The organism is Ruegeria sp. BHSC276 (genome assembly GCF_059612945.1).
Genome location: NZ_JBXWRP010000006.1, coordinates 55,816 through 284,833 on the forward strand (window position 1 = coordinate 55,816; position 229,018 = coordinate 284,833).

The following is a 229,018-nucleotide window of genomic DNA, read 5'->3' on the forward strand; positions in this document are numbered from 1 at the left end:
CGACAGGTATCAGCGCGTCAGGGAAGTCATAGTCGGGGTTGTGCAGTTGCGGATGGTCAACCCCGGCCCCCAGCCAGAACATGCCGGTTTTCGACCCCTTGGCGAATTGCCCGAAATCCTCCGAGAACCGTTGCGGCGCGGTGTTCAGGCGCGGTTGCACCCCGGCCTGTGCGCAGGCTTGAGCCAGGATCTGCACGGCCTCCGGGTGGTTGACGCAGGCCTCGAACACGTCGTCATAGGTGATCTCAACACCCAGCCCCTCGTCGGCGGCGGCCTCGCAGACCAGCGCCTCGGCCTGATCGACCAGTTGCGCCATGCGCGCGTCCGAAACGGTGCGCAGCGTCACCCATATCTCGGCCTCGCCGGGCGCCACGCCGAATGTCGGGGCCCCTAGTTGGGCGTGGGTGACGGTGGTCAGCGTGTAATCCTCGGTCAGCTCTCCGCCCGGTCCCAAGGCAGCCAAGGCCGGCATCAACTCGGCCATGGCCGAGGCCGGCGACAGCCCGTCATGCGGGGCCGCGGCGTGCGAGGTCTTGCCCGTCAGCCGCACCCGCATCCCGCGTGAAGCGCAATTGGCCGGGCCAGAGCACAGTTCGACCGCGCCCAGGTCCAGCCCCGGCAGGTTATGCAGGGAAAACAGGAAATCGGGCTGTATTTCAGCGTATTGCGGGTCGTTCCGAAAATCGCGTGCGCCCTGACCGGTCTCTTCGGCGGGCTGGAAGATCAGCACGACCCGACCGCGCGACACCGGCGTTTGCGCCAAGTCCAGCGCTACGCCCAACGCCATGGCCATGTGGCCGTCATGGCCGCACAGATGACCCTTGCCCGGAATCTGCGAGCAATAGGGTTTTCCCGGCACCTCCAAAATCGGCAGCGCGTCCAGTTCGCAGCGGATGCCCACGGTGGGCCCCGGCTGGCCCGAGTCGAACACGGCCGCGACCCCGTGCCCACCGATTCCGGTCAGAACCCGGCCGCCCACACCACGCAATTGCTCGGCGATGAAGGCGGCCGTTTCAGACTCTTCACCCGAGACCTCGGGCCGTTGGTGCAACGCATGGCGCAGCGCAGTCAGTTGCGCCAGCGCTTGCGGCGTCACGCCTGCCCCAGCTTTTTCTGTCGCGCTGCTCGCAGGCGCGCGAAATCATCGCCCGCATGGTACGACGAGCGGGTCAGCGGCGTGGCCGAAACCATCAGGAACCCTTTGCCATAAGCGGCTTTTTCATAGGCCGCGAACTCTTCGGGCGTGACAAAGCGGTCCACGCGGTGGTGTTTCGGCGTGGGCTGCAGATACTGGCCGATGGTCAGGAAATCGATGTCGGCGGCGCGCATGTCGTCCATGACCTGGCGCACCTGCTGTTCGTTCTCGCCCAGACCAACCATGATCCCCGACTTGGTGAAGATCGACGGGTCCAATTCCTTGACCCGTTGCAGCAGCCGCAGTGAGTGGAAATAGCGCGCGCCTGGGCGTACCTCGGGGTACAGGCCCGGCACGGTTTCAAGATTGTGGTTGAACACGTCCGGCTTGGCCGCGACCACGGTTTCCAGAACCGACGGATCGCATTTCAGGAAATCCGGGGTCAGGATTTCGATCGTTGTTTTGGGAGAGCGGTGACGTACCGCGCGGATGGTCTGAGCGAAATGCTCGGCCCCACCATCGGCCAGATCGTCGCGGTCAACCGAGGTGATGACGACATGGTTCAGGCCCAGCTTTTCCACCGCATGTGCCACCCGGCCCGGTTCGAACGCGTCCAACGCATCGGGGCGACCGGTGGCGATGTTGCAGAAGGTGCAGCCACGGGTGCAGATCTCGCCCATGATCATCATGGTCGCATGGCCCTGGCTCCAGCATTCGCCCACGTTCGGGCATCCGGCCTCTTCGCAGACGGTGACCAGGTTGTTGTCGCGCATAATCCGGCGCGTGTCGGCATAGCCCTTGCCGCCGGGCGCTTTCACCCGAATCCAGCTGGGCTTTTTCGGCTGCGCATTGTCGGGCTTATGCGCCTTTTCCGGGTGACGTTGTTCAGGGATTTTCAGATCGCGCACGGGGCCGGTTTCCTGACTTTGGGTCAATTTGGTTGGTGCATAACATAAACCGGTCGGATGTATTACGCCAGCCATGCATAGCTGCCATGCGTCAACGTTTTGCAGATGCAGAATGAAAGCGCGACTTTCTAGGGGATTGACGCTGATTTCGACATGTTTTCAGCATACAAGAGGATTTTCGCAAACGCAGCACATCCCGTGTTGAAGCCGGTTTGGAATCGTTTTAACCCACGGGCCGAATTAATGTGAATCACAGGAGATGCCCATGAAAACCGGTGCCAAGCTACCCGACGTGACGTTCCACACCCGCGTGCGCGACGACTCGATCGAAGGGCCCAACCCGTTCCGCTGGGAAGACAAGACCACGGCCGATTACTTCGCAGGCAAGCGGGTCATCCTGTTCTCGCTGCCCGGTGCGTTCACCCCCACCTGCTCGACCTACCAACTGCCGGGGTTCGAGAACAACTACGAGGCGTTCAAGGCCAAGGGCGTCGACGAGATCTACTGCATGTCAGTCAATGACAGCTTTGTCATGAACAAATGGGCACAGGATCAGGGGCTGAAGAACGTCAAGGTCATCCCCGACGGGTCGGGCGAGTTCACTCGCAAGATGGGTATGCTGGTCGACAAGGCCAATCTGGGCTTTGGCATGCGGTCGTGGCGCTATGCCGCCATCATCAACGATGGCGTGGTCGAGGCGTGGTTCGAAGAGCCCGGCCTGATGGACAACTGCCCCGAGGACCCCTATGGCGTTTCGTCGCCCGAAAACCTGATGAAGCACCTGGAAAAAGCCCAGCAGCCCGAAATGGCCTGAGGCGTCAACCACCCTCCATGCAAAGGGCTCGCCAAGTGCGGGCCCTTTTTAGTTCCGGGTTTCTGACACGATGCTTTCGCCTACCTGCCGGATCACCTGGGCCAGTTGACCGAACCACACCGCCCCATCCGACGAGTCGCGCCGCACAAGGCCGATCTGCCGAGCGGGCTCCGGGGCGCCGAACCGCAGCAGTTTCAGCCCCGGAACGGCTTTGGTCTCGGAACGCGCCGCTAATTCAGGGATCAGGGTCAGGCCAAACCCCTCGGCCACCAACCGCGACAGCGTGGCCAATGACGATGCGCCCATGTTGATATGGGCGCTGGTCCGGTCCTGACCGCACACCTCAAGCGCCTGATCCGTAAGGCAGTGCCCGTCTTCCAGCAGCATCAGCTGGGCTGCATTCAGGTCGATCGGGCGCAGAGCGTCGGGGCTGACGGTCAGGCTGTTCAGGCGTGTCTCGCTGCCAGCCAGCAGAAAGCGATCCTCGAACAGAGGCACCTCGTCCATGCCGCGCGAACCCACCGGCAGGGCCAGCACGGCGGCGTCGATCTCTCCCGCTTTCAGCATCGACAGCAGCCGCTCGGTGCGCGCCTCTCGCACCTGCACGCGCAGGGACACATCCGCTGACCGCAGACCAGCAAGGACACCCGGCAACAGATACGGTGCGACGGTCGGGATCAAACCGACCGACAGACTGCGATGCCCGGTGGAGTTGTCACGCGCAAACCGATCCAACCGTTCGGCCGCGCCCAAAATGCGCCGTGCGTGCTCAAGCGCATCGCGCCCCAACGGCGTCAGCAGAACATCACGGGCGCGCCTTTCAAATAGCGGCCCGCCCATGATGTCTTCCAACGCCCGGATCTGCACCGATAGTGCCGGTTGAGAAACGTGACACACCTGAGCAGCCCGGCCAAAGTTGCGCTGCTCGGCCACAGCGCGGAAGTATTGCAGCTGTCTGAGGGTGAAATTCATAATCCCTGACTATCACCTACGACGGCTACCGCAAGCAAAACCAATGAAGTTCGCGGCAGATCACCCGATCCGCCGGTCGCTCTCCGCCTGCATTTCGTAATGCCGCTTAAGCCGCTGGAGCGCGATCCGCAGCACGATCTTGCCCGAGCGCGCCGACCAGCCCATGCGTTTCTCGGCCAGTTCCAACCCTTCCAGATAGCAGCAGCAGCGCAAGGCCACATCGCTTAGCCCCGGCCCCAGATCCGACAACGCGCGGGCCACGCGGTCGCGTGCCTCGGAGGACCCCCGCGCAACCGGCGCATCGCCCTCGAACCCGACGCGCCCGCCGCCGGTCAGGAACCTGTCCCAATTCTGCGTGACCTGTGGCCCCAACTGAGCCAACTCAAAATCTTCCCGCAGCCGTTCGCCGGCGCGCACCAGACTTTCATCCAAAAACGGCTTTCCATCCCGGTCCCGCCGACGCGCCAAAGCGACCAGAGGGCTTTCGGCGGCAGTGTAGCGGATCCGACGAGCGCGCGGGGCGTGGCTCGGCCGTGCCGAGTTGCGATGCTGAAACGCTGCCGGAGCCTCGGCCATGCCGAATTCCGCCCTTGCCCTGGCTCGGTTTTCCGCATCCGCGATCAACTGACCCAGCGCCGTTCGCCCTGTCGGGGTGATCCGATAGCGGCTGATCCGTCCGGGATTGTCGCACGAGATCCAGTCTTTCAAAGCCAAGGCCTGCGCGATCTTGCAATCGACAACGGCGGTCCGGGTCGCGCCGGCCGCCCCGCTATCGCGCACCACGACGGCCTTGTCCATGTCCTCGGCAACGGCCAGAACAGCGCCGGTTTCACACAGGCGGCGCAGCACGCGAAGGGCCTCGCGGTCGAACTCCTCGTCTTCGGCCGTCAATTCGCACGGCGTGGGTTCTTCGTCTGCCTCTTGCCGCCGGCTCTGGTCGGCGAAATGGGTTTGCGCAAGCGATTGCAATGCTGCATCGACCAGCGGATCGTCGCGCCGCATTTCGATGCGTCGGATCTGCCTGAGAATGGTTGACGCGTGGCATCCGGCCGATCGTGCAAGATCCCGGATCGACCGCCCCGCTTCGGTATGGGCCAGATAGCGCTGCGCGCCCTCGGGGACCCAGGTTGGAACGGTGGAAGCCATGATGTTGTCCATTGTTGTACGCCCTCGTCGACAAACCAAACTGCCAGTATCCGCCGTTGGTTAAAGTGTTAACCAAATCTAACTAGGGTTGGTTTCGTTACTCGTTCGTTAACCACCAACGGCGCGAACCAGAATTGATTCAAAATCATAAACAGTGGTGAAACCATCGTTCGGAGAGAGCCCCAGCAAGGCAACACCCGCCTAGGTTGTGCAACAGTGAGGCATCCAACACAGAACAAAGGATTGCCTGATGCAGGACCTGACCTCGATGATCACATCCCTTCGCCGTCCCCGCCTGTTGGCTCGGGCGGCCAAACTGGGGGCACGGGATTACGACCGAAACAGGCATTTGCAGCGTGTGCTGGGTTTTGACGCTCTGCCCGGTTCGGGGGCGGCGCTGATACGGCTGTTGGAGTTGGAGAGCGAGATGGAAGACCGACGGCGCATCAACGATCCGGCCTATTCTCTGGTCCGTCACCTGGACATTTTGATCGCACTGGCGGGCGAGGCGCAGCTATATCAGGTCAGCCGCGCCCCGGCCTGTCACTAATCAGGAGAAGGCGTCGGGCATCGACGCTTTCTTTTCTTCGACATAGGCGGTCAGCGCGGCCAGTTTCTCGGGGTCGAGATGCGGTTGCTGGTAATGGGCCAGCAGATGTTCGACCCGGACCGAGGCCAGAGTGCGCGTGTCGCGCGCGCCCTCTTCTTCCCAGGTTTCAAAGGGCTTGTAGTCCAGAAGCTCAGTCTTCCAGAACGCGTCCTTGAAGTTGGCCTGGGTATGGGCACAGCCCAAGTAGTGACCGCCCGGCCCCACCTCGCGGATTGCGTCCATGGCCTGCGCGTTCTCATCATATGCAACGCCCTTCGCCATTGCGTGCAGAACGCCAAGCTGGTCGGCATCCATCACGAATTTCTCGAAATCCGCCACCAGGCCGCCCTCCAGCCAGCCGCAGGCATGCAACATGAAGTTGACGCCCGACAGCAAGCCCGTATTCAGCGAGTTCGCGGTTTCGTATGCGGCCTGCGCGTCCGGCAGTTTCGAGCCGCAGAACGACCCGGCCGAGCGGTAAGGCAGGTTCAAACGACGCGCCAGTTGGCCCGCACCATAAGTGATGAGCGACGCTTCGGGAGTACCGAAGGTTGGCGCGCCCGAGTTCATGTCGATCGACGACACGAAAGCGCCAAAGATGGCAGGCGCGCCGGGACGGATGATCTGGCTGTAGGCCACACCGGCCAGCACCTCGGCCAGCACCTGGGTCAGCGTCCCCGCGACCGAGACCGGCGCCATCGCGCCGCCCACGATGAAGGGCGAGATGATGCAGGCCTGGTTGTTGCGCGCATAGACTTCCAGCGACCCCATCATCACGTCGTCGAACGTCATCGGCGAGTTGATGTTGGTGAGCGAGGTCATCACGGTGTTTTCCTGCACGAACTCCTTGCCGAACAGAATCTCGCACATCTCGACCGAATCCTGCGCCCGGCTGGGATCGGTCACCGAACCCATGAAGGGTTTGTCGGACAGCGTCATATGCGCCATCAGCATGTCGAGATGCCGCTTGTTCACCGGAATGTCGGTGGGTTCGCAGACGGTGCCACCCGAGTGGTGCAGCCACTTGGACATGTAGGCCAGTTTCACGAACTTGTTGAAGTCGTCCATCGTGGCATAGCGGCGCCCGCCTTTGGCATCGCGCACGAAGGGCGGTCCATAGACCGGAGCCAACACCAGGTTGCGCCCGCCGATCACCACCGATTTCTCGGGGTTGCGGGCGTGCTGCGTGAACTGGCTGGGCGCGGTCTTGATCAACTCGCGCGCAAGGCCCCGCGGGATGCGTACCCGTTCCCCGTCCACATCGGCCCCGGCGTCGCGCCAGCGTTCCAGTGCCGCCGGGTTGTCGACGAAATTGACGCCGACTTCTTCCAGCACGGTCTCCGCGTTGGTTTCGATGATCTCCAGCGCCTCGTCGTTCAGAACCTCAAAGTTCGGAATGTTGCGCTCGATGTATTTCGCCGTTTCGATCCGAACCGCCGTGCGTTCGGCCCGGCGGGCGGCGCCGCCGCCACCGCGCGCTCTGCGTCGGGTGTTTGCCTCTGCCATCAGATGACCCCGTGTGACTGTTTAGGTTGGTATGTGTGTTACTGGAATCTAGCGCGCCATCAGATGTGATTTCCGGCGCATTGGGGGAAAAAGCGACATGGTGCGTCAGGTCAACCCCTCAAATCTGGCGCATTCGGGGATCACAGGGGTTTCTCAAAGTAGACCTTGTTGCCCTGCGCGGCGACCTCGTTCCAGCCCAGATGCCGGTACATCGCGCAGGTATTCTTCATCATGCGGTGGGTCGTCAGCTTCAACCGGTCGCACCCTGACCTGATGGCCTGGGCTTCCGCCTGGGCCAGCAGCTTGCGGGCCACCCCCTGCCCCTGTACAACCGGCGAAACCGCTAGGTTGAACACCATCATCGCCTGCCCCACGGGCCCGAAGATGATAACACCCGAAATCTCGCCATGCACCTCGGCTGCGATGACGTTATGCTGCGCAATGTCATCCTCGAGGCTGGCCGCGACGTCTGGCAGATCGGGAATCCGCGCCGCCTGGTCCGCATAGGCGGCCCGGATACATGCGCGAATGGAGTCCGTGTCCCCCACAACAGCAGGTCTAAGCGTGATTTCGGTCATTCGGTGCGCTCCGCGTCACTCTTTCCCGCCAAATGACGTCAAGGCGCTTGCACATGCAAGGCTTCCGACCTAAAGGCCGGGTATGACCGAGACATCCCATGACCGCCTTCTGATCATCGACTTCGGCAGCCAGGTGACGCAGCTGATCGCGCGCCGCCTGCGCGAGTTGAACGTCTATTGCGAAATCCACCCCTACCAGAACGTCACGATGGATTTCGTGCGGGACATGGCCCCGCGCGCCATCATCTTTTCGGGCGGACCGGACAGCGTAACCCGCGAAGGTTCGCCGCGTGTTCCGCAAGAGATCTTCGACTATGGCGTTCCGATCCTTGGCATCTGCTATGGCCAGCAGGTCATGATGCACCAGCTGGGCGGCAAGGTCGAAAGCGGCCACGGCACCGCCGAGTTCGGGCGGGCCTTCGTGACGCCGCGCGGCAAGCTCGACCTGCTCGAGGGCTGGTTCACCGATGGCAAAGAACAGGTCTGGATGAGCCACGGCGACCATGTCAGCCAAATCGCACCGGGGTTCGAGGTGTTCGGCACCTCGCCCAACGCGCCCTTTGCGATCACCGCCGATACCAACCGCCATTTCTATGCCGTTCAGTTCCACCCCGAGGTGCACCACACCCCCAAGGGCGCAAAACTGTACGAGAATTTCGTGAAACTGGCCGGTTTCAAGGGCGACTGGACCATGGGCGCCTATCGCGACGAGATGATCCGCAAGATCCGCGAACAGGTCGGCGACAAGAAGGTGATCTGCGGTCTGTCGGGCGGTGTCGACAGCTCGGTCGCGGCGATTCTGATCCACGAAGCGATCGGCGACCAGCTGACCTGCGTTTTCGTCGATCACGGCCTGCTGCGCAAGAACGAGGCGCAGGAAGTCGTCTCGATGTTCCGCGACAACTACAACATCCAACTGATCCACGCGGATGAAAGCGAGCTGTTCCTGGGCGAGCTCGAGGGCGTCTCGGACCCCGAGACGAAGCGCAAGATCATCGGCAAGCTGTTCATCGACGTGTTCCAGAAACACGCCGACACGATCGAGGGCGCCGAGTTTCTGGCCCAGGGCACGCTCTACCCCGATGTCATTGAATCGGTGTCGTTTTCCGGTGGCCCGTCAGTCACGATCAAATCGCATCACAACGTCGGCGGCCTGCCCGAAAAGATGGGCCTGAAGCTGGTCGAGCCGCTGCGCGAGCTGTTCAAGGACGAGGTGCGCGCGCTGGGCCGTGAACTGGGCCTGCCGCCCAGCTTCATCGGCCGCCACCCCTTCCCCGGACCGGGCCTGGCCATCCGTTGCCCGGGCCAGATCACCCGCGAAAAGCTGCAAATCCTGCGCGAGGCCGACGCGATCTATATCGACCAGATCCGCAAACATGGCCTGTATGACGAGATCTGGCAGGCCTTCGTCGCGATCCTTCCGGTGCGCACGGTCGGCGTGATGGGCGACGGGCGCACCTATGACTATGCCTGCGCCTTGCGGGCGGTGACATCTGTCGATGGAATGACGGCCGATTACTACCCGTTCAGCCACGAATTCCTGAGCGAAACCGCCACCCGGATCATCAACGAGGTCAAGGGCATCAACCGCTGCACCTATGACATCACATCCAAGCCTCCTGGCACGATCGAATGGGAATGACACGAAGAGCCGGGCCCTGACCCGGCTTTTTTGTTGTTGTTCCAACCGCCTGTGTCTGGTTCGCTTCTCCGGCGATAGCGCAGGGATTCGGAATGAATGAGAACGCAAGGACGATGGTCAAAACGGCACTGTGGATGACCGGCGCCATCGCGTCGTTTTCCTCTATGGCCGTTGCGGGGCGCGAGCTGAGCGCTGTCCACGATACGTTCGAGATCATGATGTACCGCAGCGTCGTCGGTGTGATCGTGGTCGCCACCATTCTGACGCTGACCCAAAAATGGCATCAAGTTTCGACCCGGCGGTTCGGGCTGCATCTTGTTCGTAACACGGTGCATTTCGCGGGCCAGAACCTGTGGTTCTACGCGGTCAGTGTCATTCCTCTAGCGCAGGTTTTCGCGCTGGAATTCACGCAGCCGATCTGGGTCATTCTGCTGTCGCCCCTGCTGCTGGGCGAGCGCCTGACCCCGACCCGCGCGCTGTCGGCTGTGATCGGGTTTGTCGGAGTACTGATCGTGACCCGCCCCGGCGCCACCTCGATTTCGCCGGGAGTGATGGCCGCGACAGCCTCGGCGGTTTTCTTTGCGTTGACAACGATTTCGACCAAAAAGCTGACACAGTTCGCCAGCATTGGCTGCATCGTCTTCTGGTTGACCAGCATGCAGGCGGTCATGGGGCTTGCTGCATCGGGTATCGACGGGCAGATCGCGGCGCCGACCCTGCAAACAGCGCCCTTCCTGCTGCTGGTCGGGCTGGCGGGGCTGTTGGCGCATTTCTGCATCACCAACGCGCTGGCCATCGCGCCCGCCAGCGTCGTGATCCCGTTCGACTTTGCACGTCTGCCGACGATCGCGGTTGTGGGGATGCTGTTGTATCGCGAACCGCTCAACCATTGGACACTGCTGGGAGCTGCCGTGATTTTCGGCGGTATTTTCCTAAACGTCCGAGCCGAAGGCCGTAGCAATTCTGCAACACGACATCAGGGTACACAAAACAACTAACGTTCGGTCATAGGTTGACGTTTTTTTAAACTCCGCGTGAATAGGGTTCATCGAATTCATCGCCACAAACACTCACCACAAAAGTGACGTGGCACCGGATAGTGAAAAGGGAGGAACACATGAAAAAAGCGCTGCTACAAGCGTGCGCGCTTTGCGTCGGAGCGACAGCCGTACATGCAGGCGGTATCGACCGGAGTGGTCAAGGCATCAACGTCATCTTCGAAGAAGGATCGGTGGTCCAGTTCCGCTTGGGTTACACGTCGCCCAGCGTGACCGGAACGATGCTCGGGGTGGACTCAGGAGAGGTGGCCAACAACTTCTTCACGCCCCATCTTGCATATAAGCGTGCGGTCAACGAAAGGTTGGACTTCGCGTTGATCTACGACGAACCGTTTGCCGCGGATGTCTCGTATGGCGCTAGTTATCCGTTGTCGCAGAACCCGATCCCGGGTGGCCGGACCGACGTTCTACGGGCGAAGGCGGATACCGATGCGATCACCGCTCTGTTGCGGTACAAGTTCGACGGCGGATTCAGTGCAATCGGTGGCCTGCGGATTCAACGCCTCAGTGCCAATGTCGCGGTTCCGGCCGCAGCCGGATACGAAGTTGACGCAGATGCCGATACCGCATTGGGTTACGTGGTCGGCGTGGCGTGGGAGAAACCCGAAATCGCCGCGCGTGTCGCACTGACCTACAACTCGAAGATCTCGCATGATCTGTCGCAAACGGAGTCGTTGAACCCGATCCCGGTTCCGCCGATCCCGCCCGGCACGGTCGCAAGCCTAAACAGCACCAGCGAAGTGGTTTCGCCACAGTCGGTCAACCTGGACTTCCAGACCGGTGTTGCACCAAAGACCCTGCTGTTTGGTTCTGTCCGCTGGGCGGACTGGCCGCAGACGGTGTATGACCCGCCGAACTACCCGCCGGCGAACCCACTGGTCGACTATGACGACCCGACCTGGACCTATTCGCTTGGCTTGGGCTACCAGTTCAACGAGCAGTTCTCGGGCGCCGTGACGCTTGGGTATGAATCGTCCACTGACGAGCCTGTATCCAACCTCGGCCCGACCGACGGGTTCTGGAGCATCGGCTTGGGCGGCACCTACTCGATAGAGAAGGCCAAGATATCGGCCGGGGTCCGCTATACGGATCTGGGTGATGCGATCGCCGACGGCGCTGGCCCCGGTGCGCGCGCCACATTCGAAGGCAACAGCGCCTGGAGTGTCGGCTTCCAGATCACCTATGCGCTGAACTGAAGACCGCCAAATGGTTGAAAACATGAACCCCGCCCAAGTGGCGGGGTTTTTCGCATGATCCGGGTCGTTTGCCCGGCTCTGGTGTGGAAAATGCCGGTATGAAACGACAAAAAACACTCTCACCCAGCTCCGGGGCCGAACTCTTGCTGCTGGGCCTGATCTGGGGCGGGTCCTTCCTTGCGATCCGAATCGCTCTGGATTCGGTTCCGGTAATCACCGCCGTGTTTCACCGGGTTTTCTGGGCGGCGCTGGCTCTTTGGGCCGTAGTCCTGATCCAGCGGCTGCCCGTGCCGACCAGCTGGCGGGTCTGGCGCGCATTCCTGGTCATGGGGCTGCTGAATAATGCCCTACCCTTCACCCTGATGGCCTGGGGCCAGCTTCATGTGGATACCGGCCTGACCTCAATTCTGAACGCCGCCACGGCCATCTTCGGAGTTCTGGCCGCTGCGATGTTCTTTCCCGACGAGAGGCTTTCGGCGACCCGCCTGATCGGGGTGATCCTCGGATTCGCCGGCGTCTCCATCACGATTGGCATCGGCAGTCTGCTTCGCTTTGACCTGCAGAGCATGGGGCAACTGGCGATTCTGGCCGGCGCGGTATCCTATGCGATGGCGGCGGTCTGGGCGCGGCTTCACCTGTCCGGGTTGCCGCCGCAAGTCTCGGCTGCTGGTATGTTGACCGCCTCTACGGTTTTCATGCTGCCAGTCATGATGGTCGTTGACGGCCCGCCCGTCCTGTTCCCGCCCGCCGAGACGTGGCTGGCCATCGGCTATTTCGCCGTAGTGGCAACGGCCGGCGCCTATTTGCTGTATTACCGCATCCTCGCGGCGGCGGGCAGCGGCAATCTGTTGCTGGTGACGCTCATCATCCCTCCGGTGGCGATCACGCTTGGCGCCCTGGTCCGAAACGAGGCCCTTCCGCCCAACGCCTATCTGGGGTTCGGCGTTCTTGCCTTAGGCTTGACGATCCTCAGTCGATCCGGGCGGCGCGATTGACGCCGCGCGCCCTGCGTTCTAGCTAGGGCAAAACAAGGGACGGCGGAACATGATCTACGGCTCGGCACGGGAATGGCGCGAGGCTGCACGAAAGAAGGTGCTGTTTTTCGGGATGTCGGGGCTGGGCAAGACCTATGTCTCGAATATCCTGCGCGAATCCGGCGATTGGTTTCATTACTCGATCGATTACCGGATCGGTACACGCTATATGGGAGAATACATCACCGACAACGCCAAGGCCGAGGCGATGAAGGTGCCGTTTCTGCGCGATCTGCTGCTGACCGATTCCATCTATATCGGCTCGAATATCTCGTTCGAGAATCTGACCCCCGTGTCCGCCTATCTGGGCAAGCCCGGAAACCCGGACCTGGGCGGCCTGCCCATGCCCGAATACCGGCGCCGGCAGGAACAGTTCCGGCTGGCCGAGATCCACGCCCTGCTGGACACCGAATATTTCATCGACCGCGCGCAGCGGTTGTACGGTTATCCGCATTTCATCTGCGATACGGGCGGGTCGATCTGTGAATGGGTCGATCCCGATGACCCGGCGGATCGCGTGCTATCGGAACTGTCGCACCATACGCTGATGATCTGGATCAAGGGCGACGACGCGCACACCGCCGAATTGATCCGTCGCTTTGACAAGGCCCCCAAGCCCATGTCCTACCAGGCCGAATTCCTAACGCGCGTCTGGCGGGACTACCTGGATCGGCACGGCTGCGCCGAGGCTGACGTGAACCCCGATGACTTCATCCGCTGGACCTATGCCCAGGCGCTTGCGCATCGCCAACCGCGGTATCGGGCGATGGCGGAAAACTGGGGCGTGACCGTCACTGCCGACCAGATCGGACAGGTACGCGATGCCGGTGATTTCGACGAGTTGATCGAACGCACCCTTGAGGCCCGCCGGGCCGCGTCCTAACTAGAGCCTCTCACCGGACCAACCAGAAGTTTGAGCCATGCCCATCAAGATCCCCTCTGACCTGCCCGCCTTTGACGTCCTGACCAAGGAAGGCGTCATGGTCATGGCCGAGGATCAGGCCATGCGGCAGGACATCCGGCCGCTGAAGATCGGGCTGCTGAACCTGATGCCGAAGAAGATCCAGACGGAAAACCAGTTCGCGCGGCTGATCGGGGCAACCCCGCTTCAGATCGAACTGTCGCTGATCCGGATGACCGAACATCAGACCAAGAACACCGCCGCCGAGCACATGGAAGAGTTCTATCGCCCTTTCCAGGAGGTCAAGGACCAGAAATTCGACGGGCTGATCATCACCGGCGCCCCGATCGAACATCTGGATTTCACCGACGTGACCTATTGGGATGAACTGACTGAGGTGTTCGACTGGACCCAGACCAACGTGCATTCCACATTTGGCGTCTGCTGGGGCGGGATGGCGATGATCTACCACTTCCACGGGGTCCGAAAGCATATGCTTCCGGCCAAGGCTTTCGGCTGTTTCCGGCATCGCAACCTTGCGCCTGCCTCGCCGTTTCTGCGCGGCTTCTCGGATGACTGCGTGATCCCCGTCAGCCGCTGGACCGAGGTGCGACAGGGCGAGATCGACGCCGCCCCCGGCCTGACCACCCTGTTGGGCAGTGACGAGGTCGGCCCCTGCCTGGTCGAGGACCCCGCACACAGGGCTCTGTATATCTTCAACCATTTCGAATACGACAGCGACACACTGAAACAGGAATATGACCGCGACGTCGCCAACGGTACGCCGATCAACGTTCCGATCAACTATTACCCCGACGACGATCCCAGCCGGACTCCGCAGAACCGCTGGCGCAGCCACGCGCATCTTCTGTACGGGAACTGGATCAACGAGATCTACCAGACCACCCCGTTCGACATGAACGAAATTGGCCGTTAAGGCGCTGATACTGTTCACCGCGGCCGCTGCAACGCTGGCGGCGGTGACCCTCTGGCTTGCGGCCCAGCGGGAATCCCGAGCCCTGGCCGACTTCCCGCCCGAGGGGCAAATCTTGGACATCGACGGTATCGCCGTCCATGCGGTGGTCATGGGTCAGGGGCCTGACGTCGTGCTGATACATGGCTCCAGCGGCAACACCCGCGACATGACCTTTGCGCTGGCACCGATACTGGCCAGGTCTTTTCGTGTCATCGTGTTCGACCGACCCGGCCTTGGATATTCGCAAAGCTTCAATCCTGCCGGCGAAACCATCGTCGAACAGGCGGACATCCTGCAAAGGGCCGCGGCCCGGTTGGGGGCTGACAAACCCATCGTCGCGGGGCAAAGCTATGGCGGTTCGGTCGCCCTTGCCTGGGCGGTGACGCGACCGGAAGATATTTTGGCTCTGGTCCTGATCGCCCCGGCAGCGGTGCCATGGGAAACCCCGCTGGATTCGTTCAATGGCGTCTCATCGACGGCCTGGGGCAGCGCAGTGCTCTTGCCTTTGATTACCGCTTTCGTGCCGGACTGGTATGTCGAAAAAGCGCTGGGTACCGTGTTTTCCCCGCAAAAGACGCCTGCAGGCTATGCCCAGCATTTCGGTCCCGGTCTGACATTGCGCCGCGCATCCATGCACGCCAATGCCAAACAGCGCGCCAACTTGCTGGATGAAGTCACGAGACTCGAACCGCGCTATCCTGAAATTTCGGCCCCGACCGAGATCGTCCACGGCACTGCCGATACCACCGTGGGGCTGGACTGGCACTCGCGGCGCCTGCGCGATCGGATACCGGGCGCCGAGTTGATCGAACTGCAGGGCATCGGCCACATGCCACAGGTCGTCGCCGCGTCCGAGGTGGCCGCAGCCATCGAGCGGGCAGCGCACCGTGCCGGTTTGCGTTAGCCCGGGCAGCAAGCCATAGTGACCTGTGAACAGTGTTACGAGGCGCTTCATGACCGAAACCCAAAAAGGGGCAATCAACGACTATTACCGCAAGTCCGCACCCAAAGATGTCCGCGAGGCGATCCAGAATGCTGGCCGCGGCGACATCCTGTCTCCAACCTACCCCTACCGACAGAAGATGAAGCGCAAAGACTATGACCGGCAGATGGACGCGCTGCAGATTGAACTGGTCAAGCTGCAGGCCTGGGTCAAGAAAACCGGTCAACGTGTCGCCATCATCTTCGAAGGGCGCGACGCCGCGGGCAAGGGAGGAACCATCAAACGGTTCCGCGAAAATCTCAATCCGCGCGGCGCAAGGGTCGTGGCGCTCAGCAAACCGTCGGATGCCGAACGCAGCCAGTGGTATTTCCAGCGCTACATTTCGCACCTGCCCTCGGCCGGAGAGCTCGTTTTTTTTGACCGCAGCTGGTACAACCGCGGCGTGGTCGAAAACGTCTTTGGCTTTTGCACCCCGGACGAGCGAGAGCGCTTCTTTAGACAGCTTCCGGGGTTGGAGGAAGGTCTGGTCAACGACGGCATCCGCCTGTTCAAGTTCTGGCTGAACGTTGGTCGGGCCGAACAACTCAGGCGCTTTCTGGACCGCGAAAACGACCCGCTGAAATACTGGAAGCTCAGCCCCATCGACATCGCCGGCCTTGGCAAGTGGGAGGACTACACCCAATCCATCCACGAAACTCTGACCCGATCGCATTTCAACCACTGCCCCTGGACCATCATCCGCGCGGACGACAAAAAGCGCGCCCGGCTGGCCGCGATCCGAACGGTTCTGGCGGGGTTGGACCATGACGAAAAAGATCTCGACACCGTCGGCGCCCCCGATCCCCTGATCTGCGGAGGCCCGGACATCTGGGATGCATGACGACCCGCGCGGCCATGCCGCAGCGGTGGATTCCTGCCGATCGACACCATATACCCGTTAGGCAAAAGACAAAAGAAACACAGGCATTCGAGGCCGGTATGACCAAGCGCGGCTATCACCACGGGAACCTCAAGCAGGCGCTGATCGAGGCGGCCCTGTCCCTGATCGAGGAAAAGGGCCCGACCGGCTTTACCCTGTCCGAGGCCGCCAAGACCGCCGGGGTGACGCCGGCCGCTGTCTATCGCCACTACCACGGGCGCGAAGACCTGATCGCCGAGGCTGCGCGCCAGGGCTTCGAGATGTTCGCCGACCTGATGCAACACGCCTATGACAAGGGGCAGCCGTCGGCGCTTGCCGCGTTCGAGGCGACCGGCCGGGCCTATCTGGCCTTTGCCCGCAAGCATCCCGGTCACTACATCGCGATGTTCGAAAGCGGCATATCCCTGAACCGCACGCCCGAGCTGGCGATGGCCGCAAACCGTGCGAAATCCGTACTTGAACAGTCAGCCGCCGACCTGTCACAACACATCCCACCCGAGAAACGCCCACCCGCCTCGATGTTCAGCGCGCATATCTGGGCCATGAGCCACGGCGTGGTCGAACTCTATGCCCGCAACACGGGCGCGTCCTCGCCCTTCCCGCCCGAGGACCTTCTGGAAACCGGGATTGGCATCTATCTGCGCGGTCTGGGGCTGGTGCCCCCGGACGATTGATCACGGCATCCGGCCGGACCGGGATACGTTCAGCCGCGAACTGACATTGATCAGATCCATCCGCCCCATGCCCTTGATTTCGACCGCCCCGAGATCGGCGATCTGGAATTCGTCGATCAGGGCGTATTTCATCTCTTCCGGCGCGACGATGTTCATGGGGTTGGCAAAAACCTGAAGCCGAGATGCGATGTTCACAGCCGGCCCGAAGACATCATAGACGTATTTCTGCACCCCCACGACCGACCCCACCGCCGGACCGATGCCCAGGCCTATGCGCGCCTGCCATTTATGCGGATGGCTTTCATTGCGCCGGTCGAGATATCGCAGAAACCGCACCGCGCAATGCGCCACCGCCGTCGCGTGATCGGGCGTTGCATCCGGCATTCCCGACACCGCCAGGTAGGCATCGCCGATCGTCTTGATCCGCTCGCAGCCGAATTGCTCGACGATCCGGTCGAAGGCGGTAAAGATGTCGTTCAGTTCGCTCAACGTGACCGTGGGGTCGGTCCGGGCCGCAAAATCGGTGAACCCGACAAAGTCCAGCATCACAACCGACACCTGATCGAACAGCTGCGGTGTCACCACCCCGAAGGTCTTGAACTCCTCGTAGACGGATCGCGGCATCAGGTTCAGCAGCAACCGCTCGACCCGCTCCTTTTCGCGCTCTAATTCGCGCGTGTTGCGCTCGACCATGGTCGAGTAGCTGTCGATCATACTTTCAAGTTCGCGGATCCGAGTGATGTTCTGGCATTCGACCACTAGAATCTGCTCGTCTATCCCGTTGGCCAGCGACACCGAGACGGCGAAAATCAGCGTACGGCGTTTAGGCTTGATTTTCAGCTCGGCCGAATAGCGCAGCCCTGATTGCTTGACGTCATCCAGTTCGCGCCCGTCCAGATCGGGCAGCAGGTCCAGCAGGGTCTGATCGGCGGCTGGTGTTCCGAACCATTCGGCAAAAGGCCCGTTGTGGAAGATGAAGGTCAGATCCGAAGCCCGCAATACCGCAACGCCGACTCCGATGGCCCGCAGCAATTGTTCGTTTATGGCCTGGATGCTCATGCCGCGTTTCGGGCGACGATGATCCCCCGTTTGCCCTCGATGGCGGCAATGGCGGCCTCCACGTCTTCATCCGACATGCCGTGCATCGACAGGGCCTGCGCGAACAAGGCGGCCATCGCGTCGAAATCCGAATGACTGATACCTAGGTGGCGGTGAACCGCCTCGATCCGGTCATCGCTGAACGAGGCCGGGCCGCCAACCAACGAAGACACGAACTTGGTCTGGTGGTCGATCAGGCGCGGCATGTCGATGTCTTCGAAATAGTCGCCGATCTCGTCGGACTCCAATGCCATTTCATAAAACGACATCACGATCCGGCTTATCGTTTTGAATCCGCCGTATTTTTCATAAATCGTCTGAACCACGGCGCGACCTCATACCAACTCAAACATTCTCGCAGTGTAATCTCATCCCGAGAGTATTGCGAATTGTTTTGAGCAAATCAGCGTTTTAGCGCACACAAAACCAGCGAATCTACAGCGGCGCGACCCGAACCGGCCTTAAGAGTTCAGACCTCAAGATCGTCGGCGCAGGGAACCAGACCGACATAGCCGCCCCGTTTCAAAAGCCGGGACTGCCCCCCTGCCCGCCAGTACAGCTTGCGCCCCGCAGCCTTCAGCTCGCGCGCAACCCGGAACCAGGTCGGCCCTTTGTCCAGCCCGCTGTTGATGCGCACGTCCTGCTCTCGTTCGCTGGTCTTGATGACGGTCTGAGTGTCCAACTGCGACTGAACCGCCTGGACACACACGGCTGGAAAACATTGATACATGGCCCAATCCGGGCGCGGAATGGTCAGAAAGTCATCCAGATGGTCCGAGTATTCCTCGGACCATTCCAGCAGTTTGCGGCATCCTTGCTGCGACACGACATATGCCGCCGCACTGGCAACCATCTCCAATATCTCGCGCACCGCCACGCCACCAATGTCCCTGCTGGGGCCGAATCGGCGCACGCGCGGCCAATAGTCGAGCTTGACGTAGTCGAATTTGTCGGCGTTCTGGACCAGAGATTGAAGGACATCGGCCGTCACATCGGACAGTTGGACATCATCCTCAAATGCGACCACGGCCGGCAGCCCTCTGTCGGCTCCGATTTGCCATATCCTTCGGTGGCTTTCGAAGCACCCGATCTCACTCAGCTTGAGCCCCCACCGGCTGCCGCTGCCGGGCACATAGCGCGCGGAATTCAGCGCCCCCGGCTGGCTGGCATCGGTCGCGCTGAGACGGTGTGCCCCGGCCAATCCGGCTCGCGCGAACTCGGCCTCCATGAAGGCACGGCGTTCCGGTACGCGATCAAGGTTGATGTAATAGATGCTGTCGGCCACCGAGTGGTCAGGCGTATGCACTGGGGTTCCCTTCCTGCTGGACGTACGACCTAGCCCTTACCGTCAATACCTGCCGCTCGTCCAGCGTTCAGGGGTTTGCTTGCAGAAGGCAATATCGCTCCGTTTTCTGCCCAGCACCTTGGCAAAAGCTTGGAATTCAGGAATTTGCATACTTACAATGGAAGTAGTTTAGCTACACCTCAAAAGGGGCTAACCATTGTCCGCAACTCACGAAAATCGTCCGGGATGGGGTATACGCCAAACGGATGGTCGTTTGGTTCATGTCAGCGACGTGCGGAACGGCTCAGATTGCGGATGTCTATGCCCTACCTGCAAGTCACCCCTGATCGCGCTTCAGGGCAAGCATCGGGTATGGCACTTCGCCCATGCATCAAAAGTGAACTGCGAGAGCGCTGGCGAAACCGCACTACATTTAGCCGCAAAACAAGCCCTAAAAGACCTGAAGGGGAAAGTTCTCATTCCGGAAGAAATCATTCGCAAGGCAGGCTGGCCCGCCCCAAACGAGTTGGCAAACGGGCCCATCGCGAAACTGAACGAACTAATGACGCATTCCTTTCCTGAACGTATTGCATCGGAGTCCAATGTCCGCATCGAGCCACAAGACTGGGTACACCAGGGGTTTCGGCCTGATGCGGTTCTGGAGTTGAACGGCGTCCAGTTGTTCATTGAAATTCGTGTCACGCATGAGGTCGATCAACCGAAACGGGAACGAATGCGAAGAATGGGAATTGGCGCCATAGAGATTGACCTCTCGGACGCAGATCGCCACGTCTCACCAAATGAACTAACACGGCTAATAAAGTTACAGGCACCACGCAAGTGGCTGGTCACTGGGCGGACGGAGACTCGGGAGAGATGGGAAAAAGAATTCACGAAGAGATTGAGAGCTGGAGCCTCACGGCTCAACGACATGGTTCCGCGTAAATTGACTCCTAAATTCTACGTCAATGCCTGTCCGCGGAGAAACGAACCAGACTTTGAATCTGTTTATGTCTACAAGTGTTTAGATTGCAAATATTGTGGAGGGCAAATTCCCGACTTCGTGGATACACCACTTTGGAACATGCTTGATTACCGGCTACGGCATTCGGCAGAAGCCTCAGTTCTATGTTCTCACAGAGGCAACTCCAGCAATATTCCAACAGAGATGCAAAAGGAATACGTTCGCCAACTCGCACACAACGATTTGGAGCGGGAAGGAGGCCTGACCAAATGTCTTCCCAATGGTTGGGAAAAAGACAAGAAGTTTTGCTCAGATTTCATTTCCGCGCATCCTGACTGCAAAAAGTGTGGTAGGAAGATGGCTCTACGGACGAACAAAAAAGAACAACTCTTCTGGGGGTGCAGTTTATATCCGCAATGCAGGGGAATATTCCCATTCGATTCGAATACACCATTGGCGTCGATCTTAAAGTCGCACGAGCAAAAACGACGCGCTGCACTCCGGGAACATGAGAAAATCTGTGCTGAGAAGCCGATTCTGCGAAGACCTCCAGCTGACGATACTTCGCTATCGCATAGAGCGATGCCTTCTTCTCCCCGGCCCGTGAAACGGTAGCAAAATAGATTTCTCAAATTTACAACAGCGGCCTGCGACGCAATCTGACATTCAAGCGTCACGCAAAAACCTCTAGGTTCGGCTCAGAACAGGCATTCCGTGCCAACGCCCCCTTGGGTATCAACGCTATTGACCGAGTTTGCCAAATGTTGCTTTGTCCGCAGACTATTAGTTGGGCGGGTCTTGTCGCAGCATCGAGACCCCACTTCGGGGGTCGGCTCAGGGCCGGAAAATCTAGAGTCGTACTGTCCGGCAAGGGAATGTATTGGCAGCCAAGCTTTGTCTTTACACAACTTGGCATGGCCTGCTTTCGGGGGTGGGGGAATTGGGGGACGAATAGAAATTAGCCCGCCAATATCACAATAATATCAGATGGATGAAGAGAAATAGTGGCGGAGAGACAGGGATTCGAACCCTGGAGACGGTTTCCCGCCTACACACTTTCCAGGCGTGCGCCTTCGACCACTCGGCCACCTCTCCGTGCCGAGGATATTTGGACCAATGAATCAGGATTTGCAAGGCCCGATTGAACGCAAATCACATGCATCTCAGCCGGACCAAAAATTTCCGACGTTGTTGATGAACAACACAACCCATTCTTTGGGCCCGGACACCGAGCCTTCAGGTTTTGACGTCTCCCTCGGACTTGTGGGCACCGTCTGACAATCCATCCGGCGAAGCCTTTCCTTGACTCGGCTCGCACTCGACTTCGGGCGCATTGACACCAGCCCCAGGCGCTCCGACCAATGTCTCGGGATTGCGCAACCAGACATCCCGTTGGGCAAAGGGAATTTCGATCCCCTCCTCGGCGAATCTGCGATTGATTTCGTGGTTCATTTCGGACTTTACCGCCACCACCCAATTCACATCGCGGATGATCGCGCGGATCTCGAAATCAAGCGAGTCTGCCCCGAACCCGACAAAGTAGATGTTGGGCGTCGGGTGCGACAGGACCATCGGATGCTGGTTTGCCACCTCGCGCAGGATCTTCTCGACCTTGGCGGTATCCGTGCCATAGGCCACTCCGACCGGAACGATGACCCGCCCGATGGTGTTGCCGCGGGTATAGTTCGTGACCACCCCGCTGATCAGGTCCGAGTTGGGGATGATGACATCGGTCCGATCAAAGGTCTCGATCCGGGTCGAGCGGACTGAAATATCGCGGACGTATCCGGTCATGCCGTTCACGTCGATCCAGTCGCCCTGCGAGATCGGGCGCTCGATCAAAAGAATGATCCCGGAAACGAAGTTCGACACGATGGTCTGCAGGCCGAAACCGATACCGACCGACAACGCCCCGGCCACGATCGCCAACGAAGACATGTCAAAGCCTGCGACCACAATGGCGACCAACGCCGCCACGAAAATACCGACATAGCCCGTTCCGGCCACGACAGCGGCCTGCCCTCCAGCGTCGAGCCCGGTCTTGGGCAGAAGCGATCCGCGCAACGTGCCTTGCAAGAGGCGGGTCAGCATGTAGCCGATCACGAAGACGGCCACGAAAGTCAGGAAATTGGACGGCGAGATTGTCACGCCACCAATGTCGAAGCCCAGCATGATCCGCGACCAGACCTCGATCAGGTCGGTCTCCCGCGCGCCCCAGTACAGCGCCAGGACTGGCAGCGCCAGAACAGCAAGAACGAACCCGACTAGAACCGAGAACAGCGAGTCGCTCGCCCCGTCCTGCTGGCCGGTCAGCCAGCCATATAGCGATGTCACGAAACGCTGGAAGATCACCAGGGCCGCAATCAGAATAAGCGTCTTGACCGCCGGGAATACAACCGCAACGGCCGCGTTGGTATAACCCAGCGCAGCAAGCAATGGTCCGGTGGCCCCCAACAAAAACATGAGACGCCGAAGAAGCTCGACGATCTGCGCAAATCCCCGGCCCCGCTCCGAAGTCTGTTCATCGGAATCTCGACCATCACCGCCACCACGGATATGCCGAGCTCGCAATAATAGCAGACCGGTAATCAGAATGATGGGAAAGTTAACCACCGCGCGGGTCGCGTCGGAGATGTTTTCGATCCGACCGAACAACTGCGCCAGTTCGTGCAAAATCAGCATCACGGCTAACAGGTCGATGTAAAGCCGCAGTTCAGCAACCTTGCCTTCCGGCAGGGCCAAGGCACCATCGGCCTCGCTCATCGAAAGTATCTGACGTCCGATCCAGTCGTAGAACAGAATGATCGCGGCCCAATAGGGAACTTCCTGGATCAGCAAAGCGCCGCGAAACCCTGGAACGCCGGTCATCGACACGGCCTGGATGAGAAAAACGACCCCCATCCACGGGAAGATGATCCGAAACAGCGAAACGATGAAGGTCCACACGCCACGCCCCGCACCGCCAAAGCGCCGCAGATAATCGCCGGCCCTCTCTGACCAGCGACGCCCAAACAGCAGTAGTACCAGCGCCAAAATGACCAGCGTCAGAATGGCCGGAGCATCATTGCGCATTCTTTCACGAACGACTGCTGACCGAAGGTTCGCCTTGGTTTCGTTGACCAGGCTGTGCCCGGCCTCGCTGACCGCCTCCCAGGCAGGTACCCAGTACGCGGGATTGAGCGGCGACGGCCCACGCGTCAAAAGCTGCGTACGCTGCCGCTCTCGAATGATCGCGTCAATTTCGCTGATCAATCCATTGGCGCGACTGAAGGCTTCCTCGCTGATGATCCGCGGGATCTTCAGCTTGTTGATCTGACTTTCCAAGTGGGACCGCAGCTGTGCTATCTGCTCTGGTTCCTCCGAGCCATCCTCGGGCGCCGGCCCAAGCGCATTGAGCTGTGCTTCGAGTGTTTTCAAACGATCGGTGTTTGCCGTCCGTGCCTTATTGAAGTCCTCCCTGTAAGCATTTATTTCTGCTCTCAAATTTTCGAATGCGGCATTCGAAGCACGGCGCGCCTCAATGACGTTTTCAGCGCGCTCGGCTGTGCTAAGCCATTTCTTGTAATACTCGCTCTGCGTGTCACTCAGCTGGGCAGATGCACCGCCGACCAGACTCAGCACAAGCACAAAGGCAAGTGCCAGCAGATGTTGCAGGTGCCTGACCATCAGACGTCTTCGAACACGCCGGGGATGCTGCGGGGCGCCTCGGTCATCCACTCGGGGACGGGCAGCTCTTTTTCCCGCAGGAATTCGGGGTTGAACAGTTTGGACTGATAGCGCGTGCCATAGTCGCACAAGACCGTGACGATCGTGTGCCCAGGCCCCATTTCGCAGGCCAGCCGGACCGCGCCGGCGATGTTGATCGCGGTCGAGCCGCCCATCACCAACCCCTCTTCGCGAAGCAGGTTGAACACATAGGGCAGCGCCTCGGTATCGCTGATCTGGTAGGCATGGTCCGGATTGAACCCTTCCAGATTCTTGGTGATGCGCACCTGCCCGATCCCTTCCGCGATCGAACTGCCCTCCATCGCGATTTCGCCGGTCGTGTAATAGGAATATAGCCCCGCGCCCAGCGGATCGGCCAACCCGATGGTCACACCCTTGGGCTGCAGCGCCTCGGCCACGCCGGCCAGCGTTCCGCCCGAGCCCACGGCACAGATGAACCCGTCGACCTTGCCTTCGGTCTGCTCCCAGATCTCGGGGCCGGTGGTTTCCACATGGGCCTGACGGTTGGCTACGTTGTCGAACTGGTTGGCCCAAATCGCGCCATTGGGTTCGGTCTTGGCCAGTTTCTCTGCCAGGCGGCGCGAATAGTGGACAAAGTTGTTAGGGTTCCGGTACGGAGCAGCCGGCACCTGGACCAGTTGCGCGCCGGCAAGGCGCAACATGTCCTTTTTTTCTTCCGACTGTGTTTCGGGGATCACGATCACCGTCTTGAACCCCATCGACGCCCCGACCAACGCCAGCCCGATCCCGGTGTTTCCGGCCGTGCCTTCGACGATGGTTCCCCCTGGTTTCAGCTCGCCACGGGCGATGGCATCGCGAATGATGTAGAGCGCGGCCCGGTCCTTGACCGACTGACCGGGATTCATGAACTCGGCCTTGCCCAGAATTTCACATCCGGTTTCCTCGCTGACCCGGCGGAGGCGGATCAACGGGGTTTTTCCAACTGCGTCGGCAAGATCTCGTGCTATGCGCATGGCGCCCTCATGTCATTTGGCATCATTGCAGGCATACAGGTGCCCGGCTCCGACGACAAGCGGCGATGCTCAGTCGCGCAACCGATCCCGATGGCGCGCCAGCCAATGCGCCACCACCAACAACGGCATGTCCTTGAAGCCGTGGCGGTCGACCTGGCCGATGAACGCGTCATATGGCAGGATCCGGCTGCGGATGTCCTCGCCCTCGGCCGTCACACCGCCATTGGCCGCCGGATCGGTCAGATCGCACAGGCCCACATACAGATGGACGAATTCGGTCGACGACCCGGTCGAGGAATAGGCCCCGCCGGCGTATTCCAGCCGATACGGCGACACCCCCGCCTCCTCCACCGTCTCCCGCAGCGCCGTCTGTTCAGGCGTCTCACCGGGGTCGATCATGCCGGCCACCGGTTCCCAGACCCATGGCTCGGGGTCGTCGATCAGATAGACGGGCGGGCGGAACTGTTCGACCAGCAGAACGCAGTTGCGGACCGGATCATATGGCAGGACGACCACGGCACCGCCCTGCATCAAGGCGCTGCGGTTCAGAACCGGCCCCATCGTGCCGTCATGGCGGCGATGCTGAAGGTCGATCTCGTCGACACCGAAATAGTTGACGTAGGCCCGGTGGTGCCGGTGAACGATCACGTCCTTGCGAATGTCGCGCGGATCTCCGGTACGGCGTTTTCGGGCCGCAAGCCGGGCCCAGGCCCGGGTTCGGATGGCCGGAAAGCTTTCGGCGATGTCGACGGCATCGATCCGGCCGTACCAGCTCATGACCTCGTCAGCGGCCAGCAGGGTCATGGGTCCCCATCGGGCAACCCACTGGTCCAGCGACCATGGCGCACCCGGTGTCCACCGTCCGGCGTCAGGAAAGAACACCTGGACCGGCACCAGCGTGCCATCGTCGCACTGCACCTCGCAATCTCGCAGATCGAACTCAAACCCGCCCTCGTAGAAGGCCAGCCGGTCCAAGTCCAACGCCTGCAGACCTTGCACAAGCAGCCCCTCGGCCGCTTGTCCAGCTTCGGGCACGATCATCGGAAAGGGCTGCCCTTCTGCGCAACGCACGGCGTGGTCGCTCAGGCGGGCCGGCCGAACCGCCAGCGCATCCCCGCACCGGCCCAGCACACGTTCGAGCAGCGGCAAGTGGCGCAGCGTGCCGTAGAAAAACAGATCTGTCATGTTGTCAGGACCTTCAACCAGAGCTCAGTTCCACCGACGCGACGCTTCTTCGGTGAACAGCCCCGACAGGATGGCCCCGAAGGCCAGGGTTGCAATGATTTCCGGATAGATCAGCTCTTGCCCGAACTCGACACCCAGCTGGAAAATCGCAAGCAACGCTTCGAACGGTCCGTCATACCGGTGGCGCATCGCCAGACGAAACATCTCGTAGGTGCCTTGCACGAAAAGCCCCCAGAAAACCAGCGAAACCACCCCGGTCAGCCCGTTGTTGATCGCGGCCGTCCACCCGTGACCGGCGCGCTTGCCCATGATCACCCAGCCGCACAGAAACCCGAGTATGACGTTGACATAGGTGAAATAGCCATAATCCTTGCCCTCCTCTCCGTTGTCCATGATCATTCCGGATACCAGAAAGGCCACGACCACAAGGCAGATCGCGGCAACCAGGCGTGAGGCGGTGGGCATTTGTCTTTTCCGTGCTTTAGTTCGGTTTTGCTATGGTGATCTGTGTCACATCGCAATTGCCGGTGTCAAAGGCCGCGCCGCAGGCCGTCAAATAATAATTCCACATGCGGCGGAAACGCTCATCAAAGCCCATGGCCGCGATCTGGTCCCATTTTTCGTTGAACGTGTCGTACCAACGGCGCAGCGTCAGGTCATAGCTCGGCCCGAATTCCTTCGATCGCACAACCTGCAGGCCCGCCTGAGCGATCTGCGCGCGCAGAACCGTCGGCGACGGCAGCATGCCGCCCGGAAAGATATATTTCTGGATGAAATCCACACCGTTCTTGTAAACCTCCCAGCGCCGGTCGGCGACAGTGATGATCTGCAAGGTCGCCTGAGCTCCCGGCTTCAGCCGCTCGCGCACGGTTTCAAAATAGACGGGCCAATATTTCTGCCCGACGGCCTCGAACATCTCGATCGAGGCAATGCCGTCGTATTGCCCACGTTCGTCGCGATAGTCCTGCAGCTTGAGCTCGACCCGGTCTGACAACCCCGCTTTTTCAATCCGTTGACGTGCGTACTTCAACTGCTCCTGACTGATCGTTAACCCCGTCACGCGCAGGCCGCGCTCCTTTGCGGCGTATTCAGCGAACCCGCCCCAGCCGCATCCGATCTCAAGCACATGGTCCCCTGGCTTTACACCCATCTCATCGACCATGCTGGCATATTTCGCGATCTGCGCCTTTTCCAGACTTTCCTGCCCGGTCTCGAACAGGGCGCTGGAATAGGTCATCGTTTCGTCCAGCCAGGCGGCGTAGAAATCATTGCCCAGATCATAATGGTACGAAATATTCTTGCGGGCCTGTTTCCGGTGATTGCGCTGCAGCCAGAACCGCAGCTTCTCATAGGCCTGCACCAGAAACTTACCGGTGAAATCGTCGTAGACCGTCTCGGTGCCCAAATGCACCAGATCCATGAAGGAGCGCAGATCGGGCGTGCTCCACCCGCCTTCCAAGTAGGCGTCGGAAAAGCCAAGCTCGCCTTCTCGGATCAGGCGCGCGAACACGTCGGGGTCATGAATGTCCACTCGCGCAACCGGTCCGGGTTTGGCGCCTTCGCTGCGAAACACGCGCCCGTCGGGCAAGCTGATATCCAGCCGGCCGGACTCCATCTTTCCGAGCATCTTGAAGACTTGGGCAAAATATCTGGGCAGGTTTTTCTGCCCCTCGGTGGTGGTCAAGATCATCCGCGCTCCCCTTTGCGGTATTCGGGTCAGGCTAGGTCGCGAAAGCGTTTCTGGCAAGTTTTCAGTTCCTTACTGGTTTTTTTGGCCTTCATACGCGGCCAACGCCCGTTCGCGGCCGACCTTCAGATCGACGACCGGCCGCGGATAGGCGTCGTTGGGACTCAGGTTCCACGACCGGGGAATGGCTTCGAAATATGACAGGGCGGTCTCCGGCGGGGCGCTCTGACCCTCGGCCACCCAACGCCGCACATAGGCGCCTTTTGGGTCGAACTTCTCGGCCTGGGACTGCGGGTTGAAAATACGGAAGAAGGGCGCGGCGTCCGGCCCTGAACCCGCCACCCATTGCCAGCCCATCGCGTTCGAGGCGGCATCCCAGTCGACCAGGCAGTCGGCAAACCAGTCCATCCCGATTTTCCAATGCGTCATCAGGTGCTTGGTCAGATAACTTGCCACAATCATCCGCGCCCGGTTGTGCATCCGCCCGGTCACATACATCTCGCGCAGCCCGGCATCGACGATCGGTATGCCCGTGCGCGCAGTCATCCAGGCCCGAACCTCGGGCGTCTCGATGTCCTCGTTCCAGGGAAAGCCGTCCCATTCCGGTCTCCAGTTCCGCGTCAGCAGATGCGGCGTGTGGTACATCAGGTGATAGGCGAACTCTCGCCAGACCAGTTGCCGCAGAAAGGCGTCAGCGCCGGTCGAGCCGATCAGGGCCGCGCCCTTCACCCTGTGCCAGACCGTTCGGGGGCCGATTTCGCCCAGCGCAAGGTATTCGGACAGGTACGATGTTCCGTCATCCGCCAAAGCGTCGCGCTGCGCCGGATAAGCGTCCAGCCGCTCCATGAAGGCGTCAAGCCGCGCCTCGGCGGCTGTCTCTCCGGCCTGTACATGCTGCCCGACGATCCCGGCGCCCCGCCGCATGGCGTGCCCGAGGCCCCAATCGTCCAGCTGTTCGGACGCGGGCCAGTCTGACGGCGCAGCCAGCCGCTCGGGGGCCGGATCCGGCGAGGGGACGTCCCGCTGCGCCACCCCGCGCCACATCGGTGTGAATACCCGAAAGGGCTTCCCGGTCTTGGTGGCCACTGTCCACGGCTCGAACAGAAGGTGCCCCGGAAAGGATTTTGCGGTCAGGCCCAATTCCGTCAGCGCCGATTTGATACCCGTGTCCCGCGCGATCGCGTCCGGGTCATAGGCCCGAGACCAATAGACCTCGCGCGCGCCCGTCTCGCCAATGAGAGCCTTCAGCGCGTCCAGTGGGGCCCCGCTGCGCAGGACAAGCTTGCTGCCCTTGTGTTCAAGGTTTCGCGCCAGGGCCGCCAGCCCCTGACCCAGCCGCCATTTGGGCGCCGCCCCTAGGCCCGCCACCAGTGAATCGCGAATGAACACCGGTATGATCGGCCGCCCAGACCGTACCGCGGCGCTTAGCGCCGGATGGTCCGACAGGCGCAGATCCTGCCGGAACCAGATGAGAATAGGTGACTGTTTGCTGTCCATGCTCGCCCTGTTTTTCCTTGTCTACGCAGCAACGAGCGTAGCGGATCACAAAACGCGATCAAACGCTTGAAGCAATTGGTCAATCTCGTCGCGCGAGGTGTAGTGGGTGAAGCTGACGCGCAGAACGCCCTGCCCCAGATCGACCCCCAGCGCGGTCAGAGGCCGCACCGCGTAGAAATCTCCGCCGCCCGCCATGATGCCGTGTTGCGCCAGTTCGGCGGCGACCTCCTCGGCGTTGCGGTTCAGCGCCAGCGCCACGGTCGGCGCGCGCTGTTCCGCCTTGTCCGGGCCGATCAGGCGCACCGCGTTTCGGTCCTTGACCGCATCCAGCACCGGTTGCAATAGCGCAATTTCATGCGCACGCATCAGGTCATGCACGAACTGGCCGCGTTCGCCCGCGCCCGAAGCCGGGCCACCATGATGGTCGCACAGCAGATCGACATAATCCGCCATGCCTGCGCTGGCGGCCACCTGCGCATGATCCGGCCCAGCCGGGGTGAACCGCTTGTACAAAACGTCACCATTGAAGTAGTGGGCCTGGGTGGGCAGCAGCTCGCCCAGCGCACGCCGGATCACCATGCAACCCTGGTGCGGTCCATAGGTCTTGTAGGCCGAGAACAGATAGATATCCGGCCCCAACTCGCCCACGTTGGGGAACCCGTGCGGGGCATAGGAAACGCCGTCGACACACACGAAGGCCCCGGCGGCGTGGGCGATGGCGGTGATCTCGGTCACCGGGTTGATCTCGGCCACCACGTTCGAGCAATGCGGAAAACAGACCAGCCGCACCTTGTCGTCCAGCAGGTTTTCCAGATCGGCCGGGTTCAGCGCGCCGGTCTCGGGGTCGATCTGCCATTCACGGATCTCGATCCCGTCCTCGGCCAGACGCCGCCAGGGGCCGGAATTGGCCTCGTGATCCTGATTGGTGACCACGATTGCCTCGCCCGGCTTCATCCATTGCCGAAACGCCTGCGCCAGCACATAGGTGTTTTGCGTGGTCGAAGGACCAAAGCTGAGCTCGTCCGTGTCAACGCCCAACAGGGCCGCCATGCGCATACGCGCCTCGTCCATCTCCTCGCCCGCCAGACGGCTGGCCTCATACGGGGCATAGGGCTGCACCTTGCGCTGGGTGTAGAACCGCGTCAGCCGGTCCAGCACCGGCTTGCAGGTATAGGACCCGCCCGCATTCTCGAAAAAAGCCTGTCCCTGCAGGCTCGGCTCGGCAAAGGCCGGAAACTGCGCCCGCACGAAATCGATATCCAGAGTGCCCATCACACTGTCCTTCCCTTGTCATGCACGATGGTTCCAGAGGTCTGCCCGCGCATGACACCGGACATCTCCGACAACATGGCAGGTCTTCCAGCCAGCCACGGGCGGCCGCGGCAGTTCGAATGCGCACACCGAACGGCGACAGTTAGCCTTGGCCAGTCACACGGGTCAAGGTTTGTATCCCCGTGGCGGCCAGACCCGACCGACACTAACAAAGGGCCCCGGATCGCCCGAGGCCCTTTAGCTCAGATCATGAACCGCGTCACTTGCGGCGGCGTTCGTTCACCAGTCCGATGAAGATCGACACGCACATCAGAACCAGCACGATCGCAAAGGGGAACCCGGTTGCGATGGCCGCGGCCTGCAGGGCGCCCAATCCGCCGCCCAGCAGCAGAACGATTGCGATGGCGCCTTCCAGAACGCACCAGAACACGCGCTGCGCGGTCGGAGCGTCGGTCTTGCCGCCGGCGGTGATCGTGTCGATCACCAGCGAGCCGGAATCCGAACTGGTCACGAAGAACACGACCACCAGAACGATACCGACGAAAGACAGAAGGCCGGCCATCGGGAAGGCTTCGAACATCTTGAACATCTTCAGCTCCAGCGCCGCATCCGTCAGGGCCTGACCGCTGCCCGACATCACCTGATCCAGTGCCGCGCCGCCGAACACGCTCATCCACAGCGCACCGACAAGGGTCGGGATCAGGATCACGCAGGTCACGAATTCGCGGATGGTGCGCCCGCGCGAGATGCGCGCGATGAACATGCCCACGAAGGGCGACCACGAGATCCACCAGGCCCAATAGAAGGCCGTCCAGCCTTGCATGAAATTGGTGTCCTCACGCCCGATCCAGTTCGACAGCGCCGGCAGCGCTTCGACATAGGCGATCATGCTTTCGAAGAATCCCGTCAGGATGACCATCGTGGGACCCACGACCAAAACCAGCAACAGCAGAAGGGCGGCCAGGATCATGTTGGCCTCGGACAGGCGCTTGACCCCCTTGTCCAGACCCGCGACGACGGAAACCAGCGCAAAGGCGGTGATCAAGACGATCAGAAACACCTTCATCCCGTCGCTCACCGGAACGCCGAACAGATAGTTCAGCCCCGCCAGCGCCTGCGTCGCCCCCAACCCCAGCGAGGTCGCTAGCCCGAAAATCGTGGCAAACACCGCCAGAACGTCAATGACATGGCCCAGCGGACCCCAGGTCGCCTCGCCGAACAGCGGGTAGAAGACCGACCGCATCGTCAAGGGCAGCCCGCGGTTGAAGCTAAAGAAGGCCAGCGCCAGCGCGACGATCGCATATACAGCCCAGGGGTGCATCCCCCAGTGAAAGATCGTGGCGGTCATAGCCAGTTCACGCGATGCCTCAGGGTCGTTCAACGCGGCGCCCAGCGGCGCCCAGTCGGTGCGCGCGCCGTCCTCTCCCACGGCCATACCGCCCAGCGACGACCCGTAATGCGAGATCGGCTCGGCCACGCCCCAGAACACCAGCCCGATGCCCATGCCTGCGGCGAACAGCATCGAAAACCAGCCGGCATAGCTGTAATCGGGCCGTGCGTCCTGGCCACCCAGTCGGATCGACCCATAGGGCGTAACGATCAGCAGCAGCGAAAACACCACGAAGATGTTGGCCGCAACCATGAACACCCAGTCGAACCGGTTGGTCAGCGCGGGGCGCAACCAGCCGAAGAAATCGGCAGCCTGCTCGCGGAAAACCAACGAAAAGAAGACGAAGGCGATGATGGTCAGGCCAGACACGGCAAAAACCGGATTGTGAATATCCAGCCCCATGACCTGGATATTGTCCTGGCCGACCTCGTAGTCGGCATCTGAATTGTCGGACATTCTCTCTCCTCTCACTGTAATGCGCTTTTGATCAGGGAAAGATCGCTTTTTCGGTCAGCCGCCAGAGACTTTCCGGCGGGCAAAAGCGACACGCATACCGGTCACACCGAGCATTTTCAGCGGACCGGAAGGCGTTGGGTTACCTAACGTCCGAACCGAGTCGGGCGCCAGGCAAACTAATGTGGGCTGTTCGGTCGGACCTTTGGCTAGCCTTGAACCTTGGTATAGGTCCCCTCGCCTGCCAGAATTCCGCGGAACCCGCCGGGCTCGTCCAACCCGAATACGATCAGCGGCAGATTGTTGTCGCGCGCCAGAGCGATGGCCGAAGCATCCATGACCTTCAACCGCTTGGCCAGCACGTCGTCATAGGTGACCGAGTCATAGCGCACCGCGTCGGGATGCGCCTTGGGGTCCTTGTCATAGACGCCGTCGACGCCGTTCTTGCCCATGAAGATCGCCTCGCAGGCCATTTCGTTGGCGCGCAGCGTCGCTGCGGTATCGGTGGTGAAATACGGGTTGCCGGTGCCGGCGGCAAAGATGCAGACCCGTTTCTTTTCCAGGTGCCGCACCGCGCGGCGTCGGATGTAGGGTTCGCACACCTCGTCCATCCGAATGGCCGAGATCACCCGCGTGAACACACCCAGCCCCTCGAGCGCGGACTGCATCGCCAGCGCGTTCATCACAGTGGCCAGCATGCCCATGTAATCGGCCGTCGTCCGTTCCATCCCCTGGGCCGAGCCCGACAGGCCGCGAAAGATGTTGCCGCCGCCGATAACCATGCAGATCTCGACGCCCAGGTCATGAACCGACTTCACCTCTTGCGCGATCCGCTGCACGGTGGGCGGATGCAGGCCAAAGCCCTGGTCGCCCATCAACGCCTCGCCCGAGATCTTCAGCATCACGCGATTGTAGGTTGTCTTTGGGGTTTCTTCGGTTGTGGTGGCGGGAGAAAGGGTCATGTTGCGCTCCGGGGTGGCACGGGTTTGTTTTCCGGCGCAAAATGAAGCAAAACCCCCGCGGGTTCAATGCGGATGGTCGGACAATGGCGCAATCGGACAGGACAGGAAACGCAACGACCGCGATCGCGGACCGGCTCCCCCCCGTTCCCGAGGGCAAACCGGTTCTGATCGCGGGCCCCACGGCGTCGGGAAAATCGGCGCTGGCGCTGGCCGTGGCCGAAAGATTCGGAGGGGTCATCGTCAATGCCGATGCCAGCCAGGTCTATGACTGCTGGCGGGTCATCTCGGCCCGCCCGTCGGCCGAAGAGGAAGCCCGGGCGCCGCACGCCCTTTATGGGCATGTGCCCTACGATGAAACCTATTCGGCCGGGCAATGGCTGCGCGAGGTTACCCCGTTGTTGTCGGGCGACCTGCGTCCGATCATCGTCGGCGGAACGGGGCTGTACTTCAAGACGCTGACCGAAGGCATGGCCGAAATTCCGCCGACCCCTGCCGCGATCCGCACGCAGGCTGACGCGATACCCCTGCCCGACTTGCTGGCCGAGGTGGACCCGCGCACGCGCGCACGCCTCGACACCCACAATCGCGCGCGCGTGCAAAGGGCTTGGGAAGTCGAACGCGCCACCGGTCGCAGCCTGGCCGATTGGCAGGCCGAAACGCCGCCGCCGGTGCTTCGGCTGGATCAGGCCGTACCGATCGTGGTCGATGTCGACAAGGCCTGGCTGCTGGATCGGATCAACCGGCGGTTCGACCAGATGCTGGCCACCGGCGCCCTAGACGAGGTGGCGGCGATGCGGGACCGGTACGACCCGTCGCTTCCATCGTGCAAAGCAATCGGCGTTCCCGAACTGATGGCCTACGTGACGGGCGACCTCACACTGGACCAGGCCCGCGAGAAAGCGACGATTGCGACACGGCAATACGCTAAACGTCAGCGGACCTGGTGCCGGTCGCGCATGAAGGACTGGCATAAAGTCGACCTGAGCGACTGAGACAACCCGGCGCCGGCCCCTATCACCAGTCTATTTTCATTTCTTTTCATTGCCTTAAGCCGAATTATCACCCTTTGGCCCGCACTAAACAGAATCACCCGGGTGATTTTGGGTGTCACTCTTGGACTTGCCCGGCAGAGTGTGGCGGGGCAACCGGTGTCTTTGCTCTGAAATGTCGTTTTTGAACATCTGATGACGATTTCGAACATTGACCTTGATCGGATTCTGGTGCCGAATGTTCGCATGGGGATGATCTGCGCTCAGAAAAATTCACGGAAACGCCGCAAACGGCTCAGTTCGAATGCGACGGTTTCCAGTAACGAAAAAACAAATCTCACAGGGAGACTTTCATGGAAATCAAGACATTGACCGGCGCACCGGTACACTGGGCGGCGGACATGCACGCCCGGGAATACCAGGAAGGCAAGCTGAGCCGCCGCGAGTTTCTGACGCGCACGACCAGCCTCGGCGTCACTGCTGCTGCAGCCTACGGCATGATCGGGCTGTCCGCCCCGGCCAAGGCGGCCGGCGAGGACGCCAAGCAAATGGGCGGCACGCTGCGCGTTCAGATGGAGGTGCGCGCCCTCAAGGATCCGCGCACCTATGACTGGTCGCAGATCGCGAATGTTACCCGCGGCACGCTGGAATACCTGGTCGAGTACAACTCGGACGGCACTTTCCGCGGCATGTTGCTGGAGGGCTGGGAAGTCAACGACGACGCCACCGAGTACACGCTGAAGGTCCGCAAGGGCGTCAAGTGGAACAACGGTGACGATTTCACTGCCGACGACGTCGCCCGCAACATCGCGCGCTGGTGTGACAAGAGCTCGGAAACCAACTCGATGGCCGGCCGTTTCGCCACGCTGATCGACGCAGATACCGGTCAGGCGATCGAAGGTGCGATCGAGGTGGTGGATTCGCACACCGTCAAGCTGAACCTGCCGAATTCGGACATCTCGCTGATCCCGGGCATGGCGGACTACCCGGCCGCAATCATCCACAGCTCGTTCAGCGAGACGGACCTGACCAACAACGTGGGCACCGGCCCCTACCTGATCGAGAGCCTCGAAGTCGGCGTAAAGGCCGTGCTGGTGCGCAACGAAAACCACACTTGGTGGGGCGAGGACGTGTTCGGCCGCCCAGCGCTGGACCGTATCGAGTATATCGACTACGGCACCGATCCGTCGGCCTGGCTGGCGGCGCTGGAATCCGACGAAGTCGACATGCTGTACGAATCGGTCGGTGAATTCATCGATGTGATGGACGGCCTCGGCTATGTCAAATCCGAGGTTGTCACGATGAACACCATCGTGATCCGCCCGAACCAGCTTGCGGAAGTGGACGGCAAGAAGGTCTATGCCGACAAACGTGTGCGTCAGGCGTTGCAGATGGCCGTGGACAACTCGGTCTGCCTCGAGCTTGGCTACGGTGGTCGCGGCTCGCCCGCGGAAAACCACCACGTTGGTCCGATCCACCCGGATTACTACGAACTGCCGCCGCAAAAAGTTGACCCGGAAGGCGCGCGCAAGCTGATGGAAGAGGCCGGCATGGCCGATTTCGAGCACGAGTTGATCTCGATCGACGACGACTGGCGCCGCAACACCACCGATGCGGTCGCAGCCCAGCTGCGCGACGCCGGCATCAAGGTCAAGCGGACTGTTCTGCCCGGCAACACCTTCTGGAACGACTGGGCGAAATACCCGTTCAGCTCGACCAACTGGAACCACCGTCCGCTTGGCGTGCAGATCTGGGCGCTGGCCTATCGCAGCGGAGAGGCCTGGAACGAATTCGGCTGGGCGAACCCCGAGTTCGACGCCCTGCTGACCGAGGCCCTGGCCATTGCCGATGCCGACAAGCGCCGCGAAATCGTGGCCAAGGGCGAAGCGATGATCCAGGAGGAAGGCGTTACCATCCAACCCTACTGGCGGTCGCTGTATCGCCACATGAAGGAAGGTCTGGTGGGCACCGACATGCATGTGTCGTTCGAACACCATCACTACAAATGGGGTTGGGCGGCCTGAGCCCGACCTGAACCCTGCTGGGGCGCCCGAATGCGGGCGCCCCTTTCCAGCCGCAGACACACCGACACGGGGTCGGAACGTCCGAGGCCAGGCAATGGTCCACTGATCTGCGGAAAACCCGAACAACAGGGGCCAACATGGGACTCTTCATCCTCCGACGATTGGGCGTGATGCTGCTGACGGCGCTGTGCCTGACCTTCGTGGTCTTCTTCCTCACGAACCTCTATCCGAACCTGGAAAAACTGGCCAAGACCCAGGGTAACCAGCGCATGTCGGACGAACAGGTCATCTCGTGGCTGGAAAATCGTGGCTATATGCAACCCACGCTGGTCAAGTACGGCCAGTGGCTTGGGGTGATCCCGGGATTCACGAACACTTTGGATGACGGGCAATTCGTGGGCACCTGCGCCCGCCCCGGATCGACCCCGGACACGACCCCCCGCTATTGCGGCGTTCTTCAGGGCGACTGGGGGTATTCGACCGTGTTCAAGGAAGAGGTGGGGACGATTGTCGCCAAACGCCTGGGCAACACCGGGTACCTGATGTTCTGGGTGCTGCTGCTGATGGTGCCAACCGCGCTGCTGGTGGGCGTTCTGGCCGGCATGCGCGAAGGGTCAGCGCTGGACCGGTCGCTGTCCACCTTCTCGATCATCACCACGGCCACGCCGGAATATGTTTCGGGCGTGATCTTCATCGCCATCTTCACCTCGTCCACCGTGGGTCTGAAATGGTTCAAGGGCACGGCCACGCAGGCCATGGACAACCCGACATTCGAGAATTTCTTTCTGCCGGTGCTGACCATCGCCCTGTACGGAATGGGGTATATCGCGCGGATGACCCGCGCCTCGATGACCGAGGTGATGACGGCGCAGTACATCCGCACCGCGCGGCTCAAGGGTGTATCCTTTTCCAACATCGTCCTGAAACACGCGCTGCGCAACGCGCTGATCGCGCCCTTCACGGTCATCATGCTGCAGTTCCCGTGGTTGCTGAACGGCGTCGTGATCGTCGAGACCCTGTTCAACTACAAGGGTTTTGGCTGGGCGCTGGTGCAGGCCGCGGGCAACAACGACATCCAGCTGCTGCTGGCGATCTCGGTCGTGTCGGTCTTCGTGGTTCTGGTGACGCAGCTGATCTCGGATATCGGCTATGTCTACCTCAACCCACGCATCCGCATTTCATAAAGGAGGATAGACCATGGAACCTCTGAGCTGGACTGGCTCTATCGCCTTTCTGAACCCGATCCTGACAATCGCTCTGGTTGCACTGGCCGTCTCGGTTCTGGCCTGGATCCTGGCCAGTATCGTGCTGCCTGAACCCCAGGTGACCGTGAACGCGGATGGCACCGTCAGTTCTGGTGGCGGGCTGCGCAGCCTGGTCGAAACCGCGCTGTGGTATTCCTTCCTGGCCAGCATCGCGACGGTCGTCGCTTATCTGCTGCTGGGCGTATTCCTGGGAACCGGAGCCGGCATCGTCGGCGCCGTCGCGCAGCAGTTCCTGCCGGTCTGGGTGTCGCTGATCATCCTGTTCGCGATGTCGGTCGCCTTCAAGCGGCGGCTGGGCCTGTATGGCAAGCTGTTCGACAGCCCGATCGGCATGATTGGCTTTGCCCTGGTCATGTTCTGGGTGTTCACCGGCATTTTCGGCGCGCTCGACCTGATCGTGACCCATGACCCGCTGGTGCAGTTGTCGGGGATGAAGAACAAGGTGCCCGGCACCCCCCTGCCCAACCCCGAGGACGGGCAGTTCGCCTGGTACCTTCTGGGCGGCGACAACCTGGCCCGCGATGTGTTCAGCCGCATGGTCAAGGGCGCGTGGATCGTCGTGCAGATCGCGCCGCTGGCCACGATGTTCGCCTTCATGGTCGGCATCACGCTGGGCCTGCCGGCGGGGTACTATGGCGGACGCCTGGATACGTTCCTGTCGTTCCTCGCCAACCTGATCCTGGCCTTTCCGGTAATCCTGCTGTTCTATCTGCTGGTAACCCCGGAAATCGTGGCGACCGGCGTGCCGAACTATATGGCCGCTGTGCTGTTCATCTTTCCGATCCTGTTCATCGCGGTGCTCCTGAACTCGCGCTACTATACCCGCCCGAACTTTCGAACGCCTCTGCTGATCGGGGTGCTGGGGATCGCGATCTGGCTGTACCTGTCACTGATTTCGACCGGAGGCCACGTCATCAACACTGACGCCTACAGCATCTGGGGGTTGCCGACCTATCTGGATCTGTTCGACATTCCGGGCGGGATATTGGTCGTGTTCGTATCGGTTGTCTTCGTCAACTCGCCCACGGTGTTCCGCATCGTGCGCGGCCTGGCCATGGACATCAAAACGCGCGACTATGTGGCGGCCGCCCAGACGCGCGGCGAAGGTCCCTGGTACATCATGCTGTGGGAAATCCTGCCCAATGCGCGCGGGCCGCTGATCGTCGATTTCTGCCTGCGCATCGGCTATACGACCATCCTGTTGGGAACCCTGGGGTTCTTTGGGCTGGGCCTGCCGCCGGAAAGCCCGGATTGGGGGTCAACCATCAACGAAGGGCGCAAGCTGCTGTCGATCTATCTGCACCCGGCCCTGCCGCCGGCGTTGGCGCTGTTGTCGCTGGTTCTGGGCTTGAACCTGCTGGCGGACGGCCTGCGCGAGGAAAGCCTGAAGGACTGACGTGAACGCAGCCGGGGGGCCAGCCCCCCCGGACCCCCCGGGATATTTTGAGCCAGATGAAGGGGAAACCGGACTTTGGCGAGGAGCGAAAAAATGAGCAAACTTGCAGATCATGACGGGCCAATCCTGGAAATCGAAAAACTGTCGATTTCATTCTTTACCCGCCTACGGGAAATTCCGGCCGTGATGGATTTTTCGGTTTCCGTGATGCCCGGCGAGGCGGTGGGGCTGGTCGGGGAATCCGGCTGCGGCAAGTCGACCGTTGCGCTGGGCGTGATGCAGGATCTTGGCAAGAACGGCCGCATCGTTGGAGGCACCATCAAGTTCAAGGGCCGCGATCTGAGCGAGATGAGCGCCGAGGAACTACGCGACATCCGCGGCAACGAGATCGCGATGATCTATCAGGAGCCGATGGCTTCGCTGAACCCGGCGATGAAGATCGGCAAGCAGCTGATGGAAGTGCCGATGATCCACGAAGGGGTCAGCAAGGAAGAGGCCTATGCCCGCGCTCTGGAAGTGGTGACCGACGTGCGCCTGCCCGACCCCGAACGGATGCTGAACAGCTTTCCGCATCAACTTTCTGGCGGCCAGCAGCAGCGCATCGTGATCGCGATGGCGCTGATGTCGAAACCGGCACTGCTGATCCTCGACGAACCGACAACCGCGCTGGACGTGACCGTTGAGGCCGCCGTGGTGGAACTGGTCAAGGACCTGGGCAAGAAATACGGCACCTCGATGCTGTTCATTTCGCACAATCTGGGCCTGGTGCTGGAGACCTGCGACCGTTTGTGCGTGATGTATTCCGGCGAGGCGGTCGAACGGGGCTCGATCCATGACGTGTTCGACGAGATGCAGCACCCCTATACGCAGGCCTTGTTCCGCTCGATCCCCCTACCCGGCGCGGACAAGAACGCGCGCCCGCTGGTCGCGATTCCGGGCAATTTCCCCTTGCCGCATGAACGTCCGCGGGGCTGTAATTTCGGACCGCGCTGCGACTATTTCGAAGAGGGGCGTTGTGACGCGCAAGACATCCCGATGTTCCCGGTGCCGGGGAATGACCGTCACCACACGCGCTGCCTCAAGTTCCAGGAGATCGACTGGAACGCCCCGGTTACCGTGGCGGAGCAGAAGGAAAAAGCGCCCATCGGTCAGACCGTTCTGAAGATCGACAACCTCAAGAAATATTATGAAGTCGCCGCAAATGCGCTGTTCGGTGGCGGCGAGAAGAAAGTGGTGAAGGCCAACGAGACCCTGAGTTTCGAGGCCCGCGAGTCTGAAACTCTGGCCATTGTGGGCGAGTCGGGCTGCGGCAAATCCACCTTTGCCAAGGTGCTGATGGGGCTGGAAACGGCGACAGACGGGCAGATCCTGCTGGACAACCGCAACATCGAAGATCTGCCGATCGAAGAGCGGGATACGAAAACCATCGGGGAAGTCCAGATGGTGTTCCAGAACCCCTTTGACACGCTGAACCCGTCGATGACGGTCGGGCGACAGATCATCCGCGCGCTGGAAATCTTCGGCGTCGGCAATTCCGAGGCCGAGCGCAAGCAACGGATGCTGGAGTTGCTGGATCTGGTGAAGCTGCCCCGGGCCTTTGCCGACCGGATGCCACGACAACTGTCGGGTGGCCAGAAGCAGAGGGTTGGCATCGCGCGTGCCTTTGCCGGAGATGCGCGCATCGTCGTCGCAGACGAGCCGGTTTCGGCGCTGGATGTTTCGGTGCAGGCTGCGGTGACCGACCTGCTGATGGAAATCCAGCGCGAGCACAAGACGACCCTGTTGTTCATCAGCCACGACCTGTCGATCGTCCGCTACCTCAGCGACCGCGTGATGGTGATGTATCTAGGCCATGTGGTCGAACTGGGCACCACTGATCAGGTGTTCTCGCCCCCCTATCACCCCTATACCGAGGCATTGCTGAGCGCGGTTCCGATCGCCGATACCTCGGTCGAGAAAGAGCACATCGTGCTCGAGGGGGATATTCCATCGGCGATGAACCCGCCGCCGGGATGTCCGTTTCAGACACGCTGCCGGTGGAAATCCGAAGTCCCCGGGGGCCTGTGCGAACAGCAGGTTCCGCCGGTAAAAACTTTGTCCGAGGGGCACCAGATCAAGTGCCATCTGGCCGAGGACATTCTTGCCAGAATGCAACCGGTCATCAAGATCGCTGCTGAATGACGTACGCGGTCTTCGACGGGTTGGGGCCGTCAACTGGACGGTCCAGAACAATTGCCACGACTGATGGGGTTTTCAGCCGCCCCAGATGGCCTTCACATAGTTCCGGGTCTCTGCATAAGGTGGTATACCGCCGTGCTTTTCCACCGCCTTCGGCCCCGCATTGTAGGCGGCCAGTGCAAGGCGCCATGACCTGAATTTCTTGTACTGCCAGTACAGGTAGCGCGCGCCGCCTTCAAGGTTCTGCTTGGGGTCGTGCGGGTCCACGCCCAGCAGGCGCGCGGTCTGCGGCATCAGCTGCGCCAGCCCCAAAGCGCCCTTGTGGGACCGGGCATGCGGGTTCCATCCGCTTTCCTGCTGGACCAGCCGCAGGAACAGCTCTTCGGGGACATTGTGCATGCGGGCGGCCTGGCGCGCCAGGACAAGATACTGCCCCTTGTACTGGCCGTCATACCGTTTGCCGAACTTTCCCTGCGCCGATTTGGGTTTGAGACGCTCGCTGTCGCGGTATTGGCTGGCGGCGCGACTGTCCAGCACCTTGGCCTGCTTGAGAAAGATATCCCTGCGGTTCTTGGTCGAAAGAACATCGGCGCCCGACGGAACAGAAGTCAGCGCAAGGAAGGCAACCAAAAAACCAGTCAACACATACCGCATTCAAGCAAATCCCGCCCGTTCTGACATCAGAATGAGTATAGGTATTTCAAGCCGAAATGAAAGCTTGGTTAATCGCGGGTGGAAATTCAAACCTAAGGCTCCGCCATCATCCGTGTTCCAACCCGCGCGCGGGGGGTATAGGGTTCGGGTGAACACCGCGCGAGATTCGCGCCCCAACCCGCAAGACAGGATACGAGGAAAAACATGGCAGGTTCAGTCAACAAGGTCATTCTGATCGGCAATCTCGGGCGTGACCCCGAGGTTCGGTCGTTTCAGAACGGAGGCAAGGTCTGCAACCTGCGCATCGCCACGTCGGAAACCTGGAAAGACCGCAATACGGGCGAGCGCCGCGAACGGACCGAGTGGCACTCGGTCGCGATTTTCAACGAGGGCCTGGTCCGGGTGGCCGAGCAATACCTTCGCAAGGGGTCAAAGGTTTACGTCGAAGGCCAGTTGCAGACCCGCAAATGGCAGGATCAGTCCGGTCAGGACCGGTATTCGACCGAGGTCGTTCTGCAAGGGTTCAATTCGACCCTCGTCATGCTGGATGCCCGCGGAGAAGGCGGCGGCGGCGGTTACGGTGGCGGCCAGTCCGGCGGTTACGGAGACCCCTATGGCGCACCGATGGGCGGCAGTTCACCAGCCCCGGCCTCGGGCGGGATCGACGACGACGAGATCCCGTTCTGATCTGACGGAGCCAGAAAATGACATGGTCCTTCGCCGTCGGTCGTCTGCTTGGCTCGGAGCTGAGGGTCCATGTCACGTTCTTCATTCTGTTGGCCTGGGTCGGCTTCGCGGCCTATGCCGAGGGCGGCCTGCCCGCCGCATTTGACAACATCCTGTTCGTTCTGGCGCTGTTTGCCTGCGTGGTCGCCCATGAATTCGGCCACGCGCTGATGGCCCGCCGCTATGGCATCCGCACGCCGGACATCACGCTTCTGCCGATCGGCGGGCTGGCCCGGCTGGAGCGGATGCCGGAAAAGCCCATGCAGGAAGTTGCCGTTGCGCTAGCCGGGCCGGCGGTGAACATCGTGATCTGGCTGGTGCTGGTGGGTCTGGGTGCGGGCATTCAGATGGATGTAATGGCCCATATCGACTCGGCGCGCGTCGATCTGTTCAGCCGGCTGGCGTATGTGAACCTTTTCTTGGCGGTATTCAATCTGATCCCGGCCTTTCCGATGGATGGTGGCCGGGTGTTCCGGGCGCTGCTGTGCCTAAAGATGGACCGGGTCAAGGCCACGCGGGCTGCTGCCTCGGCCGGTCAGATCGTGGCGGTGGGTTTCGGCTTTCTGGGGCTTAGCACCGGAAACCCGATCCTGGTCCTGATCGCGGTGTTCGTCTTCATCGCCGCCAATGCCGAGAGCCAGGATGTCGAGATGCGCTCGATCGCGCGCCGAGTTCTGGCCCGCGACGCGATGATCACCGAGTTCCACGCACTGACGCCGCAGGACACGCTGGGTACGGCCGCGCAGGCCGTGATCCAGACCACCCAGCACGAGTTTCCGGTGCTGGGCCCCGACGGGCAACTGCTGGGCTTCGTGACGCGCAACCGGTTGTTCGCAGCCCTCGCCGGCGAACACCCCCGGTCCGAACCGGCCACATCGGTCATGGAGACCGAGATTCCCATCGTATCGCCAGCCGGCGGGCTCGAGGCAGTGCTAGACGGGTTGCACGGCGGCGCTCCGGCGGTGGCCGTGTGCACCAGAGCGGGGCAGATGGTCGGGTACATCACCCGCGAAAACATCGGCGAACTGATGGTGATCCGGGGACGCTGAGACCGTCAGCAGGTCGCCAGCGCATCCTCGAGCACGGACAAAACCGCATCGCGCGGCACGTCCGAAGTCACGAAGGCCTGCCCGATTCCGCGCGCCAGAATGAACCGCAACTGACCGTCCACCACCTTCTTGTCCTGGGCCATCAGATCGACCAGCGCCCCCGCCCCCGGCAAATCGCCGGGAATGTCGGCGAGGTCAGCCTTCATCCCCATCGCGCGCAGATGCGCCCGAACGCGGCTGGGGTCTTCCTGCGAACACATGCCCAGGCGCGCCGACAGTTCGAAGGCCAAGGCACAGCCGATGGCCACGCCCTCGCCATGCAGCAACCGGTCGGAATAGCCGGTCGCGGCCTCGAGCGCGTGGCAGAAGGTATGGCCCAGATTCAGCAACGCCCGGTCGCCCTGTTCGGTCTCGTCGCGCGCGACGATGTCGGCTTTCATCTGCACCGAGCGCGTCACCGCCTGAACCCGGGCCGCCATGTCGCCCTCGGCCAACGCGGGGCCGTTGCGTTCCAGCCATTCAAAGAATTCGGCATCGCCCAGCAGCCCGTATTTCACGACCTCGCCATAGCCCGCCAGAAAATCCCGCGCCGTCAAGGTGCCCAGAACCGAGGTATCGGCCAGCACCAGCGACGGCTGGTGGAAGGCGCCGATCAGGTTCTTGCCTTGCGGGGCGTTGATGCCGGTTTTGCCGCCCACCGAACTGTCGACCTGCGCCAGCAGAGAGGTCGGGATCTGCACGAACCGCACCCCCCGGCGAAGCACGGCAGCGGCAAACCCGGCCAGATCGCCGATCACCCCGCCGCCAAAGGCTACGACGACATCACGGCGCTCGACCTTTTCGGCCAGCAGCCATTCGACCGCGCGTTCGAAATGGGGCCAACTCTTGGTTGCCTCACCCGGCGGCAGCGCCAGGGCAGTCATCTCGACACCGGCCGCGGCCAGCCCGGCACGCAGCGCGTCCAGATGAAGCGTGGCAACCGTTTCATCCGTCAGTACCGCCACACGCGGGCGGGGCAACAGCGGCCTGATCCGCATCCCGGCCTGCGCCAGCAGGTCCGGCCCGATTTCCACGTCATAGGACCGTTCGGCCAGATCAACGAATACGGTTTGATGCATCTACTTCAGTTCCAGAACGTCAGGGCGCGTCGCCAGTTTCTCCAAGACCCGGTCCACCATGTCCTCGATCGCAGTTTCGCCATCCGAGTCCACGACCAGATCGGCCTGTTGGTAAAGCGGAACGCGTGCTTGGTACAAGGCGCTCAGCGTCGCATGCGGATCGGGGGTGCGCAGCAGCGGCCGTGTGTCCTTGTGGCGGACGCGGTTCCACAGCACCTCCAGATCGGCCCTCAGCCAGACCGACACGCCGCGCTCTGATATCATCCTGCGGTTCGCCTCGGACAGGAAGGCGCCGCCGCCAGTCGACAGAATGCCTTTCTGCTCGTCCAGCAACCGGCCGATGACCTGGCTTTCCTTGGCCCGAAAGAATGCCTCGCCATCGCGCTCGAAGATCTCGGGAATGGTCATGTTGGCTGCCGATTCGATCTCGGCATCGCTGTCCAGGAACGGCACGCCCAGCCGCGCGGCCAGCGCCCGGCCCACCGCCGTCTTGCCAGCGCCCATCATGCCGACCATAACCACCGTTTTGTGCAGGTCATAGGCCGGCCGGACCGATGCCGGCGATGCGTTATGCTTAATTTCGCTCATTTCCCCGTGAATGACGTGATCTTGGAAAAAATGCCAGTTATAACTTGGCCAAAATCAAAATTTGAGGCAGCGTTTCGCCATGGGCCGTCTGATCAAACTCCTCCTGTACCTCATCTGCCTGAGTTTCATCGGGCTGGTAGCTTATGCCTATCTGGGGCCGTTTTTCGGCGCGGATTTCTCGGCCCCGCAAAGCGAAATCAGCGAACCGGTCATCCTGAATGTGGACTAGGGCCGCGGCGGTGACGATTGCCCTGGCCGGGCAGGTCGCCGCACAGACGACCGAGCCGCTGTCGGCGATCGACTGGCTGAAGGAACCGGGCGACCTGCTACCGGGAACGGTGATGCTCGAACCTCCGGTGGCCGATGCGGTGGCGGACCCGCAGATCCATGTAACTCCGCTCGAGGCGCTGTCGCAGCCACTGGGGTTGGTGGATGCCTCGGTGACGGGACTGCCGGTGGATCTGTGGCGCCCAAGCGACCCGGCCCGCCTGGCCCGACTGATCGGGCAAGTTCCGGTGAAATCCAGCCCGGCCATGCAAAAGCTGATGTTCACCTTGCTGCTGACCGAAGCCCGCGCGCCGTCGGGCGGCGCGGATCCCGACATCCTGCTGCTGGCGCGACTGGATCGCCTGTTCCAGTTGGGGGCGGCCGACCCTGCGCAGGCGCTGGTGCAACAGGCCGGGCCGGCGGCTTCACCGGACCGGTTTCGCCGCTGGTTCGACACGACCTTGCTGACCGGCGACGAGGACCGCAGCTGTACCGCGCTCATCGCGCAACCCGGCCTGTCCCGCGACTACCGCGCCCACATTTTCTGCAAGGCACGCCGCGGTGACTGGGCCTCGGCCGCGCTCATGCTCGAGGCCGCCCACGCGCTCGAGATCCTGCCGACAGAAACGCTGGACCTGCTCGACCGGTTTCTAAGCCCCGAGATGTTCGAAGGCGCCCCCTATCTTCCGCAACCCCAGGACCCCGACCCGCTGACCTTTCGCCTGTTCGAGGCCATCGGCGAACGGCTGCCCACCGCGTCGCTGCCGCGCGCCTTTGCCAATGCCGATCTGCGCGACGTCGCCGGCTGGAAGGCCCAGATCGAGGCGGCCGAGCGCCTGACCCGCATCGGAGCGTTGACCCCCAACCACCTGCTGGGTCTCTATACCGAGCGCGCCCCGGCGGCCTCGGGCGCCGTCTGGGACCGCGTCGCCGCGGTACAGCGGTTCGAGGCCGCGCTGGACGGCGGCAAGCCGCAGGCCGTCGCGGATGCGCTGATCGCGGTCTGGGCGCAGATGGAAACCGTCGGGCTGCAGGTTCCCTTTGCCGAGCTGTTCGCGGACCGCCTGGCGCTCCGCCCCCTGCCCGGCGCCGAGGCCGAGAACCTGCGCTGGCGCATTCTGCTGCTGTCCGAGCTGTATGAAGACGCAGCCCAATCCGTGCCCGATGGGCCAACTGCCAATGCTTTTCTGGCCGCGCTGGCCCGGGGGATGCCCGATCAGGCCCGGTCGCCGTCGCCGCTGTCCGATGCGATCACCGAAGGCTTTGCCTGGGCCGCCCCGGTCCCGCCCGACCTGCAGACTATGCTGGATCAGAACCGGTTGGGCGAAGCGATTCTGGAAGCGATGCAGCTTTTTGCCCAGGGCGCGCGCGGCAACCTGGTGGACTTGACCGCCGCCATCGCAACCTTCCGCAGGGTCGGGCTCGAGGATACCGCGCGGCGGGCGGCGCTGCAGCTGCTGATCCTGCAGGGGGTCTGACCGTGCCGGGGCCTGAAACGCCAGAGCTGTGGATCTCGGCCTTTCTCGAAGCGCAGGCCGCCGAGCTGGGCGCGGCAACCAACACGCTGCTGGCCTATGGGCGCGACTTGAAGGACTTCGCGGGATGGCTGAGCCGTCACGGCGCCGGATTTGCCCAGGCCGACCAGACCCGGATCGAGGCCTATCTGATCGACTGCGATGCCGAGGGCCTGTCGCGCGCGACCCGGGCTCGCCGCCTGTCCGCCATCAAACAGCTGTACCGCTTCGCTTTCGAGGAAGGCTGGCGCGACACTAACCCCGCCATCCAGATCAAGGGACCGGGCCGGCAAAAGCGCCTGCCCAAAACGCTGGACGTGGCCGAGGTCGACCGCCTGCTGCAGGCCGCGCGCCAGACCGGCCGCACCCAAGCCGACCGGCTGCGCAACACATGCCTGATGGAGCTGTTGTACGCCACCGGCATGCGGGTAACCGAATTGGTTTCGCTGCCCGTATCCGCAGCGCGTGGCGACCCGCGGATGCTTCTGGTTCTGGGCAAGGGCGGCAAGGAACGGATGGTGCCCCTGTCGCCACCGGCCCGCGATGCGTTGGCCGCATGGCTGGCTGCGCGCGATGCGGCCGAGGAGGCGACCGTGGCCAAAGGCGGACAGAGGTCACGCTTTCTGTTTCCGTCGCGCGGCAAGTCCGGGCACCTGACCCGACACAGGTTCTTCCTGCTGGTCAAGGAATTGGCGGTTCAAGGCGGTGTGTCCCCCGACAAGGTCACCCCGCACACGCTGCGGCACGCCTTTGCCACGCATCTTCTGGCCAACGGGGCCGACCTGCGTTCGATCCAGACCCTGCTGGGCCATGCCGACGTGGCCACGACCGAGATCTACACGCATGTTCTGGACGAGCGGCTGTCGGAATTGGTGTTGCAACATCACCCCCTTGCCAGGAACGACACCGAGGACTAGGGGCTTCCCCTTGATCGCATGCCCCCGCGACCCCATAACCAAGGCGCGACAACAATCATAGTGGAACGATGGACCCTGACCCTTCCCTTTTCGACAGCGCCTTCTGGATCACCACCGTCTCGATCCTGTTCCTGCTTGTGCTGTCCGGCTTCTTCTCTGGCTCGGAAACGGCGCTGACCGCGTCGTCTCGGGGCAAGCTGCGCGCGCAGGCCGACAAGGGATCGCGCGGTGCGCAAAAGGCGCTGGAAATCACCGACGACAACGAACGGCTGATCGGGTCGGTCCTGCTGGGCAACAACCTGGTGAATATCCTTGCGGCCTCGTTGGCGACGGCTCTGTTCACGCGGCTGTTCGGCGAAAGCGGCGTGGCGCTGGCTACGCTGGTCATGACCCTGCTGGTTCTGATCTTTGCCGAAGTTCTTCCCAAGACCTATGCGATCACCAATGCCGAAAAGGCCGCCGCTGCGGTCGCCCCGGTGATCGGTGTTGTCGTTACGGTGTTTTCGCCGGTGGTGGCCGCCGTACGCCTGCTGGTGCGCGGGGTATTGCGTTTGTTCGGTGTACGGATCGACCCGGACAGCCACATCCTTGCCGTGCGTGAAGAGATCGCCGGCGCCCTGCAACTGGGCCATTCCGAAGGCGTCGTCGAAAAAGAGGACCGCGATCGCATCCTGGGGGCGCTTGACCTCGGCGACCGCACGGTCGAGGAAATCATGCTGCACCGCTCGAATATCGAGATGATCGACGCCGATGCCGACCCCGAAGCGATCCTGAAACAGTGTCTCGAAAGCCGTCACACGCGCCTGCCGGTGTTCCGCGGCCAGCCCGAAAACATCGTGGGTGTCGTGCATGCCAAAGACCTGTTCCGCGCCATGTACGCGCAGGCCGGCGGCGGCGAGGGCGGTGCCGAGCGACTGAAGTCATTCGACATCCTCAAAGTGGCCAACGCCCCGTATTTCGTGCCGGAAACCACCACTCTGGACGACCAAATGCGGGAATTTCTGCGCATGCACAGCCATTTTGCGCTGGTGGTCGATGAATACGGATCGCTTCAGGGGCTGATCACGCTCGAGGACATCCTCGAAGAAATCGTGGGCGAGATCGCGGACGAGTTCGACGTGGACGAAGATGTGACGATTACGCGCACCGAAGACGGTCAGTACCTGGTCGAAGGCTCGATGACCATCCGCGACCTGAACCGTGCGATGGACTGGAACCTGCCCGATGACGAGGCCAACACAATTGCCGGGCTGGTGATCCATGAGGCGCAGATGATCCCGACCGTTGGTCAGGTGTTCTCGTTCCACGGCTTCCGGTTCGAGGTCGTCGAACGCGAGGGCAACCGGATCACCTGGTTGAAGGTGCGGCCGCTCTGACGGACGGCCGGCGGAAACGACAAACTCGGTCGTTTTCGTGACAGATACCGTCGCGGCGCCCCTGCACCTTCGGGCCAGACGCAAGGAGGTGCGGATGAAATCGACGTGTCAGGTTGCCGTGATCGGCGGTGGAGTTGTCGGGTGTTCGGTGCTGTATCACCTGACCAAGCTGGGCTGGTCGGATGTGATGCTGCTGGAACGGTCGGAACTGACCAGCGGATCGACCTGGCACGCGGCGGGCGGGTTCCACACGCTGAACGGCGACACCAACATGGCCGCGCTGCAAGGCTATACCATCCGGCTGTACAAGGAGTTGGAAGAGATCACCGGCATGTCCTGCGGGCTGCACCATGTGGGCGGCATCACGCTAGCCGACAACCAGGACCGGTTCGACATGCTGCTGGCCGAGCGCGCCAAGCATCGCTTCATGGGGCTGGAGACCGAGATCGTCGGACCGGACGAGATCAAGAAGATCGCCCCCATCACCAACACCGACGGCATCATCGGCGCGCTGTATGATCCGCTGGACGGCCACCTTGATCCCTCGGGCACGACCCATGCCTATGCCAAGGCCGCACGAATGGGCGGTGCCACCATCGAGACCCACTGCATGGTGCGCGAAACCAACCAGCGCCCCGACGGCACATGGGACGTGGTCACCGACAAGGGCACCATCCACGCCGAGCATATCGTCAACGCCGGCGGCCTGTGGGCGCGCGAGGTGGGCGCGATGGCGGGCATCTACTTCCCGCTGCACCCGATGGAGCATCAATACCTCGTCACCGACAACATCCCTCAGATCGAGGCGATCATCGACGCGGGAGGCGAGCATCCGCACGTCATGGACCCGGCCGGCGAGAGCTATCTGCGGCAAGAGGGGCGCGGCCTGTGCATCGGCTTCTACGAACAACCCTGCAAGCCCTGGGCCGTGGACGGCACCCCTTGGGATTTCGGCCACGAACTGCTGCCCGACGATTTCGACAAGATCACCGACAGTATCGAATTTGCCTATCGCCGTTTCCCGGTTCTGGCCGAGGCCGGGGTGAAATCTGTGATCCACGGCCCGTTCACTTTTGCCCCCGACGGTAACCCGCTGGTCGGGCCGGTGCCGGGCGTGCGCAACTACTGGTCGGCCTGCGGTGTGATGGCCGGGTTCAGCCAGGGCGGCGGCGTCGGTCTGACGCTGGCGCAGTGGATGATCGAGGGCGAGCCCGAGCGCGACGTCTTTGCCATGGACGTGGCCCGGTTCGGCGACTGGATCACCCCGGGCTACACCCGCCCCAAGGTGATTGAGAATTATCAGAAGCGTTTCTCGGTCGCCTACCCGAACGAGGAACTGCCCGCCGCTCGGCCCAACCGCACCACGCCGATGTATGACATCTTCAGCGATCTGGGCGCGGTCTGGGGCCAGCAATACGGTCTGGAAGTGCCAAACTACTTCGCGCAAGAGGGCGAGCCCACCTATGAAACCCCCTCCTTCCGCCGCTCGGACGCCTTCGCGGCAACCGGCCGCGAAGTGCGCGCCGTGCGCGAGGGCGTCGGCATCAACGAGGTGCACAATTTCGGTAAATACCTAGTCACCGGCCCCCGTGCCCGCAACTGGCTGGATCTGATCATGGCGGGTCGCATCCCCAAGCCGGGCCGCCTGTCGCTGACCCCAATGCTGTCGCCCAAGGGCAAGCTGATCGGCGACTTCACGGTTTCCTGTCTGGGTGAGGAGGAATTTCAGCTCACCGCCTCATACGGCGCGCAGAACTTCCACATGCGCTGGTTCCAGATACATCAGGAAGACGGCGTAACCGTCGAAAATATCAGCGACAAACGCAACGGCTTCCAGATCGCCGGCCCCAAGGCCCGCGAGGTTCTGGCCGCCTGCACCCGCGCCGATATCAGCGACATGCGCTTCATGGACGTGCGGCGGATGGTCGTCGGCATGACCGATTGTATCGTGCAGCGTGTCAGCTATACCGGCGACCTGGGGTTCGAGATCTACTGCGATCCGATGGCGCAGCGCCAGCTGTGGTGGACGCTGTGGCAGGCCGGGCAACCGCACGGCATCACCCCCTTCGGCATGCGCGCGATGATGAGCCTGCGGCTCGACAAGTTCTTCGGCTCGTGGATGCGCGAGTTCTCGCCCGACTACACGGCGGCCGAAACCGGGCTGGACCGTTTCATCGCCTTCAACAAACCCGCCGATTTCATCGGTCGCGCCGCTGCCGAGGCGGAACGTGCGACCGGCTCCGCGCGCAGGTTGGTGGCCTTCGAGGTCGACGCCGACGACGCCGACGTGAACGCCTATGAACCGATCTGGCTGGACGGCAAGGTCGTGGGCTTCTGCACCTCGGGCGGTTACTCGCACCACACAGGCAAGTCGATCGCGATGGGCTTCCTGCCCACCGACCGCATCTCTGACGGCCTGCAGGTGAAAATCGAGATCCTAGGCCAGATGCGCAAGGCCCGCGTGATCTCGACCCCGCCCTTCGACGCGGATGGCGCGCGCATGCGCGGGTGACAATGCCCGCGCCACACGCCATGGTGGCGGCATGAATACCATTCCCATCATCCTCCTTGCCGCTGGCCGATCCAGCCGCATGGGGGGGGCCGATAAGCTGATGCAGGAAATAGACAGCCAGCCCCTGCTGCGCCGGACGGCGGAAATCGCGCGGGCCGTGGCCCCGGTCATCGTGGCTCTGCCCCCGGCCCCGCACCCACGCCACGACGCGCTGGCCGGACTGGATGTGCGCGTGGTTCCGGTCACCGACGCAGAGGAAGGCATGAACGCAAGCTTGCGCGCGGCCCTGAATCACGTACCCGATACAGCCGACGCCGCGATGATCTTGCTGGCCGACCTGCCGGACTTGACGGTCGACGATCTGGCAAAGGTGCTGCGCTCGGTTAGCGAAAACCCGGACTGCATGATCTGGCGCGGATCGGCAAGCGACGGCACCCCCGGACACCCGGTGGTCTTCGCATCATCTTTGTTTCCGCAGCTGCGTTCATTGACCGGAGATTCCGGCGCGCAGAGTGTCGTCAGGGCCCATCGCGACAAAGTCCATATCGAACCCCTGCCGGGGACCCATGCCACCCGCGATCTGGACACGCCCCTGGACTGGGCCGCCTGGCGGAACAGTCGGCAGGCCACAAAATAACACGGCCCGATCTTTTCAGATCGGGCCGGTTGCCCAAAATGCAGGACTACCACTTTCACCTTTTCCGGAAACGCGCCCGACGCATCAGAAGATGAACGGACGTGGCTCTGCAGAACTGAAACAAGACCCCCTCGTTAACATGCCACTGGCATTCCCGGTAATCGAGATCTGCCTGAAGACACCCCCTTGATGTCTGTCAGGCCCCCTTTTTGGACAGTTTCATCGTCACCGATCATTCGCTTCAAAACAATCAAAAATTCGTCGCAACGCCCAACAAGGTTCAATTTGACGTAGCGCCCGCACAGTATGAATCTCGGCCATGTTCTACCCATGGCAGAGTTGCGGAATTTGATCGGCCGAATTACCAGCGCGTGCAATCGTTCTGTCACGGGAGCGGGATTAAAAATAGTGTACTGAATGACATCAGATACTGAGCGACGTTTTCAAAGGCATACAACCTAAGCGAGACTATCCAACTCATAACTCCGGCCTCGTCGCCGTTGTAGCCTCTGAGTGATCAATGCAACACTTTTTTACAATTAGCGCCCTTTTCGGCAACAATCCGACGATTCGCGCAGAATCGAATCCCGGAAAACCGCCTGCGCTCGTCGGGCATAGACCGCAAGAAAATGGCAGAATTAAGAAAATTTAACCATCAGGTCAGAAAACCCACAGGGCCGTCCTCCATCTTTCCGTCAAAGAAATGATCCTCTGCGACGAATCCAAGGAGCACAGTCGAGACATGAATACCCGCAAGCCCCTCTTGAACGCTTTCCGTACACCCCGCCTGTTTGGCGCGGCCGCTCTGAGCGCCGCCCTGCTGGCCGGGACCGCGATCCCGTCCCTGGCCGACGAGCGGGTGGCCGATCTGGTCGAATCCGTATCGCCCGCCGTCGTGACCATCATCGCGACGCAGGACGCCGCCCCGATGCCGGCCGGCAGCCCCAATTTCGATTTCGAAGGGCATCCTTTTGGCGAATTCTTCAAGCGTTTCGGTGCCCCCGAAGGCATGGACATTCCGCGGCAGGGCCCCAGTCAGGGGCTGGGCTCCGGCTTTGTCATGGATGCTGATGGCTATATCATTACCAACAACCACGTCGTTGAGGGCGCCAGCAAGGTCACGGTGCGCTTGCATGACGACCGCAGCTATGAAGCCGAGATCATCGGGACCGACCCGCTGACCGACCTCGCGCTGCTGAAAATCGAAGCCGATACCCCTCTGACCGCAGTGCCGCTGGGCGACAGCGACGAAATCCGCGTGGGTGAAGATGTGGTGGCCATCGGCAACCCCTTCGGGCTTAGTTCGACTGTCACCACGGGCATCGTCTCGGCCAAGGGGCGCAACATCTCGGATGGCCCCTATGCTGAATTCATCCAGACCGACGCAGCAATCAACAAGGGCAACTCGGGCGGCCCGCTGTTCAACATGGAAGGCGAAGTCATCGGCGTGAACTCGGCCATCTATTCGCCCACGGGCGGCTCGGTCGGGCTGGGCTTTGCCGTGACGTCAAACATCGTTGAACACATCGCTCAGGACCTGCGCGACGACGGGCAGATCAGCCGCGGCTGGCTGGGGGTCTCGATCCAGAATATCAGCCCTGAACTGGCCGCCGCCATGGGGATAGAGGGCACCACTGGTGCGTTGGTCTCGGACGTGGTTCCCGGCAGCCCGGCCGACGGCGTGCTTCAGCAGGGTGACGTGATCGTCGCATTCGACGGCGAACAGGTCGACAACAGCAGCGAATTGCCGGTCCTGGTTGGCGCCACAGCCATCGGCACCGACAGCAAGCTGACCGTACTGCGCAACGGCAAGACCGAGACGCTGAACGTCACCATCGGCCAGCACCAGACCGAAACCGCCGCTGCGGCGCCCGACAAGGTGGCCGGCAAGACGCTGGGCGTGACCGTCGCACCGCTGACCGACACCACGCGCGCCGAGATGGGCGTGCCGGAAACCGTGCACGGCGTGGTTGTCACGGCACTGCAGCCCGACAGCCCCGCCGCAGAGGCCGGTCTGCGCCGCGGTGACGTCATCGTCCGGCTGGGCCGCGCCGAGATCGACACGCCCCAGGATCTGAAGAAGGCTCTGAGCGATCAGAAGGACGGCCCGGCGCTGGTGCTGATCAATCGAGGTGGCAACCAGATCTTCGTTGCCGTCGAGGTGGCCTGACGCTTGTCCCCGCGCGCGCCGCATGATGGGGATATCGGCGCGCGCATCCCCCCGCCCGCACGTCATGTCCGCGTGCGACGGGGCTGCCGGGTGCGATTTCCGCGCCCGGCAGTATTCTTTGACGGCCCCACATGCTTATATCCCGAGCAAAAGGATATCCGACCATGAGCAGACGTTTGTTGATCGTTGAAGACGACGGGGACACGCGGGAATTCATCGCCAAGGGGTTTGCCGAGGAAGGCTATGCCATCGAAACCGCCACCAACGGGCGCGACGGGCTGTATCACGCTACCGATGGCGGGTTCGACGCAATCGTCCTGGACCGGATGCTGCCCGAACTGGACGGGCTGGCGCTGGTGAAATCGCTGCGCGCAGCCGGGATCAAGACCCCCGTTCTGATGCTGACCGCCATGAGCGCGGTGGACGAGCGGGTCAAGGGCCTGCGCGCCGGCGCCGACGACTATCTGGTCAAGCCGTTCTCGTTCCAGGAACTCCATGCCCGGATCGAGGCGCTGCTGCGCCGCCCGCAGGAATCCGAAGAGACCCCGACCCTCAGGTGCCGCGACCTCGAGATGAACCTTCTGACCCGCAAGGTGACCCGCAACGGGCGCGAGATCACCCTGACCCCGCGCGAATTCCAGATTCTCGAGTTCTTCTTGCGGCGCAAGAACCGGGTGGTGTCGCGCACGATGCTCTTGGAAGGCGTCTGGGACTATCATTTCGACCCCAACACCAACGTTGTCGACGTGCATATCTCGAAACTGCGCAAACAGTTGGACGATCCCGGCGAGACACCCCTGATCGAAACCGTGCGCGGCGCGGGATACATGATGTCCGATGGCACGGCTTAGATTTTCGTTTCACAATTCCCGCACCCGGCTGGTGCTCCTCAGCATGGTGCTCAGCGCGCTGCTGACCGCGACGGTGCTGGCGCTGGTCTATGTGACGGCGACCCGGACAATCGACGGCGAGACACGCTCGGTCGTGTCGGCCGAACTGACCGGGCTGGCCGACGAATACGAACGGCGCGGTCTGATCGGGCTGATGACGGCCATCGAGCGCCGCCTGCCCTCGGCGTCAGAGCGCGATGCGCTGTATCTGCTGACCGACCGGTTCGGCAATGTCCTTGCGGGCAATCTTGCCCGTTGGCCCGAGGGCGTGACGCCGGGCAGCGGCTGGACCGAACTGGAATTGCGAAAAACCGAGACGAATGAGATGGTTCCGGTCTCGGCCGCATCCATCCGCCTGCGCGGCGGCGAGCGTTTGTTGGTGGGCCGCGATGCGCTGGCCCGGCAACAGTTCGACAGGGTTCTGTTCCAATCGGTCGCGCTGGCGCTGGGGGCCGCCCTGGCGCTGAGTATCCTGACGGGCTGGCTACTGACCCGGCTGGTTTTTTCCCGGCTGCGGGACATCGCCGATACGGCCGATTCCATCATGTCGGGCGACCTGACGCAGAGAATGCCTCAGCGCGGCACCGGCGACGAGTTCGATCAGGTTTCGGCCATGCTCAACGCCATGCTGGACCGGATCGAGGACCTGGTGAACAATTTGCGGACCACGTCCAACTCCATCGCCCATGATCTGCGGTCGCCGCTGTCGCGGCTCCGGCAGCGGGTCGAGGCGCTGGGCGACAGCCAGCGAAACGACAGCGAACGCGAGGCCGACACCGCCCGCGCCACGGCCGAGATCGACCATATTCTTCGGGTCCTGGGGCAACTGACCGAGATTTCGCGGGCCGAGGCCGGGCTGGGCCGCGAGCAGTTCGAACAGGTCGATCTTGGTCAACTGGCTGCGGACGTGGTCGAGCTCTATGAACCCGTCGCCGCGGATCAGGGCGTTGAAATCAGCCTGACCGGCACCGCGCCCCCCATCCTCGGCCACCGGCCGCTTCTGTCTCAGGCGCTGTCCAACCTGCTGGAAAACGCCCTGCGCTACGCGCCCGAGGGCACCAGCATCACGGTGGAGTTGGGAGACCTCGACAGGCACGCTAGGCTGAGCGTCCGCGACATGGGTCCCGGCGTGCCTGAACCCGATCTGGGCCGGCTGGACCAGCCCTTCGTCACGCTGGACCCGGCCCGCAGCAGCCGCAACTCGGGCCTGGGGCTGGCGCTGGTGGCGGCCATCGCGCGGATGCATGGCGGCACTTTCAGCGCCCGCAACGCCGATCCGGGGCTGGAAGTCACGCTGAACCTGTCGAAATCCTGATCCGCCGCGCCTCCAAGGACCCCGCCTACAACTCCGCGGGCAGCGAGGCGTATCCGCGGAACCGGATCCGCCCGCCCCGCACCCGCCCGTCCAACAGGCGGTAGCCAGGGAACCGCGCCAGCAGTCGTCCGATGGCGATGCGCCCTTCCATCCGCGCCAGCGTCAGCCCGACGCAAACATGCGGCCCACCTGCAAAGGCCAGGTGCCGGTTTGGCTTGCGCGTGATGTCGAACCGCGTCGGGTCGTCGAACACCTTTGGGTCGCGGTTCGCCGCGCCGATGCACAGGTGCAGGTTGGTGCCCGCCGGAAGCGCCAGCCCGTCCAATTCGATATCCTCGGTGGTCTCGCGGTTTCCGAACTGGTTGGGCGAGCGAAAGCGCAGGATTTCCTCGACCGCTGGCGTGATCAGCTCGGGGTCGTCCAGCAGGCGCTGTTTCTGCTCCGAGTGGTCGTTCAGAAGCGCCAGACCGTTGCCGATCAGGTTCGTCGTGGTCTCGTGCCCCGCATTCAGGATGAAGATGCAGTTCTGCAAAAGCTCGGTTTCGCTGAGTTTTTCGTCCGCCCCCTCGCCCCGGATCAGCCGGGTCAGCACGTCAGTCTCGGGATCGCCCGGCGCCGCCCGCCGCCGCGCGACGAGGTCGGTCAGATAGGCTTTGAACTCCTCGACCGCCGCATGGCCCCGCGCCAGCTGTTCCTCGGTCAGCGCCGGCTCCAGCGCGCCCAGAATGGACAGCGACCAGTCGCGCAGCGGACCGCGCTCTTCCATCGGAACGTCCAGCAGGTTGCCGATGATTTGGATCGGAATGGTCGAAGCGAAATCCTCGATCAGATCGACCTTGGGTTTTCCGGCCATTGCGTCCAGCAGATGATCCACCGTCTCGATCAGACCCGGCTCCATCCGGGCAATCGCCCGCGGGGTCAGCGCCGATGTCATGATCTTGCGCACCCGCGTATGCAAAGGCGGATCGGAAAACACCAGCGAGGTCGTGTGATGCTCGAACAGAGGGGATCCCACGCCAAATTTCGGGCCAAACGCAGCCTTCTTGTCCGACGAATACAGCTTGGTGTCGCGATAAATCCGGTCCAGATCCCGATGACGGCTCAACAAAACCGACCCGTCCGGCTGCGGCAGAACCGGCGCATGGGCCAGCAGCGCGTCGTAGAACGGAAACGGATTTTCGACGAAGCCCTCTGGCGGATCGGTCAGATCAAGTGTCCGCGCCGCCTGTGCCACATCCAATGCGTTCATTCCGTCCTCCCCTGCCGTATGTTCCCCCGCCTTGGGTATCCCAGGCCGAGACCTCGGACAAGCGTGACATCGCCACCGACCGCCGCTAGACAGACGCCATGCCCAGCCCCGTGTCCTCGATCCGCAATCTCGGTCCCGCCTTTGAACAGGCCTGCGCCCGCGCCGGTATCCACTCGGCCGAGGAACTGCGCGAACTGGGCGCCGATGCTGTTTATGCAAGGCTGATCGAGGCCGGAACCCGCCCGCATTTCATCGGCTACTACGTTCTGGTCATGGGATTGCAGGGCCGCCCATGGAACGATTGCAAGGGCGACGAGAAAAAGGCGCTGCGCGCAAGGTTCGACCGCATCAAGGCCGGCGCGAAAACGGCGCCCGTCTCGAAACTAGTCGCCGAGTTGGACGCCGTCGGCGTGCGCGTCTCGGCCTCTGACCTTACGCCCGAGGGCTGACGCGGCACGAAAAAGGGCCGCATCCGGCAGCGGGCGCGACCCTCTTCGATGTCAAATGACTGACGGCTTAGCCGACCAGCTCGATGCCCGAGAAGAAATAGGCGATCTCGACGGCAGCAGTTTCCGGTGCGTCCGAACCGTGGACCGAGTTTTCACCCACCGATTCCGCGAACTCAGCGCGGATGGTGCCGGGGGCCGCGTCTGCCGGGTTGGTGGCGCCCATGACTTCGCGGTTCTTGGCGATGGCGTTCTCGCCTTCCAGAACCTGCACCACAACCGGAGCCGACGACATGAATTCGCACAGCTCGTCATAGAACGGACGGTCCTTGTGGACTTCGTAGAACTTGCCGGCCTGTTCCTTGGTCATGTGGATGCGCTTCTGCGCGATGATGCGCAGGCCGGCTTCTTCCAGCTTGGCGTTGATCTTGCCGGTCAGGTTGCGGCGGGTTGCGTCGGGCTTGATGATCGAGAAAGTGCGTTCCAGTGCCATGCGGGCGTCTCCTTAATCTGACGGCGCGAACTGATCCGCGCCGGAATATACCGCGCGCCGCCTAACATGGACCGCAGCGGTTGGAAAGCCTCTTGTTGAGCACGCAATTGACACTTCCCGAGCCCTGCGCCACACCGCACTCATGCTACGGATCGAAAACATCACCTATGCGGTCGAGGGCCGCCCCCTGTTCGAGGGCGCCAGCGCCACCATTCCAGAAGGCCACAAGGTCGGTCTGGTCGGCCGCAACGGCACAGGCAAGACCACGCTGTTCCGCCTGATCCGGGGCGAGCTGGCGCTGGAATCGGGCAGCATCACCCTGCCCCGCCGCGCGCGGATCAGCGGTGTTTCGCAAGAGGTTCCGTCGTCAAACGTATCGCTGATCGACACGGTCCTGGCAGCCGATACCGAACGGACCACCCTGATGGCCGAGGCCGAAACCGCAAGCGATCCGACCCGCATCGCCGAGATCCAGACCCGGCTGGCCGATATCGACGCCTGGTCGGCCGAGGCCCGCGCCTCGTCGATCCTCAAGGGCCTCGGCTTTGACGATGACGAGCAACAGATGCCCTGCTCGGCCTTTTCCGGCGGCTGGCGGATGCGTGTCGCGCTGGCCGCCGTGCTGTTTTCCCGGCCCGACCTGCTGCTGCTGGACGAACCAACCAACTATCTGGACCTTGAAGGCGCGCTGTGGCTGGAAAGCTATCTGGCGAAATATCCGCATACGGTGATCGTCATCAGCCACGACCGGGGCCTGCTGAACCGGGCGGTCGGCTCGATCCTGCATCTGGAAGACCGCCAGTTGACCTATTACGCGGTCCCCTATGACAAGTTCGCTGCCCGCCGTGCCGAACGTCTGGCCCAGGCCGAAGCCCAAAACGCCAAAGCCAAGGCCCGCATCGCCCATTTGCAGAGCTTCGTTGACCGGTTCCGCTACAAGGCGTCCAAGGCCGTTCAGGCACAATCGCGGCTGAAGATGATTGAACGCATCCAGTTGATCTCGACCCCGCAAGAGGCCGCCTTGCGCGCCTTTTCATTCCCCGAACCCGAGGAACTGTCGCCGCCGATTATCCAGATCGAGGGCGGCGTGACCGGCTATGGCGATACCGAGGTGCTGCGCCGCCTGAACCTGCGCATCGATCAAGACGACCGGATCGCTCTGTTGGGAAAGAACGGGCAAGGCAAATCGACCTTGTCCAAGCTGCTATCGGACCGGCTGCCGCTGATGGCGGGCAAGATGACCCGCAGCAGCAAGTTGCGCATCGGGTATTTCGCCCAGCATCAGGTGGACGAGCTGCATGTGGACGAAACCCCGCTGGATCACCTGCGGCGCCTGCGCCCGACCGAAACCCCGGCCCAACTGCGCGCGCGCCTGGCGGGGTTCGGCCTTGGCGCAGATCAGGCCGAAACCGAGGTGGGCCGGCTTTCAGGCGGCCAGAAAGCGCGCCTGTCGCTACTGATCGCGACGATCGAAGCGCCGCACATGCTGATCCTCGACGAACCCACCAACCACCTCGACATCGAAAGCCGCGAGGCCCTGGTCGAAGCGCTGACCGCCTATTCCGGTGCTGTGGTTCTGGTCAGTCACGACATGCACTTGCTGGGGCTGGTGGCCGATCGGCTGTGGCTGGTCTCGGACGGCACGGTCAAACCCTTCGACGGCGACCTGGAAGCCTATCGCCAGATGCTGCTGGCGCGCGACAAGCCGCCGACGCGGGAAAAACCGGCCGCCAAACCCAAACGTGCCTCTCGCGATACCATCCTGGCGTTGCGGGCCGACCTGCGGAAATGCGAGGAACGGCTGGAGAGGCTGACCGAGATGCACGAAAAGCTCTCGGCCAAACTGTCCGACCCAGCCTTGTACGAAGATGACCGGATCGGTGATCTGGAAACCTGGAACCGCAAGTTTGCCGAGGTGGTCGAGGCCATACAGCGCGCCGAAGCGCTGTGGGTTGCCGCCGCCGAACGGCTCGAAAGCGCCGAGGCTGCCGCATGATCGAAATGGCGTTCTTCATTACCGCATTCACAACCTTGTTCGTTGTGATCGACCCCTTTGGCACCGCACCGATCTTCGTCGCGCTGACGCAAGGAATGGACCCAGCCACCCGTCGCCGCGTCGCCTACCGCACGTGTCTGACCGCTTCGGGCATCCTTATCGCCTTCGCCGCTTTCGGCGAGGCGGTTCTCGGCTTTGTCGGCATCTCGATGGAGGCTTTCAAGGTCGCTGGCGGCGCATTGCTGTTTCTGACCGCGCTCGACATGCTGTTCGAGCGGCGCAACAAACGGCGCGAGGACCGTGCGGAAGAGGAAGAGCACCCTGACCCCTCAGTCTTTCCGCTGGCCATTCCGCTGGTGGCCGGGCCCGGATCGATCGCAACGATCATCCTGCTGGCCGGTGAGCACCCCGGCATTCAGGGCATCGCTGCGGCTGTCGGCGTGATGCTTGCCGTGATGGCAGTTGTCTTGCTGTTCTTCCTGTCCAGCGGCCTGATCGCGCGCATTCTCGGCAAGACTGGGCTGACCGTGCTGACGCGGTTGCTGGGCATGTTGCTTGCGGCGCTGTCGGTACAGTTCATCCTGGATGGTCTCAAGGCCTTTGGTTTTGCCGCCTGACCCCCCATATTCCGAGGGTATGAAGCGGTTTTGGGTGTGCTGATGGATGGTTATGATCTTGGACGGCTGACCTATCTGGCTCTGCTCGGCGGGGCGCTGCTGCTGTGGTTGTTCACCCAGAACCGCCAGTCGCTGGGCAAGACCCTGCAGATGGTCATGGCATGGGTCTTCATCTTCATCGGCGTCATCGCCGTGGTGGGCCTTTGGGATGACATCCGTTCGACCGTGGGCACCACGCCGCAACTGGCCGTGGCCGGAAACGTGATCGAGGTGCCGCGATCGTTTGACGGGCACTACTATCTGCCGATGCTGGTGAACGGCAAACCGGTCACCTTCTTGGTGGATACCGGCGCCAGCCAGATCGTGCTGAGCCCCCGTGACGCGAAACGCTTGGGGATCGATCCGGACAGTATGAATTTCGTGGGCCGCGCGGCCACGGCCAATGGCCTGGTGCGCACCGCCCCTGTGCGGCTGGATAGCCTCGAATTGGGCCCCATCGCGGATCGCAACGTGTCGGCCTGGGTCAACGAGGGCGACATGGACCAATCCCTGCTGGGCATGGACTATCTGCAGCATTTTTCCAACATCCAGTTTGCCGACGGTCGGATGATCCTATCGCGCTGAATAGCGGCCTTCGGGCTTGAGAACAAATCAGGAACATGCTAGCATTCGGCCATGTCCACGCATCTTCTTGGCCGCAAACCGGCGCGCGCGGCGCCGGGGCTGACCCTGCATGATGAGATTTCGCTGCAACTGGCCCGCGTGCACGAGGCCTGCGGCCCCGCGCGGCGCAGCTTTGCCATGTGGTTGGCCGGTCAGGCGCAGGGGCCGGTTCTGTGGATCTCGCCCGCGTGGGAGGCCGATCAGCTGAACCCCGACGGCATGATGACCTTTGCCGATCCCGCCCGGTTCCTATTCGTCCGCCCCACCCGGGCCGAGGACCTGCTGTGGTGCATCGAAGAGGCACTGCGCAGCGGGGCGGTGCCGTTGGTGATCGGCGATCTGCCGGGGGCACCGGGTCTGACGCCGGTGCGACGGATGCATCTGGCCGCCGAACAGGGGGGCACGATGGGTCAGGCCCCGCTGGGCCTGCTGCTGACCCCGGGCGAGGGCGGCGCGCAGGGGATCGAGACACGCTGGCACATGGCCCCGGCGCACACGGGCCAGACCCGCCGCTGGACCCTGACCCGCCGCCGCGCCCGCGCCCTGCCCCCGGTCAGTTGGCACGCCACCCAGACCGCGCCGCGCGCCGGGCTGCACCTGCAACGGATCGGCGCCGAGGAAACCTGCGCCTGACCGACCGGACCCGGAACAGGCAAGTTGTGACTGGTCAAACCGCAACCCGCGTCCTAGCGTGCCGGAATGACCCACCCGATCCACGACAGCCGCTATTCCTGGCTTCGCCTTCTGGTCACGCTGGCCATCGCGGCGGTGGCCAATGTGGGCATGTGGGCGGTGATCGTGGTGATGCCCGCAATCGAGACCCAGTTTGGCGCCAGCCGGGCCGAGGCCTCGATGCCCTACACGCTGACCATGATCGGATTTGCGCTTGGCAACATGTGGCTGGGTCAGGTGGTGGACCGAATGGGCGTGACCAAAGCGCTGATCGGTGCCGCAGGCCTCAGCGCGCTCAGCTATCTGCTGGCGACATGGGCGCCGACGATCACGCTGCTGTCGGCGGCGCATCTGCTGCTGGGTCTGGGCACCGCCGTCGGGTTCGGCCCGCTGATCGCCGATATTTCGCACTGGTTCCTACGCCGCCGCGGGATCGCCGTGGCGCTGGTGGCCAGCGGAAACTATCTGTCCGGCGCGATCTGGCCCACGCTCCTGTCTGGTATCCTCGCCCGCGACGGGTGGCAGCAGGTCTATCTGACACTGGCGGTCATCACCCTGATCGTGGTCATCCCGCTGTCGCTGCTGCTGCGCCGGCAGGTCCCGGCCGCGGCGCATGGCACCGCCGCAGCCGCCGCGCAGATCAACGCGCGCAGCGTCGGCCTGTCGCCGCGGACCCTGCAATATGCGCTGGGCCTCGCCGGGATCGGCTGCTGCATCGCCATGTCGATGCCGCAGGTCCATATCGTCTCCTATTGCGTGGGGCTGGGCTATGGCCCGGCAGTCGGGGCCGAGATGCTGTCGCTCATGCTGATGGGCGGCGTGGTCAGCCGGATCATTTCGGGGCTGGTGGCCGACAGGTTGGGCGGTGTTCACACGTTGCTGATCGGGTCGATCCTGCAATGCATCGCCCTGTTCCTGTTCCTGCCCTATGACGGGATGGTGTCGCTCTATGTCATCAGCCTGCTGTTCGGGCTGGCGCAGGGCGGCATCGTGCCCAGCTATGCGCTGGTCGTCCGGGAATACATGCCCCCGCAAGAAGCCGGGGCACGGGTCGGATTCGTGATGATGATGACCATCCTGGGCATGGCGCTGGGCGGATGGATGTCGGGCTGGATCTATGACGTCACCGGGCAGTACACACTGGCCTTCGTGAACGGGATCCTTTGGAATGGGCTGAACATCGCCATCATACTGACGTTGCTGCACAGGTCCCGCCCGCGCCAACAAGGGGCCATCGCATGACATGGCTGCGCCGCCGAGACCTGATGGCCGCACTTGTAGCCCTGGTGGCCGCGCCTCCGACCCTCGCCGTACCCGTTCCCCACGTGCTCGCCCGCACGAAAACCCTGATCGCCTTCACCTTCGATCTGTCGGGCACGCCCCAGACCGGAACCATGCCGATCCGATCAGCGGATGTATGGGTGGACACGCGCCGCCTGCGGAACAGCCGCGCCACGGTCGTTCTGGACGTGGCGCGGGCCCAAACCCGCCTGCCCTTCGCGCGCGAACCGATGCTGGGCCCACAGGTACTGGACGCCGCAAGGTTTCCCGCGATCGGGTTCCGCTCGACCCGCATCCACCTGGGCCGGGGCGGACGTATCTCCGACGGCGCCACTGTCACCGGAGACCTGACCCTGCGCGGCCTCACCCGCCAAATCGCCCTTCAGGCCGCGCTGTTCCGACCGCCCGGCTCGGCGCGGGACGAGCTTGACCGCCTGTACATCCACCTGACGGGGGCGCTGAACCGCCACGTATTCGGGGCTTCGGGATATGCCGATCTGGTCGGACCGACAGTCGGGTTGGATATTCGCGCGGAAATCGAACGAAAAACCTGAGGCGGGCGGAAAACGACATCGGCGCGTCGAATAGGCGCGCACATCGCGGAAAGATACGCTCAAACAGGGACACCATGCGCACGATCATTACCTTTGCCGCCCTTTTCCTGTCGGTCATTCTATTGCAGCTTTCCACCGGCGGTGTCGGCCCGTTGGATGCCATTTCCGGCCTGACGCTGGAGTTCTCAACCGAGCAGATCGGCCTGCTCGGGTCGGCGCATTTCCTTGGGTTCTTCATCGGTTGCTGGTGGGCGCCGCGCCTGATGGGCAGCGTCGGCCATTCGCGCGCCTTCGCGGCCTGCACGGCGCTGGGTGCCATGGGTCTGATAGGGCATACGCTGACCGAAGACCCCTATGCCTGGGCTGCGATGCGGGTGGCCTCGGGCCTGTGCGTGGCTGGCTGCTATACCGTTATCGAGGCGTGGCTGAACGACAAGGTGACCAATGAAACCCGCGGCCGCGCCATGGGTACCTACCGGATCGCCGACGCCAGCGCCTCTTTGGCCGCGCAGCTGATCATCGCGGTGCTGCCGCCGGCCTCTTATGTCTCCTACAACGTGCTGGCTATCCTGTGCTGCGCGGCCCTGCTGCCGCTGACCCTCTCGCGAGCCACGCAACCGGCGACGCCCAAGGCCCCGCGCCTCCGTCCCAGGCTGGCTTGGGCCTGTTCGCCGTTGGCGGTGGTGGGTGTCGTCGTGTCGGCCATCAGCGCGGCATCTTTCCGAATGGTCGGGCCGGTCTACGGCCAGGGCGTGGGGCTGGCGGTGGACCAGATCGCCTTTTTCCTGGCCTCGTTCGTTCTGGGCGGCGTGTTGGCGCAATATCCGGTCGGATGGTTGGCCGACAAATACGACCGCCGCTGGGTTCTTTTGTGGATTTCGGTATCCGCCATTCTGGCTTGTGGAGTCACCGCCGCCGCCGGTGGAAGCGGAACGATGGGCGTGATGCTGGCCGCCGGGCTGTTCGGGTTCACGACCTTTCCCGTCTTTTCGGTGTCAGCCGCCCACGCAAACGACTTCGCTACGTCCGAACAGCGGGTCGAATTGGCGGCAGCCATGATGTTCTGGTACGCGATGGGCGCAATTGCGGCCCCCTATCTGTCTTCGGCCCTGATCCGCGCATTTGGCCCACCCGCCCTGTTCGGCCTGATCGCGGCAGGGCATCTTTGCCTGATCCTGTTCGGCCTGAGCCGGATGCGAGCGCGCCCGACACCCGAGGACCGGACTCATTACGTCTATGCCCCGCGCACATCCTTCACCATCGGCAAGCTGCTCAAGAGGTCGCGCGAAGGTCGATAGCAATCTGGGGCTGGGATTTCCCGATCCGGTTTGATAGAGCGCCCGCAGACAGTTAGGCGGAAACCAAACATGGCTCGGATTCTCATTACCTCGGCAATTCCCTACATCAACGGGATCAAGCACCTTGGAAACCTGATCGGCTCGCAGCTGCCGGCGGATCTGTTTGCGCGCTACCAGCGCGGCCGCGGCAACGAGGTCATGTTCCTGTGCGCCACCGACGAACACGGCACCCCGGCCGAGTTGGCCGCCGCCAAGGCCGGCAAACCGGTGGCCGAATACTGCGCCGAGATGCACGAGGTGCAGGCCGACATCGCCAAGCGCTTTGGCCTCAGCTTCGATCACTTTGGCCGATCGTCCAGCCCGCAGAACCATAAACTGACCCAGCATTTTGCCGGCAAGCTGGCCGAGGCCGGGCTGATCCGCGAAGTGACCGAAAAACAGGTCTATTCCAACGCCGACGGCCGGTTCCTGCCCGACCGCTATATCGAGGGCACGTGCCCCAACTGCGGTTACGAAAAGGCCCGCGGCGACCAGTGCGAGAACTGCACCAAGCAGCTGGACCCGACCGATCTAATCGACCCGCGCAGCGCGATTTCCGGCTCGACCGACCTTGAGGTGCGCGAGACCAAGCACCTGTATCTGCGCCAGTCGGCAATGAAGGATCAGCTGGACGCCTGGATCGACAGCAAGGCCGACTGGCCGGTGCTGACCACCTCGATCGCCAAGAAATGGCTGCATGACGGCGACGGCCTGCAGGACCGCGGCATCACCCGCGATCTGGACTGGGGCATTCCGGTCAAGAAGGGCGACGAGGACTGGCCCGGCATGGAGGGCAAGGTCTTCTACGTCTGGTTCGACGCGCCGATTGAATACATCGCCTGCGCCAAGGAATGGGCCGATGCCCACGGTAAGCCGGATGCGGAATGGGAACGCTGGTGGCGCACTGACAAAGGCGCCGACGACGTGCGTTATGTGCAGTTCATGGGCAAGGACAACGTGCCGTTCCACACCCTGTCCTTCCCGGCCACCATCCTAGGCTCGGGCGAACCGTGGAAGTTGGTCGATCACCTGAAATCGTTTAACTATCTGAATTATGATGGCGGACAATTCTCGACCAGCCAGGGCCGCGGCGTGTTCATGGACCAGGCGCTGGACATCCTGCCGGCCGACTACTGGCGCTGGTGGCTGCTAAGCCACGCGCCCGAAAGCAGCGACAGCGAATTCACCTGGGAGAACTTCCAGCAGTCAGTGAACAAGGACCTGGCCGACGTCCTGGGTAATTTCGTCAGCCGCATCACCAAGTTCTGCCGCTCAAAATTCGGCGAAGAAGTTCCGGCCGGCGGTGCATACGGCGAACGCGAACAGGCCTTGATCGAGGAATTGACCAAGCGCATCCGCGCCTACGAAGCGCATATGGAGGCGATGGAGGTCCGCAAATCTGCGCAGGAACTGCGCGCGATTTGGGTCGCCGGCAACGAATACCTGCAGGCCGCTGCGCCTTGGTCCACCTTCAAGGAAGACCCGGAACAGGCCGCCGCGCAGGTTCGCCTTGGCCTGAACCTGATCCGTCTTTACGCGGTGCTGAGCGCCCCGTTTATTCCCGAGACCTCGGCCAAGATGCTGAGCGCGATGAACACGCTCGACACCAGTTGGCCCGACGACGTGGAGGCCGCGCTGAGCGCCCTGCCCGCCGGGCACACGTTCACGGTGCCGGACGTTCTCTTCGCCAAGATCACCGACGAACAGCGCGAAGACTGGCAAACACGTTTTGCCGGAACGCGCGCCTGACCCGCGCAGCGACGGGGTGCAACAGGGGGCCATCTGGCCCCCGTTTTTTTTCGCACGCGCCAAGCCTGCACAATCAAAGGCTTGAGAAATAATCCCTTTGCCTCCATCCTGACGATGAATTTCGTCTGGGCCCTCTGAACCGGACAGCAGATCCGGGCCCCGCGCCCGCATTGAACGAGGCAATTGTCATGAACCCTGTTTCCCCGCCGAGCCGCTCTCCTCTGCCCCGCGCCGTTGGTCGTGCGGGACGGTTGGTTGCCGCCATCATTGCGATTGGCCTGATGCAGCCGGCATCGGCGCAGGAAGACTCCAGCGCGCCGCCCCCCAAGGTCTCGATCGCGGCGGCCTATACGCAGGAAATCACCGAGGAAGCGACCTTCATCGGCCGCGCCGAGGCGATCAACAAAGTCGACATCATCGCTCGCGTCAGCGGTTTCCTGGAAAGCCGCGAGGTCGAAGACGGCGCCGAAGTCAAGGATGGCGACCTACTGTTCACCATCGAACCCGACCTCTATCAGGCCACGCTCGAGGCGCGAAAGGCTGACCTGGACCGTGCCGAGGCCAATCTGGAACTGGCCAAGGTGGATCTGGCCCGCAAGGAAGAGCTGTTCCGGCGCGAAGCCACGCCGGAATCGGAAGTGGACATTTCACGCGCCAACGAATTGGTCGCCGAGGCCGAAGTCAAAGCTGCACAGGCCGCGATCCGGCAGGCCGAACTGGACCTGAGCTATACAAAGATCCACGCACCGTTTGACGGCCGGCTAAGCCGGATCAATGTCAGCGTCGGCGATGTCGTCGGTCCGAACACCGAACCTCTGGTAAACCTGGTCAGCGAGGCTCCGATCTATGTGACTTTCTCGTTGAACGAGAAACAGTTCACCTCGGTGCTTCAAGCGGTCAACGAAACCGCATCGACCCTGGCCGAAAGCGAGAAGAGCCCGGTGGTCAAGCTGACCCTGCCAAACGGAACCGAGCTGCCCGAGACCGGCAAGATCGTGTTCGTCGACAACCGGATAGACCCTTTGACCGGCGCCATCACCTTGCGGGCCGAGTTTGAAAATACCGACCGCCTCATCGTCGACGGCGCTTTCGTCAACGTCCAGATCGAGGCGCTGGAACCCACGCTCGAGGTTCTGATTCCGCAGGCCGCCTTGCAGCGCGACCAGCGCGGCGAGTTCGTTCTGGTCGTAAACGACAAGCAGATGGTCGAACAACGGTACATCACCACGGGCGATAACGTGGGTTCTGTGGTGATCGTGAAGGAGGGCCTGCGCGAAGGCGAAAGCGTCATCGTCGAGGGGCTGCAGCGCGTGCGGCCCGGGGTGGCCGTGGACGCGGTCGTCGCTGCAGAACAGCCGGGAGAATAACCGATGTTTTCCGCCCTGTTCATCAGCCGGCCCAAGCTGGCCTTCGTCATTTCACTGGTCCTGACGATCATGGGCATGATCGGTTACATGGTTTTGCCGGTGGCGCAGTTTCCCGATATCACGCCCCCGGTGGTCAGCGTTTCGACCAATTATACGGGCGCAAATGCCGAAACCGTGGAAAACACAGTGGCCGCCCCGATCGAGGCGCAGGTCAACGGCGTGGACGACATGATCTACATGACCTCCACCTCGTCGGACAACGGATCCTATTCGCTGAACATCACCTTCGAGGTCGGCACCGACCCGGATATCGCCTCGGTCAACGTTCAGAACCGGGTGGCGCAGGCCATGTCGTCGCTGCCCGCCGAGGTTACCGCCTCCGGGGTCGTAACCCAGAAAGCGTCGACCAACATGCTGCTGCTGGTGACGCTGACCTCGCCCAGTGGCACCTATGACAGCGTGTTTCTGTCGAACTACGCGTCGATCAACCTCAAGGATGCGTTGGCGCGGGTGCAGGGCGTGGGCAAGGCCGAGGTTCTGACCAATCTGGAATACGCGATGCGGATCTGGATGGACCCTGACAAGATGGCTGCCCTGTCGATCACGCCGGGTGACGTGATTTCTGCCATTCGCGAACAGAATATCGAGGTGTCGGCTGGCTCGATCGGTGCTCCGCCCGTGCCCGAGGGCCAGACCTTTCAATACACGATCAAGACCAAAGGACGCCTGACGTCGGCCAATGAATTCGGCGATATCGTTATCCGCACCGGCGACGCCGGGTCCATCGTGCGGGTCCGTGACATCGCGCGGGTCGAACTGGGCGCCCAGTACTATGCGGCATCGGGGTATTTCCAGGCCGTGCCTGCCACCGTGATCGGCATCTATCAGGCACCCGGCGCCAACGCGCTGGCCGTCTCCGAGCGGGTCGAGGCTGAACTGGAGCGCCTGTCGCGTGCCTTCCCGACGGATGTGGAATACGCGATTCCGTTCAATACCACCGATTTCGTCGAACAATCCTTGAACGATGTGGTTTCGACCCTGATCCTGACCTTCATCCTGGTGATCTCGGTCGTTTTCGTGTTTTTGGGCAGTTGGCGGGCCACGATCATTCCGGCGGTGGCCATTCCGGTTTCGCTGATCGGAACCTTCGCGTTCCTGCTGCTGTTCGGCATGTCGCTGAACACGATCTCTCTGTTCGCGCTGGTGCTGGCCATCGGCATCGTGGTCGATGACGCCATCGTGGTGGTCGAGAACGTGGAACGCATCATCGCCGAAGAAGGCCTGCCGCCCGCCGAAGCGACGCGCAAGGCGATGGGCCAGATCACCGGCCCTGTCATCGCGACCACGCTTGTCCTGTTGGCGGTGTTCGTGCCCGTGACCTTCATGCCCGGGATCTCGGGGCGGCTGTATTCCCAGTTCGCGGTCACCATTTCCACCGCGGTCGTGATCTCGTCGATCAACGCGCTGACACTGTCTCCGGCCTTGTGCGGAATGGTCTTGCAGGCGCGGTCCGGCCCGCCCAAGGGGCTGCTGGCCGCGTTCGAGGGGTTTATCGGCTCGATGCGCGCGGGCTATGTGGCCATCGTGCGCAAGCTGCTGATCGTCCCGGCAGTGTCCTTGGCAATCGTGGCCGGGTTCGGCTTTGGCGGGGTCACGATCATGTCGAACACCTCCAGCGGCTTCCTCCCGCTCGAAGACAACGGTTACCTGTTCGTCGACATCCAACTGCCCGACGCGGCCACCCTGGAACGGACCGAGGCCGTGACCAAGCGCGTCGACGACCAGATCCGCCAGATCCCCGGCGTGGCCAATACCGTGCTGATCAACGGTTTTTCGATGCTCAACGGCACCATCACCAATGGCGCAGCGATTTTCGCGAACCTCGACAACTGGGACGACCGCCAGGATGAAGACCTGAGCGCCGACGCCATCCTGCAGAAGGTGCTGGCCATCGCCAATGGTGAATCCGCCGCCTCGATCGTGGCCTTTAACCCGCCACCGATCCAGGGTTTGGGCATGTCGGCCGGCGTGGAAATGGAGGTGCAGCAAACCGGAGGCGGCTCGCCTCAGGATCTCGCGTCGGCGGTCGGGTCCTTTGTCTATGCCGCCAACCAGAGGCCGGAAATCGGCCAAGCCTACACGACCTTCCGGGCCAACGTGCCTCAGTTGTTCGTGGATTTGGACCGCGAGAAGGCCAAGACGCTGCAGGTCTCGGTCGCCGAGATCTTCCAGACCATGCAGGCGCAGTTGGGGTCGTATTATGTCAACGACTTCAATCTGTTCGGCCGCGTCTATCGCGTGATGATCCAGGCCGAGGGGTCGTATCGCGACAATGTCGAGGACATCTCCAACCTGTATGTGCGTTCGAACGAGGGCAAGATGGTTCCGTTGGGCACGCTGATCGACGTGGAAAACGTGCTGGGGCCAGTATTGCTGAAGCGGCACAACCTGTTCCGCTCGGCCACTGTGACGGCGGTGCCGGCCGAAGGGCTGTCGACCGGTGACGCCATCGCCGTGATGACCGAGGAATCAGCCACCGCCCTGCCCCCCGGTTATGCGTTCGAATGGACCGGTACGGCCCAGCAGCAGCTGGCCTCAGGCGGGCTGGTCGTGGTGATCCTGGGGCTGGCGATCCTGTTCGGCTATCTGTTCCTGGTGGGGCAATACGAAAGCTGGACCATGCCGGTTTCGATCCTGCTGTCGGTGATCGTCGCCCTGTTCGGCGCGGTCGCGGCGGTGGCGATCGTGGGCAGCGACATCAACCTCTACACGCAGATCGGGATGATCATGCTGGTGGGGCTTGCATCGAAAAACGGCATTCTGATCGTGGAATTCGCGATGGAGCAGCGCGCCAAGGGCTTGTCTATCAAAGAGGCCGCCGCCGAGGCCGCGCATCAGCGGTTCCGGGCCGTGATGATGACGGCGCTGTCCTTCCTACTGGGCGTCGTGCCGCTGCTGGCGGCCAGCGGGGCCGGTGCGGCCAGCCAGAAGGCCATCGGCGTGGCCGTGTTCGGCGGCATGTTGGCGGCCACGCTGGTCGGCGTGATCGTGGTTCCGGTTCTCTATGCCGTCATGCAGGGGCTGCGGGAATGGATCAAGGGCAGCAAGGGTTCGGGGCCATCCGAGGAAACGGCCTGAGTTCCCGGCGGACTAGGAACAAAAACCGCCCCGCTGATGCGGGGCGATTTTTCGGCGACCACAATTTCATCAGCCCGCCAGCGCGGGTTCCGCATGACGACGCACCTGCATCCACGCGTCCAGCCGCGCGACCTGATCGGCGCTCAGTCGCAGGCCCAGCTTGTTGCGACGCCAGATCACGTCCTGCGCGGTGCGGGCGTATTCCTTGTCCATCAGCCAGACCACTTCGCGTTCGGTCAGCGTCGCCCCAAAATCTTCGCCCAGATCCGCGGCGGATATTGCATCGCCCAGGATCAGCCGGGCCTCAGTACCATAGGCGCGCACCAACCGACGCGCCCAGCCTTGGGTCAGAAAGGCGAAATCGGCCATCAATCCGTCGATCAGTCCTTGCACCCCTTCAACAGGGAAATCACCGCCCGGCAGGGCAACGCCCGCGGTCCAGGGGCCGGGCAGGTCCGGGAAATGCTCGGCAACCTTGTCCATCGCGCTTTCGGCCAGCCGGCGATAGGTGGTGATCTTTCCCCCGAAAATGTTCAGAACCGGCGCACCACCCTCGGCATCCACCTTCAGCGTATAGTCCCGCGTCGCCGCCGTGGCGCTTTGCGCACCGTCGTCATACAGGGGCCGCACACCCGAATAGGTCCAGACGATCTGCTCCCGCGTTACGGGCTGTTTGAAGTATTTTGACGCGAAGGCGCAAAGATAGTCCTGCTCGGCCTCGCTGCAGACGGGCGGTTCGGACGGATCGGGGTGGTCTTGGTCGGTGGTCCCGATCAGGGTAAAATCCTGCTCGTAGGGGATGGCGAAGATAATGCGGCCGTCCTCGCCCTGGAAGAAATAGCATTTGTCATGGTCATACAGGCGCGGCACCACGATATGGCTGCCCCGCACCAGCCGGACCCCTTCGCGCGAATTCGAGCGGATCTTGGTGCGGATGATGTCGCCCACCCAAGGCCCGCCCGCGTTGATCAGCATCCGGGCGCGCATCTCGCGGGTCTCGCCGCTGTCGCAATCCTGCACGGTGATCCGCCAGACGCCCTCGGCCCGCTCGGCCGACAAGACCTTGGTGCGCACCATGATCCGCGCCCCGCGCGCCTCGGCGTCGCGGGCATTCAGAACCACCAGACGGGAATCCTCGACCCAGCAGTCCGAGTATTCATAGGCGGTTTCGAACCGGTCCTGCAGCGGCGCCCCCTCGGGCGCGGTGCGCAGGTTCAAAGAGGTCGTGCCAGGCAGGATCTTGCGCCCGCCCAAGTGGTCATACATGAACAGACCCAGACGGATCAGCCAAGCAGGTCGGCGCCCCTTCATCCATGGCATGACGGTCCCCAAAAGGCGCGACGTCGGAGTTTCCGAGTCGAACCGCATGTCGGGGTGATAGGGCAGCACGAACCGCATCGGCCAACTGATATGCGGCATGACGCGCAGCAGGGTTTCACGCTCGATCAACGCCTCGCGCACCAGGCGGAACTCGAAATATTCCAGATATCGCAACCCCCCGTGGAACAGCTTGGTCGAGGCCGAAGACGTGGCCGAGGCCAGGTCGTTCATTTCGGCCAGCGCCACCGACAGGCCGCGGCCTGCTGCGTCGCGGGCAATACCGCATCCGTTGATGCCGCCGCCAATGATGAAAAGATCGGTGATCGGGGTGTCGTCCTGTGCCATCTGAGCGTGATTCCATATTGCCCGGGAGATGCGCGCATTAACGTCATCGTAGTTCGTTTGGTCAAGGTTTATGTTCGCTTTTCTTCCTTACACCCCCCCCGTCAAGGAACTTGGAATACAGGATTTTCCCCAGAGTTTTGACACTATCGAATGGGGCGCGCACCGATACAGGCTTGCGAAATCACACAAAAACGACCAAAAACGAACACAGCCTCGGATCGGAGCCCCCCATGTCGCTGTCCTTTCGCCAAACCGACATCCTTGAACTGGCCAAACGGAACGGGCGCGTTTCGGTTGATCACCTGGCCGAGCGCTTCGGCGTCACGGTTCAGACCATCCGCCGCGATCTGACCGAACTGGCCGAGGCCGGCAAGCTGGACCGCGTGCATGGCGGTGCGGTGCTGAGGTCGGGCGTGACCAATATCGGCTATGAGGACCGGCGCGACCTGAACGAAGAGGCCAAGGCCCGCATTGCCCGGCGCTGCGCGGCCGACATCCCCGATGGCGCCTCGGTGTTTCTAAATATCGGAACGTCGACCGAGGCCGTCGCGCGCCAGTTGCTGGGCCACAGGAACCTGATGGTGGTCACCAACAACATGAACGTCGCCAACATCCTGGTCGAGAACCCCGACTGCCAGATCGTCGTGGCCGGCGGCATTCTGCGCCGCGCCGATGGCGGTTTGATTGGGAATCTCACCGTGAACACGATCCGCCAGTTCAAGTTCGATCACGCGATCATCGGCTGTTCTGCCCTAGATACCGAAGGCGATCTGCTGGATTTTGATTTTCAAGAGGTCAGTGTCAGCCAAACGATCATCGCCCAGGCCCGGCGGGTGTGGCTGGTGGCGGATGGGTCAAAGTTCCAACGCTCGGCGCCTGCCCGCATCGCCTCGCTGGCCGAAATCGACGCCTTCTACACCGACACCACCCCCCCGGCGCCGCTGCCAGACCGCTGCAAGGAATGGCAGACCCGCCTGGTGATCTGCCGCTGACGGCCGCGCAAGGCTATTGTCGTCAAAGCTTGCCAGATCGCCGACCGCCTGCCACTATCGCGTGAACTGCATCATCGCACGGGAAGGGAGGACCGGGCCATGATCGCACTTTTGTTTGCGCTTTTGGCGGCCGTGATGGCCTTGAATTACTTTGGAAGACCCCGGATCGGCACCGCCGTGTTCTTCTTCACGCTGGCGTTGAGCGTCTATTGGCTGAAATACCACGCCACCAGCCAACTGACCATTCAGCTGTAGGAGGCGCCGATGACACCGGACCTGTCCCGTACGTTGAATGCCATCGGCATGCTGGCCGTCAGCCTGGTGCTGGTGCTGGCCTATGTCTATCAGTTGGCGCTTTACGAACTGCCCTGTCCGCTGTGCCTGCTGCAACGGGTGGGTTTCGTGGCGGTGGGCGTCGGGCTGGGGCTGAACCTGCTGTATGGGCCGCGACCGCAGCACTATGCGATAATGCTGATCGCGGCACTCTATGGCGGCAGCGTCTCGGTCCGGCAGATCCTGCTGCATATCGTGCCGGGAACCGGGCACTATGGGTCTCCGGTTCTGGGCCTGCACTACTACACCTGGGCCGCGATCTGCTTTTTCCTGATCCTGCTGGGCACTGCGATCATGCTGATGTTCGACCGGCAATATGTCGAAGACCGCCGCTCCCTGCCACGCTTTGGCGGCAACAGGCTGGCGAAGGTCGCGTTCTTTATCATGCTGGGTCTTGCGGTGCTGAACGCTGGTTCGACGCTGCTGGAATGCGGTCCGGGCATCTGCGCCGACCCGCCGACCAGCTACAAATTGATTGACGACTTGGACCCGGGAAACTGACGACGGGGCCACCGGCCCCGAAGAAGGCGCGAAGATGGGACTGCTGGGACAGCCGCTGGGCTTCTACGACTATCTGACATTCGTCGCGCTGATCCTATTGCTGGCGGCGGTGATGGCGCTGTTTCTGTTCATCATGGGCCTGCCCGGCCGGATCGCGATCAAGCGGAACCACCCCCATGCCGAAGCCGTCAATCTGATGGGATGGATGGGTTTCCTGGCCGTGATCCCCTGGGTCCATGCCTTCATCTGGGCCTACCACGACGGGATGACGGTCGACATCCGCCGCCTGCCCGAGGGCAAGCGAGACGCGATCCGCAAGGAGATCGAACGCCTTGGCGGACAGGTCAAGGACGAGTACCAAGCGCCCGTGGCGCCGAAGGAAGGCTGAAGCCAAAGGACCCAAAACACCATGTTCGTCGCCCTCGGCATCACGCTTTTCTAATTAATTTTGTCTGGTTATTTTCTTCAAGGCACAATGGCTCAAGTTCAACATCGTATGGGGAACCGTGTCGTTTTGGGTCGGCGCCCATCTGCTGCTGATCTTCCTTGTCGCGCTGCGGTTTATTCGGCCCTTCTCGATCAACAGGCACGTTGTGCGGTCCACCATCCAGATCGTCCCGAAACTGACCCAGCCGACCATCCTGACCGAAGTTCTGATCGAACCCAACACGCCCATCACCAAGGGCGATCCGCTGTACCGCTTCGATGACGCGGTATTCAAGCTGGTGGTCGAGAACGCTCAGGCCCAACTGGTGGCGGCCGAGCAGAACGCCAAGATCCTGGAACAGGACGTAATCGCCGCAACCGAGGCGGTGGAGCGTTCCAATACCCAGCTGGCCTATGCGATGACGCAGAAGGCGCGCTATCAAAACCTGGTGCCTGCCGGGGGCGCGCGTCAGGACGAACTGGACCGCTGGAACGAGCAGGTGACCGAAGATCAGGCTGCGGTCAAACAGGCCGAGACCAATCTCAGAAAGGCGCAACTTGCGCAGGAATCACAGATCGACGGAGTGAACACCGGTATCCTTCAGGCCAAGGCGCAGTTGGCCGAAGCACAGTATTTCCTGGACAATACGACGAACTACGCCCCCGAAAACGGCATGATCTTCTCGCAACAGGTCCGTCCCGGCCTTGTGGTCGGCGATATCCGCCTGGGGGCCATCGCCAGCTTCGTGACCGAGGATTCGCCCTATATACTCGCCACCTTTCGTCAGCAGAACCTGAAATTCGTCGAACCCGGTCAGCCCGTCGAAGTCGCGCTGGACCTCTATCCGGGTGAAAATCTGACCGGCAAGGTCGAGGCCATCTGGTGGGCCACCCGGCAAGGGCAATACCTGCCCTCCGGGTGTCTGCCGGGGCTCGAGCTGCCCAAAATTCCCGGGCGTGTCGCGGTGCAGATCTCGGTCGACGTCCCCGAAGGCCATACCGTTCCCGCTGGCGGGCACGCGGCCGTGGCCCTCTACACGGGGCAAAGCAAAAGTTTCGAGTTTCTTCGGCGCATCAACATTCGCCTCTATTCCTTCGCCAATTTCATCCGACCGCTGGATATCTGAGCATGACACACATGAACCCGGACCATCCGCGCAGGCCACGAAACCGCCGCCGCATGTTAGTTGGCACCGCGCTTAGCGCCGCGTTGCTGTTTGCATGCACCCCGGTCGCGCCGGATTTCGTGCGCCCCAACTCGCCGGTCGTGAAACAGTGGATGGAGGCCAACAGCCCCAGCGCCAGCCAGGCCAGCGGTCTGACATCGCGCAGCGCGCCCGTGGTCAAATGGTGGCAGAGCTTCAATGATCCGACCCTGAACAAGCTGGTGGCCGAGGCCTATGCCCAGAACCTGACCCTTCAGGTCACAGGCGCGCGCGTGCTGCAGGCCCGCGCGCAGCTGGGAATCGCCTTCGGGGAGCTCTATCCGCAGTCTCAGGCCGTGGGCGGCGCGTTGGAGCGGCGCGGGATCAGCGACAACCTCGGTCCCATTGCCGATATCAACCGGATCATTTCGCTGGATACCGAGTTCTCGACGTCGCAGGTGGGATTTGACGCCCAGTGGGAACTGGATGTCCGGGGGGGCGCAGCGGCGCGGGGTGCAGGTGGCGCGGTCGAACTTGGCGCTGCAGGTCGCCAATTATGACGACGCACTGGTGACGCTGACGGGCGATGTGACCGCGCTGTACATCAACATCCGCGCGCTGCAGGAGTCTCTGGCCGTCACGCGCGAGAACATCAAGCTGCAACAGGAAGCCAACGATCTGAACCAGTTGCGGTTCAACAATGGTGTGACGACGGAATTGGATGTGCAGGAGTCCACTGCCCTGCTGAACAACACCAAGGCGCTGGTGCCGACGCTGGAAAACGATTTGCAGCAGGCCAAGAACGCGCTGGCGGTTCTGCTGGGCACGACACCATCGCGCATGACCGGTCTGCTGGGAACGTTCGGACGAATACCGTCGGCAAGATCGAACGTGGCTGTCGGTGTTCCGGCCGAACTGCTGCGCCGCCGCCCCGACGTACGCGCCGCTGAACTGGCCGCGACCACGCAATCGGCGTAGGTGGGCATTGCTATGGCGGACCTGTATCCGCAATTCATCCTGTCGGGGTCGATCGGCCTGCGGGCATCGGGCGGGCGCGACCTGTTCAGTTCGAACAGCATCACGGGTCTGGCCAGCGCCGGCGTGGTCTGGAACGTGTTGAACTATGGGCGGATCAAGAAAACGTGCGCGCACAGGACGCCGCTTATGAGGCGCTGATCGCCAACTATCAGAACACCGTCCTGACCGCCTATTCCGAGGTCGAAAGCGCCATGGTCGCCTAGGCCGAGGCACGCAAGAAGGTGACGTATTACCAACGCAGTATCGACGCGGTGCGCAAGGCCGCCGACATCGCCGTCAGCCAATATCGTGACGGCATCGCCGATTATTCCCGCGTGCTGAACACGCAGACCGCGCTTCTGCGCTCGCAAGCCAATCTGATCGAGTCGCGCCAGCAGGTTTCGTCGAACTTGCTCGCGGTCTACAAAGGTCTGGGCGGGGGCTGGCAGATCCGTCAGAACCAGGAATTCCTGCCCGAAACCGTACTGGCCGAGATGGCCTATCGCACCGATTGGGGTGACCTGCTGCAGCAAGACCCGAAACGGGCAAGTCTGAACTAGGCGCTATTTCGTCAGGCCCGTCAGGCCGCCCGAGATCAGGATATTCACCTCGTACAGGATGCGCGGCGCGGCCAGACCGCCCGGGCTGGCCAGATAGTTGGGGCTCCATTCGGGGTCGAATTTTTGCTTGAAGGCGCGCAGCCCCTCGAAGTGGTAGAACTGCTCACCGTGCTCGTAGACGAAGCCGCCGATCCGGTTCCACAACGACGCGAGTTGCCGGTTCTCGATCCCGGAAAACGGCGCGGCCCCCAACGAGAACCAATGGAACCCTTGGCTGGCGCCCCAGTTCATCATCTCGGCGAACAGAGCGTCCATGACAAAGCTGGGGCAGTCGGGCTCGTACCGCATCAGATCCAGCGACAATTCCGACTTGTTGCCGCCCTGAAACAGGTTGGCAAAAGCCACGATCTTGCCTGTCTCGCCGTTCTTCAGAACCGCATGATCGAAATAGGACAAATACTGCTCGTCGAACCCGCCCAGGGCAAAACCCTTCTCTGCGCCCGCCTTGCCTTCCAGCCAGTGATCCGAGATCTGGCGCAGCTCCGGCAGCACTGGTGCTAGCTGTTCTTTGGGAATGATCTCGAAGACATATCCTTCACGCTCGGCCCGGTTCCGGGCCTGACGGAACCGCTTGCGGGATTTTCCGTCCAGCGTGAAGTCCTTCAGCGGAACGCGGGCGACTTCACCGATCTTGAGGATCGACAGCCCGAGGTCCAGAAACGTAGGCAGATACTTGGTGGACACGCTGTAAAATGCGCAGAGCTTGCCTTCGGCATCGGCCATTTCGCGCAACTGCCAGATCAGCTGCTGGCCGGCGGCCTCATCGCCGACAGGCTCGCCCTTGCTGATCAACGCGTTGCCGGAATCGGCATAGGCCAGAAAGGCGCTTTCATCCGGCGCGATCAGGAACTGCTTGTCGCCGGTCAGGCTGATCTGCGCCTCGGTGTCTTCGCTGGCCAGCGCCAGACGTTCGACCGCCGCAGGAATCTCGGTGCGTTGACGTGCGGGGATCGTGCGTCCGAACAACGAGTTCACGGCCACCACCCCGACGATCACCGCCACCACCATGCTCGAGCGCAGGAACCGCGAGGCATCGCCATTCCATGCAAACTCCCACCACAACGCATTTTCGTATTCGACATGGGAATAGGCGAACAACCCGATCCAGAAGATCACCGCCAGCAACGCGATCAGACTGACCAGCCATGGAATGTTCAGTCGAAAGATGGATGCGCCGCTGACCCGGTAGAAAGCCCCCCGAAACAGGGCCAACAAACCGATGGCTGCAAGCATTCCGATGGCCACGTGCGTATCCAGACCCTTGGCCAGAGACGCGAAGAAACCGCCCAGCATCAGGATCATGGCCACGATCCATGCTCGGTACAGTTTGCGGTACAGTCCCCGTGCCACAAGCAGCAGCAGAACGCCAATGGCGCTACCGGCCAGATGCGATGCCTCGACAAAGGACAGGGGTAGAAAATCGCGCAGTATCCCCAGCTTCGTCGAGCTGGCCGGCAAGCTGCCCGAAATCAGAAGCACTGCGCCGGCCATGGCGGCGATGCCCGCAGCCGCCATCGGAACGATGGGACGGATGGCGCGATAGAACCAGGTCGCCGCGCCCCCCAGCCGGCGGCGATGCGCAACGGCGGTTGCTGTGGCAATCGACAAGCTGGCAATCGCAAAGGGCAAAAAGGTGTAGATCACCCGGTACAGCAGCAAGGCGGCGATCACGTCTGACCGGCCCGAGGCCCCCAGCCCCGCGATCAACGTGGCCTCGAACACGCCAAGCCCACCGGGGGCATGGCTGAGAATCCCGACGGCGATGGCGCAGATGAAGATCGTGAAGAACAGAGGATAGCCGACCCCCAGATCATCCGGCATCAGGACGTACAGAACCATCGAGGCGCCCAGCAGGTCTCCGACCGCCGCAAGTGTCAGAAGCCCGGCCAGTCTGCCGCCCGGCAGGTTGAAGCCGAGTCCCGCGACCGACAGGCGCCGGGCGCCGCGTGACAGCCACAGGAACAGCGCGGTAAAGCCCGCCAGCAACCCCAGGCCAATCGCGGTTTCGACCGGCGCGCTGATGGGCAGCGCCTGTGCAATCCCGTCCGGGTGAAAGGTCAGCAGCCCCCCCAGGATCAGTACCAGCCCCATCCAGAACGCCACCCACGAGGTCGCGATCACCCCTGCAACCCGCCCCAGGTCGAGGCCCAGCGAAGCATAGATCCGATAGCGGATCGCCGTGCCGGTGATATAGGAAAAGCCGAGGCAGTTCGACACGGCATAGCCACAGGCCCCAGCCAGGCCGGCAACGCGCAGCGGAACCTTGCCCTTAGCAACGCTCTGAACCGCAAAGACGTCATACAGCGACAAGGACACGAAGCTGAACGCCGTCCAGAACACGGCCAGTGCAACCACCCGCCATGGCGTCTGCGCCATGTCCGCCTTGACATCCGACCAGCGGACATGTCCGGCCAGATCATGCAGAACGGTCAGCGCGATCAGGGTCACCAGTACGGGTACCGCCACCCGCACCACGGGTTTTTCCAGTATGGCGGTCACTCGTGCAACCCACGGTTCGGGATTGGGCGGCTTGCCTGTTTCGGTCGTACTCATCCTGCGCCTCCCCACCGTTCCGGTCGCCGCCCCCTCAGTGGCAGCAGCCGCCCGCGAAGCTTGGCACAGGTTTGGCCCGGCTCAAAGCGCCCGATTAATACCGCCCCTTGCGGGTGGACAGCAGAAGGTTGGTCTCGGACCGGGTGACGCCTTCGATGCGGCGGATCTGGAACAAAACCTCGTCCAGTTCGGCCAGCGTCTCGGTGCCGATCTCAGCGATCAGATCCCAGCTGCCATTGGTGGAATGCACCGCCCGCACCTGCCGCATCGCCGCGATCCGGGCCATGATCCGCTCGGTCCCGCGCCCTTCGATTTCCAGCATCATCAGCCCGCGCACCGGGCTCTGCGCCACGTCCCGACGGGTCAGTACGGTGAAACCCACGATCTCGCCCGATTGCTTGAGCCGCTGCAGCCGGCTGCGCACGGTCGTCCGGGTGACGCCCAGCAGCTCGGCCAACTCGGACAAAGACGCCCGCGCGTCTCGGTGAAGGGCGCTCAGCAGCCGACTGTCCAGATCGTCCATCTTTTCTTACCAGATTGAAAATACCTGTTCCTTTTTGAGCAATTTGCTCTCTTCCCGCAACCCATGCTGCGCCGATAAATGGGCACATGGATAGAAAACACCTCATTCTGGTCGGTGCGCCGATGGATGCCGGCAAGCGGCGACAGGGCTGCCGCATGGGCCCCGACGCCTATCGCGTTGCCGGGCTGGCCAAGGCCCTTGCAGATCTTGGGCACAGCGTCACCGACATGGGCAATGTTCAGCCAGACCCGGGTGATCTGCCCGAACATGACCACCTGTTCGCCCTGCCCGAATGCGTCGGCTGGACCCGCGCATTGGCCCGCGCTGCCAGGGACGCAGCAGCGACGGGCGTGCCGATCTTCATGGGCGGGGACCACGCCCTGTCGATGGGCACCGTCTCGGGCATGGCCGCCCATGCGCAGCAGATCGGGCGCCCGCTGTTCGTTCTTTGGCTGGACGCGCACAGCGATTTCCACACGCCCAACAGCACCGGCAGTGGCAACCTGCATGGCACGCCGGTCGCCTATTTCACCGGCCAGCCCGGGTTCGACGCCTTCCCTGCGCTGGCGGCCCCCGTGCCGACCGACCGCGTCGGCATGATCGGCCTGCGCTCGGTCGATCCCGCCGAACGCGCCGCGCTGGAGAAAGACCGCGCCATGCTGGCCGACATGCGCAGCATCGACGAACACGGCATCAAGGCCCCGCTGATGGCCTTTCTGGACCGCGTCCGCGCCGCGAACGGTATTCTGCATGTCTCGCTGGACGTGGACTTCCTTGATCCCGCAATCGCCCCGGCCGTCGGCACCACCGTTCCCGGCGGCGCCACCGAACGCGAGGCGCATCTGGTCATGGAATTGCTGCACGAAAGCGGGCTGGTCTGCTCGCTGGACCTGGTCGAACTGAATCCTTTCCTGGATGAACGCGGCCGCACCGCGAAACTGATGGTCGACCTGGCCGCCTCGCTGCTTGGACGCCGCATCTTCGACCGCATTACCCGGAGCTTCTGATGCACTCCCTTCAGGCCCCTTCGGCCGTGGTCATGATCCGGCCACACGCCTTTGCCTCGAATCCCGAAACGCGAGATGACAACGCGTTCCAGACGCTGGCCAACCACTCGACCGAGGCGACCTCGGCCGCCGCCCGCGACGAGCATGACCGCGCGGTCGAGCAGTTGCGCCACGCCGGCGTGACCGTACATGTGTTCGACGATTTCGGTGACAACGACACACCCGACAGCGTGTTTCCGAACAACTGGTTTTCGACCCATCCGGGCGGGCACGTGGCGATCTATCCGATGTTCGTCCCCTCGCGTCGGCGCGAACGTCGGATGGATGTGATCGAGATGCTGAAACGCGACTATCGCGTTCAGGACGTGATCGACTATTCAGGGCTCGAGCAGGACAACCTCGCACTGGAGGGCACCGGTGCGATGGTGTTCGATCACGTCGGGCGCATTGCCTATACTGTCAAATCCAACCGCGCCGACCCGGTGCTGTTGGAACGGTTCTGCACCCATTTCAACTATGAGCCCATCGCCTTCGAGGCCCGTGACGCGCAAGGCCGCGATGTCTATCACACCAATGTGCTGATGGGGATCGGCACACATTACGCCCTGATCTGTCTGGACATGATCACCGACCCCGAGCGGCGCGCGACCGTTCGGGCGCGGCTGGAGGAATCCGGCCGCAGGGTGATCGACCTGACTCACGACCAGATCGCTGAATTCGCCGGAAACGCCATTGAACTGACGGGCCGTGACGGGCTGATTCTGGCGCTGTCGAGCCGGGCTTTGGCCGCGCTGCGTCCCGATCAGATTGACATCATCCAGGACAGCGCGACGCTGCTGCCGCTGTCCGTTCCCACCATCGAAACCGCCGGCGGGTCGGTGCGCTGCATGATCGCAGGCATCCACCTGTCACGCCGCTAGGAGAGACCCCATGCAACCTTCCGACAAGGCGCTTGTTCCCTTCGTATCCGTCGACAACATGATGCGGCTGATCCACCACATCGGTGTCGAAAGAATGATCACCGAGATCGCCGCCCAGATCGAGGATGACTTCAAACGCTGGGAGAGCTTTGACAAGACCCCGCGCATCCCGGCCCATTCCCCGCATGGCGTGATCGAACTGATGCCAACTTCGGATGGCGAGGCCTATGGGTTCAAATATGTGAACGGCCACCCCAAGAACACATCCGAAGGCCTGCAGACCGTCACCGCGTTCGGCCTGCTTGCGGACGTGTACACCGGGTATCCGACCCTGTTGACCGAGATGACCATGCTGACGGCGCTGCGCACCGCGGCAACTTCGGCGTTGGTTGGCAAATACCTGGCCCCCAAGAACGCCACCACCATGGCGATGATCGGCAATGGCGCACAGTCCGAGTTCCAGTGCCTGGCCTTCAAGGCCATGTGTGGAATTGATACCGTTCGCCTTTATGACATCGATCCCGCCGCCACCGCGAAATGCGCGGCCAACCTGCAAGGGACCGGCTTGAACGTGGTTTCGTGCCGCTCGGCCGAAGAGACGATCGAGGGAGCGCAGATTATCACCACCTGCACCGCCGATAAGAAATACGCCACCATCCTGACCGACAACATGGTCGGCCCGGGCGTGCACATCAACGCGATCGGCGGCGACTGCCCCGGCAAGACCGAATTGCATCGCGATATCCTTCTGCGGTCCGACATATTCGTGGAATACCCCGAGCAGACCCGGATCGAAGGTGAAATTCAAGCGCTGGACCCTGACCACCCGGTCACCGAGATGTGGCAGGTCATCACCGGTCAGGCCGAAGGTCGCCGTGACGACCGTCAGATCACTCTATTCGACAGCGTCGGTTTCGCGATTGAGGACTTCTCCGCTCTGCGCTACGTCAAACGCGCGATCGAGGGAACAGAGTTTTTCGAGCCCTTGGACATGCTGGCCGACCCTGACGATCCGCGCGATCTCTACGGCATGCTGATGCGGGCCAAGTGAAGCCCCTTGGCACTGTCTTGCCGGCGGGCTGGTTGGGGGCTCTGCCCCCATCGCCTTCGGCGATCCCCCCGGGATATTTCTGGCCAGATGAAAGGTCTTGCGTTCGGATGGAATGCCAAAGTTCCATGCCTTTCCTTCCGTGCTAGCAGGCGGCAGTGTGTGGATTGACACACCGCAAAATTCATCTGGCTCAAAATATCCCGGAGCGCGAGGCAGAGCCTCGCACATGCAGTTGTGGCTGGGTCAGCCGCCCCCCTAGCCCGCGAGAGAGGGCAAGTAGAGAACGATTGCCGGAAACGCGACCAGCAGCGCAATCGTGACCGCATCAGCCACAAAAAACGGCGCCACGCCCTTGAACACGTCCTGCACGCTCAGATCCGGTCGCACACCTGCCACCACGAAACAGTTCAATCCGATTGGCGGGGTGATCAGGCAGAACTCGGCCATCTTGACCACCAAGATGCCGAACCAGATCGCGCACATGGGTCCGGACATGCCGAATGTGCTGTCGGCCGCGCTTACCGCTTCACCGCCGTTCAGCGCCATGACGGCCGGGTAGACAACCGGCAGTGTCAGCAGGAGCATACCGATCGCATCCATAAACATGCCCAGCACGGCGTAAGCTAGCAAGATACAGATCAGGATCAGCATGGGCGACATGTGCAAGGACGTGATCCAATCGGAGAACGCGCCGGGCAGATCGGCGAAGCCTAGGAACCGGACATAGATCAGAACGCCCCAGATGATCGTGAATATCATCGCCGTCAGCTTGGCGGTTTCCAGCAGCGCTGATTTCAGTTGCTGCCAGCGCATACCGTTGAAAACAGCGAAGCAGAACACGATGAATGCACCGATGGCTCCGCCCTCGGTCGGTGTTCCCCACGCATTTTCTCCAAACGGGTTGTAGACGAAGCAGATGATGATCAAGACCACCGCAACGATCGGCAAGGCCCCCGGCAACGCCGCAAAGCGTTGTTTCCAAGTGAAGCCAGTTACCGGAGGCCCGACCGACTTGAAAACCATCGCAATGCCGACGATCAGCAACCCGTAAACCAGGGCGGAAAAAGCGCCGGGAATGAACCCGGCCAAGAGCAGTTTGCCAACGTCCTGCTCGACGATGATCGCATAGATCACCAGGATCGCCGAAGGCGGGATCAGCGAGGCCAGCGTGCCACCGGCGGCCACCACGCCGGCCGCGAAGCGTTTGTTGTAGCCGACCTCCAGCATCTCGGGGATGGCGATGCGTGCGAACACGGCCGAGGTGGCCACCGAAGCCCCCGAAACCGCTGCGAAACCTGCGGTTGCAAAGACCGTGGACACCGCCAGGCCACCGGGTACCCAGGCGATCCAGCGCTTGGCGGCCTCGAACAGGGCGCGCGTCAACCCGGCGTAGTAGGCCAGATACCCGATCAGGATGAAGGTGGGGATCAAGCTGAGCGTGTGAGACGCCACCTTGGAATGCGGCACCTGTCCGGCCGTCTTGACCGCGACGGTCAGCGCCTTTCCGAACCGATCCGGATCATAGCCAAACTTGGCCCAGAAGACCCACACCAGACCGACAAGCCCCGCCAAACCGGCGGCGAAGGCCACACGCATACCAGCGACCACCAGTACCAGCAGACCACCCGTAACCCAAAGGCCGATGTCAATCGTGTCCATGTGTCAGTCCCGCTTCTCAAACTGCTCGGCTTCGGCGGCGGCTTGCGCGGCCACATCTTGAATCATCGGAACCCCCGCAGGGGCATCAAGGCCCAGCACGAAGGCGCGCCCATAGCCCCAGATCTGCAGACACAGCCGCAGGCAGAGGACGGAAAACGCAACGGGCGCCAACAGCTTGGCGGGCCAGATCGGGATACCGATGTCGATTGAACTGTCGCGGCTCCACATCGGGGCGCCGAAATCGAAGGACCGGTCGAAATGCGCCCAACTGCCCCAGACCAGCGCCACCATAAGGACAAGGATCAGAACAACCGAGACGAGTTCGAACAGCCACAGTGCACGACCGTGCAGGCGCGCAATGACGATGTCCATTCGGATATGCCCGCCCTCTCGCTGCACATACGAGATCCCAAGGAAGGCGATCAGCGGCATGGCCTGCTCGATCCAGTCGACATACCCCGGCAAGGGGGCATTGACCGCGTTTCGGCCGCTGACGGAAATCACGGCCAGTACCATCAATCCGAACACGGCAAGCCCACTGAGCAAGGCCAGAAAACGTTCGAGTTTCAGCAAATGCCGGTCAAGACGACTAAGCAAACTGCCGTCTTCCAGCACGGTGGCCTGTCCTGCCATCCGGTCGTCCCCTATCTGGAAAAAAACCGGGGGCCGATGCGCCCCCGGTCAGTGGTGTCAGTTGCCGCCGCGCTGCTGCTTGAGCGTGGATTGCACTAGGTCATACAGCTCTTGCGCCGGAAGGCCCTGGGCCGACATGTCGGCGATCCACTGTTCGCGGATCGGGTCGGCCGCCTTGGCCCGGAACTCGGCCAGGACCGCGTCGTCGATCATCACCTTCTGCACGCCCTTTTCTTCCAGAACGCTGTCCCATTTCTTGAGCAACTCGCCATAGTTCGCGAGATAATGCGCAATGGCTTCGTCGATCGAGCTGTCCAGAGCCTCGCGATGTTCCGGCGGCAGCGCCTCGTAGGCGTCGATATTCACCACGACCGGGCAATTCACCGTGCCCGGGTTCAGGTTCGCGGTCCACCAGTCCGCCTCGTTGATGGTGCCGAAGGACAGATGCGCATGCTGGGCGAAGGCCACGGTATCGACGACGCCGGACTGCATCGCGTTGTAGGCTTCGGTAGCGGGCACCGACGTGGGCACCGCGCCTACCGACTCGAACGCGTTGCCGATGCCACCGGTCGCGCGCACGCGCATGCCTTCAAACTCAGACAGCTCATCCCGTGGCTCACCCTTGCCGACCAGATTGTACTGCGGCATCGGCGAGGTCATTAGGATGCGTGCATTCCACTGTGCCATCTCGTCCTTGACCGCAGGGTGGTCATAGACCGCATGGCTGACCGCGACCTCTTCGTCCAGCGTGTTCACACCCAGGAACGGCAGTTCCAGCACCGTGATCGCGCGGTTCTTGTCGCGGTGATAACCCGCGCAGAACTGGGCCATCTCGAAGGCGCCGATCTCGATCCCGTCCAAGTTTTCCCTGGGTTTGGACAGGCCACCATAGCTGACATTGATGGTAAAGGCGCCATCGGTCTTCTCGCTGACCAGTTCGGCCAGCTTTTCCACATGTTCGGTGAAAGCACGGCGCTTGCCCCAGACCGACGCGTTCCATTCCGTCGCGGCCGCTTCGGTCACGAAAGACACGGCCAAGGCGGCGATCGCCGCGCCGCTCAACATCTTGTTCATCATAATCTCTCCCTTTGGCACACCCCCTCCCGGGGCGCTTGGGGTCAAGCTAGCGCCAACATGTGAATGTGCCAAGCCCCCGTTCCGACCAGCGCTCCAACAGTCGGGCAATGGACACGCCGTGCGGGAATTGCACCGGGGCAGGCTTCCCCATGACGGGAAGAAACTGCACGACGACATCGTTTACAAAATCACGGAGAAAATTTCGTTGTTTTACAGACACCCAGATCTTGGGAACATAGAAAATTTTTACAATTCGCAACTGTATCGAGAAAGTTGTTTACAAACAAATCCAAGGATTACGGCAATTTATTTCTTTCTTTTCGCGATGCCGTATTATCCATCGCGGGGAAGAAGCGGATCGACGATGCCCAAAGAAGGGGCAAACTTGATCCATCGAATATCCAGTCAGAGGGAGGAGCCTCAGTATGACCAGCGCTGCCCAGGCAGAAACCAAGGTTTATCCGCCATCCGCCGAAACCGTAGCCCGCGCCCATGTGGACGCCGAAAAATACGCCCGGATGTATGAGGAGTCGGTCAGCGACCCCGAGGCATTCTGGGGCGAGCACGGCAAGCGGATCGATTGGATCAAGCCCTATTCCAAGGTCAAGGACGTCAACTACAATTTCGGCGAGGTCAGCATCAACTGGTATGCCGACGGCACGCTTAACGTCTCGGCCAACTGCCTGGACCGACACCTCAAGACCCGGGGCGATCAGACCGCGATCATCTGGGAACCGGATGATCCGAATGACGAGGCCCAGCACATCACCTATGCCGAGCTGCACCGCCGCACCTGCCGGATGGCCAACATCCTGGAGTCGATGGGCGTGCGCAAGGGCGACCGGGTCGTCATCTATCTGCCGATGATCCCCGAGGCCGCCTATGCTATGCTGGCCTGTGCCCGCATCGGCGCGATCCACTCGATCGTGTTTGCCGGCTTCTCGCCCGACGCTCTGGCGGCCCGGGTGAACGGCTGTGACGCCAAGGTCATCATCACCGCCGACGAGGCGCCGCGCGGCGGCCGCAAGACCCCGCTGAAGTCGAATGCCGACGCTGCCCTGCTGCACTGCAAGGACACGGTGAAGTGCCTGGTGGTCAAGCGCACCGGTGGCCAGACCACCTGGATCGAGGGGCGCGACTTTGACTACAACGAAATGGCGCTGGAGGCCGACGATTACTGTGCCCCGGCCGAGATGAACGCCGAAGATCCCCTGTTCATCCTCTACACTTCGGGCTCGACCGGCCAGCCCAAAGGCGTGGTGCATACCACCGGCGGCTATCTGGTCTATGCCTCGATGACGCATGAGATCACCTTCGATTGCCATGACGGCGACATCTATTGGTGTACGGCGGACGTGGGCTGGGTCACCGGGCACAGCTATATCGTCTACGGCCCGCTGGCCAATGGCGCGACCACGCTGATGTTCGAAGGTGTGCCGACCTATCCCGACGCCTCGCGGTTCTGGCAGGTCTGCGAAAAGCACAAGGTCAACCAGTTCTACACCGCCCCCACCGCGATCCGCGCGCTGATGGGTCAGGGCAACGAGTTCGTCGAGAAATGCGACCTGTCCAGCCTGCGCATCCTGGGAACCGTGGGCGAGCCGATCAACCCCGAGGCCTGGACCTGGTACCACGAGGTCGTCGGCAAGGGGAAATGCCCGATCGTGGACACTTGGTGGCAGACCGAGACCGGCGGCCACATGATGACCCCCCTGCCCGGCGCGCATGCGACCAAACCCGGGTCGGCGATGAAACCTTTCTTTGGTGTTCAGCCCGTCGTGCTGGACCCGCAGTCTGGCGTCGAGATCACCGGCAACGGGGTCGAAGGCGTGCTGTGCATCAAGGACAGCTGGCCGGGCCAGATGCGTACCGTCTGGGGCGATCATGAGCGGTTCGAGAAGACCTATTTCTCGGACTACAAGGGCTATTACTTTACCGGTGACGGCTGCCGCCGCGACGAGGACGGGGATTACTGGATCACCGGCCGCGTCGATGACGTGATAAACGTCTCGGGCCACCGCATGGGCACCGCCGAGGTCGAAAGCGCGCTGGTGGCGCACCCGGCCGTGGCCGAAGCCGCCGTGGTGGGCTATCCGCACGACATCAAGGGACAGGGCATCTATTGCTACGTCACCCTGATGAACGACCGCGAGCCCACGGAGGAGCTTCGCAAGGAGTTGCGCCAGTGGGTCCGCACGGAGATCGGCCCGATCGCCAGCCCCGACGTGATCCAGTGGGCCCCGGGCCTGCCCAAGACGCGCTCGGGCAAGATCATGCGCCGCATCCTGCGCAAGATCGCCGAAAACGACTTTGGTTCGCTAGGCGACACCTCGACCCTGGCCGATCCTTCGGTGGTCGAAGATCTGATCGAAAACCGGGCCAACAAGTGAGGGCATGATGCAGGCTGATACGATCACCAAGCCCGCCGTCCTGATCCTTCTCGGCCCTCCGGGCGCCGGGAAGGGCACGCAGGCCCGCATGCTCGAAGATAAAATCGGTCTGGTGCAACTCAGCACCGGCGACCTGCTGCGCGCCGCCGTGGCCGCCGGAACCGAGGCTGGCAAGGCCGCCAAGGCGGTGATGGAGGCCGGTGGCCTGGTCAGCGACGACATCGTCATCGCGATCCTGCGCGACCGTCTGGCCGAACCCGACTGCGCGCGCGGTGTCATCCTTGACGGCTTTCCGCGCACCACGGTTCAGGCCGAGTCGCTGGACAAGCTGCTGTCGGAAAACGGCCAGAAGGTGAACGCGGCCATCAGCCTCGAGGTCGAGGACGCCGAGATGGTGACCCGTATCGCCGGCCGCTATACATGCGCCAAATGCGGCGAGGGCTATCACGACCAGTTCAAGCAGCCAAAGGTCGAAGGCGTCTGCGACAAGTGCGGCGGCACCGCCTTCAGCCGGCGTGCCGACGACAACGCGGAAACCGTTGCCTCGCGGCTGGCGGCCTATCACGAACAGACCGCGCCCCTGATCGACTATTACCAGCGTCAGGGCGTATTGAAGCGGCTGAATGCCATGGGTCAGATCGAAGAGATCGCCCGCGGCCTTGAAGGCATCGTGGGGGAGGCGATGCGCTAAAGGGGAAAGGCAAGCCCCCGAATTACGTTTCTTCACTGGAACCGCCTTGGCGGACCAGAGGAGCTTTGCCTGACGCCGCCCCCGGCGGTCAGGCCCAATCGAAGGGTGGCCCGGCGTTTCGGAGGACAAGGGCAATGGACCACCCTGGAGGAAGCAAGGAGGAAACCGCAATGGCGGATCATTCAACAAACTCCGCGCAGACTGCCGAAGCCGGCAAGGGCTATTGGCAGGCAAACCTGCGTCTCATCTACATCAGCCTCATCATCTGGGCGCTGGTGTCGTTCGGGTTCGGCATTCTGCTGCGCCCCCTGCTGGCAGGTATCGCTGTCGGCGGCACCGATCTGGGCTTCTGGTTCGCGCAGCAAGGCTCGATCCTGGTCTTTCTGGCGCTGATCTTCTTCTACGCCTGGCGCATGAACAAGCTGGATGCCGAATTCGGCGTCGACGAAGAATAAGGGAGCGAGGGGACAATGGATCAGTTTACCATCAACCTGCTGTTTGTGGGCGCGTCGTTCGCGCTCTACATCGGCATCGCGATCTGGGCCCGCGCAGGGTCCACATCGGAATTCTACGCCGCCGGTCGCGGCGTTCACCCGGTCACCAACGGCATGGCCACGGCGGCCGACTGGATGTCGGCGGCCTCGTTCATCTCGATGGCGGGTCTGATTGCCTTTACTGGCTATGACAACAGCTCATTCCTGATGGGCTGGACCGGCGGCTATGTGCTGCTGGCGCTTCTGCTTGCGCCCTATCTGCGCAAGTTTGGCAAGTTCACCGTGTCCGAGTTCATCGGCGATCGCTTCTACAGCCAGACCGCGCGCGTCGTGGCGGTGATCTGTCTGATCGTGGCCTCGGTCACCTACGTGATCGGCCAGATGACCGGCGTGGGCGTGGCCTTTGGCCGGTTCCTGGAGGTGTCGAACACCACCGGGTTGCTGATCGGCGCGGGCGTCGTGTTCGCCTACGCGGTGTTCGGCGGCATGAAGGGCGTGACCTATACTCAGGTCGCTCAGTACTGCGTGCTGATCACCGCTTACACGATCCCGGCGATCTTCATCTCGCTGCAGCTGACCGGCAACCCGATCCCGGCCCTGGGCCTGTTCGGCGACACCGCCGGCGGTGAGCCGCTGCTGACCAAGCTGGACGCCATCGTGGCCGAGCTGGGATTTGCCGAATACACCGCCCATCACGCGAATACGTTGAACATGGTTTTGTTCACCCTGTCGCTGATGATCGGCACCGCCGGCCTGCCCCACGTCATCATGCGCTTCTTCACCGTTCCCAAAGTGTCGGACGCCCGCTGGTCGGCAGGTTGGGCGCTGGTGTTCATCGCGCTGCTGTACCTGACCGCCCCCGCGGTTGGCGCCATGGCCCGTCTGAACATCACCGACATGATGTGGCCGAACGGCGGCATCGAAGGCGGCGCTGTATCGCTGGAGCAGATCGACAACGATGCCCGGTATGACTGGATGGCGACCTGGCAGAAAACCGGCCTGCTGGACTGGGAAGACAAGAACGGCGACGGCAAGATCCAGTACTACAACGATCAGAACGCCGACATGCAGGCGCTTGCCGAGGAAAAAGGCTGGGTCGGCAACGAGTTGACCAACTTCAACCGCGACATCCTGGTTCTGGCCAACCCCGAAATCGCCAACTTGCCGGGTTGGGTGATCGGTCTGGTCGCGGCCGGTGGTCTTGCGGCTGCGCTTTCGACCGCTGCGGGCCTGCTGCTGGCAATCTCGTCGGCGGTGTCGCACGACCTGATCAAGGGCTCGATCAACCCGAGCATCTCGGAAAAGGGCGAGCTTCTGGCGGCGCGGATCGCAATGGCCGTGGCCATCGTGGTTGCCACCTATCTGGGCCTCAACCCTCCGGGCTTTGCGGCGCAAACCGTGGCGCTGGCCTTCGGTCTGGCGGCGGCCTCGATCTTCCCGGCGCTGATGATGGGGATCTTCTCGACCCGCATCAACAACACCGGCGCGGTCGCGGGCATGCTGGCTGGTCTGACCGTCACCCTGGTCTACATCTTCCTGCACAAGGGCTGGCTGTTCATTCCGGGCACCAACTCGTTCACCGATGCAGACCCGCTGCTGGGTCCGATCAAATCGACCTCGTTCGGTGCGATCGGCGCTATGGTCAACTTCGGCGTCGCCTATGTGGTGGCCGGCATGACCAAGGAAACCCCGCAGGAGATCAAGGATCTGGTCGAAAGCGTACGCATTCCCCGTGGTGCGGGCGCGGCTCAGGACCACTGAGCCGGATGCGGTCCGCGATGATGCATCACGGGCCGTTTCCCTCGACCAACTTTTCCCGCCCGGCTAAACCCCGGGCGGGGCTTTTCATTCCAGCGGACGGGCGAACCCATGGCGCTTTCACCTGATCAGATCACCCGGTTCCTGAAATCCGTGCACCCCTATGACGCGCTGCCGGTCGAGGAACTGGCCGACATCGCGGCCCGGATCGAAGCGCGCGAAATCCCAAAGGGCACGGTCATCTATCACCGCGGCGCGCAGTTGCCCGGCCTGTTCATCATCTACGAAGGCCAGGTCGAGATCACCGACGAAAACGGCGCGGTCGTATCCCATCTGGGCCTGCGCAACTCGTTTGGCGAGCGTGGGCTGATGCGCGACGGACGCGCGGTGACCACGGCGACGGCTGACGCGCCCTCGGTTCTGCTGATCATCCCCACCGACCTGTTTTCAGAGCTGCTCAGGCGCCACGTCGTCGTCGCCAAATTCTTCAACCGGGCCCGCCCCGCGCGGCCCGAACAGCAATCGCTGGCCACCACACGGGTGGAAACCCTGATGGCGCGCAAGCCGGCCACCTGTACTCCGGATACGACCGTTCAGGAAGCCGCGCGCCTGATGCGTGACCGGGGCATTTCGTCGGTCTGCATCACCCAGCGCGGTGCGCTGCGCGGCATTGCCACGGTTCGAGACCTCTCCGGCAAGGTCGTGGCGGACGCCCTGCCCCCGACGACCCCGGTGTCACAGATCATGACCCCGGACCCGCTGACCCTGTCGCCCGGCGCTATCGGCTCGGACGTTCTGCACGCGATGCTGGAATGCGGTATCGGCCATATCCCCATCACCGAAGGCGGACGCCTGGTCGGGATCGTTACCCAGACCGACCTGACCCGGTTCCAGGCCGTCAGCTCGGCCGAGCTGGTCAGCCGCATCGCGCAGGCCAGGTCGGCGACCGAGATGGCCGCGGTCACGGCAGAAATCCCGAACCTGCTGGTGCAACTGGTGGCGGCGGGCAACCGGCACGAGATCGTTACCCGCCTGATCACCGACATCGCCGACGCCGCGACGCGCCGGCTGCTGGCGCTGGCCGAGCAGAAACTCGGCCCGGCGCCCGTCCCCTATCTGTGGCTGGCTTGTGGCTCGCAGGGTCGACAGGAACAGACGGGCGTATCCGATCAGGACAATTGCCTTATGTTGGATGACAGCGTCACCGATGCCGACCTGCCCTATTTCGAAGCGCTGGCGAAGTTCGTGTCCGACGGGCTGGATACCTGTGGGTATTTTTATTGCCCCGGTGACATGATGGCGACCAATCCGCGCTGGCGGCAGCCGGTCCGGGTCTGGCGCGAATATTTCAAAGGCTGGATCGCCAAGCCCAATCCCGAGGCGCAAATGCTGGCCTCGGTCATGTTCGACCTGCGCCCCATCGGTGGCCGGTTCGAGCTGTTTTCCGACCTGCAGGCCGAAACCCTGCGCGCGGCCCGGGCGAACTCGATCTTCGTGGCGCACATGATCTCGAATTCGTTGAAGCACACGCCGCCACTGGGCCTGCTGCGCGGGATCGCCACGATCCGCTCGGGCGAGCACCGCAACACGCTGGACCTCAAGCACAACGGCGTGGTGCCGGTGGTCGATCTGGGCCGCGTCTACAGCCTGCAGGGTGAATTGACCGAGGTAAACACCCGCGCGCGCCTCAAGGCAGCCGAGGCCGCAGGGGTGCTCAGCCCGTCGGGCGCGCGGGACCTGCTAGATGCCTACGACCTGATCGCGGAAACCCGGTTGAACCATCAGGTCAAACAGATCAGGAATGGCGACAAGCCCGACAACTATCTTGCGCCGTCGGAACTGTCGGACTTTGAGCGAAGTCATCTTCGGGACGCGTTCGTCGTGGTAAAAACGATGCAATCCGCGGTCGGGCACGGCAAGGGGATGCTGGGGTAAATACCCCGGTAGGAAGAACGGAGGAGGAAGATGTTTCTTGAGCTGATCGGCACGATCTTTGCGGGTTTTGCCATCGCGGGCCTCGTGATGGGTTTGAACCGACTGACCGGTGGCCGCCTGCCGAAATGGTCGGCTCCGGTTGCGGCCGGTTTGGGCATGATCGCGGTCACGATCATCAGCGAGTATTCCTGGTACGACCGCACCCGTGACGCCCTGCCCGAGGGCCTGACCGTCGTGCAAGAGGTCGAAAGCCGCGCGCTCTATCGCCCCTGGACCTATGCGGTGCCCTATGTTGACCGGTTCGCGGCCGTCGATACGGCTTCGTTGCGGACCAACGCGCAGGTGACGGATCAGCGCCTGATCGACCTGTACTTCTTTGGCCGCTGGGCCCCGATATCCAAGATGCCTATTGCCGTTGACTGCGCCAACCACAGACGGGCCAGCCTGGCGGACGGCGCCGCGTTTGACGCCGACGGTCGGTTGATCGGCGCCGACTGGCTTCCGGTCGGAGCGGATGACCCGGTCGTGTCTGCCACCTGCGGAGCCTGACCATGCTGACCCGCCTGAGCCTGCGCCTGAGAATTTTTCTGTTCTTCTGCTTGCTTGCCGCGGGCGGCATCGCCATCACCCTGATCGCGCTTTGGCTTGGCCTGCGCCGGGCCGACCCCGCGGACATGACCAGCGCCTTCGTGTTCAGCGGCCTGATGATCTCGTTTGGCTTGCTGGGGCTGGTCGCTGGTGTCTGGCTGCTGTTCGACGACAACGTGGCCAAACCGATCGAACGCCTGTCGGCGCAGTTGCGCGCACGTGCACATGCGGGGGTGGATACCGATCTCGACCTGCAGGCGGCGCGCTATCTGGGTGATCTGGCCCCCGCCGCCGCCAGCCTGGCCGAACGACTGGCCAGCACCGCCCTGTCCACAGCCGAGGCCGTGGCTGCCGAAACCGCTCATCTCGCCTCGGAAAAAGAGCACTTGACCGCGCTCCTGTCCGAGATCCCGGTCGCAATGCTTCTGGCGGGGCCAAACCACCAAATCGTTCTGTACGACGCGCAGGCCGCCGAGGTTCTGGCGCAGATCGCCCATCCCCGTCTGAACGCCTCGCTGTTCGACTATCTCGAACGCAAACCTCTGCTGGACGCTTATGAGAAGCTGGCGAAAACCGGCATGGATGTCTATTGCACCCTCGCCAGCGTGGACGGACGGCAGACCTACACGGCACGCATGAAGCCGTTGGGCGATGCGCCAGGCTATATGCTGATCTTCGAAGACAGCGTCGCCCGCATCCCGCCCGAGGCCGCGCGCCCTCTGGTCTATGATTTCGACCTTCTGGACACCCCCGGCGACGAGGCTTTTGAGAACCGCCCCCTGTCGCAACTGTGCTTTGTGGTCTTCGACACCGAAACCACCGGTTTGCTGCCGCACAAGGACGAGATCGTGCAGATCGGCGCCGTCCGTGTCGTCAAGGGGCGCATCGTCGAGGGCGAGCAGTTCGACACGCTGGTCAATCCGGGCGTTCCGATTCCACCCGCTTCCACCAAGGTCCACAAGGTCAGCGACCGCATGGTGCAGGATGCACCAGATATCGTGACCGCCGGCCGCAAGTTCCACCATTTTGCCCGCGACGCGGTGGTCGTGGCCCATAACGCTCCCTTCGACATGGCCTTTCTGAGGCGCCACGCGATGCGGATGCAGGTCGAGTGGGATCACCCCATTCTTGACACTGTTCTGCTGTCGGCGGTGCTGTTCGGAGCCAGCGAAACCCATACGCTCGACGCTTTGTGCGAAAGACTGGGCGTGGAAATCCCCGAGACGCTCCGTCACACGGCTTTGGGGGATGCGGTTGCGACGGCTGAAGCGTTGGTGCGCATGCTGCCAATGCTGGCCGCGCGCGGAATGCAGACCTTCGGCGACGTGATTGCAGAAACCCGCAAGCACGGTCGGTTGCTGGAAGACCTGAACTGACTCAGCCTATTGATCGCGATACAGCTTTTCGTGGACAATTCCGCTTCGGCATGGCACCCCGGGGCCGAGCACTGGACGCGCATGAAATGACAGCAAAGACATTCAAACCCGGCCCCGAGAACTCCCTAGCCTTTCGCGAGGCGCTGGGCTGTTTCGGCACGGGCGTCACCGTCGTCACGACCGCAACTCCTAGCGGTCCGGCGGCGATAACCGTCAACTCCTTTGCTTCGGTCTCTCTCGATCCGCCTTTGGTGCTGTGGTGTTTGGGCAATGAATCGAACCGGTTCGAAGCCTTCCATGACGCGCAGCACTATGCGATCCATGTGATGGCGCAGGATCAACAGGAGCTTGCCTTGCGATTTGCCCGCGATGGCCGGGATTTCTCGCATACCGAATGGCATGCGGACGATTGCGGTCGTCCCCTGCTGGACACCTGCCTTGCCCGGTTCGACTGTTCGCTGTTCGCCTGTCATCCGGCCGGCGACCATGCGATCCTCGTCGGCCAGGTCGAAAACGTCATGGTCCAGCCCGGCAAAGGTCTGATATTCAAGCGCGGCCAGTTCGGAGGATTCGACGATCTGATGTGATTCGCGCCCCGAGCAACTTGAAGAAACTTCGGCAATAGCTTTTGAACAGCACCAAAAAACTGTTCATCTTTGTACACACCCCGAAAACGGCGGGAAGCTCCGTCAACTATTGCTTGCGTCATTCGCTGGGCCGAGCCAGCATTTTCCATCGGGTGTCAAACAGCCTGTCCAAACGCGTAATGGGTCGGCGAGTCTTTGATCCGGATGGATTTCAACCGCTTCGCAATCACGCCATAGCACGCGAATATCGCAAGCATTTCGGCGACCATTGCTGGCAGATGAAAAGCTTTTCTTTCGTCCGCAACCCCTACGACCTGCTTGTTTCGATGTTCTCTTACATGCAGCAGCACCATGAGCATCCCGAGCATGAAAGAGTCCAGGGCCTGAGCTTTCGCGACCGCATTCTGAGCACGTTCGATCCGGATCGGCCGGCACGCTTTCAAACTCAGCTTCTGACCGATACAAAAGACCGGCAAATAGTGCACCTGATCGGACGCTTCGAGACGATCGGCGAAAGCTTTGACGAAATCACCCGGTATATCGGGCTGAAGGTCCGGCTGCCGCACATGAACAAATCGAAACGTGGAAAATATATCGACCACTATGACCCAGAAACCATCGAACGGGTCGCACACGTCTTTCAGCGCGAGTTTGACGCACTGGGCTACAGCACTGACCCAACGTGCACCGAGTTCGGGCCGATCAAGCTTGAACGTCACCCCAAGCTAGTCGATTGAGCCGCTACCCGGCGTGATTGCCAGGCACGCTCCCTATTCATTCGTCCAATGACCCGTGCACGGCAAAGGCCTCCAACTCGGCCTTTTGCGGCGTGATCACCCGAAAAGCCTCGTGAACGCCGGACTCGGTCAGGCTGCGGGCAACGGTCAGCAGGGTGTTGGGTGCATGATCGTCACACATCTCGGACATATGGGCCAACTCGGCACGGGCCACGTCCAGCGCCGCCTCGACCGACGGCGCGCCGTAAAGGCGCACGAAATGCTCGGCCAGGTTGGTGGCCAGCCGCTCCATCTCGGCCGGTTCGATCTGCGTCACCGCCACGAAGGTCACGCGCCCGAAGGTCTCGAGCCCCAGCCACCCATTGGCAAATGCCTGACGCGCCTTGCCGGCCAGGTCGGCCTCGCCCCAGTTCGAAAATTCGAACCCGCCCGAGATGCACCACTCGCCCGTTCGAGCGGGCGAGTGAAAGACGTTCAGGTCGCTTTCGTCGAAATGAATGGCGCGGGCCAGGTTCAATGGGTGTCCTCCAACAGATGGGTCAACGGAACAAGCTGCGTGTCCGCCCCGTTCCGCAGCAGCATGCCGAACCGCTCATCGGCCCCGAGAAACACGCCGCGATCACCATAAGGCTCTCCGACGCCCTGCAGCAAGCCCATCCATTCCCCGTGCAACAGCGCGTTGCCATCCTCGGACCAGCGGTTCAGCCAGGTCAGCATGTGACGCGACCAGCTTTCGACCAGCTGCACCGGGGACACTTCCGCGCAGCCTTCATCATACAGGGCCGTCACATCGGGCGACTTGCCGGGCTCGTCCCCGGTTTGCAGCAAAGCCAGTTCCCAGCCGACGACCAGCCAGTCGGGCACGGTTTTCGGATCGGATGTCGACGCGGCCACACGAAATCGGCCGCAGCGGGCCCCGTTGACGAAAATCGGACCATCCCAGCCCAGATGCACCGCCACCTCGGGCGGAGCCAGCGCGCCCAGCGCGTTCTGAAACCCGACGGCGCACAGCGGAAGCATGGCCATGGCGTCCTGCAATGGCACCTCGGGCGCAAACACGATGGCCGCGCGCACGCGATCCGCTTGGATGTTGTAGACGACGCTGCCCGCATCGCAGCCCAGCGCCGCCATGGCCTGCGCATGGTCGAACGGATCTTCCCCACCCTGCACCGGGTGCCCGGACAGCAACGGCGGAAAGACCGGCTGCGTCATGCCTTGCCCTTAGCGATCAGATCGCGGGCGATCTTGCGGAAGGCCTCGGCCTGCGGGCTATCGGGTTTGCTGACCACGATCGGTGCCCCGCCATCAGCAGCCACGCGGATATCCAGATGCAGCGGAATTTCCCCCAGCAACGGCACACCCAGTTCGGCGGCTTCTGCGGCGACACCCCCATGGCCGAACACGTGTTCCTCGTGCCCGCAGTTCGAGCAGATATGCGTGGACATGTTCTCGATCATGCCGACGATCGGCGTTTTCAGCTGGCGGAACATGTCGATGCCTTTGCGCGCGTCGATCATGGCCACGTCTTGCGGGGTCGAGACGACGATGGCGCCGTCTACCTTGAACTTCTGGCTCAGCGTCAGCTGCACGTCACCGGTGCCGGGCGGCAGGTCGACGATCAGCACGTCCAACGCGCCCCACTGCACCTGGCTCATCATCTGCTGCAACGCGCCCATAAGCATCGGACCGCGCCAGACCACCGCCTGACCTTCGTTGGTCATCAACCCCATCGACATCATGGTGACGCCGTGATTGCGCAGCGGCAGGATGGTCTTGCCATCGGGGCTGGCCGGCCGTCCCGACACGCCCAGCATGCGCGGCTGCGAAGGGCCGTACACATCGGCATCCAGCAGACCGACCCGCCGCCCTTCGGCCGCCAGCGCACAGGCCAGGTTGGCCGAGACGGTCGACTTTCCGACCCCGCCCTTGCCCGAGGCCACGGCGATGATCCGGTCAACCCCCGGTACCGCCTGCGGTCCGGTCTGCGAGGGTTTGGGCTTGGGTTTCAAATCCGGCGGCGCCTTGTCGGAATGCGCGGTCAGCAGGGCCGAGACCTTGGCCACCCCGTCGACCATCTGCGCCGCCTTTTCGGCCGTGGCGCGTACCGGTTCCATCTTCTCGGCATTCCTGGGGTCGATTTCCAGTACGAAGCGCACGGTATCGCCCTCAACATTCAGCGCGCGAACCACACCCGCGCTGACGATGTCCTGCCCCGAAACCGGGTCGGTGATCTTTTTCAGGTTCGCCAGAACCGCGTCGCGGATGCTCATGCGTCGCCGTCCTTGATTTGGCCGGTCACCACGTGTTCGACATCCAGACCGTCGATCGTAAGGACCATCTTGACTTCAAAGCTTTTGCCCGCCGGATCGCCCGCCTTGCGCAGCGCGTCTTCGATGGCCTGCTGGCTGGTCACGCCAACCTGTTTGAGGAATTTGCGCATCGACATGTTGTAATCGCCGCTCATCGCCGTGTGTCTCCGTCTTGTTCGTTCATTTGACGCATTCACCCTGTCGCCGTTAGGCTGGGCCATGCGCTTTGTTCTTTTGTGCCTCAGCCTGACGCTCTTCGCCAGCCCCTCTTGGTCGCAGGAGGAGATTGGCTTGACCGCGCCCGAGGATGTCGCACGCTCGGGTCTTTTGAAACATATTCTTCCGCGCTTCTCGCTCAAGACCGGAATTCGCGTTGTCGCGGTTGATGCGGGCGCGATGGTTCTGGCGGTCGGGCCACCGGGGCAGCCGGTGTTTCAGCGCGGCGGCGACATCTATCATCTGCGCATTCAGGACGACCCGCGGCAGGCCCGCTTTCAGGATTGGCTGTTGTCCGACGTGGGCAAGCGCACCGTCGAAAGCTTTGCACCGGCCGAGGGCGGCCCGTTCTCGGCCAGTTTCGAAACGGTCGCTGCGCCCGAGTCGGATGCCATCGAAGGCGACGCCTTGCTGGGCGAAAAGTTGTCGCTGACCCATTGCGGGCGCTGTCATGTGATTGGCCCGCAGAACCGGATGAACGGGTTGGGCTCCACGCCGTCCTTTGCGGTGCTGCGCGCGATGCCGGATTGGTCGAACCGGTTCCAGGCGTTCTTCGCCCTGAACCCGCACCCGTCCTTTACCCAGATCGAGGGGATCACTGCGCCCTTCGACCCCGAACGCCCCTCGCCCATTCACCCGCTGAGGCTGACGCAAGACGAGCTTGAGGCGATCCTCGCCTATGTCTCGGTCATCCGCGCGGCCGATCTGGGGGCCCCGCTCAAACTTCAGTGATCCTTGCGCTTGCTGAAGTAGTCATCGGTGGTGACGACCTTGGGCTTGGGCTTTGAGGCAAATGGGTTATCCTCGCTGTGAAACTGCGCCTGCACACGGCAATCGTCACACATCTGGATCATCTTCGCCTGCTCGGACGAGGCGAACATCGGGTGGCTGCCGGCCAGCTTTTCCATGATCCGCTCGACCGTCGATTTCACCCCGAACAGAGCACCGCATTCGATGCAGGCAAAGGGCTCTTCCTCGTTCAGAACACGCGGCGACAGCGCACGGTCGCTCAGGTCCAGTTCGGGCACCAGGGTGATCGCGCTTTCGGGACAGATAGTCTTGCACAGCCCGCATTGCAGGCAGGCATCCTGCTGAAAGTTCAGCTGAGGCATGTCGGGATTGTCGATCAATGCGCCTGACGGGCACAGCGACACGCAACTCAGGCACAGGGTGCAGGCCTCGGTGTCCACCGCCACCGCGCCATAGGGTGCGTGTTCCGGCAGAGGAAGCGGCTGAGACGCATCGGGGCGCAGCGCCTTCGCCGCCAACCGCGTAATCTGGCGCCGGTTGCCCAGCGGCAGAACCGGCTGGGCAAGTGGCTGCGGCACGTCCTGCGCATAGAGCAGATCGGCCAGCGCATCGGGATCGGATTCATCGATCACTCCAACGACGTCGGTTCCGGCGATGGCCAGCGCCAGCGGCAGTTCGCGCTCCAACGCATCCCGCTCGGTCGTCGGGGCCAGCAGGATGTCGACCCGGGCAAAGCCATGAGCCAAGGCAGCCAGCATCTCGGCATGTCCAAAGCCGGACACCACACCCAGTTCCAGCGGAATCACATCGGCGGGCAGCCCGCGTCCGAACCGCGCGGCCAGCCGGATCATCTCGGCCCCGTGGGCATCATGCACCAACAGGCGCGGAGCACGCCCTCCGGCCCGACGATAGGTCGCCGCCAAGGTCTGCATCCGCGCCAGCAGGGCCGCCACCGGAGGATCCTCGTAGCTGATCGCGGTCGAGGGGCACAAGGCTGCGCATTCACCGCAGCCCGCGCAGACCATCGGATCGATGGCCACGTGATCTCCGGCCGGGGTGATGGCGCCGGTGGGACAGATGTCCAGACAGTTGGAACAGCCCACCTGCCCGGCCCGCGAATGGGCGCACAATGTTTCTTCGAGCCGGACATACAGCGGTTTTTCAAAGGTCCCGACCAGCTGCGCCGCGTCAAAGGCCAACCGGGCAACCGCCACAGCATCGCGCGGATCGGCGCGCAGGTAACCTTCGCGCTTGTCGGGAGCCGTCACGAAAGGCGTACCCCCCGCCAGGTCGATCAGCACATCGCAGGCCGACACCGCACCGTCGCGCGGCGGGGTCCAGGCAAACGCGCCGCGTCCGGCCGGATCAATCTGCTGCAACGCATCCAACCGCAGGGTGAACCCGCCCAGCGCCCCCGAGACCGACCGGACCCGCGCGCGCACCACGTCATAGGCCCGGCTGCCAGGCTGCGCATCATCGGTGACGACCACCGTCACCGCCATCGTGTCCGACAGTCGCTGGGCCAGGTCAAACGCAACCGCACCCGGCCCGATTATGCAGGCAGTCCCTTCGCTGATGACATCCACGCTGGGCGTGATCGGCTGCTGCAACAGAGCCTCGGCCGCCAGGGCGGCCATCTTGGGCAACGCCGCGCGCCCCTGGTCGGACCAGCCGGCCCGGTCGCGCAGATCGACAAAGCCAGGGTGATCCACGCCCAGTTCCTCGGCCAGTTCTTGAAACACTTGCGCCTCTTGCCCGCAGGCGATGACGATCTGGTCATCCGACTGCATCAGCTTTGCCGCAGCGGTCAGTTCGGTGGTGCACAGGGCCGTATGGACCTTGCTGCATTCAGCGCCGCAAGCAGCCGATATCCCCTGCCCGTCCAGGGCCTGACTTCCGGCGCAATCGCACAAGACCAGTTTGGTGACCATGTTCCCCCCGCATTTCTTCCTTGCCCCTAACCTTAGACCCAAACGCCGCTCATGCAACGTGTGGCGGCCGGTTCCGGTCAGAAACTGTGTATCGTCCGCCATCGCCGGCTGATCGTCGCCGCGACCCATTTGCGACGACTTTTTTTCCAAATCACCACCATTTCAGGCCGCTGCGGGCTTGGCACGTGGCCCATTTGTGTACCATAGTGAACCAAAGGGAAAGCAGGGGAGAGCTTTTCCGGGGAGGATCAAAGTGGCCGAGGCCGCAAAACAGATCGAAATGCCGGTTGGCGTCGTCGTGCGCAAGACACCGGGGGTTACGCGCTGGGCCCGGTGGAATTGGCGCGCGGTCGCGGTGCTGCCTGGCGCCCCACCCGCTGACTGGGTCGAACTGCGCCGCGAGGGCGACGCGGTCGAATACCACGCCGCCACCCTGGCCTTGAAACTCTGGTCCGATGAAACCGAGGCCTATATGGCCAATCTCTCGGACAGCCAGCCGTCCCTTTACCTTGTCCTGCGCGACGATGCCGAAGGCGATCGTCCGCTGAACGCGTTTTTGATCACCGCCTCGCCCTACGAGGGGCAGGACTATGCCGATACCGGCGAAGAGATCGTGGAAAAGATCCCGATGACCGAAGGCCTGATTGCCTGGGTGCGCGATTTCACTCTGGCCCATCACCGCGATGAGGTGTTCGTCAAACGCCGCCGCGACAAGAAACGGGTGGATCTTGTGGAAGACGGCAAGGGCGATTCGCGCATCCGGCAGGCCTCGGATGTCTACCGCGCCCCGCGGAGGGCCGTGCAATGAGCGCTCGACAGGATTTCTGGTCCCGCCGCAAGGCCGCCGTGCAGGCCGAAGCGCATGCCGAACAAGAGGCCCTAATCGCGCAGGAGATCGCCGCGCAGCAGGCCGAACTGGAAGAAAAGACCGACGCCGAGATTTTGGCCGAGCTTGACCTGCCCGACCCCGACTTGCTGCAGGCGGGCGACGATGTTTCAGGCTTCATGGCCAAGGCAGTGCCGGACCGTCTGCGCCGCCGCGCGTTGCGGCGCTTGTGGAGGTTGAACCCGGTGCTGGCGAATGTGGACGGGTTGGTCGACTACGGCGAGGACTACACCGACGCCGCCTGCGTGGTCGAAAACCTGCAGACGGCTTATCAGGTGGGCAAAGGCATGTTGCGCCACATCGAGGCGCTGGCCGAGCAGAAGCAAGCCGAGGAACAACCGGTCGAGGCCGAAGCCGTGCCGGCAACCGAACCGCCCGAACCTGAAGCCGAGCCCGCGCCCCTTGTCGAAGTGGCAGACGCCATCCAACCGGATGAGGACGAGCGCACCCCGGCCCCGCGGCGCATGAAATTCGAATTCGAAGGATGACCCGATGAACATTCGCGACCCGCAGACGTTCGAGATTTCCCCCGAGGACCGTCTGCGCGCGGATTTCTACAACTTCCTGGGCCTGCTGCTAGCCACACCGCCCGACCAGACCCTGCTGAGCCAGATCGCGGCGCTGTCGGGGGACGAGACCGATCTGGGCCAGGCCATTCAGGCCATGGCCCGCGTGGCCAAAGTGACCAAGCCCGAAGCTGCCGAGCGCGAGTTCAACGCATTGTTCATCGGGCTTGGGCGCGGAGAACTGCTGCCCTATGCCAGCTTCTACCTGACCGGTTTCCTGAACGAGAAACCGCTGGCGCAGCTGCGCAACGACATGGCTGCGCGGGGCATCACCCGGGCGGCAAACGTGTTCGAACCCGAAGACAACATCGCCTCGCTGATGGAGATGATGGGCGGCATGATCGTCGGCCGTTTCGGCGGCCCGGCCGCGTTGGAAGATCAAAAGACGTTCTGGAACAAGCATATCGGTCCCTGGGCCGAGCACTTTTTCTCGGACCTGGAAGCAGCCGAGCATTCGGTTCTCTATGCCTCGGTCGGCACAGCCGGCCGGGTTTTCATGGAGATCGAACGCGAGGCCTTCCGCATGACGACGCATTAGGCGGCCGTCATTCGCTGGCGCCCCGGCGGGCGCTGAACCGCAAATGGGAAAGGAGGATCCCATGAGCAAGACCAAGGAGAGCGGCGCCAGCCGCCGCGACTTCCTGAAACTGGCGGGCACCGCGGCCCCGGCAGCCGTTGCAGCGGCCAGCCTGGGAACCGAGGTCGAAGCGGCCGAGCAACCCTCGGACGAGACCCGCATTCAGGACACGGCGCATACCCGCGCCTATTTCGACAGCGCGCGCTTCTAGGCCGCCTCGGCGACGCCCGGCGCAGGTCCGGACGTGGTCACACTCGGCTGACGGTTGCGATTGGCCCTGACGTCGATTTCGAAACACCAAGCCAGCCATGATCAGCATGGCCAGCAAGGGAGGAAGGAAATGCTTAGGAAAAAGACCAACGGGGTTGCGAGACGCCCCCAGCGGACAAGTATCCTGTCCCAAATCGGCGAAAAGAGCGTCGATCGCCGCGCGTTCCTGCGTGGCTCGGGCCTGACGATCGGCGGCCTGGCCGCGATCAGCGCCACGGGTGGAACCGTGTCGCCCGCCAGCGCCCAGACCGCAGCCAATACGGCTGTCGAGAACATCAAATCCGTCTGCACGCATTGCTCGGTCGGCTGTACCGTGGTTGCCGAGGTGCAGAACGGCGTGTGGATTGGGCAGGAACCCGGTTGGGATAGCCCGTTTAACCTTGGTGCTCACTGTGCCAAGGGGGCTTCGGTCCGGGAACACGCCCACGGCGAACGCCGCCTGAAATACCCGATGAAGAAAGAGGGTGGCGAGTGGAAGCGCATCAGCTGGGAACAGGCGATCGACGAGATCGGCGACGGCATGATGAGCATCCGCGAGGAAAGCGGGCCTGACAGCGTCTATTGGTTGGGTTCGGCCAAGCACAACAACGAACAGGCCTATCTGTTCCGCAAGTTCGCGGCCTACTGGGGCACCAACAACGTGGACCACCAGGCGCGGATTTGCCACTCGACCACCGTTGCGGGTGTTGCGAATACATGGGGCTACGGCGCCATGACCAACAGCTACAACGACATCCACAATTCCAAGGCGATCTTCATCATCGGCGGCAACCCGGCCGAGGCTCACCCCGTCTCGCTGCTGCACGTCCTGCGCGCGAAAGAGCAGAACAACGCCCCGCTGATCGTCTGTGACCCGCGCTTCACGCGCACCGCGGCCCATGCCGACGAATATGTCCGCTTCCGCCCCGGCACCGACGTGGCGCTGATCTGGGGCATCCTGTGGCACATCTTCGACAACGGCTGGGAAGACAAAGAGTTCATCCGCACCCGTGTCTGGGGTATGGACCAGATCCGCGAAGAGGTCGCCAACTGGACCCCCGAAGAGACCGAGCGCGTCACCGGCGTGCCGGGATCGCAGCTCAAGCGCGTGGCGCGGACGCTGGCCAACAACCGTCCTGGCACCGTGATCTGGTGCATGGGCGGAACCCAGCACACCAACGGCAACAACAACACGCGCGCCTATTGCGTGCTGCAGCTGGCGTTGGGCAACATGGGCACCTCTGGCGGCGGCACCAACATCTTCCGCGGCCATGACAACGTGCAGGGCGCAACCGACCTTGGCGTTCTGTCCCACACCCTGCCCGGCTATTACGGCCTGTCTGCAGGCGCATGGGGTCACTGGGCGCGTGTCTGGGGCGAGGATCTGGACTGGCTGAAAGGACAGTTCGACACGATCAAGGACAAGGACGGCAAGGACAAGCCGCTGATGAACGAGCGTGGCATCCCGGTGTCGCGCTGGATCGACGGTGTTCTGGAAGATCCCGAAAACATGGATCAGCCAAACAATGTCCGCGCCATGGTTCTGTGGGGCCACGCGCCCAACTCGCAGACCCGGATGGTCGAAATGAAGACGGCGATGGAAAAGCTGGACATGCTGGTCGTGATCGACCCGTATCCCACCGTTTCCGCCGTCCTGCATGACCGGACCGATGGTGTCTATCTGCTGCCGGCCTGCACGCAGTTCGAAACCCGTGGCTCGGTCACGGCGTCGAACCGGTCGTTGCAGTGGCGCGACAAGGTGGTCGATCCGCTGTTCGAAAGCCTGCCGGACGAGGTCATCATGGCCAAGTTCGCCAACAAGTTCGGCTGGGCCGACCGGCTCTTCCGCAATATCGAGATGGAGGACCCCGAAACCCCGAATGTGGAAAGCATCACGCGCGAGTTCAACGCGGGGCTGTGGACGATCGGCTATACCGGTCAGTCGCCGGAGCGGATCAAAAGCCATATGGCCAACCAGCACACGTTCGACAGAACGACGCTGCAGGCCGTGGGCGGTCCGAATGACGGCGAATACTACGGCCTGCCTTGGCCCTGCTGGGGCACCGCCGAGATGGGGCATCCGGGGACGCCAAACCTCTATGACATGTCCAAACCGGTGGCCGAGGGCGGCCTGACCTTCCGCGCACGTTTCGGCGTCGAGCGTGACGGGCAGAACCTGCTGGCCGAAGGGGTCTACAGCGTCGGTTCCGAGATTCAGGACGGTTATCCTGAATTTACCATGCAGATGCTGATGGATCTGGGCTGGGATGGCGACCTGACGGCCGAGGAACGCGCGGCCATCGACGCCGTGGCCGGGCCCAAGACCAACTGGAAGACCGACCTGTCGGGCGGCATCCAGCGGGTGGCCATCAAGCATGGCTGTGCGCCGTTCGGCAACGCCAAGGCCCGTACAGTGGTGTGGACCTTCCCGGATCCGATCCCGCTGCACCGCGAGCCTCTGTACACGCCGCGGCGCGATCTGGTGGCCGACTATCCCACCTACGAGGATCGGCACGACTATCGCTTGCCGACCTTGTATGCTTCGATCCAGAAGAACGACTTTTCAAAGGATTACCCGATAATCCTGACGTCAGGTCGTCTGGTCGAATATGAAGGTGGCGGCGACGAGACACGGTCGAACCCGTGGCTGGCTGAACTGCAGCAGGACATGTTCGTCGAGATCAATCCGCGTGACGCCAACAACCTTGGCATTCGCGACGGATCGCAGGTCTGGGTCGAAGGTCCCGAGGGCGGCAAGGTCAAGGTGATGGCGATGCTGACCGAAAGGGTCGGTGCCGGCGTGGCCTTCATGCCCTTCCACTTTGGCGGCCATTTCCAGGGCGCGGACCTGAGGGAGAAATACCCGAAAGGCGCCGACCCGTACGTACTGGGTGAAAGCACGAACACCGCCCAGACCTATGGCTATGATTCAGTGACCCAGATGCAGGAGACCAAAGCGACTCTCTGCAAGATCTGGGCAGCGTAAGGAGGACGATAATGGCTAGAGCAAAGTTTCTCTGCGACGCTGAACGCTGCATCGAGTGCAACGCTTGCGTGACCGCGTGCAAGAACGAACACGAGGTCCCGTGGGGCATCAACCGCCGCCGGGTGGTGACGATCAATGACGGCAAACCGGGCGAACGTTCGATCTCGGTCGCCTGTATGCATTGTTCGGATGCGCCTTGCATGGCGGTGTGCCCGGTCGACTGCTTCTATCAGAACGAAGAAGGCGTCGTCCTGCATTCCAAGGACCTGTGCATCGGCTGCGGCTATTGCTTCTATGCGTGCCCGTTCGGCGCGCCGCAATACCCGCAGGCGGGCAACTTCGGATCGCGCGGCAAGATGGACAAATGTACCTTCTGCGCCGGCGGCCCCGAGGAAACGCACTCGACCGCAGAGTTCGCCAAATACGGCCGCAACCGGATCGCCGAGGGCAAACTGCCCATCTGCGCCGAGATGTGTTCGACCAAGGCCCTGCTCGCCGGTGACGGTGACGTGGTCTCGGCCATCTACCGCGAACGCGTCGTGGCGCGCGGGTTCGGCTCGGGCGCTTGGGGTTGGGGCACGGCCTACGACCAGAAGGACGGCTGAGACCTCAGCCTGACAACACGGGTGACCCGCTCCGGTGGGTCACCCGATTATGGATTAATACCGAGGTTCCGATGCTGCGCATTTTTCTGGCTTTGACGTTGACACTTGGGATCGCGCACGGCGCGCTTGCACAAGACACGACCGGCACAGACGAACCAGCCGCTGCCCCGCGCGCGCAGACCGGTGGCGCCACGACACTCGAGGATATTCTGGCCCGGCAACGCGGCGAGAAGGTCGACAACAGCTATCGCGCGCAGAATACCGGGCAAGGCAATGCCGAAGGGCTGTTGGGTCAGTTGGGCACGCGCGGCGTCGCCTCGGACAGCGATGTGTATCGCGCCATTCGCTATGGCTCGGCCGATGTCACCGTGTCGACCAAGGGGCCTGCGGCCGGCGTGCTGATCCAGGACGGCGGCATGTGGTGGTGGACTTTCCGCACCGGTCCGCTGCGCGAGTACGGAACCTATATTCTGGGCGGGATGCTGGTCGTTCTGCTGTTGTTTTTCCTGATCCGCGGCCGCATCCGCATCGACGGTGAGAAAACTGGCCGCACGGTCACCCGGTTTTCAGGATTTGAAAGGTTCGGGCACTGGCTGTTTGCCGGCTCGTTCCTGATCCTTGGATTGACCGGCCTGCTGTCGCTGTACGGCCGCGATTTCCTGATCCCGCTGTTCGGCAAAGAAGGGTTCGCCACCATCGCGCAAGGCTGCAAGTGGCTGCACAACAATCTGGCCTGGGCCTTCATGCTGGGATTGATCATCATCACCGTGAACTGGATCGCCCACAACATCCCCAACCGGACCGACCTGAAATGGCTGGCGGCCGGCGGCGGATTGTTCACCAAAGGCAGCCACCCCCCGGCCAAGAAGTTCAACGCCGGTCAAAAGATCATTTTCTGGCTGTGCATCCTGATGGGCGTCTCGATCAGCCTGTCGGGCCTGTCGCTGCTGTTCCCGTTCGAACTGCCGATGTTCGCTAAGACGTTTTCAATCGCCAACGCGACCGGGTTGCCGCAGCTGCTGGGACTGGACCTGCCCACGCAAATGTCTCCGCAGGAAGAAATGCAATATGCCCAAGTCTGGCACGTCATGGTCGCCTATGCCTTCATCGCCATCATACTGGCGCATATCTACCTCGGCTCGGTCGGCATGGAAGGCGCGTTTGACGCCATGGGTACCGGCGAGGTCGAAGAGCAATGGGCGCGCGAGCACCATTCGCTGTGGCTGGAAGAGGTAAAGGCACAGGAGGCCAGCGACGGCGCGGCCTCGCCTGCCGAATAGATGCGCGGGCTGGCTCTGGCGCTGGCCCTGCTGCCGCTGCCGCTGGCGGCGGATTTCTACACGCTCAAGGGCCATGGCGGACCGATCATGGACATCGCCACGGCCCCGGACGGGCGCATTGCCACCGCCAGTTTCGACAATTCCGTGGGCCTGTGGTCCGGACAGCAGCCGGACTGGCTCGAGGGTCACGAGGCTGCCGTGAACGCAGTGGTTTTCAACGGCACCGCGATCTATTCGGCCGGCGACGACTTTACCCTGCGCCGTTGGCCCGGTGGACAGGTCGTAGGTCAGCACAAGGGCAAGGTCGTCGGACTCGCTGCCTCAAAGACCCTCGTGGCGACTGCCAGTTGGGACGGGACCATCGGTCTTTGGCCAACCGAGGGCGGTGCGGCCAAGTCGCTGGGCCCAACGGGCAGCGGAGTCAATGCGGTGGCCTTCGCGCCGGACGGGCGGACGCTGTTCTCCGCTGGGGTCGACGGCAGCCTGCGGGTCTGGGACGTCACGACAGGAACCGAAACCGCGCGGCTGGTCGAGCATGGTTTCGGCATCAACGAATTGGTCCTGAACGCGCAAGACGGTTGGATCGCCTATGGCGCGGTCGATGGCGTGACCCGCATTCTTGACCTTACCACCGGGGCCGAGCGCGATTTCACGCTGGACCGTCGCCCGATCCTTGCGCTCGCCCTCAGCCCGGATCGGTCGCTGCTGGCGGTGGGCGACGGTGAGGGCTACATCATGGTCATTGACACGCAAGATTGGCGGATCGCGCAGGATTTCCGCGCAACGCTGCGCGGCCCGGTCTGGGCACTGGCCTTTTCGCCCGATGGTGAAAACCTGCACGCAGGCGGGCTGGATCAGGCCATGTATAGCTGGCCGGTGGCCGCGCTGGGGTCGCAGGAACGAATGGTCGGCCAAGAGCCGAGTTTCCTGAAGGACCCCGACGACATGCAAAACGGAGAACGGCAGTTCGCCCGGAAATGCTCGATCTGCCACAGCCTGACGCCGGACGATCAGCGCCGGGCCGGGCCGACCCTGCATGGCGTGTTCGGGCGGCGGGCCGGGACACTACCCGGGTACACTTACTCGGAAACGCTGCAAGGCTCTGATATCATTTGGACTGAACAGACGATAAACGCTCTTTTCGATCAGGGACCGGACCACTACATTCCGGGGTCGAAAATGCCGATGCAGAGGATTGCGCAGGCGCAGGACCGCGCCGACCTGATCGAATTCCTGCGCGGCGCCACGGCGCCCGCGGACTAACCAGGAGGACCAGATGAAAGCCTTTCTTGCCGCAGTTGCCACGATGGCCGTCGTGACGGTCGCCGCCCCATTCTTGCTGACCCAGATGGGCCTGTCCTCGGCCGAACGCGGCGCGGCCGTGCGGCTGGAGTGAATGCCCGACTTCCTGACCACGCGCGAGTTGGCCGACCTGCTGCGAATCGGCGAGCGCAAGGCCTATGATCTGGCCGCATCGGGCGAGGTGCCCTGCGTGCGGGCTATGGGCAAACTGCTGTTTCCTCGGGCCGAGGTGCTGGCTTGGCTGAATGCGTCGCGCTCGGGCCCGCAGACGGCTGAACCGCCCCTGCCCCCGATCGTGGCCGGCAGCCACGATCCGCTGCTGGACTGGGCGCTGCGCGAAAGCGGCTCGGGGCTGGCTACCTACTACGACGGATCGTTTGACGGACTGCGGCGGCTGGCTGACCGCAAGGCGCAGGCCGCGGTTCTGCATATCCACGAGCCTGACGGCTTCAACACCGGCGCGCTGCGCGACACGCTGGGCGAAGCGCCCGTGGTTCTGGTCCAGATCGCCCATCGCCAGCGCGGCCTGCTGTTGTCGCCCGGAACGCAAGGCATCGGCGAGTTTGTCGACCTGAAGGGCCGCCGCGTTCTGCTGCGGCAGGACAGCGCCGCCAGCCAACATCTGTTCGACCGACACTTGGCCGAACACGACCTGAGCCGCGACGACCTGGACACCTTGCCCAATTGCGCCCGCACCGAAGAGGAACTGGCCATCGCCCTACACGACGGCAAGGCCGAGGCCGGGTTCGGGCTGGGGGCTCTGGCCAGTCTTTTTGGGCTGGGCTTCGTGCCGACCCACTCCGAACGTCTGGATCTGGCGATCTGGCGTAGGGCGTATTTCGAACCGCCCTTGCAGAAGCTGCTGTCCTTTCTGCACTCGGACGGGTTTGCCGCCCGCGCGGCCGAGATGGGCGGCTATGACCTGACCGACTTGGGCGCGATCCGCCACAACGGCGCCAGCGGCTGAGGGCCGGTCACCTGGCGTTGGGAAAGAACAGCTGTTCGCCCTCCAACCGATAGGACGCAATGGCCGCCTGACCATGCGGTCCGGTGAGCCAGTCGATGAACCTCTGGCCCGCGGCGGCGCGAACGCCGGGGTGTTTTTCCGGGTTCACGAGGATCACGCCATATTGATTGAACAGGCCCGGATCGCCCTCGACCAGAACCGCAAGATCGCCCTTGTTGCCGAAGGCCAGCCATGTCGCCCGGTCGGTCAGCGCATAGGCCCCCATCCCCGCCGCCAGATTCAGCGTGGCGCCCATGCCCGAGCCGGTCTCGCGGTACCAAGTGCCCGAGTCAGCGGTCGGGTCGAGGCCGGAGGCTTGCCACAGGCGCATCTCGGCCTGATGGGTACCGCTGTCATCCGCGCGCGAGGCGAAGGTCGACCTGGCATTCGCGATGGCGACCAGGGCGGCGGCGGCATCGGTCATTCCCTTGATGCGCGCCGGGTCGGACTTGGGCCCGACGATGACGAAATCGTTGTACATCACGTCGCGGCGCTCGATGCCCCAGCCCTCGGCCACGAACGCCTCCTCGGCCGGTTTGGCATGAACCAGCAAAACGTCGCCGTCGCCGTTCTTGGCATTGCGGATCGCCTGCCCCGTTCCCACGGCCACTACGCGCACCTCGATTCCGGTTTCGGCCTCGAAGCCCGGAAGAATGAAGTCCAGCAGGCCCGAGTTCTGCGTCGAGGTCGTTGACTGCACAATGATGAACGCCTCCTCGGCCGTCGCCGGGTTGGCGACAAGTCCGAACAGGACCAGGGCGCTTGTGAGTACTGCGCGAAACATGGATTGCCTCCGATTTTTGTTATGTGACCAACCAGCCTGCCAGATACTGGCGCGAGGCTTGGCATTCCGGCGCCTCAAGCACCTGTCTGGCGGTGCCGTGTTCGACGACGCGCCCGCCTTGCATCATCACGATGTCCGCCGCCAGACGCCGGGCCTGCCCGACGTCATGCGTGACCATCACTATCCGCACCCCGCGCGCCGAAGCGCGCAGGATCATCGCCTCGATCGCCTGCGTGGCGGTGGGGTCCAGCGCGCTGGTGGGCTCGTCCAGAAACAGCGTCTCGGGGTCCAGCGCAAGCGCGCGCAGGATGGCCAGACGCTGCGCCTCGCCGCCCGACAGAGACCGCGCCGATTGCCGGGCCTTGCTGTCCAGCCCACCTTCGGCCAGCAGGTCAGCAATCCGCCTCTTGCGCGCAGCACGGCCCAGCCGCTTGCGTTTCAGAACGAAGTCTAGATTGGCCGCAACCGACCGGCGCAGCAGCACCGGCTGCTGGAACACCATGGCCTGCCGGGCCTTGTGATCGGCGTTCAGGTCCAGACCATCCTGCAGGACCCGGCCCCTGTCGGCACGGATCAGCCCATGCAGACAGCGCAAAAGCAGGCTTTTGCCGGCACCGTTCGGCCCCAGGATCAGCGTCGGCCCGGGCCCGTCCAGCGACAGCTGGGGAACATCCAGCAGGACCCGCCCCTTGCGTTCGATGGCAAGGCCCGAAATTTCCAGCCGGTTCGGCGTGTCTGGCATTAGGTCACGCATGGCGCAGCCCCTCCTGCTCGGCCCGCAGGGTCAGGGCGCTGACCATGGCATTCACGGCCACTGCAATCCCGATCAGGATCGCACCAAGCGCCAGCGCCAGGGCCAGGTTGCCCTTCGAGGTCTCGAGCGCGATCGTCGTTGTCATCACCCGTGTCACGTGATTGATGTTGCCGCCGACGATGATCACCGCGCCGACCTCGGCGATGGCCCGGCCGAACCCGGCTAGAAGGGCGGTAACCAGGGCCAGCCGCGCATCCCACAGCAGCACCGGTACCGAGGCCAGCCGCGACACCCCCAGCGACCGTAGCTGTTCCGAATATTCCTCGGCCAGCAATTCCACCACCTGCCGCGTCAGCGCCGCGATGATCGGCGTGACCAGCACGGTCTGGGCAATGATCATGGCGGTCGGCGTGTACAAAAGCTCGAGCACGCCCAGCGGGCCGGACCGAGAGAGCATCAGATAGACCAGAAGGCCGACGACGACGGGCGGGAACCCCATCAATGCGTTCATCAGGATGATCAGCGCCCGCCGCCCGGGAAACCGCGCCACGGCCAGAGCGGCCCCGACCGGCATCCCGATCACGGCCGAAATCAGCACCGCACACACCGAGACCTGCAGAGACAAGACCACGATCGCCCACAGGTCGGGGTCTCCTGTCAGGACAAGTTGCGCCGCGTGGCTGAATTCTGATGCAAAATTTTGCACTTTCTCCGACCCAGTCTGAGTTTCGTAAGAAACTCGAGGAATTACAGGATAATACTAGCGCAAATTGCGCTTCGGCCCCACAGAAATCCGACATTCACAACGACAAACGCGGCCCAATCGAGGGCCGCGTTTTCATCCTGAGCATTCGGCGGATCAGTTCAAAGCCGCATCCGTAATCTGGTGGGTCCAGGCGCCTTCGGGCTTTTTGGTGATCACCGGGTCCGAGCCGCCGGCCAGCAAGGTGCTCACCGTGCGCTCGAAATCGGCCGGGTCCAGCGCACCGTTCGAGCCTGCGGTCAGCTTGGCGATCTCCCCCATCATGCGCTTCTGGTGCTCTTCGGTCTGGGCGCCTGTCGCGTCGTTTTCCAGCACGATTTCGGCGGCCTCGTCCGGGTTCTCCTCGGCGTATTTCCAGCCTTTCATCGAAGCGCGCACGAAGCGTTCCATCTTGTCGACGAAGGCCGGATCGCTGAGGTTGTCTTCAAGCACGTACAAGCCATCTTCCAGCGTGGCTACGCCCTGGTCTTCATACTTGAAGGTCACCAGCTCGTCGGGGCTGACGCCGGCGTCGATGACCTGCCAATATTCATTGTAGGTCATGGTGCTGATGCAATCGGCCTGGCGTTGCAGCAGAGGGTCGACGTTGAAGCCCTGCTTCAAAACCTCGACACCGTTCTCGCTCTTGCCGCTGGTGTCGATACCTAGCTGGCTCATCCAGCTCATGAACGGGAATTCATTGCCGAAAAACCAGACGCCCAGCGTGCGGTTCTTGAGATCCTCGGGCGAGGAAATGCCCGCGTCCTTCCAGCAGGTCAGCATCATGCCAGAGCTTTTGAAGGGCTGAGCGATGTTGACCAGCGGCAGGCCCTTTTCGCGCGCAGCCAGCGCGGCGGGCATCCATTCCACGGTTACGTCAGCGCCACCGCCCGCGATCACCTGCGTGGGCGCGATGTCGGGGCCGCCGGGCAAGATGGTGACGTCCAGCCCCTCTTCTTCGTAAAAGCCCTTGTCCTTGGCGACGTAGTAGCCCGCGAACTGGGCCTGGGTGACCCATTTCAATTGAAGCGTCACCTCGTCTGCGGCAAAGGCCGAACTTGCGGCGAATCCTAGGGCGGCTATGGCCCCGGTCAGTAGCTTGTTCATCTTCATCTTCTCCTAGTTGCTAGTGCTGCCCCGTTTTCGGGGTCTGTTGAATTTTTGTTCCGCTTAACTGCGTTGTGACGGGTGCCAGAAGGTCACCAATTTCTCGATCATGGCGACCAGACCGTAGAAGGCGGTCCCGGCCAGCGCCGCGACCACGATTTCCGCCCAGACCATGTCCAGCGACAATTGCCCGACACTGGTCGAGATCCGGAACCCCATGCCCAAAGTGGGCGAGCCGAAGAACTCTGCCACGATAGCGCCGATCAGGGCCAGCGTGGTGGAAATTTTCAACCCGTTGAAAATGAACGGCATGGCCGCGGGCAGGCGCAGCTTGAGAAAGCTTTGCCAATAGGTTGCGGCATAGGTCTCCATCAGGTCGCGCTGCATGGCGGTGGCCTCGCGCAGGCCGGCGACCGTGTTTACCAGCATCGGGAAAAAGACCATCACCACCACAACGGCCGCCTTCGAATGCCAGTCGAACCCGAACCACATCACCAGGATCGGCGCGGTGCCCACGATCGGCAGCGCGGCCACGAAATTGCCCACCGGCAGCAAGCCCAGGCGCAGGAAGTCCCACCGGTCCACGGCGATCGCCATCAGGAAGGCGGCGCCGCATCCGATGACATAGCCGCTGAGCGCGCCCTTGATGATGGTCTGCACGAAATCGGCCCACAAGATCGGCAGGCTGTCCCAGAACCGCTCCCAGATCACCGAAGGCGCGGGCAGGATGACCAGAGGCACCTCGAGCCCGCGCACCAGCAATTCCCACATCCCGATGACGGTCAGGCCGAAGATCAGCGGCGCAAGAATGCGCACCGCCCGCGTGTCGGCATAGGGTCCGCTGGCCAAGCGGGTGTTCAGCCACCAACCGGCGAGCCACAAAAGGATTGCAAAACCGACCATCATCATTGCGCCATCCCCATGCGTTTCAACACCGCCCGCTCGATCAGGCCCAACAGGCCCACCAGACAGGCCGCCAGAATGGCTGCGGCAAACAGCGCCGACCAGATCTGCACCGTCTGGCCGTAATAGCTGCCGGCCAGCAGACGCGCGCCCAGCCCCGCCACGGCGCCGGTCGGCAGTTCGCCGACGATGGCCCCCACCAGCGACGCGGCGATCCCGATCTTGAGCGAGGCGAACAGATAGGGCATCGAGGCCGGCAGGCGCAGTTTCCAGAACACCTGCCCCTTACTGGCGTTATAGGTGCGCAGCAGGTCCAACTGCATCGCGTCAGGGCTACGCAGGCCCTTGACCATGCCCACGACCACCGGGAAAAAGCTCAGATAGGCCGAGATCACCGCCTTGGGTATGATCCCCTGAATGCCGATCGAATACAGCACCACGATGATCATCGGCGCCAACGCGATGATGGGGATGGTCTGGCTGACGATGGCCCAGGGCATGACCGACAGGTCCATCACCCGGCTGTGCACGATCCCCACAGCCAGCAGGATGCCCAGCCCCGTGCCGATGGCAAAGCCCAGAATCGTCGCGCTGAGCGTCACCCAGCCGTGATAGACCAATGACCGTTTCGAGGTGATCTTCTTCTGAACCGTGGTTTCCCACAGCTCGATCGCGACCTGATGCGGCGCGGGCAGACGCGGCCGATCCTGCGCCCAGGTCGCCGGAATGGCAAAGCTGTTGCGCAGCGCCAGGCCGATTTCCCCCATGTCGCGGCGGTCTTTGGCCGAGGGCGGAACCACTTCGGCCCCGGCCCGTTCCTGTTCGGTCAGAACGCCTTTGATGTTCATCGGAATGCAGGCCGCGTACCAGATGACGACGATGGCCAGCAGAACGGTCAGAACGGCGACAAGCTGCTTCATGCGTGCCACTCCATCCGCACCACGGGGACGGTCTCGGGCGGCGTTGCGGCCTCGGTCCCGGTCTCGACAAAACCCTCGCGGCGATAGAACCGTTGCGCTGCAGCATTCGGTTGATGGGCCGTCAGCCACAGAAAGCTGCGTCCCTGTTTTGCCCGGTCCAGCAGGCGCTTGCCGATGCCCTGCCCGGTCCGCAGGCAATACAGCGCCCCGACCTTCTGCGCCTCAGGATCGACCGACATGTAGCAATCGACGGGTTCACCGACGACCCACATTTCACGGTCCGGGAAGGCCTGTGCGATCAGCGCCTCCAATTCCGGTTGGGGCAGTTCATCCGTCATCCACTCGGTCTGGCGGGCCCAAGAGGAGACCACCGCCGCGCAGGCCGGCACATCCCCCTCGGTCGCGCGTCTGATGTCACCCCTGCCCATCACACATCGTCCCCGTGCCCGGCGCGCAGCCCTTCGCGCACGCGGTGCGCGACCTCGATGAATTCGGGCGTGTCGCGGATGTCCAGCGGCCGCTCCTTGGGCAGAGGGCTGTCAATCACATCGGTGATCCGCCCGGGGCGCGGGCTCATGACCACGATCTTGGTGCTCAGATACACCGCCTCGGGGATCGAGTGGGTGACGAAGCCGATCGTCTTGCCGGTGCGCGCCCACAGCGCCAAAAGCTGTTCGTTCAGGTGATCGCGCACGATCTCGTCCAGCGCGCCGAAAGGCTCGTCCATCAACAGGATATCGGCGTCGAAGGCCAGCGCCCGGGCGATGCTGGCCCGTTGCTGCATCCCACCCGACAGCTGCCAGGGGAACTTGCCACCAAACCCTGCAAGATCAACAAGTTCCAGAACTCTCTTTACACGTTCTTCCTGCTCCTGCGCCGAGTATCCCATGATCTCGAGCGGCAGTTTGATGTTCTTGGCAATGGTCCGCCACGGGTACAGGCCCGCCGCCTGGAACACATAGCCATAGGCACGGTTCCGGCGGGCCTCGTCCGGGCTCATGCCGTTGACGGTCAGTGTGCCGCCCGTAGGCGTTTCCAGTGCAGCGACACAGCGCAGAAAGGTCGTCTTGCCGCAGCCCGAAGGGCCGATGAAACTGACGAATTCGCCCTTGTCGACGGCCAGGTTCACGTCCTTGAGGGCGTGCACGGGTCCGTCATTGGTTTGGAAGGTCAGGTCGAGGTTCTTTGCCTCGATCACGGGCCGGGTATTGCTTTCAGATGTCATCCTACTGCCTTGAAGTTTTGGCTTTTTTGCCCGGTCGGCAACCTTCGAGCATCACACCCCCGTCGCCGGGATGCCCGACCGCTCTATCGGGCGCGGGGCGGTCAGTTCTTTCCAGGTGCTCAGCGCCTTGTTCACGGTGGTGTTGGCCTCGCGCGCGACGAATTTGCCTTGGCCTTCCTGCGTTCGGATCTCGCCATCATGCACCGCCACCTGTCCACGGGTTAGGGTAAAGCGCGGCAAGCCCTTGACCTCGTGCCCCTCGAACACGTTGTAGTCGATCGCCGACTGCTGCGTCGCCGCGCTGATGGTCTTGGTCTTGTCCGGGTCCCACACCACCAGATCGGCATCTGCACCCACCAGTACGGCACCTTTTTTCGGATAGCAATTCAATATTTTGGCGATATTTGTTGAAGTCACGGCCACAAATTCGTTCGGCGTTAGCCGCCCGGTCGCCACGCCGTGGGTCCATAGCATCGGCATCCGATCCTCAAGGCCGCCCGTTCCGTTCGGGATCTTGGTGAAATCGCCCACGCCAAACCGCTTCTGCTCGGTTGTGAAGGCGCAGTGATCGGTGGCCACCACGCTCAGCGAGCCCGACTGCAACCCCGCCCACAGGCTGTCCTGGTGCTGTTTGTTGCGGAACGGCGGGCTCATCACCCGTCGCGCGGCGTGGTCCCAATCGGGATGCGCATATTCGCTGTCATCCAGCGTCAGGTGCTGGATCAGCGGCTCGCCCCAGACGCGCTTGCCCTGCATCCGGGCACGGCGGATGGCCTCATGCGCCTCTTCGCACGAGGTGTGCACCACATAGAGCGGCACCCCGGCCATGTCGGCGATCATGATGGCGCGGTTGGTGGCCTCGCCCTCAACCTGCGGCGGGCGCGAATAGGCATGGGCCTCGGGGCCGGTATTGCCTTCGGCCAGCAGCTTGGCCTGCAACTCGGCCACCACGTCGCCGTTCTCGGCATGGACCATCGCGATCCCGCCCAGCTCGGCCAGCCGCTTGAACGAGGCGAACAGCTCGTCGTCATTGACCATCAGGGCGCCTTTGTAGGCCATGAAATGCTTGAACGTGTTGATGCCGCGCTGTTCGATGACGGTCTTCATGTCATCGAACACCTGCTCGCCCCACCATGTCACGGCCATGTGGAAGGAATAGTCGCAATTGGCGCGGGTTGATTTGTTGTCCCAACGTTTGAGCGCATCCAGCAGGCTTTCGCCCGGGTTCGGCAGTGCGAAATCCACCACCATAGTCGTGCCGCCGGCCAGCGCCGCGCGGGTGCCGCTTTCGAAATCGTCGCTGGAATAGGTCCCCATGAACGGCATTTCCAGATGCGTGTGCGGGTCAATCCCGCCGGGCATGACGTAACAGCCGGTCGCGTCCAGTTGCTCGTCCCCCTTCAGATCCGGCCCGATCTCGGTGATCACGCCGCCTTCGATCTTGACGTCGGCCTTGTAAGTCAGATCCGCGGTGACGACGGTTCCGTTCTTGATGACTGTGGTCATGTTCAACTCCCTGCGAGCGCGTCTGTTGCGCCTCTCTTGGTTTTCCTGCGGGTTGGGGGCGCGCGGCCCCGGCTACTCCACGATCTCGGCGGTTTCGACGACCGCGTGGAACAGGACATCCGCCCCGGCGGTTGCCCATTCCTTGCTGATTTCCTCGGCCTCGTTGTGGCTCAGGCCATCCACGCAGGGGCACATCACCATGGCGGTCGGCGCCACGCGGTTGATCCAGCAGGCATCGTGCCCCGCGCCCGAGATGATGTTGGTGTGCGAATAGCCCAGCCGCTCGGCCGCGTTGCGTACGGCGGCGACGCAGGTCTCGTCGAATTTCACCGGGTCAAACCCGCCGACCTTCTCGAACTCGACCTGCAGGCCCATCTCATCCACGATGTCCTCGGCGGCGACACGCAGACGGTTCTCCATATCCTTGATGACGTCCAACTCGGGAGAGCGGAAATCGACCGTGAACACCACCTTGCCCGGGATCACGTTGCGCGAGTTCGGATAGACATCGATATGCCCGGCAGCCCCCACGGCATGAGGCGCGTGCGACCATGCGATCTCGTCCACCTTTTCGAGAATGCGCGCCATCGCCAGCCCGGCATTCTTGCGCATCGGCATCGGGGTTGATCCGGTATGCGCGTCCTTGCCGGTCACGGTCACCTGGGTCCAGCTGAGGCCCTGCCCATGGGTGACGACGCCGATATTCTTGCCTTCGGCCTCGAGGATCGGGCCCTGTTCGATATGCAGCTCAAAGAACGCATGCATCTTGCGGGCCCCGACCTCTTCGTCGCCGCGCCAGCCGATGCGCTGCAACTCGTCGCCGAATTTCTTGCCCTCGGCATCCTGGCGGCCATAGGCCCAGTCCTGCGTGTGCATCCCCGCGAACACGCCCGACGCCAGCATGGCAGGGGCGAAGCGCGTGCCCTCTTCGTTGGTCCAGTTGGTGGCCACGATCGGGTGTTTGGTCTTGATGCCCAGATCGTTCAGGGTGCGAATGATCTCAAGCGCACCCAGAACCCCCAGCACCCCGTCATACTTGCCGCCCGTCGGCTGCGTATCCAGGTGCGAGCCGACATAGACCGGCAGCGCATCGGGGTCGGTACCCGGGCGCATGGCGAACATGTTGCCCATCTGGTCAAGGCCCATGGTGCAGCCGGCCTCTTCGCACCATTTCTGGAACAGCGCGCGGCCCTCGGCATCTTCGTCGGTCAGGGTCTGGCGGTTGTTGCCGCCGGCAACGCCCGGGCCGATCTTGGCCATCTCCATCAGGCTGTCCCACAACCTGTCGCCATTGATCCTGAGATTCTGCGCCGGAGCTGCCATGTTCGTCTTCCCTGTTGCTTGCGATTTAGCTCGCTTTTGGTGTCTTGATTTGACCATCTGGTCAAACTCACGCTATCACGGGTTCAACATCAGTCAAGAAATTGCATCGCGCCGATGCAAAAATCGGCATATTCAACACCTGCTTGTTCGAAAAAGAGACGCCCTGAATACATGCCCAAAGACCGCGCCCCGACCCGAATTCAGAAAAAGAACCGCGCCGCGATTCTCGAGGCCGCGCTGAACGTGTTTTCGGCCCATGGCTTTCGCGGGGCGACCGTCGATCAGATCGCGGCCGAGGCCGGGCTGAGCAAGCCAAATCTTTTGTATTATTTCCCGTCAAAAGAGGCGATCCACACCGCGCTTCTGTCCGGCCTTCTGGAAACCTGGCTGGCGCCGCTGCACGACCTTGATGAAAACGGCGAGCCGATGGAGGAGATCCTCTCGTACATCAAGCGCAAGCTGCAGATGAGCCGCGAGTTGCCGCGCGAAAGCCGCCTGTTTGCGAACGAGCTGGTGCAGGGCGCGCCTCGCATCCATGACGCCCTGTCGAACGATCTGAAGGCGCTGGTCGATCAGAAGGCGGCCGTTCTGACGCATTGGATGGATCAGGGCAAAATCGCTCGCCTGCACCCGCATCACCTGATCTTTTCGATCTGGGCGCTGACCCAGCATTATGCGGATTTCGATGTTCAGGTGCGCGCGATCCTGGGCGACGAAGACCCGTTCGAAGGGGCCGCGCCTTTTATCGACACCCTGTACCGAAAACTGCTGACCCCATGAAAAAAGGGCCGCAGCGCGGCCCCTTTTGCGTGATCTGACGCCGATCACTCGGCGGCTTTGGCCATCGGGTTGTTCGGGTGGGTTGTCCAGTTGGCATAGTCCGGCTGAACCACCTTTCCGGTGCGCGGGTCGACTTCGCCCGCCGCCATCGGCACCATCGAGATGCAGCCCTCGACCGGGCAGACATCCACGCACAGGTTGCAGGCCACGCATTCCTCGTCGATCACCTCGAACACTCGGTCGGGCGACATGGAGATAGCTTGATGGCTGGTGTCCTCGCAGGCCGCGTAGCAGCGGCCGCACTTGATGCACTGATCCTGATCGATCTTGGCCTTGGTAACGTAGTTCAGGTTCAGATATTGCCAGTCGGTCACATTCGGGACGGCGCGCCCGACGATCTCCGATACGTTGGAGTATCCCTTCTCGTCCATCCACTGTGACAGTCCCGCCGTCAGTTCATCGATGATCTTGAACCCATAGGTCATCGCCGCCGTGCATACTTGGACCGTGCCGCAGCCCAACGCCATGAACTCGGCCGCGTCGCGCCATGTGGTCACCCCGCCGATGCCCGAGATCGGCAGGCCATGGGTCGCCTCGGCGCGGGCGATCTCGGAGACCATCGACAGGGCGATGGGCTTGACCGCAGGGCCGCAATAGCCGCCATGACTGCCCTTGCCGTCGATCGAGGGCTCGGGGCTGAACGTGTCCAGATTGACACTGGTGATCGAGTTTATCGTGTTGATCAGCGACACCGCATCGGCCCCGCCATTCTTGGCCGCAGCCGCCGGCTTGCGAATGTCGGTGATGTTGGGCGTCAGCTTCACGATCACCGGGCGGTCATAGTATTTCTTGCACCAGCGGGTGACCAATTCGATGTATTCGGGCACTTGCCCCACGGCCGAGCCCATACCGCGCTCGCTCATCCCGTGTGGGCAGCCGAAGTTCAGTTCGATCCCGTCGGCGCCGGTTTCAGCGACGCGCGGCAGGATGGCTTTCCAGGCCTCCTCCTCGCACGGCACCATGATCGAGGCGATCAGTGCGCGATCCGGGTAATCCGCCTTGACGCGGGCCATCTCCTCGAGGTTCACCTCGAGCGGCCGGTCGGTGATCAGTTCGATGTTGTTGAGGCCCAGCAGACGCCGGTCGGCCCCGTAGATCGCCCCGTACCGGGGGCCGTTCACGTTGACCACCGGCGGGCCTTCCGCGCCCAGCGTTTTCCACACGACGCCACCCCATCCGGCCTCGAAGGCACGGCGGACGTTGTATTCCTTGTCGGTCGGCGGCGCCGAGGCCAGCCAATAGGGGTTGGGGCTTTCGATGCCCAGAAAGTTCGTTTTCAAATCAGCCATTTATCCGGCCTCCCTGATGCGAAGATGCATCTTCGTCTTGTCACACAAATTCACGCGCCGACGCCTCGCTCAGGCGCTCAGGCTGGCGTGAATGTCCATAGCGGCATCGCGGCCCTCGGCTACGGCGGTCACGGTCAGATCCTCGCCACCCGCAGCACAGTCTCCGCCGGCCCAGACCCCCGGAACCGAGGTGCGTCCAGCCGCATCGACAGCGATCTTGTTGCCGTCGAGCACCAGCCCCTCGGGCGCGCCGTTCAGCGTCTGGCCGATGGCCTTCAACACCTGATCGGCGGCCAGACGGATGGTCTCGCCCGTGCCGGTCAGCTTGCCGTCCACGGTGGCAGTATACTCCAATTCGATCTCGGCCGCTGCCCCGTTGCCATGGATGGCGACGGGCTGGACATTACATAGGATGCGCACCCCCTTCGAGGCCGCCAGATCCTGTTCGTATTTACTGGCGCTCATCGCCGCGCGCCCGCGCCGATAGGCGATGGTCACGTTCTCGGCGCCCAGCAGTTTGCACTTGACCGCGGCATCGACCGCCGTCATCCCGCCGCCGATCACCACTACGTTCCGGCCCACCGGAACCTGAGCCAAATCAGCGGCCTGGCGGACCTCGGCGATGAAATCGACCGCGTCGCGCACGCCCGGCAGGTCTTCGCCCTGGGCCCGCAGCGCGTTCACACCGGCCAGACCGATCGACAGGAACACCGCATCATAGTCGTTGCGCAGACTGTCCAGAGTGACAGTCTGGCCCAGCGCCTCGCCGGTTCGGATGCTGATGCCGCCGATCTTCAGCAGCCAGTCCACCTCGGCCTGAGCAAAGTCATTGGTCGCCTTGTAGGCGGCGATCCCGTATTCGTTCAGCCCGCCCGGCTTGGGCTTTGCCTCAAAGATCACGACGTCGTGGCCCAGCATCGCCAGCCGATGCGCACAGGCCAGCCCCGCCGGCCCTGCCCCGATCACGGCAACGGTCTTGCCGGTGGGGGCCGCACGTGTGAACGGATGCACACCGGCCTGCATCAGCGTATCGGTCGCATACCGCTGCAAGCGCCCGATCTCGACCGGCTTGCCCTCGGCCGTTTCGCGCACGCAGGCTTCCTCGCACAGCGTTTCGGTCGGGCACACACGGGCGCACATGCCGCCCAGGATGTTCTGATCGAAGATCGTCTTTGCCGCTGATTCCGGTTGCCCGGCCTGAATCTGCCGAATGAACAGCGGAATATCGATATCGGTTGGACAGGCCGTCACGCACGGCGCGTCATAGCAGAAATAACACCGATCGGCGGCCACGGCAGCCTCGTGCGGCGCCAGAGGCGGATGCAGATCGGTGAAATTCGAGGTCAGCTCATCGCTGGAAAGCCGCCCGGCGACGATGCCGGGTGCCATCTGGCCCTGTGCCATCACTCTACTCCCTGTAGATATGTTTGTTATTGAGACCAGCTTGCCACAAACAAATTTTTTATCAATTGGTAAAATTTGCCAAATGGTCAAAAAAGCGAAAACCGGGCCGAATGACCCGGTTCTTTGGTGGCATTTGCCCGTTTTTCAGGCGAAACCGGCCTCAGACCATGACGGACAGGTGCCCTGACTTCATCCAGACGCGGGCGCCATCCGGACCTGCCCGCAATTCAGTGCGCGTTCCGGGCGGCAGACGCAGCCAGTCCCATCGCGCGAATTCCTCGCCTTGTTCGGTGAAGCCGCCGTCGATCACGAAGACCTCAGCCCCGCCGGGCGCGTCAATCGGCACGACCTGATCGGGCGGCCAACTGCGCACTTCAACCGTTTCGTGGTCGTCCTTGAACAGCGGCACTTGGTCCGCACCGTTGATCGAGCGGCGCACGGTGGTGCGGTCGTTTGGGTCGAATTGATGCAGTTTGACCAGGATCGTCGCGCCTTGGCTGGCCGATGGCGTATGCGACGAGGTCGGCGGGTTGCGGACATAGCTGCCCACCGGGAAATCTCCGGTCTCGTCCTGAAAAACGCCGTCCAGAACCAGGTATTCCTCGCCCCCGTCATGGGTGTGGGCGGCAAAAGCGCTGCCGGGCGCAAAGCGCACGATGGTGGTGGCGCGCGCCACCTCGTCGCCGATCCGGTCCAGCATCTTGCGCTCGACCCCGGCGGCGGGCGAGGCCACCCACTCGGTCTGGTCGAAGTGAACCGCCACCCGCTGGGTGAAATCCGCATTGATCCGCATGTCGCGCTCCTGTCTGATCTCCTCCATCAACATGGGCGTGCCGGGCCCGATTTCAAACACGCGGCGTCAACGGTTTTGACGCAGGTTCAGCGATGCTGTAGGTCGAAACCAACGGCAAGGGGCGGGCAAGCGCCCTGAACGGAAGGCGCAGATGCAGGCAGACCGGCAGAAATTCAACATCCTGATCATCGGGCAGAACAACCGCCTGCAATACGAAGCCGTCCTGTTCGCCGCCTCACTGCGCCACTCCGCGCCCGGATATTCGGGCCGCCTGTTCGTAGGCGTTCCGCAACCCGGCCCGCGCTGGAGCCAGGACCCAAGCATCCGCAACGAGGATGTTCTGAAGGCGCTGAAACAGCTCGATGCCGAGATCCTGCCCTTTTCGTCCGAGGTGTTCGGCGAAAGCTATCCCTACGGCAACAAGATCGAGGCGCTGGCCGCCCTGCCCGAGGGTGAGCCGTTCGTGTTCTTCGACACCGACACGCTGATTACAGGCGACCTGGCCGCCGTGCCGTTCGATTTCGACCGGCCCGGTGCGTCGCAGAAGGTCGAGGGCACCTGGCCCAAGCCGACCCTGTACGGGCCGGGGTTCGATGGCATCTGGCGGGCGCTCTATGACCGGTTCGGGCTGGATTTCCAAAGCTCGATCGACCCTACCCAACCGGCGGAATACTGGCGGCGGTATCTGTATTTCAATGCGGGCTATTTCTTCTACAAATGCCCCCGGCAATTCGGCACGCGGTTTCTGGACTATGCGCGCACCATCCGGGATGAAGAGATCCCCGCCCTGACCGGCCAGAACCTGGACCCGTGGCTGGACCAGGCGGCTCTGCCGCTGGTCATCCACGCGCTTGGCGGCGGGCGCGATGTTCTGCCCGCGGACCTGCTGGATGGCTCGGTCAGCTGCCACTATCGCCTGTTCCCGCTGCTTTACGCACGCGAAAGCGACCGGGTGGTCGAGGTGCTGGAAACTGTTGCCGCGCCCAATAAGGTCAAGAAGGTGCTCAAGAACTACGATCCGCTGAAACGGCTGGTGTATCAGGGCAAGGGCGCCAAGATCCGCGCCATGTTCGACCGGGACAACCTGCCCCAGCGCGAGCAGGCCATCCGCAAGGTCATCAAGAACAAGGGGCTGTGGCTGCGCTGACGCGGACATTGTGCCGGGCCCGGCAATCGCCTAGAGATTCTGCAACGCATATACCCAACAGGAGAGTGACGTATGTCCGACGGCCCCACCTATGGTTTTGATACGCTGCAAATTCACGCAGGCGCCCGCCCCGATCCGGCGACTGGCGCGCGCCAGACCCCGATCTATCAGACCACGGCCTATGTGTTCCGCGATGCCGATCACGCGGCCGCTTTGTTCAACCTGCAAGAGGTCGGCTATATCTACTCGCGCCTGACCAACCCCACGGTGGCAGTTCTGCAAGAGCGGGTGGCGACGCTGGAAGGTGGCGTTGGCGCAGTGTGCTGTTCTTCGGGTCACGCGGCGCAGATCATGGCGCTGTTCCCGCTGATGGGGCCGGGTTGCAACGTGGTCGCCTCGACCCGGCTGTATGGTGGAACGGTCACGCAGTTCAGCCAGACCATCAAGCGCTTTGGCTGGTCGGCCAAGTTCGTTGATACCGATGATCTGGATGCTGTGAAGGCCGCCATCGATGACAACACCCGCGCGGTGTTCTGCGAATCCATCGCAAACCCGGGCGGCTATGTCACCGACATCCGTGCGCTGGCCGATGTGGCCGACGCCGCCGGCATTCCGCTGATCGTCGACAACACCTCGGCCACGCCCTATCTGTGCCGCCCGATCGAGCATGGCGCCACGCTGGTCGTGCATTCGACCACCAAGTACCTGACCGGCAATGGCACGGTCACCGGCGGCTGCATCGTGGATTCGGGCAAGTTCGACTGGTCCGCCAGCGACAAGTTTCCCTCGCTCAGCGCGCCGGAGCCCGCCTATCACGGCCTCAAATTCCACGAAACTTTCGGCCCACTGGCCTTCACCTTCCACGGTATAGCCGTGGGCCTGCGCGACCTAGGCATGACGATGAACCCGCAGGCTGCGCATTACACGCTGATGGGGATCGAGACGCTGAGCCTGCGTATGCAGCGCCATGTCGAAAACGCCGAGAAGATCGCCGCTTGGCTCGAGAAAGACGACCGCGTGGACTATGTGACCTATGCGGGCTTGCCCTCGTCACCCTATCACGACCGGGTCAAGAAATATTATCCCAAGGGCGCCGGGGCCCTGTTCACCTTTGCGGTCAAGGGTGGCTATGACGCCTGCGTCAAGCTGGTGAACGCGCTCGAGATCTTCAGCCACGTCGCCAACTTGGGCGATGCGCGGTCGCTGATCATCCATTCGGCCTCGACCACGCACCGGCAGCTGACCCCCGAACAGCAAGAGGCCGCCGGTGCCGGGCCGAACGTGGTGCGGGTGTCGATCGGGATCGAGGATGCCGATGACCTGATCGCCGATCTCGATCAGGCACTATCCAAGGCTTGCGCCTAGTCCGAAATGCCGGGGCACCGGATCAACGCATTGGGCCAGCCCGTGGGCCTGCCGGTTGCGGGGGAGTTCCCCCGCCCGGCCCCACCGAGCGCGCCCATGCAGGGGCGGTTTTGCCGCGTGGTGCCCTTTGATGCGAATGCGCATGCGCCCGGCCTGTTCCGGGCGTTTGCCGCCGATACCGACGGACGCAACTGGACCTACCTGCCCTACGGCCCGTTCGACTCGCAAGCGGGGTTCGCCGCCTGGCTGGCGCAGACCTGCACGGGGGACGATCCGCTGTTCGACACGGTTCTGGACCAAGGCGGACAGCCCGTCGGGATGGCATCCTACCTGCGTATCGACCGCAATGCCGGCGCAATCGAGGTGGGGCACATCCATTTCTCGCCGCTGATGCAGCGCACGCCGGTCGCAACCGAAACGATGTTCCTGATGATGCGCCGCGTCTTCGATGAACTGGGCTATCGCAGGTACGAATGGAAATGCGATGCGCTGAATGCCCCGTCGCGCCGGGCCGCCGAACGGCTGGGTTTTGTCTTCGAAGGCGAATTTCGGCAGGCCACCCATTACAAGGGGCGCAACCGCGACACGGCGTGGTTTTCGATCATCGATACGGACTGGCCACGCATCCGGCAGGCGTTCGAAACCTGGTTGTCACCTGAGAATTTCGATGCCTCGGGCCAACAGCGGAAACCACTGATGGCCCGCAGCGAAAGCTGACGTCAGTCGGAAATGTCGAACTCCATCGACACGGTGACCGAAACCGAAACCTCGCCACCGGCGACCGGGACCCCGCCCGAATCGGCCATGGCCATCTCGCGCATCTGCATCACCGGCCGCAGGCCGCCGCTCTGCTCGTCGATCGAGTGAACCGGCCCCAGGGTAACGCCGCCGGCCTGCGCCAGTTGCCGGGCTTTCTCGATGGCGTCAGCCACGGCCTTGGCCCGCGCTTCGGCCTCCAGCGGCTCGGGCTCCTGCAGGCCAAAGCTCAGGCCGCCGAAATCATTTGCACCATCTTCCATGACCCCATCCAGAATCGCGCCCAACGCGCCCAAGTCGCGCACCCGCACAACCACCCGGTTCGAGGCCACGAAGCCGGTGATCCGTGGGGTGCCGTCGCCCGAATAGCCCCGCCCGCTCCAGACCGGCGAAACCGACAGGTCGCGCGTCTGCACGTCACGCGGCGCGATGCCCATGTCGTCCAGCCGGGCCAGAACCTTCGTGACGGCGGCGGAGGTCGCGCGCATTGCGGCCGAGGCCGCCCTGTCTTCGTTCGTGACCCCCAGCATGATGGTGGCCATGTCGGGCGCGGCCTCGGCCGTTCCGGTCGCGGACACACGGATGCGACGTTCTTCCGCATGGGCGGCGCCGGCCGCGGTCGCCGCCAGCATTGCCGCCAAAAAAGCAAATGTCTTCAAGGTGATCCCTCCGGTTTCCTGTCTCGGACAATGGGCCGGCAGACCCTTGCCGAGCAAGGGGAGAATCCGGCTTTGCCTTTCCCTCGGCGGGTTCCTGCTTTAACCTCGTTGGGCGAACGCATGGGCGTTTGCTTTGGTTCTGGCAATTACGGCATCTTCGGATCATGATACCCGCCTTCGCGTTGTCCCTTTCGGAAAACGGCATCACGCTTCTGCACCAGTCCGATGGCGAATGGTTCGAGATCGGATCCGTTACGCTGGACGATCCGGATTTTTCCGAGAACCTGACCGAACTGCGCAAACAGGCCTTTGCGCTGGCCAACGACCTAAGCTGCATCGTCGTGATCCCGGCCGAGCATGTCCGCTATCTTGGGATTCCAGCCGATGACGCCGGTTTGGGCGATCCGACCGCGCGGATCGAGGCCGAACTGGCCGCGGCGACGCCCTATGCGGCGAACGAGCTGCTCCATGATTCTCAGCGTCGGGACGGTGTTCTGCAAGTGGCCGCAATCGCCCGCGAAACTCTGGACGAGGCGCGAAGATTTACCGTTCAATACGGGTTCGTGCCCCTGTGTTTTGCGGCCCCTCCGCAGGGTGAGTCCTGGCCCGGATCCTTCGAGTTTCGTTTCGACGGAGCACCTGGCAATACGACGGCGGCAACCGCGCCGATTGCAACCGACCTGCCCGCGCGCCCAGAGGGCACTGAACCGACCGAGCCGGCACCGGCACCCTCGCCCGAAGTGACCGCCGCAGAGCCCTCGGTCGCAGTCCACCCCGTTGCTGAACCGCACGGCGCGGCGACGTTTCGCCCGCAGAACACCTTGGACGGACACTCGGCACGCACCTTGTGGAACGACCGTCGCCTGCGCCGTGCGGTGCCGGTGGCCGTCGTTGCAGTACTGGCCGGTGTGGCATTTGGCATTCTGAACCGCTCGGATGACACCCCTGCCCCGAGCCCTGCCCCCCCCGCGCCTGTGGTTGCCGAGGCCCCCGTACTGGACCAACCCGAAGATCAGGTTCCTCGGACCACTGCGCCCGTGACCACGCCTGAGGAGCCGGCTCCGCCTTCCCTCGAGCAGGCGGCGACCACGGGACCCGAACGCGCGCCCGTTGAATTGCCGCCTGTTCCTTCCGAAACCGACCCCGAGGCCCTGGCCGATCTGGTCTCGGCGCCGGTTGAAACCCCGGACGCACCCACACCCGGGCCGGACCCGATCGACGCCGCCGTTCTGGATGCGCTGACGGTCGCGCCATCGCCGGTCGAACAGGTCCAGCGCGACCCCGAAAGTCAGGAGGTGTTCCAAGAGGTCACCGGCCTGACCATCGTTGCGCCAGAGGCCCCGCCGACACCGCCACTGGAGGACCCGGACGAACTCTATCTTGCATCCATCGACTCGACCGACCTGTCACAGGATGCGATTGCACTGCCCGATGTCCTGAGTTTTGCATCCGACGCACCGGTCGATCAGGTCAGCGCTCCCGCGGCGCCGGGCACGCGGTTCGCGCTGGACGCGCGCGGGTTGGTGACGCCGACCCCCGAGGGGACGCTGAACCAGGACGGCGTCATGGTGTATATGGGACGGCCAGCGCGTGTGCCGCCGGCGGTGCCCGTTCGATTCGAAACCGACCCGACGGTCACCCAGGCCGACGAACGGCTGGCCGGCCTTCGCCCCAAGACGCGCCCGGCCGATCTGATCGACAGGTTCGAGCGGGAACAGCTTGGGGGGCGGTCATTGACCGAACTGGCCGGCATACGCCCGAAAGCCCGCCCCAAGTCCGTCCAAGACAGGGCGCAGACAGATCAAACCCCCACCGCACAGGCGGTGGTCCGGGTCCCGCGCCCACGGGTGCGCCCATCGACGGTTGCCGCACTGGCCGCCCAACGGCAAAAGACCAGCGGCGCCACGCTGGGCTCGGTCGCTGCGGTGGAGGAATCGGATGACGACGCGGGGTCGTTCCAGCCAAAATCCGTGGCGCCAAAGATCCCCAGCACCGCATCGGTTGCCCGGCAGGCGACGATGGACAACGCGATCAACCTCAGACGACTGAACCTGATCGGGGTCTATGGCACCCCGGCCAACCGCCGCGCCCTGGTCCGGCTGCCCAGCGGCCGGTACAAGAAGCTGAAGATCGGCGACCGGATCGACGGCGGCAAGGTCGTTGCGATCGGTGACAGCGAGCTTCGTTATCAGAAGCAGGGGCGCAACCTGACCCTGACAATGCCCAAGGGATGAGACACCGAGAAGTCCGGAACCCTCAGCGGGTTCCGAAAGGCCTATCGCCGAAAATCAGGCGGCGTCGATTTCACCGGACTCGATCTGTTCGCGCTCGATCGATTCGAACAGGGCCTTGAAGTTGCCCTCGCCGAAGCCATCGTCGCCCTTGCGCTGGATGAACTCGAAGAAGATCGGCCCGATCACGGTTTTCGAGAAGATCTGCAACAGGATCTTGGTCTCGCCACCATCAACAACCCCTTCTCCGTCGATCAGGATGCCGTGCTTCTTCATCCGGTCCACCGGCTCGTCATGGCCCTTCACGCGGTCGAAGGACATCTGGTAGTAAGCATCGTTGGGGCCGGGCATGAACTTCAGCCCCCGCTCGGCGATGGCATCGGTCGAGTCATAGATGTTCTCGGTGCCGACGGCGATGTGCTGGATGCCTTCGCCTTTGTATTTCTTCAGATAGGACACGATCTGCCCGGTCTCGCCGCGGTCCTCGTTGATCGGAATGCGGATCCGGCCGCAGGGCGAAGTCAGCGCGCGGCTGAACAGACCAGTGTATTTACCCTGGATGTCGAAGAAGCGGATTTCACGGAAATTGAACAGGTCGCCGTAGAACTTGAACCACTTGTCCATGTTGCCCTTGTAGACATTGTGGGTCAGGTGATCGAGGTAATAGAAGCCCACGCCGCGCGGCTTGGACTGCTTCAGCCACTCGAATTCCTCGTTGTAGGGCGAGGTCTCGTAATATTGGTCGATAAAATAGATCAGCGATCCACCGATGCCCTTGATCGCGGGCACGTCCATGGTCTTGTCGGCGCCATCATAGGGTTCGGCCCCTTTTGAGACCGCGTGTTCATAGGCCTTTTGTGCATCGACTACGCGCCACCCCATCGACGGGGCGCAGGGCCCGTGCTCAGCCACGAATTTCGCGGCAAAACTGTCTGGATCGGCGTTCAGGATATAGGTGATGTCGCCCTGCTGCCACAGCTCGATTGCAGGCTTATCCTTGTGGCGGGCAACCATTTCAAAACCCATTTTCGCGAAAAGATCGCGCAACTCCTGCGGCTCGGGATGGGCGAATTCGACGAACTCGAATCCGTCGGTCCCGGCGGGGTTTTCTGCGCTGACAACTGATTTCGGGGCATTGTGGGGGAAAGGACCCATGGCGTGTCTCCTCGACGAAAGGAATTTCTTTGCTGATTCAAGAATACGCATTTTTTCACACTGTTTTTGCGCATATTTTTCATGTAAACTTCTAATTGATGCGTGAAATTCGCGCGAAAATAATAAAGATTGAAAAAAACTCGCACATGCTGGATGCAATCGACACACGCCTGCTGGCGGCCCTGCAAAAGGATGCCCATCTGACGGCCCATCAGTTGGGCGAGTTGCTGAACCTGTCGCCCAGCCAGGCGGGCCGCCGTCGTCAGCGGCTTGAGGCCGAGGGCTATATCACCGGCTATGCTGCCAAGCTGGACCCCTTGAAACTGGGCCTGCACGTGCAGGGTTTCATCCAGGTTCACCTGGGCACGCACGGCCCCGAGCAATCGGCCAGCTTTGCCCGCATGGTCAATTCCCGCCCCGAGATCACCAGCGCCTGGACGATGACCGGCGAGGCGGATTACCTGCTGCACGTCTATTGTGCGGATCTTTCCGCGCTCAACGCCTTGCTGCACGAGGTGATCCTGCCGCATCCTGCCGTGGCCCGCGTGCAAAGCCAAATCGTGATGGATCAGCTCAAGCGCGACGCCCCGCTACCCACTTGACGGCCCCGAAAGGAACGAGATGAACGAATTTCTGTACCAGGCCTCGATCTATCTGGCGGCGGCGGTGATCGCCGTGCCCCTGTCGGCGCGGTTGGGGCTGGGGTCGGTTCTGGGCTACCTCGCCGCCGGCCTTGCCATCGGGCCGATTCTGGGCTTGGTGGGGGCGGAAACCAAAGACCTGCAGCATGTGGCCGAATTCGGCGTGGTCATGATGCTGTTCCTGATCGGGCTTGAACTGGAACCGCGCGCGCTGTGGGACATGCGGCACAAGCTGCTGGGGCTGGGCGGGTTGCAGATTTCAATCTCGACCGCGGCCATCGCGGCCGTGACCTATTATACCGGGCAACCGTGGACGGTCGCCCTGGCGGTTGGGCTGACCCTGTCGCTGTCTTCGACGGCGATTGTGCTTCAGACCTTGTCCGAAAAAGGGTTGATGCGCACCAATGGTGGCCGGGCGACGTTCTCGGTTCTGTTGACGCAGGACATCGCGGTGATCCCGATCCTGGCCTTTCTGCCGCTGCTGGCCATGCCGGCCAGCATCTTCATCGAGGATGATGGCTCGATCACGCGCGGTGGCGACGGGCACGGCGACGCGAACCATGCGCTGTCGCTGGTCGACGGCCTGCCCGGCTGGGCGGTGACGCTGGTGACATTGGGCGCGATCGCGGTCGTGATCCTGGTCGGCGTCTACCTGACCCGCCCCCTGTTCCGGTTCATCCACGCGACCCGCTTGCGCGAGATGTATACGGCGCTGGCCCTGATGATCGTGGTCGGGATCTCGTTCCTGATGACGCTGGTGGGCCTGTCGCCGGCGCTGGGGGCCTTTCTGGCGGGCGTCGTCCTGGCCAGTTCCGAGTTCCGGCACGAAATGGAAAGCGATCTGGAGCCGTTCAAGGGGTTGCTGCTGGGTCTGTTCTTCATCACCGTCGGGGCTGGCATTGACGTAGGGTATTTCTTCAGCGATCCCTTCGACCTGATCGGGCTGGCGCTGCTGGTGATCCTGATCAAGGGCATCATCCTCTACATCGTCGGGCGCGCCTTCAAGCTACGTGGGCGCGATCATTGGCTTTTCACATTGGGCCTGGCACAGGCGGGCGAATTCGGCTTCGTGCTATTGGCTTTTTCGACCAAGCAGAGCGTGATCCCGCCTGCCCTTGGACAAAAGCTGTTGATGATCATCGCGCTGACGATGCTGATCACGCCGCTGTTGTTCATCCTGTATGATGTCCTGTCGCGCCGCATCCGCGACCGGGCCCCTCAGGTCGAACCCGAGGACATCGACGAACAGGGGCCCGTCATCATCGCCGGGATCGGCCGGTTCGGCCAGATCGTCAATCGCCTGGTCCGCGCCAGCGGGTTCAAGACGGTGGTTCTGGACCACAACATCGAGACCATCCAGTTGATGCGGCGCTTTGGCGTCAAGGGGTTTCTGGGCGACCCGACGCGGCCCGAACTGCTGCGGGCGGCGGGGCTGGAAAAGGCCTCAGTCCTGGTGGCCGCGATGGACAACCCCAAAGAAGTGACCCGGCTGGTTGCCTATGCCCGGCGGCAGCGCCCCGATCTGCACATCGTCGCGCGCGCTCATGACCGCACCCATGTGTACGAACTCTACCAGGCCGGCGCCGATGATATCGTCCGCGAGCTGTTCGACAGTTCGCTTCGGGCGGGCCGCTATGTGCTGGAAAATATCGGGCTGAGCGAATACGAAGCCGCGCAGGCCCAACAGACATTCTATCACCACGACCGGCAGGCAATCCGCGAATTGGCCGAGCTGTGGGTTCCCGGCCAGCCGACGGCCGAGAACAAGAAATACATCGAAAAGGCGCGCGAATTGGAGAAGGACCTGGAAACCGCGCTGCTGGAACTGGCCGAGAAGAAGGAAAAGAAATCCGCCTGATCCGGCGCGGGGCCGGATCAGATGGGCGTCATCCTTCCGACACGCCGGCCTCGGCAAAGGTGGCCATGCCCGAATGGCAGGCAACGGCGCTTTTCAGGATGTTGATCGCCAGCGCGCCACCCGACCCTTCGCCCAGCCGCAGCCCGAGGTTCAGCAAGGGGGCCTTGTCCAGCTTTGCCAGCATGGCGGCGTGGGCGCCCTCGGCGCTTTGATGGCCGGCCAACGCGTGATCCAGCGCGCCGGGCGCCACACGATCCAGGCAGGCGGCGGCCGCCGTGCAGATGAACCCATCCAGAATGACAGGTATCCGTAACACCCGTGCCGCCGCGATCGCCCCGGCCATGGCCGCAAGTTCCCGCCCACCCAGGCAGCGCAGGATCTCGAGCCCATCACCCGAGGCCCCGTGCAGTGCGACACCTTCGGCCACGACGCGCGTCTTGTTGGCAAGCCCGGCATCGTCCACACCGGTGCCACGCCCGGTCCAGTCGGCGGCCTCTCCGCCGAACAGGGCACAGGCTATCGCCGCCGCCGGGGTCGTATTGCCGATGCCCATTTCGCCGACCACAAGCAGGTCTGCATCGGGGTCGACCGCCCGCCACCCCGTACGCAACGCGTCCAGAAGCTCGGCCTCGGTCATGGCCGGGCCTTGCGTGAAATCCGCCGTCGGTCGATCGAGATCCAGCGCCTGCACCGTCATCCTGGCCCCGGCCGCCTTGGCCAGTTGGTTGATTGCGGCGCCGCCATGTTCGAAATTCAGGACCATCTGCGCGGTGACTTCGGGCGGAAAGGCCGAAACCCCCTGCGCTGTCACCCCGTGATTGCCGGCAAACACGATCACCTGCGGCGCCTCGATCCGCGGCTGCGCGTCGCCGCGCCAGCCCGCATACCAGATCGCTAGTTCCTCGAGCCGACCCAAGGCCCCCGGCGGCTTGGTCAATTGGCCGTTGCGGTCGGAAGCGCCCCGCAGCGCGTCCCCGTCCGGACCGGGCGCAGTACGCAAAGCATCCCGGAAAGTATTCAGATCATCGAGTTCGGGCAGCATTCAAAGCCTCGTTGCATCACAGTCGTCCTGCGTGTTTAACCGAACGCGAGGCTCCAACAACCCCTTGAAAGGCGCGCAGGTGCACAAAAACGACACACGGCTGTTTTCGCCCCGGGACATACCGCTGGCGCTGGTTCTTCTCACGCGGTTGCCCCTGCCCCGGCTGCCGGATGAGGTTTTCGCCCGTCAGGCGCACGCGGTCTGGGCCTTTCCCCTCGCGGGACTGGTCGTTGGCCTGCTGGCCGGTCTGGTCGGCTGGGTGGCGTCGGGTGCCGGTCTGCCGCCCTGGTGCACGGCCTCCCTGATCGCCGCAACCCTGACCATCGTGACCGGCGCCATGCACGAAGACGGGCTTGCCGACACCGCTGATGGGCTGTGGGGCGGCTATTCGGTCGAGCGGCGGCTCGAGATCATGAAGGACAGCCACATCGGCACGTTCGGTGTGTTGGCGTTGGTTTTTTCACAGTTAATGCGGGTGGCCGCGATCGTCGCCCTTCTGACCGGCGGAGGGCTTGCGTGCCTCGTGGCAGCGGCGGTGGTCTCGCGCGCGATGATGCCGCCGTTGATGGCGGGGCTGCCCAATGCGCGCGGCGCGGGGTTGAGCCATCAGGTCGGAACGCCTCCGGGCTCGGCGGTGATCGCGGGGTTGGTTCTGGCCTGCTTTCTGGGCATGGCCCTGGCGGGCTGGCCCGCGATTGCCGCGACGGTGTGCGCGGGCCTGGCGGTGATGACGGTCGCTGCAATTGCCAAGGCAAAGATCGGTGGCCAGACCGGCGACATCCTGGGCGCCACCCAGCAAGTGTCCGAGATCGTGTTTCTTCTGGTCCTGGCCGCTGCGGCCTAGGTCACGCCACCTGTTTCGATCCGCAAGGTTGCGCCGCAATGCTTGCAGTGCACCGCATCAGGGTCATGCCGGAACAATCCGCAGCTGCGGCATTTATATCGGACCTTTTGCGGCATGAAGACGGCCTGCGCCAGGCGCACGAACAGCGCCACCCCGACGACCATGATGAACACCGAAAACAGCTTGCCGCCCGGCGTGGGCAGGGTGATGTCTCCGAACCCCGTGGTGGTCAGAGTAGCCATCGTGAAATACAGCGCGTCGATATAGGGAGTTTCGCTGCTGGATGGAATGAAGAACACCAGAACGGCGGTTGACGTTGCAAACACGAAGACCAGAAGGTTGACCGCCGCAATCACCGCGTCTTCATGCGTGCGAAAGAACGTGCTGTCTCGCCGCAGATCCCGCAGCAGATGGTAGGAATGGATCAGCCGCAGCGCCCGCAGAACCCTTAGGAAGGCCAGGCTGCCGGTCAGAAACGGATCGAGGACGATCGACAAGATCACCACCAGATCGGCCATCGTGTAGATCTTGAACAACAGTTTCCGGCGATCCTTGGCGATCCACAATCGGGCCAGGAAATCCAGCAGGATGATCAGCCCCACGCCCCAGCTGACCGCGATCAGCGCCGGCCCGTGGGGTATGTTGGCCGTGGAAACGAAGAACACGATCGAGGCGAAATCGAATAAGATGAGGAAATACCGAAACCACACCGAAACCGCCGCGCGACCGACATACAGTGCCCTAACCGTTTGTTTCATCACCGCCTCTCGATCAGTACCATCCCCGAAAACCTAACCCGCAACCGGTCGCCCGACCAAGGCGCGCCCATGAAAAAACCGCCCCGTAACCGGGGCGGTCAAATCTGTCGGATCACATCGGATCAGGCTGCGCGCGAGGTCAAGGCTTCGTCAACCTGCTTGGCAGCGGCAATCTCGTCGGACCCCGAGACAGCCGCGACTTCTCGGGTCAGCCGGTCAAGCGCGGCCTCGTACAGCTGACGCTCGGAGTAGCTCTGCTCGCGTTGTTCGTCGGTGCGATGCAGGTCACGGACCACTTCGGCGATCGAGATCAGGTCTCCGGAATTGATTTTCTGTTCATATTCTTGTGCCCGGCGCGACCACATGGCCCGTTTGACTTTGGCCTTGCCCTTCAGGGTCTTCATGGCCTGGCTGATCACGTCCGGCGAGCTCAGCGACCGCAGCCCCGACTCGGTGGCCTTGTTGGTCGGCACCCGCAGTGTCATCTTGTCCTTTTCGAACGAGATCACGAATAGTTCCAGCTTGAATCCCGCAACTTCCTGTTCTTCGATCGATATGATCTTCCCAACCCCATGGGCCGGGTAGACAACAAAATCGTTCGGGCGAAACTCGAGCTTCTTCGATTTTGACATGCACTTGCTTCCTTGGTTTCAGAGCGGGAACAGACGGCAAAAGCCGAACCGGGGTCTGTAATGACCCCCGTCGGGTTGCCGGCTTTATTGATTTCAGCACTCCAAAGCGAACATACTTACGGAGTCATCCCCATCTCGGTCGATTTCTGAGTTTGATCATATCACAAAAATACGACATCTGGAAGCCGGCCTAACAGCGACAGGCAAGATATCGAGGTTTTTCAGAGCTTTGATGACCTGAAAGCCGCGATTGCGACGGCCGAATCGCTTAGCCGCCTTCGCCCGGGGCTTCCGAGAAATACTTCTCCATCTTGCCCTCTTCGCCGTCGTGCTTCTCGGCATCGGGCAGCGGATCCTTCTTCGACACGATCACCGGCCAGATCTCGGCGTATTTCCGGTTGAATTCGACCCACTCTTCCATGCCCGGCTCGGTATCGGGGCGGATCGCGTCAGCAGGGCATTCCGGCTCGCACACACCGCAGTCGATGCACTCGTCGGGATGGATGACCAGCGTGTTCTCACCCTCGTAGAAGCAATCGACCGGACAAACCTCGACGCAGTCGGTGTATTTGCAGGCAATGCAGTTCTCGGTGACAACATAGGTCATGGTCGAATTCCCATATCGGTTTCGGCGACTAGCTAATTCAACCCGCACCGGTCTTCAAGAGAAGATCACCCCCTTGGGGTGCGAGAAAGATCAAGCGCACGCCGTTCCTTCTTGGTCGGACGACCTTTTCCCTCGAAACCCGGATTTCCCGGCAGAGCGTTCTGCGCGGGCATCAGATCGGTGTACAGCGTCTGCGCCTCGGACGCGGGGCCGCGACGCTCGCCCAGGAATTCGACGCGGACGACCCGGACCACTCGCCCCTGCGCAAAGGTCAGGACATCCCCGGGCCCGACGGTCTGCGCCGGCTTCTGGGCCCGGTCTCCGTTTATGCGCACATGGCCAGCGCTGACCTGTCTGGCGGCCAGGCTGCGGGTCTTGAAGAACCGAGCATGCCACAGCCACTTGTCGATCCGCAGCTTGGCCAGCGCCTCTGCCATGGCGGATCAGTTGCCTTCCTTCAGGCCCATCAGCGCCGCGGCGAAGGGGTTGTCGGGGTCGATGGCCTTTTCCTTTTTCGGTGGGCGCGACGAGAAGGTCTTGGCCCCTTGCGGCTTGCCCCCCTTGCCCCCTTGCGGCTTGCCACGGCCTTCGCGCGGCTTACCGCCCGGCTTGCCCTTGCCGCGCGGCTGCTGTGCATCCCGGCGCGGGCCGCGATTGCCTTGCCGCTGACGGCCCCAAGTGAAGGTATAGAACACCTCGATCTCGGGCTCGTCCGATGCCGGTTCGGCGGCCGGGGCCTCGGCGGGCGCCTCGGCGCTTTCGGTGGCCTCGGCTGACGGCTCGGCGGGTTCGCCTGCCGCATCCACCAGGGCATCAGAAGCTTCGGGTCCGGTCTCTGCCGGCTGCGCGTCGGATTCATCCGTCAGTTGAGGCTCGGCCATCGCTGGCCGGACCTTGACGCGCTCACCGCGTTCAGCCTTGTATCCCAGCCCCTGCATCAGGTCCGCAAATTGCTCCAGCGTCATGCCGGTGATCGACAACATGTCGGGCTTGGCCTCGAACCCGCCACGACTGTCTTCTGCCCGCAGCATGTCGGCCAAGCGCTCCAGCATGTCGATGCGGATGGCGCGCTCGCCCGCGTTGCGGTACCCGCACATGGTGTCATAGCCCTCGGGCGCATCCTTGGCGACGGGGACTGTCACGAGGCCCGGGGGCGGCGCTTCGGGAAACTCCTGCAGGCCGTTGGCCAAGGCCCACAACACCAGACGCAGACGCGTCGGGGCAGGCTTCAACAACAGCGGCATGAAGATGGTGAACTGACCGAACCGGATGCCGTGTTTGCGCAGCGCGCCGCGGGCGTCCTGGTCCAGATCCTTAACTTCTTGGGCGACACCGGCGCGCGGCAGGATGCCCAACGCCTCGACCATGCGGAAGGCAAAGCCCCGGGCCAGGCCCGTCAGCTCTTCGTCGCGCGACAGGTTCAGCAGGGGTTCGAACAGGGTCGCGATCTTGCGGTCGATGAAGTGCTGCAGGCGGCGCTGAACCTTCTGCTCGACCTCCGGCCCTGCGGCCTCGTCCACGAACACCTCGACCATCGGCTTGAGCGGCTCGGCCCCGGCAACCAGCTTGCCGACGGCATATTCGCCCCACATCAGGCCACCCTGTTCGGTAAAATCAATTTCGGTATCGGGCGCGTTGTAGAAGCGATCGGCACGCAGATGGAATTGCGGCGCGAGTGCTTGCAGCGAGGCCGATTTAAGCGCTTTCGCCTCGGTTCCCTGCGCGCTTTTGTCCGGGATGAACCGGAACCCTTCCAGACGACCGACGAATTCGCCTTCGACGGTCACTTCACCCTTGTCATTCACTTCGGCCAAAAGGGCCTCCTTCTGTTTGAGCCGGCGCAGCAGAACAGATGTACGCCGGTCCACAAATCTTTGCGTCAGACGTTCATGCAAAGCGTCCGATACCCTGTCTTCTACAGCGCGGGTTTCCGCGCGCCAATGGGATTCGTCGCGCACCCAGCCGTTTCGTTGCGCAACATATGTCCAGGTGCGAATATACGCCAACCTTTTGGACAACGCATCAATATCGCCGTCGGTTCGGTCGATCCGGCGGATCTGGCGCGCTAGGAAATCCTCGGGGATCGTACCGCGTTCGTGCAGATGCCCAAAAATCGATTCGAGCAGGCTGGCATGTTCGGCATGGCTGATGCCGCGAAAATCGGGGATTCGGCAGACATCCCACAAGAGGCGGATCGACGGGCCGTCACTGGCACGGGCCGCAACCTCGGGCACCTGGGCCAGCGATTTCAGCGCGTTCAAATCGTCGGCGGGCCGGGCTTTGACCAAGTGTTCGTTGTCCGGGCTGGCCTCGAGCGAGTCGATCAGCGCCTCGACCGACCCGAACCGCAAGGCGGCATTCCGCCAGTTCAGCTTTTTCATCGGCGTGAACCGGCTGTCCATGATGGCCTGTGCCACGCCCTCGTCCAGCGGCGATGCCTCGCCCGTCACGCCGAAGGTGCCATCCGACATGCCGCGCCCGGCGCGCCCGGCGATCTGGGCCAGTTCGTTCGGAGCCAGCGGCCGCATACGCCGGCCATCGAATTTGGACAGGGACGAAAACGCCACGTGGTTCACATCGAGGTTCAGCCCCATCCCGATGGCGTCGGTGGCTACCAGATAGTCGACCTCGCCATTCTGGTACAGCTCGACCTGCGCATTCCGCGTACGCGGGCTGAGTGCGCCCATGACCACGGCCGCCCCACCCTTTTGCCGCCGCAATAGCTCGGCAATGGCATAGACGTTCTCGACCGAGAACCCGACGATGGCGCTGCGCGGGGGCATGCGGCTGATTTTTTTGGACCCGGTGTAAACCAGTTGCGACATCCGCTCGCGCCGGACGAACTGCGCCTGCGGAACCAGCGCCGCGATCGGGCCGCGCATCGTGTCGGCACCCAGAAACAGCGTCTCGTGCGTGCCGCGCATCCGCAGCAGCCGATCGGTAAAGACATGACCGCGCTCGGGGTCGGCGCACAGTTGTATTTCGTCGATGGCCACGAAATCGGTGCCCATCCCCTCGGGCATCGCCTCAACCGTGCAGACCCAGTATTGCGTGCGCGGCGGCACGATGCGTTCTTCACCCGTCACAAGAGCCACCACCGAGGGGCCGCGGATGGCGACGATCTTGTCATAGACCTCGCGCGCAAGCAGCCGCAGCGGCAGGCCGATGACACCGGTCCGGTGCCCCAGCATGCGTTCGATCGCATAGTGGGTTTTGCCTGTGTTGGTCGGGCCAAGTACGGCCACGATTCGGGATGCCCCGTTCACCTTTGCCCCCTGCCCGGACCTTAAAGCGCCTTGCCCGCGATTTGCGGTTTCAGCCGATTCACGGCATTGGTTACTTCTTCGTGATGGGGATGTATAGCCAGCGCGCGCGAATAGGCCTCATAGGCCCGGTCGGGCTGACCCAGAACCTCGAAGATCAGGCCCAGACCATAAATGGCTTGGTAATTGTTCGGGTTCAGGGTCAGGGCATGTTCAAGATCCGCCGCCGCCATGCCGAACCGTTCCAGCCCGAAAAAGACCGAGGCCCGCGCATGCCAGCCCTCGGCAAAATCGGGCGCGTGGTCGGTCAGCGCTGTCAGGTGATCCAGGGCAGCGTCGATGTTCCCCTGTTCCATCGCATCGCGCCCCCGTTCCAGCAGCAGATCCGCCGAGGCCGAGCCGGATTGCGACCACAGCGCCTGCAACTGCCGATCCAGGCCAATGGCCTGTTGCGGCGTCGCCTCGGCCAGTTGCCGCAGCAGTTCCGCCTCGTCGCGCAGATCGGCCTGCTGTCCCCACGCAGTGGTGGAAAACGTGACTAGGACCGCAAATGCCGCAACGGTACCTTTGAGATTGTTGATTGCAATGCTCATAACAATGTTCAGTGTAGCGTTGCGACCGCGGATGTCCATTCACGGCGCACCAACAAATGAGGAAGACCATGAGCGACACTCTTGAAAAAGCGGCAGCCGCGCTGAACGAAAAACTGTCGGGGGGCGAATTCGATTCTTCGGCGAAATTCGCCATTGCCGAGCTGGGCTCGATCGTGCTGGACGCGAATGGCGCGCGGGTCAGCGACGAGGACGCTGAAGTCACCCTGAGCGCCGACGCGGAAACGTTTGAACAGATCCTCAACGGCGAGTTGAACCCCACCGGTGCGTTCATGGCCGGCAAGCTGAGCGTCGATGGCGATATGGGAATTGCCATGAAACTTGCCTCGGTACTGGCCTGATGGAACTGTCGCCGGCCCCTTTCTTTGAAGACGTGGCCGGCGGTCCCGTCGGCGGCGCCGCGCATTGGTTGACCACCAGCGACGGCACGCGCATCCGCGGGGGCCACTGGCGCCCCGAGGGTGAGGCGACCGGGACGGTGATGATCTTTCCCGGCCGCACCGAATACATTGAAAAATATGGCAATGCGGCGGGCGAGTTCGTGCGGCGCGGCTTTGCCGTACTGGCCGTGGACTGGCGCGGACAGGGCCTGGCCGACAGGTTGCTGGAAGATCCGCGCATCGGACATGTGGACAAGTTCACCGACTATCAGCAGGACGTGCGCGAAACGCTGAAACTGGCCGAGCACCTGGGCCTGCCGAAACCCTGGCACGTGATCGGCCATTCGATGGGCGGCGCGATCGGGTTGCGCGCGGTTCTGGAGACCGACCGGTTTGCCTCTTGCGCTTTCACCGGCCCGATGTGGGGCATTTTCTTCACCCCCCTCATGAAGCCACTCAGCCGCCTGACCGCCTATTGGGGGCCGCGATTCGGGTTGGGCGAACGCACGCCGCCCACGACATCGCTGGACAGCTATGTGCTGACCCAGCCGTTCGAGGGCAACGTTCTGACCCGCGACCCCGGGATGTACCGGATGATGCAGGACCAGTTGAAAGCGCACCCCGAACTGGCCTTGGGCGCCCCGTCCACCATATGGCTGCGCGAGGCGCTGGACGAATGTGAATGGCTTGTGGCGCAGACCGCGCCGGACATTCCCTGCCTGACCTATCTTGGCACCCACGAGCAGATCGTGGACCGCAAGGCGATCCGGGCGCGGATGACGAATTGGCCCAGCGGCCGGCTGGTCGAAATCCCCGACGGCGAACACGAGGTGATGATGGAACCGCCCGAGGTCCGCGGCCCCGTATTCGAAGAGATGGCCGCGCATTTCTCGGCCGCCGCCAACGGGCGGTTATCCAATCTTGCGATGACGCGCTGACGCCTCGGCTGCTTGTGATCCGCGCGCCCTGCGCCTAGATGTGGTCCAACGCAGACAATCGAGGTGTTTCATGCACGAGCTTCCCTTCCCCGTCCGAGACGCAAATGCCGGTGGCGGCGCCGACAACCTTGGCAACCTGCCGGAGTGGAACCTGGACGATCTTTACAAGGGACAGGACGCGCCGGAACTGACCCGCGATCTTGAGTGGCTGGAACAGGAGTGCGCGGGTTTTGCCGCCGATTACGAAGGCAAGCTGGCTGATCTGGACGCTCAGGGCCTTCTGACCTGCGTGAAGCGCAACGAAAAGATCAACGCCGTCGCCGGGCGGATCATGTCCTTTGCCGGGCTGCGCTATTACCAGCTGACCACGGATGCCGAGCGCGCCAAGTTCCTTTCGGACATGCAGGAAAAGGTTACGCTGTTCACCACGCCTCTGGTGTTCTTCACGCTCGAGATAAACCGCATCGACGACGACGTACTGGCCGCTCATTTCAAGGCCAACGCGGACCTGGCCCGGTACGAGCCCGTCTTCCGCCGCATCCGCGCGATGAAGCCCTATCAACTGTCGGACGAGTTGGAGAAATTCCTGCATGATCTGGGGGTGGTCGGCGACGCGTGGGAACGGCTGTTCGACGAAACCATTGCCGGGCTGACCTTTACCGTGGATGGCGAAGAGCTGAACATCGAGGGCACCCTGAATCTGCTGACCGAACAGGACAGGTCCAAGCGCGAGGCGGCGGCTCGCGAACTGGCCCGTGTGTTTCAGGACAACATCAAGACCTTTGCCAGGGTCCACAACACCCAGACCAAGAAAAAGGAAATCATCGACCGCTGGCGCAAGATGCCAACCCCGCAGACCGCGCGGCACCTGGCGAACGATGTCGAACCCGAGGTGGTCGAAGCTTTGCGCGAGGCGGTCGTGGCCGCCTATCCCAAGCTCAGCCACCGCTATTACGAGCTCAAGCGCAAATGGCTGGGGCTGGATGTGATGCAGGTCTGGGACCGCAACGCGCCGCTGCCGATGGAAGACACCCGCACCGTGTCGTGGGAAGACGCCGAGAAGACGGTGATGGAGGCCTATGCCGCCTTCGATCCCCGAATGGCCGAGATTGCGGCGCCTTTCTTTTCGAAAGGCTGGATCGACGCTGCGGTGAAACCGGGCAAGGCCCCGGGTGCCTTCGCGCACCCCACCGTGACCGATGTGCACCCCTATGTGATGCTGAACTACCTGGGCAAACCGCGCGACGTGATGACGCTTGCGCACGAGCTGGGCCACGGCGTGCATCAGGTGTTGGCCGCCGGTCAGGGCGAGATGCTGTCCTCGACGCCCCTGACGCTGGCCGAAACCGCCAGCGTCTTCGGCGAGATGCTGACCTTCCGCAAGATGCTGGATCAGGCCGAAACGCCCGAGCAGCGCAAGGTTCTGTTGGCCGGCAAGGTCGAGGACATGATCAACACGGTAGTCCGCCAGATCGCCTTTTACGATTTTGAATGCAAGCTGCACGCCGCCCGCCGCGAGGGCGAACTGACGCCGGACGACATCAACGCCCTGTGGATGAGCGTTCAGGCTGAAAGCCTTGGCCCGGCGTTTGAATTCATGGATGGGTACGAAACCTTCTGGGCCTATATCCCGCACTTTGTTCACTCGCCCTTCTATGTCTATGCCTATGCCTTCGGTGACGGGTTGGTGAACGCGCTGTACTCGGTGTACGAAAGCGGCGCGGAAGGGTTCGAAGACAAGTATTTCGAGATGCTGCGCGCGGGCGGCTCCAAGCACCACAAAGAGCTATTGGCCCCGTTCGGCCTGGATGCCAGCGACCCGAAATTCTGGGACAAGGGCCTGTCGATGATCTCGGGCTTCATCGACGAGTTGGAGGCGATGGAAGAGTGACACCCAAGACCGGGCGCTGGGCCGCGCTGAAGGCGCAGCTGCGCCCGGTTCTGGCCCGCATTCGCCAGAAGGTTCCGCGCGGGTTGCGCTTCGTCGTGGGCGTCCTGCTGATCATCGGCGGAATTTTCGGATTCCTGCCAGTGGTGGGGTTCTGGATGATTCCACTGGGGATCATGGTCGCCGCGATGGATGTTCGGCTGTTGATACGCTGGAGGCGAACGCGTCGGAACGGCCGGGTTCGCTGATCTGGTCGGGGCAACCCTATTTCAGCTGGCTGTCCTTGGACCCGCGCCGGTTGATACCGCCGCGGGCTTTGTAGGCGCCGTCGTGCTCCTGCTGGCAGTCTAGGCACAGCTTGACGCCCGGGATGGCCTGACGCCGTTTTTCCGGGATTGGTTCCTCGCATTCCGCGCAATGGGTCAGGCTGTCGCCCACGGGGCGTTTGCGCGCCTGCATCCGAGCCAGCTCGTCGGAAATCGACGCTTCGATCTGTTCGCTTACCGCGCCGTCACGCGCCCAGCCTCCGGCCATGGTCTCCTCCGTTTCAGCCGCCGGCCAGTCTAGGCGCGCAGTGGTACGTCACGCAAGTCAGAGCGGTGTCGCGCCATCGAACACCCGGTCGATCATCGCTTGCGTCCCGCGCGAGAATTCCAGCGGACACGGGTATTCGTCCCCCGCGCGAATGGTTCGGCAAAACGCCTCGACCTGCAGCTTGTAGTGATCGTCGGCTGGGAAACGCGTCACAAGAACTTCCAAACCCGGACGATGCAGTTCGACCCGAGCCTCGCCAAACACCCGCGCGTTGAACGGCGCGGTCAGGCGGATCAGGCCGCGTTCCCCGTGAAAGACCATTTCCTGATGCGGGTGCATGCGGATCGAGACATAGGCCGAATAAGTAAAGCCCGGAAACTGCGCGCGTATTTCCGTGAACGCGTCGATTCCATCCTCCCAACGGATGGCCGATTGCACGGTGTCCGGTTCCTGCCCCGTCGCGAAACGGGCCGACCCGATGACATAGACGCCGATGTCGCGCAGCCCGCCGCCGCCGGTTTCGGCGCGGTTGCGGATATTGCCGGTGTCGGTGCGGTTGTCGAAGCTGAATGCGCCCGTGACATGCACCAGATCTCCGATGGCGCCGTCGGCGATCAGATCGCGCACATGCTGCCATTGCGGGTGGTGCACGATCATATAGGCCTCGGCGGCCAGCAGCCCGGTCTGGTCACGCTTGTGGATCAGGGCGTCGAACTCCTCGGCGCGCATGGTCATCGGCTTTTCACACAGAACGTGCTTGCCAGCCTCCAGCGCCTTAAGGCTCCATTCCACATGCAGGTGGTTCGGAAGCGGAATGTAGACCGCCTCGATTTCGGGCGAGGCCAGCAGCGCGCCATAGTCGTCAAAGACCTTCAGGTCCGGGCAGAAGTCCTGAAACGGCTCGGCCTTGGCCGGATCCGAGGTCGCCAGGGCGGCCAGTCGCGCGCCCGAAGCCGCATGGATCGCCGGCCCCATGAATTGGCGCGCGAATTTCGCCGCCCCCAGAATGCCCCATTGAACCGGCTTGTGCATGGTGTCCTCCGTATTTGACCACGTTGGGCACTGAAATGTTTGCGCCAACATCCGTTGCGACCTCTGTATCAGCCAAGCGACGCCAAGTCAGGCTTTTCTCATCAGTTTTCGCCCATAAGCTGCCGGAAACGCTTGGGGAGGAAAAACGTGAAGAGACTACTGAAATGGCTGGCCGGCCTTGTGGTGGCCGCGCTTGTCCTCGGAGCCGTGGTGTTCTTTGGTTTCGTGCCGGCCTATGTCGAAGGCGCGCGCAACAACGTGATCAACCACGACCCATATCCGGTGTCCGACACCGCCGCGGCCCTGCACGAAACCCTGCTCGTGGGCGACCTGCATGCCGATCCGCTGTTGTGGAGCCGCGACCTGACCGAGCGCGGAACCCGCGGCCAGGTGGATATTCCCCGGCTGATCGAAGGCAACGTGGCCCTGCAGGTGTTCACCGCCGTGACCAAGTCACCGGCCGGGCAGAACTACGAGGCAAACTCGGCCGAGGCATTCGACAACATCACGCTGTTGGCCATCGGCCAGATGTGGCCGCTGCGTACCTGGGACAGCCTTAAGGAACGCGCTATTTATCAGGCCGAGAAATTGCATCGGTTCGAGGCCGCCTCGGACGAGCACCTCAAGGTCATCAAGACCCGCGCGGATCTCGAGGCCGTTCTGGACGCCCGGGCGCGCGGCGAAAAGGTCGTGGGCGGCATTCTGGGAATCGAAGGCGCCCATCCGCTGGAGGGCGATCTGGCCAATCTCGAGCCGATATTCGATGCCGGCCACAGGGTGTTCGGGCTGCAGCATTTCTTTGACAACGAACTGGGCGGCTCGCTGCACGGCACCGGGAACACGGGCCTGACCGAATTCGGACGGCAGGTAGTGGCCGAACTGGCCAAGCGCCCGGTGGTGATCGACCTGGCTCATTCCAGCCCGCAAGTGGCGCGCGACGTGCTGGCCATGACAGACGAGCCGCTGATCGTCAGCCATGGCGGTCTGCACGGGTTCTGCCCGGTCAAGCGCAACTATCCCGATGACCTGATGAAGGGAATCGCGGCGACCGGCGGTGTCATCGGGATGGGATACTGGGCCGATGTCACCTGCGGCGACATCACCCCGACGGGCATCGCGAAAATGATCAAGGCCGCCATCCAAACGGTGGGCGAAGATCATGTGGCGCTCGGGTCCGACTACGACGGCTCGGTCGAGACCGCGTTTGACACGTCGGAACTGGCGGCGCTGACCTCGGCCTTGCAGGACGAAGGCCTGACCGAAACGCAGATCCGCAAGGTCATGGGCGAAAACATGGTACGGGTATTCCGCCAACAGCTGGAGTAGCGGCACGAAAAAACCGGCCCGGAGCGATCCGGGCCGGTTGTTCTGGTCGGGCCTCGCGCATCAGGCCGGCGTCAGCATCCCCTTTTCCCGCGCCAGTTCCCGCATCTTTTTCTGCAGCTTTTCAAAGGCGCGCACCTCGATCTGGCGAATGCGCTCGCGGCTGACATTGTATTGCGAGCTCAGCTCTTCCAGCGTGACGGGCTGATCCATCAACCGGCGCTGGGTCAGGATGTCCTTTTCGCGGTCGTTCAGCACCTCGAGCGCCTCGGCCAGCAACTCACGCCGAACCTCAAGCTCTTCGCGGGCCTCATAATCGCCGGCCTGGTCGGCATCTTCGTCTTCCAGCCAGTCCTGCCACTGCATGGTGCCTTCGCCCTCGGAGCCGACCGTGGCGTTCAGCGAGGCATCCCCGCCGGACATGCGGCGGTTCATGCTAATGACCTCCTCTTCGGTCACGCCCAGATCGTTGGCGATCTGCTTGACGTTGTCGGGATGCAGGTCGCCGTCTTCCAACGCACCGATGCGTGCCTTGGCTTTGCGCAGATTGAAGAACAGCTTTTTCTGCGCTGACGTGGTGCCCAGTTTAACCAGCGACCACGACCGCAGGATGTATTCCTGGATCGAGGCGCGGATCCACCACATGGCATAGGTCGCCAGGCGGAAGCCCTTTTCCGGGTCAAACCGTTTCACGGCCTGCATCAGGCCTACATTGGCCTCGGAAATCACCTCGGCTTGCGGCAGCCCATAGCCGCGATAGCCCATGGCGATCTTGGCGGCCAGCCGCAGATGCGACGTCACCATCTTGTGCGCCGCTTCGGTGTCCTGCTCTTCGACCCAACGCTTGGCCAGCATGTACTCCTCTTCCGGCTCGAGCAGCGGAAACTTGCGAATCTCCTGCAGATACCGGTTCAGCCCGCCTTCAGGCGTGGGCACGGGGAGGTTTTTGTAATTTGCCATGTATCACGTCCCTTTGGACCAATGTTTATGTCCTTAACATGGATATGGGGCCACGTTTCAGACCATTCAAGGGCAGGTGTTAACAGTGTGGGATTAAAGATTGATAAAGGAAACCTAAGAATGCGTTAGTCACGAGACCTTGCGGGTTGTTTCAACGCCGAAATAAGGGCCTGCATGTCCTGCGGAATAGGGGCTTCGAACCGCATCCGAGCGCCGGTCACGGGGTGTTCGAACCCCAAAACCGCCGCGTGCAGCGCCTGCCGGGGAAAGCTGCGCACCGCCTCTGCCGCGTCCGCGCCGAAGGACCGGGCCGACAGTTTGCGCTTGCCTCCATAGGCCGGGTCGCCCACCAGACCATGCCCGGCATGGGCCATGTGCACCCGGATCTGATGGGTGCGCCCGGTTTCCAACCAGCATTCGATCAGCGACACCGCGCCGGGCTGCCCGAACACCTCGACGACCCGGGCGCGCGTGACGGCGTGGCGACCGCCGTGGAACAGCACGGCCTGTTTCTGCCGGTCGTGTTTGTGCCGCGCCAGCTGCGTGGTGATCCGCATCACGTTGCCGGGTTCGAAACTCACGCCTTTGATGCCGCGCAGCCGAGGATCGTTGGCATCAGGAACGCCGTAGCACACCGCGCGGTAATACCGCTCGACGCTGTGCGCCTCGAACTGGGCCGCAAGCCCCTGATGGGCCGCATCCGATTTGGCGACCACCAGAAGCCCACTGGTATCCTTGTCGATTCGGTGAACGATGCCCGGCCGCTTGACCCCGCCCACGCCAGACAGATCATCGCCGCAGTGATGCAGCAGCGCATTCACCAAAGTGCCGTTGGGGGATCCCGGCGCCGGATGCACGACCATCCCCGCAGGCTTGTTGATCACGATCAGGTCGGCATCTTCGTGCACGATTTCCAACCGAATGTCCTCGGGGCCGATATGACTCTCATCCGCCTCGGACACGGTTATGCAGACAGCCGCACCTTCCGCCACCTTGGCCTTGGCATCGGTCACGACCTTGCCGTCCACCGAAACCGCGCCCTCCTCGATCAGGCGGGCCAGACGGGTCCGCGACAGATTTTCATCTTCTGGCACATCCCGCGAAAGCGCCTTATCAAGGCGAGGCGGCGGAGCGTCCGCGATCACGAAGTCTATTTGCCGGGTGCCCATGACTGTCCCTTCAGATCCTCAAGAACCGCAGGAAACGCCTCAGCTGCGCCTGCTGCGCCGCATGGTCATGTTGCTGACCGCGGTGATGATTGGCGGCGTTCTAGTGACATTCGCCTTGATTGTCATCCGCCTATCGGACAGAACCCCCACCCTGCCCGATCAAATCGAATTGCCCGACGGTGCCCGCGCCCAGGCCGTTACCATCGGCAGCAACTGGTTCGCCGTGGTGACCGATGACAACCGTATCCTGATCTTCGACAAGACCACCGGACGCCAGCGGCAGGAAATTCCTCTGGATTGAAGCGCCTCAGGCGTCCAGTGCCATACGGAACACGATTTCCGATGCCTGCTTGAGAGCAGCGACCTCTTCGGCGCTGTCGCGGCGGAAACGCTGGCCTTCGGCACCAAGGCGGACCGGAGAGAACAAAACTTTGCGGTCGGGAAAGAATTCTTGCAGGAACCCTTCGTCAGCCTCGGCCAGAAAGTCATCCAGCCAGGCGCGCTCATCAGGTTCCAGCACGTCATGCCGGCGGATCATCACCGGATCGCTCACCGCCTGACGGCGCAACTGGCGGCTGCGCTTGCGCCCGATTGCCCGGGTCACCACGCCGAAGGCCTCGCTGGCGACCCGCGACAAGGACGGGTTGGCCGGCAGGTCGGTCGGACACCCGGGTGGCGGCGCAACCCCAAGCCGTGACAGGAAATCATCGATGACATTGCCGTTGGCGAGCTCCGCCCGTTCATATAGAAGCGGCACGATCGCGACGCCCGGAAAAGCCGCTCGGATGCGACCGACCGCACCGGCATAGCTGTGCCCGTTCGGGTTGGACCGGATCGCGGCCAGCCGGTCACGGACAAAGCCCGAGCCATCCGCGGGCAGCCGTCCGTTCTTGGCCCGCTGCTTGTAATCGGCCTCGAAGAAATCGGAATAGCGGCGGCAATAGAACACCACGCGCATCTCGCGCGCGGGAATTTCCGCGAAGACCTGCGCTAGACGCGCCAGGTCGGCGGTGTAGAACATCTCGGACGACACCACACAGGCCTTGTCCGCGTGATCTTCGTATTCGCGAGCGATCGCTTCGCGGAAAGCGTCCAGCGGCTGGGCCGTCTGATTCAGGTGAAACGCCATCATGTTGTGGCTGACCTTGGGGCGCTCGCCCGTGTCCGGCCGCTGACGCCCGGCCTTCATGTAGCGCAGCCCGTTCTCGGACAAAATATCCGCATGACCGCGCAAATAGGACTGAAGCGCGGTCGTACCGGTTTTCGGCATGCCGAGGTGCAACCAGAGCATCAGGCGTCCTCCTGCCCGGCCGTCATCTGCTGCATCAGGGCGCGGATCTCGGCGGTATTCAGCAGCTCGGCAATCTGCCGGCGATGCAGGTCACAGGACTGGTGGTGCAGGCGCGCGGTTTCAGGGTCCGACATGAGGTCGTGGAAATGGCCCCGCTTTCGATCGGCGATGGCGTCAATCGACCGGTCCTCGACCGCGTTGTGGTTCATCATGTTCCAGTAGTCCAACCCAAGGCTTTCACCCGTGTGATGCGCCCGCCCCCGCACCTTCTTAACCAGATAGCTTTCGCAGGATTTCAGCGCATAGTGGTTCACCTGCACCAGATCGTACCCGACCGAGTCCCGGGCCGAGCGCCAGCTGCTGGTGAAATAGCGTTCGGGCATCGGCCGCCCCGATCCGTTGTACCAATGGCACTCCGCCATGCTTTCGACGTTGGGGCGCTTGGGTCGGTGGACGCCGATCACGTTCCAAAGGTCCCGGCGGAACATGGTCTTGAACCCCCAGGCCTGCGGCGGGCGCGGCATGTGTTCCGGGGCGGCGCGGCAAAACTGTTCGGACAGGAACCTGTCTTCATAGCCCACGACCCCCGCATTTCCGAACAACCGCCAGGTCATCGAGATCATGCGCGCATCCGGCACCGCTTTTGCCAATGATTGCAGGGTGTTGTCGTCCGTCTTTACATTGATGTGCTCATCTGCGTCGATAACTACGACCCAGTCCTGCGGCCGCGCCACGTCCATGCGCAGGAACCGTTTGTAGGCACGCTTCTGCGGGCTGCTCGAACGCGCCGAGTTGTTGTCGACATGGATCAGAACGCCGCGGTCGTGCAGTCGCTGCAACAGGGCGTCGGTGCCGTCCGTGCAGTCATTCGTCATCACGACCATCTGGTCGATTCCGATTGCAAGATTGTGCGCCACCCACTCCAGAACGAAGGGGCCCTCATTCTTCATCGGGGTCACGCTGACAAAGCGAGGGGGCTGTTCGACCATGCGGTTCTGCCTCGGATCAATCGGCCCGGTCGGGCGATCCCGCCGCGGGCACCGGTTTTTCATTCAGATTATTTTCTTCGCCCCGGCAGACCAAGGGCAAACTGCCCCGCCCCGCCGCAGCTTCGGGCGTCGATGCGCGCATGTCACCCATCGACCCGCCCCAGCTGGTTGGAAAACCGCGAATAGGTCGGGCAAAGCGCCACGGCCCGTTCCAAGAACTTTTTGGCCTGCGGCTTGTTCCCGCGCCTAAGGTAAATGCGGCCGGCCGCCCCTTGGATGGCGGCGGTGACCTCGTCCAGTTCCGCGGCATTCAGGATCTGCTGCTCGCCCTGCCTTTTGGCCCCGAGGCGGATCAACAACTGGCCCATGGCAAAGACGAGGAACGCATTGTCGGGGTCGCAGGCCAGCGCATCCGCCATCGACAGCCGCGCCGCCCCGGCATCGCCGGCATCAGCATACAACTCGGCCAGGCGCTTGTGGTACAGTGGGGCGTCGGGACAGGCCGCCACGACCCTGCGCGCAACGTCGATCGCCGCCGACAGTGACACCTCGCCGGTGTGCCGGTGCACCGTCGAAATCAGGCTTTGCACGGCCGGATCGTCACCGGACAGGTCCTCCGATGCCCGAACCGCCGCTTCGAGCGCGGCCAGCCGCGCAGGCGATTTGGGCAACCGTCGCGCGCGCTGGTCCAACGAAAGGTCCGCCCAGTCCAGCAGCACCATGTCGAAATTGCAGGGCTGGCGTGCGATGACTTTGTGCTGGACCAGATACAGGTTGTTGAACGGCGCGAAACGGCGCTGCCGCAGCCGGCGCTGCAACGCCCAGTCGACCGGCGGGAACAGGCGGACCGGCAGTTGGTCGCGGTAAAGCATCCGCGAACCCAACACGACCACATCGGGCCGCAAGGGCTTGGCCCAAAACGCTTTTGCGAATTGTCGCCCTGCGGCCCAGCGCTTTTTCTGGGCACCCAAGATAGCGCCGCGCAAGGCACACAGAACGGCTCGGTCCTCGGGCCAGAGGTCGGAGTTTTCCAACCCGGTCCGGGCTAGGTGTTCGCTTTCCTTCCACTTGCCCAGATAAAAGGCGTTCAGCGCTTGCAGCAGTGGCAGAAACGCATTGTCCGCTCCGGCATCGAGGATCGGCTGGGCGAGGTCATAGGCCTCTTGGCAGCGGTCCTGCGCGCAGAGGTATTGCCACGCTTTGGCATAGACATGGGCGGCCTCGGACGGGTTGAGAAATGCAGACGGTCCCCGGGCGACCCGCTGTATGACTCGTTCATTGGCGCGGCCGATCTCGTCCTCGGACAGCACGTCCCGGAACACCAGCCGCTGCTGACCGGAAATCCGGGCCGCAGCCATCGAAAAGGCCGAAATGAACGGAGCGATCACCCGGTCGGCCCGCGACATCGTGTAGAGTTCCAGGAAATCCCGCTGGGCCCGGGTCATGCCGGACAGATCCGCGATGTCGGCCATCTGGATCAATTGCGGGTGGCGCTGTTGAAACCGTGCGATCAGTTCGGGCTGGTCGGAAAACATGATGGCCATCTGCCCGCGCAACTTATCCAGATGCGCGTCATACAGTTCTTCGGGCTCGATCTTGGCGGGCCAGGTCGTATGCTTCCAGGGCAGGCCGTTCAAGATATCGCCGCGCCGGATGTGATAGGCCGACACCCCCTTGCCCGACAACCGGGCGTCGGCCTGGTCCATGACCGCGCGGATCGGCGGCGCAAAGCCGATCCGATGGATGAAATCGTGGTATCGGGGGCGGATGGCTTCGACATCTTCCCAGGGAAAGGCCAAAACCTCGAACCCCTCCTCGACGATCACCGAACGGCCCGCGGCCAGATGTTCGCGCAGCCTGTCGGGGGTCTGATCGCCCTGAAAGCTCCAGACGGGGACGGCACCCGCGGCCAATTCGTCGTAAGCCTGCCCATCCAAGAAATGGGCCGCCATCCAATCGGTGGCGAACAGCTCTTGCGGGGCGTCCAGTTCCGGCGCGTCGGCTCCTTGCGGAAACCAGTTGACGCGATAGTCCGTGTCGAAATCCTCGGCCAGGCGGATGCAGGTCAGCATCATCAGGAGCCGCGCGCCCAGACGGTCCTTGCGCTGGCCGATGAACACGCCCCGGTCTGGGGTCATGACGCGCCACCCGCAGCAGCCTGGCGCCGCAGGGCGCGGAATCGCTGCCGCGCGGCCCCGACCAGTTTCGGATGCCGGTCCTCACCCACCGCCTCGATCCCGCGCATGTAGATGGGCAGGCGCCGCCGTGCGCGCATCATCCGATAAAAGGCCTGCGGTTCCAGCGTGCCGGCCATGGCCTGCTGCATCACCGGCTTCAGCGCGTCGATCTTGCGCAGCATCGGCGCGGCGAAATGGTTCGAGAACCACGTCTTCAGAGGCACCACATTCGCGCCCTGCAATCGGTGGACGTGCCGCCGATCGGGCTCGAAGAACGGGTCATAGAAAACATAGGCCTTTTTGGCCGTCCGGATGCAGTCGGCCGCGTCACCCAGCGGCAGGTCCCAGTCCTGAACCTTGCCAAAGCGATATCGGGTCTCCCACGGCACCAGACGTTCATCCAGCGTGGATTGCGGATTGAAGGCGATCACCACCGCTCCGGGCGCCAGCGCCGAAAAGGTCAGCGCCCCGAACCCACCCATCGAGGCGCCGGCAAACACGACCTGTTCGAAGCGCTCGAAAAACCCTTCGCGCGCCTTGGCCTGGAAATAGTCGATGATCTCGGGGTCGCGGTACCAGGCCTTGGACCGCGCGAACACGCCCATATGCGACCAGCCCTCGTCGCGGAAGAACTTCCAGCCCCAGGGCTCGCGCGCGAAGGACAGATCGTTGGCATTGCCGATATTGTCGAAACTGACGACCAGACGCGCCGCGTCCCGCTGATGGAACAGGATCGAATGGCGTTCGAGCTTACGGAGGAATCCAGTTCCTTCCCCGCCCGGATAGATCTCGACGAACCAGGGCGGCGCGGGATCGGTCAGAATGCGCTCGTACCCCGTCTTACGGTCGGGATGCTCGGGCTTAAGCTGATCCTTCGAAAGTTCGTCGGCCATGGGTCTCAAACCAGATTGTCCGCCAGCCATGACCGGAATTCCACCCAGTCGGGGCGCAGCTTGATCTCGGCGATCTTGGCGCGGTGCCACTCGCACGCCTCGTCATGCAGACGGGCAAGCTCGGAATCGGCCTTCAGCTTGGCCAGAACCGGTGCGGCCCGCCGGGCAATGGGTTGAATCGAGGTATCCCGGACCTTGTTGGCGTTCATATCCAACCAGTAGGCCTGCCCCTGATCTACCTTGACGTGATTGGTGCGGCCACGGTCACGCTTGACCAGAAACCCCTCGAGCGAACGCACGGAGTAGTGGTGCAGGCGCCCAAATGCATGGTCGAACCCCCGCCAAGCCCGCCAGCCGACCTTGTCAGCGGGAAACAGGTTTCCACCCGCGTCCGACCAAGCGACTTCGTGCTCGCGCCCCTCTTCGATGCCCTTGGGGCGGTGCGGGCCGAAGCGGCTGAACCGGTCATTGTTGCGAAACAGCGTCTTCAGCCCGTAAGCCCGGCCGGAATGATAGGGAAATTCGCGATCGGCCATGGTGAAGCTTTCGGTCACGGGCTTGTCGTCAAAGCCAATGTTGCCCGAAGTGCCGAACAGGCGCCAGGCGAACGAAATCGCGTCGACCGGGCGGCCCGCCTTCTGTTCGACCGCGTCGATCAATGCCGCAAAGCTGTTGTTCCCCACGCGGATATTCCAGAATTCGTCCACATCCAGGCACATCAGCCAATCGGCCTCTTTCACCTTGGGGTGCCTGCGCGCCCGGCGCAGCATCTGGTGTTGCGGATTACCTCCGTCGCGCACGGCATTCGGAACATAGGTCGCCAGCCCCATCTGCTGAAGGCGGCGGGCGATGTCATCGGTTCCGTCCTCGCAGTCATTGGTGAATATCAGGAAATGATCGACCCCCAGCATGCGATGAAAGGCGACCCATTCCAGCATGTAGGGGCCTTCGTTCTTCATCGTCGTGAATACGGTAATGGTCTGAGACATTTACGCCTGTTCCGATCTGCCTTTTGCCCTTTCTTACACAAGCCGTCCCGACGCCGCGAGGCCGGAATAGGCTGGTACATGCATTGCACACCCGAGTGGTGCGCGACTGCACCCAAGCGGGCAGCTGCGCCGCGCTGCCGGACGCGACCGAAACTGTCCGATACCCGCCCCAGGGGCAACGTGAACCGTCTCAGCGATGCACACACCCGGAAGGATCGAAAAAATCTAAGAATGTCACGCTAGTCCTAGGGGAGCGGCACAACGCAGACCGGACCCCGGATGGGCGACTTGTCAACAAAAGCTTGAGGAGAGATGGTACCGCCTCCCTGGCTTGAACAGGGGACCTCTGGATCCACAATCCAGCGCTCTAACCAACTGAGCTAAGGCGGCACGTGAGGGGCGATTTAACGAAGCCGCCGGGGGATTGCAAGTGCCTTGTAGGCGAATTTTCTGGCATTGTCCGACACAGCGGATCGCGCAAAGAAAATCGCGGGCGCCACGAGTTTCGGCAGCCCAAAGCGCCGCCCGCCTCTGCCGGCCCCGGGGGGACACTCGGGCCGCGCTGCCTCCGCCGACCAAACTCCGACCACCCCGAAAACACATCGTTCCGCCCGCCCGCGCCGTGACACACCCAGACTGCGCTTGATTCAATCCCGGTTGCGCGCTAGCAGAAACGCTCAGTCTCCGGAGGCGAAAATGGGCATCAATACCGAACGCGACATCGAAGCGAACCTGCAGATCGGCCCCACCGATCAAGGCATGGTGCGCCTGTTCGTCGAAGCCGACAACCTCGAAATCCCAATGGATTTCGACCCGGAAGAGGCCGAGGAAATCGCCGACGAGATCCGCGCCGCCGCCCAGGCTGCCCGCGCGGTCAAACGCTGACCTTCAGGGCCGCGGATCGCGCAGCATGTGCAGACGCCGCGCGGCGTCCATCGCAAATTTCTGGATCAGCTTCTTGCGCCGGGCTGCCGCCAGCTTGGCCTCGGGCGGCATCCGTATGATTTCGGCGTCATAGGCGTCGGCGATGATCAGACCGGTTTCCGTCGGCAAGAGGTCGGTTGGAAAATCAGTATCCACGGCCCAGAAGAACCGGTCGCACCAATCCAAGTATCCGCCCCATTTGGAATCGGACTGGTAATCGACCCGGCTGGATTTGCACTCGACCACCCACAGCTCACCCTTGGGACCCAGACCCATCACATCCACCCGCAACCCGCGCGCGGGTACGAATTCCTCAATAGAAACAAAGCCGTGGCTGGCCAGATGTCGGGCAACCCCGCGGGCCAGCCTTTGACCGGGCTGCAGATCCAACGTCATGCGCAGAATGTGAACAATTCAAGAACAAAAATCAAGGACCTTCGCCATGAGGATCGGACCGGAACGAGCCACCGCCGTGCCGGCCCGTTCGGGCGACCCCGCATGCCTTCTTTTGCAACTGCCCCCCTTGCGCAGCCCGGCGCGGCACCCTAGTTAGGCCATTGGCGGGTTCTGCCCTTCTCGTGACCGGTAGCATTCCGGTGGCCTTAAGCAATTCCGAGGGAGCTGGCTCTGTTCAGGTCCTGGCCTGATTACCTGGCGCCCACCTGTACATACAGGTCCTCGGGAATCAAAACCGCACGGTTGCCTGGTGGTCCCGCCGCCTTCCGATCAGGTGAATTCCTGCGGATTGACCCGTACGAATGTTTCGTCATCCAGAGCAAAATCATAGAGTTTGCGCCCGTTCCATTGCGGCATATAGCAGTCAAACATCCTATTTTTCTGATCCGGCAGGCTTGGCACGGTCAAATCTGCCGCTGGCAGGTTCAATCCAAACGTCAACAACTGAGCGTCCGTGTAACGTGCAGATGCCTGCTTCACCGCATGATGTAACAGCACGTGTTCGATATGCCCGTATTCGCCGACTCGGTTGTGAGTGATGACAGTTGTCGGCGCGAACTGCTTCATCAACGCATAGGCAGATCCAGATAACAGCCCAAACAACGGATGGCGGCGCAATGGCCGGACTATTTCAGGTTCTGGCATGCTATCGCTGGTTGGCATGCGAATAAAACGGCGCAGCCTCGGGTAATCACTTTCGACCGCAAAGGGCAGTTGCACCCGGGTGGCACCAATCATGTCGCACGCCTGTTGCATCGCTGCCTCGCGCGTATCGGTGTCTCGACGGCTGGACGCAGGCCGGAAGAAGCTTGCAACGACAACTTCGGCACGCCCCTTGAGATGCGCCAGAAGTGAGCCGGCAAACAGTGTTTCATCATCCTGATGGCATACGCACACAAGAATGCGCTGATGGGCAAGCCCGTCTAGGCTGAGTCCGTTGCGCACAACGCCTGGACCGGTCTCCAATAGGCCGAAGTTCGCGCTATGCAGCGTTTCCGGCCCAATCAGGCTGACCGGCCGCGCTCGCCCTTGCTCGACCAAACGAGCCGAGCTTGCTTGCACATGGCCGTTTCGGTTGTCGCCCTGAATCAAGTAGCATCTGTCAGCCAAGCCAGGCCAGACTGCATCCAACTCGGCCACCCGGTTGTTCTTTTGCGCATCCAGATGCAAAAGGTCGATCGGGCCGAACGGCCGATCCTGAACAGCCTGCTCCAGCCCTTCGATCGCCGGCCTGAGGTAGAACTTCACGCGTTCAGGGAAGCGGTTTTCGAACCATCGGAACGCGATCGGCACGTAGATGTCGACCGCCGGCCATGAATTACGCAAACGCTGGCCAAGGTCGATTCCGATATATTTCAAACCGGGGTTCGAGTGCAGCGCCAACAAAGCCGCGTGACCACCCGCCACTCCGACCTCGGCAAAACAATTGCTTTCCTGTGCCAGCCGATGAAGAGCACGCCGTTTCGGCTCCATCGATGGCGCGAGATCGGATGTGTGAAAGTCTTCCCGCATGTGTGCATAGCACACATTTCCATTGATCGCGACTGGCTCGCCTGCTTGTTTCAGCCCGTCGGCAATCGCCTGATTCAAACTTGACAGATCATCCAGAAACGCCCGCGAATTGATGGCGTCTTCATAACTTGGCTTGGTCAAGGAAACGGTCTTTCATGGACAACTCGATACGCTTGCGCATCCAATGTCAGGGGAAGACCAATTGCAAGCGCCAGGAACCACCTATCACGACCGGCGCGCTTCAACGCGCACGGGTTCCAGCTTGACTGCAACCGGGGTTCCTCCGCGCGGGCCTTTGGGCTTTTCGGCCATGCTCATGATCGCATAGGCGAATTGGACGCCCGCAAAGACGATCCCGTTCATGAACCAGATCATGATCAGCGCGATAAAGCCAATGTCGGACCCGGTGATGAGGTGGCGTAGGTTGGCCACGTTCAACAGCAGCAGCACGGCGACGAACACAGCCGAGATCACAAAGCCCAGTGCGACCTGGGTGATGTAAAGACGGATCAGTTTCGGCATGACGCACCTCCCTCACACGATAGGAGTCTAGCGCAATTTCATGCCGGGTAAAATCGCCCGTGGCGCGTCAGAACGCCTCGGGCTTGGCTTCGCGGGCCATGTGGTCCAGAACCGCGTTGACGAATTTCGGCTCTTTGCCTTCGGGGAAAAAGGCGCGCGCCACGTCAACGAATTCGTTGATGACCACCTTGGGCGGCGTGTCGCTCTGGCTCAGCTCGGCGCCGGCCGCGCGGAACAGCGCCCGCAAGGTCGGGTCGATGCGCGAAATCGGCCATTTGGCCACCAGCGCCCGGTCGGTCATCTGGTCGATCGGCGCCTGATAGTTCACCGCGTCATCCACCAGCTTGCGAAACAGCGCGCTGTCGCCTTCCAGCATCTCGTCGCCCTCGTAGACCGCGCCGAACCGGTGATCCAGAAACTCGTTGACCACCTGTTCGGTCGTCTGGCCCGACTGCTCCATCTGGAACAGCGCCTGCACGGCGTACAACCGCGCGGCGGATTTCATTAGGCGTTTCCGGTTTGCCGGTTTCGGCGTGTCTGTCTGGGTCATGCTGTCGTTGATCCGTTGCTGTCGCCCGCCACAAGGATGGACTCGGACGGCGGCTTGAATCCGACGCCCTTTTTCGAAGCGCCCCACTTACGTCTGAGTGCGATCAGATGCAAGGCCGCAGCCGCCGCGCCGCCGCCTTTGTTCATCTTTTCCGGATTGGCGCGCACTTCGGCCTGCGCGTCATTCTCAACCGTCAGGATGCCGTTGCCGATGCACAGCCCCTGCAGGCCCAGCAGCTGGATCGCGCGGCTAGAATCGTTGCAGACGGTTTCGTAATGCGTGGTCTCGCCCCGGATCACGCAGCCCAGCGCCACATAGCCGTCGAAGTTGCACTGGCGGTCGGCCATGGCAATCGCGGTCGGGATCTCGAGCGCGCCGGGCACCTCGACCACCTCGCAGCTGCCGCCGGCGGCCTCGATCTCGGCCTTGGCGCCGCGAACCAGGTCCTCGGCGATGGCGCGATAGAACGGGGCCACAACGATCAGCAGCTTGACCGGGTCATCGAATTTCGGGGTCGGCAGAACGCCGTGTTTGTCTTGCTCAGCCATGCTCAGTCACCCTTGAGAATCGAGCGGGTCCCGACGATGGACAGGCCAAAGGCGTCCAGACCCAGGTATTTCGTCTGCGGCGAGTCGGTCAGCAGCACCAGTTCCTTGATGCCCATCTTGGACAGGATCTGCGCGCCCAGACCGGTTTGCTTGATGGTGCGCGGGCCTTCGTCCTCGGCCGCGTACAGCGAGTGGCGCGGGTTGCGGAACAGGCAGACCACGCCGCGCCCCTCGGCGGCGATCTTTTCCATCGCGCGCGGCAGTTCCTGCGGCGATTTCGGGCCCAATCCCAAAATGTCCGAGGCCTCGTGCAGCGCATGGGTGCGGGTCAGGACGGGCTCGGGCGTGCTGATGTCGCCCTTGATCATCACCACATGTTCGATCCCGTGGGTCTGATCGGTGAAGATCCGCATCTCCCACTCGCCGCCATATTCCGACGTGACCATCCTGCGCGCGGTCTCGACCACCAGATTGTCGTGGCGCGCACGGTACGAGATCAGGTCGCTGATGGTGCCGATCTTCAGCCCGTGTTCCCTGGCGAATTCGACCAGATCGGGCAGCCGGGCCATGGTGCCGTCAGGCTTCATGATCTCGCAGATTACGCCCGAGGGGTTCAATCCGGCCAGGCGCGAAATGTCCACGGCGGCCTCGGTGTGGCCGGCGCGTACAAGCACCCCGCCCCGCTTGGCGCGCAGCGGAAAGACATGGCCGGGCGTAGCCAGATGCGCCATGGTGTTCTGTTCGTTGATCGCGGTGGCAATGGTCAGTGCCCGATCGGCAGCCGAGATCCCGGTGCTGACGCCTTCGCGCGCCTCGATCGAAACGGTAAAGGCCGTCTCGTGCCGCGACGAGTTGTTCACGGCCATCATCGGAAGGCCCAGACGGTCTATCCGTTCAGCTGTCATCGGCAGGCAGATCAGCCCGCGGCCATGCGTGGCCATGAAATTGATCGCCTCGGCATCGGCGAATTCCGCCGGGATCACCAGGTCTCCCTCGTTTTCGCGGTCCTCGTGATCGACCAATATATACATCCGGCCCTGGCGCGCCTCTTCGATGATCTCTTCAATCGGGCTGATCGCGTCGCGCAGCTGGGCCTCGACCGGTCCGGGTGTTTCAAAGCTCATGGGGCAGCCTTTCACAGAGCAGGTGTTGCAACGCGGGATAGACCAGCACGCGCGCAAAGGCCAGTCCGCAAACGAATCCGCACGGGGCTAACGCGGCGTTTCGTCCGGCGTCAGGTCATTTCCGACAGCCGCGCGACGTAACGGGCTAGCGTGTCGATCTCGAGATTCACCCGGTCGCCTACCTTGACGTCGCCCCAGGTGGTGACCTCCTTGGTGTGCGGGATGAAGTTGATGCCGAAATCGCACCCGTCCACGTCGTTCACGGTCAGCGAGGTGCCGTTCAGCGCGACCGAGCCCTTGGGCGCGATGAACCGTGCCAGATCTTGCGGCGCGCGCAGGGTCACCCGGGTGCTGTCACCCTCGTCCGTAACGGCGATCACCTCGGCGACGCCGTCCACATGGCCTGAGACAATGTGCCCGCCCAGTTCGTCGCCCACCTTGAGGGCGCGTTCCAGGTTGACGCGTTTGCCCACCTGCCACCCGTCGAGGTTAGTCTTGGAAACCGTCTCGGCGCTGATCTGCACATCGTACCAGTCGTCGCCCAGCGCAATCACGGTCAGGCAGACCCCGTCACTGGCGATCGAGGCGCCGATATCGATCCCCGCGGTATCGTAGCCCGTCTTGATCCGCGCCCGCAGATCGCCCTGCTGCTCCAGTTCGATGATGGTGCCGATGTCGGTGACGATCCCAGTAAACATTCCGTTAACCCTCTGCGCGCAAACTATCCGAAGTCATCTGGCCCGAGGTAAGCCCAACCGGCCGCCGGGGCAAGCCCCGGCTTGCGCGTCCAGGGGCGGACGGGCATAGTTTCGGCGCAATTCTCAAACGCATGCAGGTGTGCGCAAACGGCATGAACGCTCCGATTTCAACGCAAGACGGTCGCGTGTTCCTTTTTTTGCAGGGGCCGCATGGGCCGTTCTTTCACGGGTTGGGGCGCATGCTGCGGGCGGCCGGCGCCGCGGTCTGGCGGGTGGGGTTCAATGCGGGCGACCGCGCCTTCTGGTTCGACAAGCGCAGCTATGTGCCGTATCGCGGAACGCTGGACGCGTGGCCGCAGGCCTTTGCCGACCTGCTCGAGACCCGGCGGGTAACCGATGTCGTTCTGTATGGCGACGTTCGCCCGGTGCATGCCGTGGCGATCCGGATCGCCCGGGCGCGCGGCCTGAGGGTCCATGTTTTCGAGGAAGGCTATCTGCGCCCATGGTGGGTGACCTATGAGCGGAACGGATCGAACGCACATTCCCGGCTGATGGACCTGGACATCGCAACAATGCAGCGAGCCGTGGAACTGACCGAGGGACCGACTCCGCCGCCACCCGCGCATTGGGGCGACATGCGACAACACGTTTTCTACGGCGCGCTGTACCATTGGTTCGTATTGTTCCTGAATCACGGTTACCGGAACTTCAGACCGCACCGCGATTTGCATGTTTCTCAGGAATTCGGGCTGTATTTCAAACGTCTGATGCGGATGCCCCTGCATCGAATCCGGCGTAGTCTGGCGACCGCCCGCATCCGCCGCGGTGGGTATCCTTATCATCTGGTGCTGTTGCAACTGGCGCATGACAGTTCGGTCCGGGCCCATTCCGAATTCTCGTCGATGTGCGCTTTCCTGCTGCCGGTCATGGAGGGATTCGCCAAGGGCGCCCCGCCACATCACCACCTGGTCATCAAGGAACACCCGCTCGAAAACTGCCGCGAGCCTCTGGCGCGCTTCATCCGCCAGACGGCCCGCCGGCTGGGCATCGCCGACCGTGTCCACCATGTGCCCGGCGGTAAACTGGCCCGTCTTCTGGATCACGCCAAGTCGGCGGTCACCATCAATTCGACGGCAGGTCAGCAGGCGTTGTGGCGCGGCGTCCCGCTGCGCGTGTTCGGCCGGTCGGTCTATGACAAGCCCGAGCTGGTGTCCGACCAGCCGATCGAGGTGTTTTTCGCCGACCCAAGGGGGCCGAACACCGACGCCTATCGCACGTACCGCCAGTTCCTGCTGGGAACCTGCCAGATCCCCGGCGGGTACTATTCGCGGCGGGGCCGCAAACAACTGCTCCGGCAGGTGGTTGACCGGATGCTGCAGGCACACGACCCCTACGCGCGTGCCCTGGCTGGGGGCGCGACCGAAGGGCCACAGTTTCAATCCCGTCCGGCCCGTCGGCTGGCAACGTCTGGAATCTGAGCGCCAAACTCAGTAGCGTCGCGACAAACCAAAAAACACAACACTGGCTGTCGAGGTCAACAACGTGCAGTGCTTCCCAACCCGGTGGATTCGAAAAGTCACTCTTTTCGCGACCGTCGCAATTCTGGCGGCATGCCAGCTTCCCAAGTCCGGGCCCAACAAGACCGAAATCCTGGCTGGTGCGGTTCAGAACGGCGGCAATGCATTTGTCGTAGAAGTAGACGATTTTGTTGCTAAAACTACTGCCGCCATTCCTCAGTACGGGTTCCCACAGGCCTTCCGCGGCGCCCAGAACATCACTTCGGACACAATCCGCCCGGGCGACGTTCTGGGGCTGACCATCTGGGAAAACGTCGACGACGGTCTGCTGTCCGGTGAAACCGGCCCCGCGACCAGCCTGGACGAAGTGCAGGTCGACAGCGAAGGGTACATCTTCATCCCTTATGCAGGCCGCCTGCGGGCCTCGGGCAACACACCCGAACAACTGCGCACTACGATCGCCGACAAACTGCGCGAGCAGACCCCTGACCCTCAGGTGCAGATCCGCCGCGTGGCCGGCGATGGTTCGACCGTATCGCTGACCGGGACCATCGGCGCCCCGGGCATCTATACGATCGAGCGTCCCACCCGAACCCTGTCGACGATGTTGGCGCGCGCCGGCGGCGTAGCGGTTGCCCCGGACATCGCGCTGGTCACCGTGATCCGCGGCAACCAGAGAGGGACGATCTGGTACAATGATCTTTTCCAGAACCCCGAAATGGACATCGCCCTGCGCGGCGGCGACAGGATTCTGGTCGAGCAGGACACGAGATCCTACATCGCGCTGGGGGCCACCGGGGGGCAGTCGCGCGTCGCTTTCGACAGTCAGGACCTCTCGGCGCTCGAGGCTCTGGCCCAGGTGGGCGGGCTGCAGTCGCTCTCGTCCGACCCGACCGGCATCTTCGTTCTGCGCAACGAGCGCGAGGACATCGCCCGCAAGATCGTGGGCCGCTCGGACCTGAAGGGCGAGCAGCGCATGATCTACCTTTTGAACCTGACGGCGCCCAACGGGCTGTTCGTGGCGCGAGATTTCGTGATCCGCGACGATGACACGATCTATGTCACCGAAGCGCCCTATGCCCAGTGGACCAAGTCGATCTCATTGATCGCAGGCGGCCTGACGCCGGTTGCGAACGTGGCCACGCTGACCGGCAATTGATCCGTGCAACCGGTGGCCGATACATCTGATTCCGGCAACCTGGCGCGTCTGCTTGTCTACAATGGCGGGTTTCTGACCCAGCGGCGCATCCGCCGCATTCTGGCCCTGTCAGGCCACAAGGTCGCGCTGGGACTGCCGCGCGCGGGCGACCGGATCGGCGTCTGGGGGCAAAGCCCAACTGCCCATCGCGGGGAACGCGTTGCGGCCCGGTACGACGCCCCGCTGCTGCGCGTCGAAGACGCCTTTCTGCGCTCGTTGCACCCCGGCCGCGGAAAAGAGCCGCCGCTTGGCCTGCTGCTCGATGCCTCAGGTGTGCATTTCGACGCCGACCGCCCTTCGGATCTCGAGACTCTGCTGGCCACGCATCCGCTGGACGACACCGCCCTTCTGGACAGGGCGCGCGGCGCGATGCTGCGGATGGCTGAATTGCGGCTGACCAAATATTCCGCATCCGACCCCGAGGCAGAACTGCCCGAACCCGGCTATGTGCTGGTGGTCGATCAGACCCAGGGCGACGCCGCCGTCACCGCCAGCGGCGGCGACCTGGCCCGCTTTCGCGAGATGCTGGTGATCGCGCAAGAGGAAAACCCCGGCGCCCGGATCATCGTCAAGACCCACCCCGAGACCGCGTTGGGATACCGCCCCGGACATTTCGCGCCGCAGGATGAAACCGACCGCATCCGCCTGCTGCGCGATCGGGTCAACATCTGGGACCTGCTGGAAGGCGCAATCGGGGTCTATACGCTGTCGTCGCAACTGGGATTCGAGGCCATTTTGGCCGGACACAAGCCGCGTGTGTTCGGGCGGCCCTTCTATGCCGGTTGGGGGTTGACCCGCGACGACGCCGAAATGCCGCGCCGGCAGCGCAACCTGACCCGCGCGCAGTTATTCGCCGCCGCGATGATCCTCTACCCCAAATGGTATGATCCATTCCGGGACCGGCTGTGCGAAATCGAGACCGTTCTGGACACGCTCGAGGCGCGCATGCGGGCCTGGCACGAAGACCGGCGGGGCTGGACGGCATCGGGGATGCGGCTGTGGAAACGCCGGCATCTACAGCGCGGCTTTGGAAGCTATCGCAAGATGCGTTTCACCGCTGCGCGCCCCGCCAGCCCAACCCGACCGCATATGGTCTGGGCCAAGCATGACCGCGACTCCGAGGGCGTCTTCCGCATCGAAGACGGATTCTTGCGGTCGCGCGGGTTGGGGGCCCAGTTGGTGCCGCCGCTGTCGCTGGTGGCCGATGATCTGGGCATCTACTACGACCCGACCCGACCCAGCCGGCTCGAGGACTGGATCGCGCGGCGCGAGACCCTGCGCCCCGATCAGGAACGCCGTGCCCATCATCTGGTGCAACGCCTGACCCGAGCCGGCCTGAGCAAATACAATATCGGCGGCCCCTGCCCCGATCTGCCGGTCGGGCATCGCATTCTTGTCCCCGGACAGGTCGAGGATGACGCCTCGGTTCTGTTGGGAACCAGCACGGTGCGCACCAACCTGGACCTGCTGCACGCGGCCCGAAAGGCGAACCCGAATGCGGTTGTGATCTACAAACCCCACCCGGATGTCGAAGCCGGGCTGCGCGAAGGCCAGGTCGATGCCGATGGGCTGGCCGACATGGTTCTGACCGGCGTCGACCCAGCCCAGGTTCTGCCGCAGGTGCAGGAGATCTGGACCATGACGTCGGCGCTGGGGTTCGAGGCCCTGTTGCGTGGCGTCAAGGTCACGACGCTGGGGGCACCGTTCTATGCGGGCTGGGGTCTGACCACCGATTTGGGCGCGGTGCCCGCCCGTCGCGGCGCGCGGCCGTCGCTGCTGGGCCTCGTGCATGCGGCTTTGATTGATTACCCGCGGTATTTCGATCCGATCACCGGTGCCCCCTGCCCGGTCGAGGTTGCGGTCGACCGCCTCGCCCAGGGCGAACCCACGCCATCGGGCGCGGGAAACCGGCTGCTGTCCAAGCTTCAGGGCGCGTTGGCCACGCATGCGCATCTGTGGCGCTGAACCGACCCTAACGCGCGGAGCGGCGCCAGACTTGCAAGACATCGCCGCCCACCGGGCGCGCTTCTGCCAGTTCGAACCCGGGTGCCTCGGACAGGTCTTCAAGCCCCAGAGCCCCGATGGCAGGCAGACCTTCGGCGCCGATCGCCAGACCGGCGGTAAAGCCGACCAATTCATCAACAAGGTCGTCGGCCAGAAGCGACGCCGCCAAGGCCGAGCCGCCCTCGCAGAACACCCGTGTCAGACCCTGCCGGCCCAATTGCTGCAGCAGATCCACGGCATCGATGTGGTGCCCCCGGACTGCACAGGGGATCAGCGTGGCCCCCAATCCCCGCCAGGCGCGGGCGCGTTCCGAGTCCGGCGACGGACCATGGCACAGCCAGACGGGTATCTGTGAAGCGGTGCGTGCCAAGTGCCCCAGCAGCGGGATATCCAGATGGCGTGACACCACGATGCGCACCGGCTGATGCCCAACCCCCAGGTCGCGCACGGTCAGAGACGGATCATCGGCCCGAGCCGTTCCCGCACCGACCATCACCGCGTCGTGTCGCGCGCGCATGGCGTGCACGGCCCGCCGGGATTCGGGGCCGGTTATCCACTTGCTCTGCCCCGAGGCGGTTGCGATACGACCATCGAAACTGCTGGCCAGTTTCAGCGTGACGAAGGGGCGCCCCTGTTCGGTCTTCATGAAGAAGCCGGCGTGATCCAAGGCGGCCTGATCGGCCATGACACCGGTCGTTACCTCGACCCCGGCGGCCCGGAGCATTTCAAAACCCTGCCCGGCAACGCGCGGATCGCTGTCCTCGATCGCTGAAACAACACGCGCAACACCGGCATCAATCAAAGCCTGCGCACACGGAGGCGTTTTGCCATGGTGCGCACAGGGTTCAAGCGAAACGTAGGCCGTACTTCCGCGGGCGCGTTCACCGGCCTGGGCCAGTGCCTCAGCTTCGGCATGCGGACGCCCGCCCGGCTGGGTCCAACCCCGCCCGACGATCCGGCCATCCTTGACGATGACGCAGCCCACAGCCGGGTTGGGCCAGCACATTCCTTGTCCGCGCCGCCCCAGGGACAGGGCCAGCGCCATGTATCGCTTGTCAGTGTCGGTCACTCGTCCGTCGATGGCTGCGGCGGGCGCAGTTCGTGGACGAACTCCTCGAAATCATCGGCCGCCTGGAAATTCTTGTACACGCTTGCAAAGCGAACATAGGCGACGGTGTCGATCCGCGCCAGAGCTTCCATGACGATCTCGCCGATCTTGCTGGACGGAATGTCAGTCTCGCCCATGCTTTCCAGCCGGCGCACGATGCCCGAAATCATCTGGTCAATCCGGTCGGGGTCGATCGGGCGTTTCTGCATCGAGATGCGGATCGAACGCTCAAGTTTGTCGCGATCGAAGTCTTCCCGCTTGCCGTTGGATTTAATCACCACCAGATCGCGCAGTTGAACACGCTCGTAAGTGGTGAAACGGCCCCCGCATGCGGGGCAGAACCGGCGCCTGCGGATGGCCACATGATCTTCTGCCGGGCGTGAATCCTTGACCTGAGTATCTATGTTTCCGCAAAACGGGCAGCGCATCCGCCGTCTCCTCGTCCCTTGTTCCGCCTCTTTTTGTCAGCGCTGGGGCCGACTTATCCACAACTATAGGCCAGCCGCTAGGATTTGGGTAGTCGGAAATTTCCACCGCTAGATAATGGGTCAGGCGAAATGCGCGGCCACCTTCCGCAGGTGGGGCGCCGTGCGGTGTTCAAACAGGTAGATCCCCTGCCAAGTCCCCAGCACGGGGTGACCGCCGCGAACGGGGATGGATAGCGATACCGGCATCATCGCGGCCTTGATATGCGCCGGCATGTCATCCGGCCCCTCATAGGTGTGCTTGAGATAGGACATGGACGGGTGGTCGGAAGGCGGCACGAGCCGCGAGAAGAACGCCCCGAGATCCGTCTGCACCTCGGGGTCGGCGTTTTCCTGAATCAGCAACGAACAGGAGGTGTGCCGCACGAAGAGCGTCAGCAGTCCGTCGGCCTCGGTTGCGGACAGCCAGCCCCGGATACGGTCCGTGAACTCGTACAAGCCCTGACCACGGGTCTGAACGGCAAACTCTACCTGCATCGGCCCGGCACCTACCGTTGAAACGGGCGCACGTTGCACCGGGCATTCGCGCCTTGAACCGACATGCTGTAGCCGGGCTGAAACCCCGAGGTGATGAAACTGTTCTGCTGGGGCACGCCACCGGGCGGCGGGTTGAGCGAGAATTGAACCGCGGTTCTGCGACCGGTCGTGACGCTGGGCCCATAGCCGCGCAACACATAGATCGGCTGCTGCCAGCCGGCGCCCAGCTCGCGGCGGGCGAAGTCGGCAGCTGCACACCAATACCCGTCGACATCCTGACGCGAGCGCGGGATGACCTCGAAATCGGTGCTGTTGATGGGTTCGGTGCGATACCCGTTCGGCGCGGCGAAGGACATCGACGGGACGCCGACCGCTCCGACCGCAAGCCACGCGCAAACCACGATCCGCTTCATGTCTGTTCCTTTTCTCCTGTCCTGTCGTACTCAGGCTAGCGCTTGGGCTTGTCCCGGCCAGAACCGATCACGATGTTTTCAGCAATCCTCGCAATCCGTGCGCGCCACTGTCAACCAACGGTGATATCAGGCCAGGGCCTCAATCACCGGGGGTTGTCGCGGAACCGCCCCTCCCCGCGCAGGACGACGGCCAAAAGTACCGCTATCACCCCGGGCACCAGAAGCACGCCTCATCGTACCCGGTCGAATTTTTGGGGAAGGAATCCAGCCGACAATCTCGCCTTTTTGCCTTGCCCTTGCGAAAGGGAGTCCCCACGGCCAGTCACCGTATCGCGGTATGTGCCAGGCCCGGCCACAAGATAATGCGTGTGCCGGGGAGCCGCGGACGGTGTGGTGCGTCTCGTCTCCGGGCTCGTCCCACTCCCCAATGGGAACCGACCCGGCACGAACGGGTATCTAAACCTGTGCTTCGCACTCGGCATTGGATCGGGTGCCAGAGTCATTCGAACTCGGGCCAAACAGTGCCTTCTGCACAATGTTAGACCCCAGCACGACCGTCCCGGTTGTTCAAGAACAAGGTTTGCGCGCATACTCCGACGAACTGCGCTGGCTTGGACGGGTCCCATGGATGTCGAAATCACAAGGCTTAAGCTTTTGGCCGCCGAATTGGAACGCGCGGCGGAAAACCCGGAGTTGGTCGCACGGGTATTTGACCGCGCCGACCTGACCCCGGCCCAACTCTCGGCGGCCGAAGCCCGGATCAGCGCACAAACCGAGGCTAGCTTCATCCGGCACGCCTGTGATGTGCTGGGCGACATCACCTTTGCAGCCAAGGCCGGATTGCGGGTCACTTCGGCGTCCAGCCTCGCGGCCTATATCAGCAAATATTCGCGCGACCTGAAGCAGGTGATGGAAAACACCATTCGTTTTCACCGCTTCATCGACCCGACCCTTGGTTTCAGCATGGACCTGTCCGGCAACGCTGCCACGCTGGGGCTGCATTGGAAAGATGCGCGTTTCGCCCGGTATCACCGCCGGACCGAGTTTCTGATGTTCGCCGCCATCGCCCGAATGCGCACGCTGACGGGAGTGCACCTCAACCCGATCGAGATCCGGTTCCAGCACCAGGTCGGGCGGCATGAGGCACGCTTTTCAAGGCTTGCCGGTTTTCCCGTCCGCTTCGGCATGGAGCAGATGGAGATCCTGCTTCCGCTGACGGCGCTGGACCTGCCCATCCCCACTTACGATCCCCGCCTTCGAGAACATCTTCTGGCCTATGGCGAACGGCTGCTGGCCGAAAACGGACAAGAGCGGCAAACCCTGCGCAGCCGGGTCGAGGGGGTGATCACGCAATCCCTCCCGGGCAGGATCATACGCGCCGAAGACGCCGCTCAAACGCTGGCCATGAGCCCGCGTACCTTTGCCCGTCGTCTTGGAGCCGAAGGCACCAGTTTTCGCCAGATCGTCGATGACCTGCGCTGTGATCTGGCCCAGACCCTGCTGCGAAACGAGATGACCCTGGCCCAGGTCGCCTATGCGCTTGGCTACGCCGATCAGTCGGCGTTTTCGACGGCTTTCAAACGATGGACCGGGCACCCGCCCAGCACCTTGAAGGCCCGGGTGGACCATCCAATCCAACCGTGAAGGGTGGCCGAGGGTCATCGGCGTCACCACCTCGCCCCGGCCCGTCCCATGAGTGGACATTGACCATATGGAGCGCGTGACGGCCAACCGCATGCGCGGTTATGCCAAGTTGATTACATGTTTGGACAGTGTGACCCTGTCTGCCCCGCAACGAAAAAAAGGCGCCTTGATCGAGGCGCCTTTGAGATCACTGATCCAGGAAAGACCGCAATTTGCGGCTGCGGCTGGGGTGTTTCAGCTTGCGCAGCGCCTTGGCTTCGATCTGCCGGATCCGTTCGCGGGTCACGCTGAACTGCTGGCCGACCTCTTCCAGCGTGTGGTCGGTGTTCATGCCGATGCCGAACCGCATCCGCAGAACCCGTTCCTCGCGCGGGGTCAGCGAAGCTAGAACCCGGGTCGTGGTTTCCTTGAGGTTTTCCTGAATGGCGCTGTCCAGCGGCAGCACGGCATTCTTGTCCTCGATGAAATCGCCCAGCTGGCTGTCTTCCTCGTCGCCGATCGGGGTTTCCAGAGAAATCGGCTCCTTGGCGATCTTCATCACCTTGCGAACCTTCTCCAGCGGCATCTGCAGCTTTTCGGCCAGTTCCTCGGGCGTCGGCTCGCGGCCGATCTCGTGCAGCATCTGGCGGCCGGTCCGCACCAGCTTGTTGATCGTCTCGATCATGTGCACCGGGATACGGATGGTGCGCGCCTGATCCGCGATCGAGCGCGTGATCGCCTGACGGATCCACCAGGTCGCGTAGGTCGAGAACTTGTAGCCACGGCGGTATTCGAACTTGTCCACGGCCTTCATCAGGCCGATATTGCCTTCCTGAATGAGATCAAGGAATTGCAGGCCACGGTTCGTGTATTTCTTGGCGATCGAGATCACCAGGCGAAGGTTGGCTTCGACCATTTCCTTCTTGGCCTGACGTGCCTCTTTCTCGCCCTTCTGAACCTGCTGGACGATGCGGCGGAACTCGCTGATGTCCAGACCGACATACTGACCGATCTGCGCCATGTCGTTGCGCAGCTCCTCGACCTTGTCCGACGAGCGTTCGATGAACATCTGCCAGCCACGTCCCGGCTTTTGGGCCATGTCGGAAAGCCAGTTGGGATCAAGTTCACGACCACGGTATTCGTCGATGAACTCGCGCCGGTTGATGCGGGCCTGATCGGCCAGCTTGACCATGGCGCTGTCCAGCGACATGATCCGCTTGTTGATACCGTACAACTGGTCGATCAGGGCCTCGATCCGGTTGTTGTGCAGGTGCAGCCCGTTCACCAGTTCGACGATTTCCGAGCGCAACTTCTGATAGGTCGCCTCGTCCTCCGCGCTGAACGAGCCATCTTCGTTCAGCGTGGCCGAGATCCGACTGTCCTGCATCTCGGACAGCATCGCGAAGTCGGTCGAAATACGTTCGAGCGTCGTCAGGACCTGATCCTTGAGCGCCGCCTCCATCGCCGCCAGCGACATGTTCGCCTGATCTTCCTCGTCGTCGTCATCGTCCGAAGCGATCGGGTTTCCGTCGGCATCCAGTTCGGGGCCGGTGTCCTTAGCGGGTTTCGACGCCTGAACCTTCGACGTATCGACGACGGGCTCCTCAACGTCTCCGTCCTCGTCCAATTGGTTGCCGAAGGTGGCCTCCAAGTCGATCACGTCGCGCAGCAGGATGTCCTCGGACAGCAGTTCGTCATGCCAGATCGAGATCGCCTGGAAGGTCAGCGGGCTTTCGCAAAGCCCGGCGATCATGGTGTTGCGTCCGGCCTCGATCCGCTTGGCGATGGCAATCTCGCCCTCGCGGCTCAGCAACTCGACGCTGCCCATCTCGCGCAGATACATGCGCACCGGGTCGTCGGTGCGGTCCAGCTTTTCGGTCTGCGACCCCGCCAGCGCAACCTCGCGGTTGCTGTCAGTCGTGACCAGATCGGTCGAGCCCTTCTGCTCTTCCTCCTCGGCCTCTTCGTCTTCAATGATGTTGATGCCCATCTCGGAGAGCATCGACATCACGTCCTCGATCTGTTCCGAACTGACCTGATCCGGCGGCAGGACCTGGTTGAGCTGGTCGTAGGTGATATAGCCTTTCTCGCGGGCCTCGGCGATCATCTTCTTGACCTGGGCCTGGCTCATGTCCAGCGAGATTTCCTGTTCCTGGTCGTCGGACTTCCGTTCCTCGTTGGTATCCTTGGCGGCCATTCAGTGCTCCTGCAGGGATGGGTGATTCGATGGAACCGAATCATTAGCGCGTAGAAGTGATTCGGCCACCCGTTTACCCGTTTTTCTTTTCCAGTGCTTTATGAAAACACCACCTCAGCGGCGTTTCCGCTCGAACTTGATGCCCGACATGATCGCCTGAAACGCGTCCTTCTCATCGCGATTGATTCGCGCCCCGTTCTCAGCAATGTCGAATACGGCCCTGTCCTCGTTCTGGCTGCGACTTGCGCGGTTTCGCTCTTCGGCGGCTTGCGCCAACCGGAACGTCAATGCCTCGTCCGTTACGTCAGACAGTTCCTCCTCGGCCTCGGCAATCTCGGCATCCAGCCCCCGGAGCGCTTTGATTTTTGCGAGTTCCTCGGCCAGTGTCATCTGTGCCTTTTCGACGTCGCCCGGTTTGTGCACACAGGGGATCACTGCGACATGGCGAAGGCCCAGCAGGTTTTCAAGAGGTCCGGCCCCCAAAGTTTCGACAATGTGGTCCTTTAGGTTGTCCGGGTCGTCGATCGCGTGGCGCAGAACGGCATCGCGCAGAGCGGCCAGTTCGGGGTCGAGGCACTCCATCTCCTCCAGCTGGGTCTCGAACTGGATCACGACCTGAGGGTTCAGGATCGCAATCGCCAGGATCGCCGCTTCACGCAGGCGGATTTCAGCGTTTTCCGTGGACGCCAGAAACGACGATCGCGCGCTTGGCGTCGGCGCCCGCCGCTCGGGCTGCCATTTCCCGCGCGGCTGCCAAGTGCGGGGGCCGGACTGCCGCTGCGGGCGGAAAAGCTGCCAGCGCAGGTCCTTGATCTCCTGCCCGTAATGGGCGCGGATCGACGGGTCGCGGATCAGCTGGATCTTTTCGCGCAGCGCCTTGTCCAGGGCCGCCTTGCGCTCGGGGCTGTCGAACACCTTGCCCTCGGTCTCGCGCCGCCACAGAAGCCTGACCATCGGTATGGCCGCGTCCAGCACCGCCTGAACCGCTGCCGGGCCTTCGGCACGCAGCAGGTCGTCGGGGTCCTTGCCCTCGGGCATCAGGGCGAAACGCAGCGACTTGCCGGCCACCAGCAGGGGCAGCGCCAGGTCGATGGCCCGCATCGCCGCGCGCAGACCGGCCGTGTCGCCATCCAGCGCGATGATCGGCTCGTCGGCGATGCGCCACAGCATGTGCAACTGATGTTCTGTTATCGCGGTGCCCAGCGGCGCGACGGCGGCGCCGAAACCTGCCTCGGACAGGGCGATCACATCCATATAGCCCTCAGCCACGATCAGCGGTTGCCCCTTGCCCGCAGCCTGACGGGCCGGTCCGTGGTTGTAGAGGCTTCGCCCCTTGTCGAACAGCGCGGTTTCGGGCGAATTCAGATATTTGGCGTTATCATTGGGATCCATCGCCCGCCCACCGAACGCGATGCAACGGCCGCGCGGGTCGCGGATCGGGAACATGATGCGGTTGCGGAACGTGTCATAGGGCTTTTTGCCCTTGGTCGACGGTTTAGCCAGACCGGCGCCCAAGATCAGGTCCTCGGCCACGTTTTTGCCGCGCAGGTGGTCCCACAACGCCTGCCAGCCGTCGGGCGCAAACCCAATTTCCCAGCGGTCCAACGCCTGAGTGTCCAAACCGCGGCGGTCTAGATAGGCGCGCGCCTCGGCCCCTGCCCCGGTCTTGAGTTGCAGGCGGAAGAACTGCACCGCCTGCTCCATGACATCGGCCAACTGCGCCCGATGGTCCTGCTTTTCCTGCGCTTTGGGGTCGCGCGCGGGCATCGGCAATCCGGCCTCGCGAGCCAGGATTTCGACAGCTTCCATGAACGAGACATTCTCGGTGTCTTTCACGAAGCTGATCGCGTCGCCCTTGGCGTGACACCCGAAGCAGTAATAGAACCCTTTCTGGTCATCCACATGGAACGAGGCCGTCTTTTCGTGATGGAACGGGCATGGCGCCCACATGTCGCCCTTGCCCGGATTGGACTTGCGATTGTCCCACATGACCTTGCGCCCAACGACCTGAGACAGGCTCAGACGGGTGCGCAGCTCATCCAGAAATCCAGGGGGCAATGACATGTGTCATACATGGCAGAAACGGGACCGCCCGCCAAGGGCGCGGCAGGCCTTTGTCCACAGCCAATTGGCGGCCCTGTGGATTATTGCTGCAGGCACAGCTCCATCCAGGCGGCGCCGAGGTCTTTTTTGCGGATATCGCGCATCTTCTGCTCGTAGACCCACGGGGTGATCAACGGGATCGCGGCGTTGTAATTCTCGGGCCATGTCGGGCCGGCCTCGGCCACCGCCTGCGGGACGTCCCGTTCCTTCACGCGATCCAGCCGCGCCTTCTGGATCGCGGCAACGACCTCGGCCTGGTATTTGCAGCTTTGTTCCTTGGTTTCAGCGGCAGCCAGCGGCGTGGCCAGCAGGGCGGCGGCAAGTGCGATGCGCAGCATTGGGTCCTCTTGGAATCGTTACCTCGGCCCAGTCTAGCGGCGCGCGGCGACGCCTTCCATGGCCCTTTTCAGATCATGCACCAATGATGCGGCCATCGACCGGAACACCATGATCTGAAAGGCTTTCTCACCGATCCGGGTAATCGAGGCGTTCATGTGAAACAGCAGCGTCCGCACCGTATGCCCGCGTTTGAAGTGCTGCGGGCGCAGATCGACGGGCACCAAACGGGCCAAAACATCCTCGGCCACGTCGCCCTCAAGCCGCACCACGGCCCAGGCATCGGACTGGTCGACGACCGCGGCGTGGGCGGACAGCGAAGGGTCCGGTGCGGGGCCGATCAGCATGGCCTGACCCGGGCCGAACCAGATGGCCCGCGCGCCTTCTTTCCCAGTGGCGCGGTTCGGGGCCGGCAGGGCCATGCCATGCGCCGCCTTCATCGCGTCGGACAGTGCTTTGGTCTGCCCTTGAAAGGCCGAAACCGCATGTATCGCGCCCGGGTCGACCTCGGTGACCGAGACCGTTCCAATGGTCAGCGGCAGCAGCCCGTCACACGGGGTCTGAGCAATCAGCTTATCCACGCACACGCTCTCCCTCTGGATCAAAGAACACCGGGTCCGTCACCTCACACAGCGTGGTCACGCCGCGCAGGTGATCGACCATCTTGACGATCTCGCCATGACGGTCGGGGCCATCGGCCAGAAACGCCAGCCCCAGCATGCTGCCCAGCGTTGGCGAATAGCAGACCGAGGTCACATAGCCCTGATCGTTGGTGCGTACCGGCGCGTCCTCTTCGTTGTACAGATGCGCACCTGCCAGCAACTGGCGGCTTTCCCCGATGGGTTTGAGCCCGACCAACCGCTCGCGCCCCGGCGCCTCAAGCCCTGGGCGTTCGGACATGGTCTTGCCGATGCAGTCCTTTTTCTGCGACACCATCCGCCCCATCCCGATGTCATAGGCCGTGGTCCGCCCGTGGATTTCGGCATGGGTGATGAACCCCTTCTCGATCCGCAGGACGTTAAGCGCCTCCATCCCATACAGGCCGCCACCCAGCGCCTCGGCCCGTTGGGCCAGAATGTCGAACAGGCTGGCTCCATACCGCGCAGGCACGGCAATCTCATAGGCGTGTTCGCCCGAGAAAGAGATCCTGAACAGACGCCCCGGCACCCCCAGAACCGAAACCGGACCGCAGGCCATGAACGGCCATTCAGCATCATCCAGCGGGGTGTCCAGCACGCCGTTCAGCACCTCGCGCGATTTGGGGCCGGCCACGGCGAATTGCGCCCATTGTTCCGTCACTGAAACCAGCGACACGTCCCAATCGGGCCGCAGACCCTGACGCATGAATTCCAGATGTTTCATCACGTCACCGGCGGCGGCGGTCGTGGTGGTCATCAGGAAATGACTGTCACCCAACCGCGCGGTGGTGCCGTCATCCATGACGAACCCATCCTCACGCAGCATCAGCCCATAGCGCACGCGCCCGACCTTCAGCGTCGAAAACGTGTTGGTATAGACGAAATCCAGAAACTGCGCGGCGTCGCGCCCCTGAATGTCGATCTTGCCCAGGGTCGACACATCGCACACGCCGACCGCCGTGCGCACCATCTGCACCTCGCGGTCGCAGGACTGACGCCACGTGGTCTCGCCCGGCTGCGGGAAATAACTGGGCCTGTACCATAGCCCGGCCTCGACCATCGGTGCCCCGCGCGCCACCGACGCCTTGTGCGAGGTGGTGAACCGCTGCGGTTTGAAACCCGCCCCCTCGGACCCCGCGCCCAGCGCAGCGATGGCAATCGGCGTGTAAGGCGGGCGAAAGGTGGTGGTTCCGGTTTCGGCAATCCCGCGCCCGGTGGCATCCGCCAGCACGGCCAGCGCCGCGACATTCGAGTTCTTGCCCTGATCGGTGGCCATGCCCTGCGTGGTATAGCGCTTCATGTGCTCGACCGAGCGGAAATTCTCGGTCGCGGCCTGTTTGACATCCTTGACGGTCACGTCGTTCTGGAAATCCAGCCACGCGCGCCCCTTGCCCGGTACCGCCCACAGCTGCGCGATTTCATAGGGCTGGTCCTCGGCCTGCGGCGGCTCGGGCTTGGGCGCCTTGAGGCCCAGGACACCCAGCGCCTCGGTCGCAGCCGAAATGCCTTCGCGCAGACAGGCAGCGGTGGAAAACGCGCCGTTGCAGGCCCCGGCCGTGCGCATCCCGGGCACGGCGCCCGGCGTGGGCACGAAGGCGGCAATGTCACGCCGCCAGGTCGGTCGACCGTTCATGTGGCAGGTCAGGTGGACCGAGGGGTTCCATCCGCCGGTCATCGCCAGACAATCGGTCTGAATGCGCTCTTCTCCGCTGGCGCGGCGCACGGTGATCGACTCCAGCCCCTTGCGCCCTGAACTGCCACAGACCTGCGCCCCGCGCAGCACCGGATAATCGGATGTCACCGGCCCGTCATGGCGGCTGTCGATCACGGCGGCAACGTGGACCCCAGCCGCCAACAGGTCGCGGGCCGTCCGGTGGATGTCATCGGTGTTGCCGAAGATCGTGACACTCCGGCCGGCCGCGACGCCCCAGCGGTTCAGATAGGCCCGCACGGCCCCGGCGGTCATGATGCCGGGCCGGTCATTGTTTCGAAACGCCACCGGGCGTTCCAGCGCCCCGGCCGCCAGAACCGAGCGGCGGGCGGCGATCCTCCAATATGTTTCCAGCGGCGCACCGGCAGGACGGTCGCCCGTATGGTGCAAGACCCGTTCGAGCGCGGCAAAGGTGCCCTGGTCGTAGGCCCCGGCAATCGTCGTGCGGGTCATCAGCCGCACATTCTCCATCGCCCGCAGCTCGGCCAGAACCTCGTCTACCCAAACGTGACCCGGCTTGCCATCCACCTCGAGCGTCTCGGCCAGCAGACGCCCGCCCATCTGGTTGCTTTCGTCGGCCAGAATGACATCCGCCCCGGCTCGGCCGGCCGTCAAGGCGGCCATCAAACCCGCGGGGCCAGCCCCGATCACTAGCAGATCGCAGAAGGCATAGGCACTTTCATACGTGTCGGCATTGGCCTGCCCGGACAGCGCGCCCAACCCCGCGGCGCGGCGGATCATCGGTTCGTACAGCTTCTCCCAAAAGCTGCGGGGCCACATAAAAGTCTTGTAGTAGAAGCCCGCCCCCAGAAAGGGCGCGGCCAGATCGTTCACCGCCATCACGTCGAAGCTCAGACTGGGCCAGCGGTTCTGGCTGCGCGCCTCGAGGCCCGGATAGATCTCTTGCATCGTGGCCCGCACATTCGGGTCCTGCGCGGGACCTCGGCCGACGGTGACCAGCGCGTTCGGCTCTTCGCTGCCAGCAGTCAGAACGCCGCGTGGGCGATGATACTTGAACGACCGCCCCATCAGGCGCACGCCATTGGCCAGCAGCGCCGAGGCCAGTGTGTCGCCCTCAAAGCCCGAATACCGGATTCCGTCAAAGGAAAACTCGACCGGTGTGCCGCGGTCGATCAGCCCCCTTCCAGCGACCCTCATCGTTTGCCCCCGGACGCAGGCTCGGTCGCCGATATTTCGTGGGTCAGCGTGTTTCGGGTCACGACGATCCATGCGCCGCAGCCGCCCTCGTGATACCACAGATCCCGCGTCCTGCCCGCCGGATTGTCGCGCAGATAGACGAAATCGTCCCAGGCGTCAGGCCCGGCATCCGGGACGGGCCGGTCCAGGTCGACGGCGGCCCCGCGATAGTAGAACTCGCGGCGGTCGCGCTCGCCGCAATACGGACAGGTGATCCTCATGGCCGCGCCTCCTGGCTTTCACAAGTATTCGAACGAAACATCCCGGCCCGCCCCTAATGCAGATTGTGCTGAGAGCCCTTGCCCTCTTCATCGATGATCCCGCGCCCGGTGCGGAAACGATCCAGCCGGAACCCTGTCGCGTTCTCGTGGTACCGGTCGGTGGCCATGAGGTGGGCAAACACGTTGCCCGAGCCCGGAACCGCCTTGAACCCGCCGTAGTTCCAGCCGCAGTTCAGATACAGCCCGTCGATAGGGGTGCGGTCGATGATCGGCGACCCGTCCGGCGACATGTCCATGATCCCGCCCCAGGACCGCAGCACCCGGGCCTTGCCGATCATCGGCATCAGCGCCATACCGGCCTCCATCACGCTTTCGACCGTGGGCAGATTGCCCCGCGCCGCGTAGGAGGCATAGAAATCCAGGTCGCCGCCGAACACCAGCCCGCCCTTGTCGGATTGGCTGATGTAGAAATGCCCCATCCCGAAAGTCACGACGTGGTCGATGCAGGGCTTCAGCCCCTCGGTCACAAAGGCCTGAAGCACATGGCTTTCGATCGGCAAACGCATCCCGGCCATCGCCGCGACCTGGCTGGACCGGCCCGCAACCACGATCCCCACCTTCTTGGCCCGGATCGCCCCGCGCGTCGTCTGCACCCCGCGCACGGCGCCGTTTTCGATGTCGATGCCCGTGACCTCACAATTCTGGATCAGATCCACCCCGCGCTGGTCCGCCCCGCGGGCATAACCCCAGGCCACGGCATCATGCCGGGCCGTGCCGCCGCGCGGATGGTATAGACCGCCATAGATGGGAAAGCGCAGATCGTCATAGTTCAGATACGGCAGCATCTCGCGCAGTGCATCGCGGTCCAGCAGGATGGCATCGTCGCCCTGGCTGATCATCATGTTGCCCCGCCGCGCGGCCGCGTCCCGCTGCCCGTCCGAATGGAACAGGTTGATGATGCCCCGCTGTGAATGCATCACGTTGTAGTTCAGGTCCTCTTCCAACCCCTCCCACAACTTGAGGGAATGCGAATAGAACTCGGAATTTCCTTGCAGAAAATAGTTGGCGCGAACGATCGTCGTGTTGCGCCCCACATTGCCGCCGCCGATATAGCCCTTTTCCAGCACGGCGACATTTGTCAGCCCGTGCTCTTTCGCCAGATAATACGCGGTGCTGAGACCGTGCCCCCCGCCGCCGATGATGACGATGTCGTATTCGGCTTTGGGCTCGGGATCACGCCAATGCGCCGTCCAACCTTTGTTGCCGGTCAGTCCTTCCTTCAGGACGCGTAAGCCGGAAAAGCGCATTCAGATCTCCCTGCGGGTTTGCTGGCATCAAACCAACTTCCAAAAGGAGTAGCAATCCGGGCTCGGGGCTCCGCATCCGTTTTCGACAAGATTTTGTCAACGCGCGACCGAACCGGTCGCAAACGAATTCGCCCTCAGAACCGCAGACGGAAGGCAACACCGACGATCGGAGCGGTATCATAGCCCTGCCGGCTGACCTCTTGCCCCGCTGCATTGTCCAGGCGCAACTCGCCGTCAAACTCGGCACCCGCAAATGCCGACAGCGAAACTCCGGGGTTTGGCGCGTATTCAACCGACAAAACGACTGGAATGCTGCTGTCCTCGCCCACGCCGCCCGGTGCCAACCCGCTTTCGTTCAGCTGAAAGCGGACCCGCTCGGACCGAACGGCAAGCCCCACGCTGACACTTTCCGAAGCCTTGTATTCCAGCGTGACGCCGGGGCCTTGAGTGGCCCCCAGCGCGCGCCCGGTGCTCAGACGCCAGCGCTCGGCAAAGGTCCAGTCGACCAGAAGCGCAGGAAAGACTTCGAGGTCATTGGTTCCAACCTCGGAGAACACGCCAAATGCCGGGCCGATGCGCAGATTGGGGTTCACCGCCCATGAAATGCCGGCGAAGGCACCATAGGTGAAGCCGTCCGAGGCACTGGCGCCGGTCTCGTAATCCCATCTCAACTGGGGCGAGACGATCACCTTAGCCCCGTTGTCCAAAGTGAAGCGCAATGGAACGCTCAGGCGAATGTCGCGGATGTCGTCCCACGGCTGGTTTCCGGGCAACCCGAAATCGTAGGCAAACTGACCGAAACTAGCCAGCAACCCCACAAAGGACCCGTCACCATAGCCGTAAATGCCGCCTGCCCGCAGGAACGCGCGCGATGCGCTGAAATCACCGCCGCCCTCAAGATCGGCGCTGCCCTGATAGACAACCAACCCTTCCACAGTCGGCGTCCAGCCTTGTCGGGGTTGGGCAATGGCAGCAGTCGCAAGCGCCAAGGTCGCGGACCCAATCGCCGCGGCCCAAGCTACAGAACGGGTCATTTGCATGAGATCCTCGGTGGCTTCACTGCATGAACTCCAGCGCAGGATGCGCGGCAACCGGACTTTTTGTCAAAGCCCGATTGCCCAGTTTCCGAGACGTCAAAGGCCTTTGGCGCGATAGCTTTTGGCCACGCGGTCGATGGACACGATGTAGGCCGCGGTGCGCAGGTCCTCGACGTCATTGCGATCGTGCCATACCTCACGCATCGCTTGGTAGGCGATGCGCATCGTGTCATCCAGGCCCGAACGCACCAACTCGAGCTCATCCGCGCCTTTGAGGTATTTGGCCTTGAAGTCCGGAGACATCGACCATGCATCGCCAAGATAGCGGTCCAGCCGTTCCAGCTCCTTCACGATCAGCTCGTGTCGCGCCTCTTCCTGACGGCGCTGCATCCGGCCGAAACGAATGTGACTCAGGTTCTTGACCCATTCGAAATACGAGACCGTCACACCGCCCGCGTTGGCATACATGTCGGGAATGATCACGGTGCCCTTCTTGCGCAGAACTTCGTCGGCCCCGGCGGTCACCGGACCATTCGCTGCCTCGATGATCAGCGGCGCCTTGATGCGCTCGGCATTGGACAGGTTGATCACCCCTTCCAGCGCCGCCGGGATCAGGATGTCGCACTCCTCTTCCAGCACAGCAGTGCCTTCGGCGGTATGCGTCGCATCCGGGTAGCCCTTCACGCCCCCATGTTTGACGATCCATTGATGCACCGCCTCGACGTCGATCCCCTCGGGGTCATACAGAGCACCGTCGCGCTCGATGATGCCCACGATCAACGATCCGTCCTCTTCGCTGAGGAATTTGGCCGCGTGATAGCCTACGTTGCCCAACCCCTGAACGATGACGCGCTTGCCCTCCAGCGACCCCGACAGGCGCGCCTTCTTGACGTCCTCAGGATGGCGGAAGAATTCGCGCAGCGCATATTGGATGCCACGCCCCGTCGCCTCGACCCGGCCCGAGATGCCGCCCGCATTCAGCGGCTTGCCGGTCACGCAGGCCCTCGCGTTGATATCGGTGGTGTTCATCCGCGCGTATTGGTCGGCGATCCAGGCCATCTCGCGCTCGCCGGTGCCCATGTCGGGGGCCGGAACGTTCTGCGAGGGGTTGATCAGGTCGCGCTTGGCCAGTTCATAGGCGAAACGGCGGGTGATCTGCTCCAGTTCATGCTCTTCATATTTGCGCGGGTCGATGCGCAAACCGCCCTTGGACCCGCCGAAAGGCGCCTCGACCAGGGCACACTTGTAGGTCATCAGCGCGGCAAGCGCCTCGACCTCGTCCTGGTTCACGGCCATGGCATAGCGGATACCACCCTTTACCGGCTCCATGTGTTCGGAATGAACCGAGCGATATCCGGTGAAGGTATGGATCTGCCCTCGCAACCGAACCCCGAAACGGACGGTGTAGGTGGCGTTGCACACCCGGATCTTCTCCTCCAGCCCCGGCGGAAGATCCATCAGGGCGGCCGCCCTGTTGAACATCAGATCCACGCTTTCCCGAAAGCTGGGTTCCTTGATGGTCGTCATAAAATCCTCCATGACGGTAGACGACGAAGCAATGGCGTTTTGTCGCACCCTTGGCAGGTGGCTGCAATCACGATCTGCACTTTTTTTCATCAGCTTGTGAACGGCAGGTTTGCGCGCGCAGACCTGAGTCGCCGCAGGTTAACCATTTGGTCAAATTGTCAACTTACCGGAAACAAAGCCCCGCCATCACCCGGAATGCGGACGATTCTCATTCAAAAAGAGCGCTCTAGGGGCAAATCCGCCCAATTCTCGCCACGTTCTGTGGGTAATTTTGTACACGAAATTTTTACGCGTCCGCTCTCTGCTCCGCGAGGTATCCAAAATGGCAACGCCGAATAACTATTTCAAAAAGGTCCGTGCCAACAGTGTTTTTTGTCGCGTCCGTCAATTTGCCGCGAACGAAGACGGCACCTTCACTATTTTGGTCGTTTTCCTGTTTCTGGCACTTCTTGCCGCAGCCGGGATCGGCGCGGACTTGATGAATTACGAGCGCGACAGAGCCAACTTGCAGTCGACTCTTGACCGGGCGGTACTTGCTGCCGCCGATCTGGACCAGAAAGAACCTCCCCAAAAGGTGGTCGAAGCCTATCTCGAAAAAGCCGGTCTGCTGGAGCAACTGAAAACAGTAGAGGTTCAGGAGTCATTCGGAACCCGCAAAGTGTCGGCAACGGCAGAAGCAGTGGTGGAAACGAACTTCATGCGCCTCTCCGGTATCAAAACCATGACAGCTCCTGCAGCAAGCGCCGCTGAGGAGTCGATCGGTGCCGTCGAGATTTCGCTGGTGCTGGATATTTCTGGATCAATGGGCAATGCTTCGGCCACTGCCGGAAAAACGAAACTGCAGGTTTTGCAGGACGCTGCTGTCGATTTCGTTCGACTTATGCTGGACAGGGAAGACGGTGGTTCGGACGGCATATCGATTTCGATTATTCCTTATGCCACCCAAGTCAACGCTGGAGAGCCGATCCTGAGCAAGTTCACAAATGTAACGCAAGAGCATAGCTACTCTCACTGCGTGAACTTTATTCCCGAGCAATACAGCGATTCAGACCTGCATCGGGATGACACGCTCGAACGGACCGCTCATTTCGATCCATTCACCTATTCCGAGGGCACCATCCGGATGCCGGTGTGCCCGGTTCGTGCCGGCAGCGCGATCACCCCGGTGACCGATAATCTGGTCGCATTGGAGAACCAGATCAAGGCCTTGACCGCTCAGGGGAACACATCAATCGATGTGGGCATGAAATGGGGCACCGCCCTCTTGGACCCCAGTATGCGTGGTATCGTGGCCGATCTTTCCGCAGAAGGTCTGGTGCCAGCCAAGTTTGCCAACCGCCCGACGGATTACGGCGGCGACGTTCTAAAGATTGCGATCGTTATGACCGATGGTCAGAACACGGATCAGTACATGCTGAACCCATCGCTGCGCGAAGGAATGTCTGATGTGTGGTACAACGAAGAAGCAGAAGAATACACGATTTACCATTCTCAGGGCAAACCCAATTACTTCTGGCCACAGCAAGACATGTGGGCTGATCATCCATTTGGCAGCCCCGACCCCGAAACGCCAGCCAATGAAGAGGTCGGGACGGCTGTTCGGTTGAGCTATCCGGAACTGTTCAACCGCGTCTCGCTGGCCTGGAATGCCAAGTACAACTACTATTGGCAGTCCAGCGGCTGGGCCGAATGGTATTCCAAGGCATATTCCAAGGTGGAAACATCCGCCAAGAACCAGCACACCAAGCACATTTGCGATGCGGCCAAGGATCAGGGCATCATCGTTTATGGCATCGCTTTCGAAGCGCCCCGCTCCGGATACAGAACGATCAAAAACTGCGCGAGTTCGGACAGCCATGTGTATGACGTCGAAGGGCTGGACCTGGAAAAAGCCTTCGCGTCGATTGCATCCTCGATCAGAAAACTTCGGTTGACCCAATGATTAAGTTGCTCGAGTCCAGAATGCGTCGGTTCCGACGCTCGGAAGATGGCAACGCAACAATCGAGTTCATCTTCATCTTCCCTGCCTTCATGTTCTTCGTGTTGTCGGGTGTCGAACTCGCCTTGCTGACGACGCAGCAGGGCATGCTGGAAAGGGCCGTCGACATAACAGTTAGGGACATTCGTCTTGGAACCGGCAACAACCTGCAACATGACGATATCAAGGACGTCGTTTGTGAGCGTGCCCAGTTTATCAAGAACTGCTCGGAAAACCTTCGCCTGGAGATGATCAAACAAGACCCATTTCAGGTTTTGGCTCTTCCAGAAACGCCAGACTGCACCGACAACTCGGAGCAAGTAAACCCCGTTCGCAACTTTGAAAACGGCCTCGAGAACGAACTGATGATATTGCGGGTCTGCGCGAAAATTGATCCGGTATTCCCCACGTCGGCAATGGGACGAGCGTTGGTGGATGAAACCGGGCAATACGCCTTGACCGCGACGACTGCGTTTGTACAGGAGCCTTCGTAAAATGTGGACTAGTCTAAGGCGCATAGGAACCCGTATCAGCCAGTTCAAGCGAGACGAAAGTGGAATTCTGACCGTCGAAGCGATAATGATCTTTCCGCTTCTGTTTTGGGCGGTAACCGCGACCTATGTCGTGTTTGAGGGATTTCGCCAGAGCGCATCGAATTTGAAAGCCGCATACACGATTGGCGACCTAATCTCGCGAGAAACCCGAACGATCACAGAGACATATGTCGACACGCTTCATGAACTTATGGAAGCGATGGTAAACAATCGATCGGAAATGAGGATGCGCATTTCTCTGATCGTTTATGATGAGGAAGAAAAGCGTCACGAAGTACGTTGGTCCACGGTGCGTGGGTACGATTTTGAATGGACCAACGCCAACATCAAGGAAATAGAAAACAGCCTTCCGCCAATGCCTGATCAGGACACGTTGATCCTCGTGGAAACATCCAACGACTATGTACCGTTTCGCACTCCAGGATGGGGCATCGGAACAGGAATTACATTTGATAACTTCGTGTTTACGCGACCTAGGTTCACCAACGAAGTTGCGGGCGCAGTTTAGCCGTCGGACTCGCCCGCCAATAACGCGGACAGCATCTCAGACATGAACTTGGTCTCGGCGGCGGCCGTCATGCCGCCGACACCAACCCGTCGCCCGATGCGCCACCACAGGCCGGGCGCCCAGGCGCGCTCGGCCCTGCTTTTGGTCGTGACCAGAAAACCGTTTGACGGTTTGAACGCAAACACACCGCGGTCCACGCCTTCGATATCCGCCACTTCCAGAATCCTGATGCCGCTGCCCGTGCGCAGTTCCGTGCGCGTCAGCTCGATCCGGTCGGCAGTCGCGTGCCAGACCCGATGCGCCAACCAAAGGGCCGAGCCGCCGACGGCGAACAGAAAAACCTGCCACAGCGGCGCGGGCGGTCTGGCCAAGGCGACATAGATCACCAGCGCCCCAACCGACAGCAGCATCGCCACCCCCATCCACCGACGTGCCGCCGAGGCCTGCACCGTCGCCAGAATCTCGTCCTGCATCCGAACCTCCATTCGTTTCAGACCCCGTACCTGAAATTCCGCGACAACAACAGACCATTGACGGATTTGTTGAAACACGCACAGGCGCGGTGAGTTTTCGTTGAATTGACCGCAGCGCGTCGCCGCCCCTATTCACAATCACAACCGCAGGAGGCCCTATGTCCCTTAGACCCACCCTCGAAACCCGCAAAGCCGTTCCGACTCTTGAAGGCGCCGGCGTTAAGCTGCACCGCGCATTTGGTTTTCAGGACCCGTCCGAGCTGGATCCGTTCCTTCTGTTCGATGATTTCCGGAACGAGGTCCCTCGGGACTATCTGGCTGGGTTTCCCTGGCACCCCCATCGCGGAATCGAGACGATCACCTATGTGCTGTCCGGTACGGTCGAACACAAGGATTCGCTGGGCAACAGCGGGACCCTCGGCGCTGGCGACGTGCAATGGATGACCGCCGGATCGGGAATCCTGCATCAAGAGATGCCCAAGGGGAACGCGTCAGGGCAGATGCATGGGTTTCAGTTGTGGGGCAACCTGCCCTCGGCCCAGAAAATGACTGCACCCCGGTATCAGGACGTGCAAGGCAAGGACATTCCCGAAATCGTAGATGACGACGGCACCCGGGTTCGGGTCATCGTCGGCACGTTCTGGGGAAAGACCGGCCCGGTGGACGGAATCGCGGCCGACCCGCAATACCTGGATATCTCGGTTCCCGCCGGTGTCCGAAAGACCTTCAAGATCGACACCTACCGCCGCGCCTTTGCCTATGTGTTCGAAGGGCAGGCCGCCTTTGCGGATGCCTCCAAGCCCAGAGGGGTCCTGCTGGAGAAAGAAGTCGCCGGGCAGGAAGTGAACATCCGGGACATGTCCGGAAACCGAACCCTTGTGCGCTTTGGAACGGGTGACGAAGTAACCGTCCAGGCGGGACCGGACGGGGTACGGTTCCTACTGATTTCAGGGGCTCCGATCAACGAGCCCGTGGCCTGGCACGGACCGATCGTCATGAACACCCGCGCCGAGCTTGAACAGGCCTTTCGCGAGTTGCGCAACGGCACCTTCATCCGACCTGCCCATTGACGGCCCAGGCGGAGAGACGGGTCAGGCGGACACGGCCTTGCGCACCATGTCCCAATAGATCTGTTCGACCTGATCCAGCGACAGGCGCCCGCCGGCCCGATACCAGGTCATGACGCCGTTCAGCATCGCAATCACCGCAAGCGTGGCAATCTTGGCATCCTGAAGCGCGAACAACCCCTCGGCCTGTCCGGCGACCAGGATTCCCTGCAGCGCGTCCTCGTAATCGCGCCGCAGGGCTTCGATCTCGGCAAAGTTCTCGGGGGTGAGGTTGCGCAGCTCCATGTAGGCGATGAAAACCTCTTCGGGCCGCTGCATGTGGAACCGGATGTGGAACCCGACGAACTGACGCAGCGCATCAAGCGCGCAATCCTGCGGCGGCAAACCCTTCTGGGCGGCCAGCAACTCCTCCATGTGGTCGCGCATCAACCGGTACAGAAGGCTTTGCTTGTCGGGCGTATAATTGTACAGCGCACCGGCCTGTACGCCGACCTCGGCCGCGATTTGCCGCATGGAAACAGCGGCATATCCATATCGCGCGAACAGATGCAACGCCGCTTTGCGTATGCGCGGGCCTGTGATATCCGAGTGAGAACCTTGTGTGCGTGCCATGATCGGCAGTTTATATGAACAAACGTTCAAATAGAACCCCGCTTGATCCCGGGCGTCGGAAGGTGCATCACGACAGGGTACGCAACTCTACGGGATCCGCGATGAAGCCGCTGCCTGTCCTTTTTCTTGTGGCACTGTCCGCCGGATGCACGGACTTCCCCGAGCTCCGAGGCCGCGAGGCAGCAACCGTCGTGGATGCCCCCTACCCCAAACTGATCCCGCTGGACGAGGCCTTGGGGCCACCGGTTGACGTGGCCAGCGAGGCTGCTGATCTGAGAAAGGATCTGACCGAGCGCAAGAAGTCCCTGCGCAAGCGCGCCAACCGGTTGCAGAACACTCCGATCGACTAAAGGAAGACCGGCCATCGACCGGTGCAGACGGTTGCTGGGACGCTGACCGATTGCACCGCCGGTCCGAACCCGCTAAGGCAGCGAAGAACGGGCGGAATGCCCCGAACAGCCGAAACCCGAGCAGAAAGGAACCCACGGAATGACACAGGCGCTGCGGCTTGGAATTGCTGGCTTGGGAACCGTGGGCGTGGGCGTGGTCAAGATCATCCGGCGCCACGCCGATCTGCTGCAGTCCCGCACCGGCCGACCCATCGAGATCGTGGCCGTTTCAGCGCGTGATTCCACCAAGGACCGCGGCGTCAACCTGTCGGGCTACGCTTGGGAGACCGACCCGGTCGCCTTGGCCCGGCGTGACGACATCGACGTGTTCGTCGAGCTGATGGGCGGTGAGAACGGGCCAGCCAAGGCCTCGGTCGAGGCGGCCCTGACCACCGGCAAGGATGTCGTGACGGCAAACAAGGCGCTGCTGGCGATCCACGGTCAGGCGCTGGCCGAAATGGCCGAGGCTGCCGGCCGCGTGATCCGGTTCGAGGCGGCCGTCGCGGGTGGTATCCCGGTCATCAAATCGCTGACCGAAGGTCTGGCCGGGAACGAGATCACCCGCGTGATGGGCGTAATGAACGGCACCTGCAACTATATTCTGACCCGCATGCAGTCGCAGGGTCTGGGCTACAACGCCCTGTTTGAGGAATGCGCGCAGCTGGGCTACCTCGAGGCCGATCCGAACCTGGACGTAGGCGGCATCGACGCGGCGCACAAGCTGGCGCTGCTGGCGTCGATCGCCTTCGGCACGAAACCCAATTTCGACGGGATCGAGATCGAGGGGATTCAACACATCAGCCTGGACGACATCCACCAGGCAGACGACATGGGCTACCGCATCAAGCTGCTGGGCGTGGCGCAACGCACACCGCGCGGGCTGGAACAGCGGATGCAGCCTTGCCTGGTGCCCAGCGACTCGCCGCTGGGACAGTTGGAAGGCGGCACCAACATGGTGGTGATCGAGGGCGACGCGGTGGAACAGGTCGTTCTGCGCGGCCCCGGCGCGGGCGAAGGCCCCACGGCCAGCGCAGTCATGGGCGATGTCTGCGACCTGGCGCGCGGGCTGCGCATCGCGACCTTCGGGCGTCCGGCCACCACTCTGGTCGATGCCAAACCCGCCATCACCGGCCTGCCCGCCCCGTATTACCTGCGACTGGCTCTGCTGGACAAACCCGGTGCGCTGGCAAAGGTGGCAGCCATTCTGGGCAATGCCGGCGTCTCGATCGACCGGATGCGCCAATACGCCCATGCCGAGGACACCGCCCCGGTTCTGATCGTCACCCACAAGACCACCCGCGCCACCCTGGACATCGCGCTGGAGGAACTGCGCAAGACTGACGTGGTTTCCGGTGAACCGGTCGCGCTGCGCATTGAGCAGGTCTGAACCCTTGCGGCCTGCGCCACGGGCAGGCTATGCCAGTCAACAACGTCCAAGATTGCCAAAGGATACCCACGCATGAGCGCTGCCAAGATCGATTTCAATGACCGCATGTTGTCCCTCGGCCTGGCCCGGGTCGCCGAACAGGCCGCCTTGGCCTCGGCCTCGTTGGTCGGGCGCGGTGACGAGAAGGCAGCCGATCAGGCCGCCGTCAACGCCATGCGCGAACAGCTGAACTTGCTGGACATCGCCGGCGTGGTCGTCATTGGCGAGGGCGAGCGCGACGAGGCGCCGATGCTGTATATCGGCGAAGAGGTCGGCACCGGCAACGGCCCCGGCGTGGACATCGCGCTGGACCCGCTGGAAGGCACTACCCTGACCGCCAAGGACATGCCCAACGCGCTGACCGTCATCGCCATGGGGCCGCGTGGGTCGATGCTGCACGCGCCCGACGTGTACATGGACAAGCTGGCCGTGGGCCCGGGCTATCCGGAAAAGGTTGTGTCGCTTGACATGAGCCCGCGCGAGCGGGTCGAGGCCCTGGCCAAGGCCAAGGGCTGCGAGCCCAGCGACATCACCGTCTGCATTTTGGAACGTCCCCGGCACGAGGCGATGATCGCCGAAGTGCGTGAAACTGGCGCGTCGATCCGGCTTATCACCGATGGGGACGTGGCCGGTGTGATGCACTGCGCCGAGGCAGAGGAAACCGGGATCGACATGTATATGGGCCAAGGCGGCGCCCCCGAAGGCGTTCTGGCGGCCGCGGCGCTGAAATGCATGGGCGGCCAGATCTTCGGCCGGCTGCTGTTCCGGAACGATGACGAACGCGGCCGCGCCGCCAAGGCAGGCATCACCGATCTGGACCGCGTCTATTCGCGTGACGAAATGGTGACGGCCGACGTGATCTTTGCCGCAACCGGCGTGACCGGCGGGTCGCTGCTGCCGCGCATCAAACGTCAGCCGGGCTGGGTGGAAACCACCACGCTGCTGATGCGGTCGAAAACCGGCTCGGTCCGGCGCATGACCTACCGTACGCCGATCTGGCCGCACCTGAACGGGTGATTGCCCGATCGGCATCGTCAAAACCAACTCACAGGCCGTGCCCGCCCGGGCTCGGCCTTGCCCGTCAGGAGGGATAGGTTGAGCTTTCTGGGTGTCGAGCACTCTCTGACCGGCCGTAGGTGGGTTGGCCCACCGCCCGAGATGGACCGCGCCGCCGAAATGCTGGCACAGCAGACCGACCTGCCCCGCCCGCTGTGCCAGGTGCTGGCCCGCCGCGGCGTGGCCCCAGCCGAGGCCGAGAGCTTTCTGGCGCCCAAGCTGCGCGACCTGCTGCCCGACCCGCGCGAGCTGAAGGACATGGAAACCGCCGCCGCCCGTTTCCTGCAAGCCGTGCGGCACAAACAGCGCATCGCGATCTTTGCCGATTACGACGTGGACGGTGGCAGTTCGGCCGCCCTGCTGATCGTGTGGCTGCGTCAGATGGGGCTGAACGCCACGCTGTACGTGCCCGACCGGATCGACGAGGGCTATGGCCCGAACGCACCCGCGATGGCCCAGCTGGCCGCGACGCATGACCTGATCATCTGCGTCGATTGCGGGACGCTCAGCCATGATGCCATCGCGGCGGCCCAGGAGGCGGACGTGATCGTCCTGGACCACCACCTGGGCGGAGAGACCCTGCCCGACTGCGTGGCCGTCGTGAACCCGAACCGCCAGGACGAAAGCGGAGACCTCGCCTATCTGTGCGCCGCCGCCGTCGTGTTCCTGATGCTGGTTGAGGCCGGCCGGCAGCTGCGCGCGGCGGGCGCCAAGGGCCCTGACCTGATGGCGATGCTGGATCTCGTGGCTCTGGCCACGGTTGCCGATGTTGCGCCTCTGGTCGGGATCAACCGCGCGTTGGTACAGCAGGGGCTGAAGGTCATGGCGCAGCGCCTGCGGCCCGGCCTTGTGGCTCTGTCCGACGTGGCGCGCATGGATACCGCGCCCAACAGCTATCACCTGGGGTTCCTGCTGGGGCCACGGGTCAACGCCGGGGGGCGCATCGGTCAAGCCGATCTGGGCGCGCGCTTGCTGAGTACCGACTCTACCGTCGAAGCAGAAGCCTTGGCCAAGCGGTTGGACGCGTTGAATACCGAACGGCGCGACATCGAAAACGCCGTGCGCGCCGCCGCGCTGGTCCAGGCCGAAGATCGTGGGCTGGACGCACCGCTGGTCTGGGCGGCGGGCGACGGTTGGCATCCGGGCGTCGTGGGCATCGTGGCCTCGCGCCTGAAAGAGACGGCCAACCGCCCGGCGATCGTGATCGGCTTTGACGGCGACGAGGGCAAAGGGTCGGGCCGCTCGGTTTCGGGTGTCGATCTGGGGGCCGCGATTCACCGGCTGGCGTCCGAAGGGCTGCTGGTCAAGGGAGGCGGGCACAAGATGGCCGCAGGTCTGACCGTGATGCGCGATCAGCTGGAACCCGCCATGGCGCGCCTGAGCGAGTTGCTGGCCAAACAGGGGGCGGGCGAAGGCGGCCCCGCCGACCTGAAACTTGACGGTGTTCTGATGCCTGGCGCCGCCACGGTGGCATTGATCGAGCAGATTGAGCAGGCGGGTCCGTTCGGGGCCGGTGCCCCTGCCCCACGCTTTGCCCTGCCAGACCTGCAGGTGCGCTTTGCCAAACGCGTGGGCGAGACCCATCTGAAGTTGTCCCTGTCCGACGGTATGGGCGCAGGGATCGACGCCATCGCCTTTGGCGCCTTTGATGGCCCGATGGGCGATCGGCTGTCAAATCACGGCGGTGCCCGGTTCCATTTCGCAGGCCGGCTCGAGATCAATACCTGGGGCGGACGGCAGAGCGTTCAGCTGCGCCTGGAAGACGCGGCCGAGGCGAAATGACCCCTTTCGAGCCTGCCGGAACCGGGGCGCAAAAAAGTTTCACATGGCTGCATTTTTCGTCTTGCGGGGGCGGAACGTAATCCGTAAAAGGCCCTCCACAAGCCAGCGTGGCCCGTTCGTCTATCGGTTAGGACGCCAGGTTTTCAACCTGGAAAGAGGGGTTCGATTCCCCTACGGGCTGCCACTTGTGCTTGTGCAAGGCTTGCGTGGCCCGTTCGTCTATCGGTTAGGACGCCAGGTTTTCAACCTGGAAAGAGGGGTTCGATTCCCCTACGGGCTGCCACTCTTACTTTCCACCAAATCCATGGCGTTCCGTCGCTGGTGAACTGTTCACAGCCCGGGTCCGGCTGGGTCTGAGGTTCGGCGTCGACACCTTTCGGGTGGCTGGGCAACACAGCCCGACGCGTCCTCATCGCCCGCGACGCTACGTCGAACCCATTTAATGTCTCATTAATTCAAGATCTTACCTCATATCTCTGAGAGATCGAAACCGGGCGCCGCCTCAATTACTAATTTTTTAGTTTGACAGACTCGCGGAAAATCGCCGATGCTGCCTTTCATCCGGGTCGCACCGGAGAACCATAAATCTTGGGAGGAGAAAGATGCGGAAACATCTTTTGTCCGCAGTGGCGGCGGCTGCCGTCATTGCGGGGCACGGTCCGGTTTGGGCCGACGAAGCCGCAGCCAAACGCTGGATCGACGACGAATTTCAGCCATCCGCCTTGTCGAAAGACGAGCAGATGGCGGAGATGCAGTGGTTCATTAAGGCTGCTGAACCCTTTGCCGGAATGGAAATCAACGTCCTGTCGGAAGGCATCCCGACCCATTCCTATGAATCCGAGGTTCTGACCAAGGCATTCGAGGAAATCACCGGCATCAAGGTCAACCACCAGATCCTGGGTGAAGGCGAGGTCGTCCAGGCCGTTCAAACCCAGATGCAGACCGGTCGGAACCTGTATGACGGCTATGTCAACGACAGCGACCTGATCGGGACGCATTCGCGCCTGCAACTGGCCTATCCCCTCTCGGACATGATGGAAGGCGAATGGGCGGCTACGACCTCTCCAACGCTGGATCTGGACGACTTCATGGGCATCCAGTTCACTACCGGGCCGGACGGCAAGCTGTACCAGCTGCCCGACCAACAATTCGCCAACCTGTACTGGTTCCGCAAGGACTGGTTCGATGATGAAGCCAACAAGGCCGCATTCAAGGAAAAATATGGCTATGATTTGGGCGTTCCGGTCAACTGGTCTGCCTACGAGGATATCGCCGAGTTCTTCACCGAGGACGTCAAGGAAGTCGACGGGGTCGCGATCTATGGCCACATGGATTACGGCAAGCGCGCGCCCGATCTTGGCTGGCGCATGACCGATGCCTGGCTGTCGATGGCTGGCGCCGGCGACAAGGGCGAGCCCAACGGTATACCTGTCGATGAATGGGGCATCCGCATGGAAGCGGGCACCTGCAACCCGGTCGGCGCTTCGGTGTCGCGTGGCGGTGCCGCGAACGGCCCGGCGGCGGTCTATGCGATCCGCAAATGGGACGAATGGCTGCGCAAGTACGCGCCTCCGGGTGCGGCGTCCTATGACTTCTACCAGTCGCTGCCCGCTCTGTCGCAAGGCAACGTGGCTCAGCAGATCTTCTGGTACACGGCCTTTACCGCCGACATGGTCAAGCCCAAGTCCGAAGGCAACAACACTGTCGACGACGAGGGCAACCCGCTGTGGCGGATGGCGCCCAGCCCTCATGGTCCCTATTGGGAAGAAGGCCAGAAGGTTGGCTATCAGGACGTGGGATCGTGGACCTTCCTGAAATCCACCCCGTCGGATCGAGCACAGGCCGCGTGGCTGTACGCTCAGTTCGTGACGTCCAAGACCGTCGATGTGAAAAAGTCCCATGTGGGTCTGACCTTCATCCGCGACAGCTCGGTCAATCATGAGTCATTTACCGAACGCGCACCCAAGCTGGGTGGCCTGGTCGAGTTCTACCGCTCGCCTGACCGCGTGGCATGGTCGCCGACCGGCATCAACGTTCCCGACTACCCCAAGCTGGCCCAGATCTGGTGGCAGCAGATCGGCGACGTGAACTCGGGCGCCTTCACCCCGCAAGAGGCGATGGACCGTCTGGCCGAAGAGATGGACATCACCATGGCCCGTATGCAGGCCGCGGATGAAAGCGCTGGCGTTTACGGCGGCTGTGGTCCGCGCCTGAACGAGCCGCGCGACCCCGAATATTGGCTGAGCCAGCCGGGCGCGCCGAAGCCGAAGCTGGAAAACGAGAAGCCGCAAGGCCAGACCGTCAACTATGACGAACTGGTGGCACGCTGGCAGTCCCAGTAAGCCACTACTCCCCGGGGGGCGCCGGTACCGGCGCCCCTTGCCAACCAAGACCAAACAGCGTTGCCACGCGCTGCGGGATCGGAACCCACGGACATGATCGAATTACAAGACGCGACCAAGCGGGTCGGCACCGTTACCCATATCAAACCCACGTCCCTGACGCTGCAGACCGGCCATTTCAACGTGCTTCTGGGCGCGACCGGGTCGGGCAAGACATCTCTGATCAAGATGATGGCCGGCCTGGATCCGATTGCCTCGGGCAAGGTTCTGATGGACGGGCAGGACGTGACACGGCTGAGCACTCAGAAACGCAAAATCAGCCTCGTGCATCAGTTCTTCGTGAACTACCCGCATATGACTGTGTTCGACAACATCGCCTCGCCGCTGCGCGTGGCCGGAATGGCGCAATCCGAGATCGAAGGCCGCGTGGAAGAGGCCGCCGACCTGCTGCAACTGCGCCCGATGCTGCACCGTCGCCCGCATGAACTGTCGGGTGGCCAACAGCAGCGCACCGCTCTGGCCCGTGCCATCGCCAAGGACAGCCGCGCGGTATTCCTGGACGAGCCGCTGGCCAATTTGGACTACAAGCTGCGCGAGGAATTGCGCGAGCAATTGCCCGAGCTGTTCGCCGGGCGCGGCGCCGTGGTGGTCTATGCCACGTCCGAACCCGAGGAGGCGCTGCTGCTGGGCGGCTACACCGCCTTGATGGAGGACGGCCGCGTGACTCAGTTCGGCCCGACGGCGGACATCTATCGCAATCCCGAAAACCTCGCCGCCGCGCGGGTGTTTTCCGACCCGCCCATCAACGTGGCCCGCGTCACGATCACCGGTGGCCAGGTTCAGTTGGCCGGCGGCGGCACATGGCGGCTGAGCGAGGGCATCAGCCTGTCCGACGGGCAATACAAGGTCGCCGTGCGCCCGCACCGCGTCACCCCCGTGCGCGCCTCGGCCGATGACGTCGAGCTGACCGGCCGCGTGATCGTGACCGAACTGTCCGGATCGGATTCCAGCGCGCATTTCCAGCATGGCGAAGACGCCTGGGTGTCGCTGGCCGCCGGGGTCCACCCCTATCAGGTGGGCGAGGACCACACATTCTACATGAACCCGGCCCATTGCCGGTATTTCGGCCAAGACGGCAAAAGGGTGGCCTGACATGGCACAGATCAAGCTTGCAAACCTCAAACACAGCTACATGCCATCGCCGCAAGGCCCACAGGACTATGCGCTGAAGGAAATCGACGTAACCTGGCGTGATGGCGGGGCCTATGCTCTGCTGGGGCCATCGGGCTGCGGCAAGTCCACGCTGCTGAACATCATCTCGGGTCTGTTGACCCCATCCGAGGGGCAGATCCTGTTCGACGACCGCGACGTGACCGCCCTGCCCCCTGATCAGCGCAACATCGCGCAAGTGTTCCAGTTTCCGGTGATCTACGACACGATGACCGTCGGCGAGAACTTGGCCTTTCCGCTCAAGAACCGCGGCGTCGATCCGGCGACGATTAAGCGGCGCGTCGACGAGATCGCCGAGATGCTGGATGTCACCGACATGCTGAACACCCGCGCCAGCGGCCTCAGCCCGGACAACAAGCAGAAGATCTCGATGGGCCGCGGTCTGGTCCGCGACGACGTGAACGCAGTGATGTTCGACGAGCCGCTGACCGTGATCGACCCGCATCTGAAATGGAAGCTGCGGTCCAAGCTGAAAGAGCTTCACCAGCGCGTCAAGGCGACGATGATCTATGTCACACACGACCAGACCGAAGCGCTCACCTTCGCAGACGAGGTGGTTGTGATGCAGGAAGGCGAAGTGGTCCAGATCGGAACTCCGGTCGAGCTGTTCGAGCGCCCGCAACACACATTCGTGGGCCATTTCATCGGCTCGCCCGGCATGAACGTGCTGCCCTGCGAGGCGCGGGGCGACCGTGCCCTGTTCGAAGGGCACGAGGTGATGCTGGAAGGTCCGGTCAGCGGCACCGGCGGTCGCACCGATCTGGGAATCCGGCCCGAATATGTGGGCTTTGGCCCCGATGGCATCCCGGCCCATATCACCAAGGTGGCCGATATCGGGCGGCACTATGTGGTCAGCGCCATGGTCGGCACCAGCCCAGTGAAGGCGGTGACCGAACACGCGCCCCCCGAGCCCGGATCGCAAGTCTGTCTTCAATTCAAACCTGAACAGACGCGCGTCTATCGTGACGGCTGGATCGCAACCGAGGAGCGCGCCCGATGAAAACGGAAAATCAGAAAGCGTGGTTCTTTGTCCTGCCGGTGCTGGCGCTGGTGGCGTTCAACGCACTGGTGCCCATGATGACGGTGGTCAACTACTCGGTCCAGGAAACCTTCGGCAACAACCAGTTCTTCTGGGAAGGGCTGGGCTGGTTCGAACAGATCCTGCGGTCTGACCGCTTCCAGGCGGCGCTGGGGCGACAGTTCCTGTTCACCGCGCTGATCCTGATGATCGAAGTGCCGCTGGGCATCATCGTGGCCCTGTCGATGCCGCGCAAGGGCTTCTGGGTGCCGGTCTGCCTGGTACTGATGGCCCTGCCGATGCTGATCCCGTGGAACGTGGTCGGCTCGATGTGGAACATCTTCACCCTGCCCAAGATCGGCCTGCTGGGGTATTTCCTGAACGACGTGCTGGGCATCAACTATGACATGACCCAACAACCGCTGTCGGCCTGGATCACCATCGTGGTGATGGATGTCTGGCACTGGACCTCGCTGGTTGTGCTGCTGTGCTATGCCGGTCTGGTGTCCATCCCCGACGCCTATTACCAGGCAGCCAAGATCGACGGAGCAAGCCCGTGGTCGGTGTTCCGCTATATTCAGCTGCCCAAGATGAAGACGGTTCTGACCATCGCGGTTCTGCTGCGGTTCATGGACAGTTTCAACATCTACACCGAACCCTTCGTTCTGACCGGGGGCGGTCCCGGCAACTCGACCACCCTGCTGTCGATCGACCTGGTGAAGATCGCGCTGGGACAGTTCGACCTTGGCCCCGCGGCCGCGATGAGCCTGATCTATTTCGCCATCACGCTGCTGGTTTCCTGGGTCTTCTACACCCTCATGACAAAGGATGACGCGCAATGAAGAAGCGGTCCCTCATCCCGATCCTGTATATCGCGTTCCTGATGTTGCCGATCTATTGGCTGGTGGCGATGTCCTTCAAGACCACGAACGAGATCCTGTCAGGCTTCTCCCTTTTTCCCCAGACCTTTACGCTGGAGAACTACAAGGCCATCTTCACCGATCCGACGTGGTATTGGGGCTATATCAACTCAATCACCTATGTGACGATCAACACGATCCTGTCGGTCTGCGTGGCGTTGCCTGCGGCCTACGCGTTCTCGCGCTATCGGTTCCTGGGCGACAAGCAGCTGTTCTTCTGGCTGCTGACCAACCGCATGGCCCCGGCGGCCGTGTTCGCCCTGCCCTTCTTTCAGCTGTATTCGTCGATCCACCTCTTCGACACCTACCTGGCGGTGGCACTGGCGCACACGCTGTTCAACGTGCCGCTGGCAGTGTGGATCCTGGAAGGTTTCATGCGCGGCATCCCGAAAGAGCTGGATGAAACCGCCTATGTCGACGGCTATTCCTTCCCCCGGTTCTTCGTCACGATCTTCCTGCCCAACATCAAGGCGGGCGTGGGTGTGGCGGCATTCTTCTGTTTCATGTTCTCGTGGGTGGAAATGCTGCTGGCCAAGACCCTGACGGCGGTTGAGGCCAAACCGATCGCCGCCGTGATGACCCGCACCGCGTCCAGCGCAGGCTACGAGCTGGGCCTGCTGGCTGCCGCCGGCACCCTGACCATCATCCCCGGCGCCATCGTCATCTGGTTTGTCCGCAACTACATCGCGCGCGGTTTCGCGATGGGACGTGTATGAGGTTCGACATGCGCAAACTCCTTCTCTCCCTCTCCCTGTTCGCCCCTTCCCCGGCGCTGGCGCAAGCCAAGGCTGGCTGGGGTAATGTCGGCCAGGAAGAACCCAAGGGCTTTTCGTGGACCGACCCGCTTTGGCCCGATTTCTGGATGGCCTGGACCCCGGCAACGCTGGCGGTTTTCGTGGGCATCTTCTCGGCCATCGCCCTGATCGGGGTACTCGAGGTGGTCAAGTTTCGCGACGGGATCGAACGCCGGGGCGTGCTGGGCCTGACCACCACATTGGGCGACCGACTGTTCATCACCCTGCTGGGTTCGGCCTATATCTTTCTGGCCTGGCTGGGGCTGGTCGGCCAACCGGTGTGGACCCCGCTTTTCCTGTCGATCGGCTGGGGCATTTTCGTTTTCTGGAAAGTTTAGGCTTTGCGCAACCGTGAAAGGATGCTTGTCTGGCAAGCATTACAGGCAAAATGGTGACACCGAAACCGATGCGAAAGAGAAAGACAGGAAATCTGCTGACCGAGGTTGAACTGGAGTTCATGAACGAGCTTTGGGCACTTGGCGAAGGCTCGGTACGCGACGTGCTGGACCGGCTGCCGCCCGAGCGGAACCTAGCCTACACCTCGGGCGCGACGATCCTGCGTATCCTGGATGAAAAGGGATTTGTCCAAAGCCGCAAGGATGGCAAAACCCTGATCTATCGCCCGCTGCTTGAGAAGGACACCTATCAGGCGCGGTCGCTGCAGAACCTGTCTCGCACGTTGTTCGATGACACCCCGGCCTCGCTGGTGGCACGTCTTGTCGATGACGCCGGCCTGACCGAAGCTGATCTGGAGGAAATTCGAGCACTGGTAGAGAGGAGACTGCAAAATGACAGCGGTTAAACCGGTACTCGACGCCTATTTGGACCTGAATGTCGTGCTGGCCTTGTCCGCGCTAATTTGGCTGGCCGCCCGGGCGGCGTTGCGCCCAACGGTGCAGCGGCACAATTTCGTCGTTCAATTGCGTGTGCTCAAGGCGCTTTGCCTGTGTGTTCTGCTCAGCCCGGTTCTGGCGCTGACGGTGACCGCACTGTCCGCGCAAATGTGGCCCGGACGCGCCGTGGCCATCGGGGACATCGCCGTCGCGGCCTATCTGCGGGGCGACATCGCCATGCCGGCGACCCAGTTCGAGGCCTTGCTGAACACACGCCAGCGCTGGGTCGATCTTGTGCTGTCCGGTCAAAGCCCGGTTCTGACCGGGCTTGTCGCGGCGCTGATCCTTGCCGCGCTGCGCATTCTGGCACGGACGGTTCGGGATGCGCTGGCCATTCGCGAAACCGTTCAGAACAGCTTCCTCTGGCGCCGCTCGACCCGCGTGGACGTGCGCCTCTCGGACCGGATCACCGTTCCCTTCGCTGTGCGCGGTCTGCGCCGCCGCCATGTGGTGCTGCCCAGCCATCTGCTGGACACCCCGCGCGAGCTACGCTTTGCGCTGGCACATGAACTCGAGCATGTCCGCGCCCGGGACGTCGAATGGGAGCTTGGAATCGAACTGCTGCGTCCGCTGTTGTTCTGGAACCCGGCCTTCTGGCTGCTGAAATATCAGTTCAGCCGTCTGCGCGAACTGTCCTGCGACCAATCCGTGGTCATGCGCCGCGGAATCGACGCCCGCGACTATACCAAATGTCTGCTGGATTACTGCGCCAGAACGGTCTCGCAGGGCCGCCCGCGTGTTCTGAACGTGGCCCTGGTTCCCGGTGGCAAGGCCAAGCGGGTCCTGCGGCAGCGGGTGATCGCCCTGGCCGACGCGCCCCGACTGAACGCGCCCGTGCCCGCCTTCTTTCTTGCGACGACGCTGATCTTTGCCGTTCTGGTGGCATTCGCGGCGGCATCGTTCCGCCAGACCCAGGATTGGAGCCACGACAGGCTGATGCTGTCGACGGTGGTCAATCTTGAACGGCTGGAAGCGCGCAACAACGGGAACTGACCGCCGCCGTCACCTATACACGCCCCACGGACCAAAGCGCGGCGCGGCGATCCGCGCCGGCCCAGAACAGCGGGCCGGACCATCACCGGACAGGCGGTCAAAGTCACGCATCATCGACCGCATGATTGCAAACGGATCGTTGCGTCGGTTGAATGCAGGTGCAAGCATGCGCGTCCTCCTCTGGTGTCGTTTCCCGGGCGCGACCTGTGACGTATCGCGCCGCGCCCCCCCCGACGGAGATCGGACATGCGGCAAGTTGGGCCGCCCCGAGGGCAGCGCAGTGTAGTCGCGTCAGTCATCTGTTCCCGTCCTGGCGAACGGCTGGCGGTCCGCTGTTTCAGCCGAACCTGTCACGTAACCACGAAACCCCAATCGGGCGTCTCACAACCGGCCAAAGTTTCGTTGAAACCAGATTTCAAGTGGGCGCCGAGAGAATTTTTCGCGACCTCCGAGATGGGCAAGACGTGCTTTCTTTCAGCATGTTAAACCGACAGTCAGATGCCGGCACGTTCCACGGCACCTGTTTCGCGTTGCTGGAACCTGCCGCGTGTCCGGTTGGCGAAAGTCACCAGCGACAGCATTACCGGCACCTCGACCAACACACCCACTACCGTGGCCAGAGCCGCACCCGAGTTCAGGCCGAACAGGCTGATGGCGACGGCCACCGCCAGTTCAAAGAAGTTCGACGTGCCGATCAGCGCGCAGGGCGCCGCGATCCGGTGCGGCACGCGCAGGGCAAAGGCCGCCGCGTAGGCCACCGCAAAGATCCCGTAGGACTGGATCAGGATCGGCACGGCGATCAATGCAATGACCGCCGGCCGGTCTAGAAGCACCTGCCCCTGCAGTCCGAACAGGATGACGACGGTCGCGATCAGGCCGACAACACCCCACGGCTTGACCCGGTCGCGGAACGCCGCGATCCGCTCAGCCGAGCCCAGCCGGTTGCGCGTCCAGACACCCGCCGCCAGTGGCAGTGCCACGAACAGGACAACCGACAGGACCAGCGTCTGCCACGGAACGGAAATGTCGGTCACGCCCAGCAGGAAGGCCACGATCGGAGCGAAGGCAAAGACCATGACAATATCATTCACCGACACCTGCAGCAGGGTATAGTTCTCGTCCCCCTTGGTCAGATGCGACCAGACGAACACCATTGCCGTGCAGGGTGCCGCACCCAGCAGGATCAGCCCTGCGATATATTGCTGGGCATCGGCGGGCGCGATCAGGTCGGCGAAGACGTATTCGAAGAACAGCACGCCCAGCGCCGCCATGGTAAAGGGCTTGATCAGCCAGTTGACCACCAGAGTGATCGCCAGCCCTTTGGGCTGTTTTACCACGTCGCGCAGGCTGCCCGGGTCCACCCCTACCATCATCGGATAGACCATGGCCCAGATCAGCACCGCCACCACCAAGTTGACATTGGACACCTCGGCCGCCGCGATGGCCTGAACCAAACCCGGCGCGAACGAGCCGATGGCGATCCCAGCGGCCATGGCCAGCGCGATCCACAGGGACAGATACCGTTCAAATACGCTCATGCCGAGATCTCCGAAGTTGTTTGGGGCTGCAAGCGCCCCGCCGCCACGGCGGACACCGAGACCATGGCGGCCGCCGTCCCCAGCATCAAGGGCAACCCGCCCCATTGATAGGTCAGCCCAGACAGCAGCGTACCCAACAGCCGCCCGCCCGCGTTAGCCATGTAGTAGAACCCCACATCCATCGTCACCCGCTCGGCCTGGGTGAAGGCCAGGATCAGGTAAGAATGCAGCGAGGAATTCACCGCAAAGACCGCGCCAAAGGCCAGCAGACCACCCACCAGCGTCAGCGTCAGCCATGGCGTCGGACCAGAGGACAGCAGCGCGGCCACCGTCAATAGGGCCGGCACACAGGCTAGCCCCCAGGCCCAGCTGCGCGCCGCTGCGACCAGATCGGCCTCATCCCGCGCCCCTGCCCGCAGCAGGCGCGGGGCGGCGGCCTGAAAGATGCCATACAGAATGACCCACATGGCCATGAACCCGCCGATCAGAAAAAAAGCCGCGCGGTTGCCTGCTTCGCTGCCATCCGACAGCACAGCATAAAAATAGATCGGGATGCCGACGACGAACCAGACGTCGCGCGCCCCGAACAGGAAGACCCGCGCCGCGGACAGCCAGTTCACATTGGCCGATTTCGAAAAGACCTCGGAAAACTTCGCGTCCTTGCGCCCTTTAGGCAGCCCCGGCGGCATCGTCAGCAGCACCGCCACCAAGATAAGGAACAAAACCCCCGCCATGCCCAGCACGGCACCCGTGAAGCCGAGCCCGGCCAACAAGGCCGCCCCCAGCAGGAAGCCCAGCCCCTTGACCGCGTTCTTCGACCCTGTCAGCACCGCCACCCAGCGGAACAGCCCGCCGCCTTCTGTGGGCGCCAACAGTTTGACTGCCGATTTCGACGACATCTTGGTCAGGTCCTTGGCCACTCCGCTGGCGCCCTGCACGACCATCACGAAGGCGACGGACACACCGATGGTCCAGCCCGGATCCAATTGCGCCAGCGCCAGCAACGCCAGCACCTGTATCGTCAGCCCTGCGTACAGGGTCGCGGTCAGCCCGAACCGCGCGGCGATCCACCCGGCGGCCAGGTTGGTGGCCATCCCGGCGATCTCGTACAGCACGAACAAATAGGCCAGCTGGACCGGTGAAAAGCCCAGAGTGTGAAAATGCAGCAGCACCAGCATCCGCAGGGCGCCGTCGGTCAGCATGAAGGCCCAATAGGCTGCCGTGACGGCCATATAGGCCGACAGCCCGTCCGGACGTTGGGAAGCGCGTGTCAAAGCGATGCCCCGACCATCATCGCCACATCCACCAGACGGTGCGCATAGCCCATCTCGTTGTCGTACCAGGCATAGACCTTTACCTGCGTTCCGTTCACCACCATGGTCGACGGTGCATCCACGATGCTGGACCGGGTGTCATTGGTATAGTCGGTCGAGACCAGCGGACGCTCCTCATAGCCCAGAATGTCGGCCAGAGGCCCCTCGGCCGCGGCCTTGAACAGGGCGTTCACCTCTTCGGCCGTCGTTTCGCGTTCAACCTCGAACACGCAATCGGTCAGCGAGGCATTCAGCAGCGGCACCCGCACCGCATGCCCGTTCAGCCGCCCCGTCAGCTCGGGATAGATCAGGGTGATCGCCGTGGCGCTGCCGGTGGTCGTGGGGATCAGCGAGTTCAGCGCCGACCGGGCACGGCGCAGGTCCTTGGCCGGACGGTCCACGATCGTCTGCGTGTTGGTCACGTCATGAATCGTGGTGATCGAGCCGTGCCGGATGCCCAGGCTCTCGTGGATCACCTTGACCACCGGGGCCAGGCAGTTCGTGGTGCAGCTGGCCGCGGTCACGATGCGGTGGCGGGCCGGGTCATAGGTGCCTTCGTTCACGCCAAAGACGATATTGGCCGTATCACCATCCTTGACCGGAGCCGAGACCACCACCTTTTTCAGGCCGGCGTCGAAGTAAGGGGCCAGCTTTGCCTCGGTCTTGAAAACTCCGGTGCAGTCGATGATGACGTCGACGCCCTCAAGCGGCAGCTCCGACAGGTTGCGGGTTCCGATGAAGGGCAGCCGCACGCCGTCAATGGTGACCGAGTTTTCGTCATGACTGAAGTCGGCGGCCCAGCGGCCATGCACGGTGTCGAACTCCAGAAGATGCGCGTGCATCGCGGGGTCCCCCACCGCATCATTGATCCAGGCGATCTGCGCGCCTTTCTCAAGCAGAGGTTTCAGGGCCAGCTTGCCGATGCGGCCCAAGCCGTTGAGAGCATAAACGGTCATGAGGTTTCTTCGGTATGGATCCGGCCGATGTCATCCACGGCGTTCTGAAGAGATATGCGATCCAGGGTTTCAAGCGGCAGCGATGAAAAGGTCAGGATTCGGTTGCGGATCGCGTCGTAAGCATCTTGAAAGGCACAAGTTTTCTGCTCTTGCGTCCCGTCGGCTCCGACCGGATCGGGCACGCCCCAATGCGCGCTGATGGGCTGGCCGGGCCAGGCGGGACAGTCTTCGTTCGCGGCCTGATCGCAGACCGTGAACACGAAATCGAAATCCGGCGCGCCCGGGGTTTGAAGCTCGGTGATGGTCTTGGCGCGCAAATCCGAAATGTCATGGCCATTGAGCTTCAGCACCTGCAAAGCAACCGGGTTCAACGCAGCCCGGGCCCGGGTGCCGGCCGAATACACGTTGAACCGGTCGCCCGCCTCGTCCCGCAGGATCGCCTCGGCAAAGATCGACCGCGCCGAATTGCCGGTGCAGATGAACAGCACATTCAGCTTCCGGTCCCGATCGGTCTTGTCAGACGTGGTGCAGGAAGCGGGCGCGCAGATCTCGGGGCGGCCGCGGCAGCAGTCCAGCAGCAAATAGTCGATCGTCCCGCGCACTGCCGCCATCTCGATGGCATAGCGCAACGAGGTCCCTGCCCGCTCCTGCGAAACCAGGCCCACCTGCAGCAATGCACTCAGGTAATTCGACAGCGTGTTGGGCTTTAGCCCCAGCGCGCGCGCGATCTCCGAGGCCGGGACGCGGTCGGGATAGCGCCGCATCAGCAGCCGAAATACGGTAAGCCGCTGTGGATGTCCCAGGGTGGACAGGCGTTCGGGAATCATTTTTTCCATATTTCATGAATATTCGAAATTAAAAGCGCAGCGCAAGTGACGGTTTGATGACAGCTCGTACTCTCGCAGTGCCGCAAACCGACAGGACGCCCCCGGCATGACCCCGGCCTGTGCCGCAACGGACCCTTGCCCGATCTGATCAGCCCAGGCCTCCGCCCCCCGCGTCATCAGCGGCACGCGCAACATGATCGCGGGCAACGGACATGGATTTGAGGATGGCGTGGACCGGATCCCCCGGTCGCAAACCAAGATCGGCTGCCGCGCGGCGTGTGATCCGAGCGAGGATCTCGTGTTCACCGACCGCAACATGGACCAGCACGCCCGGTCCTGCTCCGGGTACGATCCGTGTCACTGTTCCGCCAAGGATGTTCTGCGCCGACAGCCCCAGAGGCCGGGCGCGCGACAGGATCACGTCATGCGCCATGATCCGCACCCGGACACCGGTGCCGGGCGCCCCGTCGATCCTGGGCAAGAACAGCGGACCGGTCGCGGCGTCAAGTCGGGTCAGACCGTCGTCGAGATGCTCGGCCACCATCGCGGGCAGCATGACAGCCGCTTCGCGGATTCCCATGGCCCGCAGCGCGTCGGCGTCGGCCATCACTTCGGCCGTGGTGCCGTCGCGCACGACCCGGCCGCAGTCGATCACCAACATCCGATCCGCAAGCAACTGCGCCTCGTTCACGTCATGGGTCACTAGAACCACCGGCATTTCCAGATCGGACCGCAAGGCGATGATCTCGCCGTACAGCCGCTCACGCGTGGCACGATCCACGGCCGAGAACGGCTCGTCCAGAAGCAGCACGTCGGGGCGCCGCGCCAAGGCCCGAGCCAGCGCCACGCGCTGCTTCTGCCCGCCCGACAAGTCCGCCGGCCGGCGATGGCCGAGCCCGTCCAGATGGACGCGCTGCAACAGGTGTTCGGCCTCACGCACCCGCGCACGGCGGGGCAGATCCCCCAGGGACGTGGCCACGTTCTGCGCCGCCGTCAAATGCGGAAACAGCGCATAGTCTTGAAACACAAAGCCCACGCGGCGGCGGTGCGTCGGCAAGCAGAGCCCCGCCTCGGTATCGAGCCATGTGATCCCCGCGGCCTCGACCCGCGCCGCTTCGGGCCGCCAGAACCCAGCGATGGTCCGCAAGGTCGTGGTCTTGCCCGATCCCGAGGGTCCGACCAGTGCAAGCAACTCTCCAGGTCCTACCGCGAAGGTCAGATCAAGCGGAATTGGCGCCTTGGCCCAGAGTGTGACCCTGAGCGTCATCAGTCGAGCTTTCGCCCCATGCGGGCCGACAGGGCGAAGGTGACAGCGATGGTGAACAGCGAAATGGCGACCAGAACCGAAGACATCGTCGCTGCCGACTGCATGTCGAAGGCCTGCACGCGGTCATAGATCGCGATGGCGATGGTCTTGGTCTCGCCGGGGATCGAGCCCCCCACCATGAGGACGATGCCGAATTCACCCAGCGTATGCGCGAAGGTCAGCACCATGGCCGTCATCACCCCCGGCCATGCCAGGGGAAGTTCTATGCGCAGCAACGCGCTCAGGGGGCGCAACCCGCTGGCCGCCGCCGCCTCGCGCAGGGACGTCGGGATCGCCTCGAAGGCGCGCTGCGCCGGTTGGATGGCAAATGGCAGGTTGAAGATGACCGAGGCCACGACCAACCCCTCGAAGCTGAAGACCAATTGGTGGCCGAACAGCCCCTGCCAGGCCGCACCGATCGGAGAGTTCCGCCCGAGCGTGACCAGAAGGTAGAAGCCGAACACGGTCGGCGGCAGGACCAGCGGCAGCATCACAAGCCCCTCGACCACACCCTTTCCCCGGAACTTACGGGTCGCCAGAAACCGCCCGAACAGGATCGATACCGGTAGAAGCAAGGCCACCGTCCACGCAGCGAGCGAAAGCGAAAGCCAGAGCGCCTGCCAATCCATGCGTCTAACCCGGCACGCTAAAGCCGTGGCGCGCCAAGATTTCAAGCGCAACAGGCATTTTCATGTAGCGATAGAACGCCTCCGCCACGGGCCCCGCATTCCGCACCAGGGCCATGCGCTGCATCAGCGGCTGGTGCCAATCGGCGGGAATGAGCGCAAATTCCCCCAGCGGCTGGAGCTGCGGCGACTGGGCCAGGGACCAAGCGATGATGCCGCCATCGGCGCTGCCCGACAGCGCGAACTGCGCGGCCTGGCTGACATTTTCACCCAACACCAGCGACGGTTCGATTGCCGTCCAGATGCCCACATGCTGCAGGACCTCCATCGCCCGCATGCCATAGGGCGCGTGCTGGGGATTAGCGATTGCAAAGCGCGACACCTGCCCGGCGCCAAGCGCGCGGTGCAGGTCTTCCAGCGTCCCGTCGGCCGCCAGCGTCGACCCTTGGTTCGGAACGGCGATGGCCACGCGCCCCTGGGCGTAGAGAGCGCCCTCGTCCCGCAAGAACCCATCGCGGGCCAGATCGAGAACAAAGCTTTCATCGGCCGCCATGAACATTTCAAAAGGCGCGCCTTCGCGGATCTGCCGCGCGAAATTGCCGGTGGACCCGAACGCAAGCCGCAGTTCGTGGCCGGTTTCCATGGCGAAGGCGGCGGCGATATCCTGAACCGCAAAGCGCAGATCCGATGCCGCGGCAATAATGGGCGGTTCCTGCGCCCGTGCCGCTGCGGGTTGCGCAATGGCGGCAATTCCGCAGGCGAGAGTCGCTGCCCCGAACATGCGGCGGGTGAGGTTCATATCTGCGCTCCGGGTGAATGTGCCACCATTTTTCCTTGGCAAAATATCCACGCTCGCTCCCAAAGGGTCAATTGCTATTTCTTGCCGCAGACCATCCGGCTCTGTGGCAAGGACCTCTGCGACGAGTCCCTCCAGAAAACCAAAAAAGAGTACGCCGACACAGGCAACTGGCGCTGCAATAGACGGCCTTTGGATTGGGTCCGGCCGTCTCAGCCGCACGAACGACATATTTCATCATCCTTGACCGCCAGTCGATCAACGGCGATGCCCGCTTTGCCTCCTGTCGGCTTGCCCCGTTGCTCAGCTTGCACGCGTTCGAAACCGGTGCCGAAATTTTGGCGGGGCTGACTTTCAGTCCATCGAAAATCCCTGTGAAAAAATGGCACCGCTCCAAATTGCGCGGGTTTCGTTTCATCAGTGGCCAAGGATGACTCAGGGTCCAAAACCGGATGCCAGAACCGAGATTGAGGTTCGCAAAAAATCGCGCGAGCATTTTGACAAAACCAAGACTCCAGCACTGCCTGTGGCTGCATAAGCTTACGCAAGGAATATTCGGCTGGACAGCACGGAAGTTTTCTTGACGCTACACAGATCAGCCTCAGCCGAACTCCGCGGCCATGGCCGCCTCCAGCGCGTCGCGGATGAGAGGGTTGGGGAAGCGGCGACGCAGAGTCACAGCAAAGAAAGTCTCCGACAGCCCGTCGAGCTTGGCAAGCTCGACCAGCCGGCCTGACGCAAGCTCGTCCTGTACAACGATGGGTGGGATTACAGCGAGCCCCGCACCCGAGCGCGCCAGAAGCCGCAGCATGGCCATGTCATCGGCTTCGGCGACGATGCGGGGCAGGATTGAGAACCCGTCGAACATAGCGTCGATGGCCGCCCGCAGCGCGCTTCCGGAGGCAGGCAGGATCAGTGGACGGCTTTCCAGCAAGTCGTGCAGCGGCTGCCCAGCAAGATCGGGCGGACCGATCAGACTGACTGGTTGCTCGGCAATGCTGTGGATCAGGTGACGGCTAGCTGCGTCTTGCGCGGGGGGGTGGTTGGTAAGCACCACGTCAAGCGTTAGTGCCTCTAGACCGGCGATGAGCTGAGACTGCGGACCGGAGCGCAGAATAACTTCGACATCTTCTTGCACAAGAAAGGGCGCGATGAAACCAATCTGAAAGTTGCGCGACAGCGTGGACAATGCGCCGACGCGCAGAGCTCTCCGACCGGCGTGGCGGTCGCGCAGAGTGGCCACGAGATCGTCTGCGGTCCGGAAGATCGACTCGGCATGGTCGAGCGCAATCCGTCCTGCCTCGGTCAGCACCAGCCCGCGTCCGCGGCGCTCGAACAACTGATGGCCAAGCGTGCTTTCGAGCGTCTTGATCTGTGTCGACATCGCCGACTGCGACAGGTTCAGCCGCTGCGCCGCGCCGGTGAGCGTGCCTTCGCGCGCGACTGCACGGAACAGGTGAAGATGGTGAAGGTTGAGCTTGGCCATTGTTCCATCAGATCGAACGTTTACACTAAAATTATGTAATTTTCTGGATAACGCCAAGAGTTTATGTCCGCTCCACAGTTCCTTGAACGTGGAGATTGACAATGGATGCCCTTCTTGCCTTCCCGGGCCAATTCGCGCCTCTGGTTTTGCTGATCGGCGCTGCCACAATGATGGTCACACCGGGCCGTCGTCCGCCCCGTGCGCGCTGGCTGCCGGAAAGCGCAAGCCTTGTCGCGCTAGTGCTGGCCCTTTCCGGGGCCGCCATGCTCGCGACAGGTTCCGCGCCAAAGACCGGCGTCAGCGGATTCGGACAGCTGCTCATGCTCGACGTAATCGGCGCGACAATGTCGCTGCTTGTCGCCTTTATCGGCTGGATCGTGACACGCTATTCAAAGCGCTACATGGACGGCGAAGCGCAGGAGGGGCGGTTTCACGCATTGATGCTGACCACGCTGGCCATTGTTCTGGCGTTGGTCCAAGCCGGCCATATTGCCGTTTTGGTCGCAGCTTTTCTGGCAACCGGGATAGTGTTGCGTCAACTCTTGCTTTTCTATTCGGATAGGCCGGCGGCGCGGAGAGCGGCAACGAAGTTCTCCCTGGTCTGGCACGCCGGCGATATAGCGCTGGTGCTTGCAGCAGGTCTGCTTTGGGTGTCTTTCGGCACCGCCGATCTGACCGCACTGCGCGAGTCTGTGCAAACGCAAGGCCTGGGCGCTGCGGGACAGGCAGCCGTGGCGCTCATTGTGCTGGCAGCGCTCTTGAAGACGGCAGCCTTCCCCGTGCACGGCTGGCTGACTGAGGTGATGGAGGCGCCTACCCCGGTTTCGGCGCTACTGCATGCAGGGATCATCAATGCAGGCGGAGTCCTGCTGATCCGGCTCGCAGAGCTGGTGCAGGCCAGCCCTGCGGCGATGGCAGTTCTGGTCCTGATGGGCGGGCTCACTGCTCTCTTTGGGGCGGTGGTGATGCTGACACAAAGCGCGGTCAAGACGGCACTGGCCTGGTCGACGGTCGGACAGATGGGCTTCATGCTGATGCAATGCGGGCTGGGCTTGTGGCCGATTGCGCTCCTGCACATCGTCGCCCATGGGCTCTACAAGAGCCATGCCTTCCTGACTGCCGGTATGGCCGTGACCGAGGTCAACGCCGCGCGCCGTCCGGGGCCTGTGGCGGTGCCGGGCTGGGGGGCAGTGTTTCGGGCCTTTGCCCTGGCGCTGGCACTTTATGCGGCTATGGCGGGGGCTTTCATGGCCATCGCCGGGCCGAAGTCACCGCAGGCGTTGGCGCTGGGCGCGATTCTTGTCTTCGGCGTCGCCTACCTCGTGGCGCAGGGGCTGGCCGATGCCGCGCCGCGGGCCCTGACGCGCCGCACCGCGCGCGCCGCGCTCGCCGCCACGGTGGCCTATTTTGCCTTCCAACTCGGCGCGCAAGCGCTCTGGGGCGCTCATCTGCCCGCACCGCCCGTTCCGGGCCCGCTGGAATGGGCGCTGATCGTGCTCGCGGTTACGTCCTTCGGGTTGGTGGCGCTTGCTCAGGCTCTGTTTCCGCTCTGGGCGAACCACCCAGCCGCTGCAGGGCTGCGCGTGCATGTCACCAACGGCCTGTACCTAAATGCGCTCATTGACCAGGCGATCGGCGGCTTCCGCACTGTGAAGCCCAAATAAACGCGAAATAAGGATCTTACGAAATGTTCATGCAAGAAATCGACATAGCGCCAGCCCGGCTGTCGGCGATTCTGAAGGCCGCCGAGGCCGCCGTGCGGGCGATCCCGCCCGCCTTCCCGCTTGATGCCACGGTGGCAGTCAACCCCTTTCTTGGACAGGCGGGAGAAAACATGACCGTAGCGGCGGCACGTCTTGCGCGCGTATCCGGTGCGGCGCTCTTCCGTCCGCGCACTGAGCTTGCAGCCGAGGTTGCAGCAGGGCGTATCACCGATGACGATCTCGCAGCGGCGCTGATTGCCTGCACCTCACCGCTTAAACCGGCCAACTTGGCGCTTCTAAAGGCCAAGATGCATGCGCCGACACCAGCGCCCCGCGCTCTGCCAACCGTTGCCGATCTTGCTGCCGAGTTGAGCGGGACCGACTGGCCCGCCGTGATCGAACGCTGCGTCGGCCTCTGGGCGGCCGGTCACTTCGACCGGGGGCAAGCGTTTTGGTTACCTGCGACGGATGCCCCCGCCTGGGCCGCCTGGAGGGCCTGGGCCGCGCGCGACCTGACCCCCGAGATCGCCGGACTCCATGGCTTCTGCGCGCATGTCGCAGCCGTCCCAGACACCCCCGAGCGAGCGATCGCCAGAGCGGCCGAGTCGCTGGGCATCGAGGCAGACGCGGCCGAAACGGCCTTTCACCGGCTGCTTTTGGATCTCGGTGGCTGGGAGCAGCACGCTCGCTGGTTGCTGTGGAAGGCCGAGCAAGAGAGAGGGACCGACCGCACCCTTCCGGCGCTGCTAGCGATCCGTCTGACCTGGGAGGAGGCTCTTTTTGCGCAGTACCCCGAACTCGCGCCCCGCTGGGCCGAGGTGGTTCGGGCGCATGCCGAACCCGTCGCGCCAAGCCCGGACCTCGTGATTGACGCAATCCTTCAGGATGCCGCCGAACGTGCCCTCCAGCGGCGCCTCGACGAGCGGCTCGATGGGCCCGCCGCCCTGCCCTCGGCACGCTCGACGCTGCAGGCGGCCTTTTGCATCGACGTGCGCTCCGAGCCGTTTCGCCGCGCTCTCGAGGCGCAGGCACCGGGAATCGAGACCCTTGGTTTCGCTGGTTTCTTCGGCCTGCCGGTCGCGCATTCTCCACATGGCTCCGATGCGGTCGAGGCGCATCTGCCGGTGTTGCTGACGCCCGCCCTTCGCAGCTCGAGCCAGCAGCCCGGGACCGCCGAGAAGGCGACACGCATTGACGCGCGGGCAGTGCGCGCCTGGGGGCGTTTCCGGCAGGCGGCAGTCTCGTCTTTTGCCTTTGTGGAGGCGGCGGGGCTCGTCTACGGCTGCAAGCTTCTGGCCGGCACATTCGGCAAGGCCGCCGCAGCAGCGACGCCAGAACCCGCCCCTCGCCTTGCAGATACGCTCTCGCCGGAACGCCGGGCGGAAATCGTGGCCGACGTGCTCAAGGCAATGGGCCTTCGTGAAGGATTCGCACGGCTGATGTTACTCGTCGGCCATGGCGCGCAGGCCGCCAACAACCCCCACGAAAGCGCCTATCACTGCGGCGCCTGCGGAGGTCACACAGGTGCAGTTTCGGCGCGGCTTCTGGCCGCACTACTGAACGATCCAGAAACCCGTGCGCATCTTCCGGGGCTCGGGATCGCGCTGCCCGAGGACACGCACTTCGTGGCCGCGCTGCACGACACCACAACCGAGGAAGTGAGTTTGTTCGATGCCGAAGCCCCCGCCACGCATGCGCCGGAGCTTGCACAGACCCGCGCGTGGCTTGCAGCGGCGAGCAATCAGGCGCGGATGGAGCGCGCTCTCAAGCTTCCCGGCGCAACGCCCCAAACCGTGGCGACGCGGGCGCGCGACTGGTCCGAAATCCGCCCCGAATGGGGGCTTGCGGGCTGTTCCGTGTTTATCGCCGCCCCGCGCGCGGCGACCGCTGGCAAGGATCTCGGCGGGCGTGCCTTTCTGCACAGTTACGACTGGAAGGCGGACGAGGGCTTTGCCACGCTCGAGTTGATCCTGACCGCACCTGTCGTGGTGGCAAGCTGGATCTCCCTGCAATACTACGGCTCAAGCCTCGCACCCGAAGTCTTCGGGGCCGGCAACAAACTCATCCACAATGTCGCAGGCGGCATCGGCGTGGTCGAGGGAAACGGCGGGCGGCTGCGGGCAGGACTGCCCTGGCAGGCAGTGCATGACGGCATGCGTCAGATGCATGAGCCGCAGCGCCTGACCGTGCTCATCGAGGCCCCGCGCGAAGCGATCTCGGACATCCTCGCCCGCCACAGCGAGGTTGCGGCGCTGTTCAACAACGGCTGGCTCCACCTGCTGCAACTCGAATCTGGACGCGTCGCCGCTCGCTATCGGCCAGGTGGAGAATGGCGGACACAAACCGTTCCAAGGCAGGTAGCTTGAGCGTTAAAGACGCATCGCCTTCGGTATCATGCATGGCAAAGAGGCGGTGTTCGCACTGCCTCGGCACAAGGTCTCCGCCTCTTGCGCGCCATCGGCCGGGCATGGCGCTAGCGGAAGATTCTGGAGGCCGGCTAGGTCGCCACACTCACGGATCTCGCCGCCGACGAGGGCCTGTCCGACCGCTACTTTGGCCACCTCAAACGCCTCGCCTGGCTTGCGCCCGAAGTGATCGGGCGCCTCGTCGTCCACCGCGAGCCCTGCACGATCACGATCGGCGACTACAGCGGCAGGTTTTCCGGTAAACTAGGCGCGATTGATACGCCACATGCTTACCCCCAGTCAAAATCACAACTCTACGAAAAACTCTGAAGAAGGAATGAAACTTCAAAGATCGCACCAGCAAAGCAGTCAGAGTAATGGGGAAAACAGCCGCGAAATTGGAGCGCCAACGCGAACTCTCCAAGGTTGCTCCATCAGTGTCTTTGTGAGTTCAAACGACCGCGTAAAGTCAGCTTCGAGCATCGCGTGCAACTGGGAAGCCGCGCGAGTGTCAAAAAGCATTGCCATGGCCTCGAAGTTCAAACGGAATGAGCGGTTGTCCATGTTTGTTGTGCCCACTGCCGCCACGGCATCATCGACCAGGACGACTTTCTGATGCATGAAGCCTGCATCGTATCGAAAGACCTTGACCCCCGCGTCGCGAATTTCGTCGAAATACGCAAAGGCTGCAAGCCAGGGCACTTTGTGGTCGACGACTTCGGGAACGAGTATCCGAACATCAACGCCACGCAGCGCGGCGAATTTCAAGGCCGCGATCACGTCGGTGTCCGGCACGAAATAGGGCGAGGCAATCCAGATGCGGTCTTTGGCCATGGAAATGCAGGCAAAGAAAAACAACGCCCCGGTTTCCATCTCGTCCGCCGGGCCGGTCGCCATCAGCATCGCGGCCATGTCATCCCCGGCCAGGGGGGCATCCCAGAGCAGATCGTCAAGCAGCACCTCTTCGGTGGCCCAGTGCCAGTCCTCGGCAAAGATCAGCTGCAGCTGTGACACAATCGGCCCCTGCAGCCGGGCATGGGTGTCGCGCCACTCGCCAAATTTCGGGTCCAGTCCTTTGTACTCGTCGCCGAAATTCAGCCCGCCGGTAAAGCCGGTCTTACCATCCACAATGATTGTCTTGCGGTGGTTGCGGAAGTTGAGGTGAAAGCGCGTCCGGGGCCCGGGCATTTTTTTGGGGTCGACGAATTCTACGCCGCCCGCACGTAATCGATCGAAGTAGGTTGCGGGCAGCGCAATCGAGCCGACCGCATCGACGAGGAACCTAACGCTAACGCCCCGGCCTGCCGCCGCGATCATTCGCTCGGCCAGTGCGCGCCCCACACCGTCGTCCTTGACGATATAGGATTGCACCAGCACATAATTCTCGGCCTCATCGATAGCATTGAAGATGTCTGCGAATGTTTCCTCGCCATCGACAAGCAGCCGCATGGAATTGCCGCGCACTGCCGGAAACCCGGAAATCGCCTCCAGCGGCCGGGGCGACACCGGCAGCGGTGCCACGGGCCTATACGTTTCAGCATGGACGCGCAGGCCTTCCATCACGCGTTCGCTGCCCTTGCGCGAAAGGATGAATCCCCGGTATTTGTGATGGCCCAAGAATAGGTAGAGTGGCACGCCCAGGTAAGGCGCGGCGATCAGCAGGATGGCCCAGCCCACCGCCCCTTGCGGCGTGCGTGCGGTTTGAACGGCGCGCCAAGCGAAGAAGATGGCAATCCCCTCGAGGACAACCAGAAAGGCCAGGATAAACTCAGTCATTGAGGTCCTCCTTGTCCGGGCCGGGCGTCTGATGAGGCGCCGGGGAAACCGTTTTTATCGTTTGGGTCGGATGGGCCAGTTGGGTTCCCACTTCTGCGACCAGAGACAGGATTTTCAGGCTGAGGTTTTCGCTGACGCGTAGAAAGTCTGAATAAGTCGGCGATCGGCTACGCCCGTAGAACAAAATATCTATCGAATGGTCGCTCAGCCCCGTGACGCGCACGTAGCACGGGGCGTCATCCGAGGTATCAAAATCGCCGCTTTCGTGCATGTAGCGCTGCAGCCCGTCGCGAACGGCGATCACCTGACTTTCGCTGGCAGAGAGCACCAAGCCGAAGGTCATCATGATCCGACGATGCTTCATCCGGGAATAATTCAGCACAACGCTGTTGGCCAGTTCCGCGTTCGGAACGAAGCGTGGGATCTGGTCAAATCCAACAACCAGAGTCGAGCGCAGGTCCACCCGCTCCACAACACCGGCGACCAAACCCTCAACATCAATCGTATCTCCGGACACGAAGCGCTCTTCGCTGCTGTTGGTCATGCCGGCAAGCAAGTTTCTTACTAGGTCTTGTGAGGCGATTGCCAGCCCCGCGCCAAGCACGCCGACACCCGTCAGCGCACCAGAAATGTCGATCTCCCAGACCTCGAGCAATGCAGCTAAACCAAAAAGAACAACTGAGAACTGTGTCACTCTAACAGTCCAGTCCTGCTCGAGACGGATAGACTTCGCGTGTTCTTCACTGCTCAACATGGAAACGAATACGGCTGCCAATCGATACCAGCCAGAAAACACCGCAATGATGCATATCGATGTCAACACTCGACGCAAAAATCGGGAGAGTAGTTCCGGAGGCTGGATAATCTCTAGAACTATAAACATAGCAAAGGTGACGAGAAGCACTTGAACGGCTTCACGCAGCTTGCCGCGTATTTCCTCTGATATTGCGCTTTCAAGGCGCCGCATGAGAAAACTCAGAAGCTGCAGCACACAATTTGCCAATGGCTTTCTAAAAACGTACACCAAAACAACGAAAGCCAGTAAACTGATCGCAAGAACTGGATCGATGCTCTCAACCCAAATGGATATGTTTTCTGCTGTTCTCTCTATGCTTGATTTCCCAAAAGTGTTGTCCAGATGAGTGGTCACAGCAAAAGACTTCCCATAAATTACACTCGCCAAGCAGCCTGATTTCATGATCCTTGGCTGATCACTGTCCGAAAAACTACAAGTTCTAAGCCTATTTTGCCCGCCCTGTTTTTGGGGCAAGTGTTACGCTCGCAGTATCGATAATCGGCGCCAAAAAGTGCAGAGCAGCTGGTAAATTGAAGGCAGGAGCATGCGCTAGCTTTTGTCCTTTTTTGAGCTCTCCGTGGTGTTCCGGATCACTGCGCTGACCACGCTGCTTGCAACTTTGGGGGCGATGGAACCCAACGGGTCATTCGCCATTTTCTTGACGGCTTCCGCCGTGGCCTTGGCTTCTTCGGAAAAGGCTCGGATCTCGGCCTCGATGTCTTCAAGGGCCATGTCCCGCACCTCTGCAACCGGTGCTGTTTCCTGTTCCGCGCTGGACTTACCTGCAATCGAAATCAAGATCGCGGCGACGATCAAATTCGCCAGCGACACAACCAAAGCCGCAATTGGCGCCGAAACACTTTGCGAAAGCGCCAAGTATGCCGACGCGTTCAACATGATCAAACCGACTGCCGCAGCGATACCCGCCGCTGCCATCAGACCGGTTTGTCGCCGCAATACGGCCAAGTGCCGCTGAGCGATCAGTCGCTCGGAACGAAGGACGATAGAAACGTTTCTGGAGATGCGGTTCATGACAAGTTCCCTACTTTGAGCGACCGATCAAATATCCCAGAGCGAATACCCCCAATGTAAGAAGCAGGGGATGTTTGCTCGGCAATTCTTCGATTTGTGCCAAAAGCTCAGAAAGCTCGCTGTCCCACCCCCCCGGCTCCCGCTTTTCATCGATGTTGTCGGGCACTTTCTGCGTTTGCGCTGATGAACCGCCATTTTCCTTGAGCTTCTCGCGAAGAACAGCCAGTTCAGCTTCGAGCTCAGCTTTTGTCGCCATGGGGCGATCTCCCATTTGGTTGCGTTGTCCGAGGTCGAGGCACGTGAAACCGGACACTTTACAAGGCAGAGACACTTCTGCTCATTCAGCGCAGGACGTTTCCATCGCCACTCTTGCCGGGAACCATGCCCACGGCCCCTTTCGCTGCGCGCGGTCGGGGCAGCTCGGACCTAAGACTTCTTGAACTTGTCGTAGGCCGCCTTCATCTGCAGGCCAATCGCCCGCGCCGCCTCGCCCACTTCCTCGGCGCTTTTTTCGAACTCGTCGCGTGTCAGGAACTTGTCCCACTGAGCGGTCAACTCTTTCCATTCGTCCTCGGCTTCCTTCGTCGCCAGGTGCAGTTGGAGCCGCAGCTCGTCTCGACGCCGCTGCAGGTCCTCCATTAGATCCTTGATTTCCATACCCATTCCTCCTGTGTCATCACATGCTGATAGCGTAGTGCCGTCTTGAAAATACATCAAACCTTTACTTTTGGCGATCTGCGAACCTCGCTGCGCCATGATCGCCGTGTCACGCACGAGCAGAAGATTTTTGCGTATGGAGCAACCAGCCGAATGCAGCTAGGATCTTTCGCCAGAGGCCATTTGCTCCACAAGGAAAAGGCCAGACTCACGCTGACGAATTACGCTGAGGTCAGCCTGCGCTCGCGATCCAAGGATAGGACCACGCAACATGGACCAAAACACGCCTGCCCGACCAGCTGCGACCTTGGCGTTTTGGGCTTACTCTTCAATTGTTGTGGGAACTACCGTTACAGGGCTTTTTGTTCTTAAAGAGCTGCTGATACCTCTGGCCATTTCTGGCCTGCTATTCGTACTCATTGTATCTGTCATTGATCGTATCGCAGCAATTCGGATCGGTGGCCGTTCGGTTCCGATTTGGCTGTCATATGTTTTGGGCTTCTTGCTTATCGTGGCCGGTATACTCGCTATCTTGAGTGTACTGTCGGCTCAGGCAAAGGAAGTGGCAGCCGCGGTCCCACGATATCAAGACCGGTTCGCCGGAATCCTTGCGAATATCGTCGAGATCATTGGGGACGATAATGCAAACGCGGTTGTCAACGTCATCCAGGACTTGGATGCCTCGGGGTTTGCAGTGGAAACGGTCAGCTCGGCCAAAACGTTCTTGTCCGGCGCTTTCTTGGTTCTCCTGTACTTGCCATTCATGTTGATTGAACGCCGCCCAATGCGGGAAAAGCTGGCAATCTCTGCCAATGACCCAGAGCTGGGTGCGGAAATAGGCAGGACCGTCATTCACATCTCAGAGTCCCTGCAACGGTATGTGGGCATTAAAACATTTGTGAGCGCTCTAACCGGGCTTTTGTGCTATGCGATCATGAAATCCGTCGGCCTGGACTTTGCCGAAACGTGGGGCGTCCTGACGTTCGCCCTGAACTTCATTCCGTCCATTGGTTCGGTGCTGGCCGTCATTTTCCCGGCGGTTGTGGCGCTGGTCCAGTTCGATGGCTATTCCGCATTATTGATCATCGTTCTGGGCTGCGGAGCAGTCCAATTCGTCATCGGCAACATTTTGGAGCCTGCTCTTACCGGGAAATCTCTCAACTTATCCCCGATGATGGTCATTGTCGCCTTGACGACATGGACGACGATCTGGGGTTTGCCTGGCGCTTTTCTCAGCGTTCCCATTACGGTTTGCGTAATGATAATTTTTGCCCATGTTCCCGGCCTGAGATGGGCGGCGATCTTGATGTCTGGCGACGGAAGGCTCTCGACACCCGATCAGGAGACAGCGTCCGTTAGGCCCACAATCGACGATGCTGAGAATACCTCACAGACGGATCTGGAGATCGAGGCCAATCGGCTTAGGGAAGAGTATGAAAAGAACCGTGCCAAGTGAGCCGGAGAGCGCCAGTCAGTCTCGAAGGTCTGCTTGCGTCCAACCCCGCGCTGTCTTTCGACACGAATAAAGATGAACCGGGACTATCCTGAGCTGCGACAGGGGCTCTGTGCCGCGCCACCGCATCTTTCCCTGCGGTCGTTTCGGGCTTACTGTCTTTAACATTTCGCAAGTGACGCGAAAACAGAAGGTGCCGTCCCCTCCCAACGATGAAACGCCTCTGAAAAACTCTGCCTATGTTCAAACCCCAACAGGTCACTCGTCTCGTTGATCGATCGTCCGGCAGCAAGTTCTATCCGTGCTTTTTGGTGCACAGCAGTTTTTCTAAGATCGCTGAATGTCGTTCCCCTATTTTTTAGGCGCAACTGAAGGGTGCGCGCGTTGGTGTCGAGCAGATAAGCTGCCTCGGACAGTCGGAGCGGGCGAAAGCGCGTGTTCAAAGCCGCGGCGTTCATCTTGTTAAGCAGCAGGGCTAAGTCCGCGTCGTTTTCAAGTTGATACAATTCTTCAACGATCAAGGGCAAGAAAGCGTTTAGTTCCGGGTTCGAGAATTTCAGGGGGCTTTTCAGCAGATGTTCATCGAACTCCAAAGCATATTCCGAAGCAGATACGAACCGCTGTACTTTTGGAAACACGCCCAGATGTGCGCACGAAGCACCCGGGAAAAAAATTTTCAGATCAGCGTTCGAGGTTCTATCCGATAGACAAACCAGATAGCAAAGCAATGAAATCAAATACTTGGAGCTCTCATCAAAGCCATCGGGGAAAAGCGGCGCAGTAGACACCGATACTCGACACCGGTTTCGTTGCAAACGAATGTTTATTTTCCCTGCGCTGACAAGGCCGTCCATTAGCCGCTGTGCTGTTTTCAACGCTGTCCATAAAGTGTCGGAGTGGATGCAGGCCTTTCCGAATAAACCTAGTGTTCCCAAATCTGGTGCCATTCCGGCCCGTAAAAGCAGATTTCCATCCTCGTCATCGGAACCGACACGCGCCAAGACGTGCAGATAGTCGAAATAAGGCAACCGCGCCTCGGCAAACCATTGACCAACACTGTCTCTCAGGTCCCGCCTGATCCGCGCCGCCTTAGAGGGATGCGTCTTTGAAAAGAGCTCAAGGGGCGCGCGCACGAGCGCCAACCGGACCTTAGGAGATTCCTCCACCTCCGAGAGCTTAGCATTCGATTTTTGCGCGTTCGCCGACATGTCTCAAGCCCTTGTGATCTAATATGTTCTACAGAATCACCGCATGCAGAAAAGCAGATAGCGTGAGTTCGAGTTTAGAGTGCGGCAACGCGGTATCAAAGCGTTTCGCCTTGTTTCCGGCGGTTGGCCTAATGGGCATTGCCTGTTGGGGTTGGAATGCGGAGGCTCGATCGGGCTCTGCATGAACACCTTCAAGTGATCCGGGAAGGATTGGCCAGATGACCCTTGGGGACGCTTCCCAAAAGATGCTTCGACGGATTTCTTACAGGGCCTGTGCAGTGTCGCCGGGGCAGGCAGCAGGCATAACCGGAGCGGCGTCTGCGACCGTTCCGATCAAAGCGTTCATATTGTTCGCTTCGATCTGTTTGTCCCTGACTGCGGGTGTCGCCCTGGCTTCGCCAGACAGCGAAAACCAGGCCGCTGCCCAAGCCAACAATCCCCTGGCGGACATCCGTGCGCTCAACTTCCAAAACTACTATGTTGGCGCGTTCAATGGCGTTCCGAACGGCTCAGGAAACCAATTCGTTCTGCGTTATGCGCAGCCTTTGCAGATCGGGGCTTCGAACTGGCTAATACGAGCCTCGCTTCCGACGAACTCTCTACCCGTCGGTCCGGGTTTCTCAACCGTCTCCGGCATCGGCGATCTGGATATTTTTGCTGCCTATCAGTTCGACACCGGGAACCCTGCAACCAGTTTTGCCATCGGGCCTCAGATCGTGGCGCCTACAGGAAAGAACGGTCTTGGGGCGGACCAGTGGCAATTGGGTCTTGCCAACGTTTACTTCAACGCGATTTCGCCATTGGTTCAGTACGGTTACCTGCTGACCTACCGCGGAGGCGTCGGTGATACGAATGGCAAACCCCGTGCCAGCGTGGCCGCATTCCAACCCTTTGTTTTTTATCAGCTGGGCAAAGGTTGGTATTCAGGTGGCGCCCCGATTTGGAGCTACAATTTCGAGAACGACAACTATGCAGTCCCGCTGGGGCTGAGGCTGGGTAAAGTGACCCGGCAAGACAAGACTATCTTCAACGTTTTTGTCGAACCCCAGTACTCCGTTGCCAGGCGCGGGGCCGGCGTGCCGGAATGGCAGATCTACCTGGCTTTGAACATGCAGTTTCTCAAATAGCCGGGTTCCCCCGTTTCCATCCACATATGAACCAAAAGAGGAGCAATTTTATGGAAAAGTTTGTAGCAGTCGTGTTCGACTCAGAAGAGGCCGCTTTCAAAGGGGCGGAGGCGTTACGGGATCTACACCGGAACGGTGAACTGGCGGTATACGCAGCTGCCGTGATCGGTAAAGACGAAGACGGACAGGTCGCGGTCAAGAAAGCCCAGGACGAAGGCCCGATCGGCACGGCCTTCGGAATGATGATCGGCGCCATGGTCGGTGTTTTGGCCGGACCCGCCGCCATCGCGTCTGGCGCGGCCGTCGCGGGGACAGCCGCTGCCAGCCAGGCCGCGCTTGGCGGCATGGCCATGGGAAGTATGACCGGTGGTCTTTTTGGCGTTTATCGCGACCTTATGGTTTCCGGCGTAGACATGACGATGCTCGATCAGGTTTCCATTGAGTTGCTTCCGGGCAAATCTTGCATCGTTGCGTCCGTCGACGAGATATGGACGGCACCCCTCGACACCAAGATGGCTGAAATCGGGGGCACAATTTTCCGCAAACCCCGCGTCGATGCGGTCGATGAGCAGTGGGAAGCGGAAATGCGTGCCATGGACCGCGAACTTGCTGAACTGGACGAAGAGTTGCGGGCTTCCCACGAAGAAAACAAGGCCGCGATCATGGCCAAAGTTGATACCGTGAAGGCGCGGATCGCGGAAAACAACAAGAAGATCAATGAGCGCCTTGACGCAATGGATGCAGAAATGGACGAGCGTCTGGATGCTCTTGACGAGCAGATCGCCAAAGCCTCTGCTGAACGAAAGGCAAAATTTGAAAAGCGCAAGGCCGAGATCAAGGAAGAGTACAAGGTCCGCAAGGAAAAGCTGAAAAACTCTGCCGAATTGGCGCGCGAGGCGTTGAAACCCTGATTTCGTGGTGGCTCCCGGACAGGTCCAAAACCGCAAATCCTTTCTATTCCATTGGGTAGAGTATCTGTCGGGAGCATAAAAGTCGGGAGACACGCAAGAACCAAGACAGGCTGGGCTTTTCGGTCAATCCTATCAGATCTTCTGGAAAGCCCACCCAATCAACTCAGGAGGTACAGACATGCAAAACAGGTTTCTTTGGGTTCTCATGGGGATTGTATCTCTGCTGGGTGGGTTATTTGCCCTTGCAAATCCGGTATTGGCCAGCGGTTTCGCGACCTTAGTGATAGCTTTTGTCTTTATGGCCTTCGGCGTCGCTCAGGTGATCGCCGCCTTTCGTGATGAAACAAACACCGTAAAGTTCTGGACTATCCTTCTCGGGATCATGTGGTTTCTCATCGGCTTGATGATCTTGGGTCGGCCTTTGATGGGCATGGTGGTTCTAACCACTTTGATAGCAATTGCGTTCCTGTTTGGCGGCGCGGCCAAGATCGCGTATGCGTTTGCTCTGGAGGATCGAAAAGCTTTCTGGATGGTCTTGATCTCCGGTGTCGCCTCGCTTGCGCTTGGCGTCATTATCTTCATGGATTGGCCGGTTTCCGCCGTCTCGACTCTCGGCATACTCCTCGGGGTAGAGCTTGTCGCCGACGGTGTGTCTTCGTTCGCCTTGGCGTTTAGCAAGGACAAGACAAAAGCAGCGGCAACTTAAAGGGACCGCTTCATATCGGACGATAGTAATTCCGTCATCATCGGGCAGTCCATGGATAAATCCGCCGGAGAGAGAATGAACGCCGCCGTGACTGTCCGTTCTGGCGAGATCGCGCAACAGCAAGGCAATTAGGCGTAACTGTCGGAAAGCACTGTCGGGCATCGCCCGAAACAAAGGAGGAAATCATGTTATTCACCAAGATAACCAGAATGTGCGCCATAGCGGCGACAGCTCTGGGACTAACGTCCGCGGCCGCTACGGCGCAAAACACGGAAAAACCAAATATTCTCGTGATCTGGGGCGACGATGTCGGCATGTTCAACATCAGCGCCTATAACCACGGAATGATGGGTTATCAGACGCCAAATATCGACCGTCTGGCGGCCGAAGGCGGAATGTTCACCGACGCATATGCTCAACAATCCTGCACAGCTGGTCGGGCCTCATTCATTCTAGGCCAACATCCGTTCCGTACCGGTCTTTTGACAATTGGCATGCCCGGGTCCAAGCATGGAATGCCCGAATGGTCACCCACGATCGCCTCGCTGCTCAAGAACCATGGCTACGCCACGGCACAGTTCGGCAAGAACCACCTCGGTGATCAGAATGAACACCTTCCAACCAACCATGGGTTCGATGAATTCTTTGGCAACCTCTATCATCTCAACGCAGAAGAGGAGCCTGAGGGCTACTTCTACCCGAAAGACCCCGAGTTTCGCGAGCGGTATGGCCCGCGTGGCGTGATCAAGGCATCGGCGGACGGTCAGATTGAAGATACTGGCCCGATGACCCGTAAGCGCATGGAAACGGCCGACGAGGAATTCCTCGCAGGCGCCCTGGACTTCATCGATCGCTCGGTGGAACAGGACAAACCCTTCTTCGTTTGGATGAACACAACGCGAATGCATGTCTGGACTCGCTTGAAGCCGGAAAGCGTCGGATTGACCGGAATGGGTCTCTATCCGGATGGCATGGCCGAGCACGACGGCCATGTCGGACAATTGCTCGACAAGCTTGACGAACTGGGAATTGCGGATAACACAATCGTTATCTACTCTACCGATAACGGCGCCGAGAAGGTTTCATGGCCAGACGGCGGCATCACCCCTTTCCATGGCGAAAAAGGCACAACCTTCGAGGGCGGTTTTCGCGTTCCACAGTTGATTCGTTGGCCTGGCACTGTGAAACCGGGAACGAAGTTTAACGACATCATCAGCCATGAAGACTGGATGCC

The 229,018-nt window shown here is 62.4% G+C and carries 215 protein-coding genes and 4 tRNA genes (2 of these 219 running past the window's edge); 114 read left to right on the forward strand and 105 right to left on the reverse strand.

Features of this window, described 5'->3' with window-relative positions; all coding sequences use genetic code 11:
- Both AC2FMD_RS11140 and lipA read right to left on the reverse strand, forming a co-directional pair.
- Positions 1-1,096: the 5' portion of an amidohydrolase gene (locus AC2FMD_RS11140; RefSeq protein WP_496795004.1), read on the reverse strand. Its footprint begins 59 nt before the window's first position; the window shows 1,096 of its 1,155 coding nt (coding positions 1-1,096); its start codon is at positions 1,094-1,096; its stop codon lies beyond the left edge, outside the window.
- Positions 1,093-2,043: a lipoyl synthase gene (gene lipA, locus AC2FMD_RS11145; RefSeq protein ID WP_170419103.1), complete on the reverse strand. Its 951-nt coding sequence runs from the start codon at positions 2,041-2,043 to the stop codon at positions 1,093-1,095. The genes AC2FMD_RS11140 and lipA overlap by 4 nt, the downstream gene beginning before the upstream one ends.
- A 265-nt stretch (positions 2,044-2,308) precedes the next feature.
- Here lipA and AC2FMD_RS11150 point away from each other — a divergent pair, with 265 nt between their 5' ends.
- Positions 2,309-2,857, forward strand: coding sequence for a peroxiredoxin (locus AC2FMD_RS11150; protein ID WP_496795005.1), 549 nt, complete (start codon positions 2,309-2,311; stop codon positions 2,855-2,857).
- A 48-nt stretch (positions 2,858-2,905) separates the two neighbouring features.
- Here AC2FMD_RS11150 and AC2FMD_RS11155 read toward each other — a convergent pair whose 3' ends face one another.
- Both AC2FMD_RS11155 and AC2FMD_RS11160 read right to left on the reverse strand, forming a co-directional pair.
- Complete coding sequence (locus tag AC2FMD_RS11155; RefSeq protein ID WP_496741348.1) at positions 2,906-3,829, reverse strand: LysR substrate-binding domain-containing protein; 924 nt, start codon at positions 3,827-3,829, stop codon at positions 2,906-2,908.
- Between the two features lie 60 nt (positions 3,830-3,889).
- On the reverse strand, positions 3,890-4,987 hold the full coding sequence (locus tag AC2FMD_RS11160) for a DUF6456 domain-containing protein (RefSeq protein ID WP_496741349.1): 1,098 nt from the start codon (positions 4,985-4,987) through the stop codon (positions 3,890-3,892).
- Between the two features lie 238 nt (positions 4,988-5,225).
- Here AC2FMD_RS11160 and AC2FMD_RS11165 point away from each other — a divergent pair, with 238 nt between their 5' ends.
- The gene (locus tag AC2FMD_RS11165; protein WP_496741351.1) at positions 5,226-5,525 is read left to right on the forward strand and encodes a DUF6477 family protein; all 300 of its coding nucleotides are present in this window, start codon (positions 5,226-5,228) and stop codon (positions 5,523-5,525) included.
- Here the strand turns inward: AC2FMD_RS11165 and AC2FMD_RS11170 are convergent, their stop codons facing one another.
- Together AC2FMD_RS11170 and AC2FMD_RS11175 are read right to left on the reverse strand one after the other, a co-directional pair.
- Positions 5,526-7,070, reverse strand: a complete 1,545-nt coding sequence (locus AC2FMD_RS11170) for a trimethylamine methyltransferase family protein (RefSeq protein WP_496680803.1) — start codon at positions 7,068-7,070, stop codon at positions 5,526-5,528.
- 140 nt (positions 7,071-7,210) lie between these two features.
- Positions 7,211-7,648 carry a GNAT family N-acetyltransferase gene (locus AC2FMD_RS11175; RefSeq protein ID WP_496795006.1) on the reverse strand — a complete coding sequence of 146 codons (438 nt, stop codon included), beginning with the start codon at positions 7,646-7,648 and terminating at the stop codon, positions 7,211-7,213.
- Positions 7,649-7,730: 82 nt separating this feature from the next.
- Between AC2FMD_RS11175 and guaA the strand changes: the two genes are divergently transcribed.
- From guaA to AC2FMD_RS11220, 9 genes are all read left to right on the forward strand, one after another.
- Positions 7,731-9,290, forward strand: a complete 1,560-nt coding sequence (guaA, locus tag AC2FMD_RS11180; RefSeq protein ID WP_496795007.1) for a glutamine-hydrolyzing GMP synthase — start codon at positions 7,731-7,733, stop codon at positions 9,288-9,290.
- A gap of 113 nt (positions 9,291-9,403) precedes the next feature.
- The gene (locus tag AC2FMD_RS11185) at positions 9,404-10,288 is read left to right on the forward strand and encodes a DMT family transporter (protein WP_496741357.1); all 885 of its coding nucleotides are present in this window, start codon (positions 9,404-9,406) and stop codon (positions 10,286-10,288) included.
- A 119-nt stretch (positions 10,289-10,407) separates the two neighbouring features.
- Positions 10,408-11,544 carry an OmpP1/FadL family transporter gene (locus AC2FMD_RS11190; protein ID WP_496680811.1) on the forward strand — a complete coding sequence of 379 codons (1,137 nt, stop codon included), beginning with the start codon at positions 10,408-10,410 and terminating at the stop codon, positions 11,542-11,544.
- A gap of 98 nt (positions 11,545-11,642) precedes the next feature.
- A complete protein-coding gene (locus tag AC2FMD_RS11195; protein ID WP_496795008.1) occupies positions 11,643-12,539 on the forward strand; it encodes a DMT family transporter in 897 nt (298 codons plus the stop codon).
- Positions 12,540-12,588: 49 nt separating this feature from the next.
- Positions 12,589-13,461 (forward strand): ATPase, encoded by an 873-nt coding sequence (locus tag AC2FMD_RS11200; RefSeq protein WP_496712309.1) that lies wholly within the window; start codon positions 12,589-12,591, stop codon positions 13,459-13,461.
- A gap of 37 nt (positions 13,462-13,498) precedes the next feature.
- The gene (gene metA, locus AC2FMD_RS11205) at positions 13,499-14,416 is read left to right on the forward strand and encodes a homoserine O-acetyltransferase MetA (RefSeq protein WP_496741361.1); all 918 of its coding nucleotides are present in this window, start codon (positions 13,499-13,501) and stop codon (positions 14,414-14,416) included.
- Positions 14,406-15,359, forward strand: a complete 954-nt coding sequence (locus AC2FMD_RS11210; protein ID WP_496680821.1) for an alpha/beta fold hydrolase — start codon at positions 14,406-14,408, stop codon at positions 15,357-15,359. The genes metA and AC2FMD_RS11210 overlap by 11 nt, the downstream gene beginning before the upstream one ends.
- A gap of 49 nt (positions 15,360-15,408) precedes the next feature.
- Positions 15,409-16,278 (forward strand): polyphosphate kinase 2, encoded by an 870-nt coding sequence (gene ppk2 / locus AC2FMD_RS11215; RefSeq protein ID WP_496795009.1) that lies wholly within the window; start codon positions 15,409-15,411, stop codon positions 16,276-16,278.
- A 98-nt stretch (positions 16,279-16,376) separates the two neighbouring features.
- On the forward strand, positions 16,377-16,991 hold the full coding sequence (locus AC2FMD_RS11220) for a TetR/AcrR family transcriptional regulator (protein ID WP_496741364.1): 615 nt from the start codon (positions 16,377-16,379) through the stop codon (positions 16,989-16,991).
- On the opposite strand, the gene AC2FMD_RS11225 is transcribed toward AC2FMD_RS11220, so the two are convergent.
- The 3 genes from AC2FMD_RS11225 to AC2FMD_RS11235 all read right to left on the reverse strand — a co-directional run bounded on the left by AC2FMD_RS11225 (position 16,992) and on the right by AC2FMD_RS11235 (position 19,395).
- Positions 16,992-18,050, reverse strand: a complete 1,059-nt coding sequence (locus AC2FMD_RS11225; protein ID WP_496795010.1) for an adenylate/guanylate cyclase domain-containing protein — start codon at positions 18,048-18,050, stop codon at positions 16,992-16,994.
- Positions 18,047-18,415, reverse strand: a complete 369-nt coding sequence (locus tag AC2FMD_RS11230; protein WP_496741368.1) for a group I truncated hemoglobin — start codon at positions 18,413-18,415, stop codon at positions 18,047-18,049. Before AC2FMD_RS11230 ends, AC2FMD_RS11225 begins: the two co-directional genes overlap by 4 nt.
- A 143-nt stretch (positions 18,416-18,558) precedes the next feature.
- Positions 18,559-19,395 carry a glycosyltransferase family 25 protein gene (locus AC2FMD_RS11235; RefSeq protein WP_496795011.1) on the reverse strand — a complete coding sequence of 279 codons (837 nt, stop codon included), beginning with the start codon at positions 19,393-19,395 and terminating at the stop codon, positions 18,559-18,561.
- A 196-nt stretch (positions 19,396-19,591) separates the two neighbouring features.
- On the opposite strand from AC2FMD_RS11235, the gene AC2FMD_RS11240 reads away from it, so the two are divergent.
- On the forward strand, positions 19,592-20,953 hold the full coding sequence (locus tag AC2FMD_RS11240; RefSeq protein WP_496795012.1) for a competence protein CoiA family protein: 1,362 nt from the start codon (positions 19,592-19,594) through the stop codon (positions 20,951-20,953).
- A 390-nt stretch (positions 20,954-21,343) separates the two neighbouring features.
- Here the strand turns inward: AC2FMD_RS11240 and AC2FMD_RS11245 are convergent.
- The 10 genes from AC2FMD_RS11245 to pyrH all read right to left on the reverse strand — a co-directional run bounded on the left by AC2FMD_RS11245 (position 21,344) and on the right by pyrH (position 33,484).
- A tRNA-Ser gene (locus AC2FMD_RS11245) sits at positions 21,344-21,433 on the reverse strand.
- 141 nt (positions 21,434-21,574) lie between these two features.
- Positions 21,575-24,004, reverse strand: a complete 2,430-nt coding sequence (locus AC2FMD_RS11250) for a DUF3772 domain-containing protein (protein ID WP_496795072.1) — start codon at positions 24,002-24,004, stop codon at positions 21,575-21,577.
- Complete coding sequence (locus AC2FMD_RS11255; protein WP_496795013.1) at positions 24,004-25,038, reverse strand: cysteine synthase A; 1,035 nt, start codon at positions 25,036-25,038, stop codon at positions 24,004-24,006. Before AC2FMD_RS11255 ends, AC2FMD_RS11250 begins: the two co-directional genes overlap by 1 nt.
- A gap of 69 nt (positions 25,039-25,107) precedes the next feature.
- Positions 25,108-26,223 carry an NUDIX domain-containing protein gene (locus tag AC2FMD_RS11260; RefSeq protein WP_496795014.1) on the reverse strand — a complete coding sequence of 372 codons (1,116 nt, stop codon included), beginning with the start codon at positions 26,221-26,223 and terminating at the stop codon, positions 25,108-25,110.
- A 24-nt stretch (positions 26,224-26,247) separates the two neighbouring features.
- Positions 26,248-26,634 carry a TrgA family protein gene (locus AC2FMD_RS11265; RefSeq protein WP_496680919.1) on the reverse strand — a complete coding sequence of 129 codons (387 nt, stop codon included), beginning with the start codon at positions 26,632-26,634 and terminating at the stop codon, positions 26,248-26,250.
- Between the two features lie 70 nt (positions 26,635-26,704).
- Positions 26,705-27,913: a class I SAM-dependent methyltransferase gene (locus AC2FMD_RS11270; RefSeq protein WP_496680838.1), complete on the reverse strand. Its 1,209-nt coding sequence runs from the start codon at positions 27,911-27,913 to the stop codon at positions 26,705-26,707.
- 69 nt (positions 27,914-27,982) lie between these two features.
- Positions 27,983-29,407 (reverse strand): cryptochrome/photolyase family protein, encoded by a 1,425-nt coding sequence (locus AC2FMD_RS11275; protein WP_496741376.1) that lies wholly within the window; start codon positions 29,405-29,407, stop codon positions 27,983-27,985.
- 45 nt (positions 29,408-29,452) lie between these two features.
- Entirely contained in the window at positions 29,453-30,679 is a 1,227-nt protein-coding gene (locus AC2FMD_RS11280; RefSeq protein ID WP_496741378.1) for an aminotransferase class V-fold PLP-dependent enzyme, read from the reverse strand.
- Between the two features lie 259 nt (positions 30,680-30,938).
- Positions 30,939-32,525, reverse strand: coding sequence for a BCCT family transporter (locus AC2FMD_RS11285; RefSeq protein ID WP_496741380.1), 1,587 nt, complete (start codon positions 32,523-32,525; stop codon positions 30,939-30,941).
- A gap of 206 nt (positions 32,526-32,731) precedes the next feature.
- A complete protein-coding gene (gene pyrH, locus AC2FMD_RS11290) occupies positions 32,732-33,484 on the reverse strand; it encodes a UMP kinase (protein WP_496712328.1) in 753 nt (250 codons plus the stop codon).
- Between the two features lie 83 nt (positions 33,485-33,567).
- On the opposite strand from pyrH, the gene miaA reads away from it, so the two are divergent.
- The 5 genes from miaA to AC2FMD_RS11315 all read left to right on the forward strand — a co-directional run bounded on the left by miaA (position 33,568) and on the right by AC2FMD_RS11315 (position 41,339).
- Positions 33,568-34,476, forward strand: a complete 909-nt coding sequence (gene miaA, locus AC2FMD_RS11295; protein WP_496741396.1) for a tRNA (adenosine(37)-N6)-dimethylallyltransferase MiaA — start codon at positions 33,568-33,570, stop codon at positions 34,474-34,476.
- Positions 34,477-34,826: 350 nt separating this feature from the next.
- A complete protein-coding gene (locus AC2FMD_RS11300; RefSeq protein ID WP_496680849.1) occupies positions 34,827-36,497 on the forward strand; it encodes an ABC transporter substrate-binding protein in 1,671 nt (556 codons plus the stop codon).
- Positions 36,498-36,634: 137 nt separating this feature from the next.
- Positions 36,635-37,681, forward strand: coding sequence for an ABC transporter permease (locus tag AC2FMD_RS11305; RefSeq protein ID WP_496795015.1), 1,047 nt, complete (start codon positions 36,635-36,637; stop codon positions 37,679-37,681).
- Positions 37,682-37,694: 13 nt separating this feature from the next.
- Positions 37,695-39,158, forward strand: a complete 1,464-nt coding sequence (locus AC2FMD_RS11310) for an ABC transporter permease (RefSeq protein WP_496741382.1) — start codon at positions 37,695-37,697, stop codon at positions 39,156-39,158.
- Between the two features lie 93 nt (positions 39,159-39,251).
- Entirely contained in the window at positions 39,252-41,339 is a 2,088-nt protein-coding gene (locus tag AC2FMD_RS11315; protein ID WP_496795016.1) for a dipeptide ABC transporter ATP-binding protein, read from the forward strand.
- A gap of 72 nt (positions 41,340-41,411) precedes the next feature.
- Here the strand turns inward: AC2FMD_RS11315 and AC2FMD_RS11320 are convergent, their stop codons facing one another.
- A complete protein-coding gene (locus tag AC2FMD_RS11320) occupies positions 41,412-41,990 on the reverse strand; it encodes a lytic transglycosylase domain-containing protein (RefSeq protein WP_496743296.1) in 579 nt (192 codons plus the stop codon).
- 204 nt (positions 41,991-42,194) lie between these two features.
- Between AC2FMD_RS11320 and ssb the strand changes: the two genes are divergently transcribed.
- Positions 42,195-42,677, forward strand: a complete 483-nt coding sequence (gene ssb, locus AC2FMD_RS11325) for a single-stranded DNA-binding protein (protein WP_496680861.1) — start codon at positions 42,195-42,197, stop codon at positions 42,675-42,677.
- Between the two features lie 17 nt (positions 42,678-42,694).
- Complete coding sequence (locus AC2FMD_RS11330) at positions 42,695-43,765, forward strand: site-2 protease family protein (RefSeq protein WP_496680864.1); 1,071 nt, start codon at positions 42,695-42,697, stop codon at positions 43,763-43,765.
- Positions 43,766-43,770: 5 nt separating this feature from the next.
- Here AC2FMD_RS11330 and aroB read toward each other — a convergent pair whose 3' ends face one another.
- Positions 43,771-44,883, reverse strand: coding sequence for a 3-dehydroquinate synthase (aroB, locus tag AC2FMD_RS11335; protein WP_496743298.1), 1,113 nt, complete (start codon positions 44,881-44,883; stop codon positions 43,771-43,773).
- Positions 44,884-45,471: a shikimate kinase gene (locus AC2FMD_RS11340; RefSeq protein WP_496680868.1), complete on the reverse strand. Its 588-nt coding sequence runs from the start codon at positions 45,469-45,471 to the stop codon at positions 44,884-44,886.
- Positions 45,472-45,550: 79 nt separating this feature from the next.
- On the opposite strand from AC2FMD_RS11340, the gene AC2FMD_RS11345 reads away from it, so the two are divergent.
- From AC2FMD_RS11345 to AC2FMD_RS11385, 9 genes are all read left to right on the forward strand, one after another.
- Positions 45,551-45,700, forward strand: a complete 150-nt coding sequence (locus AC2FMD_RS11345; protein ID WP_496687157.1) for a hypothetical protein — start codon at positions 45,551-45,553, stop codon at positions 45,698-45,700.
- Positions 45,690-47,216, forward strand: coding sequence for a hypothetical protein (locus tag AC2FMD_RS11350; RefSeq protein ID WP_496743299.1), 1,527 nt, complete (start codon positions 45,690-45,692; stop codon positions 47,214-47,216). Before AC2FMD_RS11345 ends, AC2FMD_RS11350 begins: the two co-directional genes overlap by 11 nt.
- 2 nt (positions 47,217-47,218) lie before the next feature.
- Positions 47,219-48,169, forward strand: a complete 951-nt coding sequence (locus AC2FMD_RS11355) for a tyrosine recombinase (protein ID WP_496743301.1) — start codon at positions 47,219-47,221, stop codon at positions 48,167-48,169.
- Positions 48,170-48,237: 68 nt separating this feature from the next.
- On the forward strand, positions 48,238-49,545 hold the full coding sequence (locus AC2FMD_RS11360) for an HlyC/CorC family transporter (protein ID WP_496743302.1): 1,308 nt from the start codon (positions 48,238-48,240) through the stop codon (positions 49,543-49,545).
- Positions 49,546-49,639: 94 nt separating this feature from the next.
- A complete protein-coding gene (locus AC2FMD_RS11365) occupies positions 49,640-52,057 on the forward strand; it encodes a GcvT family protein (protein WP_496795017.1) in 2,418 nt (805 codons plus the stop codon).
- Between the two features lie 31 nt (positions 52,058-52,088).
- The gene (locus tag AC2FMD_RS11370; protein WP_496795018.1) at positions 52,089-52,694 is read left to right on the forward strand and encodes a nucleotidyltransferase family protein; all 606 of its coding nucleotides are present in this window, start codon (positions 52,089-52,091) and stop codon (positions 52,692-52,694) included.
- 742 nt (positions 52,695-53,436) lie between these two features.
- A complete protein-coding gene (locus AC2FMD_RS11375) occupies positions 53,437-54,864 on the forward strand; it encodes a DegQ family serine endoprotease (RefSeq protein WP_496795019.1) in 1,428 nt (475 codons plus the stop codon).
- A gap of 164 nt (positions 54,865-55,028) precedes the next feature.
- Positions 55,029-55,715, forward strand: coding sequence for a response regulator transcription factor (locus tag AC2FMD_RS11380; protein WP_496712658.1), 687 nt, complete (start codon positions 55,029-55,031; stop codon positions 55,713-55,715).
- Positions 55,702-57,069, forward strand: coding sequence for a sensor histidine kinase (locus tag AC2FMD_RS11385; protein WP_496743312.1), 1,368 nt, complete (start codon positions 55,702-55,704; stop codon positions 57,067-57,069). The genes AC2FMD_RS11380 and AC2FMD_RS11385 overlap by 14 nt, the downstream gene beginning before the upstream one ends.
- A 25-nt stretch (positions 57,070-57,094) precedes the next feature.
- Here the strand turns inward: AC2FMD_RS11385 and AC2FMD_RS11390 are convergent, their stop codons facing one another.
- The gene (locus tag AC2FMD_RS11390; protein ID WP_496743313.1) at positions 57,095-58,318 is read right to left on the reverse strand and encodes a cytochrome P450; all 1,224 of its coding nucleotides are present in this window, start codon (positions 58,316-58,318) and stop codon (positions 57,095-57,097) included.
- A 98-nt stretch (positions 58,319-58,416) separates the two neighbouring features.
- Here AC2FMD_RS11390 and AC2FMD_RS11395 point away from each other — a divergent pair, with 98 nt between their 5' ends.
- Entirely contained in the window at positions 58,417-58,767 is a 351-nt protein-coding gene (locus tag AC2FMD_RS11395) for a TfoX/Sxy family protein (protein WP_496680895.1), read from the forward strand.
- A gap of 67 nt (positions 58,768-58,834) precedes the next feature.
- Here the strand turns inward: AC2FMD_RS11395 and ndk are convergent, their stop codons facing one another.
- Complete coding sequence (ndk, locus tag AC2FMD_RS11400; protein ID WP_496680898.1) at positions 58,835-59,257, reverse strand: nucleoside-diphosphate kinase; 423 nt, start codon at positions 59,255-59,257, stop codon at positions 58,835-58,837.
- Between the two features lie 142 nt (positions 59,258-59,399).
- Here ndk and AC2FMD_RS11405 point away from each other — a divergent pair, with 142 nt between their 5' ends.
- From AC2FMD_RS11405 to AC2FMD_RS11450, 10 genes are all read left to right on the forward strand, one after another.
- Entirely contained in the window at positions 59,400-61,253 is a 1,854-nt protein-coding gene (locus AC2FMD_RS11405; protein ID WP_496795020.1) for an ABC-F family ATP-binding cassette domain-containing protein, read from the forward strand.
- Complete coding sequence (locus AC2FMD_RS11410) at positions 61,250-61,870, forward strand: MarC family protein (protein WP_496743317.1); 621 nt, start codon at positions 61,250-61,252, stop codon at positions 61,868-61,870. The genes AC2FMD_RS11405 and AC2FMD_RS11410 overlap by 4 nt, the downstream gene beginning before the upstream one ends.
- A gap of 42 nt (positions 61,871-61,912) precedes the next feature.
- Positions 61,913-62,494: a retropepsin-like aspartic protease family protein gene (locus AC2FMD_RS11415; protein ID WP_496795021.1), complete on the forward strand. Its 582-nt coding sequence runs from the start codon at positions 61,913-61,915 to the stop codon at positions 62,492-62,494.
- A gap of 51 nt (positions 62,495-62,545) precedes the next feature.
- Entirely contained in the window at positions 62,546-63,166 is a 621-nt protein-coding gene (locus AC2FMD_RS11420; RefSeq protein ID WP_496712647.1) for an ImuA family protein, read from the forward strand.
- Between the two features lie 66 nt (positions 63,167-63,232).
- A complete protein-coding gene (locus AC2FMD_RS11425) occupies positions 63,233-64,447 on the forward strand; it encodes an MFS transporter (protein WP_496795022.1) in 1,215 nt (404 codons plus the stop codon).
- Positions 64,444-65,040: a YceI family protein gene (locus AC2FMD_RS11430; protein ID WP_496743322.1), complete on the forward strand. Its 597-nt coding sequence runs from the start codon at positions 64,444-64,446 to the stop codon at positions 65,038-65,040. Before AC2FMD_RS11425 ends, AC2FMD_RS11430 begins: the two co-directional genes overlap by 4 nt.
- Positions 65,041-65,114: 74 nt before the next feature.
- Positions 65,115-66,338 (forward strand): MFS transporter, encoded by a 1,224-nt coding sequence (locus AC2FMD_RS11435; RefSeq protein WP_496743324.1) that lies wholly within the window; start codon positions 65,115-65,117, stop codon positions 66,336-66,338.
- 69 nt (positions 66,339-66,407) lie between these two features.
- Positions 66,408-68,126: a methionine--tRNA ligase gene (gene metG / locus AC2FMD_RS11440; RefSeq protein WP_496795023.1), complete on the forward strand. Its 1,719-nt coding sequence runs from the start codon at positions 66,408-66,410 to the stop codon at positions 68,124-68,126.
- A 188-nt stretch (positions 68,127-68,314) separates the two neighbouring features.
- A complete protein-coding gene (locus AC2FMD_RS11445) occupies positions 68,315-69,493 on the forward strand; it encodes an efflux RND transporter periplasmic adaptor subunit (RefSeq protein ID WP_496741922.1) in 1,179 nt (392 codons plus the stop codon).
- Positions 69,494-69,496: 3 nt separating this feature from the next.
- Positions 69,497-72,631, forward strand: a complete 3,135-nt coding sequence (locus tag AC2FMD_RS11450; RefSeq protein ID WP_496795024.1) for an efflux RND transporter permease subunit — start codon at positions 69,497-69,499, stop codon at positions 72,629-72,631.
- A 69-nt stretch (positions 72,632-72,700) separates the two neighbouring features.
- Here AC2FMD_RS11450 and glpD read toward each other — a convergent pair whose 3' ends face one another.
- Positions 72,701-74,296, reverse strand: coding sequence for a glycerol-3-phosphate dehydrogenase (gene glpD / locus AC2FMD_RS11455; protein ID WP_496741918.1), 1,596 nt, complete (start codon positions 74,294-74,296; stop codon positions 72,701-72,703).
- Between the two features lie 230 nt (positions 74,297-74,526).
- Between glpD and AC2FMD_RS11460 the strand changes: the two genes are divergently transcribed.
- The 9 genes from AC2FMD_RS11460 to AC2FMD_RS11500 all read left to right on the forward strand — a co-directional run bounded on the left by AC2FMD_RS11460 (position 74,527) and on the right by AC2FMD_RS11500 (position 79,270).
- Positions 74,527-75,288: a DeoR/GlpR family DNA-binding transcription regulator gene (locus tag AC2FMD_RS11460; protein ID WP_496741916.1), complete on the forward strand. Its 762-nt coding sequence runs from the start codon at positions 74,527-74,529 to the stop codon at positions 75,286-75,288.
- Between the two features lie 99 nt (positions 75,289-75,387).
- The gene (locus tag AC2FMD_RS11465) at positions 75,388-75,543 is read left to right on the forward strand and encodes a DUF5993 family protein (RefSeq protein WP_490362420.1); all 156 of its coding nucleotides are present in this window, start codon (positions 75,388-75,390) and stop codon (positions 75,541-75,543) included.
- Positions 75,544-75,552: 9 nt separating this feature from the next.
- Complete coding sequence (locus tag AC2FMD_RS11470) at positions 75,553-76,122, forward strand: disulfide bond formation protein B (RefSeq protein ID WP_496741914.1); 570 nt, start codon at positions 75,553-75,555, stop codon at positions 76,120-76,122.
- Positions 76,123-76,156: 34 nt separating this feature from the next.
- Positions 76,157-76,510 carry a DUF3302 domain-containing protein gene (locus AC2FMD_RS11475; RefSeq protein WP_496741912.1) on the forward strand — a complete coding sequence of 118 codons (354 nt, stop codon included), beginning with the start codon at positions 76,157-76,159 and terminating at the stop codon, positions 76,508-76,510.
- Positions 76,511-76,628: 118 nt separating this feature from the next.
- Positions 76,629-77,675, forward strand: a complete 1,047-nt coding sequence (locus tag AC2FMD_RS11480; protein ID WP_496795025.1) for an HlyD family secretion protein — start codon at positions 76,629-76,631, stop codon at positions 77,673-77,675.
- Between the two features lie 2 nt (positions 77,676-77,677).
- Positions 77,678-78,253: a hypothetical protein gene (locus tag AC2FMD_RS11485; protein ID WP_496795026.1), complete on the forward strand. Its 576-nt coding sequence runs from the start codon at positions 77,678-77,680 to the stop codon at positions 78,251-78,253.
- Positions 78,213-78,671, forward strand: a complete 459-nt coding sequence (locus AC2FMD_RS11490) for a TolC family protein (RefSeq protein ID WP_496741906.1) — start codon at positions 78,213-78,215, stop codon at positions 78,669-78,671. Before AC2FMD_RS11485 ends, AC2FMD_RS11490 begins: the two co-directional genes overlap by 41 nt.
- Before the next feature lie 12 nt (positions 78,672-78,683).
- The gene (locus AC2FMD_RS11495; protein WP_496741904.1) at positions 78,684-78,869 is read left to right on the forward strand and encodes a hypothetical protein; all 186 of its coding nucleotides are present in this window, start codon (positions 78,684-78,686) and stop codon (positions 78,867-78,869) included.
- Positions 78,870-78,952: 83 nt separating this feature from the next.
- Positions 78,953-79,270 (forward strand): TolC family protein, encoded by a 318-nt coding sequence (locus AC2FMD_RS11500; RefSeq protein WP_496741902.1) that lies wholly within the window; start codon positions 78,953-78,955, stop codon positions 79,268-79,270.
- A 3-nt stretch (positions 79,271-79,273) separates the two neighbouring features.
- Here the strand turns inward: AC2FMD_RS11500 and mprF are convergent, their stop codons facing one another.
- Together mprF and AC2FMD_RS11510 are read right to left on the reverse strand one after the other, a co-directional pair.
- Entirely contained in the window at positions 79,274-81,883 is a 2,610-nt protein-coding gene (gene mprF / locus AC2FMD_RS11505; RefSeq protein ID WP_496795027.1) for a bifunctional lysylphosphatidylglycerol flippase/synthetase MprF, read from the reverse strand.
- 94 nt (positions 81,884-81,977) lie between these two features.
- Positions 81,978-82,406, reverse strand: coding sequence for an Lrp/AsnC family transcriptional regulator (locus AC2FMD_RS11510; protein ID WP_005983707.1), 429 nt, complete (start codon positions 82,404-82,406; stop codon positions 81,978-81,980).
- Between the two features lie 86 nt (positions 82,407-82,492).
- Here AC2FMD_RS11510 and rocF point away from each other — a divergent pair, with 86 nt between their 5' ends.
- From rocF to ocd, 3 genes are read left to right on the forward strand one after another with little or no spacing between them, the layout of a single operon-like run.
- Positions 82,493-83,413, forward strand: a complete 921-nt coding sequence (rocF, locus tag AC2FMD_RS11515; RefSeq protein ID WP_496712622.1) for an arginase — start codon at positions 82,493-82,495, stop codon at positions 83,411-83,413.
- Positions 83,413-84,333, forward strand: a complete 921-nt coding sequence (gene ctlX, locus AC2FMD_RS11520; RefSeq protein WP_496741898.1) for a citrulline utilization hydrolase CtlX — start codon at positions 83,413-83,415, stop codon at positions 84,331-84,333. Before rocF ends, ctlX begins: the two co-directional genes overlap by 1 nt.
- Positions 84,334-84,343: 10 nt before the next feature.
- On the forward strand, positions 84,344-85,384 hold the full coding sequence (gene ocd, locus AC2FMD_RS11525; protein WP_496741896.1) for an ornithine cyclodeaminase: 1,041 nt from the start codon (positions 84,344-84,346) through the stop codon (positions 85,382-85,384).
- 255 nt (positions 85,385-85,639) lie between these two features.
- Here the strand turns inward: ocd and AC2FMD_RS11530 are convergent, their stop codons facing one another.
- From AC2FMD_RS11530 to AC2FMD_RS11540, 3 genes are read right to left on the reverse strand one after another with little or no spacing between them, the layout of a single operon-like run.
- Entirely contained in the window at positions 85,640-87,043 is a 1,404-nt protein-coding gene (locus AC2FMD_RS11530) for a TRAP transporter large permease (RefSeq protein WP_496679719.1), read from the reverse strand.
- 3 nt (positions 87,044-87,046) lie between these two features.
- A complete protein-coding gene (locus tag AC2FMD_RS11535) occupies positions 87,047-87,676 on the reverse strand; it encodes a TRAP transporter small permease (RefSeq protein WP_496741894.1) in 630 nt (209 codons plus the stop codon).
- A 57-nt stretch (positions 87,677-87,733) separates the two neighbouring features.
- Complete coding sequence (locus AC2FMD_RS11540; RefSeq protein WP_496679714.1) at positions 87,734-88,750, reverse strand: C4-dicarboxylate TRAP transporter substrate-binding protein; 1,017 nt, start codon at positions 88,748-88,750, stop codon at positions 87,734-87,736.
- Positions 88,751-89,178: 428 nt separating this feature from the next.
- Between AC2FMD_RS11540 and acs the strand changes: the two genes are divergently transcribed.
- The 9 genes from acs (at position 89,179) to AC2FMD_RS11585 (ending at position 99,309) form a co-directional block, all read left to right on the forward strand.
- On the forward strand, positions 89,179-91,143 hold the full coding sequence (gene acs, locus AC2FMD_RS11545; RefSeq protein WP_496741892.1) for an acetate--CoA ligase: 1,965 nt from the start codon (positions 89,179-89,181) through the stop codon (positions 91,141-91,143).
- A 7-nt stretch (positions 91,144-91,150) separates the two neighbouring features.
- On the forward strand, positions 91,151-91,834 hold the full coding sequence (locus AC2FMD_RS11550; protein WP_496795073.1) for an adenylate kinase: 684 nt from the start codon (positions 91,151-91,153) through the stop codon (positions 91,832-91,834).
- Positions 91,835-92,004: 170 nt separating this feature from the next.
- Positions 92,005-92,289 (forward strand): DUF4212 domain-containing protein, encoded by a 285-nt coding sequence (locus AC2FMD_RS11555; RefSeq protein WP_496679710.1) that lies wholly within the window; start codon positions 92,005-92,007, stop codon positions 92,287-92,289.
- Between the two features lie 15 nt (positions 92,290-92,304).
- Positions 92,305-94,089: a sodium:solute symporter family protein gene (locus AC2FMD_RS11560; RefSeq protein ID WP_496679709.1), complete on the forward strand. Its 1,785-nt coding sequence runs from the start codon at positions 92,305-92,307 to the stop codon at positions 94,087-94,089.
- A 108-nt stretch (positions 94,090-94,197) separates the two neighbouring features.
- Complete coding sequence (locus AC2FMD_RS11565) at positions 94,198-96,021, forward strand: DUF294 nucleotidyltransferase-like domain-containing protein (RefSeq protein ID WP_496741890.1); 1,824 nt, start codon at positions 94,198-94,200, stop codon at positions 96,019-96,021.
- A gap of 30 nt (positions 96,022-96,051) precedes the next feature.
- The gene (locus AC2FMD_RS11570) at positions 96,052-96,570 is read left to right on the forward strand and encodes a hypothetical protein (protein ID WP_496741888.1); all 519 of its coding nucleotides are present in this window, start codon (positions 96,052-96,054) and stop codon (positions 96,568-96,570) included.
- Between the two features lie 2 nt (positions 96,571-96,572).
- A complete protein-coding gene (locus tag AC2FMD_RS11575; RefSeq protein ID WP_496741886.1) occupies positions 96,573-97,985 on the forward strand; it encodes a 3'-5' exonuclease in 1,413 nt (470 codons plus the stop codon).
- A gap of 86 nt (positions 97,986-98,071) precedes the next feature.
- Complete coding sequence (locus AC2FMD_RS11580) at positions 98,072-98,572, forward strand: flavin reductase family protein (protein WP_496741884.1); 501 nt, start codon at positions 98,072-98,074, stop codon at positions 98,570-98,572.
- A gap of 41 nt (positions 98,573-98,613) precedes the next feature.
- Positions 98,614-99,309 (forward strand): sulfotransferase family 2 domain-containing protein, encoded by a 696-nt coding sequence (locus tag AC2FMD_RS11585; RefSeq protein ID WP_496741881.1) that lies wholly within the window; start codon positions 98,614-98,616, stop codon positions 99,307-99,309.
- A 37-nt stretch (positions 99,310-99,346) separates the two neighbouring features.
- On the opposite strand, the gene AC2FMD_RS11590 is transcribed toward AC2FMD_RS11585, so the two are convergent.
- The 4 genes from AC2FMD_RS11590 to AC2FMD_RS11605 are packed head-to-tail and all read right to left on the reverse strand — an operon-like array spanning position 99,347 to position 101,773.
- Positions 99,347-99,826, reverse strand: coding sequence for a DUF6505 family protein (locus tag AC2FMD_RS11590; RefSeq protein ID WP_496795028.1), 480 nt, complete (start codon positions 99,824-99,826; stop codon positions 99,347-99,349).
- On the reverse strand, positions 99,823-100,521 hold the full coding sequence (locus AC2FMD_RS11595) for a biotin/lipoate--protein ligase family protein (protein WP_496741879.1): 699 nt from the start codon (positions 100,519-100,521) through the stop codon (positions 99,823-99,825). The genes AC2FMD_RS11590 and AC2FMD_RS11595 overlap by 4 nt, the downstream gene beginning before the upstream one ends.
- Entirely contained in the window at positions 100,518-101,579 is a 1,062-nt protein-coding gene (locus AC2FMD_RS11600; protein WP_496741877.1) for an Mrp/NBP35 family ATP-binding protein, read from the reverse strand. The genes AC2FMD_RS11595 and AC2FMD_RS11600 overlap by 4 nt, the downstream gene beginning before the upstream one ends.
- Positions 101,576-101,773 (reverse strand): DUF6494 family protein, encoded by a 198-nt coding sequence (locus AC2FMD_RS11605; RefSeq protein WP_496679695.1) that lies wholly within the window; start codon positions 101,771-101,773, stop codon positions 101,576-101,578. The genes AC2FMD_RS11600 and AC2FMD_RS11605 overlap by 4 nt, the downstream gene beginning before the upstream one ends.
- A 64-nt stretch (positions 101,774-101,837) precedes the next feature.
- Here AC2FMD_RS11605 and AC2FMD_RS11610 point away from each other — a divergent pair, with 64 nt between their 5' ends.
- Positions 101,838-102,566 (forward strand): c-type cytochrome, encoded by a 729-nt coding sequence (locus tag AC2FMD_RS11610; protein WP_496741875.1) that lies wholly within the window; start codon positions 101,838-101,840, stop codon positions 102,564-102,566.
- On the opposite strand, the gene AC2FMD_RS11615 is transcribed toward AC2FMD_RS11610, so the two are convergent.
- Entirely contained in the window at positions 102,560-104,515 is a 1,956-nt protein-coding gene (locus AC2FMD_RS11615) for a 4Fe-4S binding protein (protein WP_496795029.1), read from the reverse strand. The genes AC2FMD_RS11610 and AC2FMD_RS11615 overlap by 7 nt on opposite strands.
- A 253-nt stretch (positions 104,516-104,768) precedes the next feature.
- Between AC2FMD_RS11615 and AC2FMD_RS11620 the strand changes: the two genes are divergently transcribed.
- From AC2FMD_RS11620 to AC2FMD_RS11660, 9 genes are all read left to right on the forward strand, one after another.
- Entirely contained in the window at positions 104,769-105,323 is a 555-nt protein-coding gene (locus tag AC2FMD_RS11620) for a DUF3305 domain-containing protein (protein ID WP_496710873.1), read from the forward strand.
- Positions 105,320-105,889 (forward strand): DUF3306 domain-containing protein, encoded by a 570-nt coding sequence (locus AC2FMD_RS11625; protein ID WP_496710874.1) that lies wholly within the window; start codon positions 105,320-105,322, stop codon positions 105,887-105,889. The genes AC2FMD_RS11620 and AC2FMD_RS11625 overlap by 4 nt, the downstream gene beginning before the upstream one ends.
- 4 nt (positions 105,890-105,893) lie before the next feature.
- A complete protein-coding gene (locus AC2FMD_RS11630; RefSeq protein WP_005983758.1) occupies positions 105,894-106,505 on the forward strand; it encodes a TorD/DmsD family molecular chaperone in 612 nt (203 codons plus the stop codon).
- Between the two features lie 61 nt (positions 106,506-106,566).
- Complete coding sequence (locus AC2FMD_RS11635; protein ID WP_496679683.1) at positions 106,567-106,755, forward strand: twin-arginine translocation signal domain-containing protein; 189 nt, start codon at positions 106,567-106,569, stop codon at positions 106,753-106,755.
- Positions 106,756-106,884: 129 nt separating this feature from the next.
- Positions 106,885-109,779: a formate dehydrogenase subunit alpha gene (locus AC2FMD_RS11640; RefSeq protein ID WP_496741871.1), complete on the forward strand. Its 2,895-nt coding sequence runs from the start codon at positions 106,885-106,887 to the stop codon at positions 109,777-109,779.
- Positions 109,780-109,790: 11 nt separating this feature from the next.
- The gene (gene fdh3B, locus AC2FMD_RS11645) at positions 109,791-110,384 is read left to right on the forward strand and encodes a formate dehydrogenase FDH3 subunit beta (protein ID WP_005983764.1); all 594 of its coding nucleotides are present in this window, start codon (positions 109,791-109,793) and stop codon (positions 110,382-110,384) included.
- Between the two features lie 71 nt (positions 110,385-110,455).
- Positions 110,456-111,664 carry a formate dehydrogenase subunit gamma gene (locus AC2FMD_RS11650; RefSeq protein ID WP_496679679.1) on the forward strand — a complete coding sequence of 403 codons (1,209 nt, stop codon included), beginning with the start codon at positions 110,456-110,458 and terminating at the stop codon, positions 111,662-111,664.
- A complete protein-coding gene (locus AC2FMD_RS11655) occupies positions 111,665-112,927 on the forward strand; it encodes a c-type cytochrome (RefSeq protein WP_496710877.1) in 1,263 nt (420 codons plus the stop codon).
- Positions 112,928-113,060: 133 nt separating this feature from the next.
- Positions 113,061-113,933 carry a substrate-binding domain-containing protein gene (locus AC2FMD_RS11660; protein ID WP_496795030.1) on the forward strand — a complete coding sequence of 291 codons (873 nt, stop codon included), beginning with the start codon at positions 113,061-113,063 and terminating at the stop codon, positions 113,931-113,933.
- A gap of 7 nt (positions 113,934-113,940) precedes the next feature.
- Here the strand turns inward: AC2FMD_RS11660 and AC2FMD_RS11665 are convergent, their stop codons facing one another.
- The 10 genes from AC2FMD_RS11665 to AC2FMD_RS11710 all read right to left on the reverse strand — a co-directional run bounded on the left by AC2FMD_RS11665 (position 113,941) and on the right by AC2FMD_RS11710 (position 123,236).
- Complete coding sequence (locus tag AC2FMD_RS11665; RefSeq protein WP_496741867.1) at positions 113,941-114,756, reverse strand: ABC transporter substrate-binding protein; 816 nt, start codon at positions 114,754-114,756, stop codon at positions 113,941-113,943.
- 19 nt (positions 114,757-114,775) lie between these two features.
- On the reverse strand, positions 114,776-115,510 hold the full coding sequence (locus AC2FMD_RS11670; RefSeq protein ID WP_496741865.1) for an ATP-binding cassette domain-containing protein: 735 nt from the start codon (positions 115,508-115,510) through the stop codon (positions 114,776-114,778).
- A complete protein-coding gene (locus tag AC2FMD_RS11675) occupies positions 115,503-116,216 on the reverse strand; it encodes an ABC transporter permease (RefSeq protein ID WP_496741864.1) in 714 nt (237 codons plus the stop codon). Before AC2FMD_RS11675 ends, AC2FMD_RS11670 begins: the two co-directional genes overlap by 8 nt.
- Positions 116,217-116,369: 153 nt before the next feature.
- Positions 116,370-117,359 (reverse strand): ABC transporter substrate-binding protein, encoded by a 990-nt coding sequence (locus AC2FMD_RS11680; RefSeq protein ID WP_496679669.1) that lies wholly within the window; start codon positions 117,357-117,359, stop codon positions 116,370-116,372.
- 63 nt (positions 117,360-117,422) lie between these two features.
- Positions 117,423-118,268, reverse strand: a complete 846-nt coding sequence (locus AC2FMD_RS11685) for an ABC transporter permease (protein ID WP_496679668.1) — start codon at positions 118,266-118,268, stop codon at positions 117,423-117,425.
- Complete coding sequence (locus tag AC2FMD_RS11690; RefSeq protein WP_496679666.1) at positions 118,265-119,182, reverse strand: ABC transporter permease; 918 nt, start codon at positions 119,180-119,182, stop codon at positions 118,265-118,267. Before AC2FMD_RS11690 ends, AC2FMD_RS11685 begins: the two co-directional genes overlap by 4 nt.
- A complete protein-coding gene (locus AC2FMD_RS11695) occupies positions 119,179-119,610 on the reverse strand; it encodes a GNAT family N-acetyltransferase (protein WP_170357551.1) in 432 nt (143 codons plus the stop codon). The genes AC2FMD_RS11690 and AC2FMD_RS11695 overlap by 4 nt, the downstream gene beginning before the upstream one ends.
- On the reverse strand, positions 119,610-120,407 hold the full coding sequence (locus tag AC2FMD_RS11700) for an ABC transporter ATP-binding protein (RefSeq protein WP_496741862.1): 798 nt from the start codon (positions 120,405-120,407) through the stop codon (positions 119,610-119,612). The genes AC2FMD_RS11695 and AC2FMD_RS11700 overlap by 1 nt, the downstream gene beginning before the upstream one ends.
- Before the next feature lie 51 nt (positions 120,408-120,458).
- Entirely contained in the window at positions 120,459-121,913 is a 1,455-nt protein-coding gene (gene hydA / locus AC2FMD_RS11705) for a dihydropyrimidinase (RefSeq protein ID WP_496679661.1), read from the reverse strand.
- A gap of 72 nt (positions 121,914-121,985) precedes the next feature.
- Entirely contained in the window at positions 121,986-123,236 is a 1,251-nt protein-coding gene (locus AC2FMD_RS11710) for a Zn-dependent hydrolase (protein WP_496795031.1), read from the reverse strand.
- Positions 123,237-123,407: 171 nt separating this feature from the next.
- Here AC2FMD_RS11710 and AC2FMD_RS11715 point away from each other — a divergent pair, with 171 nt between their 5' ends.
- Positions 123,408-124,016, forward strand: coding sequence for a TetR family transcriptional regulator C-terminal domain-containing protein (locus AC2FMD_RS11715; RefSeq protein WP_496795032.1), 609 nt, complete (start codon positions 123,408-123,410; stop codon positions 124,014-124,016).
- A 44-nt stretch (positions 124,017-124,060) separates the two neighbouring features.
- On the opposite strand, the gene preA is transcribed toward AC2FMD_RS11715, so the two are convergent.
- From preA to AC2FMD_RS11730, 3 genes are all read right to left on the reverse strand, one after another.
- Positions 124,061-125,365, reverse strand: coding sequence for an NAD-dependent dihydropyrimidine dehydrogenase subunit PreA (gene preA, locus AC2FMD_RS11720; protein ID WP_496795033.1), 1,305 nt, complete (start codon positions 125,363-125,365; stop codon positions 124,061-124,063).
- Positions 125,366-125,434: 69 nt separating this feature from the next.
- Positions 125,435-126,769: an NAD(P)-dependent oxidoreductase gene (locus AC2FMD_RS11725; protein ID WP_496795034.1), complete on the reverse strand. Its 1,335-nt coding sequence runs from the start codon at positions 126,767-126,769 to the stop codon at positions 125,435-125,437.
- Between the two features lie 160 nt (positions 126,770-126,929).
- Entirely contained in the window at positions 126,930-127,562 is a 633-nt protein-coding gene (locus AC2FMD_RS11730; protein WP_480634008.1) for a cupin domain-containing protein, read from the reverse strand.
- A gap of 151 nt (positions 127,563-127,713) precedes the next feature.
- On the opposite strand from AC2FMD_RS11730, the gene AC2FMD_RS11735 reads away from it, so the two are divergent.
- The 3 genes from AC2FMD_RS11735 (at position 127,714) to AC2FMD_RS11745 (ending at position 130,791) form a co-directional block, all read left to right on the forward strand.
- The gene (locus AC2FMD_RS11735) at positions 127,714-128,709 is read left to right on the forward strand and encodes a GT-B fold glycosyltransferase domain-containing protein (RefSeq protein WP_496710884.1); all 996 of its coding nucleotides are present in this window, start codon (positions 127,714-127,716) and stop codon (positions 128,707-128,709) included.
- Between the two features lie 72 nt (positions 128,710-128,781).
- On the forward strand, positions 128,782-130,074 hold the full coding sequence (locus tag AC2FMD_RS11740; protein WP_496679651.1) for an O-acetylhomoserine aminocarboxypropyltransferase/cysteine synthase family protein: 1,293 nt from the start codon (positions 128,782-128,784) through the stop codon (positions 130,072-130,074).
- Between the two features lie 6 nt (positions 130,075-130,080).
- Positions 130,081-130,791 carry a GNAT family N-acetyltransferase gene (locus AC2FMD_RS11745; RefSeq protein WP_496795035.1) on the forward strand — a complete coding sequence of 237 codons (711 nt, stop codon included), beginning with the start codon at positions 130,081-130,083 and terminating at the stop codon, positions 130,789-130,791.
- 2 nt (positions 130,792-130,793) lie between these two features.
- Here the strand turns inward: AC2FMD_RS11745 and AC2FMD_RS11750 are convergent, their stop codons facing one another.
- Entirely contained in the window at positions 130,794-131,489 is a 696-nt protein-coding gene (locus AC2FMD_RS11750) for an SIMPL domain-containing protein (protein ID WP_496795036.1), read from the reverse strand.
- Between the two features lie 164 nt (positions 131,490-131,653).
- Between AC2FMD_RS11750 and AC2FMD_RS11755 the strand changes: the two genes are divergently transcribed.
- Positions 131,654-133,723, forward strand: a complete 2,070-nt coding sequence (locus AC2FMD_RS11755; RefSeq protein ID WP_496795037.1) for a hypothetical protein — start codon at positions 131,654-131,656, stop codon at positions 133,721-133,723.
- A gap of 54 nt (positions 133,724-133,777) precedes the next feature.
- On the opposite strand, the gene hppD is transcribed toward AC2FMD_RS11755, so the two are convergent.
- Positions 133,778-134,875: a 4-hydroxyphenylpyruvate dioxygenase gene (gene hppD / locus AC2FMD_RS11760; RefSeq protein WP_496679642.1), complete on the reverse strand. Its 1,098-nt coding sequence runs from the start codon at positions 134,873-134,875 to the stop codon at positions 133,778-133,780.
- A 146-nt stretch (positions 134,876-135,021) separates the two neighbouring features.
- Here hppD and AC2FMD_RS11765 point away from each other — a divergent pair, with 146 nt between their 5' ends.
- Both AC2FMD_RS11765 and AC2FMD_RS11770 read left to right on the forward strand, forming a co-directional pair.
- Positions 135,022-135,477 carry an Lrp/AsnC family transcriptional regulator gene (locus tag AC2FMD_RS11765; RefSeq protein WP_496679641.1) on the forward strand — a complete coding sequence of 152 codons (456 nt, stop codon included), beginning with the start codon at positions 135,022-135,024 and terminating at the stop codon, positions 135,475-135,477.
- Positions 135,478-135,496: 19 nt separating this feature from the next.
- The gene (locus AC2FMD_RS11770) at positions 135,497-137,374 is read left to right on the forward strand and encodes a monovalent cation:proton antiporter-2 (CPA2) family protein (RefSeq protein WP_496795038.1); all 1,878 of its coding nucleotides are present in this window, start codon (positions 135,497-135,499) and stop codon (positions 137,372-137,374) included.
- 28 nt (positions 137,375-137,402) lie between these two features.
- Here AC2FMD_RS11770 and cobT read toward each other — a convergent pair whose 3' ends face one another.
- Positions 137,403-138,416, reverse strand: coding sequence for a nicotinate-nucleotide--dimethylbenzimidazole phosphoribosyltransferase (cobT, locus tag AC2FMD_RS11775; protein WP_496687091.1), 1,014 nt, complete (start codon positions 138,414-138,416; stop codon positions 137,403-137,405).
- Positions 138,417-138,495: 79 nt separating this feature from the next.
- Here cobT and cobS point away from each other — a divergent pair, with 79 nt between their 5' ends.
- Positions 138,496-139,260: an adenosylcobinamide-GDP ribazoletransferase gene (gene cobS / locus AC2FMD_RS11780; protein ID WP_496679634.1), complete on the forward strand. Its 765-nt coding sequence runs from the start codon at positions 138,496-138,498 to the stop codon at positions 139,258-139,260.
- On the opposite strand, the gene AC2FMD_RS11785 is transcribed toward cobS, so the two are convergent.
- The 6 genes from AC2FMD_RS11785 to AC2FMD_RS11810 form a co-directional block, all read right to left on the reverse strand.
- Positions 139,257-140,018, reverse strand: a complete 762-nt coding sequence (locus tag AC2FMD_RS11785) for an ion channel (RefSeq protein ID WP_496741846.1) — start codon at positions 140,016-140,018, stop codon at positions 139,257-139,259. The genes cobS and AC2FMD_RS11785 overlap by 4 nt on opposite strands.
- Before the next feature lie 122 nt (positions 140,019-140,140).
- Positions 140,141-140,650 carry a CarD family transcriptional regulator gene (locus tag AC2FMD_RS11790; RefSeq protein WP_149775807.1) on the reverse strand — a complete coding sequence of 170 codons (510 nt, stop codon included), beginning with the start codon at positions 140,648-140,650 and terminating at the stop codon, positions 140,141-140,143.
- Positions 140,651-140,918: 268 nt separating this feature from the next.
- Positions 140,919-141,257, reverse strand: coding sequence for a ferredoxin FdxA (fdxA, locus tag AC2FMD_RS11795; RefSeq protein ID WP_149775806.1), 339 nt, complete (start codon positions 141,255-141,257; stop codon positions 140,919-140,921).
- Positions 141,258-141,322: 65 nt separating this feature from the next.
- Positions 141,323-141,694: an RNA-binding S4 domain-containing protein gene (locus tag AC2FMD_RS11800; protein ID WP_496710892.1), complete on the reverse strand. Its 372-nt coding sequence runs from the start codon at positions 141,692-141,694 to the stop codon at positions 141,323-141,325.
- A gap of 6 nt (positions 141,695-141,700) precedes the next feature.
- Positions 141,701-144,523: a helicase-related protein gene (locus AC2FMD_RS11805; RefSeq protein ID WP_496795039.1), complete on the reverse strand. Its 2,823-nt coding sequence runs from the start codon at positions 144,521-144,523 to the stop codon at positions 141,701-141,703.
- A 20-nt stretch (positions 144,524-144,543) separates the two neighbouring features.
- The gene (locus AC2FMD_RS11810) at positions 144,544-145,113 is read right to left on the reverse strand and encodes a tetratricopeptide repeat protein (protein WP_496710894.1); all 570 of its coding nucleotides are present in this window, start codon (positions 145,111-145,113) and stop codon (positions 144,544-144,546) included.
- A gap of 68 nt (positions 145,114-145,181) precedes the next feature.
- On the opposite strand from AC2FMD_RS11810, the gene AC2FMD_RS11815 reads away from it, so the two are divergent.
- From AC2FMD_RS11815 to AC2FMD_RS11830, 4 genes are all read left to right on the forward strand, one after another.
- The gene (locus tag AC2FMD_RS11815; RefSeq protein ID WP_496710895.1) at positions 145,182-145,472 is read left to right on the forward strand and encodes an SCP2 sterol-binding domain-containing protein; all 291 of its coding nucleotides are present in this window, start codon (positions 145,182-145,184) and stop codon (positions 145,470-145,472) included.
- Entirely contained in the window at positions 145,472-146,449 is a 978-nt protein-coding gene (locus tag AC2FMD_RS11820) for an alpha/beta fold hydrolase (RefSeq protein WP_496795040.1), read from the forward strand. The genes AC2FMD_RS11815 and AC2FMD_RS11820 overlap by 1 nt, the downstream gene beginning before the upstream one ends.
- Before the next feature lie 70 nt (positions 146,450-146,519).
- On the forward strand, positions 146,520-148,340 hold the full coding sequence (locus AC2FMD_RS11825; protein ID WP_496795041.1) for a M3 family oligoendopeptidase: 1,821 nt from the start codon (positions 146,520-146,522) through the stop codon (positions 148,338-148,340).
- The gene (locus AC2FMD_RS11830) at positions 148,337-148,585 is read left to right on the forward strand and encodes a hypothetical protein (RefSeq protein ID WP_496679616.1); all 249 of its coding nucleotides are present in this window, start codon (positions 148,337-148,339) and stop codon (positions 148,583-148,585) included. The genes AC2FMD_RS11825 and AC2FMD_RS11830 overlap by 4 nt, the downstream gene beginning before the upstream one ends.
- Positions 148,586-148,601: 16 nt before the next feature.
- Here the strand turns inward: AC2FMD_RS11830 and AC2FMD_RS11835 are convergent, their stop codons facing one another.
- Together AC2FMD_RS11835 and AC2FMD_RS11840 are read right to left on the reverse strand one after the other, a co-directional pair.
- Positions 148,602-148,871: a DksA/TraR family C4-type zinc finger protein gene (locus AC2FMD_RS11835; protein WP_496679614.1), complete on the reverse strand. Its 270-nt coding sequence runs from the start codon at positions 148,869-148,871 to the stop codon at positions 148,602-148,604.
- Between the two features lie 57 nt (positions 148,872-148,928).
- On the reverse strand, positions 148,929-149,903 hold the full coding sequence (locus AC2FMD_RS11840; protein ID WP_496741840.1) for a Gfo/Idh/MocA family protein: 975 nt from the start codon (positions 149,901-149,903) through the stop codon (positions 148,929-148,931).
- Between the two features lie 147 nt (positions 149,904-150,050).
- On the opposite strand from AC2FMD_RS11840, the gene AC2FMD_RS11845 reads away from it, so the two are divergent.
- On the forward strand, positions 150,051-151,229 hold the full coding sequence (locus AC2FMD_RS11845; protein WP_496741838.1) for a dipeptidase: 1,179 nt from the start codon (positions 150,051-150,053) through the stop codon (positions 151,227-151,229).
- A 60-nt stretch (positions 151,230-151,289) separates the two neighbouring features.
- On the opposite strand, the gene rpoH is transcribed toward AC2FMD_RS11845, so the two are convergent.
- Entirely contained in the window at positions 151,290-152,186 is an 897-nt protein-coding gene (rpoH, locus tag AC2FMD_RS11850) for an RNA polymerase sigma factor RpoH (protein ID WP_496679608.1), read from the reverse strand.
- A 125-nt stretch (positions 152,187-152,311) separates the two neighbouring features.
- Positions 152,312-153,355, reverse strand: coding sequence for an RluA family pseudouridine synthase (locus tag AC2FMD_RS11855; protein ID WP_496741836.1), 1,044 nt, complete (start codon positions 153,353-153,355; stop codon positions 152,312-152,314).
- On the opposite strand from AC2FMD_RS11855, the gene AC2FMD_RS11860 reads away from it, so the two are divergent.
- The gene (locus tag AC2FMD_RS11860) at positions 153,354-153,656 is read left to right on the forward strand and encodes a DUF6476 family protein (RefSeq protein ID WP_040634129.1); all 303 of its coding nucleotides are present in this window, start codon (positions 153,354-153,356) and stop codon (positions 153,654-153,656) included. The two genes, AC2FMD_RS11855 and AC2FMD_RS11860, sit on opposite strands and share 2 nt — an antisense overlap.
- Positions 153,657-153,662: 6 nt before the next feature.
- On the opposite strand, the gene AC2FMD_RS11865 is transcribed toward AC2FMD_RS11860, so the two are convergent.
- From AC2FMD_RS11865 to AC2FMD_RS11890, 6 genes are all read right to left on the reverse strand, one after another.
- Positions 153,663-154,646: a hypothetical protein gene (locus AC2FMD_RS11865; protein WP_496741834.1), complete on the reverse strand. Its 984-nt coding sequence runs from the start codon at positions 154,644-154,646 to the stop codon at positions 153,663-153,665.
- Positions 154,646-155,635 carry a glycosyltransferase family 2 protein gene (locus AC2FMD_RS11870; RefSeq protein ID WP_496741832.1) on the reverse strand — a complete coding sequence of 330 codons (990 nt, stop codon included), beginning with the start codon at positions 155,633-155,635 and terminating at the stop codon, positions 154,646-154,648. The genes AC2FMD_RS11865 and AC2FMD_RS11870 overlap by 1 nt, the downstream gene beginning before the upstream one ends.
- Before the next feature lie 143 nt (positions 155,636-155,778).
- The gene (locus tag AC2FMD_RS11875) at positions 155,779-157,773 is read right to left on the reverse strand and encodes a hypothetical protein (RefSeq protein WP_496795042.1); all 1,995 of its coding nucleotides are present in this window, start codon (positions 157,771-157,773) and stop codon (positions 155,779-155,781) included.
- Complete coding sequence (locus AC2FMD_RS11880; protein ID WP_496741828.1) at positions 157,770-158,705, reverse strand: hypothetical protein; 936 nt, start codon at positions 158,703-158,705, stop codon at positions 157,770-157,772. Before AC2FMD_RS11880 ends, AC2FMD_RS11875 begins: the two co-directional genes overlap by 4 nt.
- Before the next feature lie 5 nt (positions 158,706-158,710).
- Positions 158,711-159,694 carry a glycosyltransferase family 2 protein gene (locus tag AC2FMD_RS11885; protein ID WP_496741826.1) on the reverse strand — a complete coding sequence of 328 codons (984 nt, stop codon included), beginning with the start codon at positions 159,692-159,694 and terminating at the stop codon, positions 158,711-158,713.
- Between the two features lie 313 nt (positions 159,695-160,007).
- A tRNA-His gene (locus tag AC2FMD_RS11890) sits at positions 160,008-160,084 on the reverse strand.
- 306 nt (positions 160,085-160,390) lie between these two features.
- On the opposite strand from AC2FMD_RS11890, the gene AC2FMD_RS11895 reads away from it, so the two are divergent.
- The gene (locus tag AC2FMD_RS11895) at positions 160,391-160,579 is read left to right on the forward strand and encodes a DUF6324 family protein (protein ID WP_149776801.1); all 189 of its coding nucleotides are present in this window, start codon (positions 160,391-160,393) and stop codon (positions 160,577-160,579) included.
- 3 nt (positions 160,580-160,582) lie between these two features.
- On the opposite strand, the gene AC2FMD_RS11900 is transcribed toward AC2FMD_RS11895, so the two are convergent.
- The 7 genes from AC2FMD_RS11900 to AC2FMD_RS11930 form a co-directional block, all read right to left on the reverse strand.
- The gene (locus tag AC2FMD_RS11900; protein ID WP_496679595.1) at positions 160,583-161,014 is read right to left on the reverse strand and encodes an MmcB family DNA repair protein; all 432 of its coding nucleotides are present in this window, start codon (positions 161,012-161,014) and stop codon (positions 160,583-160,585) included.
- 330 nt (positions 161,015-161,344) lie between these two features.
- Complete coding sequence (locus AC2FMD_RS11905) at positions 161,345-162,727, reverse strand: PIG-L family deacetylase (protein ID WP_496795043.1); 1,383 nt, start codon at positions 162,725-162,727, stop codon at positions 161,345-161,347.
- A gap of 84 nt (positions 162,728-162,811) precedes the next feature.
- A complete protein-coding gene (locus tag AC2FMD_RS11910; protein WP_170339706.1) occupies positions 162,812-163,108 on the reverse strand; it encodes a hypothetical protein in 297 nt (98 codons plus the stop codon).
- Positions 163,109-163,175: 67 nt separating this feature from the next.
- A complete protein-coding gene (gene nusB, locus AC2FMD_RS11915; RefSeq protein ID WP_496679589.1) occupies positions 163,176-163,658 on the reverse strand; it encodes a transcription antitermination factor NusB in 483 nt (160 codons plus the stop codon).
- Positions 163,655-164,206 carry a 6,7-dimethyl-8-ribityllumazine synthase gene (locus tag AC2FMD_RS11920; protein ID WP_496741824.1) on the reverse strand — a complete coding sequence of 184 codons (552 nt, stop codon included), beginning with the start codon at positions 164,204-164,206 and terminating at the stop codon, positions 163,655-163,657. The genes nusB and AC2FMD_RS11920 overlap by 4 nt, the downstream gene beginning before the upstream one ends.
- Before the next feature lie 2 nt (positions 164,207-164,208).
- Positions 164,209-165,330, reverse strand: a complete 1,122-nt coding sequence (gene ribB, locus AC2FMD_RS11925) for a 3,4-dihydroxy-2-butanone-4-phosphate synthase (RefSeq protein WP_496679587.1) — start codon at positions 165,328-165,330, stop codon at positions 164,209-164,211.
- A 110-nt stretch (positions 165,331-165,440) separates the two neighbouring features.
- Complete coding sequence (locus tag AC2FMD_RS11930; protein ID WP_496741822.1) at positions 165,441-166,028, reverse strand: riboflavin synthase; 588 nt, start codon at positions 166,026-166,028, stop codon at positions 165,441-165,443.
- 152 nt (positions 166,029-166,180) lie between these two features.
- Here AC2FMD_RS11930 and AC2FMD_RS11935 point away from each other — a divergent pair, with 152 nt between their 5' ends.
- The 3 genes from AC2FMD_RS11935 (at position 166,181) to AC2FMD_RS11945 (ending at position 170,708) form a co-directional block, all read left to right on the forward strand.
- A complete protein-coding gene (locus AC2FMD_RS11935) occupies positions 166,181-167,506 on the forward strand; it encodes a capsule polysaccharide biogenesis protein (protein ID WP_496795074.1) in 1,326 nt (441 codons plus the stop codon).
- A gap of 64 nt (positions 167,507-167,570) precedes the next feature.
- Positions 167,571-168,704, forward strand: a complete 1,134-nt coding sequence (locus AC2FMD_RS11940) for a polysaccharide biosynthesis/export family protein (RefSeq protein ID WP_496687059.1) — start codon at positions 167,571-167,573, stop codon at positions 168,702-168,704.
- 3 nt (positions 168,705-168,707) lie between these two features.
- Complete coding sequence (locus AC2FMD_RS11945; protein ID WP_496795044.1) at positions 168,708-170,708, forward strand: capsule polysaccharide biogenesis protein; 2,001 nt, start codon at positions 168,708-168,710, stop codon at positions 170,706-170,708.
- A 7-nt stretch (positions 170,709-170,715) separates the two neighbouring features.
- Here AC2FMD_RS11945 and ribD read toward each other — a convergent pair whose 3' ends face one another.
- From ribD to AC2FMD_RS11965, 4 genes are all read right to left on the reverse strand, one after another.
- Positions 170,716-171,816 (reverse strand): bifunctional diaminohydroxyphosphoribosylaminopyrimidine deaminase/5-amino-6-(5-phosphoribosylamino)uracil reductase RibD, encoded by a 1,101-nt coding sequence (ribD, locus tag AC2FMD_RS11950; protein ID WP_496710912.1) that lies wholly within the window; start codon positions 171,814-171,816, stop codon positions 170,716-170,718.
- Complete coding sequence (nrdR, locus tag AC2FMD_RS11955; RefSeq protein WP_490360843.1) at positions 171,813-172,283, reverse strand: transcriptional regulator NrdR; 471 nt, start codon at positions 172,281-172,283, stop codon at positions 171,813-171,815. Before nrdR ends, ribD begins: the two co-directional genes overlap by 4 nt.
- 120 nt (positions 172,284-172,403) lie before the next feature.
- Positions 172,404-172,817, reverse strand: coding sequence for a secondary thiamine-phosphate synthase enzyme YjbQ (locus AC2FMD_RS11960; protein WP_496679580.1), 414 nt, complete (start codon positions 172,815-172,817; stop codon positions 172,404-172,406).
- An 11-nt stretch (positions 172,818-172,828) separates the two neighbouring features.
- Positions 172,829-173,230 (reverse strand): hypothetical protein, encoded by a 402-nt coding sequence (locus AC2FMD_RS11965; protein ID WP_490360845.1) that lies wholly within the window; start codon positions 173,228-173,230, stop codon positions 172,829-172,831.
- A 624-nt stretch (positions 173,231-173,854) separates the two neighbouring features.
- Here AC2FMD_RS11965 and AC2FMD_RS11970 point away from each other — a divergent pair.
- Complete coding sequence (locus tag AC2FMD_RS11970) at positions 173,855-174,874, forward strand: AraC family transcriptional regulator (RefSeq protein WP_496741813.1); 1,020 nt, start codon at positions 173,855-173,857, stop codon at positions 174,872-174,874.
- A 187-nt stretch (positions 174,875-175,061) separates the two neighbouring features.
- On the opposite strand, the gene rpoD is transcribed toward AC2FMD_RS11970, so the two are convergent.
- From rpoD to AC2FMD_RS12015, 9 genes are all read right to left on the reverse strand, one after another.
- Positions 175,062-177,050, reverse strand: coding sequence for an RNA polymerase sigma factor RpoD (gene rpoD, locus AC2FMD_RS11975; protein ID WP_496679575.1), 1,989 nt, complete (start codon positions 177,048-177,050; stop codon positions 175,062-175,064).
- Between the two features lie 114 nt (positions 177,051-177,164).
- Positions 177,165-179,114, reverse strand: a complete 1,950-nt coding sequence (gene dnaG / locus AC2FMD_RS11980) for a DNA primase (protein WP_496679574.1) — start codon at positions 179,112-179,114, stop codon at positions 177,165-177,167.
- A gap of 80 nt (positions 179,115-179,194) precedes the next feature.
- Positions 179,195-179,491 (reverse strand): hypothetical protein, encoded by a 297-nt coding sequence (locus tag AC2FMD_RS11985; RefSeq protein WP_149776787.1) that lies wholly within the window; start codon positions 179,489-179,491, stop codon positions 179,195-179,197.
- Positions 179,492-179,524: 33 nt separating this feature from the next.
- Positions 179,525-180,070, reverse strand: a complete 546-nt coding sequence (locus AC2FMD_RS11990; RefSeq protein ID WP_496795045.1) for a sarcosine oxidase subunit gamma — start codon at positions 180,068-180,070, stop codon at positions 179,525-179,527.
- On the reverse strand, positions 180,063-182,996 hold the full coding sequence (locus AC2FMD_RS11995) for a sarcosine oxidase subunit alpha family protein (protein ID WP_496795046.1): 2,934 nt from the start codon (positions 182,994-182,996) through the stop codon (positions 180,063-180,065). Before AC2FMD_RS11995 ends, AC2FMD_RS11990 begins: the two co-directional genes overlap by 8 nt.
- Positions 182,993-183,256: a sarcosine oxidase subunit delta gene (locus tag AC2FMD_RS12000; RefSeq protein WP_496741805.1), complete on the reverse strand. Its 264-nt coding sequence runs from the start codon at positions 183,254-183,256 to the stop codon at positions 182,993-182,995. Before AC2FMD_RS12000 ends, AC2FMD_RS11995 begins: the two co-directional genes overlap by 4 nt.
- Positions 183,257-183,309: 53 nt before the next feature.
- Positions 183,310-184,563 carry a sarcosine oxidase subunit beta family protein gene (locus AC2FMD_RS12005; protein ID WP_496795047.1) on the reverse strand — a complete coding sequence of 418 codons (1,254 nt, stop codon included), beginning with the start codon at positions 184,561-184,563 and terminating at the stop codon, positions 183,310-183,312.
- Between the two features lie 134 nt (positions 184,564-184,697).
- Positions 184,698-185,597, reverse strand: coding sequence for a hypothetical protein (locus tag AC2FMD_RS12010; RefSeq protein WP_496795048.1), 900 nt, complete (start codon positions 185,595-185,597; stop codon positions 184,698-184,700).
- Positions 185,598-185,696: 99 nt separating this feature from the next.
- Positions 185,697-187,127, reverse strand: coding sequence for a Glu/Leu/Phe/Val family dehydrogenase (locus AC2FMD_RS12015; protein ID WP_496679563.1), 1,431 nt, complete (start codon positions 187,125-187,127; stop codon positions 185,697-185,699).
- Between the two features lie 322 nt (positions 187,128-187,449).
- On the opposite strand from AC2FMD_RS12015, the gene AC2FMD_RS12020 reads away from it, so the two are divergent.
- Genes AC2FMD_RS12020 through AC2FMD_RS12030 form a run of 3 tightly spaced genes read left to right on the forward strand, consistent with a single transcriptional unit; the run spans position 187,450 to position 190,167 of the window.
- Positions 187,450-189,069: a pilus assembly protein TadG-related protein gene (locus AC2FMD_RS12020; RefSeq protein ID WP_496710920.1), complete on the forward strand. Its 1,620-nt coding sequence runs from the start codon at positions 187,450-187,452 to the stop codon at positions 189,067-189,069.
- The gene (locus AC2FMD_RS12025; RefSeq protein ID WP_496710921.1) at positions 189,066-189,599 is read left to right on the forward strand and encodes a TadE/TadG family type IV pilus assembly protein; all 534 of its coding nucleotides are present in this window, start codon (positions 189,066-189,068) and stop codon (positions 189,597-189,599) included. The genes AC2FMD_RS12020 and AC2FMD_RS12025 overlap by 4 nt, the downstream gene beginning before the upstream one ends.
- Before the next feature lies 1 nt (position 189,600).
- Positions 189,601-190,167 carry a TadE/TadG family type IV pilus assembly protein gene (locus AC2FMD_RS12030; protein ID WP_496710922.1) on the forward strand — a complete coding sequence of 189 codons (567 nt, stop codon included), beginning with the start codon at positions 189,601-189,603 and terminating at the stop codon, positions 190,165-190,167.
- Here the strand turns inward: AC2FMD_RS12030 and AC2FMD_RS12035 are convergent.
- Positions 190,164-190,640, reverse strand: coding sequence for a hypothetical protein (locus AC2FMD_RS12035; RefSeq protein ID WP_496795049.1), 477 nt, complete (start codon positions 190,638-190,640; stop codon positions 190,164-190,166). The genes AC2FMD_RS12030 and AC2FMD_RS12035 overlap by 4 nt on opposite strands.
- Positions 190,641-190,798: 158 nt before the next feature.
- Here AC2FMD_RS12035 and AC2FMD_RS12040 point away from each other — a divergent pair, with 158 nt between their 5' ends.
- Positions 190,799-191,710, forward strand: coding sequence for a pirin family protein (locus AC2FMD_RS12040; RefSeq protein ID WP_496687035.1), 912 nt, complete (start codon positions 190,799-190,801; stop codon positions 191,708-191,710).
- A 21-nt stretch (positions 191,711-191,731) separates the two neighbouring features.
- Here the strand turns inward: AC2FMD_RS12040 and AC2FMD_RS12045 are convergent, their stop codons facing one another.
- The gene (locus tag AC2FMD_RS12045) at positions 191,732-192,319 is read right to left on the reverse strand and encodes a TetR/AcrR family transcriptional regulator (protein WP_496741798.1); all 588 of its coding nucleotides are present in this window, start codon (positions 192,317-192,319) and stop codon (positions 191,732-191,734) included.
- A gap of 101 nt (positions 192,320-192,420) precedes the next feature.
- Here AC2FMD_RS12045 and AC2FMD_RS12050 point away from each other — a divergent pair, with 101 nt between their 5' ends.
- From AC2FMD_RS12050 to AC2FMD_RS12115, 14 genes are all read left to right on the forward strand, one after another.
- Positions 192,421-192,669 carry a hypothetical protein gene (locus AC2FMD_RS12050; RefSeq protein WP_496679548.1) on the forward strand — a complete coding sequence of 83 codons (249 nt, stop codon included), beginning with the start codon at positions 192,421-192,423 and terminating at the stop codon, positions 192,667-192,669.
- 139 nt (positions 192,670-192,808) lie between these two features.
- Positions 192,809-194,095: a homoserine dehydrogenase gene (locus AC2FMD_RS12055; protein ID WP_496679546.1), complete on the forward strand. Its 1,287-nt coding sequence runs from the start codon at positions 192,809-192,811 to the stop codon at positions 194,093-194,095.
- Between the two features lie 72 nt (positions 194,096-194,167).
- Complete coding sequence (gene glpX, locus AC2FMD_RS12060; protein ID WP_496679544.1) at positions 194,168-195,151, forward strand: class II fructose-bisphosphatase; 984 nt, start codon at positions 194,168-194,170, stop codon at positions 195,149-195,151.
- A gap of 78 nt (positions 195,152-195,229) precedes the next feature.
- A complete protein-coding gene (gene recJ, locus AC2FMD_RS12065) occupies positions 195,230-196,972 on the forward strand; it encodes a single-stranded-DNA-specific exonuclease RecJ (protein ID WP_496795050.1) in 1,743 nt (580 codons plus the stop codon).
- Between the two features lie 109 nt (positions 196,973-197,081).
- Positions 197,082-197,156: transfer RNA gene (locus AC2FMD_RS12070), tRNA-Glu, on the forward strand.
- Between the two features lie 24 nt (positions 197,157-197,180).
- Positions 197,181-197,255: transfer RNA gene (locus AC2FMD_RS12075), tRNA-Glu, on the forward strand.
- A 319-nt stretch (positions 197,256-197,574) separates the two neighbouring features.
- A complete protein-coding gene (locus AC2FMD_RS12080) occupies positions 197,575-199,314 on the forward strand; it encodes an ABC transporter substrate-binding protein (protein ID WP_496679539.1) in 1,740 nt (579 codons plus the stop codon).
- A gap of 93 nt (positions 199,315-199,407) precedes the next feature.
- Complete coding sequence (locus tag AC2FMD_RS12085) at positions 199,408-200,466, forward strand: ABC transporter ATP-binding protein (protein ID WP_496679538.1); 1,059 nt, start codon at positions 199,408-199,410, stop codon at positions 200,464-200,466.
- Between the two features lies 1 nt (position 200,467).
- Complete coding sequence (locus AC2FMD_RS12090) at positions 200,468-201,544, forward strand: ABC transporter ATP-binding protein (protein WP_496687032.1); 1,077 nt, start codon at positions 200,468-200,470, stop codon at positions 201,542-201,544.
- Entirely contained in the window at positions 201,541-202,404 is an 864-nt protein-coding gene (locus AC2FMD_RS12095; protein WP_496741794.1) for a carbohydrate ABC transporter permease, read from the forward strand. The genes AC2FMD_RS12090 and AC2FMD_RS12095 overlap by 4 nt, the downstream gene beginning before the upstream one ends.
- Positions 202,401-203,198 (forward strand): carbohydrate ABC transporter permease, encoded by a 798-nt coding sequence (locus AC2FMD_RS12100; protein ID WP_496741792.1) that lies wholly within the window; start codon positions 202,401-202,403, stop codon positions 203,196-203,198. The genes AC2FMD_RS12095 and AC2FMD_RS12100 overlap by 4 nt, the downstream gene beginning before the upstream one ends.
- Before the next feature lie 146 nt (positions 203,199-203,344).
- On the forward strand, positions 203,345-203,614 hold the full coding sequence (locus AC2FMD_RS12105) for a DUF2160 domain-containing protein (protein ID WP_370797609.1): 270 nt from the start codon (positions 203,345-203,347) through the stop codon (positions 203,612-203,614).
- 68 nt (positions 203,615-203,682) lie between these two features.
- Entirely contained in the window at positions 203,683-204,078 is a 396-nt protein-coding gene (locus tag AC2FMD_RS12110; protein ID WP_005983946.1) for a BlaI/MecI/CopY family transcriptional regulator, read from the forward strand.
- Positions 204,065-205,162, forward strand: a complete 1,098-nt coding sequence (locus AC2FMD_RS12115) for a M56 family metallopeptidase (RefSeq protein ID WP_496795051.1) — start codon at positions 204,065-204,067, stop codon at positions 205,160-205,162. The genes AC2FMD_RS12110 and AC2FMD_RS12115 overlap by 14 nt, the downstream gene beginning before the upstream one ends.
- A gap of 9 nt (positions 205,163-205,171) precedes the next feature.
- Here the strand turns inward: AC2FMD_RS12115 and AC2FMD_RS12120 are convergent, their stop codons facing one another.
- From AC2FMD_RS12120 to AC2FMD_RS12165, 10 genes are all read right to left on the reverse strand, one after another.
- Positions 205,172-205,330: a hypothetical protein gene (locus AC2FMD_RS12120; RefSeq protein ID WP_496687030.1), complete on the reverse strand. Its 159-nt coding sequence runs from the start codon at positions 205,328-205,330 to the stop codon at positions 205,172-205,174.
- Positions 205,331-205,656: 326 nt separating this feature from the next.
- On the reverse strand, positions 205,657-206,700 hold the full coding sequence (gene arsB / locus AC2FMD_RS12125) for an ACR3 family arsenite efflux transporter (RefSeq protein WP_496795052.1): 1,044 nt from the start codon (positions 206,698-206,700) through the stop codon (positions 205,657-205,659).
- On the reverse strand, positions 206,697-207,974 hold the full coding sequence (gene arsJ, locus AC2FMD_RS12130; protein ID WP_496795053.1) for an organoarsenical effux MFS transporter ArsJ: 1,278 nt from the start codon (positions 207,972-207,974) through the stop codon (positions 206,697-206,699). Before arsJ ends, arsB begins: the two co-directional genes overlap by 4 nt.
- A complete protein-coding gene (locus tag AC2FMD_RS12135; protein WP_496795054.1) occupies positions 207,971-208,969 on the reverse strand; it encodes an ArsJ-associated glyceraldehyde-3-phosphate dehydrogenase in 999 nt (332 codons plus the stop codon). The genes arsJ and AC2FMD_RS12135 overlap by 4 nt, the downstream gene beginning before the upstream one ends.
- A complete protein-coding gene (locus tag AC2FMD_RS12140; RefSeq protein WP_496687026.1) occupies positions 208,966-209,805 on the reverse strand; it encodes an arsenate reductase/protein-tyrosine-phosphatase family protein in 840 nt (279 codons plus the stop codon). The genes AC2FMD_RS12135 and AC2FMD_RS12140 overlap by 4 nt, the downstream gene beginning before the upstream one ends.
- 139 nt (positions 209,806-209,944) lie before the next feature.
- The gene (gene modC / locus AC2FMD_RS12145) at positions 209,945-211,063 is read right to left on the reverse strand and encodes a molybdenum ABC transporter ATP-binding protein (protein ID WP_496742837.1); all 1,119 of its coding nucleotides are present in this window, start codon (positions 211,061-211,063) and stop codon (positions 209,945-209,947) included.
- The gene (modB, locus tag AC2FMD_RS12150; RefSeq protein ID WP_496682487.1) at positions 211,063-211,731 is read right to left on the reverse strand and encodes a molybdate ABC transporter permease subunit; all 669 of its coding nucleotides are present in this window, start codon (positions 211,729-211,731) and stop codon (positions 211,063-211,065) included. The genes modC and modB overlap by 1 nt, the downstream gene beginning before the upstream one ends.
- A 4-nt stretch (positions 211,732-211,735) precedes the next feature.
- Complete coding sequence (gene modA / locus AC2FMD_RS12155) at positions 211,736-212,755, reverse strand: molybdate ABC transporter substrate-binding protein (protein ID WP_496742835.1); 1,020 nt, start codon at positions 212,753-212,755, stop codon at positions 211,736-211,738.
- Positions 212,737-212,952: a hypothetical protein gene (locus AC2FMD_RS12160; RefSeq protein ID WP_496795055.1), complete on the reverse strand. Its 216-nt coding sequence runs from the start codon at positions 212,950-212,952 to the stop codon at positions 212,737-212,739. Before AC2FMD_RS12160 ends, modA begins: the two co-directional genes overlap by 19 nt.
- Before the next feature lie 173 nt (positions 212,953-213,125).
- Positions 213,126-214,010: a LysR family transcriptional regulator gene (locus tag AC2FMD_RS12165; protein ID WP_496682480.1), complete on the reverse strand. Its 885-nt coding sequence runs from the start codon at positions 214,008-214,010 to the stop codon at positions 213,126-213,128.
- Positions 214,011-214,111: 101 nt separating this feature from the next.
- On the opposite strand from AC2FMD_RS12165, the gene AC2FMD_RS12170 reads away from it, so the two are divergent.
- Together AC2FMD_RS12170 and AC2FMD_RS12175 are read left to right on the forward strand one after the other, a co-directional pair.
- The gene (locus tag AC2FMD_RS12170; RefSeq protein ID WP_496795056.1) at positions 214,112-215,674 is read left to right on the forward strand and encodes a proton-conducting transporter transmembrane domain-containing protein; all 1,563 of its coding nucleotides are present in this window, start codon (positions 214,112-214,114) and stop codon (positions 215,672-215,674) included.
- 29 nt (positions 215,675-215,703) lie between these two features.
- Positions 215,704-218,079 (forward strand): YbcC family protein, encoded by a 2,376-nt coding sequence (locus AC2FMD_RS12175; RefSeq protein WP_496742833.1) that lies wholly within the window; start codon positions 215,704-215,706, stop codon positions 218,077-218,079.
- A 408-nt stretch (positions 218,080-218,487) separates the two neighbouring features.
- Here the strand turns inward: AC2FMD_RS12175 and cls are convergent, their stop codons facing one another.
- From cls to AC2FMD_RS12200, 5 genes are all read right to left on the reverse strand, one after another.
- Positions 218,488-219,894 (reverse strand): cardiolipin synthase, encoded by a 1,407-nt coding sequence (gene cls / locus AC2FMD_RS12180; RefSeq protein WP_496795057.1) that lies wholly within the window; start codon positions 219,892-219,894, stop codon positions 218,488-218,490.
- Positions 219,887-221,044, reverse strand: a complete 1,158-nt coding sequence (locus tag AC2FMD_RS12185; protein WP_496682468.1) for a mechanosensitive ion channel family protein — start codon at positions 221,042-221,044, stop codon at positions 219,887-219,889. Before AC2FMD_RS12185 ends, cls begins: the two co-directional genes overlap by 8 nt.
- A gap of 195 nt (positions 221,045-221,239) precedes the next feature.
- Entirely contained in the window at positions 221,240-221,722 is a 483-nt protein-coding gene (locus AC2FMD_RS12190; protein WP_496682466.1) for a hypothetical protein, read from the reverse strand.
- Positions 221,723-221,732: 10 nt separating this feature from the next.
- A complete protein-coding gene (locus tag AC2FMD_RS12195; protein ID WP_496687015.1) occupies positions 221,733-221,978 on the reverse strand; it encodes a hypothetical protein in 246 nt (81 codons plus the stop codon).
- Positions 221,979-222,148: 170 nt separating this feature from the next.
- A complete protein-coding gene (locus AC2FMD_RS12200) occupies positions 222,149-222,379 on the reverse strand; it encodes a hypothetical protein (protein WP_496682463.1) in 231 nt (76 codons plus the stop codon).
- Positions 222,380-222,650: 271 nt separating this feature from the next.
- Between AC2FMD_RS12200 and AC2FMD_RS12205 the strand changes: the two genes are divergently transcribed.
- Entirely contained in the window at positions 222,651-223,835 is a 1,185-nt protein-coding gene (locus tag AC2FMD_RS12205) for an AI-2E family transporter (RefSeq protein ID WP_496742829.1), read from the forward strand.
- A 158-nt stretch (positions 223,836-223,993) separates the two neighbouring features.
- On the opposite strand, the gene AC2FMD_RS12210 is transcribed toward AC2FMD_RS12205, so the two are convergent.
- Positions 223,994-225,040, reverse strand: coding sequence for a helix-turn-helix domain-containing protein (locus AC2FMD_RS12210; RefSeq protein ID WP_496742827.1), 1,047 nt, complete (start codon positions 225,038-225,040; stop codon positions 223,994-223,996).
- 218 nt (positions 225,041-225,258) lie between these two features.
- Here AC2FMD_RS12210 and AC2FMD_RS12215 point away from each other — a divergent pair, with 218 nt between their 5' ends.
- From AC2FMD_RS12215 to AC2FMD_RS12230, 4 genes are all read left to right on the forward strand, one after another.
- Positions 225,259-226,167 (forward strand): hypothetical protein, encoded by a 909-nt coding sequence (locus AC2FMD_RS12215; RefSeq protein ID WP_496795058.1) that lies wholly within the window; start codon positions 225,259-225,261, stop codon positions 226,165-226,167.
- Positions 226,168-226,217: 50 nt separating this feature from the next.
- A complete protein-coding gene (locus AC2FMD_RS12220) occupies positions 226,218-227,078 on the forward strand; it encodes a DUF1269 domain-containing protein (RefSeq protein WP_496742824.1) in 861 nt (286 codons plus the stop codon).
- Between the two features lie 178 nt (positions 227,079-227,256).
- A complete protein-coding gene (locus tag AC2FMD_RS12225) occupies positions 227,257-227,784 on the forward strand; it encodes an HdeD family acid-resistance protein (protein WP_496682453.1) in 528 nt (175 codons plus the stop codon).
- A gap of 185 nt (positions 227,785-227,969) precedes the next feature.
- Positions 227,970-229,018 carry the 5' portion of an arylsulfatase gene (locus AC2FMD_RS12230; RefSeq protein WP_496682451.1) on the forward strand. 532 nt of this gene lie beyond the right edge of the window, so only the first 1,049 of its 1,581 coding nucleotides appear in the window; the start codon lies at positions 227,970-227,972; its stop codon lies beyond the right edge, outside the window.

Bases quoted from the DNA above. Each gene is read 5' to 3' on its own strand.
- AC2FMD_RS11150 (WP_496795005.1), top strand. From the start codon at position 2,309: ATGAAAACCGGTGCCAAGCTACCCGACGTGACGTTCCACACCCGCGTG.
- AC2FMD_RS11155 (WP_496741348.1), bottom strand. From the start codon at position 3,829: ATGAATTTCACCCTCAGACAGCTGCAATACTTCCGCGCTGTGGCCGAG.
- AC2FMD_RS11160 (WP_496741349.1), bottom strand. From the start codon at position 4,987: ATGGACAACATCATGGCTTCCACCGTTCCAACCTGGGTCCCCGAGGGC.
- AC2FMD_RS11165 (WP_496741351.1), top strand. From the start codon at position 5,226: ATGCAGGACCTGACCTCGATGATCACATCCCTTCGCCGTCCCCGCCTG.
- AC2FMD_RS11170 (WP_496680803.1), bottom strand. From the start codon at position 7,070: ATGGCAGAGGCAAACACCCGACGCAGAGCGCGCGGTGGCGGCGGCGCC.
- AC2FMD_RS11175 (WP_496795006.1), bottom strand. From the start codon at position 7,648: ATGACCGAAATCACGCTTAGACCTGCTGTTGTGGGGGACACGGACTCC.
- guaA (WP_496795007.1), top strand. From the start codon at position 7,731: ATGACCGAGACATCCCATGACCGCCTTCTGATCATCGACTTCGGCAGC.
- AC2FMD_RS11185 (WP_496741357.1), top strand. From the start codon at position 9,404: ATGGTCAAAACGGCACTGTGGATGACCGGCGCCATCGCGTCGTTTTCC.
- AC2FMD_RS11190 (WP_496680811.1), top strand. From the start codon at position 10,408: ATGAAAAAAGCGCTGCTACAAGCGTGCGCGCTTTGCGTCGGAGCGACA.
- AC2FMD_RS11195 (WP_496795008.1), top strand. From the start codon at position 11,643: ATGAAACGACAAAAAACACTCTCACCCAGCTCCGGGGCCGAACTCTTG.
- AC2FMD_RS11200 (WP_496712309.1), top strand. From the start codon at position 12,589: ATGATCTACGGCTCGGCACGGGAATGGCGCGAGGCTGCACGAAAGAAG.
- metA (WP_496741361.1), top strand. From the start codon at position 13,499: ATGCCCATCAAGATCCCCTCTGACCTGCCCGCCTTTGACGTCCTGACC.
- ppk2 (WP_496795009.1), top strand. From the start codon at position 15,409: ATGACCGAAACCCAAAAAGGGGCAATCAACGACTATTACCGCAAGTCC.
- AC2FMD_RS11220 (WP_496741364.1), top strand. From the start codon at position 16,377: ATGACCAAGCGCGGCTATCACCACGGGAACCTCAAGCAGGCGCTGATC.
- AC2FMD_RS11225 (WP_496795010.1), bottom strand. From the start codon at position 18,050: ATGAGCATCCAGGCCATAAACGAACAATTGCTGCGGGCCATCGGAGTC.
- AC2FMD_RS11250 (WP_496795072.1), bottom strand. From the start codon at position 24,004: ATGGTCAGGCACCTGCAACATCTGCTGGCACTTGCCTTTGTGCTTGTG.
- AC2FMD_RS11255 (WP_496795013.1), bottom strand. From the start codon at position 25,038: ATGCGCATAGCACGAGATCTTGCCGACGCAGTTGGAAAAACCCCGTTG.
- AC2FMD_RS11260 (WP_496795014.1), bottom strand. From the start codon at position 26,223: ATGACAGATCTGTTTTTCTACGGCACGCTGCGCCACTTGCCGCTGCTC.
- AC2FMD_RS11270 (WP_496680838.1), bottom strand. From the start codon at position 27,913: ATGATCTTGACCACCACCGAGGGGCAGAAAAACCTGCCCAGATATTTT.
- AC2FMD_RS11275 (WP_496741376.1), bottom strand. From the start codon at position 29,407: ATGGACAGCAAACAGTCACCTATTCTCATCTGGTTCCGGCAGGATCTG.
- AC2FMD_RS11280 (WP_496741378.1), bottom strand. From the start codon at position 30,679: ATGGGCACTCTGGATATCGATTTCGTGCGGGCGCAGTTTCCGGCCTTT.
- AC2FMD_RS11285 (WP_496741380.1), bottom strand. From the start codon at position 32,525: ATGTCCGACAATTCAGATGCCGACTACGAGGTCGGCCAGGACAATATC.
- pyrH (WP_496712328.1), bottom strand. From the start codon at position 33,484: ATGACCCTTTCTCCCGCCACCACAACCGAAGAAACCCCAAAGACAACC.
- miaA (WP_496741396.1), top strand. From the start codon at position 33,568: ATGGCGCAATCGGACAGGACAGGAAACGCAACGACCGCGATCGCGGAC.
- AC2FMD_RS11300 (WP_496680849.1), top strand. From the start codon at position 34,827: ATGGAAATCAAGACATTGACCGGCGCACCGGTACACTGGGCGGCGGAC.
- AC2FMD_RS11305 (WP_496795015.1), top strand. From the start codon at position 36,635: ATGGGACTCTTCATCCTCCGACGATTGGGCGTGATGCTGCTGACGGCG.
- AC2FMD_RS11310 (WP_496741382.1), top strand. From the start codon at position 37,695: ATGGAACCTCTGAGCTGGACTGGCTCTATCGCCTTTCTGAACCCGATC.
- AC2FMD_RS11315 (WP_496795016.1), top strand. From the start codon at position 39,252: ATGAGCAAACTTGCAGATCATGACGGGCCAATCCTGGAAATCGAAAAA.
- AC2FMD_RS11320 (WP_496743296.1), bottom strand. From the start codon at position 41,990: ATGCGGTATGTGTTGACTGGTTTTTTGGTTGCCTTCCTTGCGCTGACT.
- ssb (WP_496680861.1), top strand. From the start codon at position 42,195: ATGGCAGGTTCAGTCAACAAGGTCATTCTGATCGGCAATCTCGGGCGT.
- AC2FMD_RS11330 (WP_496680864.1), top strand. From the start codon at position 42,695: ATGACATGGTCCTTCGCCGTCGGTCGTCTGCTTGGCTCGGAGCTGAGG.
- aroB (WP_496743298.1), bottom strand. From the start codon at position 44,883: ATGCATCAAACCGTATTCGTTGATCTGGCCGAACGGTCCTATGACGTG.
- AC2FMD_RS11340 (WP_496680868.1), bottom strand. From the start codon at position 45,471: ATGAGCGAAATTAAGCATAACGCATCGCCGGCATCGGTCCGGCCGGCC.
- AC2FMD_RS11345 (WP_496687157.1), top strand. From the start codon at position 45,551: ATGGGCCGTCTGATCAAACTCCTCCTGTACCTCATCTGCCTGAGTTTC.
- AC2FMD_RS11350 (WP_496743299.1), top strand. From the start codon at position 45,690: ATGTGGACTAGGGCCGCGGCGGTGACGATTGCCCTGGCCGGGCAGGTC.
- AC2FMD_RS11360 (WP_496743302.1), top strand. From the start codon at position 48,238: ATGGACCCTGACCCTTCCCTTTTCGACAGCGCCTTCTGGATCACCACC.
- AC2FMD_RS11365 (WP_496795017.1), top strand. From the start codon at position 49,640: ATGAAATCGACGTGTCAGGTTGCCGTGATCGGCGGTGGAGTTGTCGGG.
- AC2FMD_RS11370 (WP_496795018.1), top strand. From the start codon at position 52,089: ATGAATACCATTCCCATCATCCTCCTTGCCGCTGGCCGATCCAGCCGC.
- AC2FMD_RS11375 (WP_496795019.1), top strand. From the start codon at position 53,437: ATGAATACCCGCAAGCCCCTCTTGAACGCTTTCCGTACACCCCGCCTG.
- AC2FMD_RS11380 (WP_496712658.1), top strand. From the start codon at position 55,029: ATGAGCAGACGTTTGTTGATCGTTGAAGACGACGGGGACACGCGGGAA.
- AC2FMD_RS11385 (WP_496743312.1), top strand. From the start codon at position 55,702: ATGGCACGGCTTAGATTTTCGTTTCACAATTCCCGCACCCGGCTGGTG.
- AC2FMD_RS11390 (WP_496743313.1), bottom strand. From the start codon at position 58,318: ATGAACGCATTGGATGTGGCACAGGCGGCGCGGACACTTGATCTGACC.
- AC2FMD_RS11395 (WP_496680895.1), top strand. From the start codon at position 58,417: ATGCCCAGCCCCGTGTCCTCGATCCGCAATCTCGGTCCCGCCTTTGAA.
- ndk (WP_496680898.1), bottom strand. From the start codon at position 59,257: ATGGCACTGGAACGCACTTTCTCGATCATCAAGCCCGACGCAACCCGC.
- AC2FMD_RS11405 (WP_496795020.1), top strand. From the start codon at position 59,400: ATGCTACGGATCGAAAACATCACCTATGCGGTCGAGGGCCGCCCCCTG.
- AC2FMD_RS11410 (WP_496743317.1), top strand. From the start codon at position 61,250: ATGATCGAAATGGCGTTCTTCATTACCGCATTCACAACCTTGTTCGTT.
- AC2FMD_RS11415 (WP_496795021.1), top strand. From the start codon at position 61,913: ATGGATGGTTATGATCTTGGACGGCTGACCTATCTGGCTCTGCTCGGC.
- AC2FMD_RS11420 (WP_496712647.1), top strand. From the start codon at position 62,546: ATGTCCACGCATCTTCTTGGCCGCAAACCGGCGCGCGCGGCGCCGGGG.
- AC2FMD_RS11425 (WP_496795022.1), top strand. From the start codon at position 63,233: ATGACCCACCCGATCCACGACAGCCGCTATTCCTGGCTTCGCCTTCTG.
- AC2FMD_RS11430 (WP_496743322.1), top strand. From the start codon at position 64,444: ATGACATGGCTGCGCCGCCGAGACCTGATGGCCGCACTTGTAGCCCTG.
- AC2FMD_RS11435 (WP_496743324.1), top strand. From the start codon at position 65,115: ATGCGCACGATCATTACCTTTGCCGCCCTTTTCCTGTCGGTCATTCTA.
- metG (WP_496795023.1), top strand. From the start codon at position 66,408: ATGGCTCGGATTCTCATTACCTCGGCAATTCCCTACATCAACGGGATC.
- AC2FMD_RS11445 (WP_496741922.1), top strand. From the start codon at position 68,315: ATGAACCCTGTTTCCCCGCCGAGCCGCTCTCCTCTGCCCCGCGCCGTT.
- AC2FMD_RS11450 (WP_496795024.1), top strand. From the start codon at position 69,497: ATGTTTTCCGCCCTGTTCATCAGCCGGCCCAAGCTGGCCTTCGTCATT.
- glpD (WP_496741918.1), bottom strand. From the start codon at position 74,296: ATGGCACAGGACGACACCCCGATCACCGATCTTTTCATCATTGGCGGC.
- AC2FMD_RS11460 (WP_496741916.1), top strand. From the start codon at position 74,527: ATGTCGCTGTCCTTTCGCCAAACCGACATCCTTGAACTGGCCAAACGG.
- AC2FMD_RS11465 (WP_490362420.1), top strand. From the start codon at position 75,388: ATGATCGCACTTTTGTTTGCGCTTTTGGCGGCCGTGATGGCCTTGAAT.
- AC2FMD_RS11470 (WP_496741914.1), top strand. From the start codon at position 75,553: ATGACACCGGACCTGTCCCGTACGTTGAATGCCATCGGCATGCTGGCC.
- AC2FMD_RS11475 (WP_496741912.1), top strand. From the start codon at position 76,157: ATGGGACTGCTGGGACAGCCGCTGGGCTTCTACGACTATCTGACATTC.
- AC2FMD_RS11485 (WP_496795026.1), top strand. From the start codon at position 77,678: ATGACACACATGAACCCGGACCATCCGCGCAGGCCACGAAACCGCCGC.
- AC2FMD_RS11495 (WP_496741904.1), top strand. From the start codon at position 78,684: ATGGCGGACCTGTATCCGCAATTCATCCTGTCGGGGTCGATCGGCCTG.
- mprF (WP_496795027.1), bottom strand. From the start codon at position 81,883: ATGAGTACGACCGAAACAGGCAAGCCGCCCAATCCCGAACCGTGGGTT.
- AC2FMD_RS11510 (WP_005983707.1), bottom strand. From the start codon at position 82,406: ATGGACGATCTGGACAGTCGGCTGCTGAGCGCCCTTCACCGAGACGCG.
- rocF (WP_496712622.1), top strand. From the start codon at position 82,493: ATGGATAGAAAACACCTCATTCTGGTCGGTGCGCCGATGGATGCCGGC.
- ctlX (WP_496741898.1), top strand. From the start codon at position 83,413: ATGCACTCCCTTCAGGCCCCTTCGGCCGTGGTCATGATCCGGCCACAC.
- ocd (WP_496741896.1), top strand. From the start codon at position 84,344: ATGCAACCTTCCGACAAGGCGCTTGTTCCCTTCGTATCCGTCGACAAC.
- AC2FMD_RS11530 (WP_496679719.1), bottom strand. From the start codon at position 87,043: ATGGACACGATTGACATCGGCCTTTGGGTTACGGGTGGTCTGCTGGTA.
- AC2FMD_RS11535 (WP_496741894.1), bottom strand. From the start codon at position 87,676: ATGGCAGGACAGGCCACCGTGCTGGAAGACGGCAGTTTGCTTAGTCGT.
- AC2FMD_RS11540 (WP_496679714.1), bottom strand. From the start codon at position 88,750: ATGAACAAGATGTTGAGCGGCGCGGCGATCGCCGCCTTGGCCGTGTCT.
- acs (WP_496741892.1), top strand. From the start codon at position 89,179: ATGACCAGCGCTGCCCAGGCAGAAACCAAGGTTTATCCGCCATCCGCC.
- AC2FMD_RS11550 (WP_496795073.1), top strand. From the start codon at position 91,151: ATGCAGGCTGATACGATCACCAAGCCCGCCGTCCTGATCCTTCTCGGC.
- AC2FMD_RS11555 (WP_496679710.1), top strand. From the start codon at position 92,005: ATGGCGGATCATTCAACAAACTCCGCGCAGACTGCCGAAGCCGGCAAG.
- AC2FMD_RS11560 (WP_496679709.1), top strand. From the start codon at position 92,305: ATGGATCAGTTTACCATCAACCTGCTGTTTGTGGGCGCGTCGTTCGCG.
- AC2FMD_RS11565 (WP_496741890.1), top strand. From the start codon at position 94,198: ATGGCGCTTTCACCTGATCAGATCACCCGGTTCCTGAAATCCGTGCAC.
- AC2FMD_RS11570 (WP_496741888.1), top strand. From the start codon at position 96,052: ATGTTTCTTGAGCTGATCGGCACGATCTTTGCGGGTTTTGCCATCGCG.
- AC2FMD_RS11575 (WP_496741886.1), top strand. From the start codon at position 96,573: ATGCTGACCCGCCTGAGCCTGCGCCTGAGAATTTTTCTGTTCTTCTGC.
- AC2FMD_RS11580 (WP_496741884.1), top strand. From the start codon at position 98,072: ATGACAGCAAAGACATTCAAACCCGGCCCCGAGAACTCCCTAGCCTTT.
- AC2FMD_RS11595 (WP_496741879.1), bottom strand. From the start codon at position 100,521: ATGACGCAGCCGGTCTTTCCGCCGTTGCTGTCCGGGCACCCGGTGCAG.
- AC2FMD_RS11600 (WP_496741877.1), bottom strand. From the start codon at position 101,579: ATGAGCATCCGCGACGCGGTTCTGGCGAACCTGAAAAAGATCACCGAC.
- AC2FMD_RS11605 (WP_496679695.1), bottom strand. From the start codon at position 101,773: ATGAGCGGCGATTACAACATGTCGATGCGCAAATTCCTCAAACAGGTT.
- AC2FMD_RS11610 (WP_496741875.1), top strand. From the start codon at position 101,838: ATGCGCTTTGTTCTTTTGTGCCTCAGCCTGACGCTCTTCGCCAGCCCC.
- AC2FMD_RS11615 (WP_496795029.1), bottom strand. From the start codon at position 104,515: ATGGTCACCAAACTGGTCTTGTGCGATTGCGCCGGAAGTCAGGCCCTG.
- AC2FMD_RS11625 (WP_496710874.1), top strand. From the start codon at position 105,320: ATGAGCGCTCGACAGGATTTCTGGTCCCGCCGCAAGGCCGCCGTGCAG.
- AC2FMD_RS11630 (WP_005983758.1), top strand. From the start codon at position 105,894: ATGAACATTCGCGACCCGCAGACGTTCGAGATTTCCCCCGAGGACCGT.
- AC2FMD_RS11635 (WP_496679683.1), top strand. From the start codon at position 106,567: ATGAGCAAGACCAAGGAGAGCGGCGCCAGCCGCCGCGACTTCCTGAAA.
- AC2FMD_RS11640 (WP_496741871.1), top strand. From the start codon at position 106,885: ATGCTTAGGAAAAAGACCAACGGGGTTGCGAGACGCCCCCAGCGGACA.
- fdh3B (WP_005983764.1), top strand. From the start codon at position 109,791: ATGGCTAGAGCAAAGTTTCTCTGCGACGCTGAACGCTGCATCGAGTGC.
- AC2FMD_RS11650 (WP_496679679.1), top strand. From the start codon at position 110,456: ATGCTGCGCATTTTTCTGGCTTTGACGTTGACACTTGGGATCGCGCAC.
- AC2FMD_RS11655 (WP_496710877.1), top strand. From the start codon at position 111,665: ATGCGCGGGCTGGCTCTGGCGCTGGCCCTGCTGCCGCTGCCGCTGGCG.
- AC2FMD_RS11660 (WP_496795030.1), top strand. From the start codon at position 113,061: ATGCCCGACTTCCTGACCACGCGCGAGTTGGCCGACCTGCTGCGAATC.
- AC2FMD_RS11665 (WP_496741867.1), bottom strand. From the start codon at position 114,756: ATGTTTCGCGCAGTACTCACAAGCGCCCTGGTCCTGTTCGGACTTGTC.
- AC2FMD_RS11670 (WP_496741865.1), bottom strand. From the start codon at position 115,510: ATGCGTGACCTAATGCCAGACACGCCGAACCGGCTGGAAATTTCGGGC.
- AC2FMD_RS11680 (WP_496679669.1), bottom strand. From the start codon at position 117,359: ATGAACAAGCTACTGACCGGGGCCATAGCCGCCCTAGGATTCGCCGCA.
- AC2FMD_RS11685 (WP_496679668.1), bottom strand. From the start codon at position 118,268: ATGATGATGGTCGGTTTTGCAATCCTTTTGTGGCTCGCCGGTTGGTGG.
- AC2FMD_RS11690 (WP_496679666.1), bottom strand. From the start codon at position 119,182: ATGAAGCAGCTTGTCGCCGTTCTGACCGTTCTGCTGGCCATCGTCGTC.
- AC2FMD_RS11695 (WP_170357551.1), bottom strand. From the start codon at position 119,610: ATGGGCAGGGGTGACATCAGACGCGCGACCGAGGGGGATGTGCCGGCC.
- AC2FMD_RS11700 (WP_496741862.1), bottom strand. From the start codon at position 120,407: ATGACATCTGAAAGCAATACCCGGCCCGTGATCGAGGCAAAGAACCTC.
- hydA (WP_496679661.1), bottom strand. From the start codon at position 121,913: ATGACCACAGTCATCAAGAACGGAACCGTCGTCACCGCGGATCTGACT.
- AC2FMD_RS11710 (WP_496795031.1), bottom strand. From the start codon at position 123,236: ATGGCAGCTCCGGCGCAGAATCTCAGGATCAATGGCGACAGGTTGTGG.
- AC2FMD_RS11715 (WP_496795032.1), top strand. From the start codon at position 123,408: ATGCCCAAAGACCGCGCCCCGACCCGAATTCAGAAAAAGAACCGCGCC.
- preA (WP_496795033.1), bottom strand. From the start codon at position 125,365: ATGGCTGATTTGAAAACGAACTTTCTGGGCATCGAAAGCCCCAACCCC.
- AC2FMD_RS11725 (WP_496795034.1), bottom strand. From the start codon at position 126,769: ATGGCACAGGGCCAGATGGCACCCGGCATCGTCGCCGGGCGGCTTTCC.
- AC2FMD_RS11730 (WP_480634008.1), bottom strand. From the start codon at position 127,562: ATGCGGATCAATGCGGATTTCACCCAGCGGGTGGCGGTTCACTTCGAC.
- AC2FMD_RS11735 (WP_496710884.1), top strand. From the start codon at position 127,714: ATGCAGGCAGACCGGCAGAAATTCAACATCCTGATCATCGGGCAGAAC.
- AC2FMD_RS11740 (WP_496679651.1), top strand. From the start codon at position 128,782: ATGTCCGACGGCCCCACCTATGGTTTTGATACGCTGCAAATTCACGCA.
- AC2FMD_RS11745 (WP_496795035.1), top strand. From the start codon at position 130,081: ATGCCGGGGCACCGGATCAACGCATTGGGCCAGCCCGTGGGCCTGCCG.
- AC2FMD_RS11755 (WP_496795037.1), top strand. From the start codon at position 131,654: ATGATACCCGCCTTCGCGTTGTCCCTTTCGGAAAACGGCATCACGCTT.
- hppD (WP_496679642.1), bottom strand. From the start codon at position 134,875: ATGGGTCCTTTCCCCCACAATGCCCCGAAATCAGTTGTCAGCGCAGAA.
- AC2FMD_RS11765 (WP_496679641.1), top strand. From the start codon at position 135,022: ATGCTGGATGCAATCGACACACGCCTGCTGGCGGCCCTGCAAAAGGAT.
- AC2FMD_RS11770 (WP_496795038.1), top strand. From the start codon at position 135,497: ATGAACGAATTTCTGTACCAGGCCTCGATCTATCTGGCGGCGGCGGTG.
- cobT (WP_496687091.1), bottom strand. From the start codon at position 138,416: ATGCTGCCCGAACTCGATGATCTGAATACTTTCCGGGATGCTTTGCGT.
- AC2FMD_RS11785 (WP_496741846.1), bottom strand. From the start codon at position 140,018: ATGAAACAAACGGTTAGGGCACTGTATGTCGGTCGCGCGGCGGTTTCG.
- AC2FMD_RS11790 (WP_149775807.1), bottom strand. From the start codon at position 140,650: ATGTCAAAATCGAAGAAGCTCGAGTTTCGCCCGAACGATTTTGTTGTC.
- fdxA (WP_149775806.1), bottom strand. From the start codon at position 141,257: ATGACCTATGTTGTCACCGAGAACTGCATTGCCTGCAAATACACCGAC.
- AC2FMD_RS11800 (WP_496710892.1), bottom strand. From the start codon at position 141,694: ATGGCAGAGGCGCTGGCCAAGCTGCGGATCGACAAGTGGCTGTGGCAT.
- AC2FMD_RS11810 (WP_496710894.1), bottom strand. From the start codon at position 145,113: ATGAGCATTGCAATCAACAATCTCAAAGGTACCGTTGCGGCATTTGCG.
- AC2FMD_RS11815 (WP_496710895.1), top strand. From the start codon at position 145,182: ATGAGCGACACTCTTGAAAAAGCGGCAGCCGCGCTGAACGAAAAACTG.
- AC2FMD_RS11820 (WP_496795040.1), top strand. From the start codon at position 145,472: ATGGAACTGTCGCCGGCCCCTTTCTTTGAAGACGTGGCCGGCGGTCCC.
- AC2FMD_RS11825 (WP_496795041.1), top strand. From the start codon at position 146,520: ATGCACGAGCTTCCCTTCCCCGTCCGAGACGCAAATGCCGGTGGCGGC.
- AC2FMD_RS11835 (WP_496679614.1), bottom strand. From the start codon at position 148,871: ATGGCCGGAGGCTGGGCGCGTGACGGCGCGGTAAGCGAACAGATCGAA.
- AC2FMD_RS11840 (WP_496741840.1), bottom strand. From the start codon at position 149,903: ATGCACAAGCCGGTTCAATGGGGCATTCTGGGGGCGGCGAAATTCGCG.
- rpoH (WP_496679608.1), bottom strand. From the start codon at position 152,186: ATGGCAAATTACAAAAACCTCCCCGTGCCCACGCCTGAAGGCGGGCTG.
- AC2FMD_RS11860 (WP_040634129.1), top strand. From the start codon at position 153,354: ATGACTGTCCCTTCAGATCCTCAAGAACCGCAGGAAACGCCTCAGCTG.
- AC2FMD_RS11855 (WP_496741836.1), bottom strand. From the start codon at position 153,355: ATGGGCACCCGGCAAATAGACTTCGTGATCGCGGACGCTCCGCCGCCT.
- AC2FMD_RS11865 (WP_496741834.1), bottom strand. From the start codon at position 154,646: ATGCTCTGGTTGCACCTCGGCATGCCGAAAACCGGTACGACCGCGCTT.
- AC2FMD_RS11870 (WP_496741832.1), bottom strand. From the start codon at position 155,635: ATGGTCGAACAGCCCCCTCGCTTTGTCAGCGTGACCCCGATGAAGAAT.
- AC2FMD_RS11875 (WP_496795042.1), bottom strand. From the start codon at position 157,773: ATGACCCCAGACCGGGGCGTGTTCATCGGCCAGCGCAAGGACCGTCTG.
- AC2FMD_RS11880 (WP_496741828.1), bottom strand. From the start codon at position 158,705: ATGGCCGACGAACTTTCGAAGGATCAGCTTAAGCCCGAGCATCCCGAC.
- AC2FMD_RS11885 (WP_496741826.1), bottom strand. From the start codon at position 159,694: ATGTCTCAGACCATTACCGTATTCACGACGATGAAGAACGAAGGCCCC.
- AC2FMD_RS11895 (WP_149776801.1), top strand. From the start codon at position 160,391: ATGGGCATCAATACCGAACGCGACATCGAAGCGAACCTGCAGATCGGC.
- AC2FMD_RS11900 (WP_496679595.1), bottom strand. From the start codon at position 161,014: ATGACGTTGGATCTGCAGCCCGGTCAAAGGCTGGCCCGCGGGGTTGCC.
- AC2FMD_RS11910 (WP_170339706.1), bottom strand. From the start codon at position 163,108: ATGCCGAAACTGATCCGTCTTTACATCACCCAGGTCGCACTGGGCTTT.
- nusB (WP_496679589.1), bottom strand. From the start codon at position 163,658: ATGACCCAGACAGACACGCCGAAACCGGCAAACCGGAAACGCCTAATG.
- AC2FMD_RS11920 (WP_496741824.1), bottom strand. From the start codon at position 164,206: ATGGCTGAGCAAGACAAACACGGCGTTCTGCCGACCCCGAAATTCGAT.
- ribB (WP_496679587.1), bottom strand. From the start codon at position 165,330: ATGAGCTTTGAAACACCCGGACCGGTCGAGGCCCAGCTGCGCGACGCG.
- AC2FMD_RS11930 (WP_496741822.1), bottom strand. From the start codon at position 166,028: ATGTTTACTGGGATCGTCACCGACATCGGCACCATCATCGAACTGGAG.
- AC2FMD_RS11935 (WP_496795074.1), top strand. From the start codon at position 166,181: ATGAACGCTCCGATTTCAACGCAAGACGGTCGCGTGTTCCTTTTTTTG.
- nrdR (WP_490360843.1), bottom strand. From the start codon at position 172,283: ATGCGCTGCCCGTTTTGCGGAAACATAGATACTCAGGTCAAGGATTCA.
- AC2FMD_RS11960 (WP_496679580.1), bottom strand. From the start codon at position 172,817: ATGCAGGTAGAGTTTGCCGTTCAGACCCGTGGTCAGGGCTTGTACGAG.
- AC2FMD_RS11965 (WP_490360845.1), bottom strand. From the start codon at position 173,230: ATGAAGCGGATCGTGGTTTGCGCGTGGCTTGCGGTCGGAGCGGTCGGC.
- AC2FMD_RS11970 (WP_496741813.1), top strand. From the start codon at position 173,855: ATGGATGTCGAAATCACAAGGCTTAAGCTTTTGGCCGCCGAATTGGAA.
- rpoD (WP_496679575.1), bottom strand. From the start codon at position 177,050: ATGGCCGCCAAGGATACCAACGAGGAACGGAAGTCCGACGACCAGGAA.
- dnaG (WP_496679574.1), bottom strand. From the start codon at position 179,114: ATGTCATTGCCCCCTGGATTTCTGGATGAGCTGCGCACCCGTCTGAGC.
- AC2FMD_RS11985 (WP_149776787.1), bottom strand. From the start codon at position 179,491: ATGCTGCGCATCGCACTTGCCGCCGCCCTGCTGGCCACGCCGCTGGCT.
- AC2FMD_RS11995 (WP_496795046.1), bottom strand. From the start codon at position 182,996: ATGAGGGTCGCTGGAAGGGGGCTGATCGACCGCGGCACACCGGTCGAG.
- AC2FMD_RS12000 (WP_496741805.1), bottom strand. From the start codon at position 183,256: ATGAGGATCACCTGTCCGTATTGCGGCGAGCGCGACCGCCGCGAGTTC.
- AC2FMD_RS12005 (WP_496795047.1), bottom strand. From the start codon at position 184,563: ATGCGCTTTTCCGGCTTACGCGTCCTGAAGGAAGGACTGACCGGCAAC.
- AC2FMD_RS12010 (WP_496795048.1), bottom strand. From the start codon at position 185,597: ATGACCCGTTCTGTAGCTTGGGCCGCGGCGATTGGGTCCGCGACCTTG.
- AC2FMD_RS12015 (WP_496679563.1), bottom strand. From the start codon at position 187,127: ATGACGACCATCAAGGAACCCAGCTTTCGGGAAAGCGTGGATCTGATG.
- AC2FMD_RS12020 (WP_496710920.1), top strand. From the start codon at position 187,450: ATGGCAACGCCGAATAACTATTTCAAAAAGGTCCGTGCCAACAGTGTT.
- AC2FMD_RS12025 (WP_496710921.1), top strand. From the start codon at position 189,066: ATGATTAAGTTGCTCGAGTCCAGAATGCGTCGGTTCCGACGCTCGGAA.
- AC2FMD_RS12030 (WP_496710922.1), top strand. From the start codon at position 189,601: ATGTGGACTAGTCTAAGGCGCATAGGAACCCGTATCAGCCAGTTCAAG.
- AC2FMD_RS12035 (WP_496795049.1), bottom strand. From the start codon at position 190,640: ATGCAGGACGAGATTCTGGCGACGGTGCAGGCCTCGGCGGCACGTCGG.
- AC2FMD_RS12040 (WP_496687035.1), top strand. From the start codon at position 190,799: ATGTCCCTTAGACCCACCCTCGAAACCCGCAAAGCCGTTCCGACTCTT.
- AC2FMD_RS12045 (WP_496741798.1), bottom strand. From the start codon at position 192,319: ATGGCACGCACACAAGGTTCTCACTCGGATATCACAGGCCCGCGCATA.
- AC2FMD_RS12050 (WP_496679548.1), top strand. From the start codon at position 192,421: ATGAAGCCGCTGCCTGTCCTTTTTCTTGTGGCACTGTCCGCCGGATGC.
- AC2FMD_RS12055 (WP_496679546.1), top strand. From the start codon at position 192,809: ATGACACAGGCGCTGCGGCTTGGAATTGCTGGCTTGGGAACCGTGGGC.
- glpX (WP_496679544.1), top strand. From the start codon at position 194,168: ATGAGCGCTGCCAAGATCGATTTCAATGACCGCATGTTGTCCCTCGGC.
- AC2FMD_RS12080 (WP_496679539.1), top strand. From the start codon at position 197,575: ATGCGGAAACATCTTTTGTCCGCAGTGGCGGCGGCTGCCGTCATTGCG.
- AC2FMD_RS12085 (WP_496679538.1), top strand. From the start codon at position 199,408: ATGATCGAATTACAAGACGCGACCAAGCGGGTCGGCACCGTTACCCAT.
- AC2FMD_RS12090 (WP_496687032.1), top strand. From the start codon at position 200,468: ATGGCACAGATCAAGCTTGCAAACCTCAAACACAGCTACATGCCATCG.
- AC2FMD_RS12095 (WP_496741794.1), top strand. From the start codon at position 201,541: ATGAAAACGGAAAATCAGAAAGCGTGGTTCTTTGTCCTGCCGGTGCTG.
- AC2FMD_RS12100 (WP_496741792.1), top strand. From the start codon at position 202,401: ATGAAGAAGCGGTCCCTCATCCCGATCCTGTATATCGCGTTCCTGATG.
- AC2FMD_RS12105 (WP_370797609.1), top strand. From the start codon at position 203,345: ATGGCCTGGACCCCGGCAACGCTGGCGGTTTTCGTGGGCATCTTCTCG.
- AC2FMD_RS12110 (WP_005983946.1), top strand. From the start codon at position 203,683: ATGCGAAAGAGAAAGACAGGAAATCTGCTGACCGAGGTTGAACTGGAG.
- AC2FMD_RS12115 (WP_496795051.1), top strand. From the start codon at position 204,065: ATGACAGCGGTTAAACCGGTACTCGACGCCTATTTGGACCTGAATGTC.
- AC2FMD_RS12120 (WP_496687030.1), bottom strand. From the start codon at position 205,330: ATGCTTGCACCTGCATTCAACCGACGCAACGATCCGTTTGCAATCATG.
- arsB (WP_496795052.1), bottom strand. From the start codon at position 206,700: ATGAGCGTATTTGAACGGTATCTGTCCCTGTGGATCGCGCTGGCCATG.
- AC2FMD_RS12135 (WP_496795054.1), bottom strand. From the start codon at position 208,969: ATGACCGTTTATGCTCTCAACGGCTTGGGCCGCATCGGCAAGCTGGCC.
- AC2FMD_RS12140 (WP_496687026.1), bottom strand. From the start codon at position 209,805: ATGGAAAAAATGATTCCCGAACGCCTGTCCACCCTGGGACATCCACAG.
- modC (WP_496742837.1), bottom strand. From the start codon at position 211,063: ATGACGCTCAGGGTCACACTCTGGGCCAAGGCGCCAATTCCGCTTGAT.
- modB (WP_496682487.1), bottom strand. From the start codon at position 211,731: ATGGATTGGCAGGCGCTCTGGCTTTCGCTTTCGCTCGCTGCGTGGACG.
- modA (WP_496742835.1), bottom strand. From the start codon at position 212,755: ATGTCGTTCGTGCGGCTGAGACGGCCGGACCCAATCCAAAGGCCGTCT.
- AC2FMD_RS12165 (WP_496682480.1), bottom strand. From the start codon at position 214,010: ATGGCCAAGCTCAACCTTCACCATCTTCACCTGTTCCGTGCAGTCGCG.
- AC2FMD_RS12170 (WP_496795056.1), top strand. From the start codon at position 214,112: ATGGATGCCCTTCTTGCCTTCCCGGGCCAATTCGCGCCTCTGGTTTTG.
- AC2FMD_RS12175 (WP_496742833.1), top strand. From the start codon at position 215,704: ATGCAAGAAATCGACATAGCGCCAGCCCGGCTGTCGGCGATTCTGAAG.
- cls (WP_496795057.1), bottom strand. From the start codon at position 219,894: ATGACTGAGTTTATCCTGGCCTTTCTGGTTGTCCTCGAGGGGATTGCC.
- AC2FMD_RS12190 (WP_496682466.1), bottom strand. From the start codon at position 221,722: ATGAACCGCATCTCCAGAAACGTTTCTATCGTCCTTCGTTCCGAGCGA.
- AC2FMD_RS12195 (WP_496687015.1), bottom strand. From the start codon at position 221,978: ATGGCGACAAAAGCTGAGCTCGAAGCTGAACTGGCTGTTCTTCGCGAG.
- AC2FMD_RS12200 (WP_496682463.1), bottom strand. From the start codon at position 222,379: ATGGAAATCAAGGATCTAATGGAGGACCTGCAGCGGCGTCGAGACGAG.
- AC2FMD_RS12205 (WP_496742829.1), top strand. From the start codon at position 222,651: ATGGACCAAAACACGCCTGCCCGACCAGCTGCGACCTTGGCGTTTTGG.
- AC2FMD_RS12210 (WP_496742827.1), bottom strand. From the start codon at position 225,040: ATGTCGGCGAACGCGCAAAAATCGAATGCTAAGCTCTCGGAGGTGGAG.
- AC2FMD_RS12215 (WP_496795058.1), top strand. From the start codon at position 225,259: ATGACCCTTGGGGACGCTTCCCAAAAGATGCTTCGACGGATTTCTTAC.
- AC2FMD_RS12220 (WP_496742824.1), top strand. From the start codon at position 226,218: ATGGAAAAGTTTGTAGCAGTCGTGTTCGACTCAGAAGAGGCCGCTTTC.
- AC2FMD_RS12225 (WP_496682453.1), top strand. From the start codon at position 227,257: ATGCAAAACAGGTTTCTTTGGGTTCTCATGGGGATTGTATCTCTGCTG.